This window comes from Thermotoga profunda AZM34c06 (assembly GCF_000828675.1).
GTDB lineage: Bacteria > Thermotogota > Thermotogae > Thermotogales > DSM-5069 > Pseudothermotoga_B > Pseudothermotoga_B profunda.
Genome location: NZ_AP014510.1, coordinates 1 through 230,686, shown reverse-complemented (window position 1 = coordinate 230,686; position 230,686 = coordinate 1). Strand labels below are relative to the sequence as shown.

215 protein-coding genes, 1 tRNA gene and 1 riboswitch (1 of these 217 cut by a window edge) are annotated in these 230,686 nt (G+C 39.0%); of the genes, 105 read left to right on the top strand and 111 right to left on the bottom strand.

The features are described 5' to 3' along the window. The 11 genes from TSP02S_RS01075 to TSP02S_RS01025 all read left to right on the top strand — a co-directional run. On the top strand, positions 1–111 hold the end of the coding sequence (locus TSP02S_RS01075) for an ArsB/NhaD family transporter (protein WP_232503731.1). Its footprint begins 1,122 nt before the window's first position; 111 of the gene's 1,233 nt are visible here — the last part of the coding sequence; its start codon lies beyond the left edge, outside the window; its stop codon occupies positions 109–111. A gap of 63 nt (positions 112–174) precedes the next feature. Then, positions 175–840 carry a winged helix-turn-helix transcriptional regulator gene (locus TSP02S_RS01070; RefSeq protein WP_052465248.1) on the top strand — a complete coding sequence of 222 codons (666 nt, stop codon included), beginning with the start codon at positions 175–177 and terminating at the stop codon, positions 838–840. Continuing rightward, positions 821–1,975 (top strand): DegT/DnrJ/EryC1/StrS family aminotransferase, encoded by a 1,155-nt coding sequence (locus TSP02S_RS01065; protein WP_041081230.1) that lies wholly within the window; start codon positions 821–823, stop codon positions 1,973–1,975. Before TSP02S_RS01070 ends, TSP02S_RS01065 begins: the two co-directional genes overlap by 20 nt. Beyond that, the gene (locus TSP02S_RS01060; protein ID WP_041081228.1) at positions 1,969–3,273 is read left to right on the top strand and encodes a nucleotide sugar dehydrogenase; all 1,305 of its coding nucleotides are present in this window, start codon (positions 1,969–1,971) and stop codon (positions 3,271–3,273) included. Before TSP02S_RS01065 ends, TSP02S_RS01060 begins: the two co-directional genes overlap by 7 nt. A 24-nt stretch (positions 3,274–3,297) precedes the next feature. Next, entirely contained in the window at positions 3,298–5,346 is a 2,049-nt protein-coding gene (locus TSP02S_RS01055) for a sodium-translocating pyrophosphatase (protein ID WP_041081226.1), read from the top strand. Positions 5,347–5,465: 119 nt separating this feature from the next. Further along, on the top strand, positions 5,466–6,956 hold the full coding sequence (locus TSP02S_RS01050; protein ID WP_232503730.1) for a MutS-related protein: 1,491 nt from the start codon (positions 5,466–5,468) through the stop codon (positions 6,954–6,956). After that, positions 6,931–8,121 (top strand): exodeoxyribonuclease VII large subunit, encoded by a 1,191-nt coding sequence (gene xseA / locus TSP02S_RS01045; RefSeq protein ID WP_052465247.1) that lies wholly within the window; start codon positions 6,931–6,933, stop codon positions 8,119–8,121. Before TSP02S_RS01050 ends, xseA begins: the two co-directional genes overlap by 26 nt. Beyond that, a complete protein-coding gene (gene xseB, locus TSP02S_RS01040; protein WP_232503729.1) occupies positions 8,111–8,311 on the top strand; it encodes an exodeoxyribonuclease VII small subunit in 201 nt (66 codons plus the stop codon). Before xseA ends, xseB begins: the two co-directional genes overlap by 11 nt. Beyond that, positions 8,298–10,154 (top strand): 1-deoxy-D-xylulose-5-phosphate synthase, encoded by a 1,857-nt coding sequence (dxs, locus tag TSP02S_RS01035; protein ID WP_041081221.1) that lies wholly within the window; start codon positions 8,298–8,300, stop codon positions 10,152–10,154. Before xseB ends, dxs begins: the two co-directional genes overlap by 14 nt. After that, positions 10,148–10,480 (top strand): Asp23/Gls24 family envelope stress response protein, encoded by a 333-nt coding sequence (locus TSP02S_RS01030; protein ID WP_041081220.1) that lies wholly within the window; start codon positions 10,148–10,150, stop codon positions 10,478–10,480. Before dxs ends, TSP02S_RS01030 begins: the two co-directional genes overlap by 7 nt. A 4-nt stretch (positions 10,481–10,484) precedes the next feature. Further along, positions 10,485–12,107, top strand: a complete 1,623-nt coding sequence (locus tag TSP02S_RS01025; protein WP_232503728.1) for a DAK2 domain-containing protein — start codon at positions 10,485–10,487, stop codon at positions 12,105–12,107. Positions 12,108–12,126: 19 nt separating this feature from the next. On the opposite strand, the gene tdh is transcribed toward TSP02S_RS01025, so the two are convergent. Then, entirely contained in the window at positions 12,127–13,164 is a 1,038-nt protein-coding gene (gene tdh / locus TSP02S_RS01020; RefSeq protein WP_041081216.1) for an L-threonine 3-dehydrogenase, read from the bottom strand. A gap of 128 nt (positions 13,165–13,292) precedes the next feature. Between tdh and TSP02S_RS01015 the strand changes: the two genes are divergently transcribed. From TSP02S_RS01015 to TSP02S_RS10885, 8 genes are all read left to right on the top strand, one after another. After that, positions 13,293–14,534 (top strand): aminotransferase class I/II-fold pyridoxal phosphate-dependent enzyme, encoded by a 1,242-nt coding sequence (locus TSP02S_RS01015; protein WP_041081214.1) that lies wholly within the window; start codon positions 13,293–13,295, stop codon positions 14,532–14,534. Positions 14,535–14,612: 78 nt separating this feature from the next. Then, positions 14,613–16,445, top strand: coding sequence for an ABC transporter substrate-binding protein (locus TSP02S_RS01010; protein ID WP_041081212.1), 1,833 nt, complete (start codon positions 14,613–14,615; stop codon positions 16,443–16,445). Positions 16,446–16,517: 72 nt separating this feature from the next. Beyond that, positions 16,518–17,669 (top strand): ABC transporter permease, encoded by a 1,152-nt coding sequence (locus TSP02S_RS01005; protein WP_041081210.1) that lies wholly within the window; start codon positions 16,518–16,520, stop codon positions 17,667–17,669. Between the two features lie 10 nt (positions 17,670–17,679). Beyond that, entirely contained in the window at positions 17,680–18,660 is a 981-nt protein-coding gene (locus TSP02S_RS01000; protein ID WP_041081208.1) for an ABC transporter permease, read from the top strand. A 4-nt stretch (positions 18,661–18,664) separates the two neighbouring features. Then, complete coding sequence (locus tag TSP02S_RS00995) at positions 18,665–19,663, top strand: ABC transporter ATP-binding protein (protein ID WP_041081206.1); 999 nt, start codon at positions 18,665–18,667, stop codon at positions 19,661–19,663. Continuing rightward, entirely contained in the window at positions 19,653–20,822 is a 1,170-nt protein-coding gene (locus tag TSP02S_RS00990; protein WP_041081204.1) for an ABC transporter ATP-binding protein, read from the top strand. Before TSP02S_RS00995 ends, TSP02S_RS00990 begins: the two co-directional genes overlap by 11 nt. Beyond that, on the top strand, positions 20,797–21,228 hold the full coding sequence (locus TSP02S_RS00985; protein ID WP_041081202.1) for a hypothetical protein: 432 nt from the start codon (positions 20,797–20,799) through the stop codon (positions 21,226–21,228). Before TSP02S_RS00990 ends, TSP02S_RS00985 begins: the two co-directional genes overlap by 26 nt. Next, positions 21,225–21,584 carry a hypothetical protein gene (locus TSP02S_RS10885; RefSeq protein ID WP_082025840.1) on the top strand — a complete coding sequence of 120 codons (360 nt, stop codon included), beginning with the start codon at positions 21,225–21,227 and terminating at the stop codon, positions 21,582–21,584. Before TSP02S_RS00985 ends, TSP02S_RS10885 begins: the two co-directional genes overlap by 4 nt. On the opposite strand, the gene TSP02S_RS00980 is transcribed toward TSP02S_RS10885, so the two are convergent. The 12 genes from TSP02S_RS00980 to TSP02S_RS00925 are packed head-to-tail and all read right to left on the bottom strand — an operon-like array spanning position 21,519 to position 36,859. Further along, entirely contained in the window at positions 21,519–22,130 is a 612-nt protein-coding gene (locus TSP02S_RS00980) for a CPBP family intramembrane glutamic endopeptidase (protein ID WP_041081200.1), read from the bottom strand. The two genes, TSP02S_RS10885 and TSP02S_RS00980, sit on opposite strands and share 66 nt — an antisense overlap. A gap of 11 nt (positions 22,131–22,141) precedes the next feature. Further along, complete coding sequence (locus TSP02S_RS00975; protein ID WP_041081199.1) at positions 22,142–23,935, bottom strand: TIGR03960 family B12-binding radical SAM protein; 1,794 nt, start codon at positions 23,933–23,935, stop codon at positions 22,142–22,144. Then, positions 23,932–25,590, bottom strand: a complete 1,659-nt coding sequence (locus TSP02S_RS00970; RefSeq protein WP_052465246.1) for a penicillin-binding transpeptidase domain-containing protein — start codon at positions 25,588–25,590, stop codon at positions 23,932–23,934. Before TSP02S_RS00970 ends, TSP02S_RS00975 begins: the two co-directional genes overlap by 4 nt. After that, positions 25,577–25,981 carry a hypothetical protein gene (locus TSP02S_RS00965; RefSeq protein WP_041081198.1) on the bottom strand — a complete coding sequence of 135 codons (405 nt, stop codon included), beginning with the start codon at positions 25,979–25,981 and terminating at the stop codon, positions 25,577–25,579. Before TSP02S_RS00965 ends, TSP02S_RS00970 begins: the two co-directional genes overlap by 14 nt. A gap of 26 nt (positions 25,982–26,007) precedes the next feature. Beyond that, a complete protein-coding gene (locus TSP02S_RS00960) occupies positions 26,008–26,985 on the bottom strand; it encodes a 2-hydroxyacid dehydrogenase (RefSeq protein WP_171816292.1) in 978 nt (325 codons plus the stop codon). A 7-nt stretch (positions 26,986–26,992) separates the two neighbouring features. Further along, positions 26,993–27,838: a GNAT family N-acetyltransferase gene (locus tag TSP02S_RS00955; protein WP_041081195.1), complete on the bottom strand. Its 846-nt coding sequence runs from the start codon at positions 27,836–27,838 to the stop codon at positions 26,993–26,995. A 15-nt stretch (positions 27,839–27,853) separates the two neighbouring features. Then, complete coding sequence (gene fliS / locus TSP02S_RS00950; protein ID WP_041081193.1) at positions 27,854–28,264, bottom strand: flagellar export chaperone FliS; 411 nt, start codon at positions 28,262–28,264, stop codon at positions 27,854–27,856. Next, the gene (locus TSP02S_RS00945; RefSeq protein ID WP_041081191.1) at positions 28,261–28,842 is read right to left on the bottom strand and encodes a hypothetical protein; all 582 of its coding nucleotides are present in this window, start codon (positions 28,840–28,842) and stop codon (positions 28,261–28,263) included. The genes fliS and TSP02S_RS00945 overlap by 4 nt, the downstream gene beginning before the upstream one ends. A gap of 1 nt (position 28,843) precedes the next feature. Then, on the bottom strand, positions 28,844–29,374 hold the full coding sequence (locus tag TSP02S_RS00940) for an NUDIX domain-containing protein (RefSeq protein ID WP_041081189.1): 531 nt from the start codon (positions 29,372–29,374) through the stop codon (positions 28,844–28,846). A gap of 5 nt (positions 29,375–29,379) precedes the next feature. Beyond that, complete coding sequence (gene smc, locus TSP02S_RS00935; protein ID WP_041081187.1) at positions 29,380–32,907, bottom strand: chromosome segregation protein SMC; 3,528 nt, start codon at positions 32,905–32,907, stop codon at positions 29,380–29,382. 17 nt (positions 32,908–32,924) lie between these two features. Next, on the bottom strand, positions 32,925–34,049 hold the full coding sequence (gene nagA, locus TSP02S_RS00930; RefSeq protein ID WP_041081185.1) for an N-acetylglucosamine-6-phosphate deacetylase: 1,125 nt from the start codon (positions 34,047–34,049) through the stop codon (positions 32,925–32,927). Next, positions 34,046–36,859, bottom strand: a complete 2,814-nt coding sequence (locus TSP02S_RS00925; protein WP_041081183.1) for a polysaccharide biosynthesis/export family protein — start codon at positions 36,857–36,859, stop codon at positions 34,046–34,048. The genes nagA and TSP02S_RS00925 overlap by 4 nt, the downstream gene beginning before the upstream one ends. A 91-nt stretch (positions 36,860–36,950) precedes the next feature. On the opposite strand from TSP02S_RS00925, the gene thrS reads away from it, so the two are divergent. Together thrS and TSP02S_RS00915 are read left to right on the top strand one after the other, a co-directional pair. Beyond that, positions 36,951–38,876 carry a threonine--tRNA ligase gene (thrS, locus tag TSP02S_RS00920; RefSeq protein WP_041081181.1) on the top strand — a complete coding sequence of 642 codons (1,926 nt, stop codon included), beginning with the start codon at positions 36,951–36,953 and terminating at the stop codon, positions 38,874–38,876. Between the two features lie 2 nt (positions 38,877–38,878). Next, positions 38,879–39,745: an HD-GYP domain-containing protein gene (locus tag TSP02S_RS00915; RefSeq protein ID WP_041081179.1), complete on the top strand. Its 867-nt coding sequence runs from the start codon at positions 38,879–38,881 to the stop codon at positions 39,743–39,745. Here the strand turns inward: TSP02S_RS00915 and TSP02S_RS00910 are convergent. From TSP02S_RS00910 to TSP02S_RS00880, 7 genes are read right to left on the bottom strand one after another with little or no spacing between them, the layout of a single operon-like run. Continuing rightward, positions 39,728–40,207 (bottom strand): hypothetical protein, encoded by a 480-nt coding sequence (locus TSP02S_RS00910; RefSeq protein ID WP_041081177.1) that lies wholly within the window; start codon positions 40,205–40,207, stop codon positions 39,728–39,730. The genes TSP02S_RS00915 and TSP02S_RS00910 overlap by 18 nt on opposite strands. A gap of 4 nt (positions 40,208–40,211) precedes the next feature. Further along, complete coding sequence (gene ruvA, locus TSP02S_RS00905; RefSeq protein ID WP_041083989.1) at positions 40,212–40,784, bottom strand: Holliday junction branch migration protein RuvA; 573 nt, start codon at positions 40,782–40,784, stop codon at positions 40,212–40,214. Next, a complete protein-coding gene (locus TSP02S_RS00900; RefSeq protein WP_232503727.1) occupies positions 40,784–42,091 on the bottom strand; it encodes a bifunctional folylpolyglutamate synthase/dihydrofolate synthase in 1,308 nt (435 codons plus the stop codon). The genes ruvA and TSP02S_RS00900 overlap by 1 nt, the downstream gene beginning before the upstream one ends. Before the next feature lie 11 nt (positions 42,092–42,102). Then, a complete protein-coding gene (locus TSP02S_RS00895; RefSeq protein ID WP_041081173.1) occupies positions 42,103–44,691 on the bottom strand; it encodes a valine--tRNA ligase in 2,589 nt (862 codons plus the stop codon). A gap of 55 nt (positions 44,692–44,746) precedes the next feature. Beyond that, a complete protein-coding gene (locus tag TSP02S_RS00890; RefSeq protein ID WP_041081171.1) occupies positions 44,747–45,118 on the bottom strand; it encodes an SHOCT-like domain-containing protein in 372 nt (123 codons plus the stop codon). Beyond that, positions 45,115–45,486 (bottom strand): DUF2089 domain-containing protein, encoded by a 372-nt coding sequence (locus TSP02S_RS00885; protein ID WP_041081169.1) that lies wholly within the window; start codon positions 45,484–45,486, stop codon positions 45,115–45,117. Before TSP02S_RS00885 ends, TSP02S_RS00890 begins: the two co-directional genes overlap by 4 nt. Positions 45,487–45,495: 9 nt before the next feature. After that, positions 45,496–46,011: a hypothetical protein gene (locus TSP02S_RS00880; protein ID WP_041081167.1), complete on the bottom strand. Its 516-nt coding sequence runs from the start codon at positions 46,009–46,011 to the stop codon at positions 45,496–45,498. A gap of 240 nt (positions 46,012–46,251) precedes the next feature. Between TSP02S_RS00880 and rplU the strand changes: the two genes are divergently transcribed. The 16 genes from rplU to TSP02S_RS00800 all read left to right on the top strand — a co-directional run bounded on the left by rplU (position 46,252) and on the right by TSP02S_RS00800 (position 58,863). Further along, the gene (rplU, locus tag TSP02S_RS00875; protein ID WP_041081165.1) at positions 46,252–46,572 is read left to right on the top strand and encodes a 50S ribosomal protein L21; all 321 of its coding nucleotides are present in this window, start codon (positions 46,252–46,254) and stop codon (positions 46,570–46,572) included. Then, positions 46,572–46,907 (top strand): ribosomal-processing cysteine protease Prp, encoded by a 336-nt coding sequence (locus TSP02S_RS00870; protein ID WP_041081164.1) that lies wholly within the window; start codon positions 46,572–46,574, stop codon positions 46,905–46,907. Before rplU ends, TSP02S_RS00870 begins: the two co-directional genes overlap by 1 nt. After that, on the top strand, positions 46,876–47,145 hold the full coding sequence (rpmA, locus tag TSP02S_RS00865) for a 50S ribosomal protein L27 (protein WP_041081163.1): 270 nt from the start codon (positions 46,876–46,878) through the stop codon (positions 47,143–47,145). The genes TSP02S_RS00870 and rpmA overlap by 32 nt, the downstream gene beginning before the upstream one ends. A 12-nt stretch (positions 47,146–47,157) precedes the next feature. Then, positions 47,158–47,601: a 50S ribosomal protein L13 gene (gene rplM / locus TSP02S_RS00860; protein ID WP_041081162.1), complete on the top strand. Its 444-nt coding sequence runs from the start codon at positions 47,158–47,160 to the stop codon at positions 47,599–47,601. 14 nt (positions 47,602–47,615) lie between these two features. Then, positions 47,616–48,020 (top strand): 30S ribosomal protein S9, encoded by a 405-nt coding sequence (gene rpsI / locus TSP02S_RS00855; protein WP_041081161.1) that lies wholly within the window; start codon positions 47,616–47,618, stop codon positions 48,018–48,020. 160 nt (positions 48,021–48,180) lie between these two features. Continuing rightward, positions 48,181–49,845 carry a DNA primase gene (gene dnaG, locus TSP02S_RS00850; RefSeq protein ID WP_041081160.1) on the top strand — a complete coding sequence of 555 codons (1,665 nt, stop codon included), beginning with the start codon at positions 48,181–48,183 and terminating at the stop codon, positions 49,843–49,845. 58 nt (positions 49,846–49,903) lie between these two features. After that, the gene (gene rpoD, locus TSP02S_RS00845) at positions 49,904–51,025 is read left to right on the top strand and encodes an RNA polymerase sigma factor RpoD (RefSeq protein ID WP_041083988.1); all 1,122 of its coding nucleotides are present in this window, start codon (positions 49,904–49,906) and stop codon (positions 51,023–51,025) included. 12 nt (positions 51,026–51,037) lie between these two features. Continuing rightward, complete coding sequence (locus TSP02S_RS00840) at positions 51,038–52,012, top strand: PhoH family protein (RefSeq protein WP_041081159.1); 975 nt, start codon at positions 51,038–51,040, stop codon at positions 52,010–52,012. After that, a complete protein-coding gene (locus TSP02S_RS00835) occupies positions 51,996–53,426 on the top strand; it encodes an HD family phosphohydrolase (RefSeq protein WP_041083987.1) in 1,431 nt (476 codons plus the stop codon). Before TSP02S_RS00840 ends, TSP02S_RS00835 begins: the two co-directional genes overlap by 17 nt. Further along, positions 53,419–53,775 carry an rRNA maturation RNase YbeY gene (ybeY, locus tag TSP02S_RS00830; protein ID WP_052465455.1) on the top strand — a complete coding sequence of 119 codons (357 nt, stop codon included), beginning with the start codon at positions 53,419–53,421 and terminating at the stop codon, positions 53,773–53,775. Before TSP02S_RS00835 ends, ybeY begins: the two co-directional genes overlap by 8 nt. Continuing rightward, the gene (locus TSP02S_RS00825) at positions 53,765–55,000 is read left to right on the top strand and encodes a DUF1015 domain-containing protein (protein ID WP_041081158.1); all 1,236 of its coding nucleotides are present in this window, start codon (positions 53,765–53,767) and stop codon (positions 54,998–55,000) included. Before ybeY ends, TSP02S_RS00825 begins: the two co-directional genes overlap by 11 nt. 63 nt (positions 55,001–55,063) lie before the next feature. Beyond that, positions 55,064–55,753: a zinc metallopeptidase gene (locus TSP02S_RS00820; RefSeq protein ID WP_041081157.1), complete on the top strand. Its 690-nt coding sequence runs from the start codon at positions 55,064–55,066 to the stop codon at positions 55,751–55,753. Between the two features lie 23 nt (positions 55,754–55,776). Continuing rightward, positions 55,777–56,670, top strand: a complete 894-nt coding sequence (locus TSP02S_RS00815) for a LacI family DNA-binding transcriptional regulator (RefSeq protein ID WP_041081156.1) — start codon at positions 55,777–55,779, stop codon at positions 56,668–56,670. Next, complete coding sequence (locus TSP02S_RS00810) at positions 56,667–57,557, top strand: DMT family transporter (RefSeq protein ID WP_052465243.1); 891 nt, start codon at positions 56,667–56,669, stop codon at positions 57,555–57,557. Before TSP02S_RS00815 ends, TSP02S_RS00810 begins: the two co-directional genes overlap by 4 nt. Then, a complete protein-coding gene (locus TSP02S_RS00805; protein WP_041081155.1) occupies positions 57,502–58,002 on the top strand; it encodes a nitroreductase family protein in 501 nt (166 codons plus the stop codon). The genes TSP02S_RS00810 and TSP02S_RS00805 overlap by 56 nt, the downstream gene beginning before the upstream one ends. 3 nt (positions 58,003–58,005) lie before the next feature. Then, positions 58,006–58,863, top strand: coding sequence for a pseudouridine-5'-phosphate glycosidase (locus TSP02S_RS00800; protein ID WP_041081154.1), 858 nt, complete (start codon positions 58,006–58,008; stop codon positions 58,861–58,863). Here TSP02S_RS00800 and TSP02S_RS00795 read toward each other — a convergent pair. From TSP02S_RS00795 to pfkA, 3 genes are read right to left on the bottom strand one after another with little or no spacing between them, the layout of a single operon-like run. Continuing rightward, complete coding sequence (locus tag TSP02S_RS00795) at positions 58,842–60,203, bottom strand: sensor domain-containing diguanylate cyclase (RefSeq protein WP_082025834.1); 1,362 nt, start codon at positions 60,201–60,203, stop codon at positions 58,842–58,844. The genes TSP02S_RS00800 and TSP02S_RS00795 overlap by 22 nt on opposite strands. A gap of 57 nt (positions 60,204–60,260) precedes the next feature. Further along, entirely contained in the window at positions 60,261–61,679 is a 1,419-nt protein-coding gene (gene pyk / locus TSP02S_RS00790) for a pyruvate kinase (RefSeq protein ID WP_041081152.1), read from the bottom strand. 10 nt (positions 61,680–61,689) lie between these two features. Further along, entirely contained in the window at positions 61,690–62,649 is a 960-nt protein-coding gene (pfkA, locus tag TSP02S_RS00785; protein ID WP_041081151.1) for a 6-phosphofructokinase, read from the bottom strand. 61 nt (positions 62,650–62,710) lie between these two features. Here pfkA and TSP02S_RS00780 point away from each other — a divergent pair, with 61 nt between their 5' ends. Genes TSP02S_RS00780 through gcvPB form a run of 5 tightly spaced genes read left to right on the top strand, consistent with a single transcriptional unit; the run spans position 62,711 to position 67,149 of the window. Next, positions 62,711–62,935, top strand: a complete 225-nt coding sequence (locus TSP02S_RS00780; protein ID WP_041083984.1) for a putative signal transducing protein — start codon at positions 62,711–62,713, stop codon at positions 62,933–62,935. Then, positions 62,913–64,001: a glycine cleavage system aminomethyltransferase GcvT gene (gcvT, locus tag TSP02S_RS00775; RefSeq protein ID WP_041081150.1), complete on the top strand. Its 1,089-nt coding sequence runs from the start codon at positions 62,913–62,915 to the stop codon at positions 63,999–64,001. Before TSP02S_RS00780 ends, gcvT begins: the two co-directional genes overlap by 23 nt. A gap of 12 nt (positions 64,002–64,013) precedes the next feature. After that, positions 64,014–64,385 carry a glycine cleavage system protein GcvH gene (gene gcvH / locus TSP02S_RS00770; protein WP_041081149.1) on the top strand — a complete coding sequence of 124 codons (372 nt, stop codon included), beginning with the start codon at positions 64,014–64,016 and terminating at the stop codon, positions 64,383–64,385. Beyond that, positions 64,385–65,716 carry an aminomethyl-transferring glycine dehydrogenase subunit GcvPA gene (gene gcvPA / locus TSP02S_RS00765; protein ID WP_082025832.1) on the top strand — a complete coding sequence of 444 codons (1,332 nt, stop codon included), beginning with the start codon at positions 64,385–64,387 and terminating at the stop codon, positions 65,714–65,716. The genes gcvH and gcvPA overlap by 1 nt, the downstream gene beginning before the upstream one ends. Then, on the top strand, positions 65,713–67,149 hold the full coding sequence (gcvPB, locus tag TSP02S_RS00760; protein WP_041081147.1) for an aminomethyl-transferring glycine dehydrogenase subunit GcvPB: 1,437 nt from the start codon (positions 65,713–65,715) through the stop codon (positions 67,147–67,149). Before gcvPA ends, gcvPB begins: the two co-directional genes overlap by 4 nt. Before the next feature lie 41 nt (positions 67,150–67,190). Here the strand turns inward: gcvPB and TSP02S_RS10670 are convergent, their stop codons facing one another. Beyond that, positions 67,191–68,561 (bottom strand): LVIVD repeat-containing protein, encoded by a 1,371-nt coding sequence (locus tag TSP02S_RS10670; protein WP_052465242.1) that lies wholly within the window; start codon positions 68,559–68,561, stop codon positions 67,191–67,193. 77 nt (positions 68,562–68,638) lie between these two features. Between TSP02S_RS10670 and TSP02S_RS00750 the strand changes: the two genes are divergently transcribed. The 4 genes from TSP02S_RS00750 to TSP02S_RS00735 are packed head-to-tail and all read left to right on the top strand — an operon-like array spanning position 68,639 to position 71,279. Beyond that, positions 68,639–69,304: an HAD family hydrolase gene (locus TSP02S_RS00750; protein WP_332370262.1), complete on the top strand. Its 666-nt coding sequence runs from the start codon at positions 68,639–68,641 to the stop codon at positions 69,302–69,304. After that, on the top strand, positions 69,282–70,016 hold the full coding sequence (locus tag TSP02S_RS11080) for a DUF4234 domain-containing protein (RefSeq protein ID WP_041081145.1): 735 nt from the start codon (positions 69,282–69,284) through the stop codon (positions 70,014–70,016). Before TSP02S_RS00750 ends, TSP02S_RS11080 begins: the two co-directional genes overlap by 23 nt. Positions 70,017–70,021: 5 nt before the next feature. After that, entirely contained in the window at positions 70,022–70,591 is a 570-nt protein-coding gene (locus tag TSP02S_RS00740; RefSeq protein WP_232503726.1) for a 5' nucleotidase, NT5C type, read from the top strand. A 7-nt stretch (positions 70,592–70,598) separates the two neighbouring features. Next, positions 70,599–71,279: an HAD family hydrolase gene (locus TSP02S_RS00735; RefSeq protein WP_052465241.1), complete on the top strand. Its 681-nt coding sequence runs from the start codon at positions 70,599–70,601 to the stop codon at positions 71,277–71,279. A gap of 133 nt (positions 71,280–71,412) precedes the next feature. Here TSP02S_RS00735 and pfp read toward each other — a convergent pair whose 3' ends face one another. After that, on the bottom strand, positions 71,413–72,675 hold the full coding sequence (gene pfp / locus TSP02S_RS00730) for a diphosphate--fructose-6-phosphate 1-phosphotransferase (RefSeq protein WP_041081143.1): 1,263 nt from the start codon (positions 72,673–72,675) through the stop codon (positions 71,413–71,415). 449 nt (positions 72,676–73,124) lie between these two features. Between pfp and dapD the strand changes: the two genes are divergently transcribed. Genes dapD through TSP02S_RS00690 form a run of 8 tightly spaced genes read left to right on the top strand, consistent with a single transcriptional unit; the run spans position 73,125 to position 81,682 of the window. Further along, positions 73,125–73,889 (top strand): 2,3,4,5-tetrahydropyridine-2,6-dicarboxylate N-acetyltransferase, encoded by a 765-nt coding sequence (dapD, locus tag TSP02S_RS00725; protein ID WP_052465240.1) that lies wholly within the window; start codon positions 73,125–73,127, stop codon positions 73,887–73,889. Further along, a complete protein-coding gene (locus TSP02S_RS00720) occupies positions 73,886–75,067 on the top strand; it encodes an aspartate aminotransferase family protein (protein ID WP_041081142.1) in 1,182 nt (393 codons plus the stop codon). The genes dapD and TSP02S_RS00720 overlap by 4 nt, the downstream gene beginning before the upstream one ends. After that, the gene (locus tag TSP02S_RS00715; RefSeq protein ID WP_041081141.1) at positions 75,024–76,109 is read left to right on the top strand and encodes a M20 metallopeptidase family protein; all 1,086 of its coding nucleotides are present in this window, start codon (positions 75,024–75,026) and stop codon (positions 76,107–76,109) included. Before TSP02S_RS00720 ends, TSP02S_RS00715 begins: the two co-directional genes overlap by 44 nt. 48 nt (positions 76,110–76,157) lie before the next feature. Continuing rightward, positions 76,158–78,104 carry a sodium-translocating pyrophosphatase gene (locus TSP02S_RS00710; RefSeq protein WP_041081140.1) on the top strand — a complete coding sequence of 649 codons (1,947 nt, stop codon included), beginning with the start codon at positions 76,158–76,160 and terminating at the stop codon, positions 78,102–78,104. A 4-nt stretch (positions 78,105–78,108) separates the two neighbouring features. Continuing rightward, entirely contained in the window at positions 78,109–79,119 is a 1,011-nt protein-coding gene (locus TSP02S_RS00705) for a 6-phosphofructokinase (protein WP_041081139.1), read from the top strand. A 9-nt stretch (positions 79,120–79,128) separates the two neighbouring features. Next, complete coding sequence (gene sdaAB, locus TSP02S_RS00700) at positions 79,129–79,782, top strand: L-serine ammonia-lyase, iron-sulfur-dependent subunit beta (protein ID WP_041081138.1); 654 nt, start codon at positions 79,129–79,131, stop codon at positions 79,780–79,782. Between the two features lie 20 nt (positions 79,783–79,802). Then, positions 79,803–80,666 carry an L-serine ammonia-lyase, iron-sulfur-dependent, subunit beta gene (locus TSP02S_RS00695; RefSeq protein WP_041081137.1) on the top strand — a complete coding sequence of 288 codons (864 nt, stop codon included), beginning with the start codon at positions 79,803–79,805 and terminating at the stop codon, positions 80,664–80,666. After that, positions 80,663–81,682, top strand: a complete 1,020-nt coding sequence (locus TSP02S_RS00690; RefSeq protein WP_041081136.1) for a DUF2804 domain-containing protein — start codon at positions 80,663–80,665, stop codon at positions 81,680–81,682. Before TSP02S_RS00695 ends, TSP02S_RS00690 begins: the two co-directional genes overlap by 4 nt. A gap of 1 nt (position 81,683) precedes the next feature. Here TSP02S_RS00690 and ftsY read toward each other — a convergent pair whose 3' ends face one another. Both ftsY and TSP02S_RS00680 read right to left on the bottom strand, forming a co-directional pair. After that, positions 81,684–82,568 carry a signal recognition particle-docking protein FtsY gene (gene ftsY / locus TSP02S_RS00685; RefSeq protein ID WP_041081135.1) on the bottom strand — a complete coding sequence of 295 codons (885 nt, stop codon included), beginning with the start codon at positions 82,566–82,568 and terminating at the stop codon, positions 81,684–81,686. A gap of 3 nt (positions 82,569–82,571) precedes the next feature. After that, complete coding sequence (locus TSP02S_RS00680; protein WP_041081134.1) at positions 82,572–84,299, bottom strand: proline--tRNA ligase; 1,728 nt, start codon at positions 84,297–84,299, stop codon at positions 82,572–82,574. Positions 84,300–84,385: 86 nt separating this feature from the next. Between TSP02S_RS00680 and TSP02S_RS00675 the strand changes: the two genes are divergently transcribed. Further along, complete coding sequence (locus TSP02S_RS00675) at positions 84,386–86,410, top strand: HD domain-containing phosphohydrolase (protein ID WP_041081133.1); 2,025 nt, start codon at positions 84,386–84,388, stop codon at positions 86,408–86,410. Positions 86,411–86,413: 3 nt separating this feature from the next. On the opposite strand, the gene TSP02S_RS00670 is transcribed toward TSP02S_RS00675, so the two are convergent. Further along, a complete protein-coding gene (locus tag TSP02S_RS00670; protein WP_041081132.1) occupies positions 86,414–88,045 on the bottom strand; it encodes a FapA family protein in 1,632 nt (543 codons plus the stop codon). A 70-nt stretch (positions 88,046–88,115) separates the two neighbouring features. Here TSP02S_RS00670 and TSP02S_RS00665 point away from each other — a divergent pair, with 70 nt between their 5' ends. The 5 genes from TSP02S_RS00665 to TSP02S_RS00645 are packed head-to-tail and all read left to right on the top strand — an operon-like array spanning position 88,116 to position 92,833. Next, on the top strand, positions 88,116–88,997 hold the full coding sequence (locus tag TSP02S_RS00665; protein ID WP_041081131.1) for a DMT family transporter: 882 nt from the start codon (positions 88,116–88,118) through the stop codon (positions 88,995–88,997). Further along, complete coding sequence (gene kal, locus TSP02S_RS00660; protein WP_041081130.1) at positions 88,960–89,358, top strand: 3-aminobutyryl-CoA ammonia lyase; 399 nt, start codon at positions 88,960–88,962, stop codon at positions 89,356–89,358. The genes TSP02S_RS00665 and kal overlap by 38 nt, the downstream gene beginning before the upstream one ends. Then, positions 89,351–90,178: a 3-keto-5-aminohexanoate cleavage enzyme gene (kce, locus tag TSP02S_RS00655; RefSeq protein ID WP_041081129.1), complete on the top strand. Its 828-nt coding sequence runs from the start codon at positions 89,351–89,353 to the stop codon at positions 90,176–90,178. The genes kal and kce overlap by 8 nt, the downstream gene beginning before the upstream one ends. Next, the gene (gene guaA, locus TSP02S_RS00650; protein WP_041081128.1) at positions 90,175–91,689 is read left to right on the top strand and encodes a glutamine-hydrolyzing GMP synthase; all 1,515 of its coding nucleotides are present in this window, start codon (positions 90,175–90,177) and stop codon (positions 91,687–91,689) included. The genes kce and guaA overlap by 4 nt, the downstream gene beginning before the upstream one ends. Continuing rightward, the gene (locus TSP02S_RS00645) at positions 91,676–92,833 is read left to right on the top strand and encodes an MFS transporter (RefSeq protein WP_041081127.1); all 1,158 of its coding nucleotides are present in this window, start codon (positions 91,676–91,678) and stop codon (positions 92,831–92,833) included. The genes guaA and TSP02S_RS00645 overlap by 14 nt, the downstream gene beginning before the upstream one ends. On the opposite strand, the gene TSP02S_RS00640 is transcribed toward TSP02S_RS00645, so the two are convergent. The 13 genes from TSP02S_RS00640 to ruvC are packed head-to-tail and all read right to left on the bottom strand — an operon-like array spanning position 92,824 to position 106,298. Beyond that, on the bottom strand, positions 92,824–93,210 hold the full coding sequence (locus tag TSP02S_RS00640) for a hypothetical protein (RefSeq protein WP_041081126.1): 387 nt from the start codon (positions 93,208–93,210) through the stop codon (positions 92,824–92,826). The two genes, TSP02S_RS00645 and TSP02S_RS00640, sit on opposite strands and share 10 nt — an antisense overlap. A 16-nt stretch (positions 93,211–93,226) precedes the next feature. After that, positions 93,227–93,901, bottom strand: a complete 675-nt coding sequence (locus TSP02S_RS00635; protein WP_041081125.1) for a 16S rRNA (uracil(1498)-N(3))-methyltransferase — start codon at positions 93,899–93,901, stop codon at positions 93,227–93,229. After that, positions 93,902–95,176, bottom strand: coding sequence for a serine--tRNA ligase (gene serS, locus TSP02S_RS00630; protein WP_041081124.1), 1,275 nt, complete (start codon positions 95,174–95,176; stop codon positions 93,902–93,904). A 4-nt stretch (positions 95,177–95,180) separates the two neighbouring features. After that, entirely contained in the window at positions 95,181–95,804 is a 624-nt protein-coding gene (locus tag TSP02S_RS00625) for an LptA/OstA family protein (protein WP_041081123.1), read from the bottom strand. Between the two features lie 11 nt (positions 95,805–95,815). Next, the gene (locus tag TSP02S_RS00620) at positions 95,816–96,970 is read right to left on the bottom strand and encodes an S-layer homology domain-containing protein (protein ID WP_041081122.1); all 1,155 of its coding nucleotides are present in this window, start codon (positions 96,968–96,970) and stop codon (positions 95,816–95,818) included. A gap of 15 nt (positions 96,971–96,985) precedes the next feature. After that, positions 96,986–98,392, bottom strand: a complete 1,407-nt coding sequence (locus TSP02S_RS00615) for a PEGA domain-containing protein (RefSeq protein ID WP_041081121.1) — start codon at positions 98,390–98,392, stop codon at positions 96,986–96,988. After that, positions 98,377–98,802 (bottom strand): MarR family winged helix-turn-helix transcriptional regulator, encoded by a 426-nt coding sequence (locus TSP02S_RS00610; protein WP_041081120.1) that lies wholly within the window; start codon positions 98,800–98,802, stop codon positions 98,377–98,379. Before TSP02S_RS00610 ends, TSP02S_RS00615 begins: the two co-directional genes overlap by 16 nt. Further along, positions 98,786–99,436, bottom strand: a complete 651-nt coding sequence (gene rsmI / locus TSP02S_RS00605) for a 16S rRNA (cytidine(1402)-2'-O)-methyltransferase (RefSeq protein ID WP_052465454.1) — start codon at positions 99,434–99,436, stop codon at positions 98,786–98,788. Before rsmI ends, TSP02S_RS00610 begins: the two co-directional genes overlap by 17 nt. Positions 99,437–99,462: 26 nt before the next feature. Further along, positions 99,463–100,200, bottom strand: coding sequence for a lipoate--protein ligase family protein (locus TSP02S_RS00600; protein WP_052465238.1), 738 nt, complete (start codon positions 100,198–100,200; stop codon positions 99,463–99,465). Between the two features lie 9 nt (positions 100,201–100,209). Beyond that, the gene (rsmG, locus tag TSP02S_RS00595) at positions 100,210–100,887 is read right to left on the bottom strand and encodes a 16S rRNA (guanine(527)-N(7))-methyltransferase RsmG (protein WP_041083978.1); all 678 of its coding nucleotides are present in this window, start codon (positions 100,885–100,887) and stop codon (positions 100,210–100,212) included. Between the two features lie 2 nt (positions 100,888–100,889). Next, on the bottom strand, positions 100,890–101,651 hold the full coding sequence (locus tag TSP02S_RS00590; RefSeq protein ID WP_041081119.1) for a metallophosphoesterase family protein: 762 nt from the start codon (positions 101,649–101,651) through the stop codon (positions 100,890–100,892). 46 nt (positions 101,652–101,697) lie between these two features. Then, the gene (locus TSP02S_RS00585) at positions 101,698–105,810 is read right to left on the bottom strand and encodes a PolC-type DNA polymerase III (protein ID WP_082025828.1); all 4,113 of its coding nucleotides are present in this window, start codon (positions 105,808–105,810) and stop codon (positions 101,698–101,700) included. Then, a complete protein-coding gene (gene ruvC / locus TSP02S_RS00580; RefSeq protein ID WP_041081118.1) occupies positions 105,807–106,298 on the bottom strand; it encodes a crossover junction endodeoxyribonuclease RuvC in 492 nt (163 codons plus the stop codon). The genes TSP02S_RS00585 and ruvC overlap by 4 nt, the downstream gene beginning before the upstream one ends. 594 nt (positions 106,299–106,892) lie before the next feature. Between ruvC and TSP02S_RS00575 the strand changes: the two genes are divergently transcribed. Next, on the top strand, positions 106,893–108,212 hold the full coding sequence (locus TSP02S_RS00575; RefSeq protein WP_041083976.1) for an NAD(P)/FAD-dependent oxidoreductase: 1,320 nt from the start codon (positions 106,893–106,895) through the stop codon (positions 108,210–108,212). Positions 108,213–108,230: 18 nt separating this feature from the next. Here TSP02S_RS00575 and TSP02S_RS00570 read toward each other — a convergent pair whose 3' ends face one another. The 16 genes from TSP02S_RS00570 to TSP02S_RS00495 all read right to left on the bottom strand — a co-directional run bounded on the left by TSP02S_RS00570 (position 108,231) and on the right by TSP02S_RS00495 (position 125,524). Next, a complete protein-coding gene (locus tag TSP02S_RS00570; protein ID WP_041081117.1) occupies positions 108,231–108,704 on the bottom strand; it encodes a tripartite tricarboxylate transporter TctB family protein in 474 nt (157 codons plus the stop codon). 69 nt (positions 108,705–108,773) lie between these two features. Beyond that, positions 108,774–109,733, bottom strand: a complete 960-nt coding sequence (locus TSP02S_RS00565) for a tripartite tricarboxylate transporter substrate binding protein (protein WP_041081116.1) — start codon at positions 109,731–109,733, stop codon at positions 108,774–108,776. A gap of 28 nt (positions 109,734–109,761) precedes the next feature. Then, positions 109,762–111,273, bottom strand: coding sequence for a tripartite tricarboxylate transporter permease (locus TSP02S_RS00560; RefSeq protein WP_041083975.1), 1,512 nt, complete (start codon positions 111,271–111,273; stop codon positions 109,762–109,764). A gap of 19 nt (positions 111,274–111,292) precedes the next feature. Then, positions 111,293–112,534, bottom strand: coding sequence for a nickel-dependent lactate racemase family protein (locus TSP02S_RS00555; protein WP_041081115.1), 1,242 nt, complete (start codon positions 112,532–112,534; stop codon positions 111,293–111,295). Between the two features lie 7 nt (positions 112,535–112,541). Next, positions 112,542–113,507 carry a phosphoglycerate dehydrogenase gene (locus TSP02S_RS00550; protein WP_041081114.1) on the bottom strand — a complete coding sequence of 322 codons (966 nt, stop codon included), beginning with the start codon at positions 113,505–113,507 and terminating at the stop codon, positions 112,542–112,544. 27 nt (positions 113,508–113,534) lie between these two features. Then, positions 113,535–114,725, bottom strand: coding sequence for a DUF362 domain-containing protein (locus tag TSP02S_RS00545; RefSeq protein ID WP_041081113.1), 1,191 nt, complete (start codon positions 114,723–114,725; stop codon positions 113,535–113,537). 2 nt (positions 114,726–114,727) lie between these two features. Beyond that, positions 114,728–115,684 (bottom strand): ABC transporter permease, encoded by a 957-nt coding sequence (locus TSP02S_RS00540; RefSeq protein WP_041081112.1) that lies wholly within the window; start codon positions 115,682–115,684, stop codon positions 114,728–114,730. 20 nt (positions 115,685–115,704) lie between these two features. Further along, complete coding sequence (locus TSP02S_RS00535; RefSeq protein ID WP_052465237.1) at positions 115,705–116,667, bottom strand: ABC transporter permease; 963 nt, start codon at positions 116,665–116,667, stop codon at positions 115,705–115,707. Continuing rightward, complete coding sequence (locus tag TSP02S_RS00530) at positions 116,657–118,216, bottom strand: sugar ABC transporter ATP-binding protein (RefSeq protein WP_052465236.1); 1,560 nt, start codon at positions 118,214–118,216, stop codon at positions 116,657–116,659. Before TSP02S_RS00530 ends, TSP02S_RS00535 begins: the two co-directional genes overlap by 11 nt. Before the next feature lie 56 nt (positions 118,217–118,272). Next, positions 118,273–119,316, bottom strand: a complete 1,044-nt coding sequence (locus tag TSP02S_RS00525; RefSeq protein WP_052465235.1) for an ABC transporter substrate-binding protein — start codon at positions 119,314–119,316, stop codon at positions 118,273–118,275. A gap of 19 nt (positions 119,317–119,335) precedes the next feature. Next, positions 119,336–120,370, bottom strand: coding sequence for an ABC transporter substrate-binding protein (locus TSP02S_RS00520; protein WP_052465234.1), 1,035 nt, complete (start codon positions 120,368–120,370; stop codon positions 119,336–119,338). A gap of 42 nt (positions 120,371–120,412) precedes the next feature. Continuing rightward, entirely contained in the window at positions 120,413–121,090 is a 678-nt protein-coding gene (locus TSP02S_RS00515) for a cyclase family protein (RefSeq protein WP_041081111.1), read from the bottom strand. 7 nt (positions 121,091–121,097) lie between these two features. Next, positions 121,098–122,600: a gluconokinase gene (locus TSP02S_RS00510; RefSeq protein ID WP_041081110.1), complete on the bottom strand. Its 1,503-nt coding sequence runs from the start codon at positions 122,598–122,600 to the stop codon at positions 121,098–121,100. Between the two features lie 20 nt (positions 122,601–122,620). Then, positions 122,621–123,505 (bottom strand): dihydrodipicolinate synthase family protein, encoded by an 885-nt coding sequence (locus tag TSP02S_RS00505; RefSeq protein WP_052465233.1) that lies wholly within the window; start codon positions 123,503–123,505, stop codon positions 122,621–122,623. A gap of 12 nt (positions 123,506–123,517) precedes the next feature. Further along, positions 123,518–124,426, bottom strand: a complete 909-nt coding sequence (locus TSP02S_RS00500; RefSeq protein ID WP_041081109.1) for a dihydrodipicolinate synthase family protein — start codon at positions 124,424–124,426, stop codon at positions 123,518–123,520. A 348-nt stretch (positions 124,427–124,774) separates the two neighbouring features. After that, entirely contained in the window at positions 124,775–125,524 is a 750-nt protein-coding gene (locus TSP02S_RS00495) for a FadR/GntR family transcriptional regulator (RefSeq protein WP_041081108.1), read from the bottom strand. A 306-nt stretch (positions 125,525–125,830) separates the two neighbouring features. On the opposite strand from TSP02S_RS00495, the gene TSP02S_RS00490 reads away from it, so the two are divergent. Beyond that, a complete protein-coding gene (locus TSP02S_RS00490) occupies positions 125,831–126,808 on the top strand; it encodes a redoxin domain-containing protein (protein WP_041081107.1) in 978 nt (325 codons plus the stop codon). A gap of 26 nt (positions 126,809–126,834) precedes the next feature. On the opposite strand, the gene TSP02S_RS00485 is transcribed toward TSP02S_RS00490, so the two are convergent. From TSP02S_RS00485 to glnA, 12 genes are all read right to left on the bottom strand, one after another. Next, a complete protein-coding gene (locus TSP02S_RS00485; RefSeq protein ID WP_041081106.1) occupies positions 126,835–127,842 on the bottom strand; it encodes a LacI family DNA-binding transcriptional regulator in 1,008 nt (335 codons plus the stop codon). Next, positions 127,842–129,197, bottom strand: coding sequence for a glycoside hydrolase family 1 protein (locus tag TSP02S_RS00480; protein ID WP_041081105.1), 1,356 nt, complete (start codon positions 129,195–129,197; stop codon positions 127,842–127,844). Before TSP02S_RS00480 ends, TSP02S_RS00485 begins: the two co-directional genes overlap by 1 nt. Before the next feature lie 13 nt (positions 129,198–129,210). Next, the gene (locus TSP02S_RS00475; protein ID WP_041081104.1) at positions 129,211–130,779 is read right to left on the bottom strand and encodes a glycoside hydrolase family 36 protein; all 1,569 of its coding nucleotides are present in this window, start codon (positions 130,777–130,779) and stop codon (positions 129,211–129,213) included. Continuing rightward, positions 130,751–131,755, bottom strand: coding sequence for an ABC transporter ATP-binding protein (locus TSP02S_RS00470; RefSeq protein ID WP_052465232.1), 1,005 nt, complete (start codon positions 131,753–131,755; stop codon positions 130,751–130,753). Before TSP02S_RS00470 ends, TSP02S_RS00475 begins: the two co-directional genes overlap by 29 nt. Beyond that, a complete protein-coding gene (locus tag TSP02S_RS00465) occupies positions 131,752–132,717 on the bottom strand; it encodes an ABC transporter ATP-binding protein (RefSeq protein WP_082025824.1) in 966 nt (321 codons plus the stop codon). The genes TSP02S_RS00470 and TSP02S_RS00465 overlap by 4 nt, the downstream gene beginning before the upstream one ends. A 6-nt stretch (positions 132,718–132,723) precedes the next feature. After that, positions 132,724–133,569, bottom strand: a complete 846-nt coding sequence (locus TSP02S_RS00460; protein WP_041081103.1) for an ABC transporter permease — start codon at positions 133,567–133,569, stop codon at positions 132,724–132,726. 1 nt (position 133,570) lies between these two features. Continuing rightward, entirely contained in the window at positions 133,571–134,560 is a 990-nt protein-coding gene (locus tag TSP02S_RS00455; RefSeq protein WP_041083967.1) for an ABC transporter permease, read from the bottom strand. Positions 134,561–134,604: 44 nt separating this feature from the next. After that, the gene (locus tag TSP02S_RS00450) at positions 134,605–136,281 is read right to left on the bottom strand and encodes an ABC transporter substrate-binding protein (RefSeq protein WP_041081102.1); all 1,677 of its coding nucleotides are present in this window, start codon (positions 136,279–136,281) and stop codon (positions 134,605–134,607) included. Positions 136,282–136,296: 15 nt separating this feature from the next. After that, positions 136,297–137,274, bottom strand: a complete 978-nt coding sequence (locus TSP02S_RS00445) for a glycoside hydrolase family 130 protein (protein WP_041083965.1) — start codon at positions 137,272–137,274, stop codon at positions 136,297–136,299. A 2-nt stretch (positions 137,275–137,276) separates the two neighbouring features. Next, positions 137,277–138,437 carry a glycoside hydrolase 5 family protein gene (locus TSP02S_RS00440; protein WP_232503723.1) on the bottom strand — a complete coding sequence of 387 codons (1,161 nt, stop codon included), beginning with the start codon at positions 138,435–138,437 and terminating at the stop codon, positions 137,277–137,279. A gap of 25 nt (positions 138,438–138,462) precedes the next feature. Beyond that, positions 138,463–139,332, bottom strand: a complete 870-nt coding sequence (locus TSP02S_RS00435) for a GH12 family glycosyl hydrolase domain-containing protein (protein WP_052465230.1) — start codon at positions 139,330–139,332, stop codon at positions 138,463–138,465. Between the two features lie 259 nt (positions 139,333–139,591). Continuing rightward, the gene (glnA, locus tag TSP02S_RS00430) at positions 139,592–140,911 is read right to left on the bottom strand and encodes a type I glutamate--ammonia ligase (protein WP_041081101.1); all 1,320 of its coding nucleotides are present in this window, start codon (positions 140,909–140,911) and stop codon (positions 139,592–139,594) included. 601 nt (positions 140,912–141,512) lie between these two features. On the opposite strand from glnA, the gene TSP02S_RS00425 reads away from it, so the two are divergent. From TSP02S_RS00425 to TSP02S_RS00335, 19 genes are all read left to right on the top strand, one after another. Continuing rightward, positions 141,513–142,115, top strand: a complete 603-nt coding sequence (locus tag TSP02S_RS00425; RefSeq protein ID WP_041081100.1) for a CBS domain-containing protein — start codon at positions 141,513–141,515, stop codon at positions 142,113–142,115. After that, entirely contained in the window at positions 142,082–142,825 is a 744-nt protein-coding gene (locus tag TSP02S_RS00420; protein ID WP_332370267.1) for an undecaprenyl-diphosphate phosphatase, read from the top strand. Before TSP02S_RS00425 ends, TSP02S_RS00420 begins: the two co-directional genes overlap by 34 nt. Continuing rightward, on the top strand, positions 142,822–143,454 hold the full coding sequence (locus TSP02S_RS00415) for an MBL fold metallo-hydrolase (protein ID WP_232503721.1): 633 nt from the start codon (positions 142,822–142,824) through the stop codon (positions 143,452–143,454). Before TSP02S_RS00420 ends, TSP02S_RS00415 begins: the two co-directional genes overlap by 4 nt. Then, positions 143,454–143,822: a carboxymuconolactone decarboxylase family protein gene (locus TSP02S_RS00410; protein WP_041083960.1), complete on the top strand. Its 369-nt coding sequence runs from the start codon at positions 143,454–143,456 to the stop codon at positions 143,820–143,822. The genes TSP02S_RS00415 and TSP02S_RS00410 overlap by 1 nt, the downstream gene beginning before the upstream one ends. Continuing rightward, positions 143,800–146,472, top strand: a complete 2,673-nt coding sequence (gene polA, locus TSP02S_RS00405) for a DNA polymerase I (RefSeq protein ID WP_041081097.1) — start codon at positions 143,800–143,802, stop codon at positions 146,470–146,472. Before TSP02S_RS00410 ends, polA begins: the two co-directional genes overlap by 23 nt. Before the next feature lie 12 nt (positions 146,473–146,484). After that, on the top strand, positions 146,485–146,964 hold the full coding sequence (locus tag TSP02S_RS00400; RefSeq protein WP_041081096.1) for a chemotaxis protein CheX: 480 nt from the start codon (positions 146,485–146,487) through the stop codon (positions 146,962–146,964). Next, positions 146,949–147,209 (top strand): AtpZ/AtpI family protein, encoded by a 261-nt coding sequence (locus TSP02S_RS00395; RefSeq protein ID WP_041081095.1) that lies wholly within the window; start codon positions 146,949–146,951, stop codon positions 147,207–147,209. Before TSP02S_RS00400 ends, TSP02S_RS00395 begins: the two co-directional genes overlap by 16 nt. Then, complete coding sequence (locus TSP02S_RS00390) at positions 147,154–147,486, top strand: ATP synthase subunit I (RefSeq protein WP_041081094.1); 333 nt, start codon at positions 147,154–147,156, stop codon at positions 147,484–147,486. The genes TSP02S_RS00395 and TSP02S_RS00390 overlap by 56 nt, the downstream gene beginning before the upstream one ends. Positions 147,487–147,490: 4 nt before the next feature. Further along, the gene (gene atpB / locus TSP02S_RS00385) at positions 147,491–148,348 is read left to right on the top strand and encodes a F0F1 ATP synthase subunit A (RefSeq protein WP_041081093.1); all 858 of its coding nucleotides are present in this window, start codon (positions 147,491–147,493) and stop codon (positions 148,346–148,348) included. A 16-nt stretch (positions 148,349–148,364) separates the two neighbouring features. After that, positions 148,365–148,622 carry a F0F1 ATP synthase subunit C gene (locus TSP02S_RS00380; protein WP_041081092.1) on the top strand — a complete coding sequence of 86 codons (258 nt, stop codon included), beginning with the start codon at positions 148,365–148,367 and terminating at the stop codon, positions 148,620–148,622. Between the two features lie 12 nt (positions 148,623–148,634). Next, positions 148,635–149,123 carry a F0F1 ATP synthase subunit B gene (atpF, locus tag TSP02S_RS00375; protein ID WP_041081091.1) on the top strand — a complete coding sequence of 163 codons (489 nt, stop codon included), beginning with the start codon at positions 148,635–148,637 and terminating at the stop codon, positions 149,121–149,123. Next, on the top strand, positions 149,120–149,662 hold the full coding sequence (locus TSP02S_RS00370; protein ID WP_041081090.1) for a F0F1 ATP synthase subunit delta: 543 nt from the start codon (positions 149,120–149,122) through the stop codon (positions 149,660–149,662). The genes atpF and TSP02S_RS00370 overlap by 4 nt, the downstream gene beginning before the upstream one ends. Before the next feature lie 5 nt (positions 149,663–149,667). After that, a complete protein-coding gene (gene atpA, locus TSP02S_RS00365) occupies positions 149,668–151,179 on the top strand; it encodes a F0F1 ATP synthase subunit alpha (RefSeq protein ID WP_041081089.1) in 1,512 nt (503 codons plus the stop codon). Further along, on the top strand, positions 151,179–151,991 hold the full coding sequence (gene atpG / locus TSP02S_RS00360) for an ATP synthase F1 subunit gamma (protein ID WP_041081088.1): 813 nt from the start codon (positions 151,179–151,181) through the stop codon (positions 151,989–151,991). Before atpA ends, atpG begins: the two co-directional genes overlap by 1 nt. Before the next feature lie 13 nt (positions 151,992–152,004). Continuing rightward, positions 152,005–153,414: a F0F1 ATP synthase subunit beta gene (gene atpD, locus TSP02S_RS00355; protein WP_052465228.1), complete on the top strand. Its 1,410-nt coding sequence runs from the start codon at positions 152,005–152,007 to the stop codon at positions 153,412–153,414. Then, entirely contained in the window at positions 153,411–153,779 is a 369-nt protein-coding gene (gene atpC, locus TSP02S_RS00350; RefSeq protein ID WP_041081086.1) for an ATP synthase F1 subunit epsilon, read from the top strand. The genes atpD and atpC overlap by 4 nt, the downstream gene beginning before the upstream one ends. A 170-nt stretch (positions 153,780–153,949) precedes the next feature. After that, a complete protein-coding gene (locus TSP02S_RS00345; RefSeq protein WP_041081085.1) occupies positions 153,950–154,618 on the top strand; it encodes a hypothetical protein in 669 nt (222 codons plus the stop codon). Continuing rightward, entirely contained in the window at positions 154,597–155,124 is a 528-nt protein-coding gene (hpf, locus tag TSP02S_RS00340; RefSeq protein ID WP_041081084.1) for a ribosome hibernation-promoting factor, HPF/YfiA family, read from the top strand. The genes TSP02S_RS00345 and hpf overlap by 22 nt, the downstream gene beginning before the upstream one ends. 14 nt (positions 155,125–155,138) lie before the next feature. Then, the gene (locus tag TSP02S_RS00335) at positions 155,139–156,551 is read left to right on the top strand and encodes an Rne/Rng family ribonuclease (RefSeq protein WP_052465227.1); all 1,413 of its coding nucleotides are present in this window, start codon (positions 155,139–155,141) and stop codon (positions 156,549–156,551) included. Here TSP02S_RS00335 and fliD read toward each other — a convergent pair. Next, on the bottom strand, positions 156,548–158,356 hold the full coding sequence (gene fliD / locus TSP02S_RS00330) for a flagellar filament capping protein FliD (RefSeq protein WP_041081083.1): 1,809 nt from the start codon (positions 158,354–158,356) through the stop codon (positions 156,548–156,550). The genes TSP02S_RS00335 and fliD overlap by 4 nt on opposite strands. A gap of 5 nt (positions 158,357–158,361) precedes the next feature. Continuing rightward, entirely contained in the window at positions 158,362–158,709 is a 348-nt protein-coding gene (locus TSP02S_RS00325; protein ID WP_041081082.1) for a flagellar protein FlaG, read from the bottom strand. A 79-nt stretch (positions 158,710–158,788) separates the two neighbouring features. On the opposite strand from TSP02S_RS00325, the gene TSP02S_RS00320 reads away from it, so the two are divergent. Then, positions 158,789–160,048 (top strand): TolB-like translocation protein, encoded by a 1,260-nt coding sequence (locus TSP02S_RS00320; protein WP_041081081.1) that lies wholly within the window; start codon positions 158,789–158,791, stop codon positions 160,046–160,048. Here TSP02S_RS00320 and TSP02S_RS00315 read toward each other — a convergent pair. The 9 genes from TSP02S_RS00315 to pulA form a co-directional block, all read right to left on the bottom strand. Beyond that, a complete protein-coding gene (locus tag TSP02S_RS00315; RefSeq protein ID WP_041081080.1) occupies positions 159,999–160,457 on the bottom strand; it encodes a chemotaxis protein CheW in 459 nt (152 codons plus the stop codon). The genes TSP02S_RS00320 and TSP02S_RS00315 overlap by 50 nt on opposite strands. 10 nt (positions 160,458–160,467) lie before the next feature. Further along, a complete protein-coding gene (locus TSP02S_RS00310; RefSeq protein ID WP_041081079.1) occupies positions 160,468–160,890 on the bottom strand; it encodes a biotin/lipoyl-containing protein in 423 nt (140 codons plus the stop codon). After that, a complete protein-coding gene (locus TSP02S_RS00305; protein WP_041081078.1) occupies positions 160,866–161,213 on the bottom strand; it encodes an OadG family protein in 348 nt (115 codons plus the stop codon). The genes TSP02S_RS00310 and TSP02S_RS00305 overlap by 25 nt, the downstream gene beginning before the upstream one ends. 9 nt (positions 161,214–161,222) lie before the next feature. After that, complete coding sequence (locus TSP02S_RS00300) at positions 161,223–162,764, bottom strand: acyl-CoA carboxylase subunit beta (protein ID WP_041081077.1); 1,542 nt, start codon at positions 162,762–162,764, stop codon at positions 161,223–161,225. 12 nt (positions 162,765–162,776) lie between these two features. Continuing rightward, the gene (gene mce / locus TSP02S_RS00295; protein WP_041081076.1) at positions 162,777–163,184 is read right to left on the bottom strand and encodes a methylmalonyl-CoA epimerase; all 408 of its coding nucleotides are present in this window, start codon (positions 163,182–163,184) and stop codon (positions 162,777–162,779) included. A 46-nt stretch (positions 163,185–163,230) separates the two neighbouring features. Beyond that, positions 163,231–163,464, bottom strand: a complete 234-nt coding sequence (locus tag TSP02S_RS00290; protein ID WP_041081075.1) for an FmdB family zinc ribbon protein — start codon at positions 163,462–163,464, stop codon at positions 163,231–163,233. 77 nt (positions 163,465–163,541) lie between these two features. After that, on the bottom strand, positions 163,542–164,699 hold the full coding sequence (locus TSP02S_RS00285; RefSeq protein ID WP_041081074.1) for an iron-containing alcohol dehydrogenase: 1,158 nt from the start codon (positions 164,697–164,699) through the stop codon (positions 163,542–163,544). A gap of 11 nt (positions 164,700–164,710) precedes the next feature. Beyond that, positions 164,711–165,154: an SRPBCC family protein gene (locus TSP02S_RS00280; protein WP_041083956.1), complete on the bottom strand. Its 444-nt coding sequence runs from the start codon at positions 165,152–165,154 to the stop codon at positions 164,711–164,713. 7 nt (positions 165,155–165,161) lie between these two features. Beyond that, a complete protein-coding gene (gene pulA / locus TSP02S_RS00275; RefSeq protein ID WP_052465226.1) occupies positions 165,162–167,258 on the bottom strand; it encodes a type I pullulanase in 2,097 nt (698 codons plus the stop codon). Positions 167,259–167,827: 569 nt separating this feature from the next. On the opposite strand from pulA, the gene TSP02S_RS00270 reads away from it, so the two are divergent. Next, the gene (locus tag TSP02S_RS00270) at positions 167,828–169,372 is read left to right on the top strand and encodes a Na+/H+ antiporter NhaC family protein (RefSeq protein ID WP_041081073.1); all 1,545 of its coding nucleotides are present in this window, start codon (positions 167,828–167,830) and stop codon (positions 169,370–169,372) included. A 25-nt stretch (positions 169,373–169,397) separates the two neighbouring features. Here TSP02S_RS00270 and topA read toward each other — a convergent pair whose 3' ends face one another. Genes topA through TSP02S_RS00255 form a run of 3 tightly spaced genes read right to left on the bottom strand, consistent with a single transcriptional unit; the run spans position 169,398 to position 174,018 of the window. Beyond that, positions 169,398–171,554, bottom strand: coding sequence for a type I DNA topoisomerase (gene topA / locus TSP02S_RS00265; RefSeq protein WP_041081072.1), 2,157 nt, complete (start codon positions 171,552–171,554; stop codon positions 169,398–169,400). An 11-nt stretch (positions 171,555–171,565) separates the two neighbouring features. Continuing rightward, entirely contained in the window at positions 171,566–172,975 is a 1,410-nt protein-coding gene (locus TSP02S_RS00260) for a phosphoglucomutase/phosphomannomutase family protein (RefSeq protein WP_041081071.1), read from the bottom strand. Further along, positions 172,972–174,018: a 3'-5' exoribonuclease YhaM family protein gene (locus tag TSP02S_RS00255; RefSeq protein ID WP_041081070.1), complete on the bottom strand. Its 1,047-nt coding sequence runs from the start codon at positions 174,016–174,018 to the stop codon at positions 172,972–172,974. The genes TSP02S_RS00260 and TSP02S_RS00255 overlap by 4 nt, the downstream gene beginning before the upstream one ends. A gap of 107 nt (positions 174,019–174,125) precedes the next feature. Beyond that, positions 174,126–174,234: riboswitch (TPP riboswitch) on the top strand. 45 nt (positions 174,235–174,279) lie between these two features. On the opposite strand from TSP02S_RS00255, the gene TSP02S_RS00250 reads away from it, so the two are divergent. Then, a complete protein-coding gene (locus TSP02S_RS00250) occupies positions 174,280–175,266 on the top strand; it encodes a thiamine ABC transporter substrate-binding protein (RefSeq protein WP_041081069.1) in 987 nt (328 codons plus the stop codon). Further along, complete coding sequence (locus tag TSP02S_RS00245) at positions 175,263–176,813, top strand: ABC transporter permease (RefSeq protein ID WP_041081068.1); 1,551 nt, start codon at positions 175,263–175,265, stop codon at positions 176,811–176,813. Before TSP02S_RS00250 ends, TSP02S_RS00245 begins: the two co-directional genes overlap by 4 nt. A gap of 15 nt (positions 176,814–176,828) precedes the next feature. Here the strand turns inward: TSP02S_RS00245 and TSP02S_RS00240 are convergent, their stop codons facing one another. Beyond that, entirely contained in the window at positions 176,829–177,227 is a 399-nt protein-coding gene (locus TSP02S_RS00240) for a substrate-binding domain-containing protein (protein WP_269763789.1), read from the bottom strand. Between the two features lie 92 nt (positions 177,228–177,319). On the opposite strand from TSP02S_RS00240, the gene glgX reads away from it, so the two are divergent. The 4 genes from glgX (at position 177,320) to TSP02S_RS00220 (ending at position 184,755) form a co-directional block, all read left to right on the top strand. Beyond that, positions 177,320–179,515: a glycogen debranching protein GlgX gene (gene glgX / locus TSP02S_RS00235; RefSeq protein WP_232503720.1), complete on the top strand. Its 2,196-nt coding sequence runs from the start codon at positions 177,320–177,322 to the stop codon at positions 179,513–179,515. Positions 179,516–179,573: 58 nt separating this feature from the next. Continuing rightward, complete coding sequence (locus tag TSP02S_RS00230) at positions 179,574–181,082, top strand: methyl-accepting chemotaxis protein (RefSeq protein ID WP_041081066.1); 1,509 nt, start codon at positions 179,574–179,576, stop codon at positions 181,080–181,082. A 66-nt stretch (positions 181,083–181,148) separates the two neighbouring features. Beyond that, a complete protein-coding gene (locus tag TSP02S_RS00225; protein WP_041081065.1) occupies positions 181,149–182,909 on the top strand; it encodes a hypothetical protein in 1,761 nt (586 codons plus the stop codon). Between the two features lie 151 nt (positions 182,910–183,060). Beyond that, entirely contained in the window at positions 183,061–184,755 is a 1,695-nt protein-coding gene (locus tag TSP02S_RS00220) for a YgiQ family radical SAM protein (RefSeq protein WP_041081064.1), read from the top strand. Positions 184,756–184,831: 76 nt separating this feature from the next. Here the strand turns inward: TSP02S_RS00220 and TSP02S_RS00215 are convergent, their stop codons facing one another. From TSP02S_RS00215 to TSP02S_RS00195, 5 genes are all read right to left on the bottom strand, one after another. Next, entirely contained in the window at positions 184,832–187,462 is a 2,631-nt protein-coding gene (locus tag TSP02S_RS00215) for a calcium-transporting P-type ATPase, PMR1-type (RefSeq protein ID WP_052465225.1), read from the bottom strand. A gap of 84 nt (positions 187,463–187,546) precedes the next feature. Further along, positions 187,547–188,506, bottom strand: a complete 960-nt coding sequence (locus TSP02S_RS00210) for a DUF1175 domain-containing protein (protein WP_041081062.1) — start codon at positions 188,504–188,506, stop codon at positions 187,547–187,549. After that, the gene (locus TSP02S_RS00205; RefSeq protein WP_171816290.1) at positions 188,406–188,903 is read right to left on the bottom strand and encodes a hypothetical protein; all 498 of its coding nucleotides are present in this window, start codon (positions 188,901–188,903) and stop codon (positions 188,406–188,408) included. Before TSP02S_RS00205 ends, TSP02S_RS00210 begins: the two co-directional genes overlap by 101 nt. Further along, complete coding sequence (locus tag TSP02S_RS00200; protein ID WP_041081061.1) at positions 188,887–193,557, bottom strand: alpha-2-macroglobulin family protein; 4,671 nt, start codon at positions 193,555–193,557, stop codon at positions 188,887–188,889. Before TSP02S_RS00200 ends, TSP02S_RS00205 begins: the two co-directional genes overlap by 17 nt. Beyond that, on the bottom strand, positions 193,550–194,551 hold the full coding sequence (locus TSP02S_RS00195) for a methyltransferase domain-containing protein (protein ID WP_052465223.1): 1,002 nt from the start codon (positions 194,549–194,551) through the stop codon (positions 193,550–193,552). Before TSP02S_RS00195 ends, TSP02S_RS00200 begins: the two co-directional genes overlap by 8 nt. 175 nt (positions 194,552–194,726) lie before the next feature. On the opposite strand from TSP02S_RS00195, the gene TSP02S_RS00190 reads away from it, so the two are divergent. Genes TSP02S_RS00190 through hydF form a run of 5 tightly spaced genes read left to right on the top strand, consistent with a single transcriptional unit; the run spans position 194,727 to position 198,827 of the window. Continuing rightward, positions 194,727–194,969, top strand: a complete 243-nt coding sequence (locus TSP02S_RS00190; RefSeq protein ID WP_041081060.1) for a TM1266 family iron-only hydrogenase system putative regulator — start codon at positions 194,727–194,729, stop codon at positions 194,967–194,969. A 9-nt stretch (positions 194,970–194,978) separates the two neighbouring features. Then, positions 194,979–196,394, top strand: coding sequence for a [FeFe] hydrogenase H-cluster radical SAM maturase HydG (gene hydG / locus TSP02S_RS00185; RefSeq protein WP_041081059.1), 1,416 nt, complete (start codon positions 194,979–194,981; stop codon positions 196,392–196,394). Further along, entirely contained in the window at positions 196,381–196,656 is a 276-nt protein-coding gene (locus tag TSP02S_RS00180; RefSeq protein ID WP_041081058.1) for a hypothetical protein, read from the top strand. The genes hydG and TSP02S_RS00180 overlap by 14 nt, the downstream gene beginning before the upstream one ends. Next, the gene (gene hydE, locus TSP02S_RS00175; RefSeq protein WP_041083947.1) at positions 196,634–197,662 is read left to right on the top strand and encodes a [FeFe] hydrogenase H-cluster radical SAM maturase HydE; all 1,029 of its coding nucleotides are present in this window, start codon (positions 196,634–196,636) and stop codon (positions 197,660–197,662) included. Before TSP02S_RS00180 ends, hydE begins: the two co-directional genes overlap by 23 nt. Next, the gene (gene hydF / locus TSP02S_RS00170) at positions 197,637–198,827 is read left to right on the top strand and encodes a [FeFe] hydrogenase H-cluster maturation GTPase HydF (RefSeq protein WP_041081057.1); all 1,191 of its coding nucleotides are present in this window, start codon (positions 197,637–197,639) and stop codon (positions 198,825–198,827) included. The genes hydE and hydF overlap by 26 nt, the downstream gene beginning before the upstream one ends. Before the next feature lie 24 nt (positions 198,828–198,851). Here the strand turns inward: hydF and TSP02S_RS00165 are convergent, their stop codons facing one another. After that, entirely contained in the window at positions 198,852–199,811 is a 960-nt protein-coding gene (locus TSP02S_RS00165; RefSeq protein WP_041081056.1) for a potassium channel beta subunit family protein, read from the bottom strand. Between the two features lie 110 nt (positions 199,812–199,921). On the opposite strand from TSP02S_RS00165, the gene TSP02S_RS00160 reads away from it, so the two are divergent. Next, positions 199,922–200,464, top strand: a complete 543-nt coding sequence (locus TSP02S_RS00160) for a DUF6115 domain-containing protein (RefSeq protein WP_232503719.1) — start codon at positions 199,922–199,924, stop codon at positions 200,462–200,464. Here the strand turns inward: TSP02S_RS00160 and TSP02S_RS00155 are convergent. From TSP02S_RS00155 to TSP02S_RS00125, 7 genes are all read right to left on the bottom strand, one after another. Continuing rightward, entirely contained in the window at positions 200,442–201,695 is a 1,254-nt protein-coding gene (locus TSP02S_RS00155) for an HD-GYP domain-containing protein (protein ID WP_041081055.1), read from the bottom strand. The genes TSP02S_RS00160 and TSP02S_RS00155 overlap by 23 nt on opposite strands. A 210-nt stretch (positions 201,696–201,905) precedes the next feature. Continuing rightward, positions 201,906–202,478 (bottom strand): ribosome biogenesis GTP-binding protein YihA/YsxC, encoded by a 573-nt coding sequence (yihA, locus tag TSP02S_RS00150; RefSeq protein ID WP_041081054.1) that lies wholly within the window; start codon positions 202,476–202,478, stop codon positions 201,906–201,908. Beyond that, positions 202,469–204,814 (bottom strand): endopeptidase La, encoded by a 2,346-nt coding sequence (gene lon, locus TSP02S_RS00145; protein ID WP_041081053.1) that lies wholly within the window; start codon positions 204,812–204,814, stop codon positions 202,469–202,471. The genes yihA and lon overlap by 10 nt, the downstream gene beginning before the upstream one ends. Beyond that, the gene (gene tsaE, locus TSP02S_RS00140) at positions 204,798–205,235 is read right to left on the bottom strand and encodes a tRNA (adenosine(37)-N6)-threonylcarbamoyltransferase complex ATPase subunit type 1 TsaE (RefSeq protein WP_232503718.1); all 438 of its coding nucleotides are present in this window, start codon (positions 205,233–205,235) and stop codon (positions 204,798–204,800) included. Before tsaE ends, lon begins: the two co-directional genes overlap by 17 nt. A gap of 32 nt (positions 205,236–205,267) precedes the next feature. Continuing rightward, positions 205,268–206,035, bottom strand: a complete 768-nt coding sequence (locus tag TSP02S_RS00135) for an inositol monophosphatase family protein (protein WP_041081051.1) — start codon at positions 206,033–206,035, stop codon at positions 205,268–205,270. 48 nt (positions 206,036–206,083) lie between these two features. Further along, positions 206,084–206,158 (bottom strand) — tRNA-Val (locus tag TSP02S_RS00130). Positions 206,159–206,466: 308 nt separating this feature from the next. Further along, positions 206,467–207,039 carry a putative immunity protein gene (locus tag TSP02S_RS00125; RefSeq protein ID WP_041081050.1) on the bottom strand — a complete coding sequence of 191 codons (573 nt, stop codon included), beginning with the start codon at positions 207,037–207,039 and terminating at the stop codon, positions 206,467–206,469. 354 nt (positions 207,040–207,393) lie between these two features. Here TSP02S_RS00125 and TSP02S_RS00120 point away from each other — a divergent pair, with 354 nt between their 5' ends. From TSP02S_RS00120 to lysA, 4 genes are read left to right on the top strand one after another with little or no spacing between them, the layout of a single operon-like run. Continuing rightward, positions 207,394–208,365 (top strand): ABC transporter substrate-binding protein, encoded by a 972-nt coding sequence (locus tag TSP02S_RS00120; RefSeq protein WP_041081049.1) that lies wholly within the window; start codon positions 207,394–207,396, stop codon positions 208,363–208,365. Next, positions 208,362–209,324: an ABC transporter permease gene (locus tag TSP02S_RS00115; RefSeq protein ID WP_052465222.1), complete on the top strand. Its 963-nt coding sequence runs from the start codon at positions 208,362–208,364 to the stop codon at positions 209,322–209,324. The genes TSP02S_RS00120 and TSP02S_RS00115 overlap by 4 nt, the downstream gene beginning before the upstream one ends. Then, positions 209,321–210,067, top strand: a complete 747-nt coding sequence (locus TSP02S_RS00110) for an ATP-binding cassette domain-containing protein (RefSeq protein WP_041081048.1) — start codon at positions 209,321–209,323, stop codon at positions 210,065–210,067. Before TSP02S_RS00115 ends, TSP02S_RS00110 begins: the two co-directional genes overlap by 4 nt. A gap of 34 nt (positions 210,068–210,101) precedes the next feature. Continuing rightward, the gene (gene lysA / locus TSP02S_RS00105) at positions 210,102–211,250 is read left to right on the top strand and encodes a diaminopimelate decarboxylase (RefSeq protein ID WP_041081047.1); all 1,149 of its coding nucleotides are present in this window, start codon (positions 210,102–210,104) and stop codon (positions 211,248–211,250) included. Here the strand turns inward: lysA and TSP02S_RS00100 are convergent. The 5 genes from TSP02S_RS00100 to TSP02S_RS00080 form a co-directional block, all read right to left on the bottom strand. Beyond that, positions 211,237–211,557 (bottom strand): YbjQ family protein, encoded by a 321-nt coding sequence (locus TSP02S_RS00100; protein ID WP_041081046.1) that lies wholly within the window; start codon positions 211,555–211,557, stop codon positions 211,237–211,239. The two genes, lysA and TSP02S_RS00100, sit on opposite strands and share 14 nt — an antisense overlap. Before the next feature lie 119 nt (positions 211,558–211,676). Beyond that, the gene (locus TSP02S_RS00095) at positions 211,677–212,330 is read right to left on the bottom strand and encodes a GntR family transcriptional regulator (RefSeq protein ID WP_041081045.1); all 654 of its coding nucleotides are present in this window, start codon (positions 212,328–212,330) and stop codon (positions 211,677–211,679) included. A gap of 19 nt (positions 212,331–212,349) precedes the next feature. Further along, positions 212,350–213,855, bottom strand: coding sequence for a tripartite tricarboxylate transporter permease (locus TSP02S_RS00090; protein ID WP_041081044.1), 1,506 nt, complete (start codon positions 213,853–213,855; stop codon positions 212,350–212,352). Positions 213,856–213,867: 12 nt separating this feature from the next. Further along, on the bottom strand, positions 213,868–214,314 hold the full coding sequence (locus TSP02S_RS00085; protein ID WP_041081043.1) for a tripartite tricarboxylate transporter TctB family protein: 447 nt from the start codon (positions 214,312–214,314) through the stop codon (positions 213,868–213,870). Positions 214,315–214,360: 46 nt separating this feature from the next. Further along, complete coding sequence (locus TSP02S_RS00080; protein WP_041081042.1) at positions 214,361–215,338, bottom strand: Bug family tripartite tricarboxylate transporter substrate binding protein; 978 nt, start codon at positions 215,336–215,338, stop codon at positions 214,361–214,363. 145 nt (positions 215,339–215,483) lie between these two features. Here TSP02S_RS00080 and TSP02S_RS00075 point away from each other — a divergent pair, with 145 nt between their 5' ends. Continuing rightward, complete coding sequence (locus TSP02S_RS00075) at positions 215,484–216,371, top strand: isocitrate lyase/PEP mutase family protein (protein ID WP_052465221.1); 888 nt, start codon at positions 215,484–215,486, stop codon at positions 216,369–216,371. 60 nt (positions 216,372–216,431) lie between these two features. Here the strand turns inward: TSP02S_RS00075 and estD are convergent, their stop codons facing one another. From estD to TSP02S_RS00055, 4 genes are read right to left on the bottom strand one after another with little or no spacing between them, the layout of a single operon-like run. Beyond that, a complete protein-coding gene (estD, locus tag TSP02S_RS00070; RefSeq protein ID WP_052465220.1) occupies positions 216,432–217,751 on the bottom strand; it encodes an esterase EstD in 1,320 nt (439 codons plus the stop codon). A 14-nt stretch (positions 217,752–217,765) separates the two neighbouring features. Continuing rightward, on the bottom strand, positions 217,766–218,530 hold the full coding sequence (locus TSP02S_RS00065) for an ABC transporter permease (protein WP_041081041.1): 765 nt from the start codon (positions 218,528–218,530) through the stop codon (positions 217,766–217,768). Then, positions 218,530–219,312 carry an ABC transporter ATP-binding protein gene (locus TSP02S_RS00060; protein ID WP_041081040.1) on the bottom strand — a complete coding sequence of 261 codons (783 nt, stop codon included), beginning with the start codon at positions 219,310–219,312 and terminating at the stop codon, positions 218,530–218,532. Before TSP02S_RS00060 ends, TSP02S_RS00065 begins: the two co-directional genes overlap by 1 nt. Then, positions 219,296–219,676: a GntR family transcriptional regulator gene (locus TSP02S_RS00055; protein ID WP_041081039.1), complete on the bottom strand. Its 381-nt coding sequence runs from the start codon at positions 219,674–219,676 to the stop codon at positions 219,296–219,298. Before TSP02S_RS00055 ends, TSP02S_RS00060 begins: the two co-directional genes overlap by 17 nt. A 224-nt stretch (positions 219,677–219,900) precedes the next feature. On the opposite strand from TSP02S_RS00055, the gene TSP02S_RS00050 reads away from it, so the two are divergent. Then, positions 219,901–220,785, top strand: coding sequence for a DMT family transporter (locus tag TSP02S_RS00050; RefSeq protein ID WP_041081038.1), 885 nt, complete (start codon positions 219,901–219,903; stop codon positions 220,783–220,785). A gap of 7 nt (positions 220,786–220,792) precedes the next feature. Here TSP02S_RS00050 and TSP02S_RS00045 read toward each other — a convergent pair whose 3' ends face one another. Further along, positions 220,793–221,305 (bottom strand): hypothetical protein, encoded by a 513-nt coding sequence (locus tag TSP02S_RS00045; RefSeq protein ID WP_041081037.1) that lies wholly within the window; start codon positions 221,303–221,305, stop codon positions 220,793–220,795. A 490-nt stretch (positions 221,306–221,795) separates the two neighbouring features. Between TSP02S_RS00045 and TSP02S_RS00040 the strand changes: the two genes are divergently transcribed. From TSP02S_RS00040 to TSP02S_RS00025, 4 genes are read left to right on the top strand one after another with little or no spacing between them, the layout of a single operon-like run. Beyond that, positions 221,796–223,127: a short-chain fatty acid transporter gene (locus tag TSP02S_RS00040; protein ID WP_041081036.1), complete on the top strand. Its 1,332-nt coding sequence runs from the start codon at positions 221,796–221,798 to the stop codon at positions 223,125–223,127. Between the two features lie 29 nt (positions 223,128–223,156). After that, a complete protein-coding gene (locus tag TSP02S_RS00035; RefSeq protein ID WP_041081035.1) occupies positions 223,157–224,362 on the top strand; it encodes an acetyl-CoA C-acetyltransferase in 1,206 nt (401 codons plus the stop codon). Between the two features lie 16 nt (positions 224,363–224,378). Further along, positions 224,379–225,038, top strand: coding sequence for a CoA transferase subunit A (locus TSP02S_RS00030; RefSeq protein ID WP_041081034.1), 660 nt, complete (start codon positions 224,379–224,381; stop codon positions 225,036–225,038). Next, positions 225,035–225,709, top strand: coding sequence for a CoA transferase subunit B (locus TSP02S_RS00025; protein WP_041081033.1), 675 nt, complete (start codon positions 225,035–225,037; stop codon positions 225,707–225,709). The genes TSP02S_RS00030 and TSP02S_RS00025 overlap by 4 nt, the downstream gene beginning before the upstream one ends. Positions 225,710–225,735: 26 nt before the next feature. On the opposite strand, the gene TSP02S_RS00020 is transcribed toward TSP02S_RS00025, so the two are convergent. The 4 genes from TSP02S_RS00020 to dnaA form a co-directional block, all read right to left on the bottom strand. Then, on the bottom strand, positions 225,736–226,056 hold the full coding sequence (locus TSP02S_RS00020; RefSeq protein ID WP_041081032.1) for a cupin domain-containing protein: 321 nt from the start codon (positions 226,054–226,056) through the stop codon (positions 225,736–225,738). Positions 226,057–226,104: 48 nt separating this feature from the next. Beyond that, positions 226,105–227,925, bottom strand: coding sequence for a heme NO-binding domain-containing protein (locus tag TSP02S_RS00015; protein WP_041081031.1), 1,821 nt, complete (start codon positions 227,923–227,925; stop codon positions 226,105–226,107). 3 nt (positions 227,926–227,928) lie between these two features. After that, entirely contained in the window at positions 227,929–229,242 is a 1,314-nt protein-coding gene (locus TSP02S_RS00010) for an HD domain-containing phosphohydrolase (protein ID WP_041081030.1), read from the bottom strand. A 115-nt stretch (positions 229,243–229,357) separates the two neighbouring features. Next, entirely contained in the window at positions 229,358–230,686 is a 1,329-nt protein-coding gene (gene dnaA / locus TSP02S_RS00005) for a chromosomal replication initiator protein DnaA (protein WP_041081029.1), read from the bottom strand.

The following is a 230,686-nucleotide window of genomic DNA, read 5'->3' as shown; positions in this document are numbered from 1 at the left end:
AATGCCGAGAAAGAAGATGTACATCTCACATTTATGGAATTTTTTAAAGTGGGATTTGTTGTTACTGTCTTAAATGTATTGGTTTACTGGCTCTATTTTCTTGTTTTCTGATTTTTTTGATTTTTAGGAATTTGTTTAGTTGTTGTAGTATAATTCACTCAGTGAGTGATTGATATGGATGATAATCTTTTCTTTGAACCTTCGACTCTTTTTAGAGAATACATACTTTTGAAAACCATACTCTCAAATGGTTCTGTTTCGCAGCAACAACTTTCAAAGGTCGCTCAGATTGCCCCATCTATGGTAAATCGCTATCTCTCTGCTTTTGAGCAAAAAGGATATATAAAAAAAACAGGACCAAACAGGAAGAAAATGTCCTATCTAATGACGCAAGACGGCATCTTCAGATTGCAATATTTGTCGGTATGCTATCTCAGACAAACGGCAAGGCTTTACTCAAATTCTCGTCAGGTATTTACCGAAGTTTTGGACCAACTTTCAAGTTCAGGTTTTAGAAAAGTCATCCTTTACGGCGCTGGTATAGTTGGACAGACTCTTCTTGATGTTCTTGCAAGTGAAAGTGTTAATATCGTCGCTTTTGTTGACGATGATAATTCCAAACAAGGCAGCGTCATCAATGGAGTGATTGTTATCAATCCAAGTAAGGTTAAAGAAATCTCTTACGATGCAGTCCTTGTGGCTTCGTTCAGACATGCTGACAAGATAGTACAAAGGGCTAAATCATTGCAAATGAAGAATATTTTTGTTCTCAAGATTCAAACAGATGGGCGAGTCTTTCTACAAAAAAGGAGTGATAATTATGAAGGTTCCGCTATTTGATGTGACAAGACAATATCATGAAATCAGAGATGAAATGCTCCAAGCCATTGATAATGTTCTAAATTCAGGCAGATTCATCATGGGACCAAATGTCGAAGCTTTTGAAAAAGAAATGTCGGCATATCTTGGAGTTAAACATGCAATAGGTGTTGCAAATGGTTCAGATGCTTTGTATATCGCCGTTAAAGCACTTGGTATATCCAAGGGAGATTATGTGATAACTACAGCTTTCAGTTTCTTTGCAACTGCAAGTTGTATAACAAGAAATGGTGCTACTCCTATCTTTGTAGATATCGATCCAAAAACCTTTAATATCGATCTTGATCAAGTTGAGGAAGTACTGAAAAGCCATCCAAAAAAAGACAAAATCAAAGCGATAATACCCGTTCATCTATTTGGTAGAACCGTTGATTTACAAAGACTTGAAAAAATCAGGAATGATTTTGGTGTAAAAATCATAGAAGATTGTGCTCAGTCTGTTGGTTCTTACTGGATTTATTCGAATGGAGAGATTAAAAAGAGTGGCTCTATAGGAGATCTCTCCACATTGTCTTTCTTTCCAACTAAGAATCTTGGGGCTTGCGGAGATGGTGGAATGATATTGACAAACGATGATAACTTAGCTGATTTCTGTAAAATCTTCAGAGTTCATGGTGCAAGGAAAAAATATTTTCATGAGATTGAGGGCATAAACAGCAGACTCGATGAAATACAAGCGGCTATCTTAAGAGTTAAACTCAAATATCTTGAACAATACCACGAGAAAAGAATAAAAATTGCAAGAACTTACAATGGACTATTTAGCTCTCTTAAGTTAGATCTTTTAGAGATCCCACAAGTACATGATGATTTCAGATGTATCTTTCATCAATATGTAGTCAGAGTGAAAGATGGTCACAGAGAATCTCTCAAAGAATATCTCAGCAGCAAAGGAGTCGAAACTGCAATTTATTACCCACTGGGTTTACACAAGCAAAAGTGCTTCTCACATTTCGAGTTTGGGTCACTCCAAAATACAGAAAAAGCATGTGAGGAAGTGCTTGCTTTACCGATTTTTCCAGAAATCACCGAACCAGAGATAGAGTATGTCGTAAAGTGTATGGACGAATATTTCAAGGAGGCGAAAAAATGCTGAAGGAAAAAATACTCAACAAATCTGCTGTGGTTGGTGTCATCGGGCTTGGATATGTTGGATTACCGCTTGCCGTTGAGAAAGCAAAAGCAGGTTTCAAGGTGATAGGTTTTGACATCCAAAAAAGACGTGTTGACATGGTCAATCGTGGGCAGAATTACATTGGTGATGTTGTCACAGAGGATTTGCAAAGACTTGTGAGTGAAGAAAAACTCCATGCGACAAATGATTTTGACAGACTCAGAGAATGTGATGTGGCAACTATATGTGTGCCGACACCGTTGGATAAATTCAAGCAACCAGATTTGACCTATATTGTCAATACAGCGAAAGACATCGCCAAAAGACTTCACAGAGAAATGCTCGTGGTACTCGAGTCTACTACTTATCCTGGTACGACTGAAGAAGTTGTAAAACCAATACTCGAATCTACAGGCTTAAAATGCGAAGAGGATTTCTACCTTGCCTTCAGCCCGGAGAGAGTAGATCCAGGAAATCTCATTTATAAAACCAAGAACACTCCAAAGGTCGTCGGGGGTGTTGGGAAAAAATCAACGGAAGTTGCAAGATTACTTTATGAGAGCGTACTTGAAGCTCCGGTTTTCGTCGTTTCTTCACCAAAAGAGGCAGAGATGTCAAAGATCTTGGAAAATACCTTTAGAATAGTCAACATAGCCCTTATAAATGAAATGGCTATTGTCGCAGAAAAGATGAAAATAAACATTTGGGAAGTAATAGAGGCAGCTTCTACTAAGCCATTTGGTTTCATGCCGTTTTACCCAGGGCCTGGTGTTGGGGGACATTGTATACCAATCGATCCATTTTATTTAACTTACAAAGCGCGCGAATATGATTACCATACCAGACTCATCGAATTGGCTGGAGAGATAAACGATTATATGCCAGAATATGTTGTTCATAGAGCTATGCAATTGTTGAATCAAAGAAAAAAATGTATGAATGGTGCAAAAGTATTGCTGGTTGGTATAGCATATAAAGGGGATATAGATGATGTCAGAGAGTCACCGGCATTAAAGGTACTCGAGCATCTTGAAAAAAATATGGCAGATGTCGTTGTTGTTGATCCATATGTTGAGAAATTCTATTACAAGGAAGGAGATAGAAAAACAGAAAAGCTCACTAAGGAACTTTGCAGATGGGCTGATATAGTAATAATAACAACTGCACACAAGAAGAGAATTGATTACAGTGTGATAGTTGAAAATAGCGAGTTAATTTTCGACACAAAGAATGTATTAAAAAATTTTGGTATAAAGGGTGAGAATGTAGTCGTTCTTTGAAACACATTAAATGGGGGTGATCTTGTGAGCTGGTTTGTTCTGGCTCTGTCTGCAGGAATTGGTTCCATCTGTCTTGCACTTGGACTGTATGCCTATGTATTGAAAAAAGACTCTGGCACAGAGAAGATGAAACAAATAGCTTCAGCTATCAAAGAAGGAGCACTTGCCTATTTGAGAAGGCAGAATAAGACTTTAGCGGTTTTCGTAGTAATAATGGCTGTGATCATCGGTTTGGTGAGTGGTTTTATCAAAAGCCCTTCCATAGGGTTGAGTATGGCCATTGCTTATGTATTTGGGTCTATTTGTACTACCATTGCCGCTTATCTGGGGATGAGAGCAGCCGTTGAAACCAACGTCAGAGTCGCATCATCTGCAAGAAATGGACTCAAAGCGGCTTTTCCAGTTGCTTTTTACGGTGGAGCTGTTATGGGAATGTTTGTGGTTGGGATATCGCTTTTGGGAATCGCTATATTGTTTTTTGTTTTCAAGGTCGGTTTTGGTTGGAGTGATTCAGATGCTTCTAATGTGGTTTTGGGGTTTAGCTTTGGAGCGAGCGCACTTGCATTGTTTGCAAAAGCCGGTGGGGGTATCTATACAAAAACTGCAGATATAAGCGCAGATCTTGTTGGAAAAGTTGAACTTGGAATACCTGAGGATGATCCCAGAAACCCAGCGGTGATTGCAGATAATGTTGGAGATAACGTTGGAGATGTTGCAGGAATGGGCGCAGATTTGACAGATTCATATATTGCGAGTGTGATCGCTGCGATGATAATCGGTTCAGAACTTGGTGGAGCAATTCTAACGACAATGCCACTTTTAATTGCTGCGATGGGGCTTTTTGCTTCAATGCTTGGGCTTGTCTTTGTAACAAGGACTATCAAGAAAAGTCCTGGTAGGGCACTCAATATGGGAACATTTTCGACTTGTTTCATTTTTGTAGTTCTTCTGTTTTTTGTGACCAAATTCTCTGGACTTGAAGGTTCAAAGTGGCTTGGGGTGTTTTTACCAACACTGGCAGGTCTTGGTGCGGGTGTTGCCATAGGACTGACTTCAGATTATTTCACCTCAATCGAGAAAAAACCAACCAAACAGGTTGCCGAGGCATCTGTCACTGGTACTGCTATAAATATTCTGACGGGTTTCTCATACGGACTTGTCAGTATTGTACCGCCGATCTTGTGTATTTCAATTGCGACGATCGCTTCTTGGTACCTTGCAAAGGCTTTCGGCATTGACCCATTCTATGGTATTGCGAATGCCGCACTTGGTATGCTTTCAATTGTTGGTATGATCATCTCGGCTGATGCATATGGTCCGATATCTGATAACGCAAAAGGTGTAGCTGAACAATCTGGACTTGGTGAAGATGTCATAGCGGTGACAGATATGCTCGATGCAGCTGGAAACACATCAAAGGCCATAACAAAAGGTTTTGCAATAGGCTCTGCTGCATTGACAGTTTTAGCCTTGTTTGCAGCCTATACCCATTTGGTGGATATCAAATCTTTGGAACTGATCTCTCCACAAGTTATCGCAGGTATTTTCATTGGTGCGATGATGCCTCCATTGCTTTCAGCGTTGCTGATCTTGGCGGTAGGTAGGAATTCCGAAAGGATGGTTGAGGAAATCAGAAGACAGTTCAGGGAAATCCCAGGACTCATCGAAGGAACAAGTAAACCAGATTATGCAAAATGTGTTGATATAGCGACAGCTGGTGCTTTAAAAGAGTTAATCTTGCCTGGCGTTTTATCAATAATAGCTCCGGCATTGACCTTAATCTTTCTTGGTAAAGAAGCCTTGGCTGGTTTCCTTGCTGGTAGCATTGTAACTGGAATTATCTTCGCTTTGTTCATGGCAAATGCAGGTGGTGCATGGGACAATGCAAAGAAATTCATAGAAGAAGGACATCATGGCGGAAAGGGCTCAGAGGCACACAAGGCAGCAGTTGTTGGTGATACCGTTGGTGATCCATTTAAAGACACTGCTGGACCATCATTGAACACAATGATCACTGTTATGTCACTTGTGGCAGAAGTTTTTGCACCTTTAATACTTTTGGTCATCAGTTAATGGGGCTTGTGCCCCATTTTTGTTTTCACTTGTGGTGATAAGTCTTTTTGTTATTTTCGGGTATAATTCTTTGGGAGGAATCCTCTCTGTTTTTGGATGATGCGACACGAAATTTCGTGATGATCGACAGGATTCTATCAAACTTTCAACCCGTGACGGAATATGGTAAGGATTTTTTCAAGGAACTTCGACCTGTCATAAAGAGTAAAAGGGAATTTTGTGAACATTGGGAAAGGCTTCAAAAAGTATTGGAACTTGATAGATCAATCGTTCAAACAACAAGAGATCATCTGACTCTTTTAGGATGTATCAGACAGCAAATTGAAAATGGTTTCGATAGCATAGGTGATTTTGCAAAACTAAAAAGATTTGTCTATTACGTGATGAAAATCTCAGATTTGGTGAAAGACATCTGGGATCTTCCAGATTTGACTGGTTTGTGGAAGATTCTTGCAAAATTAACCTCTGAATCTTTAAATTTTTATCTACAGTCTGAAAAACTCCTTGATCTTCGAAAGAAATATCTTCATACTTCCAAAAAGATTGAAGAAAAATTGAAATCTTTGAAAGATGAAATAGAAAAGAAATTCTCAGTAAAATTACCTGGTGAAGAATTCACGTGTGATAGGCAGCTTGGAGAAAGATTACTCAAGGAAAATTTAGTTGAAGTAATTAGAAGATCGAATGAAAGATATCACCTGAGAATCAGATATTCACAAGAGATTTTAGAGTTATCTGATCATTTGAAGATGATAGAAGATCAAATGAAAATTGAGGAAGAAACTATTTTGAACGAGCTTTCAAAGGCTGTAGATCGTTTTTTGAACACTCTCAAATTATGCGAAAGATTGGTTCAGCAAATCGATCTTGATCTTTGCAGATATTATTTCTACTTTGACATGAAATGTTGTAAACCTCAAATTTCTGATGAATTGATGATTAAAGGAGGGAGATTTCCACCGATCGTTGAACACTGCGAGGAAAACAATTACACGTATTATCCCGTGAGTGTCGATGCAACTGAAGGTGTTACGGTGTTGTATGGACCAAATATGGGTGGTAAGACGTCTTTGTTGAGAACAGTGGGAAGTTTAGTTGTTCTCATGCAGCTTGGCTTTCCAGTCCCGTGTGAAGTATTTTCTTCACCTATTTTTGATTCTGTGAGATATCTTTCTAAAGGTGAAGAGCTGGGTCTTAGTTCCTTCGCAAGAGAGATATCTTCGTTTGTGAGTATTGTTGAAACCCTTGGGAAAAAATTAATCTTAATCGATGAATTTGGCTCAACAACTAATCCAATTGAAGGTGAGGCTTTGGCTTTTGCTGTAGCCAAGTATCTTGATGAGTTTGACGATTTTGCCTTTTTTACAACTCACTATCCGGCGATTGTCAAGAGCGCGTCAAATGTGTATATGTGTGGAAAAATAAAGGATGCAGATGCCATCGATCCGCACAAGATGATAGACTACTCTTTGAGAAAAGGAAAGGATTTTGATCAAAATGTCGCTATAACTGTGGCAAAAAGATTTGGTTTACCAGATGAAGTTATACGGATTGCTCACGATTTCATGAAAAAGGGCGATTCTTGTGGAAAAGATTTATACAGTAAGTGAAGTCAATTACTATATAGAAAATCTGATAAACGATGATCCATATCTCACTGACATACAAATTGTTGGTGAAGTGGTCGATTGCAAAGAGAGAAATGGACATTTGTTTTTCTCACTCAAAGATGAGTTCACAACCATAGGATGTGTCTTTTTTGGAGCGGCTCTGAGAGGTGTTAATCTAACAGATGGGCAGACGGTTCATGCTTATGGCGATGTCAGAGTCTATCCACCAAGAGGTGTATACAGATTTCAATGTAAGCAATTGAAGATTTTGCCACAGCGTGGCTTACTCTTCATGAAAATGAGAGAAGTCTATGAAAAACTTCAAAAAGAAGGAATCTTTGAAAAACCAAAACGTTCTCTACCCAAATATCCAAGAAGAATAGGAATCATAACATCGAGAAGCTCGGCAGCTTATCAAGATGTTTTGAGAACTATATCTGAAAGATATCCATTTGTAGAAATCTTGCTGTACCACACAGGAGTTCAAGGAGAAGATGCGAAGATTTCCTTGATAAAGGCATTGAAGGATGCGAACTCTGAAGATCTTGATGTGGTCCTGATCACCAGAGGAGGCGGGTCGGCAGACGATTTGTGGATCTTCAACGATGAAGAAGTTGTCAGGGCTGTTTACAAATTGAGACACCCTGTTATTTCTGGAATAGGTCATCAGATAGATACAGTTTTAATAGACCTTGTGGCTGATTATTCAGCTCATACACCAACAGCCGCTGCGCAGGCTGCGGTACCAGAAAAATCACAAGTGTTGAGTTATGCAATCACTCTGATGCAAAAGATGAATATTCACATGGAACAGAAAATAAAAACCAATCTGATTCTCGCTCAAAATACTGGGAAAAGGCTTTTGAAGTCTATGGTTGATAAAATCTCAGAGAAAACAAATTCTCTACAAATTATGTCAAAGAACCTAACCACTTTTATGCAAAGACACATATTGATCTGTGAGAAAAAATCAGAGTTTTTGGAAATGCGTCTGTCTTCACTCAATCCGATCAACGTACTCCAAAGAGGCTATGCAATCGTTGAAAAAGATGGACGTTGGGTGAAAAGCTCTTTGCGGTTGAACAAACATGATAAATTGACCGTCCGATTTTCAGACGGAGTTGTGAAGGTGATAGTTGGTGAAAATCGACCAGATGATAAATGAGTTGGAAAAGATTGTAGAAAAGCTCGAACAGGAAGATATGTCCTTTGACGAAGCGATAGAACTTTATAACAAAGGCATCGAGATATACAAGGAATTGCTTGTAATGCTCAATGAAGCGAAGATACAAATTCAAGATGTCTATGCACAAGCTCAACAATTAATGGAGGGGACAGACCTTGAATCTCGATGATGTAGTTGGAGCAGATATTTCAAAGCTCAAACAGATTTCTCAGCTTGTAAGAGAACGTATAATACAAATAGTTTCTATGAATGGAGGACACCTTTCTTCAAATTTAGGTACTGTTGATTTGACACTCGCATTATACAATGTCTTTGATCCAAGGCAAGATATAATAATTTGGGATACTTCTCACCAATGCTATACACATAAATTGCTGACAGGTAGATGGGACGAATTTGCAACACTCAGAAAATTCGGTGGAATCAGCGGTTATACCTCATTAAAGGAATCCACATTGGATAGATTTGGCGCCGGTCACGCTGGGACTTCTATCGCCGCGGCACTTGGTATAGAAAAGGCTCTAAGGTTGAAAAATCAACGAAAAAATATTCTGGTAGTAATAGGTGATGGTGCATTGACAAATGGTGAAGCATTAGAAAGTCTGAATCAATTGAGGACCATGGATTCTAAACTGAAGATCATCTTGAACGACAATGGTATGTCGATCGCTCCAAACGTTGGAGCCCTTTCTGAAACTTTTGCAAAACTGCGAACGATCCCTGCTTATGTGAAATTCAAACAACTTGTGAAGAAGGCACTTGAAGGATCAGAGTTGGGGAAGAATATTGAAGATGAATTGAAAAGAATTCGAGAGGGTATGAAACATTTCATCTCTGGTCCTGACTTTTTTGAGTCTTTGGGATTAAAACACATAGGACCCATAGATGGACACGATCTCGAGTTAATGACGGCTGTTTTTAAGAGAATAAAACATTATGACTATCCAGTAGTCGTTCACGTTGTTACTAAAAAGGGTAAAGGATATGAGCCGGCCGAAAAAGACTGTGTAACCTTTCACAATGCCCCGAAATTCGATCCAGAGTCTGGAGAACCAGTTAGGAAACAAGGGTACATTTCCTACAGTGAGGTTTTTGGAGAGACCTTGTTGAGATTGGCTCAAAAAGACGATAGAATCTTTGCAATAACTGCGGCAATGCCAGACGGGACTGGTTTAAAACGTTTTTCACAAAGCTTACCTAATAGATTTGCAGACCTTGGCATAACCGAGCAATCTTGCGTAACATTCGCTGCAGGACTATCAACTATGGGGTTTAAACCATTCGTCGCGATATATTCAACTTTTTTGCAAAGGGCATACGACCAGATAATCCATGACGTAGCGTTGCAGAATCTTGACGTTGTCTTTGCAATTGACAGAGCAGGGCTTGTTGGTGAAGATGGTCCAACACATCATGGTTTATCTGACATAGCATTATTCAGAACAATACCAAAATCAATAATCTTTACACCATCGAACTTATTCGATCTGGTATGCTTATTGAGGACTATTGTCGAGAAAGATATAAAAGGGGTAATAGCAATCAGATATACAAAAGATTATCAGAGAGCAAATTTTGATGAACTGTGGACCAAGTCAAAGATAATAAAACCATTCAAATGGGATATCATCAGAAAAGGAAATGGTAAAATAGCCATCTTGGCAGTTGGAAGCATGGTAAATCAAGTTGAAAAATTGTTGTCACTGGATCCCACAATCGTCTATATTAGATGCGTCAAACCATTAGACGAAGCAACAATGAATTTTATCATCGAAAATCATGATTTATTTGTCACGATTGAAGAAGGCTTTCTAAACGGAGGTTTTGGAGAAAGTGTGATTGCCTTCATGAACAAACGTGATATCAAAAAACCCGTGCTCACACTTGGTGTAACAGAAGAATTCATACCACACGGATCCAGAGAGGAATTGCTGAAGCTATGTAAGCTCGATCCAGAAGGGATTTTTGAAGCTGTGGTATCATTTTTAAAAAAGGAGGTTTATGCATGGTAATCAAATTGGATTACGGAGAGTTGCAAATAAGTTTGAAGACACTTAAGAAACTTGCTTATATTGCAACAGCTCAGAGCTATGGACCTGTGAACATTGCTTCTGAGAGTTTCTTTGGAAAACTCTTTGGTGAAAAAGAAGAAGAGAGAATAAAAGTAGAGGAACTCGACACCGGTAAAGTAGTTGTTGACCTGTACATAGAGGTTGAGTACGGTGTAAAGGTTACAGAAGTTGCAAAGAATATCATAGAAAATGTCGTGCATGTTTTGAAAAATATAGGCGCCTGCGAAGATGTAGAAGTAAATGTGCACGTGACAGGGATCCGCTGAGGAGGTGCGGATCTTGGAAAAAGTGAATGGAAAATTCATGAAGCTTGCTTTTCAGAAAGCAACGGAGTATCTTGCGACTCACGTTGATGAACTCAATGCACTCAATGTTTTCCCCGTGCCTGACGGCGATACTGGTTCAAATATGCTCGCAACGATGAAAGAAGGATGTAAGTATCTTGATCAGTTAGACAAAGATAAGCATGAGCTATCAGCCGTAATGGAAGCCATAAGGAACGGAACGCTCATGGGTGCTCGTGGGAACTCCGGCGTAATACTATCTCAGATATTTCGTGGTTTTGCAATGTACTGCGAGAAGAAAAAGACACTCCAACCAAAAGATATATTGAAAATGTTTTCAACAGCAAGGAACATTGCCTACAAAGCTGTTATGAGACCAGTTGAAGGAACGATGTTGACAATTTTAAGAAGAATAGATGAAAGACTCGATGAAGTCGACCAAGTCGGGACTGTTTTAGAGGTTCTCGACTGGATCAATAAAGTAGCAGAGGAAACCGTGAAAGAAACCCCAAAGTTGCTGCCGGTACTGAAAGAAGCAGGAGTAGTCGATGCTGGTGCAAAAGGTTTGTACTACATATTACAGGGATTTCGCTCGGTAGCTATGGGTGAAGAGAAAGTTAATCTCGAAGTAGTGACCAGCGTGAATGGCGAAGTTTCTGTAGAACTTCCGATCGAGGAGCTCAAGTATCAATATTGCACAGAAGTGATGGTAAAAGGTGAGAATGATTTTCACGCCGAAAAAGTGGGAGAGCTCAGACTCTTTCTTGAAAATATAGGAGATTCAGCGGTTGTTGTCCACGATGGTGCAGTATTGAAGACTCACGTTCATACTAATAGCCCCGGTATTGTAATCGAGGAGATATTGAAATATGGAGAAATACTAAAGGTGAAAGTGGATAATATGAAATTACAGCATGAACACCTGGTCGAACAGATAGTTGAACAACCAAAAAGATATGGTTTTGTTGCTGTCTCGCCTGGTCATGGCATCTCGGAGGTTTTGAGAAATCTTGGAGTAGACCAGATAGTTCGTGGTGGACAGACAATGAATCCAAGTACGGCCGATCTCAAATTCGCTATAGACAGAGTAAAAGCCGAGATAATCTTTCTGTTTCCCAATAATCCTAATATAATACTCGCCGCGAAACAAGCCGCAGAAAATACGAAAGACAAGCAAGTGATAATAATACCAACCCAAACCGTTCAAGAGTGTATTTCGGCTATGATGAGTTTTGATCCAAACGAAGAACCAGATAAATTACAAGAGAAGTTTGTCCAAGCAGCAAATTATATTATCTCACTGTGTATCACACGTGCAGTGAGAGACGCAAAACACAATGGAACTAAGATAAAGAAAGGTGAATACATGGTGATGCGAGGTAAAAAACTCGTATCACATGGACAATCTCTCAAACAGGCAATGATCAGAGCCTTAACGGCACTCGATTTACGTGGAAGAGAAATAGTAACAATTTTTACTGGCCAAGATGCCATTGATACTGAAATAGACATGATTAAAGAAGCCCTGGAGAAGGCAGTTGATCAGGTACAAATTGATATTCACGAAGGCGGTCAGCCACACTATCCTTACCTTTTGATGATCGAATAAGGGGCAAGTGCCCCTTATTCTAATCAGAAAGTTCCATGACAACCTTTCCGCATTCACCTTTCATCATTAAATCAAAACCTTTTTGCCAATCTTCGAAATGAATGATGTGTGTTACCACCTTGGAGAGATCGACTTTTCCACTACTGAGCAATTGATCTGCTATTCTCCAAGTCTCAAAAATCTTTCGCCCTGTTATTCCATAGATCTTAATTCCCTTGAAGGTTATGAGTTCATCTATTGCAAGTTGTACTTTTTCTCCAAAAACACCCAAAATAGAAGCTGTTCCACCACGCGTGAGTGATTTTAAACCCTGTTCAAGAGCATTCATATTACCAGACATTTCCAAGAAAATATCAACACCATCGCCATTGGTGATATCCATTATCTTTTTGTATAAATCTTCTTGGGTTGGATCTATTATGACATCGGCGCCATTATTTTTTGCAAGGTTTTTTCTGTATGGTTTGATTTCTGAAGCTATCACCAATGAAGCACCAGCTGCTTTTGCAACTTGAATTGCCATTGCTCCAATTGGTCCTATGCCTGTTATCAAGACAGTTTTACCTGTTAGATTCTCCACTAAGGCTGTGTGAACTGCGTTTCCGAATGGTTCCATCACTGAAGCAAAGTCAGGTGATATCTTTGATGATACCTTCCAGAGAATCGTTTGAGGTACTTTGACATATTCAGCGAAGGCTCCATCGATGTCGACACCCAGTATCTTCATATCTCTGCATATGTGCATTCTGTTGGTCTTACATTGATAACATTGCTGGCATGGGATATGTGTCTCTGCGGCAACAAAATCTCCCACTTGTACTGTTTCGACGGCTTCACCTATCTGTTCGACTATTCCTGCAAATTCATGACCTATTATCATGGGTGGTTTGATATGACTCTTTGCCCAATCGTCCCATTTGTAAATGTGAACATCTGAACCACATATTGAAGCACGCTTTACTCTTACCAGTACTTCTGTTGGTTTGAGGTTAGTTGGTTTTGGTACATCTTGCATTGTCAAACCCGCCGCCATGTGTGTCTTTAAAATTGCTTTCATCTTGATCCCTCCCCATTTCCAAATAGAGCTTACATCAAAGACCATCAAATTCAAAATCCACGTTCCAATTTTTCTCTACACAGATAAAAGTTGTAAAATACAAATGCAGTGAAAAGGGAGGTGTAAAAATGCCTTTGAACAGAACAATAAAAACACTCGAGGAAGAATTACTACAATTAAAAAATGAAGGTCGCGCAAAAGGAAAGGAATTTATCGTAACAGATGTCAAGAAACCAGAAGGTGAGAAGGGACCGAGATTTTTCTTGAAAGGCTATGGAAACAAAGAATTCATAAGAATGAATTCCAACTCTTATCTTGGAATGTCGTTGAGAGAAGAGATAATAAAAGTTGAAGAAGAAGCAGCCAGGAAATATGGTGTAGGACCCGGTGCAGTGAGATTCATAAGTGGTACCTATCTACCCCATAGAGAGCTTGAAAAACAACTTGCACGATTTCATTCAAGAGAAGATGCAATGATCTACAGCGCAGCTTATGTTACGGTCATAGGTGTGATTTCTTCACTTACAACTCCTGAAACAGTTATCATAAGTGATGAATTAAATCACAACTGCATTATAAATGCCGTGAGATTATCAAGACCGAAAGACAAGCTTGTATATAAACACTTAGATACGAATGACCTTGAGCAAAAAATAAAAGACAGTATTGGAAAAGCAAAGAGAATTTTGGTTATCACCGATGGTGTTTTCAGTATGCGAGGAGATTATGCCCCTCTTGGTAAAATAGTCGATATTGCAAACAAATACGATGAATATTTTGAAGAAAACATAATCACCATTGCTGACGATTCTCATGGTGTGGGAGCTTTTGGGGAAACAGGTAGGGGAACCGAAGAAGTAGTTGGCGCACAGGTTGATCTTCTGATTGGAACACTTGGAAAGGCATTTGGTGTAAATGGTGGATATGTGGTTTCAGATCAAATTGTAATCACGTATTTAAGAGAAAAGGCTATCACATATATCTATTCAAACCCAATCACACCGGCCGAGGCTGCATGTGCCCTTAAAGTTTTACAAATTCTCGACAGTGATGAAGGTAGGGAAAAATTGAGATATTTGAGGCAATTGACAAAAAAATTCAGAGAAGGATTATTGAGACTTGGATATGAAACAATTGTTAGCGAACATCCAATTGTCCCACTACTCGTTAGAGACACAAATAGAACATCTGATATAGTTAAGTATCTGATAGAAAATGGTGTTCTCGCTACTGGTTTGAATTTTCCTATTGTTCCAAAGGGCGATGAAACAATAAGATTCCAGATAAATGCAGACCATACAAACTATGACATCGATTTTGTTTTGAAGATACTCGAAAATTATAAAAGAACAAGGTGGGATAAGTTTTGATAGATCGATGTGTTTGACTCGTTGTGTAACAAATTGTATAATGAACATAGACTAAACCTTCGAAGGGAGGTAGAGGGAATGAAAAAAGTATTCTTAGTGTTAATGCTTGTTCTTGCGGCTTTCGTCTTCGCACAGACTGTTAATTGGGCTTTCTTGCAGGAACCTATTTCATTGAACATCTGGGATTATCTTGGACCAAATGCGACTGTATGGACTGGCTATGTGATGGGACCAAGAATCGCTGGATTGTATACTTACTCAGATGTGAGATTTGACTGGATTCCAAATCTTGCCGCAGATCTTCCCAATCTCGAACAACAAGGTGACCAGTGGGTCTATACTATTAAACTCAGAACAGATGTCACATGGTCAGATGGTACGAAGTTTTCCGCTGATGACGTAGTTTGGACCATGAACACTGTCAGAAAACTCATTGTTGACTATGGTTTGGGTGGGAACTGGGCTGGTTATATTGATCCCGACTATTTCATCAAGGCAGAAAAAGTCGATGATTTCACAGTAAAACTTTATTTCACACATGCAAGTCTTGCAAAGGCAAACTTTGGTGCAATGATGATGCCAATTCTCCAAAAGAAATACTGGGAACCAAAAACCGAAGAGGCACTCAAAACAGCAAACCCATTGCAAACGATGTACAACTATGATGTTTCTGATGAACCAATCCTTGGTGCATTCTTGCTGAAAAAATGGGAAAAGGGAGCCTTCATAGAGGTCACCGCTCGTAAGGATTATTCCGATACTGGCAGCGTACTGACACTCTACAAAAATGGTGCAGTATCCATAAAGAATCCAAAAACAGGTTTTGCCTGGTCTGGTTACGGAGAACCAACTGGCGAAAAAGAATATGAATTTGTCACAGGTCCATATATTGATAGCATAATCTACAGAATGTATCTAAACAGATCAGCAGCTATAACAGCTTTGATCAACGGTGATGTCAGCTTTATCTTCAACTCACTTGGCTTACAAAAAGGCGAGGCAGATCAGCTTGCAAAGGTTGCGAATATCAAGTTGATCACTAACTCTGTGAACGGTTTCAGGTACATGTGCTTTAACATGAGAAGATTTCCAATGAATATCAAGGAATTCAGACAAGCCATAGCTGCATTGGTTGATCGCGAATTTCTCACATCAAGAGTCCTCGGTGGCCAGGCATTCCCACAGTATGGTGTGGTTCCAAACGGAAATGTCTTTTGGTATAACCCCAATGTTGAGAAACTTTCACCAGGCTATGGCATGAGCTCGGGAGATAGAAGGAAACTCGCCATCGATCTTTTGAAAAAGGCAGGTTTCAAGTGGGTTGTCGAACCAAAGATCGAGGGTAACAACGTAGTCAGACAAGGTAGAGGTTTGATCGGTCCCAATGGTCAAAGAATTGAACAGATAGAACTTCTTGCCCCAGGTGCTGGTTATGATCCTATGAGGGCAACTATAGCACTTTATGTTGAAAGATGGGCGAATGAAATTGGTATACCTATAAAGGCCAATTTGGTCGACTTCAACTTGATCGTTCAGAGAGTCTTTGACGAACCATTCAACTTTGATATTTACATGCTCGGCTGGAGCCTTGGATATTATCCAGATCATGTTGCAGACTTCTTCCACAGCAAACGCGCCGGTGTTGGTGACTTCAATGCTGCCGGATACAACAATCCAGAGTTTGACAAACTCGCCGATGAATTTCTCGCAGCATCTGATATTGAAAAAGCAAGAGAACTGTCCTTCAAACTCCAAGAAATTCTTGCACAAGATCTTCCTTACTTAGTCATCTTTGACACACCAACTACTGAGGCCTACAGAACAGATCAAATCATCTTCCCGTACGAAAAAACCCTGTCTGGTTTGCAGTATGTCAATGGAACACCGACACTTGTTAAAGCAGCAAAATAGCATAACGAAGATTTTCAATTCCACCGCCCCATTTGGGGCGGTTGGATTTTGTGACCCGAGAGGAGGTAAAAGGTGCTTAAATTTCTGAGCAAGAGAGTTGTTCAAATTGTCATACTTTTGTTCATCTACGTGACAATTGTTTTTTGGTTGATGGAAGCCCTTCCAGGAAGTTTTCTTGACAAATACCTCATGAATCCAAAGATCACCCCAGAAATAAGAGAAAACTTGAAGCGTCAATTCGGTTTTGACAAACCTGTTTTCACTAGATATTTGTACTACATGAAAAATTTCTTGGTCTTGGATCTCGGCGTTTCATTTTCGTATTTTCCGAGGAAAGTTACATCAATAATCTTTGAGAGACTCCCAAGAACAGTTTTTCTATTTGTGACATCTACTTTAGTTTCGTATGCATTTGGCTACACTCTGGGTAAAAGATCTGCATGGAAAAGGGGCAAGGTAGTCGATCAATTGACGACTTTTACCGGTATAGTATTTTGGACGATTTTCTTACCATTACTTGCCATATTCAACATCTGGTTGTTTGGAGTTATTCTGGGAATACTTCCACTGAACCAGTTCATAGAACCAAATCTTTGGAGAAATGTTTCCTTTTCAGCACAAGATCTTTTTCTAAAGCTTCTGCTTAACGCATTCATCCTCTTAGTTGTTTTTTTGACAGCTACGATCATTTCACGAAAACTCAAAACAATAGCCGCCAAAAGAGCCTTATTTTACACTTCTTTGATTGCTACGATCGTTATCTCAATCTCGATTTGGATTCTCTCAGGTAGAGGAGTCTATGCCTGGGATATTATAAAACACATGGTTCTGCCGGTTTTCACATTAACACTTTACTCTTTTGCTGGTAGCATGCTTGTGATGCGCGACACAATGCTTGATGTCATAAGGGAAGATTATATAACCACTGCGAAGGCAAAAGGCTTACCAGACAAAGTGGTGAGAGATAAACACGCTGCGAGAAATGCCTTATTACCACTTGTGACCAATTTTGTGATAAGTCTTGGTTTCACGATAAGTGGGGGTATAATAACTGAAACCATGTTTTCATGGCCAGGTCTTGGTAGGGCTTATTTAGAAGCACTCAGCCAGCAGGACACGCCTTTGTTGATCGGTCTTCTTGTTTTCACGGGTGTCTTTGTTCTGGTAGCCCACCTTATTGCCGATATACTCTATGCCTTTTTGGATCCAAGAATAAGATATTGAGGTGAGCAAAATGGTTGAAGCAGTTATAAAAGAACCGTTGTGGAAAATTAGACTCAAACTCTGGTTGAGGTCCTTTAAAACAGGATGGGAATTGTTCAGAGAGAGAAGGTTAGCTGTTTTTGGACTCAGTGTCATAATATTTTTCGCAATCTTTGGTCTGATATACCCTCTTTATCCAACTATAATGAAAGCCGTCTTTTGGAAAGACGACCCATTTGGATATCAGACATTCGCGCCATACGATCCGATAGTGGGTTTTGATCCCGATATAATCAGTCATCCATCGCCACCATCTTTGAGACATCCGCTTGGTACAGACCCTCTTGGAAGGGATATTCTTTCCATGATTATGTACAGTACACCTCGAGAGTTTATTCTCGGTATTACTGCTGCCTTGATAACAGTAATCATAGGTACAATCATCGGTGCAAGTTGCGCTTATTACGGTGGAGTGATAGATACATTTTTCATGAGACTCGCCGACATAGTTATGCTTTTTCCAAGTCTGGCATTGTTGATGGTTCTGAGTGCTTTCATAGATTTAACGCTTTTTAGGCTTGCACTCATCATAGGTATGCTCTCTGGATTTGGTTCGATCACACTGGTATTAAAGGCTCAAGCTTTGACCATAAAAGTTAGGCCATTCATCGAAGCTGCAAAATCCGCAGGTGCAAGCGATGCTTATATAATTTTCAGACACATCATTCCGAATATACTTCCACTATCGTTTTTATATATGATGCTCAATGTGACAGGCGCAATCTTCACCGAGGCCACGCTTTCGTTCCTTGGACTTGCAAATATAAGAATGAGTTGGGGCGTAATCATTCAAATGGCTGAATCATCGGGTTATTTGATGGGAGCAAGTATAGGAACCTATTGGTGGTTGTGGCTTCCAGCAGGAGCTTGCATAACCCTGTTGTGTTCTGCTTTTTATTTTCTCGGCAGAGGACTCGAAGAGATCGTGAACCCAAGGCTAAGAAAGAGGTGATGAAATGCTACTCTCTGTCAAAGACCTGAGAATGCACTATAAGACAAAAATGGGATATGTGAAAGCCGTTGATGGGATAAATTTCGACCTTGATTCTGGTGAGAGTTTAGGAATAGTCGGTGAATCTGGATGTGGTAAAACCTCTATCTCAATGACGATTTTAAGACTCTTGCCCGATAACGCGGAATTTAAAACTGGAAGTGTTCTTTTTGACATGGGGAATAACCCAGTTGATCTTGTCAAATTGGATGAATCAGAGATGAGAAAGTATAGATGGCGTGGTATATCGATGATCTTTCAAGCTGCTATGAATTCACTCAATCCGGTTTACAAGGTGGGAGATCAGATAATTGAGGCAATACAAAATCATTATCCTGAAGTTCCTGTGGATAAAGCTCGTGAAAAAGTTGCTGAACTTTTTGAATTAGTTGGACTTGATCCATCAAGAATGGATCAGTATCCACATCAATACAGTGGTGGTATGAAACAAAGAGCAGTTATTGCGATGGCCTTGGCGTGTGACCCAAAGGTTATCATCGCCGACGAACCGACAACAGCACTCGATGTCATTGTTCAGGACAGAATATTAAAAGAAATAAGAAAGATTCAAAAGAAATTGAATATGGCAATGATATATATCTCTCATGATATAGCAGTAATAGCAGAAGTCAGTGATAAGATAGCAGTCATGTATGCGGGAAAATTCGCAGAACTCGCAGATTCAGTAACGATCTTCAAAAGGCCTATGCATCCTTATACTTATGGTTTGATGCATGCCTTCCCGAGCACCGTTGGAGAAAAAACAGAACTCGTTACAATTCCGGGAGAGCCCCCAAATTTACTCAATCCTCCAAAGGGTTGTCGATTTGCTCCAAGGTGTCCCAAAGCAGATGAATTATGTTTGAATGAAGAACCAGAATACCATGAAATCGAAAAAGGACATTTTGTGGCGTGTCATCATCCTGTCAAACCAAAAGAGGTGGTGCATTTTTATGAACAATGATACCGTATTAAAGATAGAAAATCTCAGAAAACTTTTCCCAGCTGAAAGACGTATTTTCGGAAAAACCAAGTACTTTGTCCATGCCGTGGATGACATATCAATTGAAATAAAAAGGAAAGAGTCACTCGCTTTGGTTGGAGAATCTGGCTGTGGAAAGACAACAACGGGTAAGGTTCTTGTAGGGCTCGAAGAGCCAACGGATGGAAGAATAATCGTTGAGCAAGAAGATGTGACGCCATTGCTATACGAAAACGAGTCTTCAGCAAGACATTATGTGGAAAAAAATTATGTTGAAAGATTTTCAAAGATGAGCGATGAACAACTAAAACAGCTAAGTGGTGTAGATGGTATATACGCCGAGAGATTTCTTAAACTCTCAAAAGATGAGACAAAATTCGTATCAGAATTCCTTGAAGATCGCAGAGTGAGAGTCTGGCAACTTCGTAAACGTGTCCAGATGATTTTCCAAGATCCATACGAATCACTCAATCCAAGAATGACTATCTTTGACATAGTCTCTGAACCTTTGAACATTCATGAAATAGGCAACTTGAAAGAGCGCGAAGATAGAGTTGCACAGATGCTTTCAGATGTTGGTTTAACACCACCTGAAACTTTCATGTTCAGATTTCCACATGAATTGTCGGGTGGGCAAAGACAAAGAGTGGCAATAGCAAGGGCGTTGATTCTCAATCCATCTTTTGTGGTGGCAGATGAACCTACATCAATGCTTGATGTGTCAATAAGGACTGGTGTGATGAAATTGATGATGAGACTTGCAGATGAACACCAAATGAGCTATCTGTATATAACACACGATCTTGCTGTTGCAAGGTATATGAGCAATAACATAGCAGTTATGTACTTGGGAAAAATAGTTGAAACCGGTCCAACTGAAGAGGTATTGCACAATCCACTTCATCCCTACACTAAAGCTTTACTGACGGCGGTACCCATTCCTGATCCAGAGCAAAAAAGAGGAGAACCAAACATAAAAGGCAGTGTTCCAAAGCCAATAAATCCGCCAAAGCGCTGCAGATTTTTCGACAGATGCCCTTACGCTGTTGAGTATTGTGAGAAAAACGATCATCCCAATCTGGTAGAGGTTTTGCAAGGCCATAAGGTGGCCTGCTATGTTGTCAGTGGCGAAGCAAAATAGAAAGATAAATCTGGTGTTGTCTTTGTGTATAATCCTGGCAGTGTTGAATTACACTGCCGGGGTGGTTGTTTACCGCAATTACATTCAAAAACTCTCAAGTACATCGGTAACCTGTCAGATTCTCTTGGAGAATAATTCTCTTTTAGGAGAAGTAAATATAAGACCTCCCGAGGATTTGACCATTTATCCTGTGGATTATCAGATTTATTTTTACGATGAAAGGGGTAATACATTACAGCTCATTGCAGACTCTTTGAATGGACAACTTCGTAAAACTTTTGATGTAGCGGCGAGGGAAAAACTTTTATCCATGCAATGGCATGTGGTGGGATATTCAAACGTGAAAATCAAATGGCTATGGCTTTCGATGAGTCTGGCGTTACCAATAGAGGTGAGACTCAAATGAGAAAGATCTTTTTGTTCATCGTCTTGATGAGTTTCATCTACCATGCCGTTGTTTTCGAACTAATTCTTGGGAAGTTCTCACCATTACCATCATACTTACTCTGGATAATTGTTGCTGTAATTTCTTGGATCGTTGGTGCATCCGTGGAATCTTTCTCCAAGATTTTGTTTATCATAATAGGTTCTTTCATCATAGGTGGGGTTATCAGTTATTTTCTCATGAGTTATTACATTCGAGAAAGTGTGGTTAGTTTGGTTCAGATGATTACTTTAAAAATGATATCGGTTTCTCTACTCACCATCTTTGTGCTCAGTAGTATCTGCGCCTTTCTTGGTTATATGTTCAGATCTCGTTAACACAAGAAGACTCACTGAGTTGTTTATAACATGACAGAGCGTGGCACAAAAGAGGCTCTGTGTACTTAAAACAGAATGAGCAAATATGTAACCAACGGCAAATCTATAAATAAAATTGAAGATCGAGAATTTTTCCATTCTGTTGAGTACGTTTGCTAAGTGAATAGAAGAAAAAATCAGTGCATTTAGAAAAGCACTTGGTAGTAGATACAGTATTGCACCTCTGAAGATAATCTCTTCTGAAATCGGAAGCAAGATTCCGATAAAAACGATGTCAAAAGGTGATATCTTTTTGTAAAATTTGATCTGTTCTGCCCCAAGAAAACCACCTAAGAAGATCATTATCCCAAAAATTACGAGAAAAGATAGAAATCCCTTGAACTGAACCTCGAACGTATAAGGTATTTTTAAAAATATGAAAAGGACAATTGAATATAAAACCTGGCAAAGAGCAATAAATGGTATTCTATTCTTTTTGATCACTTTAGAGAAATTCTGCAACATTACCATTCCAAGCAAAACCAGTGAGATGAGAAAAAATGCCAAAGTTCAGCCTCCTATTTTTTTGAACTATTTTCCAGCAGATTCCTCAAAATTGAATTACACACACCACAACTGTGACATTTATCCCACCGACAATCTAAAGTTGTGATAGCCTGCAAAGCCTTTTGATATTCATTCACCAAAAAATTCTTATTCACTCCGACATCGATATGATCCCAAGGAAGACTTTCATCTACATCTCTTTCCTTGAGATAAGAATTCAAATCGATTTGTGATTTTTCGATGGCATTCTTCCATAAATTGAAGTCGAAGATATTCTCCCAATCATCAAACAATGAGCCATTGTTGAAGGCTCTCAGAACAACCTCGAAGATATCTCGATCGCCTCTGGAGAGTAGGCCTTCTATTAAACTCATGTGCGGATTGTGAAAATTGATATTTGCAACGTCTTTAGCTTGTAAGATAATCTTTTGTGCATGATTCAGATAATCAATTGATTTTTGTTCGGCAAATTGAAATGGAGTGTGTGGCTTTGGTATAAAGTTTGCCACAGAGAGTGTGATCTTCTTGAATCCGATTTTGCGGGCGATCTTTGCCATCCGTACAATTCCAAGAAGGTCTTCATCGGTTTCTGTAGGTAAACCGATCATGAAATAGAGTTTTATTCTGTTCCACCCAGCTTTTTTCGCTGCTTCAAGAGTATTGACATAATCTTCTTCGGAGATGTTTTTGTTTATTACATTTCTGAGTCTTTGAGTACCTGCCTCGGGTGCGAATGTCAACCCCGTCCTTCTTATTGTACTCACAGCTTCAGCAATGGACAAGCCAAACTTGTCAAGGCGCGTCGAAGGTATGGAGAGTGACACAGCAAGATTTTCGATTTTTTCTCCAAGGTCCTTCAAAATACTATTTATCGCGCTGTGATCGACAGTAGACAAAGACAAAAGTGCAAGTTCTTCATATCCAGTACACAGAAGAGATGATATCGATTCGTTGATTATATTCTCACTGTATTTCTCCCGAACGGGTCTGTATATAATTCCAGCCTGACAAAACCTACATCCTCTGGTGCAGCCACGCATCACTTCTACTACAACTCTGTCGTGAATGAGCTGGCTGTTTGGAATTACTCTCAAGTCGGGTAATCTCACGCTGTTTATATCCCTTGATATTCTTCGATTTATTTTCGCAGGTAACCAATCAAAAATGGGTTTAGGTGGCACAGTTGGTTGATAAAACATTGGTACGTAAACTCCTTCTATTTGAGAAAGTGCTTTGAGCCTTTGTTCTCTTTTCATTCCTTTTGTTTGCATCAAACTATGTGCTATATCTAAAACTACTTCTTCACCGTCTCCTATTACAAACGCATCGAAGACTTTTGCCAAAACTTCGGGATTTGTCGTACAAGGTCCTCCAGCAATGACTATTGGATCCTTATCTGTGCGTTGGTCGGAATGGATTGGTAATCCGGCAAGGTCAAGTACACACAGTGCATTTGTATAGGAAAGCTCATATTGAAGAGAGATACCTACCAAATCAAGGTCTCTTAAGGGAGTTTTTGACTCTAAGGTGAAGAGCTCGATATCTCTTTTCTTCATCAATTCTATCATGTCTTTCCAAGGTAAAAAAACCCTCTCAGCCCATACTTGTGGTAAATTATTCAGTACATGGTAGATGATCATTAAACCGAGATTTGACATTCCAACTTCGTAAAGATCTGGGAAGACTAATCCCACTCTGAGTCTTACTTTTGATGGATCTTTTATTATTTGATTGAATTCTCCACCAATGTACCTTGAAGGTTTTTCCACTTTATCGAGGTTTTCACTCAAAAAACGCAAAATCATTTTCGTGTCTCCTCTAAGAGATATTCAAAAATCTTCCTTGCCATAGGAGCGGCAGCCTCTCCTCCACCACCTGCATTTTCGAGCATAACTAAGACGATAAACTGTGGAGAATTGACTGGTGAGAATGCAGCAAACCAAGAATGTGATCTTTCACTTTTCTTGCCTGTTTCGGCGGTACCGGTTTTACCCGCAACATCAATACGAAAACCTTTAAAAGCCTGATAAGCAGTTCCTTCATCGGCTGGATTGCCATTTGATTTCACCACTTCTCTCAAAGAATCTTTTAGAAAACTGAGTGTACTTTGTTTCAGTGAGATTTTATAGAGAATATTTTTCTCATATTCGAGAACCCTCTTACCTTGTTGATTCTTGATATGGTCTAAAAGATGAGGGCGGTAACAAGTGGCATCATTTGCTATGGCGTTGAAGAAGCTCAGAACTTCGATCGGGGTGAGATTGATAAAACTCTGTCCTATTCCACATAGTATAGTATCACCTGGATACCATGGTTCTTTATAGATATTGTATTTCCAATTTGGATCAGGATACAGTCCCTTACGTTCACCTGGTAAATCTATGCCAGTCAATTGATCGATCATGAAAAAATTTGCATATTGCTTCATCTTCTCAATACCAAGCTCTAAGGACAGATTATAGAAAAACACGTTGCACGAAACCTTAATGGCTTTTTTTAAATCGGTCACGCCATGACCAGGTACATACCAATCTCGATACAACCCCAAAGATCGTCCGGAACTTCCAATGTACTCGTAGTATCCCTTACAGTCAATGGTTCTCTTGAGATCTGGATCATTTTCAAGATAAGCAATAGCGTAGAGTGGCTTTAAAATAGATCCTGGGGGATAAGTTGCGCTGATAGCTCTGTTTAAAAGGGGGCTCTTGGGATCATTTGAGATCTCCGCCCACTGTTTTTGGTCAATATTGAGAAACATATTCGGGTCGAAACTCGGGTAAGAGGCCATCGCAAGAATTGAACCATCTTTTGCCGATTGAACAATGATGGTACCGGCATGATTTGAATTACTCAAAAGTTTTTGAGCATACTCTTGAATTTTTGAGTCTATTGTCAGTACAATATCATTTCCAGCAATTGGTATTGCTTGCAAGAATCGTCCAATAATTCCGCCTGATACAGACATACTTACCAATTCATAACCATCCTGACCCTTCAAGTATGAATCGTACTGTTTTTCTATACCTGAAATCCCATATCTGTCAACACCAATATAACCTACGACATGTGGTGCTAAACCATTATAACGTCTAATGTATTTTCTAAAAACAAGCACACCTGTTCTTTCAAGCTTTACTGCTTCAGCCTCGGTGACTTGTACATCTTCACCAAGTAGCAACTTTAATTTCTTTTCCTGTCCCAGTATTTCACCAACTTTTTGGACATCCATAGAACCAGTGGATTTTGCCATGAGAATTTCTTCATCCCACGCGAGTACTGTACCATCTCGTGTTAGTATTCTACCCCGCGGAGCATCGATCTTTCTCACATACACTTTTAATGATTCTATATATTCAAGGTGAGACTTGTGTTGAATAACTTGAAGTACAAATGCCCTGATTAACAGAATACAGAAAGGAATAGTCAGCATGAGATAAATTGTCAGTTTAAGCCTTTTCAAGTTTGATCCTCCAAATTAAAAGAGACAGAGTCATCAAAATTAAGGACATAATCCAGAAAGAACCTTCAACGATTAGAAGCACAGAGACGGTTACATTATAGAGTAAAAAAGGAAAGAAAGGTCTTAGAAAATATTCTCTTACCATGACAAAAATGATATAGGCTGCAAAAATCAGCAAATGCAAAAAACTAATACTGTGGAAGCACAAAGCCGAGTGAATTGTCAAAATAACCATAACTCTCAGGACACTTGTGATTCCCGAGAATTTGAGATATTCAATGGCAAGATAAGGTATGAGTAGAGTAAACAAATCAAAGTATGCACCATCAAGAGCCAAAACTACAATTCCAAAAATATATATTTCAAGTTTTTTCCAAATGACATTGCTCACTTAATTCACCTGCTTAAAATTATATTTCAGTATTCTTGCTCAGGATCGACAAGGTTGATTATTTCACCAGTTCTTAAGAACGTCTCCAATATAATGAATGTTTCATTCATAAGGCCATCGCTTCCCTGCTCTGTATAACCTCCAACATGAGGCGAGAGGACAACATTTCTAAGGGTGTTAAAGGGATATCGGCTGGGTAACAAGGCTTCATCGTTGTTCTTCGGATACAGATACCACGTGTCTATAGCCGCACCTGCGATGATTTTATTTTTGAGAGATTCAAAGAGTGCTTTTTCATCTATTATATCTCCTCTGGATACATTTATCAGATATTTCCCTTTCATCATGTGAAGTCTCTTGGCATCAAACAAATTCTTGGTTTCTTTGGTTAGAGGAAGGGTTATGAAGATCACATCGCTCATTTGAATCGCCCAGTCCAAGTCCGAAGTTATCTTTGAATGTTCTTTTGGAGCAGATTTTTTAACACCTATGATTTGGCAGCCAAAAGGTTGCAATAATTTAGAAAGTTCCTCACCAATATGTCCCATTCCCACTATGCATACTGTTCTGTTTCTCAATGAATGCCAATGATCTTCTTCGGGAGATCCAACTGAATATCCATGCCAAAGGCCATATCGTAGGTCTTGATCAAATTCGACAACTCTTCCAAGAAGCGCTAATGCCAAGGCAAGCGCTCTCTCGGCAACAATAGGAGCATTGGCATGGCAGTTGCTGACCATTATCTTCTTTTTTCTTATCGATTCCCAATCGAGTGCATTCACTCCGGCCATTGGCACGATTATCAATTTGAGATTTGAAGATTCTATTTCTTCTTTGGAGAGTCTTGCTGTGATGACAACATCGGCATCTTTTATGAGCATACGGGGTGAAGGATTTGAAAAATAACCTTCAAAACGAACTGTGTGATAACGATTTCTCAATTCTTCTATTTTAGATAGCCATTTATCGTTAGTTTTGTTCAAAAATAGCACCAACAATTTCACCAACTCCTCAATAAAGATGTAAGACCATCTCAAGTTGTGTCAAGATTTTTTCAAATCCAATTTCCATAGCAGCATTATACAATGGATCGTCCTCGGGGACATTTGCAATTGTGCATACATTTTTGTTCTCAACATCACACACATAATTGACAGCTTCATTGAGAAGTGGGGTGTATGATTCTTTATTCTTCGTAGGTGAACAATCAACAATGAATGCATTTTTCTGAGTCGAACCCCAGACGACATAACCCTGATCCTTTAACAAATTGGTCCTTGCCATCTTGTACCTACTGCTTGCCAGTAAAAGAGTTGCTGGCTCACGTTGCCAATTTGGATGTCTTGAAAGGTTGATCATCGCTTCTACAGAAGATTGATGGACCCATCTTGGATCAGCTTTGAAAAAAGTGATTTTCTTGACTGGTGTGGGGTTTTCTTTCACCAAGGAGAAGAGTTTTCTGGTGATCCTAAAACCGTTTTTTTCATAAAATCGAATTGCCCTTGCTTCACTTTCAAGAACCTCGAGTACGACAGTTTCAGCCTTTTTCCATCTGAGTGCTTCAAGGGCATGTTCCAGTATTCTATACGCAAGGCCGGTTCCCCTCTCTTCTTTTATAACCCCCATTGAATCAATCCTTCCTCTGTTTTTTCTCAGACAACATACTATAAATCCCACGGGCCTGTCATTTTTGAGAAACACGAAAGAATCAGAGAAGGAGATAGAGTTCTCCCGAGCATCAAGGTTGAAACTCAATGTATCCCAATCAACAGGTACTGGATAGTCGCTGAAGACTTCATTCACAAGATCGAGAAATCGTACAACAGGAAACTCCGCCAACAATTTGACGGACTCCATTTGATCACCACCTTATCAAATAGAGATATTCAGATGGTTATCTTTATCCTGTTTTGGAACACTCCCAGCAGATTTCATTGCCGTTCTCCAAGCATCTAACAATTCTTCAAAATAGCCCAGAACTTCATCTATTTTTTTCATATCTTTTTTCACTGTGGCTTCTATCAAAGTTCTGTACATATAACTATACAGTGATCTCAATCCCTTGGCAATCTCTCCCCCTTTTTCGATGTCAAGTGAGATGTTCAATTCAGTTACTATGTCTTGAACTCTTTTGATCTTTTCATTTGTAGTGATAAAATCGTTTTTGTTCAAAGCTTCCTTAGCATCCTTGAGAAGTTCTATGGCCTTTTCATACATCATTTCGATCAGTTTTGCGGGGCTGGCGGTTTTTACTGCATTTTCTATGTAGTAATCTTTCATCATTGTGAATGCACCTCCCTGATTTTTGAGAGTGCAAGTTCAAAGAAATCTTGGTAAGATTTCAGAACAATTGGAAGATCGTTTTCAACAGAATTCGCTATCTCTGAAATATCTTGACCCTCTAAAGTGCTAAGGAATTTCCTAAGTCTGACGATTATGCTCGATGTCTCTATATGGGGTAGTTCTATTATCCTGTAAATATTCTGCCTTAAACTGTCAAGGGCTGATATACTTTCTGAAAGACTTTCTATGTCTTTGAAAGATTTTGCCTGACCAGTTCTCAATGATTCTGCAACACTTGGCAATAACCCTATTGCAGTTTTTATATAGTCAATGATACCTGGTAGGATTTCACTCAAGTATTCAATGGGTGTAGTGAATTCCATGATAATTTCTGCATTCTCTTCGAGTAGAGAGTCTCTCAACTCAGAGACCTTTTGTGTTGGAACTTGGATTTTATTGATTGTCAAAGATTTGAGTACTTTATCTTTTGGACATATCTGGTCGTATAATTTACCAAAGGTTATAAAGTCCTTTGCTTGAAAACTCATTCTCTTTCCATTTAGTATCACTGTAATCATTTTAAATCACTCCCTTTTCTCTTGCCAGAAAGACCAAAGATAGGGTCTTCGCATCGACAATTTCTCCGTTCAAGCACTTGTTTAAAACGTCCTGTGGTTGTAATATTTCTACCTTCAATAGTTCGTCTTGATCAAGATTTTGTTCGGTTTTTATTAGATTTTCTGCCACGTACAAATAAATCTTTTCGTTGGAAAAACCAGGTGTCGTGAAAATGTATCCTATGTATTCGATTTTCTGGGCTTTGTATCCCGTCTCTTCCTCAAGCTCTCTCAAGGCACATTCCTCTGGCGATTCATTTTCATCGAGTTTGCCAGCAGGTACCTCAAGAAGCTCTGTACCAACAGGATATCTAAATTGTTTTACCAAAACGATACTTCGATCTGCCAGAATGGGTAAGACTGCGACGGCACCCGGATGAAAAACTACTTCTCGTGTCGATTTACACCCATTTTGTAAAAGAACCTGATCAACCTTGACCGTTAAAATCCTACCTTTGAAAATTTGTTGACTCTCTAATACCTTTTCGGACAAAGTTCTCACTCCTTGACAGTTATGTTTTCTATTTCAACGGGTACTATATTTGAAACGCCATCGATCATAGTGACTCCGTGCAATAGATCAGCACATTCCATAACGACTTTGTTGTGTGTAATTACCACAAATTGCGCTTTTGTTGAACCATCTTCCAGCAATCTTTTGAATCTTTCTGCATTGAATTCGTCGAGTGGGGCATCAATTTCATCAAGCACGTAGAATGGGCTGGGTTTGACTTCAAGTAGTGCAAAAAGTAGAGCAATACCAACGAGCGCCTTTTCTCCTCCGGAGAGCAATTGAAGTTTCTGATTTCTCCTGCCAGGTTTTTTCACGGAAATCTCCACGCCCGCTTCGAGTATATCTTTACCAGGTTCGATTTTTATTTCACCTTCGCCACCAGCAAAGAGTAGAGAAATGAAATAATTGAATTTCGTGTTTACGTGCTCATACACATCGAGCAATTTATTTCTTGCTTCTTCATCTGTTCGCTTGATGAGATCGTTTATCTTTTCTCTTGCGTCTTCCAAGTCCTTTTTTTGAATCGCAAGGTCGTTGTACTTACTCTCAACTTGGTTGTACTCATCTATCGCGAGTAAATCAACGGGTCCAAGATATTTTATCTTATTTTGTAAGTCTTCCAGTTCGTTTTTCAGTGATTCTAATTTTTCCGCTTCGAGTTCTTCTGTCTGAAGAGCCGTTTGTTCATCTATTTCACCAAGGAGTTGCTGTATTTTGTTCTGAACTTCTTGAATGGATAATTCAAGGTGGTGCAAATACTCTCTTGATTTCTCGCGTTCATCCTTTATGTGTTGCATTTTCTTTTCCAAATCGTCCAATTGAGACAATTTTTGATCTTTATCACTTCTTTGCATTCTCATTGTTTCAAATAGGTTTTCGGTTTCTTTCTTGACTGTCTCTAACTCTCGCTGATTTTCAAGTAGTATATTTTTTAGACGGTCGATCTCCTTCTCAATTTCCTCTGATTGAATTACAAGTTGAGATGATTCGTCATCTAATTTTTGTTTTTGCTCTCTGAGTCGAGTTAATTCAGACTCGTAATGTAACTTTCTCTCGAGTAAATTAGTGACCTCGGCTTTCAATTGCGAATAGTGTGTGGATATTTCCTCGAGTACCTGTTTCTCAGAGGATAGTTGTTCATCAAAATTTTTGAGTTCAGATTCGTAGGATGAGATCTTCTGAGAAAGTTGCTCGAGTTCAGAAAGAATCTTTTCACGTCTTATTTGCATTCCTTCAGATTTTACCGTGTAATTTTTCTTCAACTGTTCTAATGAATTTATCTCTTTACTGAGTTCTTCAACTGTTTTGCTCAGTTCTTCGATCATTCTCTTTGTCGAGCTACCTTCGGCAATTGCATCGGTGAGTTCTCTCTCAACCAATCTTTCTTGATTGGTTAGAGTCTGAGCTTCTTGATCAATCTGAGAAAGTTTTTGCTGGTGTAGTTTTTCAACGGAGGATAATTCCAGTCTCTGGTTTGCTATTTCACTGAGCCTGAGTTTTCGCTTGACAAGTGAATCGGTTCTTTCGACTTCAATTTCTCCACCCGTTATTGATCCGTGTTGACCTATTATCTCACCGTTCAAGGTGGCGATACGGCATCTGACTTTGTAACGTTTTTTTATATCGACGGCGTCTTCGAGTGTCTTTACTATGATATCGTTACCGAATAAATATCCTGGAAGAGCCATGAACTGCTGATTGACTCGAACAATCTGCGCTGCATACCCGACGAAACCCTGGTGACGTTCGATTTCTCTCATTCCACTGAAATGAGACTCTATCAAGTCGAGTGGTAAGAAAGTAACACGTCCCACTTTCTGATCATTCAACCACTCAATGACCTTCTTTGCAGTGTTAGCACTATCAACCACTACGTGCTGGACAGCACCACCCAATAGAACCTCTATGGCTTTAGCGTACTCAGAAGGGAAACTGATTAGATTGCCTACCACATCGTAAACTCCATCGAATTCTCCTTGAGCTTTTTTTGCGAAAATGGACCTGACAGATCTTGTGTACCCCTCGTAGGTTTGTATTCTGTATTTTATTTTTGATTCTTCTTCATCGAGATTTCTAAGAATGCGCTTGATGTTATCCAATTGTTCAAAAGTTGCTCTTTTTTCATTTGAAAGTTCCAAAAGTCTTTCTCTAACAGATTGCAATTCTTTGGCAAGTGAAGCTTCTTTGTCACCGGCTGTCTTCAATTTCTCCAGTAAAGTTGAGAGTTCCTCCTGAAGACCAGACAGTCTTTTCATTTTGAGATCAAGTTGCGAATCTATCATAGCTGTACGTTTTGATAGATCTTCAAGTCCCTCTTCGATCCTTGACAATTCACTTTCAAGAGAGAGTTTATCTTTGTTTGCAAGATCACTTTTTTCTTTTAAGGCGAGCAATTGCTTTTCTTTCTCAGAGTATCTTGAGATGAGCTCGTTTCTGTTTTCTTCAACTTTTGCTAACTCGTTCTCTTTTAGTCCAATCTCATCTATCAGTGCCCTAAAAATTAGATTGAGTTCATCACTTCGCCTGTCGATCATCGCGATTTGTTCCTTGGCTGAATCAAGACGAGTGGTTGTTTCGACAAATTTGGTTTCTCTTTCGTTCAATCTCCTTGTGTACATTTCTCTGAGCTCCATCAGGGTTGTCTGGCGCTTTTTGTAATCCTCTAAAAGATTTGTGAAGTTCTCAATCTCCTTATCGACATCTGCAAATTCCCGTTTCAGAGTTGACCAATTTGTCTCTATATTCAGAAGCTGTTTTTGAAGATCTTTTATCTTTTCTGAAGTTTCACTGTGTTGGCTTTGAAGATGTCTCAATCTTTTCATTTCTTTTTTGAGTACATTACCATAGTACAGTTTCTTGATCTGTTCAAGTCTTGACGAATATTCTTGATAACGTTCGGCTCTCTTGGCTTTCAGATACAGTGACTTTCTCTGCCTATCTAATTCATATAGCAAGTCCTGGACACGTGCTAAATTGGCGTTTACAACTTCAAGCCTTGCCAAAGATTCCTTCTTCTTCTCCCGGTATAAAGCCGTTTCAGCAGCTTCTTCGAGCAACAATCTCAACTCTTCAGCTGACGCATTTACAATTCTTTCAATTTGCCCTTGACCGGCTATTGAATAAAATTCCTTTCCTACACCTGTTCCGATGAATCTCTCATGTATGTCCTTTAATCTGACCGTTTCACCGTTGAGCATGTATAGATTTTTACCATCGTTTGTAAGCATTCGAGAGACAACGATTCTGTCATTTTCATTTTCAAAGACGATCTCAACGTAAGCGCTCGAAGCAGCAGGTACGGTACCTGACCCTGCAAAGATGACATCGTATTTTTCGTCGGCTCTTAATTGTTTCATCGATTGTTCACCAAAAACCCACCTTATGGCATCGACTATATTCGATTTTCCCCCACCATTTGGTCCAACAATAGCAGTGACTCTGTCTGCAAAGTGTAATCTCGTTGGTCTGGCAAAGGACTTAAAACCATGCAGAGTCATGCTCACAAGTTTCATACCCGCCCCCCCATTTTTCACAGTGAGTAAACCATCTCTCCAGAGACAAAGGTCGCAATGACATTCAGGTTTTCATCCAATGCAACAAGATCTGCTACTCTTCCCGGCTCTATTCTGCCAGAATCAATATTACTCGACATCGCAGCTGAGAGCGTAGCCATCAATATGGCATCTTTTAAAGGAATATCCAGCCTGACGACATTTCTAATTGCTTCATCTAATGTTAAGGTACTCCCAGCAAGACTTTGATCTTCTTTAGTCCTTGCGATTTTGTTTTTCACAACAACTTGGAGTTCACCCAGTGAATACTCCCCATCTTCAAGACCGGTAGCTGCCATCGAGTCTGTGACCAAAACACACCTTCTTGGACCTTTGGCATTTATAACCAACTTCACTGTAATAGGGTGAAGATGAATCATATCACATATGATTTCACAAAAAACCCTTTTGTCGGTGAGAACAGCCCCAATTACACCGGGATCTCTGTGTGAAAAAGGTCTCATGGCATTGAAAACATGCGTTGCTCTCGTACAACCATTTTCTATTGCAAACAGAGCTTGATCATATGTTGCATCTGTATGCGCAATTGTTGTGATAATCTTTTTCTTTTTAAGAAAATTTATTGCTCTTTCAGAATCTTTTAATTCTGGTGCGATAGCAAAGATCTTTACGATGTCTCCAAATTTCTCGACAAAACTCGATAACTCATCAAGATTTGGATTTTCCAAAAGATCTTCCTTGTGAGCACCTTTTTTACTCGGGTTTAAGTATGGACCTTCGATGTATAGTCCTGCTATCTTTGCGCCTTGTGGTTGTAATTTCATAAATTCTTTCAGTGTTTTAGCCACTTGTGATATCTTTTGAAAGGTATCAGATACAGTTGTAGGTAGAAAAGTTGTTACACCATGTTTTGCATAGAAAAGTGACAACTTTTGAAAATCATCGACCGTCGCGTTCATAACATCTATACCAATTGCACCATGTGTATGGCTGTCGATGAAACCAGGAGCAATCAGAGGAAGATATAGATTACAATGGATTTTTGATTTTTCAATCTTCTCGATGATTCCATTTTCTATTATCAAAGACATGTCTTGATAGATCTTTCTCGGTGTGAAGAGTTTTTCGAATCCTATTCTCATTGAATCAACCCCTGAACATCGCTTATTAATTCAACAATACTTGTGATAATCGGTATCATGTCTACGATACTCATCAGCGGGTTATCTGGTACAAAGATAACATCACCTGGTGAGACGTTCGGATTACCTGTAGTTGGTCGTCCTTTCAAGGTACCAGACAGATCACAGACTATCGGCTCTCCCGTCGGACCACCTTTGAATACATATACCTTTGATGTTATGGCTCTTGTGGTGAACCCGCCACATTTCATTATCACATCAAGAACAGTGGAATACTGATCTATCTTCACAACACCTGGTCTTGAGACTTGACCAAGCACATAGACGATATTTGCCTCAATCGGTGGTACATAGATTACATCGCCCGCCTTGACTACTATGTTATTCAACATCAATGGATTTGACATATCGATCGATTTACTATCATTCCCCCTCTTCAATACAATTTGGTTGTATGAACCCCAGCCATTGACTCCACCAGCGAGTGATACGACTTCAAGTAATGTCAATTCTCTGTCTCCAACATAATAACCACCTGGTTTATTCACCATACCCAGAACATAGACATAATTTCTAACATCTTTTTCAAATATCAAGGAGGCACCATCGACAAGTTCAAGGTCTTTCTTACCAAGCTGAACGTCTTTTATTAGTATAGATGTTGCATCACCCGTTGGAAAAATCACTTGAACAGCTTGCACTTCGGCGGTTATACTTACCTTTCCGAGTATGTTCGACAATTTGAATATCTCACCCTGGGAAAGTTCTATTTTCCTGTTAACCACAGCATCGCCAAAAGCAAAGATATAATGTGGGGTCTTTTCGGTTACATATATGAAATCTCCATCTTTGAGAGTGAATTGGATATCTTGTGATTCGATTTCCTTTGCACTGAAGGAATGTCTTTCACCTGATGAGTACACGATCACCTGATCAGATACATAGGATTGATCAGCGCCGGTGATCAGACCTCCACACTTTGCTATTGCTTTCTTGAGTGTTGCATCCTCATTTACATCGAACACAACTTGACCTGGTGTTCTTATCTTACCAAATACGGTTACTTTGATCGGCTTTTTGAGAATTATCTTGTATATTTCACCTGAATTCAGAGAGATGTCTTGGTCAAAATTGATGGTCCTTTCCTGATCGTTTTCAAGTTTTGCAATACTTTGGATATATGAAGTCTGGAGATTCACTTTTGCCAAAGCCCTTTTGAGGGTGAATTCTTCATCTGAACCAAAGGTCACAAATTGTGACAGATCACCAACAAAATAGATGTACCTACCTTGTTTTGGATTAAAAATGACTGTACTTTGATTATCGATATCGGCATCGACAGTTGAATTTATGATATCTTTGATTTCATATTTAGTGACCTTCTCTTTCTGAATCAGCTGAACTGACTCGAAGGTTCTATCGTCCACCTGTCCGATCTTCTTGATAACCGTTGAAAGTTTTCTGGGTTCTTCAGGTTCAAGACTCATCCTTCCAGTGATCGAAAGATTTCCAATGACATATACATAGAAATCCTCATATTCAACCCTGATGAGATCTCCTGCCATCAGATCAAAGTCCTTGTTTTTGAGTTCCTTAGGTGAGATCTCAAATATTTGTGAACCTCGGTATATCTTGATCAATCCACCTTTTTCAACTCGATCGGAATCATATCCACCCACTTTTGGTAGCACCACATTCATCTTCATCTCTTCTTCAGGCTGAAAGTCAACCCTGCCTGGGTTTCTTACTTGACCTATGACGTAGACAAATCTCTCTGGTTTTTTCAAGACATTCACATAACTCCCAATCGTTAATAAAACGTCATCGTTACCACTCAAGAGTGTTGGTGAATATTCTTTCTGAGTACCATTTTGAGTGACGAGAATTTTATCAACATACTTGACATCGTTTGCAATGCCACCCGCTTTTGCAATTAATCTTTTTAGAGTGATCGGCTCATCCTTCAAAAAATCATATATACCCGGGTTATTCACAAATCCCACGATGTAGGCATACCTAAGATCGAGTTTTGGTATGTAGATTTGGTCACCGGGTTTCAGTTCGATATCTACGGCTTTCCCGGTCAGAATTTCTTCCAAGTCCACTCTTTGAACTACTCCATTTCTGGTCAAATAGATATTTTGAGGATCGCCGACATCTGTGACGATACCACCCGCCAAAGAGATGGCAGCCGTCAACGTAAGGCCTTTAGTATAAGAAAATGCCGATGGATTTTTAACAGCTCCAAGTACCTTTACATATCCAAGGAGGCTTTTTTGTGGTATGTAGATTATGTCATTTTCCTGTATTGGGATGTCGGCATCCAACTTACCTTCATAGAAAGAAGAGAGGTTGACCAAAAAACTTTCCCTTCCACGTGTTATCCTAATATTCTCCAGATCCATTAATTCAGCACTAAAACCTTCATTTTGCTCTCCCACCATGGATATCACTTGGCTGAGCGTCGTTGGTTTTATACCTATATCTATTCTTGTACTCACAATACCTTGTATGTAAATGTATCTTGGTGCATAAGATACCAAAGAGATACTCACAATAGGATTAGGTATCAGTTTTCCAATTCTTTCACTGGCGATTTTTTCAAGTTCACCCAGAGTCATTCCATCTACTTTTACTCTCCCAACACCTACATAAGAAATAAATCCGTCACTATCCACTACACAATCTCGTGTCATTTCATCATATCCAAAGACTTCAATTCTGATTGTGTCACCAACTCTCAATGTGTAATCAGCAAAAACTAAACTCATCAATGAAAGTAAGACCATCAGCAAGATAATCTTTTTCATCTGATCACCTCATTCTTTGTTTTCTCTTTTTATAATAACACTCAGCGCGAAAATATGGTAATATTTAAAAAAGCACTGCGGAGGTGATTTTGTGTCTTTTAAGGTAAAGATAAAGAATGATGGGGAGTTTGTTTTTAATGAACCAATTCGTGTTTATGAACTTTCAAGGGATTCATCTGAGAAAATCATTGCCGGTCTTTTCAACGATCAACTGGTCGATTTGAGGTCGACGATTTGTGAAGACGGTGAATTTGAATTCATCACGATCGATCATGAACTTGCCCCGCAAGTCTACAGACATACCATGTCCCATATTATGGCACAAGCCGTCATGAATATATACGGTAAAGACAACATCAGGCTTGGGATTGGACCGACTATTGAGAATGGATTTTACTATGACTTTGAGATTCTAAATGGAAAAATAGCTGAAGAAGATTTGCCCAAGATAGAAGAAGAAATGAGAAAGATAATAGATCAGGACATCAAAATCGAAAGGATTGAAATGAGTAAAGATGAAGCAATCTCTCTGATGAAACAAAGAGGGCAGATATACAAGGTTGAACTCTTACAAGATCTTCAAGAAAAGACAGTTACTCTCTTCAAACAAGGTGATTTTGTAGATCTATGCAGAGGTCCACATTTGCCATCTACTGGCATGGTGAAGCATTTCAAATTACTATCGATTTCGGGGGCTTATTGGAGAGGCGATGAGAAAAGACCAATGCTTCAAAGAATCTATGGTACAGCATTTGCCAATAGAGAACAACTTGAAAAATACTTGAATTTTCTGGAAGAAGCGAAAAAAAGAGATCATAGAAAACTCGGTCCCGCACTTGGTATCTTTTTCATCGATTTTGATGTTGCTCCTGGAATGCCAATCTTTACACCAAATGGAACTACAATTCTACGGGAATTGATGGAATTTTCGAGACAACTTCACAGGGAATTTGGTTACGAAGAGGTCATGACTCCGCTTGTGATGAGTGAAAAACTCTGGAGAATGTCAGGCCACTGGGATCATTACAAAGAAAATATGTATTTCACAAGTAAAGAAGAACAACAATTCGCGATCAAGCCAATGAATTGCCCGGGACATATTCTCATCTACAAAAACAGAACTGTCTCTTATAAGGACCTGCCACTGAGATTTTTTGAATTTGGTAGAGTACATAGATATGAAAGAAGTGGTGTATTACACGGACTGTTCAGAGTCAGGAGCTTTACCCAGGACGATGCCCATATATTCTGCCGAGCCGATCAAATTGAACAAGAAATAGCCGGTGTGATAAATTTTGTCCACAGAATTTATTCGCCGTTTGGTTTTGAGTACTCAGCGGAATTGAGTACAATGCCGGAAAATCACATGGGAGATGTCCAGACCTGGCAAAAAGCTACCGAGGCTTTGAGATGTGCCATGGACTCTGTCGGACTGAAATACGTTGTTAAAGAAGGTGAAGGCGCGTTTTATGGTCCAAAAATAGACTTTCATATCAGAGATTCGATAGGTCGTACATGGCAGTGTGCAACTATTCAACTTGATTTTCTAATGCCTCAAAGATTTGAACTCGTTTATACAGATATCGATGGAAATTACTGTCAGCCGGTTATGATACATAGAGCGATCTATGGAAGTCTCGAGAGGTTTTTGGGTATATTGATTGAGCATTATGCTGGTGCATTTCCAACCTGGCTTGCACCTGTTCAAGTGATGATAATACCGATCGCTGACAGACATCATTCATATGCTCAGAGTGTTAAAAGTGTTTTAGTCCAAAACGGCATCAGGGCAGAAGTTGACCTCAGACGCGAGACACTTGGCTACAAAATAAGGGACGCTCAATCTATGAAAATTCCTTATATGTTTATCGTTGGTGACAAAGAACAAACAGCAGGGACCGTTTCTGTCAGAATTAGAAAGGGAAGTGAATTTTCAGGAAAATCTTTGGAATCTGTTCTTGATATAATTCTTAAGGAAATAAAGACACGTTCGTTGAAAAACTTAATGGAGGAGTAGAATTGACAGTCGAAATTGTTGGTAAAGTCGATGATAAGATAGTAGAATTTTTCAAAAAGATGGAACAAGTTGAGGAGAGCGATTCTCCTCAACTTATCTTGACAGATTCTTTTAAACAATCCGAGCCATTTCAGATAGTGTTCAAAGAAAATGTCGCGGAGTTTTATAGCCAAAATAGCTTGATCAGCAGATTTGAAAAAGTAAATGAAAATTACCAGGCTGTCTGGGCTTTTACAAAGGCATATATCGACAGAGATGGTGCGAAATCAGGTTTAACCAGTACAAAATGGGCACGGCGAGTCGTGAGTGGGATTTTACAAGCCATGGTGGTACTCATGGAAGTCGAAGATAAAGGTGGCTTCAGTCATTCACAACGGGTTACAAAACTCGCAAATAAAATAGGACAGGGACTTGGCTTTTCTGAGAAAGAACGGGCATTTTTGGTTGAAGCGAGTATGTTGCATGATGTTGGAAAAATAGGTATCGAACAATTGATGATGTTCACTCCAACGAGAATAAGATTCCTTGAAGACATGCCAAGGGACCATACGGTTATGGGTTCTATATATCTATCAACGATCGAATTTTTGTGGGACCTTGTGCCTATAGTGAGATCACACCACGAAAGGTGGGATGGCAAAGGTTACCCTGATGGATTGAAAGGCGAGGAAATACCACTCTTTGCCAGGATAATAGCCATATGCGATTATTACGATGAACTCACCCATTTTGTGACTTCTGAGTGGGGTATTGGTCCTAAGAAAAAAGACGAGGCTTTGAAAATGATTCAAGATCAAAGTGGAAAGATGTTCGACCCAAAATTGGTAGAGTTGTTCGTAGAGATAGTAACATCAGACGAGAGCGTCTAAGAACATCCCAAGTGGCATCAAAAGATCTCTGAGCAATTGAGCTGGCATGTTCAACATCATCTTCAACAAAGCAAGTTGTTGTTCGAGTTTTTGCCTCTCTTCTTCGTTTGTCGTTGAATTCAGTCTGAATTCAAGTTTTTGAATTTGGTTTTGTATTTGATCTTTGTAACTATCCTGGGAAACTTGTTGTTTTTCCTGCGAGGGATAATATATCCAAGCCGTAGTCTTACCGGCTATTGCGGCAATGAAAGAACCACGTTTTCTCAGATCGAGCGTTATTCCGCCCTGGATAATCACTCCGCCATTTCTCTCAGCTTCTCTTTTAAAGGCAAGCCAATTACTTATTTCTTGAGAGAGTACACGAATAATACTTCGGCTTGCTGGAGCCGAATATGGTAAACCAGGTTCACCTGGATCGAGTTTATATCCCAAAGTCGGGTTCAGCACACCTTCAATTGCCATATGGCTATCCCTTCTTTGAGAGCCTCTTTAATGCCTCCTTTACAATCTGCTCGGTGCTCATCTTGCCCGAGTAGACAGCCCTTGCAACATCAATCGATTCGGCCCTCGAGAAACCAAGCGCTACAAGTGCTTCAATTGCATCAAACAACTCTGCCGAGTATTTAGCTTGGATATCAAAACTCTCATCCTTTAGTTCTGCTACCAATCTTTCTGCAGTTTTCTTTCCAACCCCTTGGATCTGGGATAATTTATCGACATTTTGACTGGTCACTAAATGCACAAATTCCTCTGGTTCTAATGATCCTACGATTCTCAACGCAGTCTTGGGACCTATTTTGGACACCTTTAGGATCTTCTCAAAGACATAAAGCTTTTCTTTTGTTGAAAAACCATACAAAATAAATTCATTCTGGTTGAACTCAAGGTGCGTATGAAGCTCAATCTCATCTCCTGGAAATGTTTTTTCGATAGTTGAACTATCACAAAGAATTCTTAAAATGAAATCCCCAACTTTTAACAACAAACCGCCAGGTTCTTTATCATAAACTCGTCCCTTTACAGCCGCAAGCAAATTCATCATCTCACAATAGACCATTCAGGCTCAAGGGACCCATCGGTTATGTAATCTCTCAGATACCCAACTAAATACAGTGATCCTGTTATGATTATCGTCTCATATCCCTCTTGTTTTAATTTTTCATAAGCCATTATAGGATCAATCTCAAAATCGACATTCTCATTGAATTGTTTTGCTATCTCGAAGGTCTCCTGAGGATTCTGAGCTCTATGCGAGAATGGTCTTGTCACAATTATTTTATCAAAAAGTGGTGCAATTTGTGACAAAACACCTCTTTTATCTTTATCATCAACGATACCAATTATTGCGGCGAGTTTTTCATTTGAAAGATAATCACTAATCGTTTTTCTCAATACTCTTGCAGCCGGTAGATTATGCGCACCGTCGAAGATCACCGTTGGATTTTTGCCAAAGACTTCAAATCTACCGGGCATTTTTGCCTTTTCCAATGCCCTTCTGATCGCTGCTTCTTCTACTTTCAAGTTCATTCTTTCGGCAAAAACAAGAAATGCTTGAAGCGCAACGGACGCATTCAAAAATTGATGTTCTCCATTCAGTGAGATTTTAAGGTTTTTGAATTCTCTTTTTCCGTGAAAGTCAAAATGATTGTCATTCAGAGAAAGCTTTGTGTTATCGTAAAAGAAATCTCTTCCAATCAAATACAAATCGCTTTTGTTCATCTCGCATGTCTTCTCAATGACATCAAGTGGTTCCTTTTTACTTTCACCACAAACAACGGGTATTCCTTGTTTTATTATTCCAGCCTTTTCGAAGGCGATCTTTTCGAGTGTATCACCAAGTATGTGCATGTGATCATAGTCTACAGTTACTATAACACTCACTTCTGGCCTTAGGACATTCGTCGCATCGAATCTTCCTCCAAGTCCAACTTCAATTGATGTGGCTTGAGTTTTCATCTCTTTATAGATCAAAAAAGCCATTGCAGTTGTGAATTCAAAGAAACTCGGCTTGAATTGTTCTCCCATTTGATCCATCTGCACAGCCATTTTTTGGACATCGTTGAATACATTTAGGATCATCTGTTCTGGAACAAATTCCTCGTCTACCAATATTCTCTCTTTAAAAGTTGAAAGATGTGGAGAATAATAACTCCCGGTTTTCAAACCATGCTCTATGAATAACCAGCTCAAGAAACGCGTTACAGAACCTTTTCCATTTGTACCAGTTATATGGGCACTGTGAAAGCTATCTTGTGGATTTTGAAGCATTTTGCACAATTGTTTGATTCGATCCAGACCCAATGTTATCTTTCCCGATGGTCTCTGGTTATAAAGATATTCGAGCATTTGAAGATAGGTCATTTCAGATCACCCAATATTTGTTGAAGGATCTTCAATCGTGATTCGGTTTGAGAAAGTTTTTGACGTGTTTCTTCTATTACACTTTCGAGTGCATGTGACATAAATTTCTCGTCTGAAAGTTTTTTCATATACCATTCTCTTTCGTTGAAGAGTTTTTCAATATTCTTTTCAAGCCTGTTGATCTCTTTTTGAACATCAACGCCGGTTGTATCTAAATATACATGAAGTTCCTCGTTGACAAAAGCCGTTGCACTGTTAGTTGGTTTCTTTTCAACATATTCAATTTTTTGAATATTTGCAAGATGACTTATCAAGAATTCCTCTTCCTTAGACAAATTCTTTCCACGTACATAGAGCAACGTATTTTGTTTTAATGCCAAATCGAGTTCTGCACGTACATTTCTTATACCCCTGACGATTTGCATGATCATTTCGAATTTCTTCTCTGCAAGATCATTCACAAGGGCATTTTCTACTTGTGGCCATGGTGCAATCGTTATAGATTCTGTTGCGATGGGAAGATTTTGCCACAATTCTTCTGCTAAAAACGGCATGAATGGATGTAACAATTTCAAACTTGAGTCGAGTACCTTCACCAAGACATTTTGAGTTGTGATTCTATCTTCGTTGTTTAACCTTGGTTTTGCCGATTCTATATACCAATCACAAAATTCATTCCAGAAAAACTCATAAATAGATTTTGCGGCTATGTTGAATTCGTAATTTTCAAGGGCTTGCGTAACAGCCAAGATGGTTCTTTGAAGTCTTGAAAGGATCCATTTATCTGAGAGTGAAAGTTTATCAAGCGGCTTTTTTTCATAACCATCGAGGTTGATAAGAGCAAACCTGGTTGCATTCCAGATCTTGTTGGCGAACTTTCTGTATGTGTCAAAGTATCTCTCGTCGAGTTTTATATCACTACCTTGAGCTGCAAGGATTGCCAATGTGAACCTCACTGGATCGGTACCGTACTTTGTGGACATATCTATTGGATCTATACCATTTCCAAGGGATTTACTCATTTTTCTTCCGTACTTGTCTCTTATTAATTGATGGATATAAACATCCGTGAATGGTTTTTCGTTCATAAATTGGTATCCCATGACGATCATTCTCGCAACCCAGAAGAAGATGATATCAAAACCTGTTACAAGAACCGATGTTGGGTAGTACTTATCGAGATCTTTTGTTTTTTCAGGCCAACCGAGAGTTGAGAAGGGCCACAATGCCGAGGAAAACCATGTATCAAGGACATCTTCATCTTGTCTTATAGACTTTGAATGGCATTTTGGACATTCTTCAACATCGGTTTCTGAAACGATGATCTCGTTACAATCGTCACAATACCAAACCGGTATTCTATGACCCCACCAGAGCTGTCTACTTATACACCAATCTCGCACATTGTACATCCAGTGTAAATAGACCTTTTTCCATCTATCTGGTACAAATCGAACTTGTCCTGTTTCGACTGCTTCTATTGCCTTTTGAGCCAAGGGCTTCATGCTCACAAACCACTGATCCATAACCCTTGGTTCGATTTCTCTGTCGCATCTATAGCAATGACCAACGGCATGGTCTATATCTTCAACTTTGATCAAATAGCCTTCATTTTCGAGATCTTTCACAATGATTTCTCTTGCCTTGTAGCGATCGAGTCCTTTATACTTTCCACCGTTTTCATTTACTCTTGCCTCGTCATCAAATATATCGATAAATGGGAGATTGTGTCTTTTTGCAACTTCGAAATCGTTTGGATCGTGGGATGGGGTTATTTTGACAGCACCGGTACCAAATTGCGTATCAACATACTCGTCGACTATTATTGGTATCTCCCTGTTAACCAAAGGTAAGATTACTTTCTTACCAACGATGTTCCTGTATCGATCGTCCTTTGGATTGACGGCGACGGCCGTATCTCCGAGCATTGTTTCTGGTCTTGTAGTTGCCACCGCGATATAACCATCACCATCTACAAATGGATATTTCACATAGTAAAGTTTGGATTTTTTTTCTTCGTGCTCAACCTCTTCATCTGACAAAACCGTCTTACACCTTGGGCACCAATTCACCATGTATTTGCCCTTGTAGATAAATCCCTGTCTGTATAGTTCAACGAACACTTTTCTAACTGCGTTAGAGAGTCCTTCATCTAAGGTAAATCTTTCTCTTGTCCAGTCAACTGATGCACCTAAGGTTTCTATTTGTTGTCGTATCTCAAACCTGTATTTTTGAGCCCACTGCCAAACTATCTCAAGAAATTTATCTCTTCCAAGCTCTTCACGCCTCTTACCCTGAGTTTCTATATACCTTTCGACGGCATTTTGCGTCGCGATACCGGCATGATCTTCACCAGGTACCCACAAAGTGTCAAAGCCACGCATTCTTTTGTATCGCACCAAGATATCTTGCAGAGTTATGTTGAGTGCATGTCCCATGTGAATACGTCCTGTTATATTTGGAGGTGGTATAACGACCACGAACGGTTCTCCACTTCCCTTAGGAGTGAAATATCCCTTTTGTACCCACTTTTGATACCACTTTTTCTCGATTTGTTCTGGTAAATACCGAGTTCCAAGGTCCATTTCTATAGCACCTCCAAATAGATCTTATGCCATGATTTTAGCAAAAAATATATGACTAATCAATGAATATACGAACTGTTGTCCCATCAGAACCGGTGACGTTTAAGACATCTCCTTCTATCTCCGACAGATTTTTCATAGCTTCATCGAGTTGCTCTGATAAGAGATTCAAATCGACATTTGGAACCTTTTCTTGCAGAGCGGGTAAAGAGAGTTTGAGTATCTGTGCCAAACCAACAGGGATTTTCATGTCTACTTTGTCTCCATCGTTACCCCTGACTTGAATGTAGAGCATCTTTTTCTTTCCAGTTGTTTGTTGCTTTGGTTCAGAGAAAAGACCCATCGTCTCGGCAAGTTCAAGTGCTTGTTCTGGTGTGAGTTTTCCATCTTTCACTAAATTCATAATCCTAAGAAGTTCGTCTCTCATGATTTAACCTCCTTTTCTCCTTTGATAATAGAAATAGCAGTGGAAAAATCGATCTGATTGTTTTCGAGTTTTTCCAAGACACTTGAGTAACTGTCTTCTTCAGACGATGAATAACCCAGATTTGCCAAAACTCTACTGAAATAAGAATGTACCGTGGGATAAGAAACACCCAACTTTTCCGCTACTTTTGTTAAGTTCCCTCTGTTTTTGAGATATAATCTGAGAAAATTCAGATCTTCTTGTGTTAAATTATTGAATTCATTCGGTGCAAATTGACCCTCGATCTTGGTGTTGCAATTTTTGCACCTATATGAAACTATTACAACTTGTCCATTGCAAAATGGACATTTCGCGAAGAACTGATTCATTGTTTCACCTCACACAATGCCTATCCTCACCGTTGTTCCTTTGCTCTCAATGCTAATGAAGTCGCCAGAAAAATTCATCAATTCATCAATGCATGAAACAAAGATGTCCTGAAAAACTTGAAAAGATTTTTCATCGAACGAAACTTTGTCTTTGAAAAATTTGAAGAAAAAAGGCAAAAGTGGTCTTATGAATGGTTTTAAAACTATAATTAATGAGAAAGGTATCGCTACTTTCACACGAACTGAATCCTTGCTGTCGTCTACCAGAATAAAAAATTTCTTTCCAAATGGGGGAGTTATGATGTCTTCAACCCACTGAAGGTCCTCTGGGTTGAGTTTATCTTTCAATTTATCTCTGAGTGCTTCTCTGATTTGTTTTGCCTTTTTGGCGTTTTTCGCGTAGTGAGAGAATATTTCAGTCAGTATATAAGCCCCAAGCGCAATGAATATGACCCCAAAGAAGACTTTCGCCCCTAAGAAAATCAAGCAAACACCCGCCAAAACGAGAACTATTGCTAAGTACATCTACTCACCTCCAAAAATTCAAAGTGATATTTTATATTTTATCAAATTATATCTTATAATAATTGAACACAACACGGTTAGACCATTCAATGTGTAATCTTAAAGTTTCATTATTTTAACTAAGTAGGTGGTAAAATATCAAAGCGTAAAATTTGCAGAAGCACTTGAAAAATGTGAGAAAAGTTCCTTTTATAAAAGGAGCTACATTTTTCAGTGCATGTTGCCAAGGAGGTGAATGTGTTGTACGCGATTATCGAAACTGGAGGAAAGCAGTACAAGGTTACAGAAGGAGATACTATCGCAGTTGAGAAATTGCCACAACAACAAGGAGAACAAGTCGTTTTTGAGCGTGTACTTCATCTTTCGACGGACTCAGGTGCAAAGATAGGCAAACCCTATTTGGAAGGTTGCACAGTTATTGGTACTGTGATGACTCATGAAAAGGCTAAAAAGGTGACGATCGTAAAGTACAAATCTCGAAAAAATTATCGTCGCGAGCGAGGCCACAGACAGTGGTTCACATTAGTGAAGATTGAAAAGATACAGACTGGTGAAGCATAGTGATAAAGATTACGTTTTGCAAGTTATCTGAGCATTATCTTTCTTTTATTGCTCGTGGACATAGTCATTTTGATGTTAAAGGTAAAGATATAGTATGTGCTGCAGTTAGTTCGTTGGTTCAGCATACTGCCAGAATTCTTCATGATCGTTGTGAAGCAGTTGTTAAGAAATCCCATGGAAAACTCGAAGTTTTATTGAGAAACCCGAGTGAACTGTCTGACATATTGATAGATGAATTGTACAAGAGTCTGTATGATCTGCAGGAACAATTTTCCTCGAATCTTTCTGTGGAGGTGAATGAGGATGCGAATCGATATACAAATGTTTGCTCATAGAAAAAGTGGTAGTACCAATGGCCGGGACAGTCGACCAAAGTATTTGGGTGTCAAAGTTGGAGATGGTCAGAAGGTTCTGACAGGTAATATCATCGTTAGGCAGAGGGGAACTAAAATACATTCTGGAAAAAATGTGGCCTGCGGCAAGGATTTTACCCTTTATGCTCTAAGAGATGGTATTGTGAAGTTCTATGTGAAAAACAACAGGAAATTCGTTGATGTTATACCCCAAGAGTGAGGAGGAATCGTCATGGCGCGTCCATTTCCGATACAGAAAACTACGGTTAATAGAGAAGCTGGGAAAAAGTGGTATTTGGTTGATGCTTCTGGGAAGGTGCTTGGTAGACTCGCAAGCCAAATTGCAAAATATTTAATGGGGAAAAATGAACCCACCTTCTTTCCAGGAGTCGATACAGGTAATTATGTTGTGGTTATAAATGCAGAAAAAGTTGTGCTAACTGGTGATAAACTCGATAAAAAGATATACTATCGCTACTCCGGGTATCCTGGTGGTTTGAAGGAAAACAGTGCAAGGCAGATTCTTGAAAAGCATCCAGAGAGATTGCTATATCTTGCTGTCAAAAGGATGCTTCCAAAAGCCGCACTTGGAGATAAGTATTTAAAGAGACTCAAGGTCTATGCTGGAAATGAACATCCACATGAGGCTCAAAATCCTCAGCCTCTAAAGCTTTGATGGGAGGGTAAATGATGCCAGAGAAAGTAGTATATCATGGTTTGGGTAGGAGAAAAACTTCTGTAGCAAGAGTCTATCTCTTTCCTGGTCAAGGTAAGCTGACGATAAATGATAAGCTCTTTAATTCCGCAGAGGAATACTTCAAAGACCAAGTGAGGGCAAGGCAAGCCTTTGAACCGTTGTTTATCACGAAGATGAATGATAAATTTGATGTTTTCGTAAGGGTCGAAGGAGGAGGGCTCTCGGGTCAAGCTGGTGCAGTAAGGTTAGCAATTGCACGTGCTCTTGTAAAACTCGATCCTGATTTGAGACCTACATTGAAAGCTCAAGGTTTGTTAACGAGAGATCCACGCATGGTTGAGAGAAAGAAATACGGTTTGAAAAAAGCTCGAAGGGCTCCTCAGTATTCGAAACGTTAATCTTTTTTGGGGTGTCAAATACGACACCCCTTTTGATGAACTTTTTTCTATAAAATCAGTCAAAAGTATCTGGTATTAAGATTCCGCAGATTGCTACCTTTCTGTCCGACGGGAGGAAGGTTTTCTGACAACTTCTTTCTTGGGACGTTAGAATTTCACGATGGTGAGCAAAGAGATTATTGAAAAGATCAAGCGTGAGATAGACATAGTTCAGGTCATCTCACAATATATTTCGTTGCAAAAAGTTGGTTCGAGTTATAGAGGTTTGTGCCCATTTCACAGTGAAAAAACCCCTTCTTTCCATGTTAACCCAGTTCTTAAGTTGTACCACTGTTTTGGTTGTGGGGCTTCTGGTGATGTCATAAAATTCATTCAGGAAATCGAACATCTTTCTTTCCAGGAAGCTTTGCAAAAACTTGGTCGAATGATCAACATAGAGATAAACTTTGACACCAAGCAGTCTGACAAGGAAAGGTATATTGATTTTCTAACAAAGATTCATACTGAATACAAGAAACAGTTGAAACAAAATCAAAGGGCAATGAAATATTTATTAGACCGTGGTTTCAAAGAAGACGAAATAGAGTACTATGAGTTTGGTTATTGTCCAGTCGATTCGAAGCTGACTTTGCAGGTTGCGACTAAGCTTTCTGTTCCAATATCGAAGGTTATTCAATACGGTGTTATAAAAAAGACTAAGACACAAGAATATTCAGATCTTTTTGAAGGAAGGATAGTAATTCCGATAAAAGACGATCTCGGAAGAATCATAGCCTTCGGAGGCAGATCGATTGACAATCGTGAGCCCAAATACCTCAATTCTCCTGAAACGAATTATTTTTCAAAGCGTTCAATATTTTTCTTATTGGACAGGGCGAAAAAAGTGATCAAAAGTGTCAATTTTGCAGTCATCACAGAAGGATATTTCGATGCGATAGCATTCCACAGAGCTGGAGTTACGAATGCAGTAGCAGTACTTGGAACGAATCTTTCCAAGGAGCATTTATCAAAACTTGGATCATTGACCAAAAACGTGATACTCTGTTTTGACACAGATGAAGCAGGACAAAGGGCAACACTGAAATCTTTGAAAACATTAATAGACATGTCTTTTGACGTAGCAGTTGCCTTATTTCAAGAGAAAGATCCAGATGAAGTTTTCAGGACAGAAGGTTCAGAGAATCTGAAGAAGGTATTGAAAAAAGCCGTGCCTTTCGAGGAATACATAGTCGATTTTTACTCGAAATTTTTTGATCTTTCATCGGCTGCTGGTTGTGAGAGGTTCTTGGACCAGCTCAAGACTTGGGTACAATCTCTATTGAGTACTCAAAGGATCCAGAGATATGAGAATTTACTGAAGGCAATTTCAACAAAGGTGAAATTTTCAACAGCTCAGCTCATGAGTTATTACAGAAATGACAGTTTTTATAAAGAGCAAACTACGAAAACAAACCTTCCAAGTGATGAAGATTATGTGATATATCTTTACATAACTCAGGAAGATCTGAGAAATGAGCTATCCAAAATAGATAAATCTGTTATGAGCGATAGAACAAGAAAAATCCTTGAAATACTCGAGAAAGATCTTGATATATCCGATCAAGATGAAGAGATTAGAAGATATGTCTTTGATTTAATGTCGAGGATACCTTCTGGAGATTCTTTGAAAATATTTGAAGACATAAAAAAGCGCTTTGCAAGAAAAACAATTGAAAAGCGTTTGTCACAGATAGACGGTAAACTTGCCAATTGCAAGAGTGATGAAGAAAGAAAAGAACTTTTGCAAGAAAGGTTGAAGTTGATTAAAATGACCGGAGGTGATTGAGATGGGTCACGAGGAAATCAAAGAAGAAATCGAAGAGAAAAACGAGCAAAAGCAAGTTATGACAAGTGAAGAAATAGAAAAGAGAATAAAATCTCTTATAAAAACCGGTAAGAAAAAAGGATTCATAACGTATGATGACATAGACAAAGCCTTTCCGCCAGATTACGAAGGTTTTGACACCTCTTTGATAGAACGGATATACGAAGAGCTCGAAAAAAACAAGATCAATATTCAGGATACAGAACCCGAAGCCCTGGAAGATTTGGAAGATGGCACTATAGAATCCGAAATCCCAAGTCTTCTTGAAGAGGGTCCAGAAGTATATGACAACGTGGCTTTGAAAGATCCTATTAAGATGTATCTGCGTGAGATTGGAAAGATACCTCTGTTGACTCCGTCGCAAGAACGGGAACTTGCGAGACGTGCACAGGTTGGCAATGAAAGAGCCAAGAGAAAGCTTGTTGAGTCAAACCTTAGATTAGTGGTGAGCATAGCTAAAAGATATATAGGGCGCGGTTTACCTTTCCTCGATCTGATTCAAGAAGGTAATATAGGTTTATTGAAGGCTGTAGAAAAATTTGACTGGAGAAAAGGATATAAATTCAGTACGTATGCCACGTGGTGGATCAGGCAGGCTATCACACGTGCAATAGCTGATCAGGCGAGAACTATAAGGATACCAGTTCACATGGTTGAAACCATTAACAAACTCAATAGAATAACAAGAGAATATTACCAAAAATATGGTGAACAACCTTCACTCGATGAACTCGCCAAACTCATGGATAGACCTGTCGACAAAATAGAAGAGATACTTCAAGCATCTAAGGAAACAGTTTCATTAGAAGCACCAGTTGGTGAGGATGAAGATTCAACTGTGGGAGATTTCGTAGCAGATGAGAACATAGCATCTCCCAAAAAGGAAGCCATGAGAATGTTGATGCGTGAAGAACTCGAAAAGGTTTTGAAAACTCTCAATCCAAGAGAAGCGATGGTTTTAAAAATGAGATATGGATTACTTGATGGAAAAGCCAAGACTTTAGAAGAGGTTGGGCAATATTTCAATGTCACAAGAGAAAGAATCAGACAGATAGAGGTTAAGGCTTTGAGAAAACTAAGACATCCTTCGAGAAGTAAGTACCTAAAATCTCTCTTTTCTCTGCTTGATCAGCAGGGATGAGGTAAAATAATCATGAGAGGTGGTGTGAAACTGGCATCAAAGATTATTGAAGTTCCAAATAATGTTGATATGGTAGTTGTCTTAGGGCAATACGATAATAAGCTGAGATTTCTAAGAAAAAGGTTTTCTGTGAATATAGATATCTCGGACAAGAAAATCACGGTGACTGGTAACGATGAATCTATAGTTGAAACAGTTGAGAATATAATCTCCCAAGTTGTCACTGCTGCCAGAAAAGGTTACGTTATGGATTGGAGTGAATTTGAATCCTTAGTTGATTTTTATTCATCATGGGATGGATCTTCAGCACAGAGTTCTCAGGAAACTATTTTATCAGGTAGAATCAGACCCAAGACAAAAGGTCAAGTTGAATACATCGATGCAATGAGAAGATTCGATGTTGTGTTTTCGATAGGACCTGCAGGAACAGGTAAAACATACCTTGCAGTGGCGATGGCTTTGGATTATCTCAAGTCGGGAATTGTTCAGAGAATCATACTCACAAGACCTGCTGTTGAAGCCGGCGAAAGATTGGGATTCCTGCCTGGTGATCTGGTTGAAAAGGTGGATCCGTATCTCAGACCTATTTACGATGCCATAATGGATATGATGCCTGCTGAAAAATTTTACACTTACAGACAAAAGGGAATAATTGAAATTGCGCCACTTGCATTCATGCGTGGAAGGACATTGAACAACTGTTTTGTAATCCTTGATGAAGCACAAAATGCAACTCATCAACAGATGAAGATGTTTTTGACAAGAATTGGCTTCAACTCCAAAGCAGTTATAACAGGAGATGTGACTCAAATAGATATAGACAGGGGCAATTCGGGCTTAATAGAATGTGAGAATATTCTCAAAGGTATCGATGGTATAGGTTTTGTTTATTTATCTGAATCCGATGTTGTGAGACATCCTGTTGTCAAAGAGATCATCAAAGCATACGAAAATTATGAAAGGAACAGACATGAAAAAAGTAGCTAATTTCTTCTGGTCAAACTGGCTTGATTTTGTCGTTGTTTTCCTGTGTTTTTTCCTAATCGAGTTACCACACTTACCAAACCCACTCGTTCTGGTGAATGTCTATGTTGTTGCATTGATCTTGTGGTTTGTGATCGTTAAACCAAAAATCAATGAAAGACCTTTCGTTTTGCACAGGTCATATTTTATTTTGTTCTGTCTTATCATCTTGTTCGGCGCTCTCATGTCAAAGGTGATAGTGAGACAATTTGGTTCTTATTCATCCCCTTTTTTTATTCCGATCACGTTGATAGCTCTTTTGTATAGCAAAGAAGTGGCTGTGGCAGCATCAGTTTACTTGGCAATTGTTTTTTCAACGACTTTAGGATTCAACAGCCTGGGGTTTACCTTAATGCTGAGCACTTGTTTAATCACAGCAGTGGCGAGCTCAAAAATAGAGAAACGTATGCAAGTTGCGAAATCCGCTTTTATCGTCGCTGCGATCTCGGTGATTTTCTATCTATTACATGTGAAATTGCAAGGTGCAAAGTTCGATTATTTACAAATTGCTATTGCCTTTGTCACACCTTTTATCTCTTCAATTATTTGCATAGGTGTCATTCCGTTTATAGAATATGCCAGTATGATATATTCTAATATCGATTTGATAGAACTTGGGAATTTGAATAACCCATTGCTAAAAACACTTTCTCTGAGGGCTCCTGGTACTTACTACCATTCATCAATGGTTGCGAACCTTGCCGAAGCCGCAGCTCAAAGAATAGGAGCAAATGCCATTTTGGCAAGGACAGCTTCGTATTTTCACGACGTTGGTAAGGCAAAAAGGCCATATTTTTACACTGAAAACATTTATCAGGAAAATCCCCACGATGAACTCAACCCGAAGTTGAGTCATTTGGTTATTCAAGATCATGTCAAGTCAGGCTTAGAAATGGCAAGAAGGAATAGGTTACCACTCCTTGTCCAAGATGTGATCCCGCAGCATCATGGTACGCGTGTACAGAAATATTTCTACCACAAATCAAAGGAACTTGGGGAAGAATTGAGTGAAAATGAGTTTCGATATCCAGGACCAAAACCACAATTCAAAGAAGCAGGTATAATAATGTTGGCAGACGCAGTCGAAGCGGCCGCAAGGAGCTTAAAGAATCCTTCGGCAGGTCGTGTTCAAGCAATGGTTGAAGAGATAATATCAGGAATATACAACGAGAGAGAGCTCGATGAATCTGGATTGACTTTGAAGGACTTAGAAGCCATTGCTGAAGAATTCACCAAGGTCTTGCTGAACATGTTCAAGAGTCGTATAGAATATCCAAAGGAAGAGATAAAGAAGGTGATCAGTCTTGCCCAAAATCCAGATAATCAACAAAACAAGAAGTTCAATAAACAAAACCTTGATAAAGAAAATAGTGGATAGAGTTCTAAAGAATGAGATTGGTGAAGTGAAAGTCAACGTGATTTTTGTTGGGGAAAGGCACATAAAAGATCTCAACAGAGATTATAGAGATATCGATTCACCAACAGATGTACTCACCTTTCTTTATAAAGACCAAGATTTGTTTGGAGAGATATTCATCTGTCCAAGACAGGTAGAAAAAAATGCTACAAAATATAAACAGCCTTATCTGACTGAATTAATTAGAGTCGTGATACATTCCTGTCTTCACCTGAGCGGCTATGATCATGAGCTGAGTGATAACAGATCAAAGGAAATGTTTATCAAACAAGAAGAATACCTCAAGGAGGTTGAACGATATGATAGTTAAGCCATTCATGGCGCTGAGACCTAAGAAGGAATTTGCCCAAAAGGTCGCTGTAAAACCTTACGATGTAATAAGTTCCGAGGATGCAAAAAAGGTCGCGCAAAACAATGAATATACATTCTATAAAGTAACAAAGCCTGAAGTGAATTTTGATATGCAAATTGAACCGAGTTCAGAAATAGCACTCGAAGCAGCAAAGAAAAATCTTCAATGGTTTGTTGACTCTGGTGTTTTCTTTCAGGATCGTGAATCTTTCTACATATACAAACAAATCGCAAAAGACCACACTCAGATAGGTTTAGTTGCGACATTCTCAGTTGATGAATATCTGTCAGGTAAAATAAAAAAGCACGAACTGACCAGAAAAGATAAGGAGGAAGAAAGAGCAAAACATATATACCATTTGAGGGCACAAACTGGACCGGTTTTTTTGATGTACCGTTCCTCTGAAGAAATAGACAGATATATAGAAAATCTCGCTCAAGGTGAAGCTGAGTATGATTTCATTGACGAGGATGGTGTTAGACAAATTGTTTACGTGGTACAGGATAAAAAGATTATCGAGGAGATAAAAACGCTCTTTGATAAAGTAGATAGTTTTTATATCGCGGATGGTCATCATCGTGCTGCCTCTGCAGTGAGAGTTGCTCAGCTTCTCAGAGAAGAAAACAGAGTACACACAGGAAATGAAGAGTACAATTTCTTCTTGGCTGTTCTTTTTCCACACAAACACCTACGTATATATGATTATAACCGAGTCGTCAAAGATTTAAATGGTATGAGCGAATATGAATTTTTATCAAAAATCGAAAAGATCTTTGATGTATCCATATCAAAGGAAGGCGTTTACAAACCTAAGATGAAGCACGAATTTGGGATGTATTTGAACAGAACGTGGTATAGATTGGCACTCAAGAAAGAATTGGTGGATGATTCTGATCCTATTAAAGCCTTGGATGTCTCGGTTCTGCAAGAACATGTTTTAGATAGAATTCTCGGAATAAAAGATCCAAGGACCGACAAAAGAATAGACTTCGTAGGTGGTGTCCATGGTTTACAGGCTTTACAAGATTACATTGATAAAAAGGGATGGGCTGTAGCGTTTTCATTGTATCCAACATCGATAGAAGATTTGATGAAAATCTCAGATTCTGGGAAGATAATGCCACCAAAATCAACTTGGTTTGAACCAAAACTGAAAAGTGGACTTTTTGTTCATTTAATTTGAAAATTCAGCAAAGTTTCGAACGGTTTTTGAAGATAAAATGTCCTAACTGAAGGAGGTGAAAATGTGTTCTTTTACGATCCGACTTTCATAATTCTTATACCTGCCTTGTTATTGGCAGTATGGGCTCAGATCAAAGTTAGTGCCGCCTTCTCTGAATATTCAAAGGTAAGATCGGTAACGGGTTTCACGGGCAGTCAACTTGCAATGAGATTACTGGATAGTGCCGGCATATACGACGTACGTGTTGAATCATTGCCCGGTCATCTGACAGATCATTACGATCCAAGAACAAAGGTTGTAAGATTATCTTCTTCAACCTATGCGAGTCCTTCCGTTGCCGCTCTTGGTGTTGTGGCTCATGAAATAGGTCATGCAATCCAGCATGCTGAGAAAAATCCAGCCCTTGTCTTCAGAACTATACTCGCACCAGTTGCAAATCTTGGATCATCACTCGCCTGGATTTTGTTCATAATGGGCCTTGTCTTTGCATTGCCTGCTCTTTGGCAATTTGGAATCGTGCTCTTTGCTTTAGCTGTACTGTTCAGTTTGATAACACTGCCCGTGGAATACGACGCAAGCAGAAAGGCAATGAAATTACTCAGGGAAAACATCATGATGTCTGAGGAAGAACTCAAAGGAGTCAAGAAAGTTCTGAGTGCAGCGGCTTTGACATACGTTGCAGCAACTGCTATGTCAATCTTGCAATTGTTGAGAATGCTTCTAATCGCCGGTGCATTTGGCAGAAGAGATTAAAACAAAGCCGTGGGGGGCTGTTCTTGAAAAAGGTAACCATCAAAGATATCGCGAATATCGCGGGTGTGTCTATTTCTACAGTATCCCGCGTTTTGAATGGAAAAGGAAATGTCGATCCACAGTTGAAGGAAAGAGTTTTACAAGTGATAAAAGATACCAATTTCCAGCCGAGTAGTTTTGCTCGTTCTTTCAGAAAAAGTTCAATGCAAATTGATGTGGTATTAAGTAAATGGGAAGAACATTATCTTCGGGTACTTCGTGGATTGACTGAGAGCTTAGGAGAGCAGCAAATTTCCGTTATTCCTAAGACGAACTTGAACAACCTTGGTGATTTCGTTGTTGCAATTGGCGAGGACTTCGACGATAAGCTGAATGCTTCAATGACTATTGGACAGGAATTGTCATCTTGTTCAGTTGTCTTTGATCATTTTTCAACGTTGAATTTGATAGTGAGTGAACTATTGAGTAAGGGAATAGATAGTTTTGCTTTCCTATGTGAAGGTTTATCAAACTACAGGGCTTGCAAGCTGTACGGTGCATTTATGAAGATCATGTTTCACCATAAAATTGAATCCTATGAAATAAAGATGCTCAATTCAAAAGATCCTTATGATGTCGCTAAAGAGTTGTCTATTTTGCCCGGTGCGATTTTGTGCAGTAAAGATGAAATAGCGGCAGGTGTTATGAAAGCCTTTAAAGACGAGGGGATAAAGATACCACAGCAAGTTTCCATCATTGGGTATGGAAATTTTTCCTGTGGAAGTCTTTTGGGTCCATCTTTGAGCAGTGTAGAATATATGAATGAAGAAACTGGGAGGATTTGTGGCCAATACATCCTCAAGATGATCAACGGTGAAGAGATACCCAAAAAGATAGTTTTGAGCACAAGACTGGTGAAAAGAGAAAGTAGCCTATGAAAAGAGCTGTACTTTTGTTGCTCGTTGTTACATTCATATGGGGTTTGACCTTTCCTATACAGAAAATAGCATTGGAAGGTATTAATCCATTTTTCTACAATTGCTTGAGGTTTTTAGTTGCATTTCTTTTGGCGGTTATTTTTTTCAGGAGAAAGTCTTCTTGGAAAAAGGGATTGATCTTAGGTCTTTTCCTGGGTATTGCATATGCAGCTCAAACGAGTGGTTTGAAGATAACGAGTTCAACCAAAAGCGGATTTATAACATCTTTGTATATACCATTTGTACCATTTTTTTCGTACATCATCGAGAAAAACAGACCGACTTTGTTCCAAATCATCTCGTTTTTGGCTTCTATCGTCGGGCTCTATATGCTCAACGATCCTTCAAAAGATCCTTTCAATCTCGGCGATTTTTTGACATTGGTGTGTGCAGTGGCTTTTGCGATTCACGTGGTGTTGATAACTCACTTTACAAAAACCAGTGATGATGAGGTGTCACTTCTTGTTCCACAGTTTTTGCTGACATCTGGTATCAACTCTGTTTTGATTCCGTTAGGTGGTAGTTTGAAGATAAATCTTGCAATGACTTGTGCCCTTTTATTCACAGCATTTTTCGCAACGATCTTTGCGATTTGGGTGCAACTCAAATTTCAAAAACACGTTGGTTCGAATGTTTCTGCCATTATATATGTTGGGGAACCGATTTTTGCAGCCTTGTTTTCATTCATAATTCTGTCTGAAAAAATGTCTCTGATTCAATTTTTTGGTATGATCTTATTGATTTCAGCCATGATCATGGGAACTATCAAGTCATACCGTGGAGGTGGTTCTAATGAGTATCATTTATCAAAGAAGGAGTATCAGAAAGTATCAGGAAAGGGATGTTGATGATGAACTTGTCTTAGAGATCATAAGAGCTGGGATGCACGCACCTTCCGCAGGAAATGAACAACCTTGGCATTTTGTTGTAGTGAAAAACAAAGAGACAAAAGAAAAAATCGTTCAAGTGCATCCTTATGCGAAGATGCTCTTAAAATCACCGGTTTCTATTGTTGTCTGTGCCGATCTAAACCTTGCCAAATTCAGAGACTTTTGGGTTCAGGATTGTTCAGCGGCAACACAAAATATTCTTTTGAGAGCAACGGAACTTGGACTTGGTGCTGTGTGGTGCGGTATTTATCCTGATCAAGAGAGAGTAGAGAATTTAAGAAAAGTGTTGAATCTGCCGGAAAATGTGGTGGCATTTTCATTGGTTTGTGTGGGATATCCTGCTGAAAAACCCGAACCTGTTGATAGATTCAAAAAAGAACGCATTCATTTTGAGAGATGGTAGACGATGTTTGAGAAAAAACTCGCGCTCGAATCCACGGTTATCGCCCACGGTTTGCCCAAACCATTCAATATAAATGTTGCGTTAGAACTCGAGAAAATAGCAAGGCAAAACAATTGCACACCATATACTATAGGTATAATCGACGGACAAATCAGAGTTGGTTTAACTGAAAAAGAGATAACTGAAATTGGTACAAGAAAAGATGTGATGAAGGTTGGTACCGCTGAAATAGCAATTGCGGTAACTTTAAGAAAATGGGCTGCAACGACAGTGAGCGCGACAATGCGCATAGCACATTCAAATGGAATAAAAGTCTTTGCAACTGGAGGTATAGGTGGCGTTCATTCGACTGAACATTGGGATGTGTCTCAGGATCTTTTGGAACTTGCAAGGACAAGGATGATAGTTGTGAGTGCCGGGCCAAAATCGATTTTGGATCTCAAGTCAACCATTGAGATGCTTGAGACTTTACAGGTTACAGTTGTTGGTTATAAAACAGATAGACTGCCTGCTTTTTACTGTAAGTCCACCGACTTTCCCATTGCGAGAGTCGAAGATACTGAACAGATAGCTTCTATTTTCTTGCATAAGGAGAAAATGGATTTACCTGGCTCGTTGCTTGTCTTCAATCCGATCCCAGATGAATACGCAATCAGCCAAGAAGTTTTTGAGCAATGGCAAAAGATGGCAGAAAAAGATCTTCAAAATTGTAATGTCGAAGGCAAGAATGTCACGCCATTTCTACTCTCAAGACTGGCTCATTATTCGAATGGCAAAACAGTTCAAAGCAACGTAGAACTTCTCAAAAACAATGTAAAGCTTGCCTGTGATATCATCAATCAACTTTGGAAGATGCAATAAGGTTTGTTCTGGTTTTTGGCACAATACATGGCCCTGTCGGCATTGCGCAGGATTTTTTCAAAATCATCACCATCTATTGGATATTCTGCGATGCCGATGTTAGCTGAGATTTGAATTTTCTGATCACCGATGATTATCGGAGCTTCAACTTGATCGATCAATCTCTTGGCAAAATGTATTGCAAGATCCTTAGGCGTTCCTGTTAACAGAAAGACAAATTCATCTCCACCGATTCTCGCTACGAAATCACTTTTCCTTGTGCATCTTTTCAACCTTTTTGCTATGACACTCAAAACCACATCGCCTACTTGATGGCCAGAATTATCGTTTATCCTTTTGAAATTCATCAAGTCCAGGTAAAGAATACTCACGGGTTCTTCTTGTCTGCTTGAGAGAGCTAAAATTCTTTCGGCTTCTTCTTGAAGAAATCTTCTGTTTGCAAGGCCAGTGAGTGGATCATGATATGAAAGAAAACGCATTTGCTCAGCTTGATTTTTGATTTGCTCTTCTAATTCTAATCTTTCAAAAATCACTCCTATTTGCACAGCAAAAATTTTTGCAAAATCAATTGATTCCTCATCAAAGGCATTTGGATCTTCGAAATTATCAAGGTTGAAAAAACCTATGGTCTTTTCGCGAACAACGATGGGTATTGTCATCATCGCTTTGATTTGTCTAAACCTACCTACTTTCTCAAGGATTTTTCTTCTTTTCTCATCCAATCTTTCATTAATTGAAAAATCTGTCACTATCATCACATCTTTTGCCAATCCTTGTGCCAATTCATTTTTGTGGAAAAAGACCTCTGAAAGTTCTAAAAGGTTATAACCAACAGCGGCTTTGTACACATAAACACCTTTCTCTTCAACAAGAACACTGCCTGCTTGTACCTTAGGTACATTCTCAACTGCTTTTTCCAATATGAATTGATACGGATTTTCTATACCATCTTTGAGAATCTTTGTGATGACTTGAAGAATGACTTGTTGACATTTGTTTTTTCTTGAGAGTTTCTCTGTCAATTGTTTCAATTCTGTCACATCAGTCATTGAAACTAAGGACTTCTGAGTACCAGGGATTGTTTTAATGTGTACCAAAATTTCCTTGATTTCATTTTTGTTGGGATTTCTCAACGTGAGATAGAATCGATCTGGGGCGGGTAAGTTTTCTCTTTTCAACTGGTGGTATTGTTTCATTTTTTCAAAATCTTTGGGATGTACAAGATCAGTCCAATTCATCTTTTGCAATTCTTCCTTCGAAAAACCGATCAATTCACACATCTCTTTGTTGGCAAAATAAACCATGAGATTTTCGTCAAAAACTGCCACAGGAACACCCACTAATTCGAGTAAAAATAAAAGTGTCTGATCAGAAATCCGTTCCGTTTAAGATCACTCCTATTCCACCACATGAACCTTTAACATATTCGTTGTACCCACGACTCCGCATGGCGCACCAGAGGTTACAACAACGACATCGGAACTTTCTACATATCCAAGGGATTTGACTTTTTCAACTGCCACATGGATCATGATGTCTGTTGAATGGACCTCTGGAACGAGTATCGGTGTGACCCCCCACACAATTGAGAGTTGGTTGAATGTATCTTGATCCGGAGTCGTTGCGATGATTGGGCAGAGTGGTCTGAAATGAGCTACTCTTCTGGCTGTACTCCCGGAAGCAGTTGAGGTTATTATCGCCTTCGCTCCTATTTCTTCAGCAATATAACAGCAAGATTTTGCTATCGCTTCTGATGGATCTTCTGTTTTTTCAAAACCTCTTTCGAAGAAGATTGTTTTGACTTCTTTCAGATGTCCTTCAACACTCTCAATGATCTTGTTTGCCATTTCGACAACCTGTAGAGGATAATTTCCCACAGCTGTTTCTGATGTGAACAAAAGGGCATCAGCCGCATCAAAAATGGCACTGGCTACATCTATCACCTCTGCTCTTGTGGGGATTGGATTTTCGACCATTGATCCGAGGATCTGTGTTGCTATAATGACAGGTACTTTGTATTTAGCAGCCGTTTGTATGATTTTTTTCTGAACAACGGGTAGATCCTCAAGTGAGGTTTCTACTGCAAGATCTCCTCTTGCGATAATTATTCCGTCGCTATTTTCACAGATTTGATCAATGTCATCAATTGCCTTCTTAGTCTCTATCTTTGCAAGTATTCCAGCATTTGGGTCTATCGATTCGATCATTTTTCTTGCTTCTTTCACATCCTTTGAATTCTTGACAAATGACAGACAAAAGAAATTGACTCCTATTTTTCCACACTCGGTGATTATTCTTTTATCCTCTTCGGTCAACGCTGGAATTGATAGATCGGTCTCTGGTAGGTTTACACCATGATTTTGTTTAATAATTCCCGGAACTTCGACAATGCACTCTATTTTCTTGCCAGAAATCTTTGTTACTCTCAGTCTTATTTTTCCGTCGTCGATCAGTATGGGATCATCCACCTTTATTTCTTGTGCGAGTCTGGGATAGTCGATACTGATCAATCCCTTTGTGGAGATAGTTTTTTCTGTCGTTATTACCACCTTTTCACCGGCTAAGAGTTCGATGGAATCTTCTTTTTGTTCACCGGTTCTCAATTTAGAACCTGGAAGATCCACGATAATTGCCAAGGGTATATTCATATCATCTCTGATTTCTTTTATAAGATTTATGATCTTTTTGAGTTTTTCCGTGTCATAGTGAACGGCACTGAGTCTGATGCCATTCACACCAATTTGCATCAATTGTTTTATTGTTTCAAGTTCTTCTGTTTTTGGACCGATTGTGCATATTATCTTTGATTTTCGCATCCTTCTCACCTTAAGAGAGAAGATGTGCCAATTGATAGAGATTCATATCGAGTGGTTTCTTCTCTTTGAGTACTTCTTCTATTGGTACAGTTACAACCCTACCAAGCTGTAACGCTGTCATCACACAATTCTTTTTCTCCATAAGTGCCTTCACAGCTTCTGCGCCCATTCGAGTTGCTAAGATTCTATCGAATGCCGTTGGACTTCCTCCGCGTTGTATATGACCGAGTATCGATACCCGTGTCTCGTATCCGATTCTGTTTTCAAGGTTTTTTGCCACGTGGAATGCTCCTCCAGCGCCTTCTGCAACTACTATGATACAGTTTATTTTTCCCCTTTTTCTTTCTTCAAACAATCTCGCAGATAATTTCTCCCAATCGATTGGAATCTCAGGTACGATTGCAGCCTCTGCTCCAGTTGCAAGTGCGGCACAGAGTGCGATATAGCCAGATGATCTTCCCATCACTTCAACTATAAATGCTCGCTCGTGTGAAGTTGCAGTGTCTTTTAGTTTTTGAATGGCTTCAACAACGGTGTTCAAGCATGTATCTACACCAACACACATATCGGTAAGTGATATGTCATTATCTATGGTTCCTGGTATACCAACAACGGGTATTTTGTGCTCCTCGTACAGGAGTTTTGCACCCGTTAAACTTCCTTCACCACCTATGACAACAAGTCCTTCTATACCAGCACTTCTCAGTTGTTCTGCTGCCTTTGCTCTACCTTCTTTTGTGTAAAATTCTCCACATCTACTCGTTCTGAGAATAGTTCCGCCTCTCTCCATGATCCCTGCTACATTGGGAAAATTCATCTCTCTGAATGCACCATCTATCAACCCACAATATCCTCTTTCTATGCCAATGACTCTCAGGTTGTTTCTTACTCCAAATCTCACAACAGCTCTGATGGCTGCATTCATACCGGGTGAATCTCCACCACTGGTGAGTACACCTATGGTTTTCATTTCTAACACCTCCTGGTGTAAAATCAATACTGGATTGATTATACAACAGGGGGAATTTATCTTGTGGAAGGTATTGATACAAGAGATAGATCTAACAACAGCTAATATTATAAAATCTCTACTGCAAGACAATGGTATAGAAGTTCTGATCAAACCCGGCAGCTTTGACCCGGTCATCTTTGGTCAGGGTGGCTTGGTTCAAATAATGGTAATGCAAGATGATTTGGAAAAAGCTCAAGAAATTATAAAGGAGGCGCTTGGAGATGAAGAGAACCCCTCTTTATGAAAATCACATCGTTTTGAATGCAAAGATGGTTGATTTTGCAGGTTGGGAAATGCCTATTCAATACGAGAGTATCACCAATGAAGTGATGAGTGTAAGAAAAAATATAGGAATTTTCGATGTTTCTCACATGGGTGAAATACTCATCGAGGGTGATGACACGGCAAAGTTCGTCGATTATCTACTCACAAACTCTTTTGGATCTATGAAAATTGGTCAGGTAATGTACACAACTATGTGCAATGAAAAAGGTGGAATCATCGATGATCTACTTACTTACAGATTAGGTGAAAATCGAGCGATGCTCGTTGTGAATGCCGCTAACACACAAAAAGATTTCAATTGGATTGTCGAAAAATCAGCAACTTTTAACGTGAAGGTTTCTGATCTTTCAATGGATTATGGACTCATAGCTGTTCAAGGTCCAACAAGTGAAGAATTTCTAAGAAGGTTTGCGCCAGATGTCATCAATTTGTCTTATTACACCTTTGCCAGTTACACCATCTTTGGCAAGTATTGCATCATTTCCAGGACGGGTTATACTGGTGAAGATGGTTTTGAGATCTACTGTAAATGGAACGATACGCCATTTATATGGGAAGAACTTCTTACACGCGGAGAAAATTTTAGTGTTAAACCGGCCGGACTTGGAGCTCGTGATGTCTGCAGACTTGAAGCTTCCTATATGCTTTATGGTAATGACATGGATGAAAATACAACACCTTTGGAAGCAGGTCTTTCATGGGTTGTGAAGTTTGAAAAAGATTTCATAGGTAAAGAAAATCTTTTGAAGCAAAAAGAAGAAGGTTTGAAAAAAAGGATTAGGGGACTTGAAATTTTGGACAAGAAAATTGCAAGACATGGTATGGAGATTTTCAAAAATGGAGAAAAAGTTGGTGTGATAACCAGTGGCACTTTCTCACCAACCCTTGGCAAATCGATCGCATTGGCTATGCTGGATAGTCAACTGAAGATTTCAGACGAAGTTGAAGTTGATATAAGGGGTACAAGAGTAAAGGCAAGGATCGTCAAATTGCCATTTTATAGAGGTTCGGTCAAAATTTCATAGGAGGTGTGAATGATGAAGAAATATGCAAAGACACATGAGTGGGTAAAAGTCGATGGAAAAATTGCAACAGTAGGGATAACGAACTTCGCTCAAGACAAACTTGGTGATGTAGTTTATGTCGATCTACCCCAAGTAGGTAAAGAAGTAAAAAAAGGTACTGCATTCATGAGCATTGAATCTGTCAAAGCAGCGAGCGATATCTACGCACCGGTGAGCGGTAAAGTAGTCCAAGTGAACACAAAACTCAATGACCAACCAGAGCTTGTGAATAAAGATCCAGAAGGTGAGGGCTGGCTTGTCAAAATCGAGATGGTTAATCAAGCAGAGCTCAACGACCTTCTTGATGAGGAGGCTTACAAGAAACTCTGCGAGGAGGAAGGATGATGCACCCTTATATTCCTCATACAGATGAAGAAATTAAACAGATGTTACACACAATAGGTGTGCAACATCTCGATGATTTGTACAAAGATGTCCCAGTAACCATAAAAGATCTAAGGATTCCAGAAGGGCTCGACGAATTCACTGTTGTTTCTTTGTTGAAATCTCTCGCAGATAAAAACAAAGTCATAGAAAAATCAAAAATATTCATGGGCGCAGGCATATATGCTCATTACATTCCCCAGGTTGTGAAAGCTTTGGCTTCAAGACCTGAATTTGTAACCGCATATACACCTTACCAAGCAGAGGTTTCTCAGGGAACCCTTCAAGCCTTGTTTGAATATCAGACGATGATTTGTGAATTAACGGGTATGGAAGTCGCAAATTCTTCGATGTATGATGGGGCATCTGCTCTCGCTGAAGCTATTTTGATGGCTCACAGAATAAATGGAAAACATAAAATTCTCATGAGCAAAGCCGTCCACCCTGAATATGTCCAAACCAGCCACACTTATGCATCTGCACAGAAACTTTCCTTTAAGCAAATACCGCTTGATAATTTTGGTAGAACAGATCTTCAAATACTTAAGGAATCTATTGATGAAAACACCTGCGCCGTTGTGATTCAATATCCAAATTTTTTTGGAGTGATAGAAGACCTCAAAGCAATAAAAGAGAACATCAAAGATGCTGTTTTTATTGTCGTTGTAGAACCTTTTGCATTGTCGGTACTTGAATCACCGGCAACCTTTGGCGCAGATATCGTTGTTGGTGATGGACAGCCTCTCGGTATTCCCATGAATTATGGAGGACCTACGGTGGGATTTTTAGCTACACTCGAAAAACATGTTCGCAAGATGCCTGGTAGGTTAATAGGTGAGACGAAAGACATCGAAGGAAACACTGGTTATGTGATGATCCTTCAAACAAGAGAGCAGCATATTAGAAGAGAAAAGGCAACCTCGAATATCTGCACCAATCATGCTTTGATGGCTGTTACCAATGCTATATTCATGAGCACAATGGGTCCGGATGGTTTGAGGGAAGTCGCAAAGAGGAGTTATTCAAATGCCCATTATCTTGCGGACAGGATGAAAGAAAAAGGCTTCAATCTGTTATTTGATGGGCCGTTCTTCAATGAATTCGCTGTGAGATTCACAAGAGACTATGATTCAAAATGGAGAAAGATCTTTGAACGTGGTGTACTTGGACCGCTTCCGTTGGGTTGGTATTTTGAAGAATACAGAGACTGTGGTCTTGCTTGTGCAACGGAAGTAAATACAAAACAAAGTATCGACGAATTTGTGGAACTCTTGGGATGTGATGAGTTATGACAGTATTTGAAAAATCAACAACGGGTAGAATGGGCTTTAGATTACCCAAATCAGATGTCAAAGAAAGAGAATATGATTTTCCAACTCATTTGACAAGACAAAAGCCATTGAATCTCCCAGAACTCTCTGAACCAGATGTGGTCAGGCATTATACAGAATTAGCAGGTAAGAACTATTCAGTCGATAAGGGATTTTATCCACTCGGTTCGTGTACCATGAAATACAACCCAAAAGTAAATGAATATACAGCGTCCTTGGAAGGTTTTACAGAAATACATCCCTATCAACCATGGGAATTCACACAAGGATCTCTCAAACTGATGTTTGAGCTCAAGGAAGCCCTGTGTGAAATCACAGGGATGGATGATATGACACTTCAACCAGCTGCTGGTGCTCACGGAGAGCTCACAGGTATGTTGATCGCAAGGGCATATCACCTGTCCAGAAATGATACAAAAAGACACATAGCACTCGTTCCCGATTCGGCTCACGGAACAAACCCTGCTTCAGCGGCAATGGCAGGATTTGATGTGATAGAACTCAAATCAACTGAAGATGGTTTGGTTGATCTTGAAGAACTGAAAAGATATTTGAACGAAGAAGTAGCCGTTTTGATGTTGACAAATCCCAATACGTTGGGTTTATTTGAAAAAGACATCATAAAAATCGCACAGATGGTTCACGATGTTGGAGCATTGCTCTACTATGATGGTGCAAATCTCAACGCCATAATGGGTAGAGTGAGACCTGGCGATACCGGTTTTGATATAGTGCATCTGAATCTCCACAAAACCTTTTCTGCGCCGCATGGAATGGGTGGCCCTGGTAGTGGACCCGTTGGAGTTAAAAAGTTCTTAGCAGAGTTTTTGCCAATACCTGTTATTCGAAAAGAAAATGAGACCTACTATCCAGATTTCAATTTGCCCAAGAGCATAGGAAGAACAAGGAGTTTCTATGGAAACTTCTCTGTACTGGTCAAGGCATACACCTATATACTAATAATGGGCAAAGACGGACTTACTCACGCTTCTCGAATGGCTGTTTTAAACGCAAATTATCTGAGGGCACTGATCTCAAGATTTCTAAAAATTGCCTCCCCAAGAGTTTGTATGCACGAATTTGTTGTCGATGGTAGCGATTTTGTCAAGCAAACAAATGTGAAGATCTTGGATGTTGCAAAAAGATTACTCGACTATGGTGTTCACGCACCAACTGTTTATTTTCCACTAATAGTTCACGAGGACATGATGATAGAACCGACTGAAACAGAGAGTAAAGATACCCTGGATAGGTTTGCAAAAATTTTAGAGGCGATAATCGAAGAGTCAAAAACAAACCCAGAACTTGTAAAGAATGCTCCATATAAAACTCCTGTAAGAAGACTCGACGATGTCACAGCAACCAAGAAACCTATCTACAGATGGAAAAAATAACTCACTCTCGATCAAAAAAGGGGGGCTCAAAGCCCCCTTTTTTATTGTTGAGGTGCAGAGATTCTGTAAAGTGGTGAGACAAATGCTACCTCTGTTATTAGTTCTGGCACATCATCCACATCAAAAACATATAAACCATCATTTGCTGAAACGTATGCATATAAACCATTTGTGTATGCTCTAACTATTACGTCTCTTGCATAACTTGTCTCTTCCCATTGATCAGACGTAGCTATTTCGGTTTCTTCTAAGTTGTTTAAAAGATCAGCAAAATTAAAGCTGACAATTCCACCGCTTCCCGCAGCCACGAAGATTCTATCGCCATGGGTTGTTATTCCAGCAAAGTCTTCTGAAAGTTTTCCAAGTTCGACGCTCGTTGCATAAGGTGTCAGATCGTCGTATGCCTCCAGATATAACGATCTTGAATCCTCTCCAACTAATAACACATACCCATCTTTTAAAGCCATGTCCAATGGTGAATAATTCAGATTAACCTTTCCTTGGAAATTCAAGCTGCCATCTGTACCAAGTTTTAATTTGACGAGTGTAGGTTGATTATTCTGAAAACCAGCCAGATAGATCATGTTGTTTGAACCAATCGCTATCGCGTTGGTGGATTTCAAACCACTGTATGAGGTACTCGATTTTGTGCTAATGTTATAAGCAAAGACTCTATCATCATTTGCGACGATCAGATAATTCGATTGACTAAAGGTACCAGCCTCAATTCTCTTTGCATTGGCAGGATAACTACCAAATGACGAGATGACATAGGTTTGTGGATCTTTGCCAGACAGGTATTCTGCTAAGTTTGCACATACTATATTTTCGGAGGAATCGATCACGTAAGCCCATTCACCAAAAACAACGACTTCTTTTATACTCGAAATCTGCTGTTTAAATGACTCTGGGTAATCGATATCATTGTACCTTGTGACATCATAAATCAAAAGCCCATTCGATGCACCTGCAACGTACAGATAATCCCACACGTTTACAGGTTTGGTGAATTTTGAAATAGAAAATTTGTATACATCACTTGGTGTGCTCGCGTTTTTAGAATCTTTTGCGATGATTTTCCATTGATAACTCTTACCAGGTTCTAAACTTATCGAATATTGGGTGTCACTGATTCCTCCTTTGTAAAGGGAAAGACTTTGACCTTCTTCGGAGAGATAAAGATCATAGGTCAACGTATCTTGATCTGGATCTGTACAACTCCATTTGAAGGTCACATAGACTGTACTCAATGTATCGCCGTTCGCGGGTCCAATCAATGTTGGTTTGTTAGGTGCTCTATTAGTCGACGTTTGACCCCCGCCTCCGAACCAGTCACCTATTCCAGCACAACCCTGAAGGAGCATCATTACCAACAGAAAAATCGTTGGCAAAATATACCATCTGTTCTTCATTTTTTAACCCCCTTTTGGCACAATTTATCAATAACTGATAAAATTGTACCACAGGTAGTTATTCCAAAGAAAGGAGAATGTGGGTGAAGGCGCTTTTATTGGACTATGATGGAACACTTGCATTGGTTGATGAGAATGAGTTTACCCAAAAATATTTTCAAAAACTCAAGAATTTCGTTTATGAAAACTATTCTTTGACGATTTCAAGTAAAGATATTCTTGAATGTGTTGAACATATAACCAAGGTTGCCGATGGAAAGAAAAATAACTACGAAAGATTTCTATCCTGTTTTTCAAAAAAATATGATTTTTCTGCTGATTGGAAAAATATCTTTGATGAGTTTTATCAAAGTGAGTTCTTTGACAGCCTAAAAGTTCTAATAAAACCAAATCTTCGTGCTTTAGAACTTTTGAAAGAATTCAAACAGAGCGGTCATAAAGTCGTACTCGCCACAAATCCTGTCTTTCCAAAGATAGCCGTGATAAAAAGGATGAGCTGGATAGATCTTGGAGAATCGGATTTTGATCTAATAACACACATGGAAAATTTCCATTTTTGCAAACCAGATCCGAGGTATTTTCTACAAATATGCTCTATAATCGATGTGAAACCAAGCGAATGTCTCATGATTGGGAATGATGATCTGTTTGACAGGAGTTGTGAAAAAGTTGGTATGAAGTATCTATCGGTTGAGAAGATTATCACAGGGGGTGAGCTGGATGGTTCCAACCTTGTTGAGTGAGAGGAAGGTTAACAGTAGTTTTGCAGTCTTGGCTGTGGTTTTTTCAATTATCGCAGGTTTTGTAGGAATGATAGGCGCTGCCAATGTTCTGAGGGGTATGTTTGAAGGTATCTTTAATGGAGGTTTTGGTCATGGATATGGTTACGCGAGGATGTTTGGAGGTATGTTTATAACATTGATCTCCGGTCTTCTTGGTATATTAGCAGCCATCTTTACTCTGATAGTGTTGAATCAATGGAGCAACACTTTGAATGAAAACATCCAAAATACGAAAGTTTTGCTTAGTTATCTCAAGCAAAAAGTCGATGCCGATAAGCAGATCAACTTGAGTGTTCTTGAAGGACATCTCTCTGCGTTGAATCTGAACATCTGGGCTTATTGGGTTTACATGGCTTTCTACATCATTTCCTTCATTGTGCCAATGGCTTCTTTTGTCTTTGCAATTTTAGCAGTTGTATTTTTGTCGATATATTTACAAAGCGTCTTCACCGTTGCAAAAAGATTGGAAGAGATTAAGAACGCCATGTATCCCATGTTGGGTATCTCTTCACCTATGTTGAGCTATATAAAACAGAGGAATGTTGGGATCTTCATTCTCTTGGTGATCGTGACTATAGGCATTTATTGGTGGTATCTTTTGATAAAACTTTCCGACGAGATCAACCAATACATCGACGCAGATCAAAAACTCAGGCAGGTGATCAATTTCTGAGAGTAATGATAGATGTCGATGATGTACTCACCAATTTCAACAAGGCATTTTTGGAATTGAGTCATCGGCTTTTTGGGACTCCGTTAGATGTTCAGATAACAGTGTGGGATTTCTACAAATGTGTTCCTGGATTGAGTTATGAAATGGAACAGATTGTGTGGGAAAAAATCAAGGAAACAGAGAATTTCTACGAAACGCTTCCTGCCTATGCATCGCAGGAAGATTTATTGATGTTAAAAGATTTTATTCAGAAAACCGACTATGAGGTCTTTTTTATCACCTCTCGCTTTCCCACAAGAGGTAGAACAGTCGAGGAACAAACCGTTCTTTGGATAGAAAGATATGTGGGTATTAAACCAAGAGTTTTTGTCACGTCCAAAAAAGGGATATTTTGCAGGGAACTTAAAATCGATCTTGCTCTCGATGATGCTCCTCATCACATAGAAGATCTAATGAATCATGGCATCTCAGCGGTGGTGATGGACTGGTCTTACAACAGACATATTACAAATCTTCCGCGCGTTAAGACCCTTGGAGAATTCATCAAGTTGATCGATCCGAGTTTTAGTAGGTGATCATGTGGTGGATGCAATTATTTTTGATATGGACGGTGTCTTGATTGAGACTGAGAGTATATACAGAGAAACATTCAAGGAAATCCTTTCACAGTATAATGTGCCATTCTCAGATGATTTTTTCCTTCAATTAACTGGAACCACGCTTGAAAAAGGTGGTGCAGAAAAGATCATAAGGGAATTCAACCTACCTTTAAATGAAAAACAGTTCATAGAGAAAATCTACGAGGTTTTTGACAGATTTTCACAACAATTGCAACCAAGAGAAGGAGTTATGGAAACTATAAAAGCTCTCAAAATGTTGAACAAGAAAGTAGCCGTTGCCACATCAACGGTGAAAAATGCAGCACTGAAAAGACTTCAAAGGACTGGTTTAATAGATTTTTTTGATGTTATGATCTTTGGTGATGAAGTACTCAAGAGTAAACCAGACCCCGAGATATATCTCCATACCTTGAAAAAATTAGGAGTTGAAGGATCTCGAGTGGTTGTATTTGAAGATTCAGTCAATGGCATCAGATCAGCTATTAATGCTGGAATTGTAGTTGTTTTTGGCGTGTTGCATGATCGCAATCATCCCCAGTCTTTGATCGAAGCAGGTGCCAAATACGTACAAAAACCACCAGAGATTTTCTCTTTTTTCTTGCAGAAGATATTGCACTTCCAAAGAGATGAGTTATACTCTTAGGTAAGATGGGGGGTGTGAAGATGCCTTGTGGAAAGAATCCTGAACCAAAGAAACCCGAAGAAAAACCAAAGGAAACGAAAAAAGAAAAGCCAAAGAAATGACAAAATCCCCCGGTAAAGCCCGGGGGATTTGCTCATATTTCTGTAACCCATGAAAATCTTTTGAGGAACTCTTCAACATTCATCTTTGCTGCATTTGCCAGTTTTGAGAGCATAGTGGTATCTTGTAAATCTTTTTTGGTGAGCCTTATCATATAACCACGAGCAACGCGGTAGTGTTCTGAGTTGATATCTACCATTCGCACCTTTGTCCTGCCGGTTGCTGGATCGATGAGTTCTTCAAAAGGTAATATTCTGATTCTTCCATTTTCAACACAGATCATGCCACCAGATAGGTGTTTTTCAAAATCTCCGAGTAAGAATCTCACGGCACCGTATCCAAGGGTTCTGGTGTAATCGATGTCAAATGGAATTGGTCTTGCGCACCTTAACTCATAACCCAATGTGACGTCTATGATGTTGATCTTTTCTCCCCTTTGAGCAAAACGTTTCTGAATTTCACGTTTTAATATGGTAGCCAAAGGTATCTCACTCAGTCTTATGTGTCCATGTGGGTCTCGCTCAACTGTCACACCAGGGATATTCGCCAATTCTTGTGGATCTATCATCTCTCCTATACCCTCGGCTATTATCGCAAGACCATCGTTTCTTCCAAGCACACGTCTTTTGAGTATTGTCGTCTCAAGTACATCACAAACTTCCGAGAGTGTTATTTTTTCCTTTCTGAACTCTTCACCAATAATAGTTAAAGCCGCACTCGCAGATTTTCCTATTCCCAAAGCCAGATGTCCTGCTTTTCTACCCATTGCAACGACGAAATACCACCTGTTTGTTGTTCTTGAGTCCTGCATCAGATTGTACACAAGTTCGGTTCCAAGGTGGCGTGCGGTTTCAAACCCAAATGTTGGCATACCACCAGGTAAAGGTAGATCGTTATCGATTGTCTTTGGAACATGTGCGACACGGATCGTACCTCCGCTTACCTTTGATACGGCGGAAGCCGAAAAGGCGGTATCGTCTCCACCAATGGTTACCAAATAACTGATCTTGAGATCTTTAAGGCTTTTCAAAACATTTTGAAGATCTTCGGTTTTCTTGGTTGGATTTGCCCTTGAAGTTCTCAGGATCGATCCACCTTCGATGTGAATGCGAGAAACATCTGAAATATTAAGTGGGCGGATCATATCAGTTCGACCTTTCATCAAATGCTCAAAGCCATCGTAGATTCCTATTACCTCCAGATCGTTATTGACTGCCTCAATAGTGACAGCATTTATAACGCTGTTGATACCAGGTGCAGGGCCTCCACCGACAAGTATCGCAACTCTTTCAGCCATTTGTACACACCCCTTCACATGAGTTTATCTGACTAATTATAACCTATCTCTGGTTTACGTTAACTATAGTGATGATGAAAACTGGCATTTCTTTATTAATTTGTGTTGATATTCAAATGAAAATCGAAGAGAAGAGTTTTGCGTTAACAATTTCTTCAATGATTTTTTTCTATATCTTCAATCACAGATGGGTGATCAAGATAGTATGATATTGCCAAAAGGAAGGAGAGTTTTCCAAATATGGTAAAAGATCTTGTTGAACAAATTTCTATACAAATGAAGAATGCTAAGAAGTGCAACCGCCCGGTGGTCACACAAGGCGGTGTGCATGCGTTGTAGCACACAGGCTTAAGGGAAAAAGATCACCGGGCTACCAAAAAGGTAGCCCGGTTTTCTTTTTATAAGGGATTTTTTAGAAAAGATTTTACTCTTCAAAAGGGGGTATTTGGATGACAGAGGTTCAGGTTGAAAGTGAAAATTTTACACAAAACTTGACAACCAACGCAATTATCGAGTTGATCAGCAAATCTAAGAAAAAAACCCCAGTTACTGCTTACGTGAAAGGAGACTTTAGAAAGGTTGATCTTGGTAATCTCCATTTTTTTGGAACTCAGAATTTTGGAATAATCGTTGGTGAATATGAAGAACTCAAAAAATTTATTCAGGAAAACCAACACAGAATCCAGGATATTCACATCGAAGTGCACGCAAGAAATTCCGCACTTCCTCTGGCAGATCTTACAAAATACAATGCACGGATTGAACCAGGAGCAATTATCCGAGATCTTGTGCAAATCGGCGATGGCGCAGTTATCATGATGGGTGCTGTCATAAATATCGGTGCAATTATAGGTGAAAAAACAATGATTGACATGAACACTGTAATTGGTGGGAGGGCGATCATCGGGAAAAATTGCCATATCGGTGCTGGTGCAGTAATAGCAGGAGTTATAGAACCACCGAGTGCAAAACCTGTAGTCATCGAAGATGATGTCGTGGTTGGTGCAAATGCAGTCGTTTTAGAGGGAGTCACAGTGGGTAGAGGTGCAGTTGTTGCAGCCGGTGCAGTTGTCATCAACGATGTAGAACCGTTCACGGTTGTCGCAGGCATCCCAGCAAGATTCATCAAAAAGGTTGATGAAAAGACTAAGGAAAAAACCAAAATCGTAGAAGCTCTTAGAAGTTTGCCGACAGAACGGGGGGTATTCTTGTGAATCACTTATGTGGTGTTTACAAACCTTTTGATTTGCAGATCGATCATGCACAGGGTATATATATTTATACAAAAGATGGGAAGAAATTCATTGATACGTTTTCTGGTATAGGTGTTTTGGCTTTTGGTCATTGTGATAGAGATATTGAGAATGCGATGATCCAAAAGATGAAGCGGTACACTCATATCTCCAATTTTTTTCTTGATGAAGACACTGAGACCGTGGCAATGAATCTAATCCAAAGAACAAGACGTCAAGGAAAGGTTTTCTTTTCAAACTCTGGAGCAGAAGCAAATGAAGCGGCATTGAAAGCCATAAAAAAATTGAAGAAAGGTACAATTATTGCATTCGAACAAGATTTTCATGGCAGGACTCTTGGATCTCTTTCAATAACAGGATTTCCAAATCTTAGGGAACCATTCACTCCACTCTTGCCAGATATAGTTTTTCTGCCACATAACAATCCAGAACTGTTCAGACAATTTGTGGAACAAAACCAAATAGCAGGTGTATTTGTCGAAAGCCTTCTTGGTACTGGAGGTTTAAAATCGATCTCAAATAACATGGCAAGAACTATTATGGAAATGAAAGAGAAGAAAGGTTTTCTACTCGTTGCCGATGAAGTTCAATCTGGACTTGGTAGGACTGGTAGATTTTTCTGTTATGAACACTTTGGATTGAAACCAGATATCATCACTGTTGCAAAAGCACTTGGAGGAGGGCTCCCACTTGGAGCAACGATCTTTTTGGACGAGATAATGGATGTCTTTAAGTATTCAGAACACGGTTCAACATTTGCACCAAATCCAGTTGCTTTGGCAGGTGCCAGTGTTGTACTGAAAAAAATCGATGATACATTGATCTCTCAAGTAAGACAAAAGGGTGAATACCTGAAAAATGAACTCAAATTCATAAATAATGGACTGGTAAAGGAGGTCAGGGGGCTTGGTTTAATGATTGGTGTCGAAGTGAGTGTTGATCCAGAAAGACTGAAGCAGGTGGCTTTCAAAAATGGACTTTTGTTGAATATAGTTAATCGGAATGTTGTGCGTTTCTTACCACCGTTGAATATTGATTATAAAGAGATAGACATGATAGTAGAATTGTTTGAAAATAGCATTAAGGAGGTTGACTTTGAACGAAATAGAATTGAGACATCTTTTGCATCAAAAGCCTGAGCTCGCTTTTAATGAGTACGAAACGCAAAAAATCTTAGTTGATTACATTGAGCAATTAGGTTATAAAGACGTAAGAAAAATAGGGACGGGTATCGTTGTCGTAAAAAAGACCTCGCAAGGCCCATTTGTACTACTTCGCGCCGAAATGGATGGCCTACCGATCGTTGAGAAAACTAATTGTACCTTTCAATCACAGAACAATTTTATGCATGCATGTGGTCATGATTTTCACATGGCATCTGTTTGTTGGGCGATGCGCAAAGTGATTGAGAATGATTTGAAAGGTAATTACATTTTTGTATTTCAACCTGCAGAAGAATCAGGTGCTGGTGCTATTCAAATCTTGGATTATCTCAAAAAAGAGAATATGGAAATATCTGCAGCAATTGCGATGCATGTGACCGATGAATACGAAGCTGGGACGATCGCATCTCGAGTGGGCGTACTCTTTAGTGCATCATGCGAAGTAGATGTCGTCTTTAAAGGTGTTGCCGCTCACGCTGCATTTCATAAAGAAGGTAGAGATGCGATCAGATCGTGTGTAGATTTTCTACAAAAGATATACCAAACAAATTGGACAGATGACTTAGTCTGGTTTGGTAGATTAGAAGCTGGATCTGCAAGAAATATAGTTGCAGATAGGGCCTTAGTACAGGGAACGGTTAGATCCAAAGATCTAAAATCTGTTGAAAACAGATTGATTCAGATCAAACAGATTGCACAAGAGTCTTGTGAAGTTTCTGGAGCAACTTGCGAATTGATCAAGGGATCTGTCTACAGACAGGTTGAAGTTGAAGAAAATCTCTATTGGTTGCTGAGAAAAATAGCTGTAAGAAAGGATATGAAGTTCATTGAATCTCCCATCAAGTTGACTGCTGAAGATTTTGGATATTTTTCTGGGCATTTTCCAACGCTTATGTATTGGTTTGGTACGAAAAAAGAAAGATCTTATGGCCTGCACAGCCCTTGGTTTTTGCCTTCAGATGAGTTAATTGAAGTGGCAGGTGAACTTTTTTTCGAAATTCTTGAACAATTGAGTTGATTTGGATATCATATAACTATCAGGAAATTTTTCAAGGGGGTGCAGGCTTTGTTGGTACTATTCACTGCAACCATATTTACGATAGCATATGTGATTTTACTGACCTTCAAAATTCTCGACAATAGTCCTGGGAATGCACAGACAATAGAGCTTTCACAGATTATTCAAAAAGGTGCCAGATCATTTTTGATTGGAGAATACTTGGTTTTCTTTCCTGTAGTCTTTGTTCTTGCCATCCTTTTGTTTGCTTTTCTCGGATGGACTGTAGCTGTTTCATTTCTCATTGGTGCTGTTTTCTCAACGCTTGCTGGTTTTTTTGGGATGACCATTGCAACCAAATCCAATGCACGCACAAGCTGGGCTGCACTATCTGGTATGACGAAGGCTTTGAAAGTAGCCTTTAGTGGTGGTGCAGCGATGGGTCTCACGGTTTCTGCGCTCGGTTTGCTCGGTCTTGGATTTGTTTATGAATTAACAGGTGATATGACTTGTGTCAGTTATTATTCGCTTGGGGCATCCTTTGTAGCTCTTTTTGCAAGAGTCGGTGGTGGTATATACACAAAGGCAGCCGATGTTGGAGCCGACATCGTTGGAAAAACCGAAGCAAATCTTCCAGAAGATGATCCCAGAAACCCAGCGGTGATTGCAGATAATGTTGGTGATAATGTTGGTGATGTAGCTGGAATGGGTGCCGATCTCTATGAATCTTATGTTGGCTCGATCTTCTCAGCACTCGCACTTGCCAGCTTTATGAACAATGAAAAGGCTGTTAATGTCGTATTGTTCATTGTGATCTTTGGACTATTGAGTTCTGTCATCTCTGTGATTACAACTTCTCTCACCCTTCAGAGATTCAAAAGTCCCGCCACAGCGTTGAGATTTGGAACAATTTTATCCAGCGTTTTATTGCTCGGTTCGGTTTTGATTTACTCGATTTATTTGTCTTGGTTTGAAGTCTTTTTCGTGGTCTTGTGTGGAGTCTTTGTTGGGATTGGAGTTGGGTTTTTGACTGAACTGTATACTTCTGGAAAAAAGATTGCAAGTCTTGCAAAATCTGCATTGACAGGACCATCGAATATATTGATCAACGGTATTGCGCTTGGTATGGAATCTACCACCGTTGTCACTATATTCATAGTTGCCGCTGTTTTACTTTCTCACAAGCTACTTGGACTTTTTGGAGTGGCGTTATCCGCTGTGGGGATGTTATCCACACTTGGTATGAATCTTTCAATCGATGCTTATGGTCCTATAGCGGACAATGCGGGTGGAATCGCTCAAATGGCGAAACTTGAAGAGAATGCAAGACAAATCACAGATCAACTCGATGCTGTTGGTAACACCACCGCGGCAATGGGAAAGGGTTTTGCAATAACATCTGCGGCATTGACTTCACTTGCACTTTTCTCTAATTATGCAAATGTCACTCATCTGAGCGCTCTTGATATAAAAGATCCTTCTCTTTTCACGGGGGCTTTGATTGGTGCGATGCTCCCATTCCTGTTCTGTGCTCTAACCATGAAGGCAGTTGGGGATGCCGCGAATGAAATGGTAGAAGAGATAAGAAGACAGATCAAAGAGATCCCAGGTTTAGTATCAGGACAGACAAAACCAAATTACAATCGTTGCATTCAAATTGCGACAAGGGGAGCTCTTAGAAGAATGGTCTTTCCATCTTTGCTTGCAATTGTAAGCCCTATTTTGAGCTATCTCATACTGGGAACTGCCGGAACCGCAGGATTGCTCATTGGTTCAACGGTCTGCGGAGTTATGGTTGCAATCTTCATGGCAAATTCAGGTGGAGCATGGGATAACGCCAAAAAGTATGTTGAAGAAGGGCATTATGGTGGAAAGGGTTCGATAGCACACAAAGCAGCGGTGATAGGGGATACCGTTGGAGATCCTCTCAAAGATACATCGGGACCTTCAATCAATATTCTCATCAAGCTCATGGCGATTACATCGGTTGTAATAGTTTCTCTGATTGGGAGGTAGATTTATGAAGAGAATAGCTGTACTGTGTGTGGGAAATGATTGCCCTGGATTGAATGCAGCTATCAGGGCAGCGGTGATGAAAGGCTGTGAAGTTGGTATTGAAATTGTTGGTGTTAAAGATGGTTTTGAAGGACTCCTCACCGACAAACTCGATGTTATGACTAAGTCTTCGGTTTCTGGCATACTTCACCGTGGAGGAACAATCCTTGGCACATCTCTCTTTGTCCCTCAAGAAGATGAGGAAATCAAGAAGATCATGAAAAAATTTGAACAGTACTCTGTAACTTCTTTTCTCATACTCGGTGGCAGACTTGGTGCAAAAGCCGCCTTGAAGCTTGCCAAAGTAAACATTCCTTCTATTCTTGTCCCAGCGACTATAGACAATGATTTGCCGTTTACAGATTTTTCAATAGGCTTTTTTACTGCTATCGAACATGTCAGAGAAGCACTTGACATGCTTCATGCAACCGCAGAATCACACCACAGAGTTATGATTGTTGAGACCATGGGAAAACCAAGTGGATGGATAGCAGTGACCGGCGGGCTCGCTGGTGGAGCCGATTATGTTATAACTGATGCCGAACCCATTAATCAAGAAGATCTTCTAAATAAGATTCGCAGTCGCTATGAGAGTCAAAAGAGATTTTCAATTGTTGTTGTTGAGAGTGGCACAATCTTGCCCAAGGAGATGTACGAGATGACTGGTACCGACGAAAGAACGCCAGCAGCACAAGTCATAGGTATTTATATTGAAAAACAACTAAAAGATATTGGAATAGAGTGGAGATATACAAACCTCGGATATTTGCAAAGAGGTGGTAGCCCTGTTTGCATGGATAGAATAATTGCCACCCAAATGTCAACGCGTGCTGTAGAGATGGTCAAATCCGCAAGGGTTTATCATGCGCTCGGTATGAGAGGATTGACTGTGACGGAGGTGCCATATTCTGAAACAATGGTCAATGTGAAAGTAGTCGATGAATATCTGAGAAGTCTGGCAAAACTTTTCTACTGAGGTGGTTTTGTGAATTTTTTAGAGATTATAGGTCCTGTGATGGTAGGACCATCGAGTTCTCACACACTCGGTGCAATGAGAATCTCAAGATTCGTATACAAGATGATCGGACAGGTACCAAAGCAGGTTGATTTTCTCTTACATGGGTCTTTTGCCAAGACCTTTAAGGGACATGGAACAGATAGAGCCTTACTGGCTGGTATTATGGGATTGAGATATGACGATGAAAGGATAAAAGATTCATATCTCTTGGCAAAAAAGATTGGTTTGAATTATTTTTTTACTGTAACTGACCTTGGCAACGTTCATCCAAATACAGTGAAAATAAAGATCCAGACAGATAAAAACCAACATGAAGTAGAAGGATGTTCAATCGGTGGTGGAGCGATTAAGATCACTAAGATAGATGATGTTGAATGTAATTTGAGCTGGCATTATGATACATTGATAATCGTTAATAAAGATGAACCAGGAGCTCTTTCGAGAATTTTGAGTGGCATAAGAACAAATATTGCAAATCTTTATCTCAGAAGAATAAATCTACTTCAAGCCAAGGCTTTGACCATAATAGAACTCGACTCACCCGTTGAGAATTTTCAAGAGCTTTCAAAACTTTCTCCCGTTCTTGAGTATTATTTTGTACCAAAAGACGATTTCCTGTAGAATCTTTTCAGGTGATATTTATGAACTTCAGTGAGTTGATTGAATTAGAGCATAAATTAGGACAACCTTTGCATGAAGTGATTTTGCTGTCTCAAATGATGGAGGATGGTTCAGATCCCATTGAACTTAGAAATAAAACAAGGATATTTTTGAGAACGATGCTCGAGATATCTGAAAAGAATTTTGCCAAAAGCCAGAAGACTCTCACAGGTCTTTGTGGTGACAATGCTTTTCTGTTTGGTCAGTACCGACCTCAAATGATGGGAGAGTTCAATTACATAGCAACAGTTGCTGCACTTTCTATCTCTGAAGCTAATGCCTCGATGGGCAAGATAGTTGCCTGTCCAACGGCTGGTTCCTGTGGAATTGTACCGGCTATGGCTTATGCTCTCAGAAAAGTGAAGAATATACCTGAAGAATCACTCGTTGATGGTTTAATAGTTGCTGGTGCGATAGGAACTTGTATAGCTCAGAAGGTTTCAATTTCCGGAGCCGTTGCCGGTTGTCAAGCAGAAATCGGTACTGCTACTGCGATGGCAAGTTCAATGGCAGTGTATAGCTTATCCAAAAATAGTACGAAAGTGTCCCATGCTGCTGCTCTTTCTCTGAAATCTCTGATGGGGCTTGTTTGCGATCCAGTGGGTGGTTTTGTCGAGGTACCATGTGTGAAAAGAAATGCAGTGGCGGTGAACATCGCTATTGCTACAGCAGAGATGGCGCTTTCAGGTATAGAAAGTGTTATACCCTTTGATGAAGTTGTTCAAGCAATGTCAAGAGTTGGTGGACTGTTGGCAGAAGAACTCCGTGAGACAGGCATGGGTGGAATAGCTTCGACCAAGACAGCTATCTCCCTTATGGAAAAAATAAGAGGTGAATTGTTGTGAAAAAAGAGAGTGTCGAGATAACTGAGCCTGTAAATTTATGTCTGAAGGGTGGTAGATTGAACCCATCGGCACTTGGTTGGTCAAGAAAGCCATTGATTCAGTGTAATTTGACAGATCATTTTCTTAGAAAAAAGAAATGGAATTACTGGGCTGTTTTTAATCAAGAGTGTCTTTTCTCAGCAACGATTTCTAACTTGGATTACATTGGCGTTGTCTTTTGTTATTTTCTTGATCTCCGTACCAAGGAGTTTTTCGAAGAAACCGTTGTGACACCATTTGGTATTGGATGTGATGTGCCGAATGGGATCGATGAAGATGTGGTTTTCAATTCAAAGAAAATGAATGTGAGTTTCAAGAGACATTCTGGGACAACGGTCATTGAAGCGCAGTTTATAACTTCTGAAAAGAAAAATATAAAAGCCAACATTGAAGTTTTTCACGCCAATACCGAATCTTTGAATGTGGTCGTCCCGTGGAGTTGGCGAAGGTTCCAGTATACAAGTAAGCAATTTTGCTTGCAAGCGCAAGGACAGATCTCTGTTGATGACAGGGTTTATAACCTTGATTCGAGTAAAACATTTGCTACACTGGATTTTGGAAGAGGTGTCTGGAAATATTCTACTTTTTGGAATTGGGCGAGCTTTGCTGCCAATTTAGACGATGAAATAGTTCTGGGTGCAAATCTGGGAGCTGGCTGGACCGACCAGACTGGGACAAACGAAAATGGAGTCCTGATAAATGGAAAACTCAACAAAATTGCAAGCGATGTTGTTTTTCAATACGATAAAAATGATTTGATGAAGCCGTGGCATATATATTCAAAAGATTCAGATGATATCGACTTGGAATTCCATCCAATTTATCACCGCACAGCCAAGACAAATCTCTTGTTGCTTTATTCAAAGGTTCACCAAATGATAGGAACTTTTAAAGGTTTCGTGAGAGATGAAAATAGAAAAACATACATAGTCAGAGATGCTATTGGTTGGGCTGAAGAACACCATGCCCGCTGGTAGATCAATCTAAGAGAGCATCTACGAATTCTTTTGCGTTGAAGGGTCTGAGATCTTCAACGTCTTCTCCAATTCCTATGAATTTTATTGGAAGACCGAGTTCTTTTTTGATAGCCAGAGCTATACCACCTTTCGCTGTGCCATCAAGTTTGGTTATCACGACACCAGTTACATTGACCATTTCTTTGAAAATCCTGGCTTGTACAAGTCCATTTTGCCCTGTGGTTGCATCTATCACCAAGAGAACCTCATGTGGTGCTCCTTCGACGACTTTATTGATAACTCTGTGGACCTTTCTCAATTCTTCCATGAGATTTTTCTTTGTATGTAACCTTCCAGCAGTGTCGATTATTACTATGTCTTTTTGTCTTGCTTTTGCATGATTGACTGTGTCAAATGCAACTGCTGCTGAATCTGCACCTTCGTTGTGGCTTATCACAGTACATCCAATTCTGCGTCCCCACTCTTCCAGTTGTTCAATCGCGGCAGCCCTGAAGGTATCTGCCGCCCCAAGAACAACTGTTTTTCCAAGTGATTGAAAATACGCACCTAACTTTGCCGCGGTTGTGGTTTTCCCAGTACCGTTGACTCCAACGATTGTTATTACAAATGGCGAATGTGATTTCAAGTCGATTTCGTTGCCATTTGAAAGAAGTTCTATGAGAATTTCCTTGAGTGCATTGTATGCGTCATCTGTTTGAATTTGTTTTAGTTTTTCAAGTATATAATGCGTTGTTTCATATCCCACATCTGCTGCTATCAATCTCTCTTCGAGTTCTTCAAGTATCTCATTACTTATTCTTTTACCTTTTAACAGTTGTGAGAGACCTTCAAAAAATGTCTTTCTTGCCTTTGAAAGTCCTGCTTTTAGTTTTTCGAAAAATCCCATTTTCTACACCTTCTTGTGTGGATTGTAGTTATTGAGCATTTCGATGGTTTTTGAAACAACATCGTTGCCTTCGACTCTTATTTTTTGTGGTTTTATTTGATTTCTCAGTTTCAATTCTACAAACCCTTCTGTAAGGGTTTTTCCAACTGTTATTCTCAGTGGAAAACCGATTAAATCGGCATCTTTAAATTTCATTCCAGGTGAAAGTTCTCTGTCGTCCAAAAGAACTTCCACGCCTTTTTCCGTTAGGTCTTTGTAAATACGCTCGGCAAGAATTTTTTGGTTTTGATCTTGTATTGAGACAACTGTTATGATGACTTCAAATGGTGAAATCGATCTTGGCCAGATGATCCCATCTTCATCGTGCAATTGTTCAACGACAGCAGCCATTGTTCTTGAGACACCCCAGCCATAACATCCCATTATGAAAGGCTTCAGATCACCATTTTGATCCATGTACATTGCACTCATCGACTTCGAATACTTTGTGCCGAGTTTGAAAACATGGCCAAGTTCTATCCCCTTAGAACCGATCAAAGGTGCTCCACAATTTGGACAAGGATCACCTGCCTGCACTACACGAAGATCTGTGTAAGAATCTGCAGAAAAATCTCTGCTGAGGTTGGCATTGACGTAGTGATAATCTTGCTTCATTCCTCCAACGACAACGTTCTTCATGTATTTGATTCCATGATCGGCTATCACCCGGACATCTTTGATACCGACAGGTCCTATAAAACCTATTGGAACATTGAAAGTTTCAAAAACTTCATTTGGCTCAGCAAGTCTAAGTGATTGATCGTTCACATGTACCTTTAACTTTTCCACATTCAGCTCTCTATCACCCTGGATCAGTGCCATCACAAAGCCATTCCTTCCAACAAAGAGAAGAGATTTTACTATTTGACTTGGTTTGACATTTAAGAAATTGGCAACTTGCTCAACGGTTTTCACGTTCGGTGTATGAACTAAGTTTAAAGGTTTTTCGATATCGTCGTTCTTTGTGTATTCACCTTTATAGGGTGCTTGTTCATCATTTGATGAATATCCACATCTTTCGCACTTTAAGAGATTTGTCTCTCCCACCGGAGCAAAACTCACAAATTCATGAGATTCGCTACCACCTATAGCACCAGAAGCAGCTTCGGTGATGGCATATTCCAAACCAATCCTTTCAGTGATCTTGCTGTAAGCTCTTCTACATGCTTCGTAAGCTTCGTTCAAAGATTCCTGACTATCATGAAAACTGTAACCATCTTTCATGATGAATTCCCTTGCTCTGAGAAGACCGAACCTCGGTCTTATTTCATCTCTGTATTTTGAACCTATTTGGTATAGAAAAACAGGCAGCTGTTTGTAGGAACGAAGTTCATCCTTGACAACTTGTGTGAATACCTCTTCGTGTGTTGGTCCTAATGTGAATTCTCTATCATGCCTATCTCTCAATTTCATCATTTCTGGACCATAATCTTCCCATCGTCCTGTGATCTTCCACAACTCCGCCGGTTGGATTATGGGCATAGAAACTTCTTGGGCACCTATGGCGTTCATTTCTTCTCTCACTATCTTTTCGATTTTTGAAAGTGTTCTTTTTGCTAATGGTAGATACGAATAAACACCTGCAGCAACTTTTCTTATGAAACCTGCCCTGTACAAAAGGGCATGGCTTATGACCTCGGCATCCGAAGGAGCCTCCTTCAAAGTAGGTGCATATAGTTGAGAAAATCTCACACCTGACACCTCCATTCTTTCACAGATTATATCAGTTGTTTGTGATAAAATCATCATTAGATTATTTGACTTGGGGGTACTTTCATGTGAAAAAAATATCTGTTGTTTTTCTTCTGACTTTCGTGACATTTATTTTCGGTTTAAAGGTCAAATTCGTGAGTGGAGAAGAATATCCACCGTTTATCTGGATAGATGAAACGGGAAAACCTGCAGGAATAACAGTTCAGATACTCCAATTACTTGAGAAAAAACTTGGCATCTCTTTTGATATAGAACTTCTACCATTCTCACAGGCTTTGGAAAAGCTACAAACAGGGCAAGCGGATATGATCAATTTCATTTTCAAAACTCCCGAAAGAGAGAAGGTCTTTCTTTTTTCAGAACCGGTGATGAATGTTGAGAGTAGAGTGTATTTCAGAAAGTCTTTGAACATAAAGTCTTTCTCGGATCTAACACCTTATCTGGTGGGAGTAGTGGAATCTGATGCGAATGAAAAACTACTCAGACAAAGAAATTCTTCTATAACTTTTAAGTATTACGCAAACAGTGAAGAACTCATTCTGGCTGCCAAGTCTGGTAATATCGATGTTTTTGTTATGGAAGATCTTCCCGCACAGTACTATTTGATCAAAGAAGAAATCTTTCACGAATTTTCAACGCTCAATCCCATTTCGATTCAGCAAATCTATTTTGCTTTTCCCATAGATAGACATGATATTGCTCAACTTATAAACAAAGGCTTGTCTGAAATAAGCAGACAGGAGATGCAGAAAATAATAGGTCCCTTTGCCAAACCAACTCATCTTATACCAGTGTGGTTTTGGTATCTTTTGATAATCGGTACCGCAGTTTTTGTCATCATTTTTATGACAGTTTTGCTTTTGAATCGTTATCTTGCAAGGATAGTGGCTAAAAGAACAGAAGAATTGAACAGGAAAAATCAAGAATTAGTCGCGGCAAATGAGGAGCTCGATGCTTTGAACCAAGAATTGAGGGCTTCATTCCAAGAAATGGAAGCAATGAATGAAGAGCTCACCAATACGAATAAAGAACTTGAAGAAAAAACCAAACAGGCATTGGCTTTTCAAGATGCGTTTTTAAAACTCTTGGATATTGCCTCAAAGATGACCTATGAGAGTATTCAAGAGAAAGATTTTTTGTTTGAATTACTCAAAGTCTTTAAAGAATATGCAAATGAAATAGATTTGATCGGAGTAGCTCTCAGATCGAGTGAAAAAGGTAAGACGCTTTTTGTTATATGTCGCGACAAGGATGAGTTGATATCTCAGAGAGTCGATGAAACCATGGATTTTCAAGATCAACATTTGGCTGAGACGATAAAGAAGTCCGTGTCACAGATTTGCAAAGAGCCAATTCAAGAAAATGATTGTCAATTGCAATTGATACAGTCACCAAATACAATTCATGGCGTTCTTTTTTACAATACAGGTAGTTTATCTGTTTCTAAGGATAATCTCCAAAGACTTGCCAATTTCATAGCGACTTTTCTTTCTTTGAGGAGTTACATAAGAGAGCAGGGAATTTTCCACAGAAGATTGCTCGTGGTTATGACAAAAGCGCTTGAGTATTATGATTACTATACAAAAGGCCATTCGGAGAATGTGGCAAATTATGCCGCAAAATTCGCAGAATGGCTGAAATTGGATAGAGAGATTATTCGTAGACTCTACTGGGCAGGTCTTGTGCACGATGTGGGAAAGATCTTTGTAAATCAACAAATTCTGAACAAAAATGGTTATCTTTCAACCGAGGAATATGAATATGTGAAGATTCACCCTGTAAAGAGTTATGAATTATTAACAGAAGCAGGTTTGGAGAATATCGCGCATATAGTGAGACATCACCATGAGCGATTCGATGGTAAAGGATATCCAGATGGCCTTGTTGCAGAACAAATACCCTTTGAATCAAGAATACTGTGTTTGGCAGATAGTTTTGATGCGATGACTACAGCAAGACCATATAAAAGAGCAATGAGCATTCAGGAAGCAGTAGAAGAAATCAAACGCTGCAGCGGCTCTCAGTTTGACCCTAAGCTTTCAGAAGAATTCATCAGTATGATCTTGAGTCAAAATATATCTCATTCTTGATTTTCATTTGTACGTGATCTTCCCCGAATTCCTGTCCAAGAAAAATTCACAAGATCTTATTTCATCAGTGTTGAGTTTACTGATCAAGCCTATTCCCACTTTAACATTTGGATGACAGAGCTTCCTTATTTTCACTCTTGCTCCAAATTTCAATTTATCAACCTGGATGTTCAATTTGAGTATATTTAAACTATTTCGAATCTTTTGAAGTTGTTTCTCAAAAGTGAATTTTGCCGTTTGAATCTTCTCAAGAAGTTGCTTTAAGGATCCTCTTTTCTGAATATCTTTCACTTGCATCAGTTGAGCCCTGATAGAATTTTCAGTGTTGGAAAGAAGGTTTATACGTCTCATTGTTTCGATAAGGCTTTTTTGAAGTTCGGTGTACTTTGATTCATACTCATAGTCTATTCCAGCAAAAACAACTGTGCGAAGATTCGCTGGACTTCCTATCTCGCCTGCCTCGATATTTCCAGCAGCTTTGATAACACCTCCGCTTATGACTCCTTTGCCAAAGACTTTCACATCACCATTGCATATAACAGTTGAATTCATGATATATTCTTCAACAAGAATATTTCCTCCACAAAAAATCTGTGCTTCACTCACAAACTTTGCTGCAAAATCTTTTGTTACCTTCACAACCCCTTTACCCCTACCGAAAACACCACCTTGAACCCTGAGTGATCCTCCACAATTCACCTGCACCTCTCCAAGCACACCCAGTATGAGCACATCTCCACCAGCATTTATCTTGAAAGGTCCCTCCGCATTCCCACGAATCACAACACTTGCGTTGAAGTCGATATTTCCCGTTTCATAGCCAAGATCGCCATCTACCACGAGTACATTTCTCACGTGTATCTTTGAATTTTTCAAATAAGGTTGACCATCGCAAGTCGCCACGATTTTTGTGTTGTCCTCGGATATCTCTACGTTTTCTCCAACAAAGGTTGCTAAATTTATATCTTTAGGTTTTTCAGTTTTTACTATCTCTCCAGTGACCGTAAAGCCATCTTGACCATACTCTACGGGTTTTTTTATTGCAAGCACATCACCTTTTTTACAGGTGAAGATCTTGTAAAAAGATGCTGGATCAAATGTCTCTTGCTGGTGTTTTTCGCAAACAAATCCCGATGGAGGAAAGAAAAATTCGACAGAAGCATCCCTTGAAGGGATGGGATTCTTTCCGCGTGCAACTATTACCTCTGCGAAGATCTTTTTTTCTTCAATGATTGATTCAATTGCTTTTTCATCTATACCGTATACAACTTTTGAATCAGACAGCGCTTGTTTGATTTCTTCGACAGTTGGTAATATTCTTTCAAATCCTGGTATTATCAACACAGTTGCTTGCATTTTATCTTCGGAAAGATTGACTTTTACTATTGGTTGTGCATATTGTTGTTCGACATTACTCAGATCTGGCAGAGAGATAGACTTAATTTGAAGCATAGAGAGTTTTTCAAAAGCTATTTTTGGATCGATTATTTCTACAGGTTTGATAGTAGCCTCGATCTGTTCTGCTGTTTCCATCATTTCAACAGTTATTTTCTCATACCAATTTGGTCCATAGTCTTTTTCCAGAATAGAGAGAAGTTCTTCGATTGAAGAGGCTTTTATGGTCTTTCGCTCCACCTCATATCCCCCATCATATTGTAACTCAAAGTGATTTATGCGAGAATCTTAAATATAGGAGGGTGTAAGATTGCTCTACAGATTGTTGATTTGGTCGGTGGTATTCTTCTGGGGTATATCCTTTGTGGCTACAAGGATTGTGGTGCTTTCCATTCCCCCAATCACGGCGGCATTTGTTAGATTTTTAATTGCATCTGTTGCGTTGATTTTGGTTACAAAAAAGATGCCAAAACTTCTGAATTGGCACAGTTTTTTTGCGGGTTTTTGGGGTGTTACAATGTATTTTATCTTTGAGAACAGTGGGCTTGTTTACACATATCCCACAAATGCGTCTCTCATTGTATCGAGTGCACCAATTTTATACACACTTTTTTCTCATTTGATTCAAAAGAAAAAAACATCCGTCATTGAATACCTTGCATCACTGGTTGCCTTCTTTGGAGTCGCAGTTGTCATAATGAATGGGAGATTTGTTTTGAAAGTGAGTTTGATGGGTGATTTGATGCTCCTTGGGGCTGCTTTTGCTTGGGTTTTTTATACATATCATGTCGAGAAAATGACAGATTCTGATTCACTCACGGGCGTAACAAATATAACTCTGTGGGGTGTTTTGACACTTTTTCCTTTTGTAATTTTTGAAAAAAAACCACCGATTACTTTGACCGTGCCGGTGATTATATCTTTACTATATCTTGGCATTGTCTGCTCTGGAGTCGCATATGTATTTTGGAACATTGGTATAAGGCGTGTTGGTGCCCGCTACACAACAAATACGATTTATTTTATACCTGTGATCACAAGTATTGCCGAAGCGATTTTACTCAAAAATCTGCCCAATTTCTACACTATTCTTGGAGGTGGATTGGTTATACTTGGATTGTGGCTTTTCAATAGACAAGAAAGGAGGAGGAACAATGAAAGCCTTTCTTCGGGTAAGGATGAGTCAACATGATGCACATTACGCTGGAGGACTTGTAGATGGTGCGAGAATTCTTCAATTAATAGGAGATGTGGCTACTGAACTTTTGATAAGGCATGATGGAGATGAAGGTCTTTTTAGAGCATACGATTCTATAGAATTTCTCAAGCCAGTTTTTGCAGGAGATTTTCTTGAAATTTATGGTGAAATAGTTGAGGTTGGTAATACATCAAGAAAGATGAAATTCGAAGTCTACAAAGTGATCACGAATGCCAATATACCAAATCACGAATCTGCATGCGATGTTCTTGATCCACCAATTTTGGTCTTGAGGGCGAGTGGGACCTGCGTGGTTCCAAAGGAAAGGCAAAGGAAGGTGAAAGCTAATGGATAAATTGATCATAACTGTTGCCGTTTGTGGTGCTGAGGTGACAAGACAAGACACTCCTTATATTCCATTGACACCTGAAGAAATCACTCATCAAACCTATGAGGCATACCAAGTGGGTGCTTCGATAGTTCATTTGCATGTCAGAGATGATGAAGGTAAACCAACCCAAAATGCCGAGATATTCAAAAAGGTTGTGAGTATGATCAGAGAAAGATGTCCTGGCATGATCATTCAGGTATCCACAGGCGGAGCTGTCTGGATGAGTGCACAAGAGAGACTTCAATCCTTAGAAGCAAACCCAGATATGGCTACTTTGACAACGGGTACTGTGAATTTTGGGAACGATGTCTTCATGAACAGTATGCCGATGATCGAGAAGTTTGCTGTGACTATGAAAGAAAAGGGAATCATGCCAGAGTTTGAATGTTTTGATATGGGACATATTGCAAATGCGATGCGGCTTGTCAAGAAAGGGCTTGTTGAAGGACATTTACATTTTGATTTTGTGATGGGTGTCCCTGGTGGAATTGCTGCGAATGCTCGAAACCTCGTCGCGATGGTCGATAGTTTACCAGATGGTGCTACTTGGTCTGTAGCTGGTATTGGTAGGCATGAATTCAATATGGCTGCGATGGCGATAGCGATGGGTGGGAATGTTAGAGTTGGTCTTGAAGATAATATATACATATCCAAAGGTATTCTTGCAAAATCAAATGCCGAACTGGTAGAAAAAGTGGTGAGGATCGCAAAAGAACTCGGCCGGCCGATTGCTACTTGTGACGAGGCAAGGCAGATACTCAGATTGAGAGGTAATGAAAAATGAAGATAATAGTGGTTGATTATGGTTCTCAGTACACGCAACTCATAGCACGAGTTATAAGAGAACTTGGTTATTACAGCCAGGTTGTCCAGTTCGATGAAGATATAGAGATATCGGATATCGGAGCACTGGTATTGTCTGGAGGTCCCGCGAGTGTTTATGAAAAAGACGCGCCAAGATTACCAAAGTGGTTTGATCGGTACAGAGGAAAAGTACTTGGAATATGTTATGGCATGCAATTGATTTCACACGAACTTGGAGGAACTGTCGAACCTGGTAGAGTGGCAGAGTATGGTAGAACTCAGATTCAGATAGTCGATAAAGATCTCATTTTCTCTGAAATAGAAGATCAACAAACAGTCTGGATGAGTCATGGAGATCATGTTAAAAAGTTGCCTGATAATTTCAGAGTCACAGCAAAGTCAAAAGATGGGATCATAGCGGCCGCAACCGATGATAAACGTTTCTGGCTTTTGCAATTTCATCCAGAGGTAAGGCACACAGTCAGAGGTAGAGATATAATTGAAAATTTTCTTTCCAAGGTTTGCGGACTTTCTCCAAATTGGAATCTGGAAGATTTCGTTAAACAAAAGATTGATGAGCTCAAAGAACAACTTGCTGGAAAAAAAGTCATTGCTGCTTTGTCTGGAGGAGTGGATTCTTCAGTTGCTTGCGTACTTGTTCATAAAGCGATCGGTGAAAATCTTCTGAACGTTTTTGTAGATCACGGGTTGTTGAGAAAAAATGAAGAAAACGAAGTACCAAGAGTTTTCAGAGAAATGCTTGGTTTGAATCTTATCAAAATAGATGCAAGGGATTTGTTTCTTGAAAAACTCAGAGGAATAACCGACCCAGAGACCAAAAGAAAGATCATCGGTGAACAATTCATAAGGGTCTTTGAGAAGCAGGCGCAAAATTATGGAGCGACACATTTAGTCCAAGGTACTATCTATTCAGACGTGATTGAAAGTGCGCATTCAGGTAAAAAAACAGCGGCGATAAAGAGTCATCACAACGTTGGAGGATTGCCAAAAAAGATGAATCTTCAAATCGTTGAGCCACTCAGGAATCTTTTCAAAGACGAAGTGAGAATCGTAGGTGAAATCTTGGGAATACCACGTTCGATCATTCACCGTCAACCCTTCCCCGGACCTGGACTTGGTGTGAGAATAGTTGGAGAGATAACACAAGAAAAACTCGAAATTCTCAAAGAAGCCGACAGTATCTTAATAGAGACCTTGAAAGAAACAGGGTGGTACGAAAAAACTTGGCAGGCGTTTGCGGTCCTTTTACCCGTTAAATCTGTCGGAGTGAGAGGCGATCAGCGGGCTTACGACTATGTTTTAGCATTGAGATCTGTTGACAGCGTAGAAGGAATGACGGCAGATTGGTCAAGGCTTCCACACGAGATTCTCGATCTTGTTTCAAGAAGAATTCTTAACTCTGTAAAAGGTATCGGGAGGGTGGTCTACGACATCAGTTCAAAACCCCCAGCGACGATTGAATGGGAATAATCTGAGTCTTGTTCTTGCTTCTTTTTTCAGAAATATGACCGTGCTCAACTATGATATGTTGCTCCAGTTTAGAATGAGAGAGCTCTCATCTTCCCTTTTCTCAATAGGTCTACTTTCAACAATCACAAGCGCCATTGGCAGTTTGTCCTCACCATTCTGGGGAGCACTTAGCGATGAATTGAAAAGTAGGAAAAGAACGCTTTTACTGCCATTGATGGTTGCTTTTTTGATCTTACCATTTTATTCTTTTTCTATAAAACCTTTTCATTTTTTTCTGGTTGGCATTCTCTTCACCTTTTTCTCTTCTGTTTTCGAACCCATTTGCACAGCTATCATGATAGAATCATCCCGTTTCAGAATGAATATAGCGGTTTCTATACTAAATGCCGCGAATTCATTTGGAATGGGTTTGGGTAGAATAATCATTTCTCCTCTGTTGAATGCTGTTAGTGTTGTTTGGACGATGAATATCATGTATTTTCTATCTCTATTCGTAGTTTTTTTCTCTTTTTTTGCACCTGATGTTGAACACAAACGTTATGAGATCATCAGAACAAATCTTCAGAGGATTTTTTCAGCTATAACTTCAAAGAGAATCCTTAAGAAGAACAATCTTTGGGCAATGTATCTTGGTTCTTTTCTAAGGCAACTCGGCGTTGGTGGTACTTTTGCTCTGATAGGAGTGTACTTAACTGAAACAGTAGGATTGAGCAAAGCTCAAAGTGTTTTGTTTGCCTCAGCAAATCCATTCTTGCAGGTACCATCTCACATATTTTTCGGTTGGCTTGCTGAAAAGGTTTCTTCCAAAAATATAGCTGTTATCGGAATGTTTCTCTCTGGGCTTGGTACCATGTTGTTTGCAGTTTCTGGAAATTACATAATGGTCTTACTGGCTTATGCCATTTCTGGTTTAGGTTTTGGTGCCTTTATAAACGGTGCAACCAATTTTGTTTCTCAAAATGTTCCAGAAAACAGACGGGCGGAGTTTCTTGGATTGCTCACCTCCGCCCGCTCTTTTGGAAGTCTATTTGGTCCATTGATTGCCGGTTTACTCTCCGAAATATCCTTTGTCTTGATGTTTGCTGTTATGGCAACGATAATGTTTTTTGGGTCTTTACTCACTATGGTTTTCTGTCAACGCTGATCAGGTCTTTCTTGCATGCGAAATAGATTTGTCCTCTCATTATCTGCAATCAAAGTTTTCCTACGATGTGCGGCATTCAGAGCCATTCTTTTTAAAATGGCGGTTATATCACTCTTTTTAAGCACTTCTTCTCCTAAGATCTTTTCAAGGTTGGGTGACAAGCGATAGCCATTTTCGCTTTCTGGTTCAAAATAAATCTGATCAATGTGGTTTCGAGTGATCTGGGGATTGACTTTGCTCAGCAATCCAATGGCGAATTCCAGGAAAACATCGCCTGTTTCTTCGGGCCTCTTTGTGTTAGACAGTCTCTCTCTGTAAGCGCTTTCAATCTCCTTTTCAAACTTCACAAAGGATAGGACTTTCTCGCCTTTTTTCATTGAACCGGCCCTCCTTTCATATCTTCCCATTCAAAAAGCTTGCCATCCCAACAGCCAAGATTGCTGCCGTCTCAAATCTCAGTATTTTTTTGCCCAAGCTCAAAAATTCTGCGCTTTGTTTGAGTAAATCAAGTTCACCTTTTTCAAAATCTCCCTCTGGTCCGACTACTATCCTCACTTTTCCTCTGAAATCTTCAATCGTTGCAAGCCTGCCAGATTGGTGAAGTACGATCGTTCTAACTTGGTCTTTGAGAAAGCTGAAATCTTCTTCAATCTCGAGATCTGGAAAAAGACATCTGAAACATTGTTTTGCTGAGTCTCTAATAATCAATTTTATTTTTTCTTCCTTGTACGAGTAGGATTTGCTTCGATGGGATTTGTAAACTACTATTTTACCTACACCAAGCTCAACTGCTTTTTCAACCAAGAGACGAAGTCTATCCCAGTTTTGAGATGCAACACAAACAATTACATCGTTATTTTTTTCCTCTACTTTCTTAGACTCTTTGATCGATGCCGTAGATCTATCTTTGCCAATTTGAACTAATTCACATTCATACAGATAACCATTGCCATCCGTTATGAGCAATGATCGTCCAATTTTGAATCTCACCACTTTCAGATGTTGTGTCTCATGTTCATCCAGATCGATGAACCGTCCCTTAGGTTTTCCAAAGAACAAATGAGGCAACTATCCGAGCACCTCGCAACCAAGATATGGTTGGAGCGCTTTGGGGACATCTATTCTTCCATCTGGTCTTTGATAATTCTCTACAATCGCTACAAGAGTTCTGCCTATCGCAACACCAGAGCCATTGAGTGTATGCACGAAGGCAAGTTTACCATCCCTTCTCCTGTATCTCATATTTCCTCTTCTTGCTTGAAAATCAGTATCATTACTGCAGGAAGATATCTCTTTATAGGCATTGTAGGAAGGAAGCCATACTTCAAGATCGTAAGTCTTTGCAGCTCCAAAGCCGAGATCTCCTGTACACAGTTGGATCACTCTGTATGGTAACTCGAGCCTTTTGAGAACTTCTTCGGCATGAGAAACGAGTTTCTCAAGATCATCAAAGGAACGTTCTGGAGTGGTTATCCAAACCAATTCGACTTTATCAAATTGATGTTGTCGAATCATTCCACGGACGTCTTTACCATAACTTCCAGCTTCTCTTCTATAGCATGGTGTATAAGCTGTGTACAACAAAGGTAGATCTTTTTCTTCGAGAATTTCGTCGGATCTCAGTGCAACCAATGGCACCTCGGCGGTCGGTATCAAGAAAAGATCATCTGCTTCGATTCTGTATGCCTCTTCTTCGAACTTTGGAAGTTGCCCGGTGGTTGTCATAGTGCTTCTCTTAACAAGATGTGGTACCCAGACTTCTGTATAACCGTGTTCTTTTGTGTGTAGATCGAGCATGAAGTTTATCAACGCCCTCTCGAGTTTTGCAAATGCATTGTACATCACTGTGAATCTTGAGCCACTCAACTTTGCAGCCCGATCGAAATCCATGAAACCCAAAGCCGGTCCAAGATCCCAGTGAGCTTGAGCCGGGAAGTCAAATTTTCTTGGTTCTCCCCATTTGCGTATCTGAGGATTGAAGGTTTCATCTTTTCCAACGGGAACAGATGAATCAGGAATGTTAGGAACAAAAAGGATCAATCTGTTTATCTGCTGCTCTATCTCTTTAAGCTGAGATTCGATCGAATCGATTTGCTCGCCAATTTTTTTGCCTTCGTTCATCAACAATTCCACTTCATCTGTCTGACCAGATGCTTTTTTCTGCGCCACCTGCTTTGAGATCGTATTTCTCTGCGAACGTAATTGATTAACCTGGTTTGTCAGATTACGAAACTTTGCATCTAATGAAAGAATATCATCGATGATCTTAGTATCATAATTTCTGTTTAAGAGTGCCTGTTTAACAAAATCTGGTTTCTCACGAATCAATTTGATGTCTATCACTGTATCACTCCTCCACAATCAATTCCACCTTAGCATTGGTTGCAACCATTTTATCATCAACCGTTGTAATTTGAACACGATCAGCCCACATTTTTATATTTTTATCGTGATCTAATAGAATAACATTTCCTTCAAGTTCTATCTTTCCGCTTTTTCTGTCATAGGAAAACCTCTTTGCCGTTGCCTCGATTTTACCTTTGTATATCTTGACTACATCCTGTGAACTACCTTTGAAGATATCTTTATCAAGATCGATATCCATACTGTCACAGTTTATTAGTATTGTATCAGTACTTTCCTTATCGATTACTTCAGCTTTTACATTGTCTGTCATTGTACCTGTTTTGAGCTTTATGTCATATTTCAATGCCGTTGAAGTGGCAACTCCATCCTCGAAGAACACCTCTGATTTTTTGGCATCAACCAATCTCCATTCGTTTTGGTATTTAGATACTTTCATAGATTCACAATAAACCTTTATCTTGTCTTCTTCAATCTCAACTTTCACATTTCCTTCGTAAAAGGCTTGTTCTTTCTCTGGTTTAACATAGTCGGCAACTATGTGAACGGTTTTCGCAAAATAGAATACCGCAAGAAAGCAGATAAACAGAACAATGATTTTTTTCACATCTTTTCACCTCAGAACTGTCCCATGGTAAAGATAATGGCAAGTACACCAACGACCACACCAACCCCACCAATGAGATAGGCCGTTAAGAGATTTCCTTCGAGGTTTTTCTGCTTGGTTTCGAGCTCGGCTATTCTCTTTTGGAGAGCGTCGGTTTGCATTCCTTCGACTTTCTGTTCTAATCTTGCAAGATTTGATTCATTGTCCTCAACTTTTTGCGAAAGGTTTGCAACTGAATTTTGCATGGCAATTAACTGATCTTTGCTTGCGAGCGTTTCAAGGATTTTCATGTTTCGTTGAAGTTCTTCAACCTGGTTCTTAACGATCATCAGATTTTGCTCATAATCTGACAGCATTTTTTTCTGCATAGACAGATCATTTTGAAGTCCCTTACTCAAGACATCCAATCTTGTAGATAAATCGAGTAATTTTTGGTCGAACAATTTTCCCTGTGCATAAAGCTGGGTGTTCATGTCATCTCTGAGTTTCTGAATGGCTTGTGTGTTTTCATTTGTTTTTGAAGTGATAGTATCGATGCTGTTTTTCATAGAAGAAAGATCTTTCGAAATGTTCGATTGATTTGTTTCGATTGTAGAGACTTTGTTGTTCAGGAGCTCTATACTTTTATCAGAACTTGCAAGTTGTTTTTGGAGAGATGAAGTCAGTTGTTCAAGGGCATCGACTCTCGAGAAGAGTGGTTCATATCTTGAAAGCTGTAGTTGCTGGTTTTTAAGAGCTTCGTCGAATTCTTTGCGCAGTTGGGCATAGATTTGCTGAGCCAGTTTGTCGGATTGGCTTTGGACCTGTGATAGGGCATTTTCAAAATCTTTCATTCTCTGTTCATATGTCTTATATGCAGCTTCAATTCCAAGGACCTTTGTAGACAGTTCTTGCTGGTTCTTTTCAAGAGTACTCAGTTTTTTTGGGAAATCTTGTAGTTGGAAGTTTTTCAAGATGTTGTATAAATACTGTGCGATATCAAATCTTGTGGTTAACAAACCTCCTCTGAAATTACCATTTTCATCCAGTTCCATGATCTTGTTTTCGATCATGAACGAGACAGGTTCATAGATGTCAAGGACGGGTGAAACATCCTTAATCTTTACCTCTGCACAGAATGAGAAGACCACAAGACTCAAAAAGAAACAAAAGAGGGTTTTTCGCATTTTCATCACCTCCAGCTAATGAACATAAACAATTTGTCCAGTCTCAACTTCAACCTGAAATTCCTTGCCTCCTACTTGTACAAGATAAGTGCCAGGTTTCACTGAATAGAATAACACAGGAGTCAGTCCGATAAACTCTTGGTTTATGTAACACCTTGTGACTGCATCGCTGAAAACACACAAATAACCATATCCACCGTCTGGTTTCAATATATTAAATGAACCAGCTTTGAATTCGATTGTTCTTTTAGTCGCGGTATCAGATTGTATCTCAATTGTGTGAAAGCCTGCAGGTAGATAAGTTATCGCGAGTGGGTAAAATGTCACACCTTCAACTATATATTTGACATCTTTGAATTTTGGCATTATCAAAGTTGCATAATCAAAGTTGATCTTCACGGAATCTGTTTGTATGAGATCTATCAAACCCGCCCATGATCTTTCGCCGAGTTTTGCTTCGATCCAGTGAAGATCTCCAGAGACCTTTATCTTCGAAGATCCTCTTGAAATAGCCTTGCCATCGACATACACCATGGCATCGTCGTTGGCCTCGATATTCAAGATCTTTATGTCGGGTTCCAGATAAACTCTCAGCTCGTTCATACCTTGCTTTGGTGTAATTGTAATCTGCTTTGTCTCGTAACCCTGTGCACTTATTTTCATGGTGATTTCTTGCAAGGGAATTTCTGGAAAAACAGCAGGTTGAAGCTTCTTTTGATTTTCAAACTCGACAACCGCATGATCTGGAACCACGTGAATTTTCACAGTGGCGCAAGAAATGAGTGAGAAATCAAAGATTTGTTTCTGCAAATTACTTACTCGAATCTGTTTATTGAGGCTGAAAAAATCATCTGCCTTGAGAGTCAGTGAATAATCTCCAGATGGAAGATCTATCTGTATCGGAGTCTTACCGATCTCTTTTCCATCGATCCAGACAGTTGAAACTGGATTAGAATTTATCAAAACCGTTGGGATTGTAGTGAGTTGATAATTCATCTGCTTTCTTTCAAATGGTGAGATGTTTATCTTATCTTGTATTTCACAATAACCATCTTTTCGAAGAATCAAATTCTGTTCGCCAGGTGGCAGAGTTATTTCAATAGGTGTTCTTCCACATAGATTTCCATTTATAAAGACTTCAGCGTCTTTTGGCTGAGAATCGATCATTAGACTCGCAGCAGGTATTAGATCCACATGATAAGTGGTAGATGCATCTGTTATGAAAATCTGTTTTGGTAAGTAACCTGGCTTTGAGAAAACTACTGTAGCTGGTAATGTGATATCAAAAGAAGCAAAGCCAGATCTATCGGTCACTGCGAGTACTGTTTGTTGATATCGTATCTCCACGTTTGGTGGATTTGTGACTACATTCACCGCAAAACAAGTTGATGCAAAAAGGAGCAAAACTATGAATTTCTGCACTTTTCTATCTCCTCTTTGAATCTTTGTAGGATCTTAAGAAGTTCCATTGAACGTTCTTCTCCCATTGCATCGATTACTCTTCCTATGAATTCGACCCTCTTTTCTATAACACTTCTTACGACACTCTTACCTACTTCTGTGACTGAAATCATGAAGACTCGTTTATCTTTTCCACGAATTCTGGAAACATAACCTATGTTCTCAAGTCTCTGAACGATTCCACTCAACGTACTCTTTGCTATACCGAGGGTCGTACTGAGCTCTGTCATCTTCATTGGACCTTTGAAATATAGTCTCTGCAGTAAATCGAACTGCGCCGCTGTAATGGGATAATTTTTAAGTACAAGTCTTCCTTCAACCTTGACTATGAAGCAGATATCTCTCAATATCTTTTCAAGTTCTTTTTTCAATTCTCCTTCCCCCTTTGATGTATATTGCCACTGTCAATTCACCCTTCGTCTCTTTGAAAATTTCTATGGCCTCACTTATTTTTCCTCTGTACAGTTGTTGGAAAAGTTTAGTCAATTCCCTTGCAATAAAGATATCACAATCTCCCAGAATTTCGAGTGCGTCGTTTAATGTTTTTGTTATTCTCAATGCAGATTCGAAAAACACAAGGAGTAAATTTTCTCCTTTGATCTCTCTGAATAGCCTTCTTCTTTTCTTATCGCGTGGCAAAAATCCGACAAACAACACCTTTGAAGCATCAAAACCACACAAGGCAATTGCACTCGTTAAGGCACTGGGTCCTGGCATGATGTCGATTTGTATTTTCTTTTTCCAACAGGCATCGACCAGTAAACCACCAGGATCAGCCACGGCAGGTGTGCCAGAGTCTGTGACAAGACAGAGTTTTTTACCTTGATTGAGAAGGTTCAAAATCGTGGGCAAATTCTTTGTCTGATTGTGTACTCCATAAGAGATCAGTCGTTTTCCTTCAATATGAAAAAATTTCAAGAGCTTTGTCGTTCTTCTGGTGTCTTCTGCAACGATTATATCTGCCTCTCTGAGCGCACGAATTGCCCTTATCGTTATATCCATCATGTTTCCAATGGGAGTTGAAACAATAGTTAACTTTCCAGCCAAGCGAATTCTTCCTCTCTTTTCAAGGCAAGCTCTATCGTTTTTTGATCTGGGGTGAATGTTTCGGCTTTCCCAAAAGTGATTTCGAATTGTTTCTGCAGGGTTTCTGTGAGTTCTTCTATTGAAATTTCACGATATTCCAAAAGTCCGGCCAATTTATTTTCGAGATCTTGTTGGTTTACTTTCAAACACTTTGCATATTCCTCGGTGTGCTGTCTTAAAACTATTGAGCCGTGTTGCAAAATGCTTTTTTCATTTCTCCTTTGTGCACTGCCAACGATCTTTTTTCCATCTATTGTTATCTCATAAGAAGATGGTGTAGCAAAGCAAGCCGCACTGTTTTCTTTCAATCTTTTGACTGGTTCTATGTGTACTTTGAAGCCAAGTTCATAAAGGGCTTTTGCAATACAACCGCTTATTTTAAGATAACTTTCAAGAATGCTACTTCTTGCTATTGGATGATCAATTGGCAGAACCAAGGCATAAGTCAATTCATCCCAGTGGAGAACTGCTCTACCTCCAGTTGGGCGAACGACACAGTCTATATTTTTTTCTCTCATAAACTCTGTGTCGAGATTGATTCTTTTTTGATGCTTTCCCAAAGACAGAGTAGGTTTTGCCCATGTGTAAAATCTCAGAATGGGTTCTTTACATATTTCTGCTAATATCACATCTAAAGCCATGTTTAACTTGCCTGGCATGTTCCAAGTTTTGATAACTTTCACTGTACCACCTCATAGTGGCTTTTTCAGTATCATCGAGGTTTTTCTTGGAAAGATTTCTCCGGTTTTCTTTATTTTACGAAATCTCAATAATGCTCTTTCTTCACCTGTTTTGAGTGAATACTCAATAATCTTTTCTGTCTCAAGTCCAAGTATTTTGATTGCGTTTTGTGCATTGTTGTATTCATCCTTCCACTTGGGGCCTTTGTAAAAAAATAATTTGCCTCCGACTTTGCAAAATGGAGCGCAAAACTCAACAAGAACCCTGAGTTCCGCCACAGCCCTTGCTGTTACTATATCAAACCTCTCTCTCATTTCAATGCCAAGTTCCTCTGCTCTTGAGCAAATGACTTTCACGTTACCAAGACCGAGTTCGACAATTGTTTGTTCCAGCCAAACAACCTTTTTCTTGATCGACTCAACCAACGTGACCTTCACTGGAAAGACTATTGCATAAACAATACCTGGTATTCCTCCTCCTGTACCAACGTCTAAAACTTCTCCCTCAACGGAATCCAAAGGTAGTAATACATCGACAATGTGTTTGTGGATTGCCTCTTGATAATCTCTAATAGATGTTAAATTCAAGGGTGCTTTTATCAACAGATCGATATATTTTGATAGTTTTTCTTCTTTTTCACTCTCTATTTTTAATCCATACTCTTGAAGAATTTGATGTATCTTATTCATATTCATACTACGAAGAAATTCCTCATTATCTTACTTTTGCCCATATCGTAGGTACAACCTAAGGATATGACAACAGCAAGTTCTGCCGGTAAGCCTACTTGTGCTATTTTTTCACAGGTTTTTTTCACATCATAAGCAATTCTTACAAATTCGTACGAGAGAACTCCTTTTTTGACTTCGACAAGGAGATAACACGATCTTGGATCGCCGTCTTTTGGTCTTCCAACACTTCCGGCATTCATTATCAATTTACCATTCACGCATTTGACCATTGGCAAGTGCGTGTGACCGTTGATTATTACATCGGCTGTGGTTTTTTCAATGAACTTTTTGAGTCTTTCTTGATCGATTTCTGGAGTAACATATTCGAACAATTCATTCAAGGGGCTTCCATGTACTAAAAGAAAATTCACACCCTCAACTTCGAACTCCATTCTGTGTTTCAGTGAACGAAGATGAGATTTAACCTCTTCCGAAGTATTTTGAACGGTCCAATTGATTGAGATTTCACCAACTTCTGTTTCTCTACCGGGGTTGTATTGACATCCGCAGCTGGATCTTGAATAACCGACGCCGTCGTCGTAGTTTCCGGCAACAGTGGGGATATCGATCAATTTTTTGACAGTTTCTTCGGGATCTGGACCATAACCTACAAGGTCTCCAAGACAATAGATTCTATCGACATTTCTCCTTTTGATGTCGTTCATCACAGTTTCAAGTGCCTCAAGATTTGCGTGAATATCTGAAATAAAAGCCAGGAGCATTTTCAAACCTCCTGGCTATATTGTACACTATGGTTTTTAAGAGCTCTTAAAACAAGCTGATCTGTTCTTTCTCTGGTAATCCTTCCAACTCAACTATCTTTTTGAAAATTTCAAGGTGAGATTTATTGACCTTGGTTCGTCTAACTATATCTTCCAAGGAACTGAATGGTTTTTCTTTTCTTGCCACGATAATTGATTCGGCTACGTTATCGCCAAGGTTTGGCAATTTGTTCAATGGGATTCTCAATTTTCCATTTTCTATGATGAAGATCTTGGCGTCTGATTTGTTTATGTTCACCGGTAAGAAGGAATAACCCCTACAAAACATTTCAAGCATCAATTCAAGTGTTGTCTCCTTGGACTTTTCTCTGACATCTTTGTCTATTATCGTTGATAGTTCCGCCAATCTTTTTTTCACAACCTCTGGTCCACCGAGTGCTGCTTCGACATCGAATTCATCACCTTTGAGTGTGAAATAGACGGCATAAAATGCCAGCGGATAATGTACTTTGAAGTACGCAATTCTAAATGCCATACTCACGTAAGCCGTTGCGTGCGCTTTCGGAAATAGATATTTTATTCTCTTACAAGATTCAATATACCATTCAGGTATGCCAAGGTCTTTCAGATCTTTTTCATTTTCCTCGGATATCCCTTTACCCTTTCTAACATTTTCCATGATCTTGAAGGCTTTGGAGGCATTCATACCCTTCTTTATGAGATAGTTCATGATATCGTCACGACAAGCTATGACATCTGACAGAGTGGCTTTCTTTTGTCTTATCCATTCTTGTGCGTTATTCAACCACACGTCTGTTCCATGAGAGAGTCCTGAGATTCTGACCAATTCCGCAAAACTCTTCGGTCGTGTTTCAGATAACATCCCACGAACAAACTGAGTACCGAACTCGGGAATTCCAAGTGTACCGACATCTGTACCTATATCGTCTGGCTTTATACCAAGTGGTTCTAAGGTCGAGAAAATTTTTATTGTTTTTTCATCATCCATTGGGACTTCCATGGGATCAATACCAGTTATATCTTTGAGGAGTTTTACGAAAGTTGGATCATCATGACCGAGCGCATCTATTTTCACAAGGTCATCGTGTATGGATTCATAATCAAAGTGTGTTGTTAGAACCATTGCTTCCTTCGTATTGGCTGGGTATTGTATAGGTGTAAAATCGTAAACTTCGTACTCTTTCGGAATGATCATCAAACCACCAGGATGCTGTCCAGTCGTTCTCTTGACACCAGTTATGGCATTGGCCAGTCTTTCACTTTCTGCTTTTCTGACCTTTTTTGAAGTTTTCTCTTCATAGGCTCTGACAAAACCATAAGCAGTTCTTGAAGCTATCGTATTTATAGTCCCTGCACGATACACATGCTCTTTTCCAAAGAGCTTTTCTATGAATTTATGTGCCTCATCTTGATAATCACCAGAAAAGTTCAAGTCTATGTCTGGTACCTTATCGCCTTCAAAACCCATGAAAGTCTCGAATGGAATGTCTTGTCCATTCCTGTTCAAAAACTCACCACAATTGGGACATCTCTTTGGTGGCAAGTCATAACCAGAACCATAGCCATTGTTCTGTACAAACTCGATATAATGACACTTGGCACAAAAATAGTGTGGAGGCAATGGGTTGACCTCGGTAATACCCATTAAGAATGCAACAAAAGAAGACCCCACTGATCCACGTGATCCAACAACATAACCGTCTTGTAATGATCTGTCGACCATTTTCTTGGCTATTAAATAAAGAACGGCATAACCGTGGTTGATAATTGCATCGAGTTCCTTGTTCAATCTTTTTTCAATCAACTCTGGTAATGGTTCACCATACAGTTGTATGGCTCTGTGTGTTGCAATAGATCTCACCTGATCCTCTGCGCCTTCGATTCTTGGTGTGTGGAGTTTTTTCTCAAGAGGCGTGATTTCCTCCACACTTGAAGCTATTTGATTTGGATACTCTACAACAACTTTAAAGGCCTTTTGTTCATCGTGTAAAATTTCTTTTGCCGCTTCAAGCATCTCTTGTGTTGTTCTCAAATAGGCTGCAGGTTGTTCTGGGATATTATCTTGTTGTGGTGCTTGCAAAACCGATCTGGTTTTCTCGTCCTCTGGATCCAGAAAGTGTACATCGCCAGTCATCACAACCGGTACACCTATTTTTTCACAGATTTCATAGAGTTTCTCATAGATTTCACGGAGTCTCTCGCGTGTTAAACCAAGGTCATTGCTAATTGGAAGAAGGTCTAAAGGCATTATCTCGACAAAATCGTAAAATGCCAGAGTTTCTTCTATTTCACTTTCATTTGCACCGGCTAACATCTCTTGAATTAATTCACCGGTGACACAACCACTACCTATTAACAAACCGTTACGCAATGACTGAAGATCGCTTTTCGGAATCCTTGGGACGCCATGAAAGTACTTTACATGAGCACTGGAAATCAGTTTGTATAGATTTTTCAAACCATCTTTGTTTTGAACGAGTATCGTTGCGTGGAATGGTTTTGATTGTTTTAGTATAGACTCTTTGTGAAGTCCTTCTATCTGTTTAAAGGTTTCTATATTTCTTTCCTTAGCAATTTTCAACAATTCGATGAAAATCTGTGCCGTTACTCTTGCATCTTCCAAAGCCCTGTGATGAGAAAATGTTCCAACCTTAAAGTAATTGGCGAGCTTCTCAAGATTATAACTTGACAGTTTCACAAGTCTTTTTGCGAGAGCCAATGTGTCCACGACTGGTATCTTCCAGTTTATTTTCATGATTTTTTCGATCCAATACCTGAGAAATCTGTAATCGAAATTGGCGTTGTGAGCAACTACAATACTGTCTTTACAGAACTCGAAAAATTTTGGAAGGACCTCCTCTATGGATGGTTGATCTTCGAGCATTTGGTCCGTTATCTTCGTGAATTCAATCGTGAAACTATTGAGCTTTTCCCGCGGTTTTATAAGACTGTGAAAATTTTCTGTTACCTGACCATCTTCAATTGCCACCGCACCTATTTCGATGATCTCCGAGAACATAGGATGAAGGCCTGTTGTTTCGATGTCCAGAACTACAAATCTTTTATTATCAATATTCACATCATCGGTGCCAAGTACTACAGGATCTGAGTCATTGACCAAGTAAGCTTCGACTCCGAATATAGGTTTTATTCCATTTTTTTTACACGCTTCGTAAAAATACGGTATTCCTTGGACCACGCCATGATCTGTAAGAGCAACAGCCTTCCATCCCCAAAGCGAAGCCCTTTCAACGTATTCATTTATATCTAAAACGCTGTCAAGATCGCTCAATTTACTATGAGCATGCAACTCGACTCGCTTTTGTGGCGCATCGTCTATGCGGATCATCGGTTCGATTTTCTCAAAGTTTTTGACATGTAGAATAGGTTCCCCAGATTCATCGTATCTGAGAGTTCCCCCCAAGATCACCCAATCTTTTTCCTGAAGTTCGTTGATCACTTGATCGATAACACTGTTGAAGACAAGGCATGTAATTGAATCCTTTTTATCTGTAAGGTAAATCGTAACAAACCTTTTTTTACCTTCTCTGAGTTCCATTTTGAAGATCTGTCCAGCGATTTTCACGTTGTCAGTATCTTCGGGTAGATCGGATGGAGTGTGATACTGGTTTATTTTTTTCGCCTTTTTCTTCTGTTCTTGCTTTTTTACCATCACCTTTGGTTCTTCAAGCAGTGCTTTTGGTTCTTCGACTTGGACTTCTATCTCCAGATCTTTGCCAAGTAAATGACCAACAACTTGTTTCACTTGCTTCATTTTACTGTTGATTCTATCTTTACCGAATTCCCCAGACACTTTCAATACAACCTTTTGCTGCTGAACGATAGCAGATTGGACGTAAGGAAAACTTCCGTTGAGTTCTTTTCTGAGCATATCAAGGTCTATGTAGTCGTTCGAGGCGATCGATTGAAAAACAATAGAGGTCTCAAAATAATCTTCCAGAGACCTGTAAAGTTCTTTTGTGAGCTTGACTGGTTTATCGGTTCTTATGATCAATGTATTGGTCTGGCTATCATAATCAATGGATTGAACCACACAATCACATGGAAATTGAAACCCTATTTTGCTTGCAAATTCACCAAAGGTTAATTGCAGATCTTCTACCAAGACTCTCTTCATACGCTGAACCTCCGAATGAAATTTCTGGTTACACCATGACAATAAGCAATGGCAAGTGCATCAGCCGCATCATCTGGCTTTGGTATCTGCGATAGATTGAGTAGGATCTTCATCCATTCTTGAACGTCTCTTTTCATAGCCCTACCATCACCAGTTACTGCTTTTTTTATCTCATGTGGTGTGTATTCATAGACTTCTATCTTTCTTTGAGCTGCTGATAACAACACAATTCCTCTTGCCTCACCCACAGATATCGCAGTTGTCACATTTCGAGAAAAAAACAGTTTTTCCATCGCGATTTCATCAGGTTTGAATTCATCGATTAAATCACAAAGGTTTTCATACAAATATTTCAAGCGTAATGCTATGTTTTGCTCTTTTTTTGTTTGTATTACCCCATGAGTTACATGTTCAAAAAGGTTACCACTGGCCCGAAGAATACCATATCCCAAGATACCAAATCCAGGGTCGATACCAAGAATTGTCAAAGTACACACCTCGATTTTTTGGTAGGCAAATCACATTATAGACCTTCCGTTCTTGTCAAGTTGTTACTTGTCCTTTAAAAGTTCTGTGAAGATTCCAAAGTCCTATCTAATGTAACATTGAAGTTAAAACAAAAAAAGGCCACACCTTTTTCCTGGTGTAGCCTTTGAATAAAACCATATCCATGAGATCATTAACCACAAGGATTATTGAGAAAAGTTTCGAAGATCAACCTTAAAATAGAAACTACTAACTGAGAGACCAAATCATCAATTGGGATAAAGATAGATTTCTAACGAGTAATATATCCTTAAGATAATGACTATATTTTTGGTGATACACTCGTTGAGTTTGAATACCAAAAGATTAGACCTATGCCAATATACGATGGGGTATTTTCCCAGGATCCTGGTTGGCGCCTTCCATTATATAGTATACGGAGTTACAAAAATGAAAAAATGACGGAAGTCCTCTTTCGATGGCAATTAGAATACTAAAATAGTAAATAATCAAGTTAAGAACCTTGATTTTGAACTTAGTTGAATCTAAGATTGAAGATCGTCAAACTCGTGATTAAATAACATATGGAGGTATCGATAATGAGAAAACTGGGTATAGTTGGATTTGGTGCAGCTGCCATTGGTTTTATGCAAGGATTAATAGAAAATGGACGAATAAATCATTATCACGTAACGGTCTTTGAAAGAGGCAAAGACCACATGCACAATACAATCTCTGGTGTAAGAATGGACGGGAAGATCTTCATCAGCAGAGGTATGGGTGGAGAACTGGATATTCCCATTGAAATACAGCAGAAAACGGTGATATTCTATTTAACCCACTCGGGATACAAACCCACTTTGAAAGAGAAAACCAACATGGTTGAGTATCTTAAATCTTTTGAAAAGGATGGAAAAAAGATCGAGTATGGTGAATCATTTTCAGATGAAGAAACTTACAGAATCTTTTATGACCATGGATTTGAACCCGTTAAGGCATATTTCTTCCACCTTGGGACAGATGTACTTAAAGAAACCAACAACAATCTTTTTGAATATTTTTCTTCATTCAAAAACATCGAGTTTTCTTTTGATACAACAGTTGAAGATATAGAAATTGGCGATAAGCACAGAGTTTTCACCAACAAAGGTGAATATCTTTTTGATGAAGTTGTAATCGCCGTTGGAAGAAGTGGACACAAATTGATGGACCGACTTAAAGAGAAATATCCCCATCTTGTGAAAGAAAATTATTATGTCGATATTGGTATAAGATATGAATTACCCAACCACGTTATGGAAAAATTTCTCGATATGTACGAAGTGAAGGTCAGATACAAAGCAAGAACGGGTTACATGTGTAGATTATTCTGCCAGAACCCCTCTGGCAAGGTGACTTTAGAGAAGTATGAAGATTTCACCACCGTGAATGGATATTCAGATACACATCATAAAACTGAAAACACGAATTTTGCTGTACTTGTGACCACAAGATTCACAGAACCATTCAAAGATCCCACTGGGTACGGGAAAAACCTTGCAAAGCTTGCAAATATTCTGGCCGGCGACAGCGAAAAGGTGATACTGCAAACCTATGGAGATTTCAAAGAATACAGAAGAACAAAAAGACTCGGAAGAGTGTTACCCACATTGAACGACAACAGCTTTATTTTGGGAGATGCAAATTTGGTCTTTCCTTCAAAGATCAGAGAGTCTCTGGTGGATTTCATCGATAGACTCGATGAAGTCATTAAAGGTGTTGCGTATTTTGATAACTTGCTCTATGCAGTCGAAGTGAAATTCTATTCAAACAAATTCAACAACGATATAATCAAAAATCTTCACGTTATAGGTGATTGTTCTGGTTGGACGAGATCTATTCAATATGCCACCTCTATGGGATATTTGAGAGCATAAAAAAATCAAACGTAGTTTCTATAATATACCCACGGGCAACATCAATCCAAGTATCTTGGTGAATAAAAACCAAATCAAGAGGGTCACCAAAATAGAGTATCCAGTTCCAATGAAAAGGTCTTTGTACTGAAATCGATCCTTTAGTAAAAGATAATTTGCCAAAGCCAGAGCTATCGTTGGAATTGTAAAACCAAACCATCTGAGTACAACAATATAGATAACGAAAACAACTATAAACAACATCACTCTGGTCAAGGCAAATTTGCTTGCTACTCTTTCTTGCTTTTTTCTTTCTTTTGCAAATTGATATATATTGAGAATTAGCCATATTGAAGATAAAATCATAAGGCCAATCGAAAGTATTTTTGGGAAAAAATCTCCACCAAGTGCCGAGCCAAATTTCAGTAAACGAATTTTAAAGGATTCTGAGAATATCAGTATACCCAAAATTAAGAAAGAAATAGCAGCTACAATATTTTTCTTTGAAGTCATGCTTTGCCGACACTCCTTTCTATCCAAAAGACAGTGGCGTGTCATTGAAAACACGCCACTGGTAATTTATCATTTCTTATTCATCATTTCGTTTAGGTTCTTGTATCTAACATCCATAGCCTTCCAGAAATCTTCGAGATCTTTGCCTGTTTTGAAATACGGTACTGCCGCTGCGATCTCAGCAGCTTTCTTCTGAAATTCTGGATCTTCAACTATCTTCGCCATAATTTTGTTGAATTCTTCTACAATCCAAGATGGTGTTTTTGGCGGGAAGAAGAAAGTATTGGTCAACTGGAATATGACATCGGGATATCCCAATTCTTTCGCTGTTGGAACATCAGGCATGAGGGGATTTCTTTCTTCGTCGTGAACTGCCAGAGGCTTAATTTGGCCAGATTTTAGGAATGACCATCCACCAGCAGCGGAAACCATTGTTAAATCAATGTGACCACCAAGTAGAGCTGTTGCTCTCTGAGTATCTCCACCCTCAAATGGTACTGTACGCCATGCCTTCGGTGCTACGGACTCAAATCCTGCATAGACCCAATACGCAACACCACCAGTTCCAAGACCATACACATATTTTCCAGGATTTGCCTTCGCATCTTCAATGGCTTCTTTTACATTTTTCCATGGCATATCAGGTCTTGCAACAGAAACAGTAGAAATTTTCAGTACCACACATGCTGGTGTGAAATGATACCAGTTTAGGTCACAAACTCCAAGATAATAATTTCCCAACATCGCTTCGTGATACCATAAAACAGTATATCCATCGGCACGAGCACTATTTACCTGCCTTGCTGCTATAGCGCCTTCCGCTCCGACTACGTTCGTCACAACCATGTCCTGACCAGTATTCTTTTTCCAATACTCTGCAATCAGCCTGGCTGTCAAATCACTGGCTCCACCTGCTGCATAGGCAACTATAACGTTAACAGGTTTGGTTGGGTATTTCTCCGTTTCAGCAAAGGCTCCCACTGTAAACAAGACAAACAGAATAACAAAAACCAGCAACTTCTTGATCATGAAAACACCTCCTCTAATTTAGGGTTTTTCAACCCTGCTTTTTTGCAACAACGGAGTTTATATAAAGTCCAAACACAAACAAGCAAATTGCCGCAATAACTAAAACCAGTGAGATTGGTCTTGCGACAAGAGGCATCAGACTTCCTCCAGAAAGAGCTAAGCCTTGCCTGAGATTTTTTTCAATTATTGGTCCTAAAACAAAAGCCGTTATAACTGGAACAAGAGGAAAGTTGACTTTCCTTAAAAGATATCCAACTATTCCAAAAACAAGCATGACCCAAATATCAAACATTCGGTTATACAAGCCAAAAGCCCCTACTACCATACATATTGTTATGATGGGTAATAGATAATAAGACTTAATACTCAGAACATTAATGAAAAACTTCATCAACAAAATGCCAAGAAGAACCATCGCCAAATTACCTATCAATTGGGCAGCAAATATTGTGTAAGCATATTGTGGACCGTCCCTAAACAACAATGGTCCCGGGAAAAGACCATGAATCATGAAGCCACCTATCATAACAGCCGTTACGGAATCCCCAGGTATACCAAGGGCAAGCAGTGGAACCAAGGCACCCGGAATAGTTGCATTATTCGCCGTTTCCGAAGCAATTATTCCATCAGGAATACCCGTTCCAAATTTTTCTGGATGTTTGGAACTCGATTTTGCCATGCCATAAGCAATAACACATGAGGTTGCCCCACCAACTGCCGGAAAAACTCCTATGGCAAAACCAATTATCAGTGATCTTATGAAATTGATCGGTTGTTTAATTATTATTCTCAACGCTTCAGCTACTGCGCGAAACCCCATACTGGATTTTCTTGCCTCGATTGGAACAACATTCTGCGTTCTTTTTTCGATAGAAAGAAGTACTTCAGAGATACCAAACATGCCTATTAGTAAAGGAAGTATATCTATGCCCGCTACCAGATCGGGAATGCCAAAAGTCAATCTACCAACACCCGTCAACATGTCTGAACCAATCGTTGCAAGCAAGAGCCCAAAAACTATACCTATAGCATTCTTTAGGATTCCACCTTCCATCATGCCCATACAACCACCAAAGGCAAGTAACCCTAAAGCAAAATACTCAAATGGTCCGAACTTCAGTGCAATCTGAGCAAGTGCATAAGTGGCTATGATCATCAAAAATGCAGCTATGGTACCACCTAAGAAGGATGACATCAAACTCAAAGACATGGCCAAAGATGCCTTACCTTTCTGAGTCATTGGATAAGCTTCAAAGCATGTTGCAATAGAAGATGGTGTACCTGGCATATTGAGCAAACCAGCAGATATAAAACCCCCGGATATACCACCAATATAGATACTTGACAAGAAGATTAATCCACTGGCGGCATTCATTCCAAAAGTAATTGGTAGAGCAAGTGCAACACCCATCGTTGCTGTCAGGCCAGGTATTGCGCCAAAAATCATACCCCAAAGTACACCTATGAAAAGAATGAGTATATTTCCGGGTTGTAAAACCACTGACATTCCAGTCGAGAAGGTTTGTAATAAAGCCTCCATTAAAACACCACCTTCTTTTCTACTCAATTATTGGCAACAATTCTCCTCCACACTTGCAAATAACAAAATCCTGTGGTCCAACAAGAACTTCGGCCATTTTTATTGCTTCATCTAAATTCTTGGCTGGAACAAATCCCAATTTTTTACCGATATCTGAACTTATACCCGGGGATACCAGAATACCTATACCTTTATCTTTTATTACTCTTCCAACATGTACAAGATGCGCTGCTACTATTAAATTTTTCAGTTCGCCTGTTTCAATAAGAAATTTGACATCCTGATATCCTCTATAGCCATACCGTATCATGAGATTTCCAAATTCTGCGCCTACACCTTCTGTGCATGGCGATACAAGTATCAAAACACCATCTTTTTCCAAGACAAGATCTGCCGAATATATCCCCTTGGATGCCTGCCACATTTCGATATCAGCAGGATAAGAATCAGTGATAACTATTTTTGAACTTTTAGCAATTACTCCATAAACTTTTTTTGCGAATTCAGCTGCTTCTTTGAAGGTCGATAATGGGTCACCTGCAAAAACTCTTATGGGTCTACCATTTCGATCAGGAAGGACATTTATTATGAACCTCAATCCAGCCGCGGCGGCAACGGCTTCTATTTCTTCTCGAACGGGATTCTCTACCTTTCCAAGAATCTCTCGCCCTTCAAATTGGGCGCTAAGCCAATGAGTCTGACCTGTGGTTTCTTCACCGGAAATACCCGGTTGAACTATCTTTCCACCACCACTGAATCCAGCAACTCTATGGGGTACAACCATTCCTATACCAATGACAAAATCATGTTCCAAAACGAGTTTGTTGACAACTATCTTAGTCCCTTTAGGTGTTGTCCCAAGTTCAACAACATCTTCTTTGTAGTTATGAAATATTATTTTTATCCTTTTTACGATTGACTCACCACATTTTCTTATCTGTTCTGACAAAGTCATACTCCTGTGTGTTCCAGTGGCCACAAGAATAGTAATTGATGAGTCATCTATTCCACAATAATTGGCAGTATCAATCACCGCCGGTAAAATCCACGACACTGGTGTCTGTCTTGTTATGTCATCAATCAAAAGCAACAGTTTTTTCACACCACGTAATTTATCAACGAGCTTTTCCTGCAGTAATTTTCTTAATTGCAAATCAAATTCATTCAACTCAATTCCAGAAATATGTTGTGGCTCCAAAATAGCTTTGACTCTGTCATCAGGTACTGTAGCTTGAGCAAAGTCATAATACTCTATCTTCATTATTGAATCAACCTCTCTTTTGCAGTTTAGATAGAACTTCTTTGTTGACTATGTGTGCAGGTATGCGTCCTTCAAAAAAATCAACAATAGATTTGGCAGCCATCATGTTCATGCGGTAAACTGCTTCAATTGTATGCGCGCCCATGTGAGGAGTCATCACAACATTTCCGCAAGTAAACAATTCTGAACTTGGATTGAGAGGTTCCTCATTGAAGACATCAAGTGCCGCTCCATTTATCCATCTTTCTTTCAATGCTTTTATCAAACTCTTTTCTTCTATTACTCCTCCTCTTGCGGTGTTTATCAGAAAAGCTGTTTTCTTCATGATTTTTAGCTCGTTTTCTCCTACTAGATTTCTTGTCTTTTCATTTAAGGGTACATGTATTGAGACAAAATCAGAAATTTTGAAAATTTCATCAAAATTGACATATGTTACACCAGTTCTTTCTATATCTTCTTTGCTTACATACGGGTCATATGAAGCAACTTTCATTCCGAGACACAACGCTCTTTTTGCAACTTCTCTAGCTATGGCTCCAAATCCAAGTAGTCCGAGCACCTTATCATGAACTTCCATACCAATTACATTTGGCCATAGATTTTCTTTAACGTTTATATGTGCAAAAACTATATTTCTTGCTAATGAAAAAATGAATCCTATGACTAACTCTGCTACAGACTCAGTATTTGCACCTTGTGCTATAGTTACTGGTATTCCTAATCTTGTAGCTGCTGCAAGATCAATGTTATCGACCCCTACCCCGTGTTTTGATATGATTTTGACATGAGAATTAACAAGCATATTCTCTGTAACCTTTGGAGTACCAATAATTAGAGCATCAACATCACTTATGACACTCGATAAATCTTCTTTGTCAAAAACTATGACTTCAAAACCATGTTTCCTCAAGAAATCAACAGGTTCTTGAGAGTATTTACCAAACGTCCTTGCTGCAACCAAAACCTTTGGCATGACACAGCCTCCTCATCAGCCCGATTTTTATTTTTTCATTGCTATTGAAATTGCCCTTTCAAGTGCAGATGGAATTTTCTCGCCGGGACAACAACCTGGAGCACATATAACTCGAGGATCATTTTTGTACTTCTCAGGAGTGCAATCCCCCAATACGACATAAGGATTCTGAATAAATTCATCAAATCTTTCATCTGTGGCGTTGTATCCAACCATCACACTTATCCTGATTCCGGCTTTTTCCAGTTTGTCCATGGTTCCATCAAGTATCCAGCCTTCCAATGTACCCTTTAACCAGGTTAAACACCCATAACAAGCACCACCTAAAATAATCCTGAAAGGTTTGTATCTGTTTACGATACCCCTAACAGGTTTTTTAAAGTTCGAGTTAATTTTGAATACATTAGTCTCTGATGCTTCAAGTAAGCACAGGGGATTAATATCACCAATTCCCATGTTAAAGGCATTCATAGCAAATTCAATTTCTTGTGGTTGAAAGCCAAACATCTTTCCAATAATTACATCTACAGCAACTGGGTCACTACTGGTCACTATATAGTCAAGCAGAACAGGTTTAACATTCAGTGGTCCCTCTCCTTCTCCTATAACCCCAGCATCTACCAAAACCAGAGATTCTGGAAACAATTTATGCATAACCGCAACTACATGGCTCAGTCTACTTTGATGAACTGATAATCTAAATTCGCGTGGCAGAAAACCAACATAATTTTTTACAGCACACGTTATAGCATCTATATAATGAACCTTGGCTTTAGGTACATTCCAAATGCGATCTACTTTCGTCAACAATTCTGGTACAGGTATCTGTTTTAGAAAAAAATCTTCTGGCGCATTCATTTTGATCACATTTTCTTGATCCAGATCTACAAAGTGCACTTTTTCGCCTTTGAATTTTCTAAGGGCTTGTTCAAGCTGTATCTTTTTAATGACATCTCCTGTAGAAAAACATGTTGCGGAAGATTCGGCTATATAAACTCGTTTTGCTCCATTCTGAACTGCCATTTCAGCCAAAATTTTCACAAGTTCCACATCTGTCGTTGCTCCTTGCTTACTTCCTATAGGACCAACAAAATTGGGTTTAATGAGCACTGTGTCTCCTGGGGTTAGAAAATTTTTGATTCCTCCCATTTTTTGAAAACATTTATTTGCAGTATCCTCCAATGAATTGGAAATCTTTTCTATAACAACAGTAGACATAATTAAACTCCCCCTTCTTTTTCACGAAAGGTCAACATAGCTATCATGGTGAATATCACAATACCCTCGACAATGTACTTTCCACCTGCAGAAACATTGAAAGCTGTCAACAATGCTAGAATATATCTCATTAGCAAACCACCGGTAACTGCTCCCAAAACACTCCCAACTCCACCAGAGAGACTCACTCCTCCCAGAACTGCTGCCGCTATAGAAGCCATGGTATAGTCATCACCCAAAACTAAGCTTGGTATACCAACATAACCCAAAATCAAAATTCCCGCCAAAGATGCAAACATACCTGATAAAACATAGGCAGTTACTCCAGCAAATTTGCAACTTATCCCCATTGCATGAGCTGCTTTTCTGTTAGATCCAAGGAATTTTAACGACCATCCCAATCTGGTCCGTTGCGCCAAGAGAGCGCTTATCAAAACTGCTATACCCCATATGAGAATAGAAACTGGAATGATTCCCCATCTTGCTGTTCCTATATATCTGAGTATTGGTGAAGCGCCACCACGCGGAAAACCCCTGCACCACAAGTACATCAATCCTTGAACTCCTATAGAAGACGCGAGTGTCATAACCAATGGAGGAAGATTCAGCAATTCTACACCTATTCCATTGACAAATCCAAATGCACTTCCAACTATTAAAGAGACCATGACAGCATATATTGTTCGCTCATTTGTTCCCATCATCAATGAAGCAGCAAAAACATCAGTAAATATAAGAATTGATCCAACAGAAAGGTCAATACCTCCTGTGAAAACAACAAAGATCTGACCTAATGCAGCAACTATGAGTGGTGCTGCTTGTTGGATAACCGTGAAAATATGTCGAGGATCGAAATAATTTGGCTGAATTATACCAGAGAAAATTATGAACAACACGAGTATTATTAATGAAAAAGCAAACCTATTCGAAAAAATCCTGCTGATTGGAGAATTCTTCATCTTTTTCCACATCCTCCCACTTAATTGTTGTTAATGGATCTACCACCAAGACGTTCTAATTTAGTTGCAAACGTAATAGCAGAAACTATCATTATAGATTTCAAAACATATTGCCAGTATGGTGTAACACCAAACATATTCAATATATTCGATATGCTGCCTATGATAAAAGTGCCAATAACAGCACAGATTACACCGCCTCTACCACCAGAAAGGCTGATTCCACCTATCGCCGCTGCTCCTATTGAATCCAATACATAGGGTTGACCTACCAATGGATCTCCACATGAAATGCGTGCGGTCATGAGCAAACCACTGGATGCAGCCATGATACTGCTCAAAACGTAGGCGAGTATCAAAGTTTTTCGAACTGGAATTCCTGACAAGGATGCTGCCAACTTATTGCCACCAATAGCATATAGATTCAACCCAAATCTTGTCTTGTATAGGAAGATCGATAATATCGATGCCGAAATAACAAAGAACCACACAAAGATGGGTAGCCCCAAAAAATAGTTACGCATTATGAACTTGACAAATGAATATGGAATAATACCTCCTGGAGCTGGTAATAAATATAACGTCAAGCCTTGAGCAATTATCATAGTAGCCAAAGTTGTCACAAAACTGTTCATCCCAAAAATCGATATCGCAAGACCGTTAATCAAACCTATAACAATACACAATCCATAAACCATGAATATAGAAGGTATAATACCGGAATTTTTCATTGTGTTCGCTGCCACGGCGGTCGCTAAACTCAAAACAGATCCAACAGATAGATCTATGCCTCCTGTTATGATCACAAACATTTGGCCGAGAGTTACTAATCCAAGTGGAGTTATCTGAACTATCAAATTCGTTATATTTCTTGATGTGCGAAATGTGTCAGAAAAAATCAATGCCACACCAAATAACACGACAAAGGCAACAAAAGCTATGAACCAGTTTTCTCGCTTGCTTCGTTTTTTGTCAAGATGCATATCCAATACCTCCTTGAGAAGAATTCTGTGATGTCTCTGTAGAAATACCTGCCGCAAGTGACATGATCTTTTCTTCAGAAAAATCCTTCCAACTACATTCACCTGTTATTTTATGGTCATGAAACGTAATTATTCGATCACATAGTCCAAGCATTTCCATCATGTCGCTACTGGAAACAATTACTCCTATGCCAGTGGATGCTAATTTGCGGAGTATTGAATATATCTCTACTTTCGTTCCGACGTCAACCCCGCGCGTTGGTTCATCAAGTAACAAAATGGAAGGTAGAAAATCCGTACCAAACCATTTTCCAAGAACTACCTTTTGCTGATTTCCTCCGCTAAGATTTATTGCCTTCTGTGTTGGGCTACTTGCCTTTACAGAAAACAACTGTATAACTTTGCGGTATGCAGCTTGAAGCTTACTTTCCGACACAACTTTATCATTTGTTGCCATCAACGCTGCCATACCGATGTTTTCATATACAGAGAGATTCACAGCCAAACCCTCTATTTTTCTGTCAGATGGGACATATATAATGCCGTTTTTTACTGCATCGGCAGGATTTCTAATTTTCATTTGCTTGCCATTGATAATGATCTTTCCAGATTCGATTATTCCTAATCCAGCCAAAGACCTCATGAATTCACGTTGGCCTTGCCCTTCAAGCCCATACAGGCCCAGAATTTCCCCCTTATACAGTACAAGACTAACAGAATCTCTTAGATCCTTTATCGATAATTCATCTATCCTCAAGATTTCCTCCTTGACGTCCTCATTGAAATGTTCCGGAAACATCTTTTTCATTTCTCTACCAACCATAAGACTTGCTAATTTCTCCTGATCCAAGGTTGAGGTCTCGTAGGTACCAACCACTTCACCGTCTTTCAATACTGTAACTACATCACAAATCTCCAAAATTTCAGGAAGTCTGTGAGATACGAATATTACCGTTGCTCCACTATTCCTAAGTCTTTTTATTATCTCAAACAATCTTTCTACTTCGTCAGGAACCAAAGAAGCTGTTGGTTCATCAAGTATGAGTAACTTTGCATCATGAGCAAGGGCTCTCATAATTTCAACAAGTTGCTGTTCACCAACACTTAAATCAACAACAAGAGTATTGGCGGGTCGATTGAGATCAAGCATCTTAGCTAACTTAGTAGCTTCTGAAGCCATTCTATTTCGAGATATGAAAAATTTTCCGGCTTGCGAATCCTCTATGAAGATATTTTCTGCAATCGACAGGAAGGGCACTAAACTGAATTCCTGATGGACTGTTCGGATACCATTGAGAATAGCTTCTCGAGGCGAGGTAAAAAGGATTTCTTTTCCATCAAATATTATCCTACCTGTGTCTGGTTTATATACACCAGACAAGATCTTTATCAATGTTGACTTTCCTGCACCGTTTTCACCTACTAAACCATGCACAGTACCTTTATGACATTGTAGTGAAACATTATTCAAAGCTCTTACTCCAGGAAATTTCTTAGTCACACCGTCCACGCTCAAAATCATATCTTGCATTATCTTTTCACCTCTCACCTAATAGCAGGCGCTCCTATATGAGCGCCTGCAAAACAAATATAAAATGCAACTACTCATTGACCTTTAAGAAGTTCCTTAACCTGTTTTTCAAGCAACAGTGAATTTGCCCAGTAAGTATCTGGAAGATCTGGTTTTACGTATTTGTCAAGGTTTTCATCTGTTATGAGTGGAGTAGGATATATCATCACTTTTGGAACTGGAATACCCATGAGTAAATCTATCAAGGTTTGAAGTCCAACACGAGTTATCCAGGTTGGTTTACTTGGGGCGATACTTGAGAATCCCTTGCTTCTCAACTGTTGCCATTTCTTGAGAAATCCATTTTCATCTTCTCCCGTAACCGGGATAAGCTTGCGACCACTTTCAAGAAGAACATCAACAGCTGCTCTGGACATCGCACCACCACAGGACCAAACTCCGGCAAGATCTGGATGTGCTGCAAGAATATTTTGCATGGCAACTTTACCTGTATCATAAGACCAGCCTGCAAACTCCTGAGCTACGATTTTTATATTGGGATACTTGTCAAAAACAGATTTGGCACCAGCCCATCTATCATCATCAACACCGTGACCTGCTACTCCTCTCAAAGCAGCAACTTTACCTTTTCCATTCAAAGCCTTAACCAACCACTCTGCTCCTGCTTTACCAAATTCGAAGTCATCGGTACTTCTGTAAGCAGCAATTTTGTCTGTGTTTATTTTGTCGTTGATTATCACAACAGGAATACCCATTTCATAAGCCCTTTCGATTATTGGGACAAGAGCAGTTGGTGATACCGGATCAACAACAAGACCGTGAACGCCTTTTGCTAAAAGATCTTCAATATCTGCTATTTGCTTTGCTATTTGATTGTCGGCATTCGTCACATATATTTGTTTAATAATTGGACCAAAAGCCTTCTGCATTTCCTCAAACTCAGCCATGAACTGAGTCCTCCATGATATTCCCATAAAGCTATTACTGAAACCAATCACATATGGTCCTTCTCTTCTGTATTGATTGACAGCAGTCCATTCATCAGAAACGAATGTTCCAAAGATAGAGCAAGAAATCATAAGAAGTATTAATAAACTAATACCCATTTTCTTTAACATACCAATCACCTCCAAACTATCATTGACCCTTGAAGATTTCTTTTATAACTTCATCAGGCAACAATGAACCAAGCCAATAAGAATCTGGTAGATCTTGTCTGACAATCTTGTCGATATCTTTTTCATTAAATACTGGGGTTGGGTAGATTATTTTCTTTGGGACGGGAAATCCAATCAATGCCTGGACAGCATATTCTAAAGCTGCTGCACTGAGCCAAGTGGGTTTGTAAGGAGCTATGCTTGAGAATCCTTTATTGCGGACCTGAATCCACCTTTTAACAAAACCATTCAGTGCTTCTCCTGTCATAGGAATCAATGGTAAACCTGCTTCTAAGAAAGCATCGATGGCTCCGAGTGTCATCTCACCGCCACTTGACCATATTCCATCAATCTTCCCACTATGAGCAGCGATGATATTTTGCGTGGCGATTTTCCCTTTATCATATGACCAGGCGCCATATTCATGAGCTATGATTTTTATGTTTGGATACTTCTGAAACACCGACATAGCTCCATTGAATCTCTCTATTGCTACACCCATACCTGGCAGGCCATCAAGGATTGCAACATTTCCTTTTCCACCGAGTTTTTGTACCAGCCACTCAGCACCTACTTTTCCGAATTCAAAATCGTCTGTGCTTATATAACAAGTGTATTTATCGGTTTCTATTGGATCATTGACTATGATTACTGGTATTCCTTTTTTATAAACTTCCTCTATGATTGGAGCTAATGCGGTAGGAGATTGAGGATCAACAATCAGTGCATCAACACCTCTTGCAACCAGATCCTCAATGTCTGCTATCTGTTTTGCTATGTTGCTATCAGCATTGAGAATAATTACATCCTTTATAAGATTACCTAATCTTTTCGCCTGCTGTTTGAATTCCTCAATATATTCCGTTCTCCAGGAGATTCCTGCGTTGTTAATACTCCAACCGATCACATAAGGAGGTTTCTTTGCATATTGAGCAACATTCGTCCATCCATCAGCAAGGATAATTGTACTTAAAACCAACAACATCAAACATATCAATGTAAACCTCTTTCTCATTTGAATTTTCCTCCCCTCTTTGTCAAGATTGTGTTAAGCAATTCAGCTTATTTCTGCGATAACAGAAACAGGTGCTCCATCGGCATCTTTAATTCGTATAGGTACAGCAAAAACTCTCTTGATAACCTTTCCAACCAATGGTTCCAAATTGACATCTTCGATTATTAGAACTGGTCTCTTTTTTGAAACTTCTGAAGACAGCAACATCTTGTGGGCAGGGAAATTCTCACGATAGCCATCGACAAGTGTATCAACGCTGAGAAAATCAATCATAACAGCTTTCACCATTGGTAATTCCTCACGTATGAAAGCAGCTAATGTTTTATCAAGTGCTGGGAACAAAAATCTGTAAGCAACTGGATCTTTGTCCCTCAATATCGCAAAACCAGTTCGAAACATAAGAAGATCAGCTGAGTCTATCCCCGGCGTGTCCTTAATTTCTGTAACAGAGATTTTCTGTTGTGGTCTTTTGGGTAAATTTATCAACAATGGATGTTCATATACAAAGCTTTCCAATGTTATCTCGTGAATACGTTTGCCTTTGCTGTCAAAATGATATGGAGCATCGACATGCGTCCCATTATGTGTGTAATGATGAAGTACTGAAGTATTACTAACATCCCCCCTTTCCTGTGATAAAATGCTTTCCAATCTTTCTGGCAGACTATCTGGATAGTTTGGTATTGAACTGTGAAGTATGTTCGACAATTCTACATACATTATTCTTTCACCTCCCTTCCCACCAATTCATTTGAGTAAGCCAAGAGGAATAGATTTCATCGTACTTGGAAACCAAGGAACTCTTAGGTTGATAGATACTACTTCCTTCTGTCAATTTTTTTAGCAATCCTTTAGGTGTATCTCTTAAATATAAGAGAGCGGATCCATTAGAGGCGTCGTACCTGTTCTGTCTCACAGTTATAGGTTTGTTAAGCACATTAGCGAGAAATTCGAGCCAATTTGGTATTTGACACAATCCTCCCGTGGCAACAATGCCTGATGTTTCCCCTAAACTGCCTCTTGTTTCATTCAGAACAGTTTCAAATGCCCTTCTTAAGTTGAAAGCAAGCCCTTGTGCAACTGTCTTAGTTGCTTCGTTAAGATTGCTTGTTGGAGAAAGACCCAACAATGCCCCCGTTCGATTTGGTACCCACCGTGGTGATCGCATACCATAAACAGTTGGAATAAAAATCATTCTGCCATGTGTTGAATAAGAGCCATTGAGCATCTCACCTAACAATTTCCCCACTTTGTCGTAATTCCTACCACCAAGAAAATTCTTCGTCCACCATTCAATAAGACAGCCACCGTTTTTCAATGCAAGCCCAATGATGTAAGAATTTTCGTCCACGGCGTAACACCATATCCCGTTTTCGGGCATTTTGTCTTCTATAAGGGGAGCGTTTGATATTCTCCTCACAGCGGCACTGGTTCCCATTGAAATAGTCATCAAATTTCTGTCATCAAGAGTTGCACCAATGCTGGATGCGGCAGCATCCGATATACCACTGACGAACTTGATAGATATCTTTCGTGCATCGAGGTAATCTTTTATTTCTTTTGATGCATCGAACGATTCATATGGTGAAACAAGCTCTGGTAATTTTGTAGAATCAATACCAGATAGGTCTTTTATCAAATCTTTAGCCCAATGCTTTCTTCGAATATCAAAATATCCTGTACCTGAAGCTACAGCAAAATCAACGACAAATTTTCCTGTCAACTTGAAAATCAGAAAATCTTTGATTGATGCAATTTTCGCTGATCTTTCTAACAACTCTGGCTCATTTTTCCTGAACCAAATCAGTTTATAAAGAGGATAAACAGGATCGACAGGACAGCCTGTTCGCTTGTGGATTTCTTTAGAAAGATCGGTTTTTGTAATTTCTTCAGCAACTGAATCGGCTCTTTCATCAATCCAAGGTATCACACCAGTTAATGGGCTCATGTGTTCATCGAGAAGAAGAAGGGTGTGCAACGCGGTATCAAGTACAACTATCAATGAGTTACTCAAGGCGGTCTTGTCTTGCAATGTTTTTATAGCCCTTGTGAGCTGCCTTAGCACCGCTTGGTATACTTCTTGTGCATCCTGATAAACTTGTCGACGATCATCTTGAAAGGTTGGATAATCTTCTGTTGATTGAAGAACAATTTCTTCATTCTCCAGATTCCAAAGTGAAAGTTTTACACTTGATGTCCCAATGTCAAGACCTGCTAAGTAAGTGCTCACACTTAAGTCCCCCAAATCTATCAGAGAGGTAATTTAAGAGCAGAAAGCCTGGTTTTTAATTCATTCATCTTTTCATTGCTAAGTGGTTTGAAAGGTTTTCTCGGATAACCACTATCTATTCCACGTATTTGGAGAATTGCGTGTGCAACTGATATCGCTGATGAGATGTGAAGTAATTCTCTCAATTCCAGTACCAGAGTTTGCAACCTTGCAGCTTCGTTCAAATTATTCATCTGACATGCTTTAGTCAGATCAACAACCGGTTCTGGTAAGGCATTTGCGACACCAGAAATTACTGCCTTAGAACCTAAAGCAAATGCATCAAGTACAAGTGCTTCAGTTCCTATTATGAAATCAAAATCTTCTTTTCCAAGCTCTCTTATGAATTCATAAAAGGTTATAGATGAGAAGCTACTGTCTTTGAGACCCTTGACCCCAATCTCGTATAATTTTCTCAATAGTTTCGGAGTAACAGGATAACCAACTGTCTTGGGATTATTGTAAACATAAACTGGTATATCAACAGCACCCACAAGTTCTGAAAAGAAACCCAGGATATTTTCTTCGGAGTGTGCGTAGTAATATGGACAGACACTCGCAACAGCCGCTGCACCCATTTTCTCGGCGTACTTGGCAATCTCTACTGTTTCTTTGGTGCTTGCACTTCCCACCATGACTATGATTGGAATCTTGCCGTTGACTTCTTGTGAAACCTCTTCGATTACTCTTTCTTTTTCTTCTTGATTCATGAGCGGACCGCTACCATAGGTGCCGCATATGAACAATGCATCAACTTTATCCTTGAGAAATTTTGCTATATTTTTCGTGCGCTTGATATCAAGATTTCCAGTTTCATCGAATGCAGTTAACATAGGTGGAATTACACCCTTGAATCTGTTCAACATCTTGAACACCTCCTATGTGTGCATTGTTGGTATACTGCCATCAAATACTTCAGAAATTTGCTTGTGCATCTTTGCAAAAAGTTCTTCTGAAACAGGTTCAAATGGCAAGCGAGGATACCCATTTTCAAAACCACGTATGCGAAGTAAAGCAAGAACTCCAGTGGTGGATGAACCAGCTTGGTATGCTATTTTTCTAAGTCTCAATATCCTATCGTGCATTGATTTTGCTTGAACTGTTTGGTTAGACATACATGCATCAAAAAACTGCCTTACGATTTCTGGGAAGGCATTGGCTAAACCAGGAATAAAAGCCTGGATATCCAATAGAAAATGGGCTATCATGAACATCGCTTCAGTGCCAAGAACAACATCAAAATCCTTTGAACACGTACGTTTGTAGTCCTCAAGCACCAGTATGTCAAAACTACTGTCTTTTACGCCCTTTACTCCAACAGTCTCCAAATTCTTGAGAAGTTCAGGCGAAATACCATAACCCACAGTTTTGGGGTTGTTGTAGACATACACGGGAATTGAAACACTATCTACAATTTTTGTGAAATGCTTGAGAACTTGTTGATTTGAATAATGATAATAGTATGGTGGTACAGATGCAATGGCTATAGCTCCACATTTCTCAGCGTGTTTTGCGAGCCTTATCGCTTCGGGAGTATTAGTAGTTCCAACATGGACTATCATAGGCACTTTGTTTTGTAATCTTGATGTAAGCTCTTCGACCAATTTCATTCTCTCAGATTCTGTCATCAAAGGACCTCCACCGTAAGTACCACAAACAAACAAACCATGAACATGATTGCTCAAAAATTTTGCCAATTTACAGGTAGCTTGATAGTCTACATTCCCATCTTCATCAAAAAGAGTTAGCAACGGTGGTATTACCCCAAATAGCTTGTCTTTTGTCATAATTCTGCCTCCTTTTTATTCCATCTTTATAACTGGTATACTGGACTAACCACTTTAATAATATACAGTAGATAATGATTTCAAACAAAATATCAAATTCGACAACATTGGACTGAAAACAGGGTAATTTGGTGATTTATAACCAAATTGATTCTAAATCTAATCTGATCTCCAGATTTCACCGAATATCTTTGACTTTCATGTACATAAAGTTACTCAAAGTTTAATGCAAATGACATTCGGAGCATTTTTTCGCTTGCAACAAAAAGAAAATTATCCCGAATGGATTTTGGTATTACTTACGTGGGGAAATTCAGATGAAATTTTGCAGATCAAGTACGAATTTTCTCAGAATGTATATCTTTCAGAATGTATATCTTCTAATGTCTTTTCATCACCTATGTTTTTCAGGTGAGTAACGATCCTTCTGGCAAGTCTTACCAGATGACTCCTCATCACTTCACGAGCCATTGCCTCGTCTGAATTTCTAATTGCCTCAAAAATCTGTGTGTGTTCCTGTTCGGCACTTTTCATGGCATCATCGAGACGAGTTCCTATTTGCATGATACTGAAATATTTTTCACTCAACACCTTCTGTAAACCTTCAAGAATCCTACTCCTTGCAATCTCAGCAATAGTCATGTGAAACGAAAGATCAAGCTCAACACGCTTAGGACTCTCTCTGCTGGATTTTAAATAATCATCTAAAGCTTTTTTCAGGCGATTCAAATCTGTAGACGTCCGTCTTACGGCTGCCAACGCTGCTAATTCACATTCTACAGCCATTCGGGCTTCGACAACTTCTATGACCTCTTGTTCTTTGACAACTATTAGATGTTTCACAGAATTGCGAATCAAGGATAGATTGACATTTTCAGAAATGAAATTACCTTTACCCCACTTCTTTTGAATAATTCCAAGGAGCGATAAAGCAGATATTGCCTCGCGGACAACTACCCTACTTACATTGAACATTTGAGCAAGATCTCTCTCGGAAGGTAATAGTGACCCTGGTTGAAGTTCACCTTTAGAAATACTCGAAATTATTTGATTTACTATTTCATTCGCTGTTTGGACTTTTTCAATCTTATTGAACATAACCTTCCTCCCATGGACTTACTCATACTTCATTCTAAATTGTACACCTCAAAAACAGGAAATGAATGTTGTCTGCAGAATTCTCATATCCACCACTAACAAAAGACTATGAACAGTCTTCAACTTTTTTGCTAACAATCATCGTCTCCATCTTATCCATTCTAAATGGACCTTTACCTTCAGAAAGAAGTCCAAAAGCACTTTTCGATAATTTGAGTTCTTCTCGTATGAAATTCGCGTAGTGATCTTTATTGTACAGTACAAACCTTTAGTTTTCAAGTATTATGATTATTAGGAGGTGAGCAAATGAAAATAGTGAAGTTCAATCTTGTTGATCAAGATAACAGAAAAACAAAGGACACTGATTTGATTGGAAAATATACCGTACTCTATTTCTTTCCGAAGGCTGGTACAACTGGTTGTACAAAAGAAGCACAAGACTTTTCAAAAGCAATTGAATGGTTTGAATCACGCAAAACACAGATCTACGGTATATCTAAGGATAGTCCAGAGGTTTTGAAAAACTTCAAAGAAAAATATCAACTGAAAGTGAATCTCTTGTCTGATGAAAATTGCGAATTTGCCAATTCTTTGAATGTACAAAAAGATGGTAAAATCGTGCGATCTACTTTCATTCTGGATTGTTGGAACAGAATAAGATGGAGTATGTTCAACGTCAAAGTTGATGGACATGTCGAAAAAGTGGAAGAGCAATTAGAGAAAATCATACAACAAGACAAAGCACTCAACGAACTAATAGAGTTAAGAAGAGCCAGAAGGGCATTGAGTGAAGATAAGATTTCAGATGAACAATTAGAAGTTCTCTTAAAAGCAGCACACCTTGCACCATCATGTTCGAACAAGCAACCATGGAGATTTATTGTAGTCAGATCACAGGACACCTTGACTAAACTTCATGAAGCACTTTCTGGTGGCAATTACTGGATGAAAAAGGCCCCTGTTCTAATCGTTGTTCATTCAAAAAAAGATATGGATTGCCAACTTTCAGATAATAGAGATTATTTCTTGTTCGACCTTGGACAGGCTGTGGCATTTTTGCAGATTCAAGCTACCCAAATGGGGTTGGTAGCACACCCCGTTGCTGGTTTTGATCCAATGATCGTCAAGAAAATTCTACCAATACCACAGGAGCACACAGTAATTACTATACTTGCTATTGCATATCCAACGGGAGATCTTTCAAAACTCTCCGAAAAACACCAAGTTGCAGAGTTATCGGAGCGAGATCGACAACCTCTGGAAAATGTAGTGCATGTTCTTTAAATTTTTAAAAACTAAATCATTTTTGATCAAATTTGATCCATAGACTTGGTGGAATTTCTTTCAATTATGTGTGCCGGCAGAATTATATTTCTGACGACATTTTTCTTTGGATTATTCAACTTGTCGATGAGTATACTCGTTGCCATTCTGCCCATCTCCCATCTTGGTTGCGAAACAGTTGTAAGAGGAGGCAATAAATATGGTGCATGTGGTGCGTCATCAAATCCAACTACCGATACATCATCTGGTACTTTCAAACCTTCTTCACAAAGAGCGGTCAAAACACCAAGTACTGTGTAATCATTGACACAAAATATTGCTGAAAAATCTTTCCCGTGTTTTTTCAAATATTTCTTGACCACCGAATAACCTGTCTCTGGTTGAAAACCTCTGATGTTAGATATAAAGACTTCAACATCTGAATGGGACATGACAAATTTTTCTATACCACGTTCCCTCTCAATTGACGCATAAACATTTTTCGGACCTGGTACATAGAGAATTTTCTTGTGGTGTTTTTCATATAGATATTTCATCACATGATAAGCTGCACTGAAGTTATCAATATTCACAGAATCTACTCTCAATTCATTGACATCTGAATCAACTAATACAACAGGAACTCCAGATTGCAAGAATTTCTCCAAAGCGCTATCTTCACTTTTAAGTGTACAGATTATCAAGCCATCGACTTTTCTGTTGAAATATTCATTTAAGTGTTTTTTCTCTCTATCTGGAAAACCACGTGTCAGTGAGACCATTACATCAAAGCTATTCTGATAAGCAAATTCCTCTATACCACTCAGTATCTCACTGTAATGATAGCCGCCAAGATCTGGCATCAAAACGCCAATCGTTCTAAGTAAGGAACCATTTGCTGAATAATTGTATCTTGGTCTGTAACCAAGTTCTCTAATGGATTTCAACACCCTTTTTCTTGTCTCATCGGAGACTCTATCACTACCATTCAACACACGAGAAATTGTTGCAATTGATACACCTGCATGCTTTGCCACATCTTTTATGGTTATCATCAGATTCTTTCCTCCCATGCCTTTAACAAATTCAAGAACGGTTCAGTAGTTCTTGAATTTATAATTTGACCAAAGAGATAATAACTCGGTCTTGGAGTGAAGAGCTTTTGTTTAAAATCGACTCTCACAAGACCAAATCTCATCGAATAACCCATTGGCCATTCAAAGTTGTCTATTATTGACCAGTGCATATAACCCCTCAAATCCATATTTTCTTTTAAACAATCTTCCACTATCTTCAGGTGTGCCAGTAAACTGTATGGTCTGTAGATATCTCGATCATCTGCTACACCATTCTCTGTTACATAAAGAGGTTTTTTATATCTGTCGCGACATGATCTTAGGACATATCCAAGACCTTCTGGATAGATCTCCCACCCATTGTCAGTACTTGGTCTACCATCAAGCGATTTAGAGTTTCTCTGGCAAGATCCTCCAAAGCCAGGAACAAAAGACCAATTTATCTTGATCCTTCCCGAAGATGAGCTCAATACACTTGGAGTTCTTTTCACAATCGCCCTTGTGTAGTAATTAACGCCAAGAAAATCAATTCGATCTATTACTCTATCCAGAAAATACCAATTTTCCAATTCCATCGCATCGTTTCTCGCATCATCACCTTCACACCAGCTTGTTGCATAAATAATTCCCACAGGCTTATTTGTGAACTGTTTCATCGTCTCATAGGCTTTATTGTGTGCAAGTATCTGGTTGTCCAGGGCTTTTTCGTATAGATCAATGTTGAGAAGAGATGGGGGAAAGCCTGATAATCTGCCAAAGTAACCCAATTTTGCAACCACATTGGGCTCGTTCATGGTAGTGAATGCATCCACATCATCAAAAGATTTTGCACAAAAAGTAGCGAATTTCGTAAATTCATGTACAGAACGGTCATCCAACCAGCCAGATCTTGAGAAGTCATTAAACCTGCTAACCCTGATTGGATCGTGTAACCATAAAGGTAATGTGAAGTGGTTCAAATTCACTATCACTTTTAAACCCCTTGATTTTGCATCTTCTATGATTTGCTTATAGTGCTCTACAACCTTCATGTCTGCAATTTGTGAAGGATCTTTTATACCATGAGTTGGATTGGGAAAGATCCTCGACCATTCGATACCAATTCTTATAACATTCATGCCTATTCTTGAGCACAATTCATGCACACGAGCATAGCTATTCCAATAGTCAGCACCTTCCTCAACAAGATCTCTACTCACAACACCATTAGCCTGGTTTTGCAAGTCATGAGTCCAAATATACCAATCTGTGTTTTCATCTTTGGAATTCTCCTTACCCATTTCAAATTGAAATCCAGACATCGCTACACCAAAAAGAAAATCTTGCGGAAACATATACCTACCTCCTTCAGCAAAAACCTTCCAGGAAAAAATATTTGTTGATTAAATCTACATGCAGCTTTATATCACCAACTTTTTTTCTCGAAATAATAGTGTATTTCAGTTGCTCATTGAGAATATCGATTACCTTTGGACTACCACCACTCAAAAGCAGAGTTTTTTGCAGGATTTCTTTGGCTGTTTCATCGACGAGAGTGAGATCATCACTGAGTACAACCATGTTATCCAGTACACCGCAGGTAAAAGCGTAAAGTTGCCTCTCCTGCAAAGTGAGGGCTGTTTTTTGATTTCTCAGTAGTAAACAATCTGGGTCATTTATCCAAAATCTCTTGTGCATGAAATATCTTGTAATAGTATTTCTTAAAGCCCATTTTGCTGCGGGAATGGCTAAATCAGGTATATCATCGCCCCAATATGGTGTCGTATCTGGTCCGATTCTCATGGCATCCACAAAACCAGCAGCCGCAAGTAAAGGACTCCCACAACCAAGTAAGAAAGCATCCCCAATTGCTTTTCTTATAACCTTTAAACCATCTCTTAAAGCTTCAACTGGTGTAACTGCATTCTCTCTCCGACCAGGTATAGCACCAGCGAAAAGAAAATCTATTTTGAAATATTCAAAACCAATTTGCCTGAGCTTGAAAAATATCTCATGCAACCATTGCTTCACTTCATTCTTAGTAAGATCGAGTGCATAGATTTTTTTGTTCCAATTCTTGTAAGCTACTTTTGGCTCTTTATTATCACTCACCATCCAATTTGGATGTTCCATAAACAAATTTGATGTCTCCGAAGCACTAAATGGAGCAAGCCATATACCGACGGTGAAACCCATATTCTTCAGTGTTTTGGCCACTTCTTCCAAGGGCGGGAAGCCTTCTTTGGTCTGTAACCAGTCGCCTATATCTTTTTCGTACCCATCATCGATCTGAAAGACATTTAATCCAAACTGTTTTGCTTTCATGGCATTTTTCAAAATCTCTTCCCAATTCAAATCAAGAAAATAATGATACCAACTGCACCAGCCCACGCTGTTAAAGTTCTTAAGGATTATATTGTTATAGATCTTCACCATATCACCGTATTCTTCAAGTAAAGCAGAAGTATCGGCGCCTTCGAGAATCACAAGGGGTTCAAGTTCAACAAAATCATCAAAGGTACGATTGAAGTATTCTAAATGAGCAACTACCTGCTCATCTTCAATTGTGAAAAAGCCATGCCCTTTCAATGAGCCGAGAAAACCACAAACGTTTTGGTCACTCGCTAAGAAATAATCGCTGACAAACTTCTTTTTGAGAAGTTCTGGAAACAATGAAGCACTGTATTTCCAATTTTCATCTATTTGCAATGGTACAAATTGATCCTTGAAAATCACTCTGCATGGACCCCATGATTGCCAGTTGTTCAACAGAAATTTATTTGCAACTGGAAGTGCCAATAAATCTAATCTTTCAGGTCTTCCTTTCACCTTACCAGATATCTTCCAACCTTTTGAAATTCGCTGGATCTTCAAATTGATATCAAAATTCTTTCGCTGAAAAGAAAACTCACCTTCTCTCAATTTTGTCAAGAGCATCTATTTTGCCTCCTTGTTCTATTAATTTGGTATCTTCTATACGATGACACATAACCCAATGATCTTGTTCCAATTGAACGACTGAAGGTCTTGAACTTTCACATTGTTTTTCTCTTTTTGAACATCTCGAGTAATATTTACATCCATTGGTAATGCTTTCTGTCATATCCACAAAAGATCTACTGTGCATATCCCATCTTTTACTTACCTCTGGCACAGATTCCAAAAGCATCTGAGTATATGGGTGTTGTGGATTGTGGAAGACCTTTTGAGTACTACCAGCTTCAACAATATTCCCTTTGTACATGATGAGAGCATAGTCGCTGATATAGTAAGCTAACGACAAGTCATGGGTGATGAACAAGACAGACATTCTCTCTTCATCGCGGAGTTTGGCCAAAAGATTTAAAACATCGATCCTGGTACTTGCATCCAGCATGCTTATAATTTCATCGGCGATCAATAATTTTGGTTTTATCAGAAGCACTCTTGAAATAAGTATTCGTTGAAGTTGCCCGCCACTGAGTTGATGGGGATATTTACCAAGGATTTGTTCTGGATTTAAGCCAACTGCTATTAACACTTCTTTGATTTTTTCCAACCTTTCATGGGTCTTCATGTGCGGGAAAAATTGGGTGAAAACCGAATAAAAAACCCTATCAATTTTGTATATTGGATTGAAAGATGCAAAAGGATCCTGAAAGATACCCTGGATCTCTTTATAATAATCTCTTCGATCCTTAATGGATTCTGAAATATTCTGACCCTTGAAAATAATCTCACCCGCTGTAGGTCTTAAAAGCCCAAGGATGAGTTTACCGATGGTGGTTTTACCGCTACCACTTTCACCTATCAAGGCAAATATTGTTCCTTCATAGATATCAAAAGAGACATGATCAACTGCCGTGATCTTTTCTCTGCCGAGAATTCCAAGTGGAAACTCTTTTACTAAATCGATCAATGACAACAATTTCAATCCATACCACCTTCTTCGTAGAGCCAGCAGGCGACCTCTTTTTCATCAATCTTGAAAACAGGAGGATCTTCTTCGCATTTTGAAAACGCCATTGGACATCTTTCTTTAAATCTACAGGCATTACCTACATTCAAAAGATTGGGAGGATAACCGTGTATACCCTTCAACTTTGCTTCACCGTATCTGATACCTATTTTTGGTAAAGAAGCTATGAGTGCCTTCGTGTAAGGATGTAGAGGATTATTTATGATTTCTTCTGTATTACTTATCTCTGCAATCTTACCTGCATACATGATCATGATTCTATCGGCTATCTGATAAAGCAAGGACAGATCGTGAGTGATGAAAATCAAAGAGGCCATGAATCTTTTTTCTTTCATCTCATACAAAGTTTGGACTACGGCTTTTTGTGTACTCACATCCAATGCCGATGTTATCTCGTCGGCTATTAGAACTTTGGGGTTCAACAAAGTCGATATAACCATCACCAGTCTTTGGCGCATACCACCCGAAAGCTCTATTGGATACATCTTTAGAACTTTTTTACTCAAATTCACCAACGATAATTTCTCTAAAAGCATTTCCCATTTCTGATCCAATCTTTGTCCGTGTTCTTTGAGTAGATCTTCGATTATCTGTTCGATCCTCTTTGTAGGATTCAATGCATCCATTGCATATTGAGGAATTATGGAGATCTTTTCATATCTCAACTTTCTCATCGATTTTTCATCGAGTCTCATCAAATTAATATTCTCTATGAGGGCTTCTCCACCAGACCATATCAATGGCGGTTTGCGCAACACTAACCCTAAACCGAGCGTGGTCTTTCCACACCCTGATTCTCCAGCGATACCTAATATTTCATTGTCTTTCACCGTAAAAGAGACATCATCTACGGCTTTCGCCAAACCATAAAGCGTTCTATAATAAAGTTTTAGATTTTTCACAGAGAGAATATCCATAAGTAACTACATCTCCCTCAATCTTGGATTGAAAACTTCATCTAATCCTGTGTTCATAATATAGAGAGTTGCGACAATGAGAGTAATCAGTGCTCCTGGTGTTATCGCCCACCACCACATACCAAGCTGGATCGCATTCCACAAAGTTGCCTGTTGCAACATAATACCAAGTGAAGTACCCCTTGTTGGCCCAAGACCTATGAAATCCAATCCAGTCGCAGCAAGTATCGCACCACCAAATTGGAGAATGAAAACCATAAAAACATAAGACATCATATTAGGCATTATTTCATAAAAGATTATTTTCAAAGGTTTTGTAGCTGTAATTCTGGCAAGATCAACAAATTCGCGAGTCTTTAGAGACAATGTTTGTGCTCTAACTGCTCGTGCGGTCCATGGCCAAGCAGTTAATCCTATTATCACGCTTTGTATGAAAACTCCTCTGTAAGGAAGATATGCTGCTATGATTATGAGTAATGCCAAAGTTGGAATAACCATTAAAATATTTGTCAGCATCATCAAAAATTCATCAAACCATCCACCTTTGTAACCAGCCATAAAACCCACAATAAGTCCAACAACTGTCGCCAAACCACCACCAAGAAGACCTACTAAAAGTGAACTCCTTAAACCATAAACAGTCTGTGTAAAAAGATCTTGGCCAAAGGTATTCGTGCCAAGCCAGTGTTGTTTATTGGGTGATTGATAAGGCATGCCCACAAATTCAATAGGACTATATGGTGTTAGCAATGGGCCAAAGATCGAGATAATAGTTAGAAAACCAAGGATACACAAAGCTGTTATGACTTTCTTGTTGCGAAGAAAGAAATAGATAAACTCTTTTAAACTCATCTCATACCTCTCCCGTGTAAGATTTTCTTATCCTTGGGTCTATGATCAAATAGAGTATGTCCACTATGAAATTGGCTATTAAAACACCGAGAATGATGAACAGAAAACATCCCTGTATGAGAAAATAATCTTGGTTTAATATACCTTGCATGAGAATATAACCTATTCCTGGATATGAAAAAACTATTTCAGTTGTCAAAGTTCCAGCAACGGCGGTACCAAGTTGTATTGCAAGACCTGTGACTTGTGGCAGTATTGCATTTCTATATGCATAGCGTCTTATTAGCTTTGAAGATGCACCTAAGGCTTCCATGTATCTTGAATAATTAGCCTCAAGTTCATAGATGATCATATTTCTCATGCCTATTGCCCATCCACCAAGCATTACCAAAACCAAACTACTGAATGGAAGAATCCAGTGATAAAGATAATTCGATACAAAACGCCAACTAAACGATGGTGTCATTGCAAAACTGTATGCACCTGCTATGGGAAATATTTTGAGTACGACACCGAACAACCAAGCAAGCAATATACCAAACCAGAAATAAGGTGCAGCCGTTAGTGTATAGAAAATCGGTAGTGCAATATTATCCAGACGTTTTTTTCTGGCAACAAAGGCACCAAATTTATTACCTATTATAAAGCTCACAATAATCGCTGGAAGAAGCAACAGAATCGTGTATGGGAGTGATCTGAGTATTACTTTTAAAACTGGTTGCGGATAAAGATATATACTTATTCCCAAATCACCTTTCGAGAATGCCTTCCAGAAATTTATGTATTGTTCTATCAACGGCCTATCTAAACCAAAAGCTTGAGTGAAATAACTCTGCAATACCTTTGCAGATTCAGGGAGAGTTGCGAATCTTGATATCAAAAAATGTATCGGGTTACCTGGCATGAATCTCGGTATAGCCCAGTTAATGGTCGCAGCAAAAAAGAACGTTAGAATATAGATCAGTAATTTTTTCAAAAGATATCTTTTCAGAAATATCACCTCAACAAACCCCGCCCTTGTGGGCGGGGCAAAACTCATTTGGCTTTGATATTGAATAAGACTTTGACGCCTCCAAGTTGCCAGTGGCCACCCCAACCGATTGGCCAAGCATAAGGATTGTTAACATCGGGCCAGTTACTCCAAACATCACCTGAGGCTTGGAACCATGCACCGTTGTACCACAAAGGTATAAATGGGAGATCTTTCAACAGTATTTCAGAGATTTGTGCGATGAGTTTTTTCATCTTTGCTTCATCGGTTGACTGGGTTCTGTTGAGTTCGTCCAACAATGTCTCTACTTCCGGATTATGATATTTACCAAAGTTTCCAGAGTATGAATATTCAGATTCGACTGCATCAGGATAGAACACTGCGTTGAAATAAGACCAGATCGTACTTGACACACCTGTGACATAGTTATTGAGAATGATATCGAATTTTCCACCATACAGATCATCGTTGTATTTCGATGCATCAGGATATGCCGGCTCGACATTGATACCCACTTTTCTCAGATCTTCTGCTATCGACTGTATCGAGACCATCCAGTCTGTCCAACCATACGGACATTCAATCGTTAACTTAAAGGCTTTACCTTGTGGATCTTCCCTGAGACCATCTTTGTTAACATCCTTGAAGCCAAGTTCATCTAAGATTGCTTTCGCTTTTTCCGGGTCGTATTTGAAACCGTATTTTTCTGCAACTTCATTTGGATAATACTTCATCCAACCAGCTATTGGCATGATACCAACTGGGTTAGAACTGGTTACCATCTTTTCAAAAGCTCTATCAACTATTTTGTTTGGATCTATCGCGTATGCCATAGCTCTTCTGAATTCGACTATGCTCAGAGGATATTTCCTAACATTTAGAAAGATACCGGTTGTATTCGCAGGAAGCATGTATGGTGGTTCTTTATACCATGTATGAATACCATATGATTTTTGCAACACAGGGATACCTGGTAAGAAAAAGTTACTCCAGTCGAGTTCTCCTTTCATCAACATTCCAACAGCCACATTGTTACTCAAAACTCTGAGTACGACAACTCTCTCTGGTGCTGGATTCAAACCAAGTACCTTTGTACCCCACCAGTTCACGTTCTTTCTGAATACATTTCGATCATCAGCCCAACTCTCAACGTAGTAACAACCTGAACCCAGTGGCTTTTCATTGGCTCCCTGCAAAATATCTGTCTCACTCTTGCCTTCCCAGACATGTTTTGGCACTATCGCAATACTGATCAGTTGCTGCCCCCATTCTTGATAACGTGGATCGGAGAAAATAAAGTCGATCGTTGTACCATCAACTTTTTCAATACGATCTAACCAATTCCATATAGGGCTGTAGTTGATGCCAGAGAATTTCTTACCAAGTTCGAAAGTGAAGATCACATCATCAATTGTTAGTGGTTTACCATCTTGCCATGTGAGATTTTTCCTGAGTATGACCCTAAAGGTGTTTGAATTAATCCATTCACCGCTTTCGGCTAACCATGGCTCAAAACGACCTTGCAATGGATCGTACAAAAAGAGTGTTTCATAAACTAATCCTATGGTGCCCGCAACTGCATTCCATGGTGTGAATGGATTCCAGTTAGATGGAGGTGCCCAGAGACTTCCTCCGATGTACACAGTTTTGTTTCTCTCGAAAACCTCAGCAAAGAGCGCCACTGCTATGAGAGCAACGACCACGACAAGCCATTTTCTCATACAACCATCCCCCTTTCAGTGGTTTTTCTTCACATAATCGATAATTTCATCTAAATATCCAAAAGCGATCGCCACATATGTATCGGCCGCACCATAGTAGATTGATATTCTATTTGTGGATGAATCACAAAGTAGTGCACAAGGGAAGACGACATTCGGTACGAAACCGCAGATTTCATACTCTGCTTCCGGTGTCATTAAATAATTTTTGCATCTGTATAATACCTTTGAGGGCTCCTCTAAATCCAACAGAGCTCCACCAAAACTGTACACATAACCATTGCAAGTAAGAGTTACGCCGTGATATATCAAAAACCATCCTTCATTGGTTTCTATCGGAACGGGACCTGTCCCAATCTTGAGATTTTCCCACCAATTTTGTGAGCTTCTTCCCATTACCCATTTGTGATTCCCCCAATGAATCATGTCAAAACTTTCACTTAAAAAGATGTCGCCAAAAGGTGTATGACCCATATCACTTGGTCTATTGAGCATGATATATTTACCCTTAATCTTTCTTGGGAACAAGACACCATTTCTGTTAAACGGCACAAAGGCATTTGGCAATCGAATAAATGTTTTAAAATCTCTTGTCATCCCAACACCTATTGTTGGACCATGGTCATCGGTACAAAACGTTATGTAATAAGTGTCTTCGATCTTAACAAGCCTTGGATCGTATGCATAAAAGGTTGGAAACGGTTCGCCAGATTCAGTAATCCAATTTATCTCCTCTTCTTCAACTTTCCATTTGAAACCATCTTCACTGAATCCAACGTGCAATTGAGGCCTTCCATTTTTGTGATCGATTCTGAAGACTCCCACAAATCCTGTTTCAAAAGTTGTAACAGCAGAGTTGAAGACTCGGCTGCCCTTTTCAACAGGATTTCTACCCAGGATTGGGTTTTTTGTGCTCCTCCACAGAATATTGGTACATCCTTTGGGTCTTTCTTCCCAGGGAATATTTACAATGGGTTCCTGAAGGACTGTCAGACTCAATTGGCATTCCTCCCGATTACCTGTGCAATTTTTCTGAAGATCTTTGCCTCTAAACTATCGTCATTCAGTACTCTAAAACCATCGTAATCTGGAAAATAACCATTCAGATCTTTGTCTCTACCTTCACCTTTTGCAGCCAACATCCAAAACATTGCTCCATCACCACCAAGCTCATAAAACTTCTTGAGCCAGAGTTCATAGATTTGGGATCTATTCTCCACGGTTTTGGGAACACCGAATTCTTCAAGTATCACAGGTTTTGAAAAACTCTTCGCCATTTTAATGTGATCTTCTATCCATTTCAAACCCCACGGTTCAATCTCATTGTTTGGAACTTGCCAGTGTGTTGGATAAAGATGAAAAGTCGCAAAATCTATTGATTCTATACTCAACAATCTCTCCCAATCGACACCTGAAAAACCCGAATAAGTCCACGATGCAAAATTTTTATACGGATAAAAATTTGAATGGCTGTTAAAAAATCCTTCATCACCAACACCAACAAGGTGATTTTGATCTATAGATTTTATGAACTCGCTCATCTCCCTAACCCAATTCAGCAGAGTTCTACCACTTTTGTCTGTTTCACATCTTGGTTCGTTGGCAAGTTCCCAAGCCATAATCGTTGGTTCATCCTTATAAGCGATGTTTGTATAAACATTTATTCTGTTGAGAAGGTATTCGATGTACTTTTTGTATTCCTGTTTGATCTTCTCGTTTGTGTAAAAATCATCATGATGTTTTTCATTGAACCAGTTCACATACTGGTTCATACCTCCAAAATCATCCCAATTATTCACTAAGACTATGATCAACTTTATATCTACGGTTTTTGCTTTCTGGATAATATAATCAAGTCTTTCAAAGCCATTTTTTACTCCAGAGACAGTTTCAGGTATGCCAAAAACACCAATAGAAGGATGCATATAGGTTTTTTTGGATCTGCAATAGGATTCACCATCGAGAAATCCCCATATTCTCAAAACTTCAAGATTCATTTGCGATGCACTAATGAGTAAATCGTCTATAACTTCGTCGCTCGAATAGTGCAGATAATAACAATTCGTACCGAGAAATCTAAATCTCATCCCATTTAAAAGAAACTCTCCATTGGCAGTTGTCACAAAATTTGCAAAGCAGAAAAAACATTCTACCAACAAAAATGTAATAAGCCATTTCACATCAATCACCAAGCATCGGTGTAGTTAAAGATTCAAATGACAACTTTTTCAAAGACCAAGACAGTTGTATGGCAGAATAACCTGGAGAGCCAAACTCCGTTCCAAGTTCGACAACTGTGAAATACAATTCCTGCCAGTCTTCGATTTTGGAAAACTCCCTTGCCTTTCTTATAAAAAACGACCAGTCAAAAGTAAGACTGGCCTTTTCAAGAGATTCTTTCGCAACAAAGGCAAAGTATTCCCAATCCATGTCTGCTCTAAAGAGTGAAAAAATCACATTTCTCTTTATTCCATTCAGAATCAATGGAACATCAAATTCTGCTACCTTGGTTCCAGCAGCGTGCAGATTGGCATGTGCAAACCATATCATGATCTCAATTTCGCCAGCAGAGACTCCCCTTCTGCTTATAGTCTTCGTGAGCCATGTTTCAAAGGCAAAATTATAGGGTTGTTTTTCATCTTTTTTTGTGATCACGTAATCAACTGTTGTTGAAAAATTTTGTAACTGCGATAGCTTTCTTGGGAGATCGATCAAACCGTTATTGGTAGGTCCCAATTTATTCCATGGTTTTGCACCATACCAAATCTCTGGATATGCATGCACCCATCTGTGTGGATTTATCTGGACAATATTTTTCAAATTGATTTCCACGTCAAGCAGATTTTCATCACCAGATTCCATCTTTAGAAAACCATCACAGCGCTCAATGTTCCAAAGATTCGTCTCTATAACGAAATCGATCAGACCATCTTGATTCAAATCGATGTAACCATTGGCAAACTTACCGTGTTCTGGATAAGTTATTTTCATCGCGATCACCGTCGCACAAACCAACATGACCATGATTGTTAAAAAGGGTATCTTTTTCATGATAATCCCTATGAAAGAATGTCATGAAAACATTTTCACTGCAAGTGTAAATTTGTGGAAATAGTAGGGAAAAAATGAAAATACTCTTCGGAAGGTCTTTGTTTCTTTTCAAATCTACTTAGAACTCCTGTATTCACACCAAGTTAACATAAAAATGAAGAAAAATCTCTAAAAAATCACAAAAACAAATTATGAAAAATTTCGCAATAGAAAAGTGGAGGTGAATCTATCAAGATGACCTCCACTTTTAAGAAGATGATCAAACATTAAGGTATCTTCTTATTTCCCAATCTGTGACAGATATAATAAAATCTCTGTATTCCCTTCTTTTTAGTTCTATGAATTTCTTGAAGATATGTTCTCCAAGAATTTCCTTTACAAGATCGGACTTTCTTGCCTCATCGAGTGCTTCTTTGAGTGAACCTGGTAATGAATCAATTCTAAATTGTGCACGTTTTTCTTCAGACATAGCATATATATTTTCTTCAATGGGTAGTGGTGGTTCGATCTTCTTTTCAATTCCATCTAAACCAGCACCCACTATCATGGCAAAGGCAAGATAAGCATTGCAAGATGGATCTGGCGCACGATATTCAATTCTCGTAGATTTGCCACGAGCTGCAGGGACTCTTATCAAGGCAGATCTATTTGCTTTAGACCAAGCTATATTGACAGGCGCTTCATAACCTGGCACAAGTCTTTTGTAACTATTAACAGTGGGGTTCGTAACTGCCGTTATTTCGCGTGCATGCAAGAGAATGCCACCAACAAAATAATTCAGAGTTTTCGAGAGGTTATCGGGTGAATTTACATCATAGAATGCATTCTCTCCATTTTTGAACAAACTCAGATGCGTGTGCATCCCAGATCCATTTATTCCAAAAAATGGTTTAGGCATAAAAGTCACATGCAATTTGTGCTTTACAGCGATAGTTTTAAGAACGAGTTTTACAGTTTGGGTATTATCTGCTGCTCTCAAAACATCGGCATAGCGAAAATCAACTTCATGTTGTGAGGGTGCAACTTCGTGGTGAGATGCTTCGACATCTATTCCCATAGTTTTCAGAGCCACGGCGACTTCACTTCTCAGAGATTCAACCTCATCGAGAGGCAATAGGTCAAAATAACTACCAAAATCCAGTAACTCAGCTTTTGGAAAACCTTTTTCATCTTTTGGTAAGACAAAAAATTCGATCTCAGGACCTGCAAAGGCTTCAAATCCCATCTTTTTTGCTTTTTCTACCACGAGTTTGAGTCGATAGCGCGGATCACCCTCAAAGGGTGTGCCATCTGGTTTGTAAACATCACAGATTATTCTGGCACTCTTTGCCCCGTTCGTTGACCATGGAAGGATCGCAAAAGTTGATAGATCTGGTTTTAGATACATATCGGATTCTTCAATCCTGACAAAACCTTCTACCGATGAACCATCGAACATGATGCCTCTGCTGAATGCCCTTTCCAATTCTGCAGATGGAATCTCAACATTCTTTAGATTTCCATTGATATCAGAAAACTGAAGGCGGATGAATTGAATTTGTTCACTTCTCACCATCTCAAAAATCTGCTCTTGATTCATGAACTTCCCCCCAATCAAAAAATTTATACGATTATCATATAAAACAGGTATTGAAGTAAAGATGATGAGAAAGTTAAGATCAAAAAAAGAGAATATTTCAATTTCTATCTAAAACCATATGCGATTGCCATTTTTAGCATCAATCCTTCTCTAAGCCATGACACTTAAAATAACTATCGATTGTGTGGTAGATAACTTACCACAACATATTGTATGGGTGGTAGATAACTCCCAAAACACGCATTAAATAAATAAAAACAAGGTGGTAGAAAACTCTAAACGCTCATCAGAAGAGTATTAGTGTGCATTCATTTAATATAGAGTCATTTGATCTGAAAATTAATTTTTAAAGTAAAAATCACGCTTATAAGTTTTCTACCACCTTGAAATGAGCTTTTGAAGATGGTTTCGGAAGTTATCTACCACTTATCTACCACTTATCTACCAGGTTATCTACCACCCCTCCCACGAACGATTTCGCTGATTAGAAGAGGATTTTCGATCGTAATGTTACAGAATCTACCACCCCTATATATATAATATATATACTACTAAGATAAGATATACATATAGAATATAGTAAGAAAAGGGGGCGAAAAATATGTTCGCAAGAAATTGGATAAACACAGATTTTCCCCAAGCAAAAGTCAGTGCAACTGTTCAAGAAGTTCTATCTACCATGAGAAAGTACAGAGTCGATTATTGTATTGTGACAGACGAGGAAAACAAATTTGAAGGTTTGGTCTACAAAAACAGCTTAGCGAATTTGCAACTTGATAGTACCATAGGTGACTATGTAATCTTTCCTGATTTTTATGTGTTTGAAGATAGCTACATTGAAGAAGCGGCATTGACTTTTAGGGAATCACAAGAAGCGTGTTTAGCGGTTGTCGACAGCAATCTCGTTGTTAAAGGGGTAATTACTCTTACAGAAATACTTGAAGCATTTGTTGCCATTACAGCGATGGATGAACCTGGCTCGAGAATTCTTCTAAAGTTGGAAGACAAACCCGGTCAATTGAAGAGAGTTTTCGATGTTCTTGCACAAAACAAAATGAATGTTCTTGCTGTGAACACAGTTAAAGAAGATAATTACAGGAGAGTCTCTATAAAGGTTGACGTGTTAGATCCAGAAGAAGTTGCGAAGGTTTTGGAGATTTACGATATCAAATACGACAAAATAGCAAAGGAGGAAGGATTCTGAACATAGTTCTTGCAATCATACAAGGCTTGACGGAGTTTCTGCCGATCTCGAGTTCGGGACATCTTGTTCTATTTTCAAAAATATTGAACATTCAGACGAATATCGCTTTCGCAGCATTGCTTCATCTTGGAACATTAGTTGCAGTCTTTCTGTTTGCGTTCAAGTCATTGATAAGGGCATTCAAAAATTGGAAGATATTTTTGAACTTGATTGTCTCCACAATTCCAGCAGTTATTGTTGGATTTACCCTTAATGAAAAGATCGAGAAAACTTTTGATGATACGAGATTTCTACCGATCTTTTTTTGTATAACAAGTGTGCTATTGCTTGTTGCTTCTATGAAAAATGGCGAAAAAAACCTCGAAGAAATGTCATTTTCTGATGCGTTAACTATTGGCGTTTTCCAAGCGATAGCAGTCTTCCCTGGTATATCAAGGAGTGGCTCGACAATAGCTGCTTGTTTATTGTTGGGATTTAAGAAAGAGGATTCTCTTTCCTATTCATTTCTCCTTGCACTACCAGTGATAGCCGGAGCTGGTGTTTTAGAGGTTTCACAGGTAGATTCAAGATGGTTGTATCTTGGTATCATCTCCTTCTTAGTTGGATTTGCGGCGCTGTTTTTACTCAAAAAAGTTGTTGTGGCCAATAAATTGAGAATTTTTTCTATTTACTGTCTTGTGATAGGTCTTGTTTCGTTTTTTGTGAGGTGAGTTCGTTGAATATTGAAGTTTTGGTCATTGGTGGGACTCTACGAGTGATGCCATATGTGATGGCACCGTATTCAACAGTATCTCTGTTGTACGATGATGAAAAGAAGATAATCATAGATGCTGGAAGTTTCGTGACCTGGGAGGCGCTTGAAAAGGCTTTGAAAATAAAGAATATCTTACCTGAACAGATAACCGATATGATCTTCACACACGTGCACATGGATCACATCTTTTCATCGATCTTTTTCAAAAGCGCCTCAGTTTATGTTCATGAGAAATATAAAACAAGAGATTATTCGTCATTTGGACCAATAGCTGGGCAGTTGTATAGCTTGGTTGTCTCAAATTGGAAGAGTATACATACATTGAAAGGTGGAGAAAGGCTTTTTGATTGTGTTGAAGTTTTTTATACACCTTATCATTCGTCTGATCACATATCCTTGCTCATTGAGACAGAGAATATGGGTAGAATATTCATGCCAGGTGATATTTGTTATTCAAAAGTTGAATACTATGAAGCAGTCAAGGGTTATAAAAATGATGAAGCAGCGATTTTTGTGAGAGAGACTTCCAAAAAGTGTGATTGGGTTGTTTTCACTCATGATGAACCTTTAAAAATTTCGAGGTGATCAACTTGATTGAAGAATTTGTAGATTACAGAGCAAGGTTGAACAAATTGATTAACGAGAAGGGCAATATCCACACAAAGAGATTTATGAATCTTGATTCGCAAGTTTATGAAGAAGGCGCTTTGAGTACGAAGACCAAAGAGATGCTTGGTCTTGTTGCGTCGATGGTCCTCAGGTGTAATGACTGTATCACGTACCATATGATAAGGTTGTTCCAATTAGGTACTACAGACGATGAATTCTTCGAAATCTTCAATGTTGCTCTCATTGTAGGAGGTTCAATAGTCATACCACATCTGAGAAAGGCAGTTGAGGTTCTCGAGGAATTGAGGGAGTACGAGAAAAATGGCAAGACTATTTCTCTTTGATGGTACAGGGTTGGCTTATAGGGCTTACTATGCAGTAGATCAATCACTCTCCACCAGCTCGGGTCTCCCAACAAATGCCACTTATGGTGTTTTGAGGATGTTGGTAAAGTTTCTGAAAGAGTACATCGAGATTGGTGATTGTGTGGCATTTGCGATGGATAAAAAAACGCATACCTATAGACATGAACTGCTGGAAGAATACAAAGCCCAGCGTCCACAGACTCCAGATGCAATGATACAGCAATTACCTTACATAAAGAAAGGTGTAGAAGCCCTTGGAATAAAAGTACTTGAGTATGAAGGCTGCGAAGCAGATGATGTTATAGCGACTCTTGCCAAGAAAGGAGAGGATTTCTTCAAGGAAATTTACATAGTAACGGGCGACAAGGACATACTACAGTTAGTGAATGAAAAAATCAAGGTGTGGCGTCCATTAAAGGGTATTAGTGATCTTGAATTGTATGATTCATCAAAAGTGAAAGAAAAATTTCAGGTAGATCCATCACAGATAATTGACATGCTTTCATTGATGGGTGATGCCGTTGACAACATACCTGGAGTTAAAGGTATAGGGATGAAAACCGCGATAGAGTTGATACAAAAATATGGTAATCTCGAGAACATATATCAGAATATTGATAAAAATAGTCGAATAGGAAAATTGTTAGTTGAAGGTCAAGCGGACGCGTTCAAGAGTAAAAAATTGGTCACTTTAATGAAAGATCTCGATCTTGGAATCGAATGGGAACAACTAAAATACACAGGATACAGAGAAAATGAGTTGATTGAATTTCTAAAACAAATGGAATTTTCAAGTGTGATGAAAGAACTCGGGCTTTATACTCAACAGGATATACAGAGTACATATATCGCTGTAAAAGACGAAAAGATTTTCATGGATCTGATTAACAAGATGAAAAAAAGTCAGTATGTTGTGATAGATCTTGAAACAGATTCTCTATCACCCTTGGATGCAAGAATAGTCGGTTTTTCTATCTCTTTGCCAGATAAAAGTAGTTATTACGTACCGATAGCTCACAAGAACGGTCCGAACATCAAAATGAGTTTAGTACTGGATAATTTAAAACAAATATTAGAACAACCCGGAACAAAGATCATCGGGCAGAATCTCAAGTACGATTATAGTGTATTGAAAATGCATGGAATCAATATAGTTAAGCCTGCTTTTGATACAATGATAGCGGCCTATTTACTCAATCCAGACGAAAAGAGATTTGGCTTAGATGAACTCGCTATGAAATTTCTCAATTACAAGATGATCAGTTTTGATGAACTCGTCAAGAACAATTCGCCTCTATTCAGTTCTTTGAACTTTTCAGATGTATCTATTGAGGATGCAACAAGGTATTCTGCAGAAGATGCAGATGTAACTCGCAGATTGTACGAGATACTCAACGTCAAATTGCACGAGGCTGATTTACTCAATGTGCTTGAAAAGATTGAGATGCCTTTGATACCAGTTTTGGTAGATATGGAACTAACAGGTGTATATATGAACATAGATTACTTGAAAGATCTCTCGACAAAATATGCAAATAAAATGAATGAGCTTTCCAAGCAAATTTTTGAGTATGCAAAAGAATCTTTCAATTTAAATTCGCCCAAACAGGTGGCTTATATATTGTTTGAGAAACTCAAAATCCAAGGTTCCAAAAAGACTTCCACGGGTGATCTTTCAACAAGAGCCGATGTGCTTGAAGAATTGGCCGATGAACATCCCATTGTTCAATTAATTCTTGAATATAGAAAATTTCAAAAGCTGAAATCTACTTATTTGGACGTGTTACCAAGACTCGTTCATCCAAAAACCGGGAGAATCCATACCTCGTTTCACCAAACTGGTACCGCTACAGGAAGGCTGAGTAGTAGTGATCCAAATCTTCAAAACTTACCAACCAGACAAGAAGAAGGTAAGGAAATACGAAGGGCTATAGTTCCTCAGAAAAGTGGCTGGAAGATAATAAGTGCAGACTATTCGCAGATTGAACTGAGAGTTTTGGCACATCTGAGTGGCGATCAGAAATTAATAGAGGCGTTTCAAAAGGAAGAAGATATACACACTTTCACAGCGTCTAAAATCTTTCAGGTTCGAGAAGATCAAGTCACACCACAAATGAGGGCCGTTGGAAAGATGGTCAATTTTTCTGTGATTTACGGAGTATCACCGTATGGATTATCTCAGAGAACTGGTCTTGCGTACGAACAAGCTCAACGTTTTATAAATGAATATTTCTCGTTATATCCATCGGTCAGAGAATATTTTGCAAAGGTCGTCGCATATGCTAAAACGTATGGTCATGTGAAAACGATGTTTGGAAGGAAGAGAGAAGTACCACAATTGAGATCAAAAGATGCATCGATCAGGCAAGAAGGTGAAAGGATAGCTGTGAACACACCAATACAGGGTACCGCGGCGGATATTATGAAACTTGCTATGATAGACTTACATAGTAAAATGAAACAGATGAATTCAAAGATGATACTCCAAGTTCACGATGAACTTGTTTTCGAAGTGCCTGATAATGAAGTCGAACAGATGTTGCAAATCATCAGGCAATCGATGGAAGGTGTGGTAAAATTATCAGTACCATTGAAGGTGGATATAGTGGTATCTGAAAACTGGGAATGAGGAGGTATTCACTTGGATGCAAGGATTTTAAATGCTCTGATCGCTGCGATAGTCAACACGATGGAAGTGTTGATTGGAAAAAAACCAATGATAGGTAAACCCGGCGTTTTGAAAGAAGTCAGACCATTATATGATCTTGTAACGGTCATAGGATTCGCTGGGGGTGTTGAGGGAAATCTAATATATTCTTTCAATCCTCAAACTGCACTACAAGTAGTTTCAAAGATGATGAATATGCCGTACGATTCATTGGATGATCTTGCTATGAGTGCTATAGGAGAACTTGGGAATATGATTGCTGGTGCGCTTGCAATGAATCTTGAGAAGATCAATTGTAAGATAACGATAACTCCACCGACGGTTGTCACCGGTCGCGATTTGAGATTGACTGTCGATGGTCTTGTACTGCAATTGCCAGTTGGAGTAGTCAACGAAGGGGATATTGAAACGATTCTTTCGGTGAAAGGGACGGTTAAGTGCACCAAGGCATAGGTAAGTACAGTATCGTTCTCAATTTCGGTGTCACTGTTGTTTCCAACATCGCCGTTGGAGCCTTTCTTGGTTATTATATCGACAGATGGACAGTTAAGAACGGTGTACTTTTCGTAATCTTCATATTGCTTGGTGTTGCATCAGGTTTGTACAATGGTTTTAAATATCTTTTGAAGGAAGCCGATAAATATGACAGACACGATAAAAAAGATGGTGAAAAACATAGCGATTCTCGGCATAGTTGAGATAGCGGTATTCTGGCTCTTTTTTGGTTATAAAGGAGCTATGGGGGTGTTGTTGGGGACTTGTGGTGCGTGTATTAACATACTGGCTCTTTGGCGTGATGTTAAAAAATGTGTTTCAAGACAAAAAAAGATGTCAGTGATGGGTTACTTGTCGCGGTATACTCTGAGTGGTGCTATTATGGCTCTTTGTGCTGTTACCTTGTCTGTACAGGCTGTTTTTGGGGCATTTTTTGGTTTAATGAATGCTAAATTGGCAGCCTTCTTGTCTTGGAGGTGACCTGGTGAAACTGAGCCTTAGTAAAAAGACAAAGATATTTTTGATCGTGTTTTTGGCAATTTACATAGTTGTGGGAATTTTGAATGTAATTTATCTTTCAAAACAAAGTATGAGTGAAGCGTTCAAGAATGTTGCAAATAGATGGGTCGTAAAGCTTCCATTTGGACAAGGTATCTTTTCAAGGATCAATCCACTCACCATCTTCATGACATGGATTATCATGTTTGTGATAATATTCATTGCATTTGGATTTAGAAAACCAAAATTGATACCCGATAGGAAGCAATCTGCGTTAGAATCACTCATGGAATTTGTTTATCAAATGGTTGAAGATGCCATACCAGATCAGCGTTTTGTAAGACCTACATTCTATCTTGCATGTACACTTTTTATATTCATTGTCTTTTCAAATATCTTGGGTGGTGCCATTCCTGGGATTTCAATTGAAGCGAATGCACAGGGGAATATAGAAAAGATACACCTATTTTCTGATACATGGTTCTCACCCACCGCTGATATAAACACAAATGCATTCCTTGCAGTCTTTGTTTTTTTGATAAGCCAGGTTTTTGCAATCAAGTCGAAAGGTTTTAAAGCATGGGCGAAATCTTGGTTTGAACCTATTCCACTTATGTTCCCAATGAACGTCATAGGAGAGCTCTCAAAACCAATTTCACATTCATTGAGGCTTTTTGGAAATATCGCTGGTGGAGCTTTATTGACTTATCTTCTTGCGTATATGGCAAAGTATCTGTTTTTACCTGTAATACTTTGGGGATTTTTTGGAATCTTTGTGGGTGTAATTCAGGCGCTTGTTTTCACAGTGCTTGCGATTGCTTACATATCATCGGCTTTATCGTGAAAAGGAGGGAATTCTTATGGAGAATGGTCCAACTCTTGCTGAAGCTTTAATTCAAATGGGAAAGTTTATCGGAGCAGGTATATGCATGGGTGCAGGAGCTATCGGTCCTGGTGTAGGTGAAGGGCACGTCGGTGATGGTGCTATGCAGGCGATGGCTCGTCAGCCAGAACTCATAGGTGTCTTGACCACAAGAATGTTGTTGTCACAAGCTGTTTGTGAAACGACAGGTCTTTATTCCTTGCTGATTTCTATACTAATGCTCTTTGTTCTCTAAGGAGGACAGACGATGGGATTTGTTGAACTTAACCTCACGGGTATTATACAACTTTTGAATTTTTTTGTATTACTATTTGCGTTGTACAAACTTTTGTATAAACCATTTACCCAGATAATGGACAAAAGACGTGAAAAAATTGAATCTGAGCTTGCACAGGCTGAGAAAGAGCGAAAAGAAGCTCAAGAAATGAAAAAGGAAGCCGAACAAATTTTGGCAAATGCACGCCAGGTCGCAGAAAAAATCGTATCTGATGCGAAACAAAAAAGTGATGAATTGATTGCTCAAGCGAAAAATCAGGCCCGTGAGGAAGCGGACAGAATTATGAATTCAGCGCGTGCTGAAATTGAAAGAGAAAGACAAAAGGCTTTAGATGAAGTGGAAAAAAGAGCTGGAGAAATTGCCGTTACTCTTGCTATGAAAATTTTGCAGGGAGTGCTCGATGAAAAAGCAAAAAGAGAATACCTTGTGAATGTACTGAAGAAGGGGAAAAGTGAATGAGATATTCCCATATAGCTTCTAAGTACGCCAGGGCCTTGCTCAATGTTGCAATTGAGCTTGGAAAACAAGAAGAATATGGGCAAATGCTTGCTCTTGTTGTTGAACTTTACGAAAAAACAAGATTATTTCTTGACGATCCTACACAAAACTCAACAAAGCAAGTCGAGAAAATAGTCAATTTCATGAATCAGGTGGGCTTAGGTGCTGATAAACCGTTTTGGAGTTTTTTGAAGATAATCTTTGAAAAGAAAAGGCAAGCATCCTTACCAACTATTTTGGAGTACTATAAGAATATGAAAATAGAGTCTCAGATGAAAATACCTGTGATCTTAACGGTCGCTCATGATCTATCAGAGGAAGAAACAAAAGCGATATCGGATTTTGTGAGACACTATACAAAAAGAGAGCCCGTTTTCGAAGTGAGATTCGATCAATCACTTCTTGCAGGTGCAGTAATAGAGTATGAAGGTAGGACTTTCGATGTTTCCATATCTGGAAGGATGAGAAACATAGTTCGTTCTGTCTTTCAGAAGGGGTGATGTAGTTGCGAATTAGCCCAGGTGAGATAACAAGAGTTTTGGAGGAAAGGATCAAGGAGTTCACTGAAGAAATAGATCTTCAGGAAACGGGTAGAGTAGTGCAAGTTGGTGATGGAATAGCACGTGTATATGGTTTGAACAATGTAATGGCCAACGAACTTGTTGAGTTTGTGGAAACAGGTGTTAAAGGTCTTGCATTTAACCTTGAAGAAGATAATGTTGGTGTGATTTTGCTTGGCCCGTATTCTCAGATCAAAGAAGGACATATCGTTCGCAGATTGAAAAAAATCATAGAGGTCCCAGTTGGTGAAGAATTGCTTGGCAGAGTTGTTAATCCGCTCGGAGAACCACTTGATGGCCTTGGACCGGTGAATGCGAAATATACAAGAAGGGTGGAAATAAAAGCACCAGGAGTCATATACAGAAGGCCTGTGAATACACCACTTCAGACAGGTATTAAAGCTATCGATGCGATGATTCCAATAGGTCGGGGCCAGCGTGAGTTGATAATAGGCGATAGGCAAACTGGAAAAACTGCGATAGCAGTCGACACGATCATAAACCAAAAGGGAAAAGGAGTCTACTGTATCTATGTTGCTATTGGACAGAAAATAGCTTCTGTTGCTCGTATTGTTGATAAATTACGCGAGTTCGGCGCGATGGACTATACGACAGTTGTTGTTGCTTCGGCATCAGACCCGGCACCAATTCAATATCTTGCTCCTTATGCCGGTTGTGCCATGGGAGAGTATTTCATGTACAGTTCTCGAGATGCCCTTGTGATATATGACGATTTGTCGAAACATGCAGCGGCATATAGACAACTTTCCTTGCTATTGAGAAGACCACCTGGAAGAGAGGCATATCCTGGTGATATATTCTATCTCCATTCAAGACTTCTTGAAAGAGCAGCAAAACTCGATGAAAAATCCGGTGGAGGTTCTTTAACAGCTCTTCCAATAGTTGAAACGCAGGCTAATGATGTTTCAGCGTATATTCCGACCAACGTCATATCGATAACAGATGGACAAATATATCTTGAACCTGGCCTCTTCTATTCTGGATTTAGGCCTGCGATCAACGTTGGACTTTCTGTATCGCGAGTCGGTGGATCTGCGCAGATAAAAGCGATGAAACAAGTAGCGGGAATGTTGAGAATAGATCTTGCGCAGTTTAGAGAATTGGAAACATTTGCACAGTTTGCTTCTGAGCTTGATCCAGCTACAAGAGCTCAGATCGTTCGTGGTCAGAGATTGCAAGAACTTCTCAAGCAGGACCAGTACAGCCCAATGCCGGTAGAAGAGCAAGTGGTAGTTCTCTATGCTGGTGTCAGAGGATATTTGGATGAACTTTCTGTCGAATCTGTGAAGCGATTTGAAACAGAATTTCTTAAATATATGAGAGTCACACACAGTTCTTTGCTCAAAACAATCGCACAGAAAAAGGAGCTAACGCAAGAGATTGAGGATGAATTGAAGCAAGCCATTCAAGAATTCTTGAAGGGATGGCATGAATAATGAGTAGGGGAAAACTCAGGTCAGTTAAGGCTCGCATACAATCAACGGCATCTTTGATGAAAATAACGCGTGCAATGGAAATGGTTGCACGTGCCAGAGTGAGGAAACTTGAGGAATCTTTTTCAAAAATAAAAAAGTTCGCAGCGGCCGTCGAAGAAATGAGAGAACATATTGATTTTTCTTCATGTGAACATCCATTTATAACTGGCAAGGGTAAACCGGTCCTAATTGTTGTTACTTCAGATATGGGGTTGTGTGGAGCTTTCAACGCTGAAATACTCAGAGAGGCTGAACACAGACTAAAAGATTTTGAGGGTTTGGTGACCATAGGATCTAAAGCAGCAGCGCATTTTTCTAAAAATAATAAGCTCATCAAATCTTATCAAAGAATGTACGATGTACCGACGTTGAATTTTTCGGCGGCTTTGATGGAAGACATTTTAAAAATAACAGGAAATGTTCACGTTATATACGCAAAGTTCATCAATAGACTTGTTCAACGACCTGTATGCTTGCAACTGACACCAGTAATTGGTGGTAAAAAGATTGAGAGATACGAATATGAACCACAAGCAGAAGAGCTTGCAGCCAATTTCGTCAATTTCTATGTTGCAACAAAACTCCACTCAGTGCTTTTTGAAACAAAGGTTAGTGAAATGTACGCACGCCAAAATGCTATGAGAAATGCCACAGAAAATGCAAAAGAGATGATAAGAACACTCACTCTTGAATACAACAAAGCAAGACAGTCGTCGATCACACAAGAGCTCATAGAGATTGTTACTGGTGCGGAAGCTTTGAAGGAACAATGAGGAGGCGATTTTCTTGGCAGGAAAGGGATACATAGTCAGGGTTATAGGGCCTGTTGTTGACGTTAAGTTCAATGAAAAAGAACTCCCTGATATATACAACGCCCTTGAGGTAACCAATCCCCACACTGGTGAAAAACTCATTCTTGAGGTAGAACAATTGATAGGCGATAATATTGTTCGCACAGTTGCGCTTGATTCTACGGATGGCTTGACAAGAGGTTTAGAGGTTATTGATACTGGTAAGCCGATAGTTGCGCCAGTGGGCAGAGGTGTATTGGGCAGGATATTAAATGTTGTTGGTAAGCCAATAGATGAAAATGGAGAGATACAGGCACAAGATTATTGGCCAATTCATAGGCCTGCACCAGCTATTACAGAGCAGAAAACACAGATAGAGATTCTCGAAACGGGTATAAAGGTAATCGATTTACTGGCTCCATTTCCAAAAGGTGGAAAGATAGGTTTCTTTGGTGGTGCTGGTGTGGGCAAGACGGTTCTTGTCATGGAATTGATACGAAATATTGCTATCGAGCAAAAGGGTTTCTCAGTTTTTGCAGGTGTCGGTGAGCGCACAAGAGAAGGAAATGATCTTTGGATTGAGATGCAAGAAGCGGGTGTTTTGGAAAATACTGTTTTGGTTTTTGGACAGATGAACGAACCACCAGGAGCAAGGTTTAGAGTTGGTCTGACCGCACTCACGATTGCAGAATACTTTAGAGATGTTGAAGGAAGAGATGTTTTGTTGTTTATAGACAACATCTTTAGATTTGTTCAAGCTGGTAGTGAAGTTTCAGCTCTGCTTGGAAGAATGCCTTCTGCGGTGGGTTATCAACCAACTCTTGCGACGGATATGGGTGAATTGCAAGAAAGAATCACTTCAACTCAAAAGGGATCTATAACATCGGTTCAAGCGATATATGTTCCGGCCGATGACATAACAGACCCCGCACCTGCAACGACCTTTGCACACCTTGATGCTTCTGTAGTTCTTTCAAGAAAGATCGCAGAGCTTGGGATTTATCCGGCTGTAGATCCTCTTGATTCGACATCCAAGATCCTCGATCCTGCTGTAGTTGGATGGGAACATTACCAGGTTGCAAGAGGTGTTCAGGAGGTACTCCAAAGGTATAAAGATTTGCAGGATATAATAGCGATTTTGGGTATGGAAGAATTGACAGAAGAAGACAAGTTGATAGTTCAAAGAGCAAGAAAAATACAGCGTTTTCTTAGTCAACCGTTTTTTGTAGCTGAGAGATTCACCGGAGCCTCAGGAAAATATGTGCCGATTTCAGAAACAGTTCGAGGATTTAAGGAAATACTCGAAGGTAAACACGATTCATTACCAGAACAAGCCTTTTTCATGGTTGGAACAATTGAGGAGGCTGTTAAGAAGGCAGAAAGATTGAGAGGAAGTGTTGCATGATAGAAGTTGAGATCCTTTCTCCTTCAACTACATGCTGGAGCGGCAAGGCAAAATTACTGGCTTGTAGGACAGTTGAAGGAGCCATGGGAATACTTCCAAAAAGAGCTCCAATAGTTGCTCAACTTGCGATAGATTATGTTCGTGTGGTTACAGAGGACGGTGAAAAAACCTTTGCAACATATGGTGGTTATATGCACTGCGATGGCCAAAAGATTACAATAGTTGCAAGCATTGTTGTACCTGCTGAAGAATTGGATCCTCATGTTTTCAAGGACGCCCAGGAAAGGGCAAAAAGACTTTTGGAATTTCAGGACAGACTCTATAAGAACACAAAAGTTGAAGCAAATCTGAAAGCGAGCAGATAAAAGTGATCTATGTACTTTTGATTGCAGGGATATCTTTGATGATATTCTCAATTTTTGTTTTCAGAAAATCTTCACAGGAATTCTCTAAGACATCTTTGTTTTTGATCGCACTGTGTGCGTTGCTTTTTTTCGCGTCAATTCTGTTATCATTTTTAAAGGGGGGATAATTTATGGATAAGTATTTGACACCATTTCTTGATAGGTCAAAGTTACCGTCGAGAGATTTTTATTCGTATGGTTTGATAATTTTTTTCGTTGGAAGTGTCTTGGGATTGATAGCCTCTATAGTCGTAGTTGCAGCCAATTATTTTATGGCATTATCTGCGTTGCGTTTCTTGGGTCTTACTGAAGGTATGTGCCTTGTTTCTGGTCTTATTTTGATCTTTGTATTGATAAGATGGCGCTCTGTTGTAAAGGAATTGCAACGTAAAATGGTTGAAAAATTTTCAAATTACGCGACAGTTGTCTTAAAAACAGATGAGACACTATTTTATATTGGGATAGCAGTTGCTGCAGCAGGTTTGATTATCAATTTCTTTGTTGTATTTGGATTTGCGGTGATTGTCGTTGGGCTTGCTCTGGCTTACCACTTTTTCCTCAAGTCGCTAAAAAGTGTTGAAGAGGAAGAGATCAAATTTTTCTCTACAACAATGAGCAAAACTATGGAACGATCTATCAAGGTCGATCTTGATACAAATACGCTTTTATATAGTATGATTACTCTCTTTGGTTATTTCATGCTTCATCAAGAAGAATATTTTTCTGCAATTAATGATTATGTTAGGAGCAGGACAGATCTACTCGAGGAGGTGAAGCCATGGATTACAAGTTCACTGTAAGGGGTTTTGATTCTTCACCTGCTGTCGAACAATATCTGGCAAAGAGATTGGAAAAGGTCGACAGAGTTTTAAGAGATAGTGATGTAGTCTCTGCAGAGATAAAAGCAGAGAAAGATGCCGTCAATTATGTACTGAAGGCTAATATAAATTTAAGGGGAACCATAGTTGTAGTTCAAGAGAAAGACCCCGATTTATATGCTGCTATTGATAAAATGTCGGACGCTTTGGAGAAAAAGATCAAGAAGACCAAATCCACTATTCGTGAAAAACATCGTACTCCAGTGGAAAAGATGCCAGAGATGGCAGTTGCTCCGTTGGAAGAAGAATCTGATATATCAGAAACAAAGAGAATACCTCTTTCAATAATGCCTTTGGAAGAAGCGATGTTACAGTTCAAAACGATGAAAAGGCAGTTCTTTGTCTTTCGTAATTCTGATACAAATGAAATAAACATGCTCTATACTCGAAAAGACGGTAAGATAGGTTTATTTGAATTCGTTGATTAGTTGGTGAGAATTTTGTGAATCAATTGGTAATAAATCTACAGGAAAAAAGAGTTAACGGTGCGATACTCTCAGATGGCATCTTGCAGGAGTTTTTCACCGAAGAAAATGAGTTTTTATCGGGAAATATCTATGTAGGTCGTATTGAGAAGATAATAACAGGTTTAAACGCAGCTTTTGTAGATATAGGAGAAAGCAAGAACGCCTTTTTGAAATTGAGCGATCTTTCAAGGCAATATTTAAAGCAAATTCTGGGGACAGAAGCGCTTAAAGAAGGTATGAAGGTCTTGGTTCAAGTGAAGCACGATGCTATAGGCTCGAAAGGCCCGCAGGTTACGGGAAAGATATCTCTTGCCGGCAGGTTTCTGGTTTATTTTCCGCTTTCTCGTGCAAAAGGTGTTTCTAAAAAGGTATTTGATCAAAAAGAACGAGAAAGATTGAAGAAATTGACTAAGAATCTTGCAAAAAACGAAGGAATTGTTGTGAGAACTGCGGCTGAATTTGTCCCAGAAGAGATCATCGTTGAAGAATTTGAAGAACTCAAAAGAGAATGGGCTGAGATTCTCAAAGATTTCAAAAGAGCCAGGAAATCTAAACTCCTTCGCAGCGAACCCACGGTAGCAGATTATATTATCAGAGAGCGTTTAAACAAACAGATCGACGAGATCTATGTCAATGATGAGCTGATCTATGAAAAGGTGAAGGAAGCCTGTAAAGGGATTCCAAAAAAACCATTGGTCAATCTAATTAAGGAAGATTTATTTGATAAATTAGGTATCTACAATCAATTGGGACAGATGCAAGAGAGAACAGTAGATCTGCCGAGTGGAGGGTATATAGCACTCGATTCCACAGAGGCTTTGACGGTATTTGATGTAAATTCAGCAAGCTTTGTGGCTGAGAAGAGCCATGCAGAGTTGGCTTATAAAATAAATGTGGAAGCTGCTCATGAGATAGCCAGGCAATTGCGATTGAGAAATATCGGGGGAATAATAATTATTGATTTCATAGACATGCCCTCGAAAGACTACTATGACAGACTCATGAAAGAATTACAAAATGTGGTTAAGGGTGATTCTGCCCATATCGAGTTGGTTGGGTTCACAAAGCTTGGTCTGTTCGAGATGACCAGAAAAAGAAAATCTCCTTCTATTGACCAGATCATGTTCACGTCCTGCCCTGTTTGTAAAGGAACAGGGAAGGTAATCTCGCCTCTTGTCATAGTTAAAAGAGTTGTAAATGAACTTTCGAAGATAGAAGATATCAATCAATACAGTACAGTGAAGGTATCACTTCATCAACGACTATCTGGTTATGTTGACAAGATAAAGCAATCTCTATCAGAATCAATTGTTAAAAAGGTATCCTTCAGTTTTGATTCTCCAAATCCGGGTGATTTCAATTTAATTTTGAGTAAGAAGACATCTTAAGAACTGCTTTTGCTTGCAGTTATCTGGGATAAATAAGAACCTATGGACTGCATTTTTGCAACAGCTTGTTCCAAGGCTGAGAATCTTGTCCATAGATCTTGTTCTTTCTTCTGAATTCTTTCAATCCAATCGGCTAATTGCTGGGCAAGAACACGTTTTTCTCTGGATATACTTCCATTCAACCCTGCAATCGAGTCTATTTGTCCGCCATATTTTGTCACTTCTCTTAGATATTTTTGAATTTGCTGAGCTAAACCTTCTGAATTTGTCTCGGTATTGCCAAAGAACGCCCAGACAGCTTCTGGATCTTCCTCTATCTTTGCTCTGAGTGTATCTTCATCCAACTCGAGTTTTCCCATTTTCATATTTTCATAGCCATATGAGCCTGTACTTATACCAAGTTCCCACAGATATTTGATATCTCCAGAGACATTTTTTGTGATGTATTCTCTCATCTTATTGAATATGGTTCTCAAGAAAGAGTCGTTCTTCAATACTCCTTGCATTTTCTCTTCATCTGTCATTTCATCTTCCTCTTTATCTGTAACTGCACTTTCAGTTAATCTTGTATATATATAGTCCATCAATTCATTCCAGTTGTTGACAAATTCTTTTACCTGTTCGACGATCGCATCGGTATCATTTGTAACACTCACGGTTTGTACTGAAGACGAAACATCCTTGACTGTGATATTCAAACCATCATAACTAAAATTGTTGGAGGAAGAATAAAGATCTGTCCAGTTCACGCCATCGTTACTAATTTGGATGTGTGCAGAACTTCCAACGTTGAAGACACCGACATCAAGACCGAGTAATTGAGATAAACCCGTTCCATTATCGTCGATTGATATAGTTGTCGAACCAGTAGATGTTGATGTGAGAATTAGTTTGTCTGAATTTGCATCATACCTTGCCGTTACACCGGCATTGCTGTTGTTTATTGCACTAATCAATTGAGTTAAAGTTGTCGTACTACTGAAAGATATACTCACATCGTTGATTTTTATCTCTCCATCAGTTAAAGTTAATCCACGATAGGAGGCAATATCAGATAAAGTCTTATTTGCTGAAATTGCTCCAACGTGTGCCGTACTTTGAATTGAATAAGTTGAACCATTTTGAGTTATTGGAGCATCTGACAGATTGAAAACTTGCATGAAGGTACCACTTGTCTGCCTTATAGCGAATGCTTCGTTACTCTGTATCTTCAGTTTTCCTTCAGAGAATGTCACGTTCCCAGAACCAAAGACTGTTTCAAGCTTTGAAACTATCTCGTCGATTGTATCAGTAGTGTTTATCGAAACCGTATATGTGCTTGAACTTTTTTGGATTTTGATTTCTGAGTTAACTGGTGTATACCTGTATGTGAGATTTGAAAAGGTGGTGGAGCCATTTATGTTGTCTGGACCGATTGTTCTACCACTCAGTAATGAGCTTCGTGTTGCTGCCGAGAGCACTTTAACATAGTATGTTCCATTCACCGCATTTGCATTGGCTGAAACCGTTAGAATCTGAGAGTCTGTTTCAACACTCTTTGCCAAAAGTGAGGACTGAAGCTTGAAAGTACTTAAAAAATTCATAAAACCTTCTAATTTGTCATCAAGTTCTTGATAGACTTTCTGTTTTAGATCTAATTGTTTGTACTTGGTACTCAGGTTATTTGCCTTTTCAACATCAGTTGAAAGCATAGCATCTATAATGGAGGAGGTATCAAGACCAGAGAATAAGCCTCCAAATTGAATTTTGCTCGAAGAGCTTTGATATTTATAATTTATCGTATTGGCTATTGAGGAAAGATCCATATTACTCACGCCCTCTCATCAAAAAGAATTCCTATCAATTCTTGTAAGTTTTTCGCTATCTTTACAGCAACTTCTGGTGGAATCTGTCTTATGATTTCACCAGTATCGATGTTCTTAATCTTGATTATGATCATATTCAGCTCTCTGTCTATCGTAAACTCGGCTTCTGATTTCAGGAAAGTCTTGATCTTTTCAAAAGACTTTTTAAGATCTTCTATTGTATCTTCCACATTTTTGGGTTGGTTTTCTTGACTCTCGTTGACGTGCTTCTCAAAACGTACTGTTTGAGGTCCTGTTGATATTTTTTGAGTACCACTGACATTTATGATCCGATCCATCGGATCGATTTTCATTCTATCACCCCCGAACATCCTTTTTCTATATTATTAATCGTCCGTTTTAATAAATCCTTTAAAATGATATAATCAAGACATGAAGCGTTTTCTTTTAACTACATTCTTGTTGTTGTTTTCTGTGCATGCTTTTACAACGGTGGCATTAAAAATTAACATGATAACTTCGCAGGACACCAAAAAACTCATCGACGATGTAGCAAAGTCGCTACTTTCTTTGTTGCCGGCTGATGTGTATTTACAGTTGAGTGTAGATGGTTCAATCACTTTTACATCACCTCTTGAAATCGAGAAGGAAGAATGGTATGAACTAACTTTCAGTGCAACTTACGATGCCACTCAAGAAAGATTCGATACTGTATGGGTTGAAAACAATCGGCGAGTTTATTCGTGTTCTTATTCTAAAAAGGAACAGAGATTGTACTCAGAGTTCATCAGAGAGTGCTCACATTATCCACTTGAGAAAGCCTCATTGTGGCTTTTGAAAAATAACAGATTCGATAAGTATTTGAGGATTACCTATCATCCTTCAGTTGATGAATATGCGAGCTTCAGCCCTGATGGTAAATATTTTGCTTTCATAACAGACAGATTATCTGGTAACAGGAATATCGCCTTGCTTGATCTGACAGAGGGTAAAATTGATATTCTACCTATCTCTGGAAGCAGTGAATATTTTCCAAGATTTTCTCCAGATGGCAAAAGGATAGCCTTTCAGGGTTCGTTACACGGTTTTTGGAACATTTATGCGATGCCACTTGAAAACTATTCGAAAAATATCTTGTTGATTTCTGCGGGAAACAGTCCGGCGTATTGTCCCAACTGGTACGATGAAAATACTATATTGTACGTTCAGGATACCGAAACATCCAACGCCCTTTATTCGGCAACATTAGCGAGGAAAAGAACAAAAATGAATCTACCAATTCAATTTGATATGGTTTTTTCGCCAGTGGCATATAGAGGCACAGTTTATTTTGTTGGATTGAAAGATTCTGATTTTGGAATATACGCACTAACGCCAGATGGAACAGTCGCTACAATAGAAAACAGCTTTTTCAACGAACACGACCCAGCTATCTCACCGGACGGGAGATACCTTGCTTATTCGTGTAACTCAACGGGATACTACACAATATGGATCAAAGATCTACTTACCCAAGAAAAATGGTGCATCACAAGGGATATTCCACACGATGCCTTCTATCCATCTTTCTCAGCAGATGGTAAATTGATCGCATTCAGTGTGTACGAAGGTAGTTATGAACCAGATATCTGGTTTGCCAAATTCACGCCAGCTTCGTCAAGCCTTCAAGCTGGATCTGTTCCTGGGCAGTGAGCAATTCTTTTGCATTGAGTATGATTAGAAGGTCCTGATCGAGTTTGGCTATACCAAGCAGTATATTCGTTTTTGATTTTGCTACGTCCATTGGTGGTTGCTCAATTTGCTTGTCTGTGATGGTTAGAACTTCATGAACTTGATCGACTAACAACCCAACTTTTCTATCATCTAAGTTGATGACAATGATCTTAGAGGAAGTTTTTCTCTCGGTATCTTTCATTTTGAATTTTTTCTTTAGATTTATAACTGGAATCACGTTTCCTCTTAGATTCATGATACCTTCGACGTAATCTGCAGATTCTGGTACTTTGACGATCTTACCCAATTCAACTATGCTATCCACATTCATGATATCGAGTGCAAATTTTTCTTCGGAAAGTAAGAAACTCACCACTTTCAATTCCACACAAATCACCTCACTCTATTATCAAAAGTGTTTGCTGAGTTTCAACGGTGTCGCCTTCTTTTACAAGGATTTTTGTAACCTTCCCATCGTGTTCACATAGTATGTCATTTTCCATCTTCATCGCTTCGAGTACCAAGAGTTTTTGTCCTCGACTTACTTGCTGTCCTTCACTCACGTGTAATTTGATTATCAAACCTGACATCGGTGACCTGACTTCTATTCCATTTGTGGAGGTCGATGGTTTAGAAACCACTTGTTTTGGTTGCTCAACTTTTTTGGGTTCTTCTTTTGACTTTTCTACAGGTTTTTCCACGGGTTTTTCCACAGGAATATTTATAGGTTGGGGAACTTGAACAGTTGTTGAACCACCGAGTTCCTCAACTTCAACTATGTATTCTTTTCCATTGACTACCACCCTGAACTTGCGCGCCATCCTCTCGCTCCTTTCCAACCACTTTTTCGCCATGTTGTCGTTCTATCTTGCATATCATAAGTTCTGCCAGAATAGACACTTTTTACTATAACAGGTTTTCCTAATATCTCACTGATCACCGCCCCTATTATGGCAATATGACTCTCATCTTCAGGGTTTTCAATTTCAGTATTTGGCTTGACTTCCTTAGTCATGACAGTTTCCTGTTTTGGTGGTTTTTTCTGGCGAAAAATGGAACCCATCAAAATGAAAACCACGTATAGAATCACGAAGATCAAAAACACGACTATGATACCAGTTAAAACAATTGAAGCGATGGACATCAGATCACCTCACAGAGGTATGTTACCATGTTTTTTCTTTGGGTTGGATTTAACCTTTGTTTTGGATATGTCGAGTGTCTTTGAGATCCATTCCCGCGTTTGTCTGGGATCTATCACTGCATCTATGTAACCTCTTGATGCGGCAACATATGGATTTGCGAAAGTGTCACGGTATTGTTGTACCAATTCTTTTCTTTTTTCTTCTGGTTTTGATGCACTTTCGATTTCTTTCCTGAAGATGATATTTGCAGCTCCCTCGGGTCCCATCACCGCAATCTCTGCCGTTGGCCAGGCTGCAACGAAGTCTGCTTCAAGATGTTTACTGCCCATGGCAATGTAAGCACCACCGTATGCTTTCCTCAAAATCACCGTTATTTTCGGCACAACTGCTTCACTGTACGCGTACAGAAGTTTTGCACCATGTCTTATGATTCCTCCATGTTCTTGCTGAATGCCAGGTAGATATCCTGGTGTGTCGACAAAGGTTACTATTGGGATATTGAAGGCATCGAGAAATCTTATAAATCTCGCGGCTTTATCTGATGAATCTATGTCAAGAGAGCCGGCCAAAACAGAGGGTTGGTTTGCAATTACTCCAACGCTCCTACCAGCTATTCTTGCAAAGCCAACTACGATATTTCTTGCATAATGTTTGTGAACTTCAAAAAAGCTGTCTTGGTCCACTACGAGTTTTATTACGTCTCTAACATCATATCCTTTATTTGGTTCAACTGGCACCAATGAAAGTATTTGCTCACCGAGTGAAAGATCATAATCTCCGGGTATATAATCTGGTTCTTCCAAGTTGTTCTGAGGTATATAAGAAAGGAGTGTTTTTATCAAAGAAACCGCATCTTGCTCGCTTGTGGCGAGAAAATGTGCATTACCGCTTTTTGTATTGTGTACATATGCGCCACCAAGATCTTCTTGATTTATGTCTTCACCTGTAACGGCTTTTATCACGTTGGGTCCTGTTATGAACATCTTTGCGTTTTTGTCTATCATGATGACGAAGTCTGTTATAGCCGGTGAATAGACAGCACCACCTGCACATGGACCTGCAATGAGGGTTATTTGTGGTATCAAACCGGACGCGACTGTGTTTCTATAGAAAATTCCACCATAACCGTACAATGAGTCTACACCTTCTTGAATTCTCGCACCACCAGAGTCGTTAATTCCAATGAGAGGTATACCAAGCTCCATTGCAAGATCCATTATTTTCATTACCTTCTTTGCGTGCATTTCACCAAGAGAACCACCCATAACTGTGAAATCTTGAGAGAAGATTGCAACTGGTCTTCCATTGATCTTGCCTATACCTGTAACGACACCATCACAGGGTAAATCTTCCTTGTCCATTCCAAGAAGTGTGGCTCTGTGCTTAACGAATTTATCAGTTTCAACAAAGGAGCCTTCATCGACCAGAAGATTGATTCTCTCACGCGCTGTCAGTTTTCCCTGAGCATGTTGTTTCTCTATTTTTTCAGTGCCACCACCTTGTTCTATCTTTTCGTTCATCTCTTGTAACTTTTTTATCAACTCATCCATCTTTATTCCCCCTCAATGACTACCTTCAACGAGTTCGATCAAAACTCCACCCGTAGTTTTGGGATGAAGGAATAAAACTGTTGTTCCACCAGCACCTGGTTTTGGAGAATCAGAGAGTGGCTGTAAACCATTTTTCTTTGCGAGTTCTACTGCCTGATTGATTCCTTCAACGGTAAAGGCTATATGGTGAATTCCTTCACCTTTCGTCTCAAGAAATTTGTTTATCTCTGACTGTTCATTCATCGGTTCAAGCAATTCTATCTTACTCTCACCAATTTTTATCATATAAACTCTTATCCCTCTCGATGGAAGTTCTTCTATGTGGACATCTTTTAAACCAAGAAAACCTTCGTATAACGAAAGCCTTGCAGAGGCATCTTTCACTGCAATACCTATGTGATCTATTTTTTTTGTAAACACATAAACACCTCCCAATTGGAAAAAATCTGGGGCGTAAAGCCCCGTTTCATGCTACTTTTTCCTTTTCAGATTGCGACTTAGATTCGCTTGGCTGTGAACCATTCTTTTTGTTGTCTGTGCAGTAAAAACCGCTTCCTTTAAAAACGATTCCTACTCTTGAGATTTCGCGTTTCATCTCTTTACCACAAGAATCGCACTTGACAACGGGATTCTCGTTGATCGAGTGAAGAATTGTTTTCTGTGTTCCACAATTATCACATACATACCTGTAAAATGGCATCCTGTCACCTCCCGTGTCTTTTAGTACTTTACAATTCATATCTTAATCCCGACAAGTTGCAAAACTGTTAAAAATGATCAAAATGCGCGTTTGATTATCTGGTACAAGTCGTGTTCATCTAATTTCTTTGGTGATTTCACAACAACACCCTTCATTGTTCTATAGGCAACTTTTGCGATTTTTTCGAGTTGACTTTCTTCAAATCCCAGAGTAGATAACTTTGGATTGAGGTTAAATCTATTCTGGAATTCATAGAGTTTCTCGATGAAAAGTTTAGCAGATTTTTTTATACTGCATTCTTGGAGATTGAAGATCTCTTTGGCAAGAACGGCAAGTCTTTCATAACATTTGTCGAACATGTACTCGAGTAAATATGGCCCTGTTATACACAGTCCAAGTCCATGAGGTAGTTGTGGGTTGAAACCACTCAGCCCATGCTCTATAGCGTGATTTGCTATGACACCGGTGAGAGTTTCAGTAATACCTGCTTCTGTACTCGCCCAGGCAAGATTGGTACGAGCGTAGATGTCGTTTCCGTTTTCGTAAGCAGCTTGAAGGTTTGCAACGATTCTTTTCATAGAATCTATTGCCAACGTGTCTGAATAGACATTTGCGTCTATGTTTAGAAAGGCTTCGAGAGAATGGTAAAAAGCATCCATGGATGTATAGGCTGTCTGATCTTTTGAAAGTGTTACCATTAATGTTGGATCGACTATTGAAATTTTCGGAAAGATGACGTTGTATCCTATACCGACTTTTTCATTTGTTTGAGGATTGGTTATAACGGCAAATGGATCGGCTTCGGTACCTGTTCCATGTGTCGTCGGTATTGCAATCACTGGTAAAGCTTTGTTTGGTTTTTTGCCACCTCCAACTTCTACATAATCCCAGAACTTCCCACCCATTGCTGCCGTTATGGCGATTGCTTTAGCTGAATCTATGGCACTCCCTCCACCAAGACCGATTACAAAATCAACCTTTTCTTTGATTGCAATTTGAGCAGCTTCATCGACATCATCGCTTATTGGGTTTGGTTGAATCTTATCAAAAATGATCACTTTGACGTTTTTTTGCTCGAGTAATTTTATTACCCTGTCCAGTAAACCTGTTTTTTTTGTGCTCTTTTTACCTGTGACAATCATCGCCTTTTCACCGAGCTCTTTAATAGACGACGGAAGTTTCTCAAGCGTACCCTCACCAAATATGATTTTTGTTGGCAAAAAGATGTTGAACATATCTCCACCTCCTATATCAAGATTAAACCTTTTTCAATATAAGCCTTCGCAAGACACAACATTTGCCCCCAGCCAAATGCACATCCAAAGGCTATAGGGAGTTCATTTATTTCAGTCACCAGAACCTTATCTTGTATTTTTACCCATGTTCCCTTGTCCCCGTTGGCTTGGAAACTCATAGTCACATGTGATCTAAAGCCATCTTCGTATTCATACCACCAAAATTCCCAGTTTTTGCATGGCTCAAAAATCATCGTAATACCTTTATCTTCTACTGTTTCACCATGAGTCAATCGGACCCAACGAAAAAATATTCCTCCACCTTCTTTGAGTTCCAATTTCATACCGTCTGTGAACCATGGATCCCAACCGTTGGGATTGACAAAGATTTGCCATACCTTTTCAATTGGTGCGTTAAAGTATTCTATGAATTCCATCTTTGGTATTTCAATCAACTTCAAATCACCTCACATACATAATCGATGCCGATATTGGTTCGAGTATCACTTCTTTTTCTACTTGATACAAGGTTTCAATTCCCGCTTGTTTAGAATCGACAACAACACTCCAATTGCCATCTGGTAATTCAAAATGAACCCGCTCAGTGTTGGCATTGTATAAAACGAGTATCTGATCCCACACGTCGTCATTTGCATGATCTTTTATGAGAAAAGCCACGACTCGTTTTGGTGCACTTAAAAAGGTTATGTGTTTTTTGATTTGTTCGGTCGTTCTCATTCTGAAAGCCGGATGATGTTTTCTCAATTTGATTAGTCCTTTGTGATATTCATAAACATCTATAAATTCAAGTTTTCGATCGTAGTTGAGCGCATTCAAAGAAATAGGAGCGTTGTATGAATTTCCATTGAAATTTTTTGTTCTACAAAAATCCTGACCAGCATGGAGAAAAGGAACACCTTGACTTGTCAGAATGATAGCCGCCGCGAGTTTCTGACAGTTTTTCAACTCTTCAACAGACCACTTTTTTGATTTATCTGATATAGCTGCAAGCATGTTCTTATCCCAAAGCGTATGATTATCGTGACATTCAGCGTAATTTATTGATTCCTCACTGTTTAAGGCAAACCCCTTTATTTTAAGATTATATTCTACACTTCCAACCACTCCTCGTCGTATTTGATATTCCTTTCCATGAGCACCCATAATGAATCCCTTTTTCTTCACATTGAAGACCGAACCCCTAATTGCATCTCTAAATTCATCGTTGAAAACGGCTATTTTCGTTCCTTTTACGTCATCTTTGCCAAATCTTGGTTTTACACCCATTCCTCCCCATGGCTCGCCGTAAAGAATGGCACTTGGGTTAATCGATTTAATTTCTTTTTGAATGGTGAACATTGTCTGTTTGTCCATTACACCCATTTGATCAAATCTAAACCCATCGATGTGGTATTCTTTAGTCCAATAGATCAAAGTGTCCAGAATAAAGCGTCTGACCATGAGCCTTTCACTCGCCACAGTATTTCCCATTCCCGTTTCATCGATATAACCACCTGTTTTATCTATTCTGTAATAATAAAATGGTACCGTTTGGTCAAATGGCGACTGCTCACCTTTGGAAAAAGTATGAGGGAAAACGACATCTATGATCACACCGATACCTTTTTCGTGAAATCTTTGAATCATCTGCTTGACTTCCTTAATTCTACAAATAGGGTCAGATGGGTTTGTACTATAAGATCCCTCTGGCACCATGTAAAGATAAGGGTCATAACCCCAGTTATAGTGATTTTCAAAATCTCTTTGAATATCATCGCCTGTGTAAAAGTCGTTGATTGGTAATAGATGAACATGAGTTACGCCGAGTTCTGTTATGTGTGAAAGGCCAGTATTCACTCCTTGTGGTGTAAAAGTATTGTCTTCTGTCAAACCAAGGTAACTTGATTTTTTTTGAACGCCACTGTTTGTAGAACCAGTCATATCTGCGACATGGATCTCATAGATTATCGCATCTTGATAGTTTTTCAGAGAAACATGGTGATCTTCTTTCCATTTCGATGGATTTGTTTTTTCAAGATCTACAACGACACCATGAGTACTTTGCAAGGAGACAGCTTTTGAATAAAGATCGACTGATTCTCTAATTTTTCCGTAGCTGAAAAATCTGTACCTATAAAACCAGCCTTCCAGATTTCCAATAACTTTTGTGTACCAAACACCATTTTTCAATCTTTGCATTCGAACAATTTTCTCTGGTTGTTCTTCAATTGAAGGATAAAGAAGTAATTCTACCCATTTACTCACCGGTGACCAGACATAAAACTCTGTGTGTTGAGGTGAGAAAAAAGAGCCCAGAGGCCCATCATAATACAAATTATCGAGTACTTCTATACTGTATACCCTGATTTTTTGATCATTGTTGATATGAAGAAAAATATCCTTTGATAGATCTTCTTCTTTCAAAGATTGGTCTATAAAGATATAAAAGAGATTATCATCAATAGGTTTAATATCTATTTTGATTGGCTTTTCATCTACAAAGATTTCTATCTTATCAGACTTTATATCGATCGATTTACCTGTGAAAAATTCGATCACTTTGAAATCTTTTAAACGTGCAAATGGTGAAGTTGCTTCGATGATTTTTCACCTCCTTGGTCATTTGCTTCCAAAATGATTTTACACGATAGATCTGTTCTAAAAACCAGAGTATCCGCATTGAAAATGTATGACTAAAGGCTTATAAAATCACTCTCAAAAGTTAGTCTCAACAAAGTTCTGTTACAGCGATGAATAGTGAAACAAAATGAGTTTTCTATACCAAAGTATCATCAGAAAGGCAAAAACAAGAAATTGTTACAAACAAAAAATCGTATACTATATAATGGACAGCGCTGATCCACCGGTGGATAAAATACCCCCTTCGTATATTGCCATAGGTCTACTCTCTTGGGTTTAATGGTGAAGATTTATCTTGGACACTTTTTTATTTTAGAATAGGTTGATCATTTGATAAAGACGTGGTATACTTATATCGAAGTTGGATGTTCTAAAAATTACTCTTGACAAATTTTGTTTTTGTGGTATAATATAAGAAGCAGGGTTAAAAACCCTGCTTTTTTGTTTATTATATGTAGTAGCACAAACTAACTTGGGAGGTGTACTGGGTGGAAGGTACTGTATGGTCAATATTACCACCACTTGTTGCAATCGTTCTGTGTTTTGTCACCAAAAATGTTTTGCTATCTCTTTTTCTGGGTATCTTCACTGGAGGATTATTGCTCAACGGTTTTAATCCGATCACAGGGATTGGTTATTCACTCGAAAAGATCATAGAATCAATAGCAGATGAATGGGATGCAAAGTTACTTCTGTTTAATTTGTTCATGGGTGCTGGTATAGCTTTTATATGGCGGCTTGGTGGAAGTAAAGCACTTGCAGACTGGGCAAGAACAAAGATAAAGACGAAAAGATCTGCGAGTGTCTGGGCGTGGCTTTTGGGTGTCATTGTCTTTTTCAACGATTATATCAATGCGGCGATAGTTGGAAATGTGACGAGAGACATTTTTGAACAACACAAGATTTCCAAAGAGAAACTCTCTTATATCCTTGATTCTACTTCTGCACCTGTGGCGACTTTTTTTATCTCTGACTGGATAGCATACCAATTGGCTATGATCCAAAATGGTATGGACGGTGCGGGTATAACAAATATCTCACCTTTAACGGCGTTTTTGGGGAGTATTCCTTTTAATTTTTATTGTATTTTCACTGTAATCTTTGTCGGAATCATTGCGATCACAAATTGGGATTTTGGAAGCATGTTGAAAGCTGAGGTAAGAGCCCAAAGAGAAGGTAAGACATCAAGAGATGGTGCTTCACCAATGTTGAATGTCGACTTTGAGCTCGGAAAACCGATAGAGAAAAGACCAATGATACTTACTTTCGTACTGCCAATCTTGGCATTGATAGTTGTAACGATAATAGGCTTTTATTATACCGGTGCAAAAGTTGGGGGAGAAACTCTCATCGAGAAACTTGGTAATGCAGATGCCGCGACTGCTTTACTCTGGGGTGCTTTTGCGATGACGCTCACTGGTATAACCATTGCCTTGGGTTTTAGATTGATGACCGTTGCAGAAACCATGAAAACAATCTTAGAAGGATTCAAGTTGATGTTGCTCGCATGTGCCATTTTGGTACTTGCTTGGTCGATAGGAACTGTGACAAAAGATATGAACCTTGCAGGATACGTAGTTTCAGTAGTGGGAAAGAGTGTTTCTTTTGCCCTTGTCCCGGCCATCATTTTTATCGTTGGTATGCTGATCTCTTTTGCCACGGGAACCTCTTGGGGAACTATGGCCATACTCACCCCAATCGCTATACCAATTGCTTACAAAATCACCAATGACGCATGGCTTTCAGTTACAGTAATGGCTGGTACAGTTTTTGCCGGTGCGATCTTTGGAGATCATTGTTCACCTATTTCAGATACAACTGTTCTTGCTTCTATTTTCTCGGGGAGTGATCATATTGATCATGTGAATACACAGATACCATATGCACTTGCTTGCGCGTTTGTAGCCCTGATCATGTACTTACTGTATGGTATCTTTAAAATTTCTCCTTTTATATTGCTGACGATTGGTATAGTCTCTTTGATTTTCGTGGCTAAATTGTTGAACAAATTGTCTTTGAAAAAATATGCATAAAAGGTGGGCAATCGCCCACCTTATTTTATTTTTTAATGCTGAAAGATTTCTTACAATTCTGACAGTAGAGAACTTCTTTTGATCTGGTCTTTTTATAGTAGAGATTTTGAGAGCATTCAGGACATTTTTCGTCAGATGGCTCAAGCCAACTTATGAAGTCACAGTTTTGGTTTGTACACTTGAAAAACACCTTTTTGTTCTTGGAGATCTTTTTTTCAACTGCTGAGGAACACTTGGGGCATTTGCCCCTTGCAAAACCAGTGTAATTTCTGCCACAATTTTTGCACTTTAGATATCTTCCAAATTTACCGTCCATTTGCTGTAGCTCTCCACCGCATGAAGGACATGTCATTTGTGGTGAATCTTGTTTTTCGATTTGAAAATACATTTTATCATCCAAAACTGCTGGTGAATCAAGGACCACAGAGTTGGTTTTAGAGCACTTTGGACAGGATAGATATAATCCATACCTTCCAACTTTTAGACGATATTCTTCGGCACAATCACATTTCAAATTCGTTGGGATATCTATCGAAAGCCATTGTTTTTGAGCATCATCTAAATATTTTGAAAATTGTTCATAGAATTCCTTGAGCAGTTTTCTGTAATCTTTTTGTCCTTGTTCTACTTGGTCTAAAGCTTCCTCCATACGTGCTGTAAATTCCAGATCGATTATCTGTGGAAATCTCTTTTCCATGTAATGATTTACCACAAAGCCCATGACCGTTGGAACAAGTTCTTGAGATCTTTTGATGACGTATTTTCTTTCGATGAGAGTTGAGATTATAGTGGCGTATGTACTTGGTCTACCTATGCCTCTTGCCTCAAGTGCTCGGACCATTGTGGCTTCGGAGTATCTGGATGGAGGTTTTGTCTCGTCTTCCTCTATTTGCCATTTGGTGACTGTAACTTCTGAAGGTAAAGTTTCAAACTGTTGTTCTTTTTCTTTTTTAAATAAGATCTCAAAGCCATCGAAGATTCTGTGTTCTATTTTCGCTTCAAACATGTATTTTTCACATTCAAATATTATCGTTGTTTCTTCGTAAATTGCTTCACTCATCTGCGATGCAACAAATCTTTCCCATATGAGTTTATAGAGTTTGGCGTGATCCTTTGACAATTCTTTTTCGGCTTCATCTGGAGTGAGACTGATCTCAACAGGTCTAATTGCTTCATGTGCATCTTGAATATTTTGTCCTTTTTTTTGTGGTGAACTTTGTGTTCCAAGGTATTTATCACCGTAATTGCTCAATATGTATTCTCTTGCCATTTGTTTGGCATAATCTGAGATTCGAGTGGAATCTGTTCTCATGTATGTTATGAAAGCCTTGTGTCCGCTCGGTGTATCGATTCCTTCGTAGAGTTGTTGTGCGATTTGCATAGTCTTGTTCACAGAAAATCCCAATTTATTTGCTGCCTCTTGCTGAAGTGTACTGGTTATGAAAGGTAGTGGTGGCTTTTTGCGTACCTCTCTTTTTTTAACTTGCTTTACCTTTAATTTCTTCACATTTTTTTCTATATCCTGGGCTATTTCTTTGGTGACGTCCTGCATCTGTACTCTCTTTTGATCTATGTGTGTCAAATAGAACTTCAGCGAACCAACATAACCCTGGACTTTCCAGAATTTTTTTGGGATGAATCTGTGTCTTTGAATCTCTCTTTCACAGATAATTTTCAATGCTGCTGATTGCACTCTACCAGCGCTCAGATTTGCCTTGAGCATTTTCCAAAGCAATGGACTTATTTTGTATCCAACTATACGATCGAGTATGCGCCTTGCCAATTGAGCCTGGACCTTTCTCATGTCTATATACCTTGGTGATTTGACTGCTTTTTGTATAGCTTGCGGTGTGATTTCGCTGAAAACAATTCTGTTTTTCTTGTCTAAAATTCCAAGGATGTCCGCAAGATGCCATGCTATCGCTTCGCCTTCTCTATCCATATCCGATGCCAGAAAAACTTCCTTACCCTTTGTTTTTGTGGAAAGTTCCTGTACAACCTTCTCTTTTCCATCGATGATCTTGAACTCCGGTTCAAAATCGTTTTTTATATCTACACCAAATTCTTTTTCAGGCAGATCACGCACATGCCCCTTTGAGGAAATTACATCGTATTCACCTTTGAGAATTTGCTTTATCGTCTTTGCTTTCGCAGGTGATTCGACAATTATGATCTTTTTCATCTTTTCCCTTCCTATCTACTCATTTTGCGTACAGCCAAAAGCATCGACTGGAACGTTTGAGGATCCTTCGCTTCAAAGTATATTCTCACAACCGGTTCGGTTCCTGAGGCTCTTGCAAGTATCCATGCACCAGGTTTATCAAAGAAATACCTCAAGCCGTCGATCGAATCTTGATCGACTATTTTTATGCCTAACAGATAATCTTTTATATTCCTAAATTTTGTCAAAAGTTCTTGTTTTTCTTGTTCATCGGATAACTCAAGATCTATTCTTGTGTTGAAAAATTCACCGTAATTCTTACGAAAATCTTTCCTTATCTGTGAAAGACTTTTTCTTTCGTATGCAATCATCTCGAGTACGAGCATGCATGCCAATATTCCGTCTTTCTCCGGTGTGTGGCCTTGTATGGTAAGACCACCGCTTTCTTCTCCCGCGATAACTACATTCTCCGAGAGAAGCACATTTGCAAGAAATTTGAATCCAACAGGCGTTTCCAAAACTTTTTGCTTGAAGATCTGTGCTACAGAATCGATTGCATGGGATGTGGCAATCGTTCTTGCTACAGGTCCATTGAAGTTTCTATGTGTATACAAATGGTGTGCGAGAAGGGCGATCACTTCATTTGGCTTTACGTACTCACCGTTATCATCGACGATTCCAAATCTATCTGCATCACCATCGGTTGCCACAACGATGTCCCAACCACGATTTTTCACTTTCTCTGCAAGGTCTCTGAGTCTATCTTCATCTGGTTCTGGTCTATCTCCCCCAAAATATGGGTTCCTATAATTGTGGACGACGTCAAATTCACCACAAACGGATTTGCACAGTTCGTCTAAGTAACCTATCGAAGTCCCATAGAGTAAATCTGCGATGACTTTCAAACCAGCAGACTTAATTCTTTCCAAATCTACCTTTTGTGCGATTGCCTTCATATAATCAGTTCTTGGTTCAAAGACTTCGAAGAGTTCTTTAGCGCTCGCCTCGCGAAGACTGATCATGGGTATCTTTTTTTCCTCTATTTTTTCGATTAAAGTTTCTATTTCTTTTGTTACTTCCGGTGATGCGGGTGATCCATCGGCTGGATTGAATTTTATACCACAATATTCAGGTGGATTGTGCGATGCAGTGATATTTATACCACCGGCGAGTTTGTATTGTCTTATTGCAAATGAGACCACAGGTGTAGGAGTGGGATTCTCTGGCATCAAGACCTTTATACCATTCGCTGTTAAAACCTGAGCTACCAATTGAGCGTAGTGCTCTGTCATGAAGCGGGTATCGCGTGCCACGATCAGAGCTTTTCCACCAACTTTTTTGATATATTCAGCAATTGCTTGACTCACTATTTTTACATTGCTAAACGTGAATTGATCGCTTATGATAGCTCTCCAGCCGGACGTACCAAATTTTATCTTCACTGCTCAATCCCCCCAAGCCAGAGACGTCTCTGAAGATGTTTGTCGTACTCACTCCAGAGTTTTTCAGTGCCATTCTTCTTTTCTTTTTCACCTATTGCTCTAAAGCGTGCGAGTTTTGCATCCATGTTTTCAAGCATATGGATTACAAAGGCTTCCGCTGTCTTTGGAACAACCGGTGATCCCCATTCAAGTTCTCCATGATGAGAAAGAATTATGTGCTCAATTTGCATCAACTTGTTCTTATTTAGCGACATCTTGATTGCACGTTCTTTGAACATTTGAGCGCCAAGTACTATATGGCCGATCAACTCTCCTTCATCGGTCACCTCGAATCCCTTCTGAGTTACCCTGTATTCTCTCACTTTTCCGATATCGTGCAGAATAGCGCCGGTGATTAGAATGTCTTTGTTGAGAAACTGTTCGTACACAGTTGAAACTTTCTTGCACAAATTTGCCACATCTACGGTGTGTTCGAGTAGTCCGCCAAGGTAAGCATGGTGGACATTCACTCCGGCAGGAACCTGAATGAAATCTTTGATGAACTGATCATCTTCTGTGAAAAAACTCTGCAACAGTTTTCTCAAATCATCATCTCGTATTTCTTTAATGAATATCGTCAACTTTTCGTACATCTTATCGATGTCTTGAGCTGTTACATCAACAAATCTCTGAAAGTCGTATTCCGAATCGGCCAGACATCTTACAGAGTCTGGTTCTTTATCCAAATTGATTTGAACATGATCTTCAAAATAAACAACCCTTCCTTTTGCCAAAATAACATCGCCTTCATTAATCTTGGTGAAGTTTTTATCGGCATTGTACCAATCGACAGCTCTAACACTTCCGGTTTTATCAGTTAAAGTTACCAACAGAAATTTTTTCTGATCCTTAGCTTCCTGAAGTTTTTTGCTGGAAACTTTTGCTATGATTTCAACGTTTTCGTTCAGTTTTTGGTTTAACTGCTGAATGAAGGGGAGATCTGAGAAAGCATTGATTCCAAGCTCGTTAAAAACATCCTTTGGAATCTTGTCACCGAGTTTCACAATTTTCCACTCCTCTCGTGGTACAAGACAATTTTACAACATAAAAACAATCATCATGTAATTCACACAGATCATTTTCTTATGATACAATAAAAATGGCCAAGTGAATATATCTGCAGGGGAGCTTCTAATCCGAGGCTGAGAGGAGGACGGAAGTCCTCGACCCTTGAACCTGATCCGGGTAATGCCGGCGTAGGGAGCAAGTGAAAAATCAAATTACCCCGCCGGTGGCGGGGTTTTAACTTAGGGGAGGTGGTGTATATGAGAAAGTTGTTATTTATTGTATCATTAATTTTCGCGGTGTCAATACTCTCTCAGGAATTAGTTGTGTATACCTATAGCAGTTTCGCATCGGGAATTGCGCAGAAAGTCTTGCCAATTTTTGAAAGACAAAGCAATGTCAAAGTGAAGGTACTATCTTTTGGAGATGCTGGGAATGTACTCGCAAGGTTGATTCTTGAGAAAGATCAGCCAAAGGCCGATGTTGTGATTGGATTGGATCAACCTTTATTAAGACGTGCGATCTCTGAGGGACTTTTGACACAGTTTGTTCCACAGAACATATCAAAAGTGAAGAACAAAGAACTTTTGGACACACAGGGTTACGGTACACCATTTGATTATGGTGCGATTGCCTTGGTTTACAACACCGAAGATATAGAGAACCCACCGAGATCTTTTAAAGAACTTCTTGATGAGAGATTTAGAAAGAAACTGGTTGTTCAGGATCCTCGTACATCGAGTACGGGACTTTCTTTTATGTTATGGACGGTGGCGGTTTTCGGTGAGGACGGATTTTTGGATTACTGGAAGAATTTAAAGAACAATATTTTGACCATAACGCCGGGATGGGATGAAGCATTCAGTATGCTCGAAACGGGAGAGGCAGATATCATGGTGAGCTATGCAACAGATGGTGCTTATAGTTACCATGAATATGGAAGTCTTAAGTACCTGCCGGTAATCATGGAAGAAGGTGCCTTTGTGCAGATAGAGTACGCAGCCATAGTGAAAGGTACGAAAAATCTCGATCTTGCGAAGAAGTTCATTGAATTTATTTTGAGCGAAGAATTTCAGTCGCAGATACCATTAAACCAATGGATGTACCCAGTTATAGAAATAGAACTTCCACAAGCTTACAAATATGCGCCTAAGATAGATAAAGTGCTGTCATTTGACTATGGCACATTTGACCAAAAAGGTAAAGAGTGGCTTGAAAAATGGGCAGGAGTAATGATAGGTAGATGAAAAGAAAGATAATCTTGGGCTTGGTGCCGATAGTCTTTATCGGCACCTTTTTGATTTATCCACTTGTTTTATTGTTTCTGAGATTTCCAAACGGAGATCTTCACCAAATACTTTTAAAAAACACCACGGTTATAAAATTCACTATCTTTCAAGCATTAATATCGGCTTTTCTGACAATGCTTCTTGGAGTACCAGGCGCTTATTTGATCGCAAGAACAAGACTTCCAAAAACTGTGAAGAGTCTTTTAAAGTCTGCGAGCATGGTGCCTTTTGTACTTCCTGGGATATCGATGGCAATAGGTTTTTTACTCACTTTTGGTAACAATGGAATAGTGAATTGGGTGTTGTCTTTTTTCAATCTAAGGATCAGGATACTATATACATTCACCGCGGTATTAATTGGCCATGTGTTTTATAACTTTCCTCTGTTCATAAGGATCGTTGGTGACGCTTTTGAGAGAATAGATAAAAGTCTTCTTGAAATGGCTAATCTTGAAGGAGCCTCGAAGTTCAAAAGATTTTGGCATGTTGAATTACCCTTAATGACACCCGCTATTGGTTCTGCTTTTGCACTTTCTTATCTATACTGTTTTACCAGTTTTGCCGTTGTTATGATCTTAGGTGGGATCAAATACTCAACTATAGAAGTGAGCATCTATATGTATTTGAGAGTTCTTTTGGATTTTGAAAGTGCGCTGTTTTTGACATTGTTTCAAATGATTTTTGTGGCATTGGCGAGTCTTGTTTTTTTGATATTATCCAATAGAACTGAGGAATTTTTTGGTGAAACGCTCAAGGAGAAAAGACCAAAATGGTCTTATCTTTATGTTGTATTTGTTGGATTATTCGTTTTTTTACCGTTGATTATGGCTTGTTTTGGTGGGTTTATAAGATATGGAAGTGGCTTCACGTTTGAAAATTTCAGAAGGTTGTTCAGTCAAAGTGTTGAATGGATAATAGGAACAAATACGTGGTCTGTGGTTATTTACAGTTTATTGTTGAGTTCGGTAGTTGGGATATGCGTTTGTGCTATTGGGTTGATCAGCTCCTATGCTTCTGTCAGGTTTAAGACATCTTTATCTGCATTAGTGTATTTACCAATAGCAATCTCTCCAGCGACAATGGCTTTTGGTATGATCCTTCTTGGCGGTGTACCCCAGGTACTCAAGTTGGGTGGTATTTACGCATTGATATCTCTACCTTTAGTTCACAGTTCTCTTCAAAATGTTTGGAGAAGTCTTCCAAAGGAGATCGAAGAGGCAAGTAAAATCGATGGTTGTGGTTCTTTGGAGAGATTTTTCAAGATAACACTGCCGATTTTCAAAAAGGAATTGCTGGGAGCTTTTGCTTTTTGCATGGCAATAGCACTCGGAGAAATCACAGCCACTATAATTCTTTCAGATGGTCAGTTAGCTACTTTGTCTGTCGCAACCTATAAACTCTTCAGTACGCGTCATGTAGGTGAAGCACAAGCACTCAATTCAATCTTGATGTGGATTGTGTTGATTTTATTCTTTGTTTCTGAACAAACAGCACATAAAACTTAAAAACAGGTTTATTTGTCAATGTTCTTTTCTGTTTATATGTACAGTGGTCAAGGGTGGATCAATAATACTGGAAAATACCAAATCGTCTACCCCCACAATACTCAACTGCTTTGGAATCTCCATTTTCATTTCTCTTGCGGCATTTATAACTGCGTAGGCAAATATATCGTTGTAACAAAGAACGGCTGTGATATTCTTTGATAAACTTGTTTGCAAAAAATCCTTGAATCTTCTGTACGAATTTTCAAAACCCTCCGAAGAATTTATGATTTGTTCTGATAGTCCAGCTTCCTTCATTGCAGAAGAGTAACCTTTCTGGCGAAATTGGGAGGTGAATTTTTCTGGCAATGAATTGAACATGAGAATTCCTTTGTGTCCCATCTGAATCAGATATTTTGTTGCAATATAACCAATTTTTTCGTCAAATGATTAAAAAACGCCATGATAAATGAAAAAGAAAACCTTAGAAAAACAGTGTATTTGTGGGGTGAATTGATAATGAGATAATGGTTCTAAAATTGGTTCAAGCAAGTATACTATTACCAGGTGGTAAATTGCCAGATTATCCTGTCGAATATAACAACCCAGATTCAAATGTTGAGTTGAAGACAAAAAGAGGTTACCCAAGGCTTGGTGCAACGCCAGATGATACTGGTGTAAATTTTGGTATTTTTTCAAGGAATGGGCGTCGCGTGATCCTTGAACTGTACCAGAATTATTATGATGAAAAACCCTCTCACAGATTCGTACTCGATCCAATTTACAATAGAACAGGTGATATCTGGCACATATATGTCTATGGAGTTGGCCATGGTCAATATTATGGTTGGAGAATAGATGGAGAATATGACCCCAATAACGGGAAAAGATTCAATGTTTATAAACTTTTGACTGACCCATATGCAAAGGCGATATCTGGATCGTATGAATGGGATGAGGACAGTGTATATGGATATGATAGAGATTCTCCTATGAAAGATCTTTCATTCTCAACAATTGATTCTGCACAGAGCCCGACAAAATCCATAGTCATCGATGACTCTAAATACGATTGGACCGGAGATAGAAAACCAATGATCCCATGGAAAGATACGATCATCTATGAAATGCATGTAAGGTTCTTCACCATGAGTCCCACATCTAATGTGAGGTTTCGTGGTACTTTTTTGGGAATACTTGAGAAACTCGATCATTTAAAGGAACTTGGAGTAACTACAATTGAATTGATGCCTGTCTTTGAATTTTGTGCTAATGCCAATACCAATATAAATCCATTGACTGGCAAGAGGCTTATGGATATGTGGGGTTATAATCCATTGGGTTTTTTCGCTGTAACAGGTAACTATTCAGTAGGCATGAAACTTGGTGAACAAGTTTTTCTCTTCAAGGATTTTGTCAAGCAAATGCACAAGAATGGTTTTGAAGTAATTCTCGATGTTGTTTACAATCATACCGGCGAAAGTAATGAACTTGGTCCCACTCTTTCTTTCAGAGGTATAGACAACGAAATCTATTACATGCTCAATCCGAGCAACAAACGCTTCTATTTGAACTATTCTGGCTGTGGAAATACACTCAACTGCAATCACCCAGTTGTAAAGGAAATGATTATAGACAGTCTCAGATATTGGGCGACGGAGATGCACGTGGATGGTTTCCGCTTTGACCTTGCTTCTATTCTTGGAAGGACACCAGATGGCAGGTGGATTGGTGATTTTTCATTACTAAAAGATATTTCAGAAGATGCCATATTACATGATCTAAAGCTCATTGCTGAAGGATGGGATGCTGCAGGCGGATATTTTTTGGGGCAATTCCCTCAAGGTTGGGCAGAATGGAATGGAAGATATAGGGACACGGTGAGAAAATTTGTACGAGGGGACGAAGGTACAGTACAAGATCTTGCCATGAGAATAGCTGGAAGTCAAGATTTGTATGGTTCAAGATCTCCCCACGCGAGTATCAATTTCGTTACATGTCACGATGGTTTTACATTGAGAGATCTTGTCAGTTATAAGTACAAACACAATGAGGCAAATGGTGAAGGTAACAGAGATGGCAGTGATGAAAATTTCAGCAACAATTATGGCGTGGAAGGTGAAACAGATGATCCCAAGATAATTAGTTTGAGAAAACAACAAGTAAAAAACTTCATAGCCATCCTGATGGTATCTCATGGTACTCCAATGATCTTGATGGGTGATGAAATGTACAGAACGCAGAAAGGAAATAACAACGCTTACTGTCATGACGATGAAACTACGTGGCTTGATTGGACTTTAAAAGAAAAGCACAAGGACATTTTTAGGTTTTTCAAGAAGATGATTGATTTTCGAAAATCACATCCAGTCTTGAGAAAACCGCACTTTTTTACAGGATTACCGACACAAACGGGTTTCCCAGACTTGACTTGGCATGGTGTAAGACCCTTTGAGCCGGATTTTTCTTATCATTCTCACTCGATAGCTTTCATGATAAGTGGGGAACCAAGTTCAGTTGAGCAGGACACCGATATATACGTTATTCTAAATCAATGGCGTGAACCTTTGAAATTTGTATTGCCTTACATCCATGGCAAAAACTGGTACAGAGTTGTTGACACATCGAAGGATTGCCCTGAAGATTTTCTCGATGACCCGGAACCCGTTGGATACACATATACAGCTCAGCCAAGAAGCACAGTAATTTTGATTGGCATGTGAATGATAAGCCAAAATTTTATGTTCTATACACTTAATCGATCTCAAGGAGGGAGATTTGGTGAGCATATTCTCATTGTGCATTGGCATTGTTGGTTTGATTTTTCTATTATTCAGAGTTTTCTTTTGGGAATATGTGGTCTTGTGTTCTTTATGCTTTATGATCGCCGTTTTTATAATTCAAAATATCAGGATCAGAAAAATTGTGCAGATCAAACAAGAAAAAATTGATGAAAAAGAGAATAGAGATTTATTTCGTGAGCTTTTCATATCTTCAAATTCATTAAAACAGGATGCTGAGAATCTTGTCGATATATCAAAACAAATGAACGAAAGTTCTGATCTTCTGACAAAAAGATCCAAGAAGATCTCAGAATTGGTTCAATCTTTAACCGCAGCTCTTGAAGAAACTTCATCCGGAGCAGCTGAGATATCTAATGATGCTCAGATGATTGGACAGAATGCGCAAAAAATGTATGAAGAGTTCGAAGAATTTGGTAAGAATATGGCAGATCTAAAATTGAAAATCAACGACCTTGTAACCGAGAATGTGAATGCGAAAAGCAAAATCAAGGACTTGGTTGAAACAATGGATAGACTTGGTCAGGTTTCTGAAGGTATAAGACATATGATAGAAACAATTGAACAGATCTCGGAGCAAACGAATCTTTTGGCACTGAACGCGGCAATAGAAGCCGCAAGAGCTGGAGAACATGGACGGGGATTTGCAGTTGTTGCAGAGGAAGTGAGAAAGCTCGCCCAGCAGTCTCGAGAATCTGCAGAAGAGATAGCACAACAGGTTGGAAGTATTGAATTAGCTATTAAAGAATCCTTAGACAAGAGCAATACAGTAGCTGAATTGGTGGGGAAAACTATAAAGGTCAACGAAGAATTCGCTACAGATTTGATCAAACTCAAAGACAGTGTTAGTCAATTTGAGAAAATAGTGAATGAAATCTCTGATTCTATACAATCACAGATAAGATCTACTAAGGAGATAGAGTCGGCTGTCAACAACAATACAAACGCCGCAGCGGAGATTTTGAATTTTGTCGACGAAACCGATAAAACCGTCCGGTTTTTAAGTGATCTATCTCAAGAACTTTCAAAGAATGGGCAGGTACTTTCTTTAAAATCTTTGAAGTTAAAAAGTCTTACCGGAGCAAGAAAGTGGCTCTCTGAGCAAATAAGAGATCTGGGTAGGTTACTTCAATTACCTGAGTGCCAGAATTTGGATTGGAAAACCTTTGAGCCGCATGCAAAAGAGTTTCTAAAAACGCGTGGAGATATTTATGAACTATTGTTCATGGCTGATGCAAATGGCAATTTCATAACTACTACAGGAGCGAAAGGAAATATAGCAGATAGAGATTATTTTAGATACCTCAAGCAAAACAATACTGTCGAGTGGACGATATCAGATCCCTTACAGTCCCGTGTTTCCGGTAAAATGACATTAAGGTTGGTTTTTGCAATTAGGCAAGATGGAGTATTCAAAGGTATTCTCGCTGCGACTCTTATGCTTAAAAAGCTCGAAGAACAGATAGAGCGCGAGGTATTTTTGGGATGACTTCATGTGAAGATATCGAATGATATATCGTATAATCAAGTTAAAAACCAAGGGGAGGGATAGTGAATGAAAAAGGTATTGTTGTTAATTGCTGTTGTTGTTTGCATTCATGCTTTTGCTTATGTTCCTATCACAGCAGATTATGTGCTATTTCTGAAAGATTTTGAAACACTCAACTCCTTTTTACCACCAAATAACAAGTTGAGTGATCACACAGATGGCTTTGTGTGCTTCTTTGGTAAAATGACGCTGGATCTTTCAGGTTTAGTGGGATTGATCGAAACCGAAGAATTCTCTAATGCTCAAAATCTGTTGGATGTTTCTATCGTTACCAACGATCCTGATTGGTTCAAGAAAAATTTCTCGGAATTTTTGGTAAATCGCGAAGTCATCCAAGTGAACGATTTGTACTATTTCGCATCGGCAATGATGGTTGAAGATGTAAAAGCTATGATCAATGACCAGATACCAAAGATAAAGTTGAATGAAGATGCCGCAATTTATGTAAAGATGCAAACAATTCCCATCGTTGGTATTGTCTTACATCTATTTGGTTTCAATGAAGGCGTGCCAGTTGAAGATGAGATAAGCGTTTCTTTTGATTCAGACACTGCAAGGATCTTTATAAAATCCAACAAATCCCACAGAACTGAATGGGAGGTTAAGCGCGCGCAATCTCAGGTTTTACCAAAGGGATTGAAAACGCTCAAAGATGCACAATTTTCCTTGGTAGTGCCAACTTCGATTTTGAATCAGATCCCTACTGAAGTTATGGAAGAAGTTGGAATAGATTTAGAAAAATTTGAATTCATATTCACTAAATCAACTGGCATTTCTTTGAGTTTTTCAGAAGACACATCTAAATTCGCTCTGTTTTTCGATTTCAAAGAAGAATCATTAGAAGATCTGATTGATTACTTTGACACACTTGGAGCATTTGCCAGAAGAACGGAAGATTTTATCTACCTGAGTTCAGATGAATTTGTCGCAGTGCTTCCAACAAAAGGTGGTATAGCTGAGGTTTTGTCGAAAAATGTTGATGAAAAAGATCTCATTCCTGTCGAAGGTGGAGTACTTGGTAGAATTGTTTTCAAACAAGATAGCATCTTTGCTGATCTATCATTGCATAGAGAAGATTGCTCAGTAGTGTCGGAGGCAAGATTATCAAAGGATCTAATCTCTACTGTTTTGAGTGAAATCTTATCTGAATTCTTACCAAAACCAGAAGAGTTGAATTTGTTGAACGATATAATTGACTCTATTGACTTTAGGTGTTATTACATGTACTCAGATCCGCCAGAAGATATCGATGAACTTGAACAAGATATTTATGAAGAATTATCAGACAGAGTGGTTTATGAGAGAAAAGAGGAAGATGGTAGGTGGTTGGTAAAGATTGGTGTTAAAACTGATCTGGTGGATACAATGACAGAAGATGATGTAATGAACAGCTTGAGTGTTGAGGTTAATGATGTTCAAATCGATAAGGAGAACAGATTTATATATGTGACTAAAACTTATGATAAATATCAACTGCCATCTGCGGAAGATTTGATAACTGACTTTGTGGAGGCCATAAGGCAATATTATGAAGATAATGAAGTAGCTCCAGAAGACTTAAGCGAACTTCTTTTCTGGTACGTCGATTATCCAGAAGAAGTGCTTGATATACTTGAGTATGAACAAGAACCTTCAGGCAAAACTATAACAGTAAAACTTAGTATAACAACAGATGAAGAAATCAATGAATCGCTGATTGAAGAATTGAATCTAAAGGATCTTTTCCACAAAGACGGTGTATTGACCGTGGTCTTTGAACTTCCATAGACTTTATAGAAAATTTATAGAAAAGAGTGGAGAGTGATCTCCACTCTTGCTTTTCTCAAGGTCTTGTCTTTATCTTGCCGATTAGCACGATTGTCATTAACATGTGAACGTGTCGATCAGATTCTGCTAAACTCTTCCTGGAAGTGGTTTTATGTTTTTACCAACAACTATTGAGGAAGTGAAGAAACTCGGCTGGAAAGAACTCGACGTAATACTTGTTACGGGTGATGCATATGTAGATCACCCATCTTTTGGCGTTGCGCTGATAGGACATTATCTTGTCTCAAAAGGATTTAAAGTTGGAATCATAGCACAACCAGATTGGAAGAGCGAAAAGGATATCACGCGCCTTGGTAGACCAAAATTGTTTTTTGGTATAAGTGCTGGAAACGTTGATTCAATGGTGTCGAATTACACGGCTTCGATGAAAAAGAGAAAAATAGATGAGTATTCATCTGGTGGTATCGCCGGTAAAAGACCCGATCGTGCTGTGATTGTTTATTCAAATCTCGTGCGAAGATTTTTCCCAGATGTTCCAATTGTGATTGGTGGGCTTGAGTCAAGTCTAAGGCGCTTTGTACATTACGATTGGTGGTCTGACAGAATTAGAAAATCTATCTTGGTTGATGCCAAGGCAGATCTTCTCGTGTATGGTATGGGAGAGAAAACCGTTCTTGAGATTGCTCAAATACTCAGCAGAACGCGTGATATAGAGAAATGTAAAACCATTCGTGGAGTAGTTTGGTGGAGCTCGAAAAAGCCCATCGATTGTCATGAACTTCCGAGTTTTGATGAGATATGTCTTGATAAAACAAAATACGCAGAATCTACAAGACTGCAGACTATCTTAACAGATCCTTTCAAAAATATTGTGCTGTGTCAAAGACAAGATAGTAGATATATCATCCAAAATCCTCCGCAATTACCACTTGAACAAGAAGAAATTGACAATCTTTATCTACTTCCATTTGAAAGAAAAACCCATCCTTTCTATGAAAAAATAGGATATGTTCCCGCTCTGGATATGATTCAATTCTCAATAACATGTGTGAGAGGTTGTTTTGGCTCGTGTTCATTTTGCGCATTAACACAACATCAGACCACACACGTTGTTTCAAGAAGTGTTGATTCGATCCTTGAAGAAGTTAGAATTTTGACTAAACATCCAGATTTTCATGGCATCATAACAGATGTAGGTGGACCTACGGCAAATATGTATGGTTCAAGTTGTTTTGTCAGAGAAACAAAAGGTCAGTGTGAAAAATTTTGTTTGCATCCAAAGAGCTGTGTGAATGCAAAGACCAATCACGAAAGATATTTAGAACTTTTGGACAAGGTGAGAACTATTAATGGTATAAAACACGTATTTGTTTCATCTGGTATACGACACGATTTGGTTTTGAATGATCCTCATGGTGACTTGTTCATAAAAAAACTCATCGATTTCACCCCAGGACAACTCAAACTTGCCCCTGAACATTCTCATCCAAAAGTTTTAGCGTTGATGAGAAAACCATCTGTAGAACTTTTCTTGGAATTCAAAGAAAAGTTTGAAAAATACGCTAAGAATTCTGGTAAGCAAAGATACGTAGTAGGTTATTTCATAGTTGCACATCCCGGAGAAGGAAAAAGAGAAAACGAACATTTGAGAAAATTCATAGAAGAAAAGTTGAATTATCACCCACAACAAATTCAGATCTTTACACCCTCACCAGGTACGGTCAGCACAGCGATGTATTATTCAGAGATCGATCCATTCACAAAAGAAAAAGTCTTTGTGGAGAGATCTTTGAAGCTGAGAAATGCCGCAAAGGCAAATCTTATGAGTCTTAATTCGGCGAGGTGATGTTGAAATTATTTGCGCTAAGATCTAGAAAATATAAACCCCCTCCAAGTGGAGGGGGTTGTTCTTTTTGTGATGATTATTTTTTTCTATATCTTATGACTTTCACAAGCTCGTACAGGGGTATAGTCATCGAGGCAGCAAAAATGGATACTATCAATTGTTTTCCTGTGAGATTTGTTGTGCCAAAAACATTCTGAAGCCCTGGGACATATATAACCGCAAGTAACAAACCAAATGATGCGAGATTTGCCATTATGAGTTTTGGATTGTTTTTGATACCTACTTTGAACAATGAAAATCTCAGTGATTTTGAATTAAAAGCGTGCATTAATTGTCCTGTACAAAGTGTGAAGAAGACCATCGTTCTGAGCAATTCAATTTGATCATGTTCCATCAAAGCCCAGCCGTAGACAAAGAGCGTCAGAATCGATAGGAGTATTCCTCCGATAAAGATACTTGTCAACACGTCTTTACTCATGATACCTTCTTTTGGATCCCTTGGGGGTCTTCTCATTATATCTGGTTCCGCAGGTTCGACACCCAGTGCCAAAGCCGGAAGTCCATCTGTGACCAGATTCATCCACAGTATTTGAACGGGTATCAAAGGCAATGGTAATCTCAATAATATTGAAATGAATATAGTTGCAACCTCACTGATATTACACGAGAGTAAGTAGTATACGACTTTTCTGATGTTGTCAAAGATTTTTCTTCCTTCTTCTACTGCTGCTACGATGCTTGCAAAATTGTCATCTGTTAAAACCATGTCCGATGCATCCTTTGAGACATCTGTACCAGTTATACCCATTGCAACACCTATGTCGGATTTTTTCAATGCAGGTGCGTCGTTGACACCATCTCCGGTCATTGCAACTACTCTTCCTATTTTTTTCAGAGCCTCGACTATTTTCAATTTGTCATTTGGAGAAACCCTTGCATAAACTTTTACTTTTTCAACTACTTGAACAAGCTGATCGACATCCATTTCGATCAAATCACTACCTGTTAGAACCATGTCGTTGCTGTCAAGGATATTCAGTTCTTTTGCGATCGTTTGAGCAGTTACTTTGTGATCTCCTGTGATCATGATGACTCTAATTCCAGCCGTTTGACATTTCTCGAGGGCTTGTTTTACCTCTGGTCTTGGTGGGTCGATCATACCCATCAATCCAAGGAAGATCATGTCGTTTTCAAGGTTTGAAAAGTCATTGTTCTGCAATTCTTTAAACGCAACCGCTAAAACTCTGAGACCTTCCTGTGCCATCTGTGTGTTGTGTTGAAGAATCAGTTCTTTATCGTGATCGGTGAGTTTTTTGATTTGTCCATCTTCTGTCATGTATCTATCGCAATTTCTTATTACCACATCTGGTGCACCTTTTGTGAAAGATAATGTCTTATCTTGATCTTTGTGAATCGTTGTCATCATCTTTCTGTCGGAATCAAAGGGTATCTCGTGGATACGTGGCATTTTTTCTTCAAGGGTTGCTTTTTCTATTCCAAGATCAAATGCCGCAACTGCCAAAGCGATTTCCGTTGGATCACCTGAAGTTATACGGTTTCCATCTTTCATCGTGATGAAACTATCATTGCACAGTGTTGCACCAGTTAAAAGTAATTGCAGAGATTTTGATTTGTTTTGTTTTGCTTGTTCGTGTTCGAAAAATATAGATGGATGTAGGTAATACTTAACAACGGTCATTTCGTTTTTTGTCAGAGTACCTGTCTTATCAGAACAGATTACATTGACTGAACCCAATGCTTCAACGGCTTGAAGTCTTCTTATTACAGCATTTCTTTTCACCATGTTGTACATGCCAAGTGCCAAAACGATCGTCACAACGGCTGGCAAACCTTCAGGTACCGCTGCAACTGCAAGACTCACAGAAGTGAGAAACATTTCAAGTAATGGATTTCCTTCAAATATACCTACGATAAAGACAATTGCACATATGGCTAAGATTATCACACCTATCTGTTTTCCCAGTTTCTCTAAGTTTTTTTGCAGGGGTGTTTCTTCTTCTTCCATTTCAGATAGCATCTTCGCAATTTTTCCGAGCTCAGTTTCATTACCCGTGGATGTCACGATGGCCTTGCCTCTACCTTTTGCAACTATCGTTCCTGAATAAACCATGTTGAGTCTGTCACCAATGGGTAATTTATCTTTGTCGATCACATCTGTTGTTTTATCCACTGGTTGAGATTCTCCGGTTAGAGCGGCTTCACTCACAGAAAGATTTACAGCTTCAATCAATCTCCCGTCGGCTGGTACATAGTTGCCTGTTTCGAGTAAGACTACATCGCCGGGTACTATCTCTCTTGATGAGATGGTTTGTACCACACCGTCTCTGATCACCTTTGCCATTGGTGCAGCCATTTTTTTGAGCAATTGCAGAGATTTTTCTGCCTTAGATTCTTGAATTGTACTCAATGTAGCATTGAGAAGGACTATGATAATAATCAAAACAGCATCGATACCTTCTCCAACGATTATGGAAACCACGGCGGCTACAAGAAGTATGATGATCAGAAAATCTGTGAATTGAGAAAAAAACATCTGCCAGATGGTTCTTCTTTTCTTTTGAGCTATTTCATTTGGTCCATACTTTTCAAGTCTTTTCTTTGCTTCTTGGTTGGTAAGGCCATTTCCAGGATCGACTTGCATGTCTTTGCAAACATCCTCGGTTTTCATCCTGTAGAAGTCTTTCAAAGCCATCACCCCTTAGAAAGTTTCAGGAAAATTATACTATAAATAGGTGTTCTTATTTGCGCATCGAGCAGTGATTTGGATTTATCATGGTAGGAATTTGAATCTGAAGAATCCCAAGAAGTATTTGTTTTTATCACTAACAGCCCAGGATGGATCGAGTTTGGTGAGTTCGGTGTATCTAACAAACCTGAGTTCACCAGTTCCCGCACCGATTGGTCCTGTATGATACAAAACCCAACCTTGGTGATCTGATATACCAAGGTTACCAACATAGATCATTAAATGATATGGAAATTCAAAATCTTCTGGATGAAAAAAGACCATGATGTCTCCGGGTTTTGCAAAAGTGACTTCCTTTGTCACGAATTTCATACTGTTTTCATACAGAATTCTTGCAACGGCAAAGGTACTGAAGTCAAAACTGTCTTGAAATTTACCTTTCTTTATTCTGAACAATTTCATACCAATAACGGGTATGTTGGGATAATTGTATTTCTCAACGTCTTCGAAAACTGGTCCAGTGTACTTTGATCTTTCAAACCATAAACTGTCGTGTTTTCTAAGGGCTTCTCGTGCGCAATATCTGACCAATCCGGCACAATCTCTTTCATCTTTATTCCACAAAGGGGTGTTATTCTTGAATGTGTCTATCGCTATCCAGATAAACCAGTTTCTGAATCTTTCTGAATCTTTTGAGTCAAGCATCAAAAAATCTGGGTACCCATCTTCGTCACGATCTTCGGTATCTGGTTCGACAAAAAACCTAATCGACTTCGTTCTTTTCAAAAGACCTTTGCTTTCAAAGTAAAGTTCTATTCTCTCCCCTGGTTTTACACGTGGTAAGTACAAACCATTTTCCATCACCTGATAGGTTCTGTTTGAATAAATCTTTGCTCCGATTATTTTTCCTTCAAGAAAAAGATTTTGAATATCTCTTATGGGTTTAAGGTTCACTTGGAGTTCCACTTGGAAACTGAAATCCAGGATCAAAATTAGAGCGATTATCGTTGTGATAGCGAGCCACATAACTTGGTATATCTTCATAACTAACCTCCTGCATAAATCTCTTCAAAGCATCTTTGTGCTCTCCTTTTAAGTCTTCGAGTTTAGAACCTGTAAGGTACAATATCAATCCTTCTTCAAGCCATTTTGGCATGGAATAATTTTTTTCTATCAAGTGGTGAAGTAATTCATGTTCTATCGTGCTCTCAAGTATACCTTTTTGCCTTAGAATGTTGAAAGGCTGGCTTATGATCACACCATTAATGTATATAGCCCCAATATGATATGGTTTGCCAGTTATTTGGTGAAATTCATATATATTGTCGCATTCAATTATTATTGCGTCGATCTTGACGTCGATCTGCAAAGTTTTAGCTATTTTATATATGCGATTTAAAGATAAGCCATACACATTTAGAAGATCATTTAGATTTCTCAACTTCAAACCATACACCGATATCGAGCACATCAGGATCTGACTGACCATAAAGACCTTTATAATACATCGAATAAGCCCTGGCTGGAAGGACTTGGTACTTTCCATTTGCCGTTACCCTCCAAACATAACCCATTCTCTCAGGATAATATGTAGATATGAAGAAAACAATTCTATCTTCGTGAACTTCGCTTGCTGTGTACCATCTATCCCAAGATCTGTACCACATGTAATCGAATTTTGAATAATCTTGTAAAACCTTTTCTCTGTATCTATCCAGAACTTGCGCACAAGATGGGAAGTAATCCTCGACAACGACATAATTGCCTTTTCCAGATTCAAGTGTTATGATAGTTTTGACTATGTCTCCTGAACTTATCGAGATTGGCCAAGTTTCTTCTTTAAAAACGACTTCACATAACTGATTTGTGATTGTTTCGTCATTACCAGAGAAACGAAATCCTCCCTTGAAAACGGCTCTTTTCCCATCCCAATCTAAGATGTGTTCGGCTATGAATGGCAATTCAACAAAATGGTTTTCGGTAAACCAATATGTTTTGTCCAAAGCCCTCAGGAGTATTTCAGATCCAGTGCAACTCAATGTGATAACATCTTCTGGAATATCAACCACAGGTTTGTCATTTATCCACAATTTTTTATCTTTCAGATATACCAATCCACTCTTAGTTAATGCTGCATCCAAGATATCAAAATAGATCTTTGCTGTCTTAGATGATGTATCGTAAATCATGGCAGAATTGTCTTCCAACACGATGAGTATTAAACCATCCAGTGTTCGAATGTATTTGAATTTATATACGATGTAATTCATGGTGAGTTTGAAATCTTCTATCTTCAATTTTGTATTCCTGTATGAGTATTCACCGGATTCATAAGGTAATATGCAGAGTTCATCACTTTTAAATTCATCCAGTAATTTCACTGAGATAGGAACATAGTATTGTGATATCGGTATGAATGCGTCGATAACTGCTTTTTGATCAATCACAGGTATTTCGTATCGTTTGAAAAACTTTCTCTGTATACCCAATCCTTCATTCACCGCGGAAGTAGGTCTTTCATAATAAATAACATGGATTTCTGCAAGTCCATTTCCTTCAACTGTCAAGGCACCTTTAGTGATATCGATTTGACCTTGACCAACCAGCTCGGTTATCTTTCCATCGTTTTTAACTATGATACGTGGCTCACTGATCTGTGGCAGTGACTCAAGTAATGCAAGTACAGCAAAAGAGGTATCTTTTGTTGAGTACCAGAAATAACCATCTTTTTTGCTCATCAGATAATTGATTATTTTTTTCTGGAGCTCTTCATTTCCCTTCCACTTGCTGAGTGCCCTGAGTACTATAGAAGTTAGTTGTACATCGGAGGTAAAAAAGTCATCTTGAGTAGGTATGAATGCAAATCTTTCGTCCTGTTTCAAAAGTTCCAAGGCCTTTTCGAAGGCTTCTTTTGATGATAGAGATAGATATATCCAGTCTATATCTTTCTTTGCTTGATAAATTTTGTGCTCGATTCCATACAGATCAAGGATATATGATCCATATGCCGATGGATGTTCTTTCAAATAGTCTAAACCTTTTTCTATTACAGAATCAGCGATATCAAATCCAGCCTTTCTGGCGTGATAAAGTCCTTCCATAACATAACACGTCATGAAATCATTGCTCTCATCGTTCTGCCACCAACCCCACCCTCCATCGAAATGTTGGTACTTATAGAGTCTCATCAGACCTTTTTCAACTATGTCTTCAAGGTTGTCTATTCTTAAATCCATTCGAACAGCGACAATTGCTGGCAGGAAACTACTCATTGTTTGTTCTGTGCAACCGTATGGATATCTTATCAGTTTTTTTATAGAGCCTTCTAAAAGCGGTACAATACTTGAATAAACCGTCAATTTCGCTTGTTTGTATTCACCGTCTGGTAGATTTATAGTTTTCAAACCATTCATAAATTCGAGTATGTAGAACTCTCTCTCAAAGGCGAATGGTTTCACGGGCACGTTGAGTGCTACCGCGTCTGTCAAACCAAAATTGGCTGATGCAAAGGTCGTTATAGTAGACGGATCAGATTCTTTAAGTGCTCTAACTGTCCAGTAGGATGATCCTGTGCTCTTGGGTTGTACATAGAAATTATCTGTATCTTGTTGCAACGGTACAGGGTTAAATGAGTCTATTTGCCGTGGTTGTGTTGAGATCAACTCAACTGAATTTGGTAGTTCCAACCATAGATTTGTTTTTAAAGTCTCGGAAGTCTGATTGAATACGGTAGCAGATATTTGAACAATGTCTCCTTCTCTGAAAAATGTCGGTAAAATTGGGCGTACATAAAAATCTTTTGTGACGATGAATTTGCCATCTGCTTGTGCCATATTTTTCTGGGAGAACCCATAGGCTGTGGCTATGAAAGTTGTCAGGCTGTCCGGCACCTTGAAGATAACCGTTGCTTTTCCATTATCGGTTCTGAGATTTGGAATCCAGAGAGCGGTATCTGGAAAATATTCTCTGACATTTATCCTGGATTCCACCGCATTCTTCTTGAAGTCTTCAAAAGTCTTTTCCTGGGGGAGATTTGCCATTTGTGATCTAACAAAACCGCTTGTCAGATATGTCCAGAAATTTGAGAATTCCCAATAGACATGGGGATATTCATTGTAAGGGTATATTACATCCTCGATTGAAATTGGTTCTGCTCCAAGCATTGAGTAAATCGCTTCGTCTACGAGTGCCAAGGAGAATGAAAAATCTTCATCCGATGTGATAACCAATTTTGCTTCTTCCTTTGGTTGATAGATATCTTTGTCAAAATGAATTTGGAGATTTTTTATATTGAATTGACGTTCTATTTCAATCTTTTTCGTCTCTGATATTCTTTTACCATCTGACGAATAAGCAAGAAAAACTACAAAAAAATATCTTTCGGACGTTTCTTTTGGTATAGGTAGGTTGATTGATGCATATCCTTGAATTTTTACAAATTGTGTAGCGTATATTCGATCGCCAACTAACGCAATTATTCCAGTTGTTTTCTCTGGTGAAAAGATTTGTGTTAAGACTTGTTCATTGATTTTATAGATTTCTTTATCGGTTATCAGTGCAAATTCTGAGATAGCATAGTCCTGCGACCAGAAATATGAATACACGTACGCATATTTCTTTGCCCTTTGAAAACTCAATTCAATTTTGTATCTGCCTATCTTCTGGGGTAGGAATTCTATCGAAGCTTCTCCGTTGATTACCATGACTTTAGAAGTTTGTCCATCGATCTGGACGGTCATTTCACCGTCTAATGGATTGCCAGCGAGATCCGTTATTTTTGCTTTGATTGAAAGTTTTTCACCCGGTCTTGTGGAAATACTGTCTTCATCCAGAAGTATTTTCACGTTGTCTGCATGAACGTAGACCGTTTTTTCCTGTTCAATTTGTCTTTGGCTTTCGTCGGTTACTATCGTCTTAATTGAATACTTTCCTTGAAAGCCTTCTTCGGGTTTCAAAGATATGCGCAATTGACCATTTTCATCGGTTAACTCATAGCCACGATAAGCAAGAAAGACCTCTCCATCTAAATCAGAATATGCATAGACATAGAAAGCAACATTTGCAGCGGCAACTGGTAATTCATTGAAATATTTCACATTGACCAGAAATTCAATGTTTTCCGTGGATATGTATTCTTCTTTGCTCGTTTGGATCTCAACTTTATATTCAGGCTTTCTATATTCTTCAACTAAGAAACTTTCGAAAAACGTGCTATCATCGTGTGATATTTCGATGTCGTAAAACCCGATCGCCGCGGTTTCGGCAAGTTTTAAGCTGTCCCAAAAACCACCTAACTCATCTGTTGTCAGTGATTTATTGTAGATTTCATTTTCTTTGGGATCTAATATAACAACCTGGACCTTAGTTGCGCCCAAAGCCGTGTAGACGCCTGCATCTTTTTTTAGAAGCTGGCCCTTGAAATTCACCACATCTTTTGGTTTATAGATAGGTCTATCTGTAATAAAAAAGAGTTTTTTGTCTATACCCGAACCTCTGTATGGTATATAAACGTAACTCACCGTGTAAGAATTATCTTTTTTGGCAATAATCATGTCGAAGTCTTCTTTGAATCGAGCTAACCCGTCTTTGTCTGTCTTTGATTTCAGTATTACATTTTGATCCTTCACAAGAAAAAGTTCGACATCTGAGATGATTTCTGAATTTGTTTTCACCGTACAGATGATCGTTTGCTCCACATCTGATAAGTAAAAAAGTCCTATGTCTGTTACAACCAAAATTTGTGAATCGTAGATTTTCTCCTGGTCTCGATCAGAGAGGACCGCCAGGTAAATCCCCACATCTTTTAATCTCACCGAAAAATCTTGCCGTTTTTCTGTCAATTGAAAAGATTTCTGCAGAATCCTTTTACCTGATTTTTCTTTCAATTCTTCATAGGACAAATTTGGAGTTGTGAATAATACCACTGGATCAACGTTCAATCGGTAGACACTCAAAAAGACTTTATCAAGGTCCGATACAAAGAAAAAGATAGTCGCATTTGGCATTTCAAGCACGGTATCATTTGTGAAATATGCATAGCCTGCGAATATAGAAATTCCAAGGAGTACCAAAGCCAAAACTACTTTTCTATACATATCCCATACCCCCTTTGTATTCCATGCACATGAAATTCATATTTTCGTCGTAATTGATCTTTAGATTCCTCGAATCTGTAAACCCAAAGCTCTCCCATTGATACAAAACTTTTGAGAGTTTTTCAACTACTCCAAATATTTCCCATTTGCCTTGCCATACTGCATATCCAGTCTCTTCAACATGATATATTTGTCGATCTTTTTGACATAAAGACCAACATGTCAAATGTAGTAATCTGAACATTTCACTCTCAAAATAATGTTTAACCTTGATTACTCCTGAAAATTCCTTGGACTGTATTTTTGACAATTTTGCAAGATTATCCTGGTTCAAATTTCCAAGCAACCCTTTTGCCTTCAGAAATCTTGTCTCGACAACTTCTCTGGCAATGATAGAATTTGGTGATTTTTCAAAAAGTACGGCAGGCTGTGACTGAGAGAGAAAGACATCTACAGGTACTATTATTTTACCATTGATTTTCAACTGTTTGAACCACTGTAGGGGAATCCTGTCTACTGCCACGGTTACGACAATGGCATCGTAAGGAGCAAATTCTTCACATCCCAATGCGCCGTCTTGATTGATGAAAGAAACATTTCCTATATCAAGACTCTTAGAAGCCCTCACTGCGTGTTCAAAGAATTTTTTGTTCACTTCGACACCAACCACTGATCCATTTTCACCGACTATCTGTGACATCACGCATGCATTATAGCCTGTCCCAGATCCTATTTCTAAAATCTTCATTCCTTTGGAAATGCCGATGGCTTTCATGAAAAGTGCCATCAACGACGGTTGGCTGGAAGTACTGTGGTCATCTCCATCTTTTGATGTTATTACTACATCATCTGAATAAAGTACCTCCATGGGATAATCATATTCGCAGAAAATTTCTCTCGGGATTTTTGTGAAAGCCTCTAAGATCTCTTTGCTGTATTGACCCGTCAATGATATTTGCCTTGCAAGTTTCATTCCCCACGAATCTGCGTGCATCGAAATGCCTCTTATGTATTGTACCACTTGAGTATAAATTTTTTGTCGACAAATCCTGTGTTTGTGATATAATTAACATGGACTTCTGAGGTGAAGGAGATTATCTGACACCGAGGAAGGGGTGATTTGGCGTTAATTTGCCCCCTTTCTCGGTCTTGAGAAAGGGGGTTTTATTTTGGAGAGATTTTACGTGGTGAACATCCTTGTTGAAAACAGGCAAAATGCTTACAAACAGGTCAATGAGCTTCTGCATAATTTCGCAGATGTGATAAGGCTGAGGGTGGGCTATCCAGTACCAGATGAAAACATGGCGATAATTTTACTCGTTGTAAAGGCAGATAACGATACGATGGGTAGTCTATCGGGAAAACTCGGTCAGATCAAAGATGTCAAGGTGAAGACAGTTCCAGTTAAGTGAGGTGAGAAAATGTATATAATCTCCAACAAATTGAAAGAAACAGAATCATTTATTCCACACGAAAAGATTAATGAATTACTTGAAACGACTAAAAACCCAGACAGAAAATTGATAGAACAGATCATTGAAAAATCTCTGAATAAAGAAAGACTTACCCCACAAGAGACTGCGTTTTTGCTCAACGCCGACGATCCCGAACTTGTCCAGATGATATTCAATGCTGCAAAACAATTGAAAGAAAAAATCTATGGAAATAGGATAGTTCTATTTGCGCCACTTTACATAGGAAATGAATGTATAAATGGATGTTTGTACTGTGGCTTTAGGAGTCAAAACAGGCAAATTGTGCGAAAAACCCTTAATGAAGAAGAATTGAGTGAAGAATTGTACGTACTCACTTCGAAAGGTCACAAAAGGCTCATAGTCGTTTTTGGAGAACATCCGATGTACTCACCCAAGTTCATAGCAAATGTAATACAAAAAATATATGCCTTCAAGAACAAGACTGGTGAGATAAGAAGAGTCAATGTGAATGCAGCACCACAGACGGTGAAGGGATATGAAATCATCAAAGAGGTTGGCATTGGTACTTTTCAAATCTTTCAAGAGACCTATCACTTGCCGACATATAAAAAATTACATGTCTATGGTCCAAAATCTTCTTATGTCTACAGATTATTCGGATTGGACAGAGCTATGATTGCAGGAATCGATGATGTCGGTATTGGTGCGTTGTTTGGATTGTACAACTGGAAGTTTGAAGTGATGGGGTTGATATATCATACTAAACACTTGGAAGAAAGATTCGGCGTGGGGCCACATACCATCTCATTTCCAAGGATAGAACCCGCTTTTGGTACGCCATTGGCAAACAATCCACCACATCCTGTGAGCGATTATGATTTTAAAAGACTAATAGCCATCATAAGGTTATCCGTTCCATATACCGGTTTGATTCTCACGGCAAGGGAAAAACCACAGATCAGACGCGAGGCAATTGAACTTGGAGTTTCTCAAATAGATGCCGGTTCAAGCATCGGTGTCGGTTCATATTCACAAATTGATCAAGAAGTTGTCAGAAAGAGCCAATTTGTCTTGGGCGATACCAGAACTCTGGATGATGTCATAAAGGAGCTAATCGAAAATGGCTATATACCTTCCTTTTGTACTGCTTGTTATAGAGCTGGCAGAACTGGTCAGCATTTTATGGAATTTGCTATCCCAGGGTTTGTAAAAGAATTTTGTACACCAAATGCCATATTAACCCTGAAAGAATACTTGGTAGATTATGGTAGTTGCGAGACAAAAAAGGCGGGTGAAATGTTGATAGAAAACGAGCTCTCAAAGATGCCAGAGCAAAGAAGAGAGAATATCAAAAATTTGCTCATGAAAATTGAAGCAGGGATCAGAGATGTCAGAATGTAAGAGAATGATTCAAAAGATGGCAGATGATTTCAAATGTAAAGTGTGGGTATGTAAAAAGATTGGAAAAAGGGTTTCATTCATCCAAGGATTGAAAGCTGGAGTGGAAAGGTTTGAATCGCCAAAGATAATTTTCGAAGACGAAGATTTTGTGATCTTTGCACAGGTTGAAAATGTCTGCCCAGAATTGATTGAAATCGCTCGAGGAGTGATAGATTGTGTACGAAATTCTGCAAAAAATAATGAAACATCCACAGAAGGTTGAAATCGATGAAATTGCATTCATTCTTTCAAAAGAAGAGATTGATGAAAAACTCTTTGCTTTAGCAGATGAGATCAGGCAAAAATACCTTGGAAAGGCTGTGTACATTCGTGGAATCATTGAATTTTCGAATTATTGCAAAAATAACTGTTTGTATTGTGGTATCAGGGCGCAAAACAAAGATATTACAAGGTACAGGATGTCAATAGAGCAGATCATTCAACGTGCAAGGTTGATATCACAGATGGGAATAAAAACAATCGTTTTGCAATCTGGTGAAGATACATATTACAACAGTGACATGATAGCCCAACTCGTAAAAAAGATAAAAGAATTCAATGTTGCAATTACTCTGAGCATTGGTGAAAGGAACTTTGATGAATACAAACTCTGGAAAGATATGGGAGCAGATAGATATCTCATGCGCCATGAAACTGCAGATGAAAAATTGTATGAGAAATTACATCCAAATGATTCGTTCAAAACAAGAGTAGAACATTTAAAGAAGCTCAAGGAGTTGGGTTACGAAGTTGGTGCAGGATCGATGGTTGGACTTCCAGATCAAGATGATCTTTCTTTAGCAAAGGATATTCTATTTGTACGAGATCTCGATGCCGATATGGTAGGAATAGGTCCTTTCATACCGCATCCTTCGACACCATTGAAAAATGCAAAATCTGGAACTTTGAATAAAACATTGAAAATGATAGCCCTTACGAGATTGTTTTTACCAGATACGAATATACCAGCGACAACGGCTCTTGGTACGATTCATCCTCTGGGAAGACAATTGGCACTCAAATGTGGAGCCAATGTCATCATGCCAAATTTCACTCCTTTACCTTATCGTTCACTTTACACTTTGTATCCAAATAAGATTTGTATCTTTGAAAATGACATTGCCTGTGCAGAATGTACAAAGAATCTTGTGATATCTGCTGGTTACTCGGTCAGCAACGATTTTGGATATAGGAGGAGGTTCAATGAATATATCACATGCAGGGTTTAGAAAATATGTGGCAATAGCCGGTCGTAGGAATGTTGGTAAATCTTCTTTGATAAATGCGATTGCCCGCCAGGACATAGCGATTGTAAGTGAAATACCCGGTACAACAACAGACCCTGTTTACAAAACCCTTGAAATACAACCTATAGGTCCTGTTACTTTGATCGACACACCCGGTATAGATGATCAAGGAATCGTCGGTCAAAAACGTGTTGAAAGGGCAAAAAGATCACTCTACAGAGCAGATGCCGCTATTCTTGTTACTGATGACCGACCGTCTTATTATGAACAGATGTTAGTGGATATCCTTAGAGAGCTTGAAATACCCTTTGTGATAGCTGTAAATAAATCCGATCTTCATCTGGATGGTCTTGTGAATTTATACGAGCCATTTGGCGTTCCAATTGTGGAGATTTCAGCAAAAGAAGGAAAAAACATTCACATATTACTCGAAAAACTCTCGCAGATAATTCCTGAAAAAGAAGAAAAGCCATTGGTAGGTCATCTACTCAAAAGGACAAAAACGGCAATTCTTGTTGTTCCAATAGATAAAGCAGCACCAAAAGGTAGATTGATCATGCCACAAGTAGAAGCGATAAGAGAGATTATAGATTTTGGCGGAACGGCTGTTGTGACAAGAGATGTTGAACTTGCTGATACTCTCACAAAGCTTTCAAATAATGTGGATTTAGTTGTCACAGATTCACAAGTTGTGATGAAAATAGAAAAGATCGTACCAGAGAAGATACCCCTGACGACTTTTTCGATACTCGAGGCGGCGAATAAAGGCGATCTAAAATTTTTTATGGAAGGTATTGAAAAACTCAAGTTATTAAGAGACAACGACCAAGTTGCAGTTGTTGAAGCTTGTTCTCATGTACCAACTTGCGATGATATTGGAAGGGTAAAAATACCAAGATGGATAGAACAGAAAATGAAGTTGAGATTAAACTATAAATTCTTTGCCGGTAAGGAATTTCCAGATCTTGAAGAGTTACAAGAATGTCAGTTGATAATACATTGTGGTGGGTGCGTGTTAACCAGGAGTGCATTTATGCGTCGCATGACCTTGGCAAAAAGGTTGAAGATTCCAGTTGTAAACTATGGAATGTTGATATCACACCTGCATGGTGTTTTGGATCGAGTACTCAAGCCTCTTATTCAGTAAAAGGCAGGCAAAAGCCTGCCTTGTTCAATCGTTTAGAATTTTCTGAATTTCATTCATAACGTCGTCAGAAAGTTTTTGTTTGACCTCGATGGCTTTTATGTTTTCGTCAAACTGTTCTATCTTCGACACACCCAGGATGACGCTCGATACGCGTGGATTTTTCAATATCCATGCTATTGCAAGTTGGGACAAAGTGCAATTCAGTTCCTCGGAGATCTTTTTCAATTTCAGGATTTTGGAAAACGTCTTTTCACTCATTAATCCTGTCTCTTCAAATCTCTTTCTGATGAATTCGTATTTTGCAAGTCTTGAGTCTTGTGGTATTCCTTGCAAGTATTTTCCACTGAGCAATCCAGATGCGAGTGGACTGAAGGTTGTCAGACCCATGCCGTATTTTTCATATATCGGTTCATATTCTTTCTCTACTCTTTCTCTTACCAACATGTTGTATTGAGGTTGCTCAACCACTGGAGGTATGCAATTGAGTTGCTTTGCCGTCTGGTGGGCTTTTTCTAATTCTTTCGCACTCCATTCGGATGTCCCCCAGTAAAGTGCTAACCCATTTCGAACGATCTGATCCATGGTCCAGACGACTTCTTCCATTGGTACTTCTGGATCAGGTCTGTGACAATACAGAAGATCTACGTAATTGAGTTGCAGTCTTTTCAAAGATGCCCATGTGCCTTCGAGTAAATGCTTTCTTGAAAGGCCTTTTTCGTTAGGACCATTTCCTCCCCAGAATATCTTGGTTGAGATGACTAAATCAGATCTTCTGTAGGATTTTATGATCTCTCCAAGCATAGATTCAGCCATTCCATTTGCATAAGCCTCTGCCGTATCAATGAAATTGATTCCATTTTGTACGGCTCTTTTGATTAATTCCTTCGCAGCGTCAAAATCGAGTTGATTGCCAAAGGTAATCCACGACCCCAGAGACAATTCACTGATCCTCAAACCCCATTTTCCAACCTTTCTGTATTCCATCTTCATACCTCCTTTGTTTGTTTTGCTAATTATACCAAATTTATCCGAATTTTGAGTGGGATTTCTTTGCATAAAAGTTGATTGTGATATACAATAACAACAGATCGGAGGTGTTTGAACTGACTGACTTTTTTTCCTGGGTTGTTTTTTTGAGTACTCTTGGTACAGTAGCTTTTGCATGGGGGCTTTTTCTTTCTAATACAAATCAAAGAGCTCCCAAGCAAGAAGAATATGAAAAATTCGAAGAAAGAATCCTTGAACTCATGGGGCAGTTCAGGCATATCTCATCTGTTAGATTACAAATGCTTGATAGAAAAATAGAAGAGCTCAAAAAGTTGATCAAAGAAGCCAACACATTGTATGCCTCTTTGTGTAGTCAAGAGACAAAAGTCGCAGAGAGATTTTCTTATCCTGCGAAAACCGAGCCAATATCTGTGGAAGAATCAGAAACCACACAAATTCAGATAAATAATGACAAAGAAAAGCAAATTGAAGAAGTGAAAACGGATACAAATGGTACTTCCATTGAAAGAAAGATTCTATTATTGTATCAAGAAGGAAAGAGTGAACAAGACATCGCAAGAGAATTGAGCATCGGTGTTGGTGAAGTTATGCTGATATTGTCACTTTTCAGGCATCGAAATGACCATTGACAACTATTTCGACGAGTATTTGGACGATCTTGGGGTCTAAAACACTACCAGACATTTCTTTTATCATATTTATTGCTTCCTGTTTGTCATATGCTTTACGGTATGGTCTTGCGCTTGTGAGTGCTTCATATATATCGGCTGCGGCTATTATTCTTGATGGTAATGGAATCTCTTCACCTTTTAGTCCATCTGGGTATCCAAAGCCATCCCATCTTTCGTGATGGTGCCTGACCCATTTGGCTTCTTTGTTTTTGAAACTGCTGACGGTCCTCAATAATTCTTCTGATTTGACAGAGTGGCTTTTTATCGTTTTGAACTCTTCTTCCGATAATTTTTCTGGTTTGTTCAGAATGTAGTCTGGCACACCTATCTTGCCGACGTCATGCAGCAAACACGCTGTTTTGATTCTGTTGCAAAGCTTTTCCGAAAGCCCTAACCTCTTTGCTATCATGTAAGACAACTGAGCTGCCCTTTCACTATGACCACTCGTGTACGAGTCTTTTAGTTCTAAGCTTTTCACCAAAAGTTTTAAGTTTTCGAATTTAGATTGTTGATATTCACCACGAAATAGATTGCCTAATTGGAGCGCAAGTAGAATTACTAAAACTAAAGGAACAGCTGTTAAGCCCATTAAGTGATAAAGTACGTAAGCAACCGAAGCCAAAGGGAGAACAGTTATTGAATTCAACAAAGGAGTTTTCATGGTTTGGGCGAAACTGTTTATAAATGTTGCCTTTACAACCAAGCTGAATCCAATCGAAAAGAAAAAGGCGTTGATTATCATGTACGTGAAGGATATAACCAGAACCACCCAGACGTTTCTTGATATCTGAGAAGATTTTAGGAGTGAAAACACAAATGATATGAAAATTGTGTTCAAACCAACTTGAGATACGTTGAAAATATATTTGAATACATCCTTACCTTTTACTATAAATAAACCTACTATTAGAACTGATGCGGAGGCAATTATAGCAGCTTCAAGGGTTGAAAATATACTGGCAGCAAGAATATTGATTACTAACCCACTTGTTACTCTGATATTGTGACCGGAGAACTTTGAGACAGAAAAGCCTATCATCTCAAAAATAATCCCAAGAGCAAGGAAAATTAAACACTCACGATTTAGTAGCAGAGGATTGGTATTAGATAAAGATATACTGATTGCAATTATCGCCAGAATGAATATGACAAAGAGAAAAATAGCAAAGATTCTGAATGCTCTTGTCAATCTATATCACTCCGCTCTTACGCCGGGGTGCAGAGTTTACCAAAGTTCGATATTTCCAACTGCAGAAATCAAAAGTGCGAGGAAGCTTCCAGTGAGAATCAATATTTTCCACAGTTTTTTCACAACAATCCCCCCTATGTCTCAGATTGAGACTCCGCTTTTAATCTTCGCTCCCCCGCTTCGCTCTATTGAGATTGCACCCCGGCAGAGTTATGCTAAACACTTGTTAATCTTCTCTATTATATCATCCACACCTTGCTTTGTTATCGCAGAATAAGCAATTACATCTGTATTGAACTGCTGTTTGATCACCTCTACTTTTTTTAAGATATCTGCTTTACTCAGTTTATCTACTTTGCTTAAAACAACAAGAACAGGTATTCCAAAATACTGGCTCCACTCAATGAACATTTTATCATTTTCTTGTGGAAAAAGTCTACTATCAAGCAAAAGCACACTTAACCTAATTTGATTTTTTCTTTTTTCAAAATATGTTTCAATTAAATGTTTCCAATATATTCTTTCAGATTTCGATGTTTTAGCGTATCCATAACCAGGCAAATCCACAAAATAGTGCTTTCTATTAACTTCATAAAAATTGATCGATCGGGTCTTGCCAGGTCTCTTACTGACCTTTGCCAGTTTCTTATTAAATAATACGTTAAGCAAACTTGATTTTCCTACATTTGATCGACCCACGAAACACACTTCGCCATATAAGGGTCTTGGAAAGTCTTTTTCATGATAAGCACTGATGACAAACTCAACTGTTTTCACAAACATATTTTTTCTACCACCTCATCAATACTATTAATAAGAATAAACTCCATTTTGTTTTTGATCTGAGGCGGTATCTTCGAAAGATCTTTCTCGTTGGATTTCGGCAATAAGATCCTGTTTATTCCATACCTGTGTGCGGCAAGGACTTTTTCTTTTATTCCACCAACGGCGAGTATTTTACCCCTGAGAGTTATTTCTCCTGTTATAGCTGTATCATTTCTGATCTTTTTTTTCAAAGCCGATGATATCATCGCGACAGTCATTGTTACACCCGCAGAAGGTCCATCTTTCGGGACAGCCCCTTCAGGAAGATTTATGTGAATATCACTCTCTTGAAATAGTTTCTTACATTTCTCGCCACAAAATGACCTTGCAACGCTCAATGCAATTCTCGCTGATTCTTTCATAACCTCTCCGAGCCTTCCTGTGAGAATTAATTCTCCTTTACCGGGCATTATCAAAGTCTCCACGATCATTACAGTTCCACCGTATTCAGTCCAAGCAAGACCATGTACTGCTCCGATTTCGGGTTTTGTGAGTATTACATCATTTTGGATGATCTCCTGCCCTAAGTATTGTTCTATGTCTTTACTATTTATTAATATGGATTTTTCGCCTTCTTCTATCTTGAGAACAGCCTTTCTCATGAGTCTTTGGAGAGATCTTGTGAGTTGTCTTACACCTGCTTCTCTTGTATAGGAATGAATGATTTTCTTCACAGCACTCTGGGAAATTTTCAGCAGTTGTTCGTTGAGTGCAAATTCCGACATGAGTTTGGGTATGATGTATGATTTTGCTATTGCGAGTTTTTCGTGATCTGTGTATCCTTCTAACCAAATGACTTCCATCCTATCGAGTAAAGCCGGTGGAATTGTGTGTGTAACATTTGCAGTGGTTATGAATAAAACGTTAGATAGATCAAACGGTACTTCCAGATAATGATCGACAAATTCTTTATTCTGTTCGGGATCAAGAACTTCAAGTAAAGCAGCAGCTGGATCTCCTTGAAAACTCACAGCTAATTTGTCAATTTCATCCAGTAAAAGCACAGGGTTCTTGCTCTGGACGTTTCTAATGAGCTGAAGGATTCTACCTGGCATTGCGCCTATATAGGTTCTTCTGTGACCTTTAATTTCCGCTTCATCTCTGAGCCCGCCAAGGGACATGTGGGCAAATTTTCTATCCAGTGCTTGCGCTACGGCTCTTGCGAGCGATGTCTTTCCGACACCAGGTGGTCCGACAAAGCACAATATGGGAGCTCTCACCGATTTGCTTCTCTTTCTGACGGCGAGAAATTCAAGGATTCTTTCCTTTGCTTCTTCAAGTCCATAGTGACTCTTCTCAAGGATTTCCTTGGCTTGATTCATGTCTTCTCTGTCTTGTGTTGAGTTATTCCATGGCAGATTGATCAACCAATCGACGTATGTCCTTATAACAGTAGCTTCAGCCGAGTATGGAGACATCTTTTCCAATCTCTCTATTTCTGACAAAGCTTTCTTTCTTACAAAATCTGGCAACTGAGATCTTTCAAGATTTATTCGAAGTTGAGCTGCTTCGGAATCTTTTTCTCCAAGTTCTTCAGTGATGGCCTTTAATTTTTCTCTTAAGAAAAATTCTTTTTGGCTTTCTTCTATTCTCTTTTTGACTTTTGTATCAAGTTGTCTTTCTATTTCGAGAATCTCATTTTCGTGCAACAAAATCTGTAGGAGTAATTCAAGCCTCCTACCAGGATGAAGTTCTTCAAGTAACATTTGACGTTGTTCCAATGAAATCGGTAGTAATGAAGCTATATAATCTGCAAATCTGTTTGCTTCAACTGTTTCAGAGACAGCAGATAATGTCTCCTGAGAATATCTTTGGGTATAGAGCGCGTATTTTGAGAAACTTTCTCTAACGCTTCGCATCAGTGCTTCTATTTTCTTGGTTTTTTTGTAGTTAGTCTTTAAAATCTCAAGTCTTGCTATTAATGGTTCTTGTTGAACTATTTCATAAGCTCTTGCCCTTTCAATTCCTTCAAGTAAAACTCTGAAAGTGCCATCTGGGAGCTGGATCACCTGAAGAACTTTCGAGATCGTCCCAATTTGATACAATTGTTCAAAGGTTGGTTCTTCAACGGATGGATCTTTTTGACTTGTCACAAAGACAAATTGTTGATAAGAGTCTATGGAATGTTCCAAAGCCATGAGTGTTTTTTCTCTGGCTACGTGAATTGGTATAACTGTTTGAGGAAAGATGATCATGCCGTTTCTCAGGTGAATCAAAGGAAGGAGTTTTGGAAGCTCAGGGGTTTGAAGAGATTCCTTTGCGAGTTTCTCCAGTTTCTCAAATTTTTTTACCATTCAACCACCTCGAAACAATTTTTTGAACCAAATCACTTTCTGATTCTATTTGAATTATTCGACCATTTTCGCAGAAATCAAAAAATATCTTCAAACAATCTTTAGGCCAAAAATTTTCAAGTCGGTCAGCCCATTCTACTATCAGTATTGCGTTGGGATCTTCAGCGATCTCTTCAAGATCCATTACAAATTCTTTATCAAAGCCTTCTAAACGATAAAGATCGACATGGTACACCATCGAATGCCCTTTATAAACATTTATCAACGAAAAAGTTGGGCTTCTAACTTGCCCTTTTTCTATTCCTAAATCTTGCGCCATATCGCTCACAAAAGTAGTCTTCCCAGAGCCGAGATTACCGTAGAATAGCACTATCTGTGGTGGTTTTAATTCTTTTGCAACTATTGAAGCCAATTCAGCCATTTGGAGTCTTTCAAGGCAGCCAAAATCATACCTCATACTTCTCGATTTTCCTTGATTTTTTTGAGAATGTCAATCAATTCGTTGTGAAGCAAGCCGTTGCTGAAAAGATAGTTCCCACTTTCAAGAGTTGCTTCTTTTCCCGATAGATCTGTTATCATTCCACCGGATTCTGGAATGATCACAAATAGTGGAGCTACATCCCAAGCGTTAGCTCTTTTAGCGACGAAGAAATCAAACCTTCCACACGCTACATATGCTCCAGCCAGTATAGCACTACCCGTCATTCTCATACGCCTTACTTTCTTTTCAATGGCATTTATGAAAGGTCCTGTGAAACCTACATAAAATCCAACGTTTCCTATACTATCTTTCAGCAAAGAGTTTTTTGAGACATGTATTCTCTCACCATTTACGTAGGCTCCTTGTCCTTTAATTGCGTAATATGTCTCTGACATGAGTGGATCATGTGCGACACCAATGATAACTTCATTTCTTTCGGCATAGGCAATTCCTACAGCAAAAGATGGCAATCCATGAACATAATTCATGGTACCATCTATTGGATCTATAATCCAAATTTTATCTCCCTTTTCAAAAAGTCCCTCCTCTGCCAAAATCGCTTCATCTGGGAAATGCTCTCTGATTTCACGAACTATCATCTGTTGTGCTTGCTTATCGCAGTCAGTTACCAGATCTTGAAATGAACTTTTCTCAGTTACATTCAACGCGTGACCCCAATATTGCATTAGATAAAATCCTATCTTTCGAGCTAATTTTATAGTAAAATCAAGTCTATCCATAATTTAGACCTCCCTATGAAATAAGGGGTCCATCGAGGACCCCTTTTCTGGTGGGTGCGGCAGGGATTGAACCTACGGCCTCTTCCTCGTCAAGGAAGCGCTCTTCCACTGAGCTACGCACCCTCATTTAAAATTTTACCACACCAACTCCGTAAGTTCAAGAGTTTTTCCAAATAAATCCATATTTGTCATTATTTGTTTTTGTAAAAGTGCGAAATACAGTTGAATAGGTTATTGTAGAACTATTAAAAGTTAAACCAAACAAAGTTCCAAGATAAAGATGAATACTGAAAGAACATAGAGTTTTTATATCAAAATCACAATACAAGGGCAAAGGGATTGTATTGTTAAGGATGTAACATCGTATACTATATAATGGAAGGTGCCAACCAGGATCCTGGGAAAATACCTAATCGTATATTGAGATAGGTCTAATCTCTCAACAGAAAATTTGCCCACTCAAGATCAAAATTATCTATATTCTTTTGCCAATACAGCAAACGTTGATAGTAATTGTCTATTCTCTGGACAATCGGTTCATAAAAGTTTTCTTTTCCATACTTCAAAACAAGCGCAGTCAGTTCGTAAATCGGCAAACCCAAAGCATGTTTTTTTGTGTGTACCGTAGCTCCAGCATGACCAATTGCGCGACACAAGTAACTGTATTCTCTATCTTTAGTCTCAATTTCTTTTGCGAGTTCATGTACTGCTAAAATAACCTGTCTTGCTACAGGCATTTTTATTTTACCCATAGCCCACTTGCTACAAAATTCCAAACATATCCGCGGTCTTTGTTCATTGGGATATTTTGCTTCAAATTGTTCCAAAATAGTTTTTGCACAATCCAATGACCACATGATGAGTGTTTTGTGTTTTTGTAATTGGATTAATCCTATCAGGTCTTGTAGGCATCGACTGTCTCGAGAAAATAGTATTTTTCTCCCCTTTTTTATTCTCATATCCACATCTGAAAACAGTATTTTGATATCTCCAACCTTTCTCATTTTTTGAGAACCTCCTTCAGTTTTTTCTACGTTATATTTTTGCATTTTTTGATGTGTTTTCAACGCAGATTTTTGTGGTGATCTATTTGGCTCTTGACATGAGAATAGATATTTTGGTATAATGTGGTCAATAAAAATTCTTGGAGGATTTCGTGTGAAGCGTGAGATATTTCTAAATCAAAAGGTGGCTCAATTTTCATACGCTTATTGGTGGTTTAGGGGAATGCCCTCTTCCGAGATTCCCCTAATACCACTTGGTACATAAACAGGGGAATCTACAAAAAAAGGTAAAGGAAGAGGGCATCCAAAAAGGATGCCCTCTTTTTTTAAAAACTCACTTTTGGGGGTGTTGGTATGAAAAGGTTGATAGCCGCTGTAGTTTTGGTTCTTTCTGTTATTAGTTTTGGTGCTGTTAGAGTTGGCATAACTCAAATTGTGGATCATCCAGCATTAAACGCAGTTTTCGATGGAATCGTCAAAGCCCTTGAGGATTCAGGATTCAAGGTTGGTCAAGATGTCATTATTGATAGGCAAAACGCACAAGGAAGTATGCAAAATGCTGTGACAATTGCAAAAAAGTTTGCGACAGAAAAAGTTGATTTTGTGGTAGCTATTGCGACTCCATCGGCTCAAGCTTGTGTTCAGGCAATCAGCGATAGACCTGTGATTTTTTCTGCCGTTACCGATCCTGTGGGCGCTGGTTTGATCAAACAGCTTGGAAAGAATGATTCAAATGTTGTTGGAGTTTCAGATATGGTCCCAGTGGCAACTCAACTTAGGTTGATTAAAAAAATCTTTCCAAACGCTAAGAAAGTCGGTGTAATCTACAATCCTGGTGAAGCCAATTCTGTCACTTTGACTAATATCGCCAAATCTGCCGCACCATCTCTTGAGATGACTGTGGTTGACATTCCAGGAACTTCTCCAAGTGAAATGATAACAGCTCTCAACAGTATAGGTCCCAATGTAGATGTTCTATACATAGGAACTGACAACACCGCTGCTTCTTCGATTGAGGCTATTGGAAGTGCGGCTTTGAGATTGAAAAAGCCAATAGTCGCAGCTGACATAGACATAGCACGTGGTGGTGGCGTGGTTGGCTTTGGCTTTAATTACTTCCAGGTTGGTGTGGAAACGGGCCAGTTACTGGTTGCTTTGCTCAAAGGAGCGAAAGCAAGTGATCTTGAATCTCATGTAGTCGGACCGGATTCGCTTGTTTTATACATAAATCTCGATATTGCCAAACAACTCAATGTTGAGATACCATCTGACCTTCTCGAGAGAGCCAATATCGTAGTCAAAGATGGTAAAGAGGTGTCTAAATGATTCCGATAATTGAGCAGGGACTTTTGCTATCTTTGGCCGCCATGGGTGTATATATATCATTCCGCCTCGTTGATCTTCCTGATTTGACGCCGGATGGCTCCTATGTCCTTGGAGGAGCCGTCGCGGTCGTCCTCCTTCATTCCGGTCATGGGTGGGTCTTTTCAACCTTTATAGCTGTACTTGCCGCCGGTGCTGCCGGCGCTGTTGTTGCATTTATAACGACAAGATTCAGAATCAATTCTTTACTCGCTTCAATTATGGTTATGACGGGTCTTTATTCTTTGAGTATTAGAGTTATGAATGCGCCAAATTTGCCTGTACCAAAGTTCGATACAGGAAAGATCATGAGTTATGAGCAGATAGTCGGAAAAACACCCTTAGATGACATACTTGGTGGATCACCAAGCGCAAGCTTTGAAGCCAGTGGATTAAGGGCTGTGAAGATTCCATTCACCAATCTCGGTGATGGTCATGATCTTGTTATCATCTGCGCGATCGTTTTCTTGTCGATTGTCGTAGTTTCACTCTTTCTCAGGACTGAATTTGGTACGATGCTTCGAGGGTATGGTAGAAATCGCTTTGCTGTGAAGGTTTTAGGTGTCAATCCCGATTTATTTGCCTATGTTGGATTGATCATGTGCAATATCTTTGCAGGGTTCTCTGGCGCTTTATTTTCAATGTATAGTGGTTTTGCAGATGTGAATATGGGTATAGGAACGGTTGTCGTTTGTCTCGCAGCTGTGATTCTTGGAGAGATTGTATTTGGTTCGCACGAACCAATGTATGGTGTTATTTTTCCAATTGTTGGAGCATTGCTATATCAATTCTTATTAACATTTGCAATGAAGTATGGATATCGCATCGGTTTTAAACCAAGTGACATGAAATTACTCACCGCACTGTTTGTTGTAGCTGTGATTGCTGTAAGAAGATTCAAGAAAAGCGAGGTGACCATATGATAGATATTGAGAATGTGACAGTTATCTACAATAAAGGAACACTCGATGAAAAAATCGCTTTGAAAAATGTTTCTCTCAAGGTAAATGACGGGGAATTTCTGGTCGTTGTTGGATCGAATGGTGCGGGAAAGTCTACGCTTTTGAAGTTACTCGTTGGTGATGTGAAACCAATTCAGGGCACTTGTAAGATCCTTGGAATGCCAGTTGTGTCTGAGAAAATATTCAAAAAGACAAGCATAGTTTGCCAAGATCCAAACCAAGGTGTGTTTCCAAATCTAACGGTAGAAGAAAATCTCATACTCGCGAGTAAAAAGGGTATAAGAGGTTTTGGCTTTGGCAGAATTCACTCGAAAAGTATAGATCTTTTGAAATCCACAGGAATGGGTCTTGAAGAGACTCTGAAGAGAAAGGCATCCAAGTTGTCCGGCGGTCAAAAGCAAGCACTTGCAATAGTGATGGCTGTCTCTTCGAATCCCAAGTTATTACTTTTAGATGAGCACACGGCAGCGCTCGATCCAAAGAGCACGGAAAAGATAATGGAGTTGACCGATAAGATAAACAGAGATCTTGGCACTACGATCGTCATGATCACCCATGATATGATGCTTGCAGAGCAATTCGGTAGCAGTGTTATAGTGATGGAGGATGGAAAAATTTGCACAAAAATAGACAAATCGCAACAAAAAATAATGGCCTCCCAACTGAAAGCCATGATAAGATCTACAGTGTTTACAACAACATAGAGTGTTAATTCTTACTCAGTTGAGAGGTGATTTTGTGGATTCTCAGATACTTGTTAAGGCTGCAGAGTCCTTCGGAACTCCTATCTATGTTTATGATCTTCCCTTTATTCACCATAGACTTTCTATTCTAAAAGAGATGTTCAAAGATTTTGATTTTCGTCTCGCCTATGCTGTGAAGGCGAATTTCAACAAGGATATTCTCAGTGTTCTTGAGAAGAAAAACATCATGGTTGATGTTGTCTCTTTTGGGGAATATAAACAAGTTCGATCGGTTGGTTTTACACCAGATAGAATAATCGTCAATGGTAATTGCAAAAAGAGAGAAGAGCTACAACAATATGTAAATGATGGTGTCTTTTCCATAAATCTCGATAGTTATGAAGAGCTCTTAAGACTTGAAAAAATCCTCTCAAAACCAACGAGAGTATCAATCAGAGTTAATCCAGATGTCGATGCAAAGACGCATCGTCATATCGCGACGGGTCTGAAGGAAAATAAATTCGGCGTTGATTTTGATACAGCAACCAAGATGATCGAACGAATAAAATCCAACAAAATGCTTGATCTCATAGGTCTTCACTGCCATATAGGCTCGCAGATAACCGAAGTAGAGCCATATTTAGAAGCGGTTGTCTCTATAAAATATTTTGCGAAATCGATGGATTTGGAGTTGAGTGTGTTGAATCTTGGTGGCGGCTGGGGTATAGATTATGGCAATGGCAAAGTTCTTGACTTAGAAGAATACAAAAAGAAAATTTTCCCACTTTTGAAAGAATTTGGCTCAACGATTGTCTTGGAACTTGGTCGATGGATCGTCGCTCCTTCAGCTTACTTAGTAGCGAAGGTTGAATATATAAAGAGAACTTCCAGCAAGATTTTCATAATGCTTGATACAGGTATGACCCATCTCATAAGACCTGCACTCTATGGAGCAAAGCATAGAATAATACCATTGTATGATGTAAAGAACAGAAAGAAAATCAAGGCAGATGTCGTTGGACCAATTTGTGAAAGTGCCGACACTTTCAGAAAATCATATACCATGGCAGAACCAAAGGAAGGTGAATTCGTAGCCATATGCGATGTTGGAGCTTATGGTTATGCCATGGCATCTGATTACAATCTAATACCTAAACCAAAAGAGATCATATGGGACGGCGAAAAATTGTCTATATCTTCTTGATCTTCACAGCTGTTCCGTAAGCAAGCACTTCAGCAGCAGATTGCATGATTGAAGAACTACCAAAACGAATACTCACGATGGCATCTGCTCCAAGCTTCTCCGCTTCGGCTATCATTCTTTGCATGGCAATATTTCTCGCTTCTGTCAAAAGTTCTGTGTAAGATTTGATTTCTCCACCTGCAAGTGTCTTAAAAGCTGCGGCTATATCTTTACCAAGGTGTTTTGAATGAACTGTATTACCCATGACAAGTCCTAATGTTTCAACAATTTCATACCCTTCAATCTTTTCGGTTGTTGTTAATATCAATATAATCACCTCCGTGATTTATTCTACATGATTTGAAAGGTATGTTTTCTTTTCAGTGGCTTAAATAGCAAAAAGAATCTGGCTTAATGCCAGATTCTTTATTATCTTAATGCTTATACTCAGATCAGACCTTCATTCATTCTCGCCAATAATACATCCTTTACACCGTTGATATGATCTTCGATGACTTTTTCTGCTTTCACGACGTTTTGTTCGCATATCGTTTTGTATATTGACAGATGTTCCTCATAAGATTTATTCATTCTTCCAGGGTAAGAAAGCGAAAGAATTCTCACTCTATAAAGTTTTTCACTCAATGAGTTCATGATTTTACACAGTTCTTCATTGCCAGAACCATTTAAGATAGCTTTATGAAACTCAGAATTGTGATTTGTCAAGGCATGCAAATCATTTGTTTCAACTGCTTCTTTCATTTTGTTGATAATCTGTGCTAAAACTGAACTGTCTGACTTTCTTTCAATAAACAATCGAATGGCGAGTTTCTCAAGGTACATCCTTAAAAAAAGCAGGTCCTCGATCTCTTTTTTGCTCCATTTTTTTACTGTAAACCCTTTGTGCGGTTCGACTGAGACTAATCCTTGTGCTGCCAAATGGTGCAACGCTTCTCTAACTGGAGTTATGCTGACTCCAAGTTGTTTCGCTACCGCATCTATTACGATTCGTTCCCCTGGCATATAATGTCCTTTTAATATGTATTCCTTAACTGTTTCAAGAACTTCTTCCCTCAATGATCTTCGAACTGTGTTTTGCATCGTGAACCTCCTTTAAGGATTATACCTCAGCTGTCTTTCTTTTCTTTATAGCTGCTGAAATCAAAGGATAGAACAATGACAGAGCAGCTAAAACAAGTAAAGTTATTGAGATACCAGAGCTGAAAAACACAGAGAAGTCTCCATTGGAAAGCATCAAAGACTGCCTAAAAGATTGCTCGAATTTTCTACCAACAACGCTTGCCAAAATCAAAGGAGCGGTAGGTATATCGAGTTTTCTCATTGCATAACCCAAAATTCCAAAGAGTATTAGCAAGTAAAAATCAACGACGCTGAGATTGATTGCATAAACACCAATGAAACAAAGAGCTGTTATCAACGGATAGAGTATCTTTGGTGGTACAGCAAGGATTCTGACCAACAATCCAGCAAGTGGCAAATTGATAATAGCACATATAATATTCCCAACAAACAAGCTTGCCACGAGTCCCCAACCGATTTCGGGATAGTGTTCAAAGAGTAATGGTCCGGGTTGTAATCCATAAATCATTAATGCACCAAGCATCACGGCTGCTGTGCCAGATCCCGGTATACCCAGTGTGAAGGTCGGAAGAATTGCACCGATAGAACAGGCATTGTTTGCCGCCTCGGGTGCTGCTAAACCCTCTATTGCACCTTTCCCGAACTTTTCCGGTTCCTTGGAAAACTTTTTTTCAGTGTTGTAAGACATCAAGGCGGCAATAGTTCCACCAGCACCAGGGAGTATCCCAATGAAAAATCCTATTGGTGTTGCTCTTAAAATTGGTACAATACTTCTCTTCCATTGATCTTTGGTGATCCATATTTTTCCGAATTTCTTTTTTATAGGTTGTATCATATCTTTTATCCCTATTTTTTCTAAATTTTTGAATACTTCTCCTAAACCATAGATACCTATAATAACGACAACAAAATCTATACCACCCTGTAATTCCATGACACCGAATGTGAATCTTGAAACACCTGATTGTGGATCCAAGCCTACCACAGATATCATCAAACCAATCAGCATGGAAAGAAGTCCTTTCAAAAGTTTACCCTCAGACATCGATGCGGTGGCAGTTAAAGCAAGGACCATTAATGCAAAATATTCGGGTGGTCCAAAAAGTAATGCGATTTTTGCCAACGGAAGTGCGAGTGCAACGAAGGCAATTGATGATATCAAGCCGCCTATGAAAGATGCAATAGCTGAGATGGCTAAAGCTGCCTCAGCCTCACCCTTTAGGGTCATTGGGTATCCATCAAAACACGAGGCTACTGCTGAACCATCTCCTGGTATGTTCAACAAAATAGAACTGCGGGATCCACCAAACATGGCGCCGTAAAAGATAGCGCACATAGTTATCAAGGCTGTTTCAGGCTTCATGACAAAGGTCAGAGGCAAGAGTAAGGCTATGCCTGTAGCTGGTCCGAGTCCTGGTAACATCCCAATTACTGTGCCCAGGAAACCTCCTAATGTTATCCAGAACAAATTAACAGGAGTAAGCACAACTTGAAAGCCATAGAATAGATATTGTAGAGTGTTCATAGATCATCACTCCTACGGTAGGCTTATCAAAAAAACCTTCTCGAACAGATACCAAACTCCAAAGGTATAGAGTACAGATATAGACAAATTCAAAATCCATTTCTTTACGCCATTGAGTATGAACAAGAAAACTATCAGAAAAATGAGTGTAGATGGCACAAAACCTAAACGACTGAATAAAAGAGCATAGATCAGGGATATACCAATGCCCAATAGTAGTTGTTTGTAGTTCAATTTGCCTTTCTTTAATTCAATTTCTGCTTGTTCTGACGTCTTTCTTATGGCTTGAAGAAAAATGATCAAACCGATGATTGCTGTTAATATGCCAAACGCGAATGGAAAATATATTGGACCCATGGGGTTCCCGACGGGTGCTCTTGGTAGGTTTAGTGTTACGACAGTATATATTATTCCAAAGACTAAGACCGTAATTCCAAGCCATTTGTCTTTTTGCTTCATTGCTTTTCCCTCCAAAGACCGTGGGACATAAGTCCCACGGCATAGTTCATTCGCCCTTGTACAATCCAATTTCTTTTAGTACTATTTTGTAGTCCTCGTTGACCTTTGCTAAATACTGAGCGAATTCCTCGCTTGGCATGAACGCTTTAGTCCAGTTGTACTTATTTACCATCTTATCCCATTCAGGCGTCTGAACCATCTTGTTGAGCGTGTCAACCCAATATTTTACTGCGTACTCTGGCATTTCTGGTGCTCCAAACAAACCTCTCCAGTTGATGAATTCAGCATCTATTCCTTCTTCTCTCAATGTTGGAGCATTTGCCAATATTCCTCCAACTCTTTGAGGAGCAGTGATGGCAAGAACTTTAACGGCTCCTGTCTGAAGTGCAGTCGTGACTTCAGCAAGACCCGTTGATAACACATCGATGTGTCCACCGAGTAGTGCTGCCATGTGTTCTCCTTCTTGGAAAGAAACATATGTGATATCTTTCAAATTTTCTACTCCTGCGGCTTTTGCAGCGATCAAAAATTGAATATGATCCATAGAACCAAAGGAAGAAATACCACCGACTTTGACACTTTTTGGGTCTTTTTTCAAAGCCTCCATGACTTCAGCTATGCTGTTATATTTTGACTTCTTAGAGACCGCGAATGCGCCATAGTCATGTATCAACATCGCAAGGGGTGTCAAATTTTTATATGAATACTGTGTCTGCCCGGTGAGGTTTATCAGCAACAACGGTGGTGAAAAAACGATGATATTGTATGGATCACCCTTTTTTGTTTGCATATGCGCGAGTGCAACTCCACCGCCTCCACCAGGCATGTTGTTGACTACTATTGGTTGGGTTACAAGATTTGTTTCTTTCAGGACTTGTGCAACAACTCTTATTGTTGTGTCCCACCCTCCGCCAGGACCAGCCGGTGCTATGAAGTTCAATGGCTTTGACGGGTAAGTTTCTGCAAAGAAGTGTGTAGCAAGAACGAGTATCAGGACAAAGATACCCAAAAACCTCAGTTTCATACCAACACCTCCCTATGAAGTATTTGAAAGAGATTTATCAAGTTGTTTAAATATATGATATCATATATGACATGATATATTATATATGTTAAAAGTTTGAGGAGTCAAGTCACCTTAGATATGGTTTTAAAGGAGGGGTGTAAAAATGGTCGAAACAAGGTCGATGATCAAGGCAAAGAAACTCAGAGAATATCTCAAAAACGACGGGAAACTCACACTAAGAGTTTGCGCTTATGACGCGTTGTCGGCGGTGTTAATACAAAAGGCTGGATTTGAAGTTGTTGGTACAACAGGGTATGGTATTTCGGCTTCACTAATTGGTCAACCGGATATCGGATTAGTTGGTTATGCTGAAATGTTAGAGAGAGTTAGAACGATTGTAAATGCAACTGATCTTCCTGTAGATGCAGATATAGACACAGGTTATGGAAATGCGTTGAATGTGTATTGGACGGTTAAAAACTTTGCAAAGATTGGCGTAGCAGGAGTTCGCCTCGAAGATCAAGTCTGGCCAAAGAGATGTGGTCATATGGAAGGTAAAAGCATCATTTCGGTAGATGAAATGGTTAACAAGATAAAAGCAGCGGTTGATGCTAAGAACGAAGAAAATCCAGAACTTGTAATCGGTGCAAGAACTGATGCGAGGTCAATCGAAGGTTTTGAGGGATCTCTCGAAAGAGCCATGGCCTATGCGCAAGCAGGTGCGGATTATGTATACGTCGAAGCACCACAATCTCTTGAGGAAGTGAAAGAATTAGTGCACAAGGTATCTAAACCTATATCTTTTAACATCATACCAGGTGGTAAGACACCGTTATTTGATTTTGATGAATTAGTGAAAATTGGTGTAAGGTATATTTCAATACCTATGGTTTGTCTCTACCCAGCAACTAAAGCCATGATGGAATCTTTGCAAGCATTAAAAGAGAGGAATTTCAAAAAAGTTATCGATCTTGGTGTTAGTTGGTCTGAGTTCAACGAAATTGTTGGATTTGGAAAATGGCGTGAGTTAGAAAAGAAGTACTCAAAATGAATTTAAAAATGGGGGATTTATCCCCCATTTTTGCGTTGCCCAATTTGAACAATTATGTATTTAATTTGAAAGCAAGCTTTTGATCCATTGCACAATATCTTCGATAATTTTAGAATCGACATTCCCAGGTTGTTGATATTCAGCTGGTGTGGATGGTCCTTTACCAGGGATAAATAGATGATTGAGATCTTCATAAACCTTGAATGCAACATTTCTCTTGCCTTTAAGAACTTCATGCCATATTCCAAAATCTTTCATTGTCACTTGATAATCGCGTGCGCCTTGCATTATCAGAATGGGTACGGTTAATGATTTTGCCAACTCCACTGGATTATAATCTAAAAGATCATACCAATAAGCTTTGGATGAACCAAGAACTACTTCATTGTCTTTTAGTTGACGTTTCTGGATGCGTTCCAATTGCTCTCTCATATCCAAGAGTTGTTTTGATTCGCTTTCATCGATTTTTCCATCTAAGGAAAAGATATATTCGAGTTGATCTAAGGCATTCAGAATGTACAAACCTCTCGCGGTTGGTGCTAAAAGGATAATACCTGCTAATTTTTCTGATCTTGCTGCAATTCTTGGTGCCATGGTTGCTCCAAGACTATGCCCAAGGATGAATATCTTATCTTTATCTATTTTTTCAAAATTTTTGAGTAGATCTATCGCAGCCAGTGCATCGTCCACAGTTTCATCATTAACTGTGAAGGTATCGATCATTTTCACGCATTCTTCTGGATAGACTTTTGTGCGTTTATCGTATCTTAATACAGCGATACCATTACTTGCAAGTCCCCAGGCGATGTCCTTAAATGGTTTGTTTGGCCCGATGGTTTCGTCTTTGTCGTTTGGTCCAGAACCGTGGACAAGAATTACCGCAGCGAAGGGACCGTTACCTTCGGGTAGTGTTAAAACTGCGGGTAATTCCCATTGTTTGTTTTTTATCACACAGTCAATCTCTTTGAATTTTTCTGCTTTGACGTAATTTGGTATTGTGTAGGTTCTTTCTTCGATATATGGTAGAAACTGTAATCCCGCGATCTTTTCTTGTTGATCAAAGACGATTTTGGCATCTAATTTCATTTTTTCAAAATCGCATCCAACGAATACCACGTTGTACCCTTGTTCTGTGGTGCTTTTTACTCTGAGAATCTGTTTGAAATTTCCAACTTGTGAATTCAAGGTTTTCCAGAAAGATTCAAGAGTGAGCTTCGACTGCTTCAAGGCATCCAACATGACTTGTGAGACCATTTGTTGAGCTTTATCAAACTCTCCAGTTGAAAGATACTGAATAAAGGCTACAGCCGTTTGTTCATAATTTGATGCAAAAAGCAACGTTGAACTCACCATCATAAGAATCACAAACGATTTTTTCATATCTTCACCCTCTCTCAGTATTCTTTCCTCAAGAATGTGATATAACTCAAGAAAAAGACAATTACAGATATTGCTATCAACCCAAGTGTGTACTTTATGTCTAAATGACCTGTCTGGAATATTTTGCTACCAAGTACATATGCATAAGTGTTCAAGAACCTTGTGAATTTTATGATACCCATTGCCGTGGTTATTGCTAAGAGTCCCACAGAGATCAAAATTGGCTTCACTTGATCATTTGAGATAATTGAGAAAAACATCGTAATTGCAAACCAGAAAGTTGCACCCACCAATGTATGGATTAGAAAGGCGATTAAAAACTTGTAATTTAGCTTCTCACCTGCTAATGGTGAATATATCGCGGGAAGAAGCGATAAAATGGTCATGAGAAAAATAGTTATTAGCATTCCTAAAAGTGACTTTGAAAAGAATATTTTCTTCCTGTTCTTTCTTGCCAAGAGAAATTCTATCGTTCCATTCTCGGTTTCTCTTGCAAAAAGTGGGAAAGCCATTATTATTGCTAAAATTGGTACCATTTGTCCTAAGTTCTTTCCAAACCATTGGCTGTAGATATAAAAATTCCAATCGCTCAGATTGTTTATGAACTCTTTTGGCATCAATTTTTCAAGAAATTTGGGCACGTTCTCCATTTGAGAATACTGTTTTAATATTTCAACGGTTATACCCTGAAAGGGAGCTAAAACAAAAAATAATCCCACACCTATAATTAAAATTACAAAAGTTCTCAATTTCATATCATAAAACTCTTTATTGAACATTACTTCACCCCCTTTACTATTGCTTCAAAGATCACATCAAATGTTGCTGGTTCCGTTGATGTCTTTGCAAATTCCCTTTTCACAACATAGATATCTTCATTTTCAGTGCTTTTATAATGAAATCCATTGACTTTTTCACCTTTTGGGACCACGCAAAGAACGTATTTTTCCTTTAAATCATCAAGATGATCCATCTCAACAATCTTTCCATTGACCATTATTGCAACTGTATCTGCGATTTTTTCGACTTCTGCGAGAATGTGACTTGTGTAAAAGACAGTACTTCCGTTGTAAGAAAGTTGTCTGATCATCTCGAGGATCTTATTTCTCATGATGGGATCCAATCCCCAGGTTGGTTCGTCCATGAAATAGATCTCTGCCTTCTGAGACAACACAATAGCCATATAGGTTTGTGTAAGCATTCCATGTGACAGATTTGCTATTTTTTCTTTGAGAGATATCTGAAAATCCTGTAATATATCAAATGCTCTTTGTTTATCAAAATTATCTGTGATCATGGATGAAATCTCGATCATTTTTTGAACGGTTAGGTACCTATACAGTTCTTTCGTTTCTGGTAGGTATGCAAAGGAGCCGTTAAGGATTATTTTGCCTGAATCTGGTTTTCTCAAGCCAAGGATGCATTTTATGGTAGTTGTCTTTCCAGCACCATTTGGCCCCAATAAAGCGAAGATACAACCCTGTTCAATTTCAAAACTGATATTGTCGACTGCTTTCTTATTCCTGTAAGATTTTGAGAGACCTTCAACTTTTAGTACCATTATCATCCCTCCGATAGACTTCTCTTAGCCTTTCTATCAATAATTGTTGATCTATACCGACCTTTTTACATTCCAAGACGCTGTGATCAAATTGGGCTAAGAGCTGTTTCAAGAAGTCCTGCTCATTTAGTTCACCTACAACATAGCCTTCACCTCTAACAGGTTTTAATACACCCTCATTTGTAAGTTCTCTGTAGGCCCTTGCGACTGTGTTTATATTCACCTGAAGGGTTTCCGCAAGATTTCTTATTGAGGGAACAAATTCGTCTTTCTTCAATTCACCTGACTTGATCATTGCTTTTATCTTTTCCATGATTTGTTTGTATACAGGTACATGTGAACCAAAATCTATTGAAAACCACATGTGCTTACCCCCGTCTACTGTACTACCACAATAGTACAGTATGATAATTAAAAAATAATTACACTAAAGTAAATACTCGCTTGATCACTTTATGTATTGTTGATCGAATATATCTGAAATGACTCATTGTTGGTTAGAATAGAAAATATACCGCAAACAAATGATTTTGTGAAGAAAAAATTGTTGATCGATATACCTTGAGATGATAAAGAAAGGATGAGTATATGAGTTTCAGCGTTGTCATTGCGGGTATTGGTATTTCGATGATCTTTGGTTTTTCTTTTCTTTTTACCAAAAATGCACTTGATTTTGTATCGCCGATGAATTTTCTGGTTTATCGCTTTTTTGTTGCTTCTGGGGTCTTTTTGCTATTGCTGAGTTTTAAAATAATCAAAATTGAAAGAAAACCCTACTGGAAGCTTTGGAAGTTAGTTCTTTTTCAACCAATACTTTATTTCATCTTCGAAACCTATGGTGTTGATAAAATAAATTCTTCGGAAGCTGGTATGATCATTGCTCTAATACCAATTGTTGTCAACGTGTTATCGGTGTTTATTTTAAAGGAAAAGGCAGACTCATTACACTATGTTTTGATATCAATTGGATTTCTTGGTGTACTTTTGATCGTTGGTTTTAACCTCTCGGTGGAAAATCTTTTTGGAAAAGTTCTGATGCTTCTGGCAGTTCTTTCTGGTAGTATGTACACAATTCTCTCAAGAAAGTTATCAAAGGAGTTCAAGCCACAGGAAATCACCTTTTTTATGATGATCAGTGGTTTTTTGTTCTTCGGTTTGATTAATCTTTTCATGAATCAATTCAAAATAGTCTTCAACTTCCAAGTCTTTACGAGTGCTCTGTACCTTGGCGTACTCTCTTCTGCCGGTGCATTCTTTTTATTGAATTACATGGTGAAAAAAGTTTCACCTACTTTGACAACTGTTTTTTCAAATTTGACAACAGTTGTCTCTGTGATTGCAGGTGTGATTTTTAGAAGAGAAATAATAGAAATTCAACAAATAATCGGGATGATGTTGATTTTATCATCACTTTTTATGATAACTCTCAGAGGACACAGGGCTGTAAAATCTGTCGAAAATACTCTTAAATGATGATGGACTATGGAGCAATTGGCTGAGGATAAATTTGAATGCCGTTTCTCTCGAAAATCACAGCAAGAAAGATCTTGTCTTTGTCTGCTTCGGTCTTCAATGTGATGAATGGGATTATGTAGGGACTCAGTTGTTGATTTGATTGGTTTTTGAACATCAGGTGTAAAAGATAGACCTTGTCTACATCATCTGGTTTCATACCAAGATCAAAAGAATAAATAGGTGTTGAGGCTTTGGTTTCGTAGAGTTGGATTCCCAGGTATTCAATCTTATTACCTAAGGTAGAAATGGTGTTTCTAAGTTGAGCAGTGAATTCCGATTTTTTTGCCTGTGCTTCAGATCCAGAAGCCCAAACCTTTACATAGTCATCAACCGCCGTTGGGCTTGTTATCAGAGTTTCCAACTTGACAGTGAGTCCTTCTGCAAGATCTTCTATTGTTGTTTGTTGAGCCTGCTGTTCAGCACATGAAAAGAGTAAGAACAATAAAGGCACCACCAAAAAAAGACCAATTTTTTTCATCTCAATCCCTCCACTTTGATCTTATCCAATAAAATTGAAAATTTCTACCTGTATCATATCACAACACAGGTTTCTTTTTTCATCTTCAATTTTATCAGGAAACGCAATAAAGGTGAGTTCCTCTATTATTTAAAAGATCATTCAACCGTGATTTTCTTATATCCAAATAGTTCCTTTTCTAAATGTTAGCTAAGCTAACCGCGTCTTTGTTTAGTCATCATCAGTGAATTGGTAATATACGCATATTATCATAGTTCAAAAATTTGTTCTATCCACAATATTTGGTAATTGAAATATCATTTTTTACCATTGAGAAATTCAAGCAAATAGAGAAGTATTTCACAAATTGGCGCTGATTTTGTTAGAAGCTTTTAATCGACTAAGAAAACAGGCTTATTTGTTTTTATTGGAATAATTACGATAAAATAAAAACGATAAAATAAAATGGATTAAGATAAAAGCCATATCTCAATGCGAGGAGGGTGAAAACATGCTAAGGGTTTTGGGTGCTGCTTTTTCAAGGTTTGCAAAGAGGTACTTACCAGATGCGCTGATATTTGCTTTTTTGTTAACCTTGATCACGTTCGTGTTGGGTATGATTGTACAACAAAAAAGTCCCATGGAAATGATTCGTTACATGGGTGATGGTTTTTGGAGTTTACTATCTTTTGCAATGCAGATGTGTTTAGTACTCATGACGGGGCACATACTCGCTTCAACCAAACCAATGGCGGCTGTTCTCAAATCAATTGCGAAGACGGCAAACACACCTTTTAAGGCTGTTGCACTGGCTTGTGTTGTAATGATCATCACGAGTTATTTGAATTGGGGTTTTGGTTTGATTTTCTCCTCATTGTTAGCCATTGAAATTGCAAAAAATATGAAAGGCAAAAAGCTACATTATCCACTTCTTGTTGCATCGGCATACTCGGGATTTTTGGTATGGCACGCCGGACTTTCGGCTTCGGCACCGTTGCTTGTTAATACAAAAGGACACTTTCTTGAGAAAACTATTGGATTAGTCCCCGTTTCACAGACAATCTTCGCACCAATTGGTTATGTACCAGTTATTATATTGCTCTTTACATTACCATTCATCATGGCTGGAATGCACCCAAAGAAAGATGAAGAAATAATCGAGGTCAACCCAGAAGCTTTTGCAGAAGCAAAGAAGCCTGTTAAGAAAAACTGGTCAGAGATGACTCCTGCAGAAAAAATGGAATACAGTCCTATTCTCTCTATGATCATTGGTATCATTGGGTTGGTATACATTTTCTATTATTTCATTTTCAAAAAAGGCTCGCTTGACTTGAACATAGTCAACTTCATATTCTTAATGCTCGGCATCTTGCTACATGGTACCCCAAAGAATTTCATAAACGCAGCGATAGAAGCTGGAAAAACTGTGTGGGCAATTGTAGTACAATTTCCATTTTACGCTGGAATCATGGGTATGATGATAAATTCTGGCCTTGCTGCCACGATTGCTAACTGGTTTGCTTCTTTCTCAACGGCAAAGACATTGCCTTTGTTCACTTATTGGAGCGCAGGTTTGATCAATTTGTTTGTTCCATCGGGTGGTGGGCAGTGGTCTGTGCAGGGTCCCATTATGGTACAAGCGGCACAAAAGATCGGTGCTTCTGTACCAAAGGTGATTATGGGCGTTGCTTGGGGTGATGCGTGGACTAACATGATTCAGCCTTTCTGGGCATTACCATTACTTTCGGTTGCAAAACTCGATATCAGAGACATCATGGGATATTGTGTTATGGCACTTTTGTGGAGTGGTATCGTTACGAGTTTGTTGTTCTTGATCTTGTAAATCAATAATTTTGCAAGGAGGTGTGTGAATTGAGAAAAGTTTACATTGTTGGAGCAAAAAGAACTGCAATAGGAACCTTTCAGGGAACTTTGAAAGATATCCCAGCAGTTCAACTTGCAGTTGCGGCAGCAAAAGCAGCCATGGAACAGGCTAATGTGAAACCAGAATGGGTATATGAAACCATAATTGGTAATATACTCATGGCTGGACAAGGTATGGGACCAGGAAGACAGGTGAGTATTTATTCAGGAATTCCAGCAGAAAAACCAGGGTATACGGTGAATATGCTCTGTGGCTCTGGTATGAAAGCTATCATGATTGGTGCAGTGGATATCATGGCTGGTCAGGCTGAGATTGTCTTGGCTGGTGGTATGGAGAGCATGAACACAGCACCGTATTTATTACCAAAGGCCAGGTTCGGTTACAGACTTGGAAATGGCGAGATAGTAGATCATATGGTCTTTGATGGTTTGACAGATGTTTTCAACATGTATCACATGGGTGTTACAGCAGAAAATCTTGTAGAGAAATATGGCATATCGAGAGAAGAACAGGATCTTTTTGCCTACAAGAGTCAGATGAAAGCAAAAAAAGCTATCGAAACAGGAAGGTTTAAAGATGAAATCGTACCCTTTGTGATAAAAGACAAAAAAGGTGATAAAGTCTTTGATACTGATGAACATCCGAGATTTGACACAACGCTTGAAGCGCTCGCAAAATTAAAACCTGCATTCAAAAAAGATGGAACAGTAACCGCAGGAAATGCTTCTGGAATAAACGATGGGGCTTCTGCGACAGTACTTGCCAGTGAGGATGCTGTGAAAAAGTATGGTTTGAAACCTCTGGCTGAAATTGTAGCTTTTGCACAGCATGGTGTTGATCCATCCATAATGGGAATAGGCCCTGTTGGAGCAATTTCAAAAGCTCTAAAATATGCAAATCTTAAACTCACCGATATTCAACTCATAGAACTCAACGAAGCCTTTGCCGCACAAAGCATAGCTGTTCTGAGAGATTTGAAAAAAGAACATGGTGTCACAGATGATTGGCTTGAAGAAAGGGTCAATGTGAATGGTGGTGCTATAGCACTCGGGCATCCAATTGGTGCGAGTGGAAATAGGATAACCGTGACATTACTCTATGAGATGAAGAAAAGAGGAGTTGAACTTGGACTTGCGAGTTTGTGCATAGGTGGAGGAATGGGAACGGCGATAATCATCAGGAATATTGCATAGGAGGTGTTCTGAAGACATGAAAAACAAAGTCATAACTGTTGAACAAGCCATAGAGATGATACCAGACGGAGCCACGCTGATGATCGGTGGGTTTCTTGGAGATGGTACACCTGAATTACTCGTTGATGCTCTCATAAAAAGTGGCAAAAGAAATTTCACCATCATCGCTAATGATACGGCTTTTCCAGATAAGGGTATAGGAAAGATGATTGTCAATAAAATGGCAAAAAAAGTGATCGTTTCGCACATCGGTACTAATCCAGAAACACAAAAGCAGATGATTGAAGGAACCATAGAAGTAGAATTAGTACCACAAGGTACATTGGCTGAAAGAGTTCGTGCCGGTGGATTTGGCCTTGGAGGTATCTTGACACCTACTGGTGTCGGTACGGTTGTTGAAAATGGTAAACAAAAGGTTGTTATCGATGGTAAAGAATATCTCATTGAGCCAGCTCTTAAAGCTGATTTTGCCCTGATAAAAGCTCAAAAAGCTGATTTTTATGGAAATCTTTTCTTCAATTTTACATCGAGAAACTTCAACCCATTGATGGCATTTGCTGGAAAGATCACGATAGTTGAAGTTGAAGAACTCGTTCCAGTTGGAGGACTTTCACCAAATGAGATCCATACACCGCACGCAGTCGTAGATTACATTGTGAGGGGGAATGCCAAATGATACAGGATCAAAATCTTGCAAAAGTTGTAATTGCTAAAAGAGTAGCACTTGAATTGAAGGATGGAGATGTTGTGAATCTTGGTATAGGCATTCCAACCTTGGTGGCAAACTATTTACCTCCTAAGGTAGAGATTTTCTTGCAGTCTGAGAATGGAATCTTAGGTATGGGTCCAGCTCCAATGAATGGATATGAACATCCCAATTTGACAAATGCTGGCGGGATGCCAATAACATTCTTACCTGGAGCTTGTGCGTTTGATTCAGCAACCTCTTTTGGTTTAATCAGAGGTGGACATGTCGATGCAACAGTACTCGGTGCTTTGCAAGTGGACGAAGAAGGTCACCTTGCAAACTGGATGATACCTGGCAAGATGGTGCCGGGTATGGGTGGTGCAATGGACCTTGTCACTGGTGCAAAGAAAGTCATAGTCGCGATGCAACACGTTGCAAAAGGTAATGCACCAAAGATCATCAAAAAATGTACGTTGCCTTTGACATCGGTCAGACGTGTTGATTTGATCGTTACAGACATGGCGGTCATCGAAGTGACAGACAAAGGACTTGTACTTAAGGAAGTTGCTCCACAAACAACCGTTGAGGAAGTTATTCAGTTCACTGAAGCAAAATTGATAGTTCCCGATCAAGTCCCAGTGATGCCTATAACTCTATAAAGTTAAAGCGGGCGAGAGCCCGCTTTTTATTTTTCCATTTCACTTGGGTTGGGTGTTTTTATCACAAGGAATGTCGCGTTTTCATCACCATTGTTTTTGATAGACATTGGTGTTTGATATTCAATCGGTAATAAATCGCCCTCTTTGAGTTTTGCAGTCATATTGTTCAGTGTAACAGTTATACTCCCTTTTAAGACAAGCAAATGAACATTTGAATTGGCTTTGTGTTCGGGAACGCTTTGTCCTGGCTTTAGGGCGATTTGCATTATCAGAAGATGTTTTTGATCTACAATTTTTCTTCTACCCATTTGCTCATCGCTATAAGGTATGTTTTCAAGAAGGTTCATATCCTTCCCTCCATAAAAATCCTCATTTTGATTTTTTGGTGAACCAAATCACAACTTCATGCCCTCAAAGTTTTCTTTTATCACAGTCAGCAATTTCACAGTCTCATTAACACTATCCAGAACGACCTTCAACTGTGCAAAGAAGTTTTGGATTGAAGAACTTATTTCTTCTGCTGTTGCAGAGCTCTCTTCAGATATTGCGAGCAAGTTTTGTATGCTGTTGGTGATGCTGTTGAGTTTACCGGCCTGGTCGTTCAGGGTTTCTATGAGTGTGTTGAGTTTTTGTGAAATAGATGATATGACATTACTGGATTCTTTATTTCTTTCGGAACTTTCGAGCAATCTTCTTGATTGTTCTTTCATCTCACTGAATTCAGATTGTATAGTTTTCCCGAGTTTTTCGATACCAGAAGTGATCGAGCCAAGAAATTCTGAGATCTTTGCAGCAGATGCTCTACTCTCTTCGGCAAGTTTTCTTATTTCGTCTGCGACAACTGCAAAACCTCTTCCTGCTTCTCCGCTTCGTGCCGCTTCTATTGCCGCATTCAATGCCAAAAGATTTGTTTGCTCTGCGATGCTTGAAACAGTAGAAGCTACTTCCATGATAAGGCTTGCTTGATTTTGAAGTTCTTTTCCTTCTTCTACCAGCATTGAGAATCTCTCGCTCATCTTGACGATACCATCTGCAGATTGCTCCACGTTGTTTGCGGAGTTTACTATCAAAGAAACAGCTTCGTTTAAAGAGTTGATTATCTGAGTCTGTTCAGAGATAATCGAAGTTATCGTCTCAACATTTGAACTGACGGCATTTGATATTCTCTCTGTGTCATTACTTATTTGAACAGCGGTGTTGGCTATCTCATTCGAGAGTGAACCCATTGTATCGAGTTGTTCTCTCATTGCATTGACCGCGGTTATGACTTTTTCAGAATACGAATTTATCTCCTGAACATCTCCAGATATTGCCAGAAAGACTTCTTTAATATTATCAACAGCTCTTGCAAGTGATTGCGAAAGATCTGAGAATTCCTTTATTCCATCTATTGATGTTGGATTATCGAGATCTTTCTTTGCAACTGACTGAATAGCGTCGTCTACAGCTCTGACACCTTTTTTAAATCCATTCATACCTATGAAAGAGAGTACAAAGACACCGATTGCACTTATAAATGACTTAACATAAATATTTGAAGGAATGAACATAAAAGAAAGCAAGGTTATAGCGAATGTGTAGATTGGTAACATTAAAACATAAACTGGCACTAATGACTTGATAAATCCAACTCCAAGACCTATCACGGTCTTTATCTTTTCAAAGTTTCCGTAACTCTTGGTAGCTTCAACTTCGATTTCAAAATAATTCTGCCCATCTGTAGTACCTTCAGAAACGATCTTGTATTTTATGGGATCGTTGAAAAACTCTGAGGCCGAATCCATCAAACCAAGGAAATATTTCTTGAAATTTCTACGCGATTGATATCTGATAACGGCTTTAGTGTTGCTTTTGAGTTTGAAGAAAACCCTTGGAGGTGTAGCGCCTTTGATTCTTTTTGTGAGAACTCTGTGCACCGCATCCATTGCTGACATGAAGGAGAGAAAACCTGACTTTTTGAAATACTCTGGGTAATGTTCAAAGAAAGTTTTGAGATTTTCTCTTCCCGTTTTGTACCACAGATCATCATAATTCAAACCCTTTATGGAGGCAAGGTCTTTTGAGATTTCTATTGGGATATTATCTGACAGATCATCGATGGGACTGTAGACTTTATCGGGATCAAGACCGTGTTTTTCTCTCAGTTTTCTTATGATGTCAGAACCAAAAAGTTTACTCCAGGTCTGAAACCAGGCATTTACAACAAAGCCCTTCACAGATTATCCCTCCTCAGTCGAAGAAAAACTCATTGTGTGTTTGATCTCATCGAAATTCAAACCGAACAATTCCTCAAGTGCATTGCGAAAGATCAAATCTTCTGTTGAAAGTCCGTTTTTAACAAGTTCTTTCAATTTGTCATATACTATTTTATCCAATTTTTTATTCATCACATCTTTCTCGATAACTGAAAGGGCATCTTTAACTTCCATTCTCTCTCTGTATGGCCTATGTTCTACTAACGCAGAAAATACATCACAGACTTGGATTATTTTCTGATAGATCGAAGTCTGGTTTTCCTTCAACCCAGTTGGATAACCTGTCCCATCTAATCTTTCGTGGTGAGAAGCAGAAATTTTTGCGATGTTCGTGAGCCCCGAATTTTCCAGAATTCTGTAAGTATCTACGACGTGTCTTTTCATTATGATGAATTCTCTTTCATCCAGTCTTTCTTTTTTATGTAAAATATTCAAAGGTGTTTTGAGCTTTCCCAAGTCATGCAAGAGTGCGGCTACGCTCATCAATCTGGCATCTTCTTCTGTCATCATTTCTAAAGCGATCGCCTTGGCAAATTTTGCGACAACAAAGGTGTGATTTCTCGTATAAGGACTTCTCAAATCAAGTAGTGTTGCCAAAACGCGCGCAGCGTGTTCAAATTCCTCCAAGGTTAATGATTTTTGAGAGTTGAATCTGTTTTCATCGTCGAGTAATTCGCATATTAATTTATAATCTTGCAAGATCTCTAATGAAGTTACCTTAATTTCCTCTAATATACCAAAACTTTTTTGAACAGATTCTATCATTTCTTCAAGTAAATCGACTGTCATTTCTCCTTGTTCGTGCTTCATGTAAACCAGGGATATGGTATCTGCAGTTTTGATACAGTTTGCAAGATAGATAGCCTGACTATCTGCTTCGGGGATTTTTTGATATGGGGTGTGATGATAGAGTATGCCTTTTGCGCATGATGGACATAGAGGTTTTATTAAAGAACTAATTTTATAAGATAAAAGTGGATGTTGATCTGCTTTATCAAAGGTTAAGACTATTTTTTCAAGATCTGGTACCTTCCTAAACATATCTACAAAGAGCTCGTAATTTTCAACTGATGCCTTTATAACAAGTCCCACATCGTGTAACACCCCAGCAAGATAGGCACAATCGAGATCTATGGGAAGATTCAATGTATCTACCAGTTTTCTCGTTAGCTTTGCAACCTGAAGGGAGTGTCTTATGAAGTTTTTGTACTCCAGATGGTTCATTTGGTTGAATATTTTCACAAATGATTCAAGTGGTATATCGGTGGTTAATTTCACACGATTCACCTCAGTTTTTGATCGGTATACAAATAAATGATACCACAAAAAACATTTAGTGGTTTTTCTTGATATGTTGTGAGTGGGTTATAAAGGTAATGAGTTGAAATTAGATTTAAACAGATTGATTTGAAACTTTGTCTGTTAAATATTTAATCACTTGGTCAATCTGGTTTTTCACAGCGATGTTTCCGCTGACAACTAATTCTTCTACTTTCTGTATTGTGTGTGAAACGGTTGGGTGTGATCTATTGAACAATTCTGCAACTTGTCTGAGTGAAAGCCCAAAGTGATTTTTTGCGATGAACATCCCTATCTGTCTTGCGTTCGTGACGGTTTGCTTTCTACCTTTACCAAGAACTTCTTGTTGGGTCACTCCAAAGATTTTACACAATGCATCGATGAGTTTTTCCTCTGGAAGAGTTTTTTTCGCTTGAAGAGATGCTACAGAAAGCAATTCTGTTGCCTTCTGGACATCTACTATTTCGTTCGAAATCTGTTGGTACATTATGAGCTTTATCAGTGCTCCACGTAGTCTTCTCAAATTGTCTGAGAAATGGTTTGCAACTAATCTTAGGACGTCCTCTTTCAATTGAGTTCCTTCAAGTTGAACCATTTTATTTGCTATTTTAAAGCAGGTTTCTTCATCTGGTTTTTCTATCTTGGCAACGACACCCATTTGAAATCTTGATATGAGTCTGTCTTGGAATTTTTCAAGTTGCTGAGGATCGCGATCAGAACAGACAACGATTTGTTTACCTGAATTGTACAGCTCATTGAAAGTATGGAATAGTTCTGTTTGTATCCCGGATTTTCCGATCAAGAACTGCACATCATCGAGCAATAAAATATCGATTTTATTTCGGAATCTTTCTCTGAATTCCTGTACTTTGTTCTTTTTGATTGAGTCAACGAGTTCATTCAAGAATCTCTCACTGGTCAGATATATTACTCTCAAGTCGGGTTCATTTTTGAACAAATAATGGCCAATTGCCTGTACTAAATGTGTTTTTCCAAGACCAACTCCACCATACAAAAACAAAGGATTGTACTTTCCTGGGTTTTTGGCTACTTCGAGTGAAGTGCTGTAAGCAAACATATTATTTGGTCCAACGACGAAGTTTTCAAAAGTTAGAATGGGATTTAAAGGTGTGAGGACCAAAGGTCTTTTTTTCACCAGAGGCTCATCTTGCTTGGATTCTTCCTGAGATTGAGTTGGAGCGTAATCTATCTGGAAACTCACATGTTTTCCAAACACTTCACGCAATGTCTTTGATATCAGAGAGCCATATTTCTTTTCAAGCCAATCTCTGATGAACAAATTCCCGACTTGGAAGACCACATGATCTGTATCTATTTCTTTAATATCGAATGTTCCAAACCAACTTTCCCACACTCTTCGATTCAATTTGGATTTTAATGATTCGATTATTTTCTCTCTCAT

Excerpts from the sequence above, each read along its gene's own strand:
- TSP02S_RS01070 (WP_052465248.1), top strand. The coding sequence starts at position 175 with ATGGATGATAATCTTTTCTTTGAACCTTCGACTCTTTTTAGAGAATAC.
- TSP02S_RS01065 (WP_041081230.1), top strand. The coding sequence starts at position 821 with ATGAAGGTTCCGCTATTTGATGTGACAAGACAATATCATGAAATCAGA.
- TSP02S_RS01060 (WP_041081228.1), top strand. The coding sequence starts at position 1,969 with ATGCTGAAGGAAAAAATACTCAACAAATCTGCTGTGGTTGGTGTCATC.
- TSP02S_RS01050 (WP_232503730.1), top strand. The coding sequence starts at position 5,466 with ATGATCGACAGGATTCTATCAAACTTTCAACCCGTGACGGAATATGGT.
- xseB (WP_232503729.1), top strand. The coding sequence starts at position 8,111 with ATGATAAATGAGTTGGAAAAGATTGTAGAAAAGCTCGAACAGGAAGAT.
- TSP02S_RS01030 (WP_041081220.1), top strand. The coding sequence starts at position 10,148 with ATGGTAATCAAATTGGATTACGGAGAGTTGCAAATAAGTTTGAAGACA.
- tdh (WP_041081216.1), bottom strand. The coding sequence starts at position 13,164 with ATGAAAGCAATTTTAAAGACACACATGGCGGCGGGTTTGACAATGCAA.
- TSP02S_RS01015 (WP_041081214.1), top strand. The coding sequence starts at position 13,293 with ATGCCTTTGAACAGAACAATAAAAACACTCGAGGAAGAATTACTACAA.
- TSP02S_RS01010 (WP_041081212.1), top strand. The coding sequence starts at position 14,613 with ATGAAAAAAGTATTCTTAGTGTTAATGCTTGTTCTTGCGGCTTTCGTC.
- TSP02S_RS01000 (WP_041081208.1), top strand. The coding sequence starts at position 17,680 with ATGGTTGAAGCAGTTATAAAAGAACCGTTGTGGAAAATTAGACTCAAA.
- TSP02S_RS00995 (WP_041081206.1), top strand. The coding sequence starts at position 18,665 with ATGCTACTCTCTGTCAAAGACCTGAGAATGCACTATAAGACAAAAATG.
- TSP02S_RS00990 (WP_041081204.1), top strand. The coding sequence starts at position 19,653 with ATGAACAATGATACCGTATTAAAGATAGAAAATCTCAGAAAACTTTTC.
- TSP02S_RS00985 (WP_041081202.1), top strand. The coding sequence starts at position 20,797 with ATGTTGTCAGTGGCGAAGCAAAATAGAAAGATAAATCTGGTGTTGTCT.
- TSP02S_RS10885 (WP_082025840.1), top strand. The coding sequence starts at position 21,225 with ATGAGAAAGATCTTTTTGTTCATCGTCTTGATGAGTTTCATCTACCAT.
- TSP02S_RS00975 (WP_041081199.1), bottom strand. The coding sequence starts at position 23,935 with ATGATTTTGCGTTTTTTGAGTGAAAACCTCGATAAAGTGGAAAAACCT.
- TSP02S_RS00955 (WP_041081195.1), bottom strand. The coding sequence starts at position 27,838 with ATGGAGTCCGTCAAATTGTTGGCGGAGTTTCCTGTTGTACGATTTCTC.
- fliS (WP_041081193.1), bottom strand. The coding sequence starts at position 28,264 with ATGATGAAAGATTACTACATAGAAAATGCAGTAAAAACCGCCAGCCCC.
- TSP02S_RS00945 (WP_041081191.1), bottom strand. The coding sequence starts at position 28,842 with ATGATTACAGTGATACTAAATGGAAAGAGAATGAGTTTTCAAGCAAAG.
- smc (WP_041081187.1), bottom strand. The coding sequence starts at position 32,907 with ATGAAACTTGTGAGCATGACTCTGCATGGTTTTAAGTCCTTTGCCAGA.
- nagA (WP_041081185.1), bottom strand. The coding sequence starts at position 34,049 with ATGAGAATAGGATTCGAAAAACTCTTCACACCGAGAAAGATCTATCAA.
- TSP02S_RS00925 (WP_041081183.1), bottom strand. The coding sequence starts at position 36,859 with ATGAAAAAGATTATCTTGCTGATGGTCTTACTTTCATTGATGAGTTTA.
- TSP02S_RS00910 (WP_041081177.1), bottom strand. The coding sequence starts at position 40,207 with ATGGCAATTGAAGGTGTGCTGAACCCGACTTTGGGATATAAACTCGAT.
- ruvA (WP_041083989.1), bottom strand. The coding sequence starts at position 40,784 with ATGAATTTGCTTGCGGCTGTAAAGGGACGAGTTTATGATAAAGAACCT.
- TSP02S_RS00900 (WP_232503727.1), bottom strand. The coding sequence starts at position 42,091 with ATGCTCGAATATCTTTATAACCAGAGACCATCGGGAAAGATAACATTG.
- TSP02S_RS00895 (WP_041081173.1), bottom strand. The coding sequence starts at position 44,691 with ATGGACCTTGGAACTCGGTATTTACCAGAACAAATCGAGAAAAAGTGG.
- TSP02S_RS00890 (WP_041081171.1), bottom strand. The coding sequence starts at position 45,118 with ATGAGAGACGAACTTCTTAGGATTATGAATTTAGTGAAAGATGGAAAA.
- TSP02S_RS00885 (WP_041081169.1), bottom strand. The coding sequence starts at position 45,486 with ATGAATCAGTTCTTCGCGAAATGTCCATTTTGCAATGGACAAGTTGTA.
- TSP02S_RS00880 (WP_041081167.1), bottom strand. The coding sequence starts at position 46,011 with ATGTACTTAGCAATAGTTCTCGTTTTGGCGGGTGTTTGCTTGATTTTC.
- rpmA (WP_041081163.1), top strand. The coding sequence starts at position 46,876 with ATGCGAATCGATATACAAATGTTTGCTCATAGAAAAAGTGGTAGTACC.
- rplM (WP_041081162.1), top strand. The coding sequence starts at position 47,158 with ATGGCGCGTCCATTTCCGATACAGAAAACTACGGTTAATAGAGAAGCT.
- rpsI (WP_041081161.1), top strand. The coding sequence starts at position 47,616 with ATGCCAGAGAAAGTAGTATATCATGGTTTGGGTAGGAGAAAAACTTCT.
- dnaG (WP_041081160.1), top strand. The coding sequence starts at position 48,181 with ATGGTGAGCAAAGAGATTATTGAAAAGATCAAGCGTGAGATAGACATA.
- rpoD (WP_041083988.1), top strand. The coding sequence starts at position 49,904 with ATGACAAGTGAAGAAATAGAAAAGAGAATAAAATCTCTTATAAAAACC.
- TSP02S_RS00840 (WP_041081159.1), top strand. The coding sequence starts at position 51,038 with ATGAGAGGTGGTGTGAAACTGGCATCAAAGATTATTGAAGTTCCAAAT.
- TSP02S_RS00835 (WP_041083987.1), top strand. The coding sequence starts at position 51,996 with ATGAAAAAAGTAGCTAATTTCTTCTGGTCAAACTGGCTTGATTTTGTC.
- TSP02S_RS00825 (WP_041081158.1), top strand. The coding sequence starts at position 53,765 with ATGATAGTTAAGCCATTCATGGCGCTGAGACCTAAGAAGGAATTTGCC.
- TSP02S_RS00810 (WP_052465243.1), top strand. The coding sequence starts at position 56,667 with ATGAAAAGAGCTGTACTTTTGTTGCTCGTTGTTACATTCATATGGGGT.
- TSP02S_RS00805 (WP_041081155.1), top strand. The coding sequence starts at position 57,502 with ATGAGTATCATTTATCAAAGAAGGAGTATCAGAAAGTATCAGGAAAGG.
- TSP02S_RS00800 (WP_041081154.1), top strand. The coding sequence starts at position 58,006 with ATGTTTGAGAAAAAACTCGCGCTCGAATCCACGGTTATCGCCCACGGT.
- pyk (WP_041081152.1), bottom strand. The coding sequence starts at position 61,679 with ATGCGAAAATCAAAGATAATATGCACAATCGGTCCAAAAACAGAAGAA.
- pfkA (WP_041081151.1), bottom strand. The coding sequence starts at position 62,649 with ATGAAAACCATAGGTGTACTCACCAGTGGTGGAGATTCACCCGGTATG.
- gcvT (WP_041081150.1), top strand. The coding sequence starts at position 62,913 with ATGAAGAGAACCCCTCTTTATGAAAATCACATCGTTTTGAATGCAAAG.
- gcvH (WP_041081149.1), top strand. The coding sequence starts at position 64,014 with ATGAAGAAATATGCAAAGACACATGAGTGGGTAAAAGTCGATGGAAAA.
- gcvPA (WP_082025832.1), top strand. The coding sequence starts at position 64,385 with ATGCACCCTTATATTCCTCATACAGATGAAGAAATTAAACAGATGTTA.
- gcvPB (WP_041081147.1), top strand. The coding sequence starts at position 65,713 with ATGACAGTATTTGAAAAATCAACAACGGGTAGAATGGGCTTTAGATTA.
- TSP02S_RS10670 (WP_052465242.1), bottom strand. The coding sequence starts at position 68,561 with ATGAAGAACAGATGGTATATTTTGCCAACGATTTTTCTGTTGGTAATG.
- TSP02S_RS00750 (WP_332370262.1), top strand. The coding sequence starts at position 68,639 with ATGTGGGTGAAGGCGCTTTTATTGGACTATGATGGAACACTTGCATTG.
- TSP02S_RS11080 (WP_041081145.1), top strand. The coding sequence starts at position 69,282 with ATGGTTCCAACCTTGTTGAGTGAGAGGAAGGTTAACAGTAGTTTTGCA.
- TSP02S_RS00740 (WP_232503726.1), top strand. The coding sequence starts at position 70,022 with ATGATAGATGTCGATGATGTACTCACCAATTTCAACAAGGCATTTTTG.
- pfp (WP_041081143.1), bottom strand. The coding sequence starts at position 72,675 with ATGGCTGAAAGAGTTGCGATACTTGTCGGTGGAGGCCCTGCACCTGGT.
- dapD (WP_052465240.1), top strand. The coding sequence starts at position 73,125 with ATGACAGAGGTTCAGGTTGAAAGTGAAAATTTTACACAAAACTTGACA.
- TSP02S_RS00705 (WP_041081139.1), top strand. The coding sequence starts at position 78,109 with ATGAAGAGAATAGCTGTACTGTGTGTGGGAAATGATTGCCCTGGATTG.
- TSP02S_RS00695 (WP_041081137.1), top strand. The coding sequence starts at position 79,803 with ATGAACTTCAGTGAGTTGATTGAATTAGAGCATAAATTAGGACAACCT.
- ftsY (WP_041081135.1), bottom strand. The coding sequence starts at position 82,568 with ATGGGATTTTTCGAAAAACTAAAAGCAGGACTTTCAAAGGCAAGAAAG.
- kal (WP_041081130.1), top strand. The coding sequence starts at position 88,960 with ATGAAAGCCTTTCTTCGGGTAAGGATGAGTCAACATGATGCACATTAC.
- kce (WP_041081129.1), top strand. The coding sequence starts at position 89,351 with ATGGATAAATTGATCATAACTGTTGCCGTTTGTGGTGCTGAGGTGACA.
- guaA (WP_041081128.1), top strand. The coding sequence starts at position 90,175 with ATGAAGATAATAGTGGTTGATTATGGTTCTCAGTACACGCAACTCATA.
- TSP02S_RS00640 (WP_041081126.1), bottom strand. The coding sequence starts at position 93,210 with ATGAAAAAAGGCGAGAAAGTCCTATCCTTTGTGAAGTTTGAAAAGGAG.
- TSP02S_RS00620 (WP_041081122.1), bottom strand. The coding sequence starts at position 96,970 with ATGCGAAAAACCCTCTTTTGTTTCTTTTTGAGTCTTGTGGTCTTCTCA.
- rsmI (WP_052465454.1), bottom strand. The coding sequence starts at position 99,436 with ATGATGGATATAACGATAAGGGCAATTCGTGCGCTCAGAGAGGCAGAT.
- rsmG (WP_041083978.1), bottom strand. The coding sequence starts at position 100,887 with ATGAATAAGATACATCAAATTCTTCAAGAGTATGGATTAAAAATAGAG.
- TSP02S_RS00590 (WP_041081119.1), bottom strand. The coding sequence starts at position 101,651 with ATGCTCCTGGCTTTTATTTCAGATATTCACGCAAATCTTGAGGCACTT.
- TSP02S_RS00585 (WP_082025828.1), bottom strand. The coding sequence starts at position 105,810 with ATGAAGAGAGTCTTGGTAGAAGATCTGCAATTAACCTTTGGTGAATTT.
- TSP02S_RS00570 (WP_041081117.1), bottom strand. The coding sequence starts at position 108,704 with ATGACTTCAAAGAAAAATATTGTAGCTGCTATTTCTTTCTTAATTTTG.
- TSP02S_RS00565 (WP_041081116.1), bottom strand. The coding sequence starts at position 109,733 with ATGATCAAGAAGTTGCTGGTTTTTGTTATTCTGTTTGTCTTGTTTACA.
- TSP02S_RS00560 (WP_041083975.1), bottom strand. The coding sequence starts at position 111,273 with ATGGAGGCTTTATTACAAACCTTCTCGACTGGAATGTCAGTGGTTTTA.
- TSP02S_RS00555 (WP_041081115.1), bottom strand. The coding sequence starts at position 112,534 with ATGAAGATAGAGTATTATGACTTTGCTCAAGCTACAGTACCTGATGAC.
- TSP02S_RS00550 (WP_041081114.1), bottom strand. The coding sequence starts at position 113,507 with ATGCCAAAGGTTTTGGTTGCAGCAAGGACGTTTGGTAAATACTCTCAA.
- TSP02S_RS00545 (WP_041081113.1), bottom strand. The coding sequence starts at position 114,725 with ATGTCTACTGTTGTTATAGAAAAGATTTCCAATTCATTGGAGGATACT.
- TSP02S_RS00540 (WP_041081112.1), bottom strand. The coding sequence starts at position 115,684 with ATGAAGAATTCTCCAATCAGCAGGATTTTTTCGAATAGGTTTGCTTTT.
- TSP02S_RS00535 (WP_052465237.1), bottom strand. The coding sequence starts at position 116,667 with ATGCATCTTGACAAAAAACGAAGCAAGCGAGAAAACTGGTTCATAGCT.
- TSP02S_RS00525 (WP_052465235.1), bottom strand. The coding sequence starts at position 119,316 with ATGTTAAAGAAAATGGGTATTAGTTTATTAATACTTCTTATGATTTCT.
- TSP02S_RS00520 (WP_052465234.1), bottom strand. The coding sequence starts at position 120,370 with ATGAGAAAGAGGTTTACATTGATATGTTTGATGTTGTTGGTTTTAAGT.
- TSP02S_RS00515 (WP_041081111.1), bottom strand. The coding sequence starts at position 121,090 with ATGTATGTAGAATTGTCGAACATACTTCACAGTTCAATACCAAACTAT.
- TSP02S_RS00505 (WP_052465233.1), bottom strand. The coding sequence starts at position 123,505 with ATGTTGAACAGATTCAAGGGTGTAATTCCACCTATGTTAACTGCATTC.
- TSP02S_RS00500 (WP_041081109.1), bottom strand. The coding sequence starts at position 124,426 with ATGACAAAAGACAAGCTATTTGGGGTAATACCACCGTTGCTAACTCTT.
- TSP02S_RS00495 (WP_041081108.1), bottom strand. The coding sequence starts at position 125,524 with ATGTTCAATAAGATTGAAAAAGTCCAAACAGCGAATGAAATAGTAAAT.
- TSP02S_RS00490 (WP_041081107.1), top strand. The coding sequence starts at position 125,831 with ATGAAAATAGTGAAGTTCAATCTTGTTGATCAAGATAACAGAAAAACA.
- TSP02S_RS00485 (WP_041081106.1), bottom strand. The coding sequence starts at position 127,842 with ATGATAACCATAAAAGATGTGGCAAAGCATGCAGGTGTATCAATTGCA.
- TSP02S_RS00480 (WP_041081105.1), bottom strand. The coding sequence starts at position 129,197 with ATGTTTCCGCAAGATTTTCTTTTTGGTGTAGCGATGTCTGGATTTCAA.
- TSP02S_RS00475 (WP_041081104.1), bottom strand. The coding sequence starts at position 130,779 with ATGCTCTTGACAAAATTGAGAGAAGGTGAGTTTTCTTTTCAGCGAAAG.
- TSP02S_RS00465 (WP_082025824.1), bottom strand. The coding sequence starts at position 132,717 with ATGGATATTCTCTCTGTGAAAAATCTAAAACTTTATTATAGAACGCTT.
- TSP02S_RS00460 (WP_041081103.1), bottom strand. The coding sequence starts at position 133,569 with ATGAGTTTAAAAGAGTTTATCTATTTCTTTCTTCGCAACAAGAAAGTC.
- TSP02S_RS00450 (WP_041081102.1), bottom strand. The coding sequence starts at position 136,281 with ATGAGAAAATGGCTTGTCGTGGTCGTTGCTCTCATAGCAGTGGCGCTC.
- TSP02S_RS00435 (WP_052465230.1), bottom strand. The coding sequence starts at position 139,332 with ATGAAAAAGATACCCTTTTTAACAATCATGGTCATGTTGGTTTGTGCG.
- glnA (WP_041081101.1), bottom strand. The coding sequence starts at position 140,911 with ATGAATCAAGAGCAGATTTTTGAGATGGTGAGAAGTGAACAAATTCAA.
- TSP02S_RS00425 (WP_041081100.1), top strand. The coding sequence starts at position 141,513 with ATGTTCGCAAGAAATTGGATAAACACAGATTTTCCCCAAGCAAAAGTC.
- polA (WP_041081097.1), top strand. The coding sequence starts at position 143,800 with ATGGCAAGACTATTTCTCTTTGATGGTACAGGGTTGGCTTATAGGGCT.
- TSP02S_RS00390 (WP_041081094.1), top strand. The coding sequence starts at position 147,154 with ATGACAGACACGATAAAAAAGATGGTGAAAAACATAGCGATTCTCGGC.
- TSP02S_RS00380 (WP_041081092.1), top strand. The coding sequence starts at position 148,365 with ATGGAGAATGGTCCAACTCTTGCTGAAGCTTTAATTCAAATGGGAAAG.
- atpF (WP_041081091.1), top strand. The coding sequence starts at position 148,635 with ATGGGATTTGTTGAACTTAACCTCACGGGTATTATACAACTTTTGAAT.
- TSP02S_RS00370 (WP_041081090.1), top strand. The coding sequence starts at position 149,120 with ATGAGATATTCCCATATAGCTTCTAAGTACGCCAGGGCCTTGCTCAAT.
- atpG (WP_041081088.1), top strand. The coding sequence starts at position 151,179 with ATGAGTAGGGGAAAACTCAGGTCAGTTAAGGCTCGCATACAATCAACG.
- atpC (WP_041081086.1), top strand. The coding sequence starts at position 153,411 with ATGATAGAAGTTGAGATCCTTTCTCCTTCAACTACATGCTGGAGCGGC.
- TSP02S_RS00345 (WP_041081085.1), top strand. The coding sequence starts at position 153,950 with ATGGATAAGTATTTGACACCATTTCTTGATAGGTCAAAGTTACCGTCG.
- hpf (WP_041081084.1), top strand. The coding sequence starts at position 154,597 with ATGGATTACAAGTTCACTGTAAGGGGTTTTGATTCTTCACCTGCTGTC.
- fliD (WP_041081083.1), bottom strand. The coding sequence starts at position 158,356 with ATGGATCTTTCCTCAATAGCCAATACGATAAATTATAAATATCAAAGC.
- TSP02S_RS00325 (WP_041081082.1), bottom strand. The coding sequence starts at position 158,709 with ATGAAAATCGATCCGATGGATCGGATCATAAATGTCAGTGGTACTCAA.
- TSP02S_RS00320 (WP_041081081.1), top strand. The coding sequence starts at position 158,789 with ATGAAGCGTTTTCTTTTAACTACATTCTTGTTGTTGTTTTCTGTGCAT.
- TSP02S_RS00310 (WP_041081079.1), bottom strand. The coding sequence starts at position 160,890 with ATGGCGCGCAAGTTCAGGGTGGTAGTCAATGGAAAAGAATACATAGTT.
- TSP02S_RS00305 (WP_041081078.1), bottom strand. The coding sequence starts at position 161,213 with ATGTCCATCGCTTCAATTGTTTTAACTGGTATCATAGTCGTGTTTTTG.
- TSP02S_RS00300 (WP_041081077.1), bottom strand. The coding sequence starts at position 162,764 with ATGGATGAGTTGATAAAAAAGTTACAAGAGATGAACGAAAAGATAGAA.
- TSP02S_RS00290 (WP_041081075.1), bottom strand. The coding sequence starts at position 163,464 with ATGCCATTTTACAGGTATGTATGTGATAATTGTGGAACACAGAAAACA.
- TSP02S_RS00285 (WP_041081074.1), bottom strand. The coding sequence starts at position 164,699 with ATGTTCAACATCTTTTTGCCAACAAAAATCATATTTGGTGAGGGTACG.
- topA (WP_041081072.1), bottom strand. The coding sequence starts at position 171,554 with ATGAAAAAGATCATAATTGTCGAATCACCTGCGAAAGCAAAGACGATA.
- TSP02S_RS00250 (WP_041081069.1), top strand. The coding sequence starts at position 174,280 with ATGAGAAAGTTGTTATTTATTGTATCATTAATTTTCGCGGTGTCAATA.
- TSP02S_RS00245 (WP_041081068.1), top strand. The coding sequence starts at position 175,263 with ATGAAAAGAAAGATAATCTTGGGCTTGGTGCCGATAGTCTTTATCGGC.
- glgX (WP_232503720.1), top strand. The coding sequence starts at position 177,320 with ATGGTTCTAAAATTGGTTCAAGCAAGTATACTATTACCAGGTGGTAAA.
- TSP02S_RS00225 (WP_041081065.1), top strand. The coding sequence starts at position 181,149 with ATGAAAAAGGTATTGTTGTTAATTGCTGTTGTTGTTTGCATTCATGCT.
- TSP02S_RS00220 (WP_041081064.1), top strand. The coding sequence starts at position 183,061 with ATGTTTTTACCAACAACTATTGAGGAAGTGAAGAAACTCGGCTGGAAA.
- TSP02S_RS00210 (WP_041081062.1), bottom strand. The coding sequence starts at position 188,506 with ATGAAGATATACCAAGTTATGTGGCTCGCTATCACAACGATAATCGCT.
- TSP02S_RS00200 (WP_041081061.1), bottom strand. The coding sequence starts at position 193,557 with ATGTATAGAAAAGTAGTTTTGGCTTTGGTACTCCTTGGAATTTCTATA.
- TSP02S_RS00195 (WP_052465223.1), bottom strand. The coding sequence starts at position 194,551 with ATGCACGCAGATTCGTGGGGAATGAAACTTGCAAGGCAAATATCATTG.
- hydG (WP_041081059.1), top strand. The coding sequence starts at position 194,979 with ATGTATATAATCTCCAACAAATTGAAAGAAACAGAATCATTTATTCCA.
- TSP02S_RS00180 (WP_041081058.1), top strand. The coding sequence starts at position 196,381 with ATGTCAGAATGTAAGAGAATGATTCAAAAGATGGCAGATGATTTCAAA.
- hydE (WP_041083947.1), top strand. The coding sequence starts at position 196,634 with ATGAAACATCCACAGAAGGTTGAAATCGATGAAATTGCATTCATTCTT.
- hydF (WP_041081057.1), top strand. The coding sequence starts at position 197,637 with ATGAATATATCACATGCAGGGTTTAGAAAATATGTGGCAATAGCCGGT.
- TSP02S_RS00165 (WP_041081056.1), bottom strand. The coding sequence starts at position 199,811 with ATGGAATACAGAAAGGTTGGAAAATGGGGTTTGAGGATCAGTGAATTG.
- yihA (WP_041081054.1), bottom strand. The coding sequence starts at position 202,478 with ATGTTTGTGAAAACAGTTGAGTTTGTCATCAGTGCTTATCATGAAAAA.
- lon (WP_041081053.1), bottom strand. The coding sequence starts at position 204,814 with ATGGTAAAAAAATTTGAGAAACTGGAGAAACTCGCAAAGGAATCTCTT.
- tsaE (WP_232503718.1), bottom strand. The coding sequence starts at position 205,235 with ATGGCTGAATTGGCTTCAATAGTTGCAAAAGAATTAAAACCACCACAG.
- TSP02S_RS00135 (WP_041081051.1), bottom strand. The coding sequence starts at position 206,035 with ATGGATAGACTTGATTTTACTATAAAATTAGCTCGAAAGATAGGATTT.
- TSP02S_RS00125 (WP_041081050.1), bottom strand. The coding sequence starts at position 207,039 with ATGAGAAAGGTTGGAGATATCAAAATACTGTTTTCAGATGTGGATATG.
- TSP02S_RS00120 (WP_041081049.1), top strand. The coding sequence starts at position 207,394 with ATGAAAAGGTTGATAGCCGCTGTAGTTTTGGTTCTTTCTGTTATTAGT.
- TSP02S_RS00115 (WP_052465222.1), top strand. The coding sequence starts at position 208,362 with ATGATTCCGATAATTGAGCAGGGACTTTTGCTATCTTTGGCCGCCATG.
- TSP02S_RS00110 (WP_041081048.1), top strand. The coding sequence starts at position 209,321 with ATGATAGATATTGAGAATGTGACAGTTATCTACAATAAAGGAACACTC.
- TSP02S_RS00095 (WP_041081045.1), bottom strand. The coding sequence starts at position 212,330 with ATGCAAAACACAGTTCGAAGATCATTGAGGGAAGAAGTTCTTGAAACA.
- TSP02S_RS00090 (WP_041081044.1), bottom strand. The coding sequence starts at position 213,855 with ATGAACACTCTACAATATCTATTCTATGGCTTTCAAGTTGTGCTTACT.
- TSP02S_RS00085 (WP_041081043.1), bottom strand. The coding sequence starts at position 214,314 with ATGAAGCAAAAAGACAAATGGCTTGGAATTACGGTCTTAGTCTTTGGA.
- TSP02S_RS00080 (WP_041081042.1), bottom strand. The coding sequence starts at position 215,338 with ATGAAACTGAGGTTTTTGGGTATCTTTGTCCTGATACTCGTTCTTGCT.
- TSP02S_RS00075 (WP_052465221.1), top strand. The coding sequence starts at position 215,484 with ATGGTCGAAACAAGGTCGATGATCAAGGCAAAGAAACTCAGAGAATAT.
- estD (WP_052465220.1), bottom strand. The coding sequence starts at position 217,751 with ATGAAAAAATCGTTTGTGATTCTTATGATGGTGAGTTCAACGTTGCTT.
- TSP02S_RS00065 (WP_041081041.1), bottom strand. The coding sequence starts at position 218,530 with ATGTTCAATAAAGAGTTTTATGATATGAAATTGAGAACTTTTGTAATT.
- TSP02S_RS00060 (WP_041081040.1), bottom strand. The coding sequence starts at position 219,312 with ATGGTACTAAAAGTTGAAGGTCTCTCAAAATCTTACAGGAATAAGAAA.
- TSP02S_RS00055 (WP_041081039.1), bottom strand. The coding sequence starts at position 219,676 with ATGTGGTTTTCAATAGATTTTGGTTCACATGTACCTGTATACAAACAA.
- TSP02S_RS00050 (WP_041081038.1), top strand. The coding sequence starts at position 219,901 with ATGAGTTTCAGCGTTGTCATTGCGGGTATTGGTATTTCGATGATCTTT.
- TSP02S_RS00045 (WP_041081037.1), bottom strand. The coding sequence starts at position 221,305 with ATGAAAAAAATTGGTCTTTTTTTGGTGGTGCCTTTATTGTTCTTACTC.
- TSP02S_RS00040 (WP_041081036.1), top strand. The coding sequence starts at position 221,796 with ATGCTAAGGGTTTTGGGTGCTGCTTTTTCAAGGTTTGCAAAGAGGTAC.
- TSP02S_RS00030 (WP_041081034.1), top strand. The coding sequence starts at position 224,379 with ATGAAAAACAAAGTCATAACTGTTGAACAAGCCATAGAGATGATACCA.
- TSP02S_RS00025 (WP_041081033.1), top strand. The coding sequence starts at position 225,035 with ATGATACAGGATCAAAATCTTGCAAAAGTTGTAATTGCTAAAAGAGTA.
- TSP02S_RS00020 (WP_041081032.1), bottom strand. The coding sequence starts at position 226,056 with ATGAACCTTCTTGAAAACATACCTTATAGCGATGAGCAAATGGGTAGA.
- dnaA (WP_041081029.1), bottom strand. The coding sequence starts at position 230,686 with ATGAGAGAGAAAATAATCGAATCATTAAAATCCAAATTGAATCGAAGA.